This window comes from Streptomyces sp. 4N124 (assembly GCF_052245395.1).
Lineage (GTDB): Bacteria > Actinomycetota > Actinomycetes > Streptomycetales > Streptomycetaceae > Streptomyces.
This window is the reverse complement of the sequence record NZ_JBQQBS010000009.1, coordinates 56,635-252,996: the sequence shown is the minus strand read 5'-3', so window position 1 is coordinate 252,996 and position 196,362 is coordinate 56,635. Positions and strand designations below refer to the sequence as shown.

Annotated in this window: 167 protein-coding genes and 3 pseudogenes (1 of these 170 only partly in view); 89 read left to right on the top strand and 81 right to left on the bottom strand. The window is 70.0% G+C overall.

All coding sequences use genetic code 11. The features are described 5' to 3' along the window. Window positions 1–270: 270 nt before the first annotated feature. Window positions 271–1,008, top strand: a pseudogene (locus ACTWQO_RS12510) (lysylphosphatidylglycerol synthase transmembrane domain-containing protein); the annotation flags it as partial. A 92-nt stretch (window positions 1,009–1,100) separates the two neighbouring features. Here the strand turns inward: ACTWQO_RS12510 and ACTWQO_RS12505 are convergent. Then, window positions 1,101–1,871, bottom strand: coding sequence for a creatininase family protein (locus tag ACTWQO_RS12505; RefSeq protein WP_443237320.1), 771 nt, complete (start codon window positions 1,869–1,871; stop codon window positions 1,101–1,103). Window positions 1,872–1,909: 38 nt separating this feature from the next. Here ACTWQO_RS12505 and ribA point away from each other — a divergent pair, with 38 nt between their 5' ends. The 4 genes from ribA (at window position 1,910) to ACTWQO_RS12485 (ending at window position 6,024) form a co-directional block, all read left to right on the top strand. Beyond that, a complete protein-coding gene (ribA, locus tag ACTWQO_RS12500; protein WP_443237319.1) occupies window positions 1,910–2,569 on the top strand; it encodes a GTP cyclohydrolase II in 660 nt (219 codons plus the stop codon). Between the two features lie 134 nt (window positions 2,570–2,703). Then, a complete protein-coding gene (locus ACTWQO_RS12495) occupies window positions 2,704–3,849 on the top strand; it encodes an NAD(P)/FAD-dependent oxidoreductase (RefSeq protein WP_443237318.1) in 1,146 nt (381 codons plus the stop codon). After that, window positions 3,846–4,901, top strand: a complete 1,056-nt coding sequence (locus tag ACTWQO_RS12490; RefSeq protein WP_443237317.1) for a saccharopine dehydrogenase — start codon at window positions 3,846–3,848, stop codon at window positions 4,899–4,901. Before ACTWQO_RS12495 ends, ACTWQO_RS12490 begins: the two co-directional genes overlap by 4 nt. Then, complete coding sequence (locus tag ACTWQO_RS12485) at window positions 4,894–6,024, top strand: saccharopine dehydrogenase family protein (RefSeq protein ID WP_443237316.1); 1,131 nt, start codon at window positions 4,894–4,896, stop codon at window positions 6,022–6,024. Before ACTWQO_RS12490 ends, ACTWQO_RS12485 begins: the two co-directional genes overlap by 8 nt. Here ACTWQO_RS12485 and ACTWQO_RS12480 read toward each other — a convergent pair whose 3' ends face one another. From ACTWQO_RS12480 to ACTWQO_RS12470, 3 genes are all read right to left on the bottom strand, one after another. Further along, window positions 6,025–7,251 (bottom strand): serine hydrolase domain-containing protein, encoded by a 1,227-nt coding sequence (locus ACTWQO_RS12480; protein ID WP_443237315.1) that lies wholly within the window; start codon window positions 7,249–7,251, stop codon window positions 6,025–6,027. A gap of 64 nt (window positions 7,252–7,315) precedes the next feature. Beyond that, window positions 7,316–8,656: an MFS transporter gene (locus tag ACTWQO_RS12475; protein ID WP_443237314.1), complete on the bottom strand. Its 1,341-nt coding sequence runs from the start codon at window positions 8,654–8,656 to the stop codon at window positions 7,316–7,318. After that, entirely contained in the window at window positions 8,653–9,216 is a 564-nt protein-coding gene (locus tag ACTWQO_RS12470; protein ID WP_443237313.1) for a TetR/AcrR family transcriptional regulator, read from the bottom strand. Before ACTWQO_RS12470 ends, ACTWQO_RS12475 begins: the two co-directional genes overlap by 4 nt. A gap of 87 nt (window positions 9,217–9,303) precedes the next feature. Between ACTWQO_RS12470 and ACTWQO_RS12465 the strand changes: the two genes are divergently transcribed. Further along, a complete protein-coding gene (locus ACTWQO_RS12465; protein ID WP_443237312.1) occupies window positions 9,304–9,747 on the top strand; it encodes a PPOX class F420-dependent oxidoreductase in 444 nt (147 codons plus the stop codon). 21 nt (window positions 9,748–9,768) lie between these two features. Here ACTWQO_RS12465 and ACTWQO_RS12460 read toward each other — a convergent pair whose 3' ends face one another. After that, on the bottom strand, window positions 9,769–10,653 hold the full coding sequence (locus ACTWQO_RS12460) for an NAD(P)-dependent oxidoreductase (protein WP_443237311.1): 885 nt from the start codon (window positions 10,651–10,653) through the stop codon (window positions 9,769–9,771). 104 nt (window positions 10,654–10,757) lie between these two features. Here ACTWQO_RS12460 and ACTWQO_RS12455 point away from each other — a divergent pair, with 104 nt between their 5' ends. Both ACTWQO_RS12455 and ACTWQO_RS12450 read left to right on the top strand, forming a co-directional pair. Next, window positions 10,758–11,345, top strand: coding sequence for a TetR/AcrR family transcriptional regulator (locus tag ACTWQO_RS12455; RefSeq protein ID WP_443237310.1), 588 nt, complete (start codon window positions 10,758–10,760; stop codon window positions 11,343–11,345). Window positions 11,346–11,444: 99 nt separating this feature from the next. Next, window positions 11,445–13,523 carry a tetratricopeptide repeat protein gene (locus ACTWQO_RS12450; RefSeq protein ID WP_443237309.1) on the top strand — a complete coding sequence of 693 codons (2,079 nt, stop codon included), beginning with the start codon at window positions 11,445–11,447 and terminating at the stop codon, window positions 13,521–13,523. Here the strand turns inward: ACTWQO_RS12450 and ACTWQO_RS12445 are convergent. Beyond that, on the bottom strand, window positions 13,510–14,805 hold the full coding sequence (locus ACTWQO_RS12445) for a hypothetical protein (RefSeq protein WP_443237308.1): 1,296 nt from the start codon (window positions 14,803–14,805) through the stop codon (window positions 13,510–13,512). The genes ACTWQO_RS12450 and ACTWQO_RS12445 overlap by 14 nt on opposite strands. A 589-nt stretch (window positions 14,806–15,394) precedes the next feature. Here ACTWQO_RS12445 and ACTWQO_RS12440 point away from each other — a divergent pair. Beyond that, complete coding sequence (locus ACTWQO_RS12440) at window positions 15,395–15,736, top strand: VOC family protein (protein WP_443237307.1); 342 nt, start codon at window positions 15,395–15,397, stop codon at window positions 15,734–15,736. Between the two features lie 68 nt (window positions 15,737–15,804). Here ACTWQO_RS12440 and ACTWQO_RS12435 read toward each other — a convergent pair whose 3' ends face one another. After that, window positions 15,805–17,151, bottom strand: a complete 1,347-nt coding sequence (locus tag ACTWQO_RS12435) for an MFS transporter (RefSeq protein ID WP_443237306.1) — start codon at window positions 17,149–17,151, stop codon at window positions 15,805–15,807. 154 nt (window positions 17,152–17,305) lie between these two features. Beyond that, entirely contained in the window at window positions 17,306–17,971 is a 666-nt protein-coding gene (locus tag ACTWQO_RS12430) for a TetR/AcrR family transcriptional regulator (RefSeq protein ID WP_210575182.1), read from the bottom strand. Window positions 17,972–18,127: 156 nt separating this feature from the next. Between ACTWQO_RS12430 and ACTWQO_RS12425 the strand changes: the two genes are divergently transcribed. Both ACTWQO_RS12425 and ACTWQO_RS12420 read left to right on the top strand, forming a co-directional pair. Further along, the gene (locus ACTWQO_RS12425) at window positions 18,128–19,006 is read left to right on the top strand and encodes a shikimate dehydrogenase (RefSeq protein WP_443237305.1); all 879 of its coding nucleotides are present in this window, start codon (window positions 18,128–18,130) and stop codon (window positions 19,004–19,006) included. Window positions 19,007–19,102: 96 nt separating this feature from the next. Then, on the top strand, window positions 19,103–20,887 hold the full coding sequence (locus tag ACTWQO_RS12420) for a bifunctional sugar phosphate isomerase/epimerase/4-hydroxyphenylpyruvate dioxygenase family protein (protein ID WP_443237304.1): 1,785 nt from the start codon (window positions 19,103–19,105) through the stop codon (window positions 20,885–20,887). Between the two features lies 1 nt (window position 20,888). Here ACTWQO_RS12420 and ACTWQO_RS12415 read toward each other — a convergent pair whose 3' ends face one another. The 8 genes from ACTWQO_RS12415 to tkt are packed head-to-tail and all read right to left on the bottom strand — an operon-like array spanning window position 20,889 to window position 31,240. Continuing rightward, complete coding sequence (locus ACTWQO_RS12415; protein WP_443237303.1) at window positions 20,889–22,349, bottom strand: membrane-associated oxidoreductase; 1,461 nt, start codon at window positions 22,347–22,349, stop codon at window positions 20,889–20,891. A 46-nt stretch (window positions 22,350–22,395) separates the two neighbouring features. Continuing rightward, the gene (locus ACTWQO_RS12410; protein WP_443237302.1) at window positions 22,396–22,983 is read right to left on the bottom strand and encodes a histidine phosphatase family protein; all 588 of its coding nucleotides are present in this window, start codon (window positions 22,981–22,983) and stop codon (window positions 22,396–22,398) included. A gap of 6 nt (window positions 22,984–22,989) precedes the next feature. Then, window positions 22,990–23,868, bottom strand: coding sequence for a phosphogluconate dehydrogenase (NAD(+)-dependent, decarboxylating) (gnd, locus tag ACTWQO_RS12405; protein WP_443237332.1), 879 nt, complete (start codon window positions 23,866–23,868; stop codon window positions 22,990–22,992). 11 nt (window positions 23,869–23,879) lie between these two features. After that, window positions 23,880–25,532, bottom strand: coding sequence for a glucose-6-phosphate isomerase (pgi, locus tag ACTWQO_RS12400; RefSeq protein WP_443237301.1), 1,653 nt, complete (start codon window positions 25,530–25,532; stop codon window positions 23,880–23,882). After that, window positions 25,525–26,460 (bottom strand): glucose-6-phosphate dehydrogenase assembly protein OpcA, encoded by a 936-nt coding sequence (opcA, locus tag ACTWQO_RS12395; protein WP_443237300.1) that lies wholly within the window; start codon window positions 26,458–26,460, stop codon window positions 25,525–25,527. The genes pgi and opcA overlap by 8 nt, the downstream gene beginning before the upstream one ends. Then, the gene (zwf, locus tag ACTWQO_RS12390) at window positions 26,457–28,001 is read right to left on the bottom strand and encodes a glucose-6-phosphate dehydrogenase (protein ID WP_443237299.1); all 1,545 of its coding nucleotides are present in this window, start codon (window positions 27,999–28,001) and stop codon (window positions 26,457–26,459) included. The genes opcA and zwf overlap by 4 nt, the downstream gene beginning before the upstream one ends. Then, window positions 27,998–29,137: a transaldolase gene (gene tal, locus ACTWQO_RS12385; protein WP_443237298.1), complete on the bottom strand. Its 1,140-nt coding sequence runs from the start codon at window positions 29,135–29,137 to the stop codon at window positions 27,998–28,000. Before tal ends, zwf begins: the two co-directional genes overlap by 4 nt. 27 nt (window positions 29,138–29,164) lie before the next feature. Next, a complete protein-coding gene (tkt, locus tag ACTWQO_RS12380) occupies window positions 29,165–31,240 on the bottom strand; it encodes a transketolase (RefSeq protein ID WP_443237297.1) in 2,076 nt (691 codons plus the stop codon). 145 nt (window positions 31,241–31,385) lie between these two features. Between tkt and ACTWQO_RS12375 the strand changes: the two genes are divergently transcribed. Then, window positions 31,386–32,294: an AraC family transcriptional regulator gene (locus ACTWQO_RS12375; protein WP_443237296.1), complete on the top strand. Its 909-nt coding sequence runs from the start codon at window positions 31,386–31,388 to the stop codon at window positions 32,292–32,294. Between the two features lie 49 nt (window positions 32,295–32,343). Here ACTWQO_RS12375 and ACTWQO_RS12370 read toward each other — a convergent pair whose 3' ends face one another. The 4 genes from ACTWQO_RS12370 to ACTWQO_RS12355 all read right to left on the bottom strand — a co-directional run bounded on the left by ACTWQO_RS12370 (window position 32,344) and on the right by ACTWQO_RS12355 (window position 38,052). Next, complete coding sequence (locus ACTWQO_RS12370) at window positions 32,344–33,738, bottom strand: glycoside hydrolase family 16 protein (protein ID WP_443237295.1); 1,395 nt, start codon at window positions 33,736–33,738, stop codon at window positions 32,344–32,346. 220 nt (window positions 33,739–33,958) lie between these two features. Next, window positions 33,959–36,067 carry an MMPL family transporter gene (locus ACTWQO_RS12365; protein ID WP_443237294.1) on the bottom strand — a complete coding sequence of 703 codons (2,109 nt, stop codon included), beginning with the start codon at window positions 36,065–36,067 and terminating at the stop codon, window positions 33,959–33,961. A 129-nt stretch (window positions 36,068–36,196) separates the two neighbouring features. Beyond that, window positions 36,197–36,865, bottom strand: a complete 669-nt coding sequence (locus ACTWQO_RS12360) for a response regulator (protein ID WP_301985716.1) — start codon at window positions 36,863–36,865, stop codon at window positions 36,197–36,199. Beyond that, the gene (locus ACTWQO_RS12355) at window positions 36,862–38,052 is read right to left on the bottom strand and encodes a sensor histidine kinase (RefSeq protein ID WP_443237293.1); all 1,191 of its coding nucleotides are present in this window, start codon (window positions 38,050–38,052) and stop codon (window positions 36,862–36,864) included. The genes ACTWQO_RS12360 and ACTWQO_RS12355 overlap by 4 nt, the downstream gene beginning before the upstream one ends. A 248-nt stretch (window positions 38,053–38,300) precedes the next feature. Here ACTWQO_RS12355 and ACTWQO_RS12350 point away from each other — a divergent pair, with 248 nt between their 5' ends. After that, a complete protein-coding gene (locus tag ACTWQO_RS12350) occupies window positions 38,301–40,076 on the top strand; it encodes a sulfatase-like hydrolase/transferase (RefSeq protein WP_443237292.1) in 1,776 nt (591 codons plus the stop codon). A gap of 93 nt (window positions 40,077–40,169) precedes the next feature. Here ACTWQO_RS12350 and ACTWQO_RS12345 read toward each other — a convergent pair whose 3' ends face one another. From ACTWQO_RS12345 to ACTWQO_RS12330, 4 genes are all read right to left on the bottom strand, one after another. Next, entirely contained in the window at window positions 40,170–40,913 is a 744-nt protein-coding gene (locus tag ACTWQO_RS12345) for an IclR family transcriptional regulator (protein ID WP_443237291.1), read from the bottom strand. Next, window positions 40,910–42,277: an alpha/beta hydrolase family protein gene (locus tag ACTWQO_RS12340; protein WP_443237290.1), complete on the bottom strand. Its 1,368-nt coding sequence runs from the start codon at window positions 42,275–42,277 to the stop codon at window positions 40,910–40,912. The genes ACTWQO_RS12345 and ACTWQO_RS12340 overlap by 4 nt, the downstream gene beginning before the upstream one ends. Beyond that, the gene (locus ACTWQO_RS12335; protein WP_443237289.1) at window positions 42,274–43,629 is read right to left on the bottom strand and encodes an MFS transporter; all 1,356 of its coding nucleotides are present in this window, start codon (window positions 43,627–43,629) and stop codon (window positions 42,274–42,276) included. The genes ACTWQO_RS12340 and ACTWQO_RS12335 overlap by 4 nt, the downstream gene beginning before the upstream one ends. Before the next feature lie 81 nt (window positions 43,630–43,710). After that, the gene (locus tag ACTWQO_RS12330) at window positions 43,711–44,136 is read right to left on the bottom strand and encodes a MarR family winged helix-turn-helix transcriptional regulator (RefSeq protein ID WP_443237288.1); all 426 of its coding nucleotides are present in this window, start codon (window positions 44,134–44,136) and stop codon (window positions 43,711–43,713) included. Between the two features lie 214 nt (window positions 44,137–44,350). On the opposite strand from ACTWQO_RS12330, the gene ACTWQO_RS12325 reads away from it, so the two are divergent. The 4 genes from ACTWQO_RS12325 to ACTWQO_RS12310 are packed head-to-tail and all read left to right on the top strand — an operon-like array spanning window position 44,351 to window position 48,132. Then, entirely contained in the window at window positions 44,351–45,268 is a 918-nt protein-coding gene (locus ACTWQO_RS12325; protein WP_307840898.1) for an SDR family NAD(P)-dependent oxidoreductase, read from the top strand. Window positions 45,269–45,279: 11 nt separating this feature from the next. Then, window positions 45,280–46,155, top strand: coding sequence for an amidohydrolase family protein (locus ACTWQO_RS12320; RefSeq protein WP_443237331.1), 876 nt, complete (start codon window positions 45,280–45,282; stop codon window positions 46,153–46,155). Window positions 46,156–46,165: 10 nt separating this feature from the next. Then, entirely contained in the window at window positions 46,166–47,668 is a 1,503-nt protein-coding gene (menE, locus tag ACTWQO_RS12315; RefSeq protein ID WP_443237287.1) for an o-succinylbenzoate--CoA ligase, read from the top strand. A gap of 8 nt (window positions 47,669–47,676) precedes the next feature. Beyond that, window positions 47,677–48,132, top strand: a complete 456-nt coding sequence (locus ACTWQO_RS12310; protein ID WP_443237286.1) for a MaoC family dehydratase — start codon at window positions 47,677–47,679, stop codon at window positions 48,130–48,132. Here ACTWQO_RS12310 and ACTWQO_RS12305 read toward each other — a convergent pair. The 10 genes from ACTWQO_RS12305 to ACTWQO_RS12260 form a co-directional block, all read right to left on the bottom strand. After that, a complete protein-coding gene (locus ACTWQO_RS12305) occupies window positions 48,123–48,953 on the bottom strand; it encodes a PaaX family transcriptional regulator (protein ID WP_443237285.1) in 831 nt (276 codons plus the stop codon). The genes ACTWQO_RS12310 and ACTWQO_RS12305 overlap by 10 nt on opposite strands. Before the next feature lie 25 nt (window positions 48,954–48,978). Further along, window positions 48,979–49,827, bottom strand: coding sequence for a hypothetical protein (locus tag ACTWQO_RS12300; protein ID WP_443237284.1), 849 nt, complete (start codon window positions 49,825–49,827; stop codon window positions 48,979–48,981). After that, window positions 49,827–51,494, bottom strand: coding sequence for a PHP domain-containing protein (locus ACTWQO_RS12295; protein WP_443237283.1), 1,668 nt, complete (start codon window positions 51,492–51,494; stop codon window positions 49,827–49,829). The genes ACTWQO_RS12300 and ACTWQO_RS12295 overlap by 1 nt, the downstream gene beginning before the upstream one ends. A gap of 25 nt (window positions 51,495–51,519) precedes the next feature. Next, entirely contained in the window at window positions 51,520–53,361 is a 1,842-nt protein-coding gene (locus ACTWQO_RS12290; protein WP_443237282.1) for a LamG-like jellyroll fold domain-containing protein, read from the bottom strand. A gap of 65 nt (window positions 53,362–53,426) precedes the next feature. Beyond that, window positions 53,427–56,360, bottom strand: coding sequence for a glycoside hydrolase family 2 TIM barrel-domain containing protein (locus ACTWQO_RS12285; RefSeq protein ID WP_443237281.1), 2,934 nt, complete (start codon window positions 56,358–56,360; stop codon window positions 53,427–53,429). Further along, window positions 56,357–57,328, bottom strand: a complete 972-nt coding sequence (locus ACTWQO_RS12280) for an alkaline phosphatase family protein (RefSeq protein WP_443237280.1) — start codon at window positions 57,326–57,328, stop codon at window positions 56,357–56,359. The genes ACTWQO_RS12285 and ACTWQO_RS12280 overlap by 4 nt, the downstream gene beginning before the upstream one ends. Before the next feature lie 305 nt (window positions 57,329–57,633). Beyond that, window positions 57,634–58,506 carry a carbohydrate ABC transporter permease gene (locus ACTWQO_RS12275; RefSeq protein WP_443237279.1) on the bottom strand — a complete coding sequence of 291 codons (873 nt, stop codon included), beginning with the start codon at window positions 58,504–58,506 and terminating at the stop codon, window positions 57,634–57,636. Beyond that, window positions 58,503–59,477, bottom strand: coding sequence for a carbohydrate ABC transporter permease (locus tag ACTWQO_RS12270; RefSeq protein ID WP_443237330.1), 975 nt, complete (start codon window positions 59,475–59,477; stop codon window positions 58,503–58,505). The genes ACTWQO_RS12275 and ACTWQO_RS12270 overlap by 4 nt, the downstream gene beginning before the upstream one ends. Before the next feature lie 34 nt (window positions 59,478–59,511). Continuing rightward, window positions 59,512–60,792 carry an ABC transporter substrate-binding protein gene (locus ACTWQO_RS12265; RefSeq protein ID WP_443237278.1) on the bottom strand — a complete coding sequence of 427 codons (1,281 nt, stop codon included), beginning with the start codon at window positions 60,790–60,792 and terminating at the stop codon, window positions 59,512–59,514. A 47-nt stretch (window positions 60,793–60,839) separates the two neighbouring features. Beyond that, complete coding sequence (locus ACTWQO_RS12260; RefSeq protein ID WP_443237277.1) at window positions 60,840–61,859, bottom strand: carbohydrate kinase family protein; 1,020 nt, start codon at window positions 61,857–61,859, stop codon at window positions 60,840–60,842. Between the two features lie 139 nt (window positions 61,860–61,998). Here ACTWQO_RS12260 and ACTWQO_RS12255 point away from each other — a divergent pair, with 139 nt between their 5' ends. From ACTWQO_RS12255 to ACTWQO_RS12235, 5 genes are all read left to right on the top strand, one after another. After that, window positions 61,999–62,763: a DeoR/GlpR family DNA-binding transcription regulator gene (locus ACTWQO_RS12255; protein WP_443237276.1), complete on the top strand. Its 765-nt coding sequence runs from the start codon at window positions 61,999–62,001 to the stop codon at window positions 62,761–62,763. After that, complete coding sequence (locus ACTWQO_RS12250; RefSeq protein ID WP_443237275.1) at window positions 62,760–64,097, top strand: 6-phospho-beta-glucosidase; 1,338 nt, start codon at window positions 62,760–62,762, stop codon at window positions 64,095–64,097. The genes ACTWQO_RS12255 and ACTWQO_RS12250 overlap by 4 nt, the downstream gene beginning before the upstream one ends. A gap of 51 nt (window positions 64,098–64,148) precedes the next feature. Further along, window positions 64,149–67,193, top strand: coding sequence for an alpha-mannosidase (locus ACTWQO_RS12245; RefSeq protein WP_443237274.1), 3,045 nt, complete (start codon window positions 64,149–64,151; stop codon window positions 67,191–67,193). A 141-nt stretch (window positions 67,194–67,334) separates the two neighbouring features. Next, the gene (locus tag ACTWQO_RS12240; RefSeq protein ID WP_443237273.1) at window positions 67,335–68,585 is read left to right on the top strand and encodes an alpha-L-fucosidase; all 1,251 of its coding nucleotides are present in this window, start codon (window positions 67,335–67,337) and stop codon (window positions 68,583–68,585) included. A 171-nt stretch (window positions 68,586–68,756) separates the two neighbouring features. Further along, window positions 68,757–69,641: a sulfotransferase family protein gene (locus tag ACTWQO_RS12235; protein ID WP_443237272.1), complete on the top strand. Its 885-nt coding sequence runs from the start codon at window positions 68,757–68,759 to the stop codon at window positions 69,639–69,641. Between the two features lie 110 nt (window positions 69,642–69,751). On the opposite strand, the gene ACTWQO_RS12230 is transcribed toward ACTWQO_RS12235, so the two are convergent. Next, entirely contained in the window at window positions 69,752–70,873 is a 1,122-nt protein-coding gene (locus ACTWQO_RS12230) for an ATP-grasp domain-containing protein (protein ID WP_443237271.1), read from the bottom strand. 293 nt (window positions 70,874–71,166) lie between these two features. On the opposite strand from ACTWQO_RS12230, the gene ACTWQO_RS12225 reads away from it, so the two are divergent. Next, window positions 71,167–72,075, top strand: coding sequence for a metallophosphoesterase family protein (locus tag ACTWQO_RS12225; protein ID WP_443237270.1), 909 nt, complete (start codon window positions 71,167–71,169; stop codon window positions 72,073–72,075). Further along, window positions 72,023–72,706: a 4'-phosphopantetheinyl transferase family protein gene (locus ACTWQO_RS12220; protein ID WP_443237269.1), complete on the top strand. Its 684-nt coding sequence runs from the start codon at window positions 72,023–72,025 to the stop codon at window positions 72,704–72,706. The genes ACTWQO_RS12225 and ACTWQO_RS12220 overlap by 53 nt, the downstream gene beginning before the upstream one ends. Window position 72,707: 1 nt before the next feature. Here the strand turns inward: ACTWQO_RS12220 and ACTWQO_RS12215 are convergent, their stop codons facing one another. The 3 genes from ACTWQO_RS12215 to ACTWQO_RS12205 all read right to left on the bottom strand — a co-directional run bounded on the left by ACTWQO_RS12215 (window position 72,708) and on the right by ACTWQO_RS12205 (window position 74,485). Beyond that, window positions 72,708–72,944: a hypothetical protein gene (locus tag ACTWQO_RS12215; RefSeq protein WP_443237268.1), complete on the bottom strand. Its 237-nt coding sequence runs from the start codon at window positions 72,942–72,944 to the stop codon at window positions 72,708–72,710. 330 nt (window positions 72,945–73,274) lie between these two features. Next, a complete protein-coding gene (locus ACTWQO_RS12210) occupies window positions 73,275–73,799 on the bottom strand; it encodes a toxin-antitoxin system, toxin component (protein WP_443237329.1) in 525 nt (174 codons plus the stop codon). A gap of 32 nt (window positions 73,800–73,831) precedes the next feature. Beyond that, entirely contained in the window at window positions 73,832–74,485 is a 654-nt protein-coding gene (locus ACTWQO_RS12205) for a helix-turn-helix domain-containing protein (protein WP_443237328.1), read from the bottom strand. A gap of 239 nt (window positions 74,486–74,724) precedes the next feature. Between ACTWQO_RS12205 and ACTWQO_RS12200 the strand changes: the two genes are divergently transcribed. Then, window positions 74,725–75,396: an MmyB family transcriptional regulator gene (locus tag ACTWQO_RS12200; protein ID WP_443237267.1), complete on the top strand. Its 672-nt coding sequence runs from the start codon at window positions 74,725–74,727 to the stop codon at window positions 75,394–75,396. 79 nt (window positions 75,397–75,475) lie between these two features. On the opposite strand, the gene ACTWQO_RS12195 is transcribed toward ACTWQO_RS12200, so the two are convergent. After that, window positions 75,476–76,888 (bottom strand): aminopeptidase P family protein, encoded by a 1,413-nt coding sequence (locus tag ACTWQO_RS12195; protein ID WP_443237266.1) that lies wholly within the window; start codon window positions 76,886–76,888, stop codon window positions 75,476–75,478. 84 nt (window positions 76,889–76,972) lie between these two features. Between ACTWQO_RS12195 and ACTWQO_RS12190 the strand changes: the two genes are divergently transcribed. From ACTWQO_RS12190 to ACTWQO_RS12130, 13 genes and pseudogenes are all read left to right on the top strand, one after another. After that, window positions 76,973–78,124, top strand: a complete 1,152-nt coding sequence (locus ACTWQO_RS12190) for an NAD(P)/FAD-dependent oxidoreductase (protein ID WP_443237265.1) — start codon at window positions 76,973–76,975, stop codon at window positions 78,122–78,124. Beyond that, complete coding sequence (locus ACTWQO_RS12185) at window positions 78,121–78,423, top strand: (2Fe-2S)-binding protein (protein ID WP_443237264.1); 303 nt, start codon at window positions 78,121–78,123, stop codon at window positions 78,421–78,423. Before ACTWQO_RS12190 ends, ACTWQO_RS12185 begins: the two co-directional genes overlap by 4 nt. Further along, on the top strand, window positions 78,416–79,813 hold the full coding sequence (locus ACTWQO_RS12180; protein ID WP_443237263.1) for an FAD-dependent oxidoreductase: 1,398 nt from the start codon (window positions 78,416–78,418) through the stop codon (window positions 79,811–79,813). The genes ACTWQO_RS12185 and ACTWQO_RS12180 overlap by 8 nt, the downstream gene beginning before the upstream one ends. A 55-nt stretch (window positions 79,814–79,868) precedes the next feature. Further along, window positions 79,869–80,765: a dihydrodipicolinate synthase family protein gene (locus ACTWQO_RS12175; RefSeq protein ID WP_443237262.1), complete on the top strand. Its 897-nt coding sequence runs from the start codon at window positions 79,869–79,871 to the stop codon at window positions 80,763–80,765. 13 nt (window positions 80,766–80,778) lie between these two features. Continuing rightward, window positions 80,779–81,780, top strand: coding sequence for a proline racemase family protein (locus ACTWQO_RS12170; RefSeq protein ID WP_443237261.1), 1,002 nt, complete (start codon window positions 80,779–80,781; stop codon window positions 81,778–81,780). Between the two features lie 2 nt (window positions 81,781–81,782). Continuing rightward, a pseudogene (locus ACTWQO_RS12165) lies at window positions 81,783–81,953 on the top strand (proline racemase family protein); the annotation flags it as partial. Between the two features lie 85 nt (window positions 81,954–82,038). Beyond that, window positions 82,039–82,737, top strand: coding sequence for a GntR family transcriptional regulator (locus tag ACTWQO_RS12160; protein WP_443237260.1), 699 nt, complete (start codon window positions 82,039–82,041; stop codon window positions 82,735–82,737). A gap of 54 nt (window positions 82,738–82,791) precedes the next feature. Next, on the top strand, window positions 82,792–83,787 hold the full coding sequence (locus ACTWQO_RS12155; RefSeq protein ID WP_443237259.1) for a LacI family DNA-binding transcriptional regulator: 996 nt from the start codon (window positions 82,792–82,794) through the stop codon (window positions 83,785–83,787). 120 nt (window positions 83,788–83,907) lie between these two features. Beyond that, window positions 83,908–85,254, top strand: a complete 1,347-nt coding sequence (locus ACTWQO_RS12150) for an ABC transporter substrate-binding protein (protein WP_443237258.1) — start codon at window positions 83,908–83,910, stop codon at window positions 85,252–85,254. Between the two features lie 3 nt (window positions 85,255–85,257). Next, window positions 85,258–86,214, top strand: a complete 957-nt coding sequence (locus ACTWQO_RS12145) for a carbohydrate ABC transporter permease (protein WP_443237257.1) — start codon at window positions 85,258–85,260, stop codon at window positions 86,212–86,214. Continuing rightward, a complete protein-coding gene (locus tag ACTWQO_RS12140) occupies window positions 86,211–87,071 on the top strand; it encodes a carbohydrate ABC transporter permease (protein ID WP_443237256.1) in 861 nt (286 codons plus the stop codon). Before ACTWQO_RS12145 ends, ACTWQO_RS12140 begins: the two co-directional genes overlap by 4 nt. A gap of 49 nt (window positions 87,072–87,120) precedes the next feature. Next, window positions 87,121–88,722 (top strand): glycoside hydrolase family 13 protein, encoded by a 1,602-nt coding sequence (locus ACTWQO_RS12135; protein WP_443237255.1) that lies wholly within the window; start codon window positions 87,121–87,123, stop codon window positions 88,720–88,722. A gap of 65 nt (window positions 88,723–88,787) precedes the next feature. After that, window positions 88,788–90,923: a discoidin domain-containing protein gene (locus tag ACTWQO_RS12130; RefSeq protein WP_443237254.1), complete on the top strand. Its 2,136-nt coding sequence runs from the start codon at window positions 88,788–88,790 to the stop codon at window positions 90,921–90,923. Here the strand turns inward: ACTWQO_RS12130 and ACTWQO_RS12125 are convergent. The 4 genes from ACTWQO_RS12125 to ACTWQO_RS12110 are packed head-to-tail and all read right to left on the bottom strand — an operon-like array spanning window position 90,892 to window position 94,254. Then, complete coding sequence (locus ACTWQO_RS12125) at window positions 90,892–91,713, bottom strand: ABC transporter ATP-binding protein (RefSeq protein WP_443237253.1); 822 nt, start codon at window positions 91,711–91,713, stop codon at window positions 90,892–90,894. The genes ACTWQO_RS12130 and ACTWQO_RS12125 overlap by 32 nt on opposite strands. Window positions 91,714–91,733: 20 nt before the next feature. Continuing rightward, window positions 91,734–92,513, bottom strand: coding sequence for an ABC transporter permease (locus ACTWQO_RS12120; protein ID WP_443237252.1), 780 nt, complete (start codon window positions 92,511–92,513; stop codon window positions 91,734–91,736). Continuing rightward, window positions 92,510–93,283, bottom strand: a complete 774-nt coding sequence (locus ACTWQO_RS12115) for an ABC transporter permease (RefSeq protein WP_443237251.1) — start codon at window positions 93,281–93,283, stop codon at window positions 92,510–92,512. The genes ACTWQO_RS12120 and ACTWQO_RS12115 overlap by 4 nt, the downstream gene beginning before the upstream one ends. After that, window positions 93,280–94,254, bottom strand: coding sequence for an ABC transporter substrate-binding protein (locus ACTWQO_RS12110; RefSeq protein WP_443237250.1), 975 nt, complete (start codon window positions 94,252–94,254; stop codon window positions 93,280–93,282). The genes ACTWQO_RS12115 and ACTWQO_RS12110 overlap by 4 nt, the downstream gene beginning before the upstream one ends. 191 nt (window positions 94,255–94,445) lie before the next feature. Here ACTWQO_RS12110 and ACTWQO_RS12105 point away from each other — a divergent pair, with 191 nt between their 5' ends. Further along, a complete protein-coding gene (locus ACTWQO_RS12105; protein ID WP_443237249.1) occupies window positions 94,446–95,261 on the top strand; it encodes an IclR family transcriptional regulator domain-containing protein in 816 nt (271 codons plus the stop codon). On the opposite strand, the gene ACTWQO_RS12100 is transcribed toward ACTWQO_RS12105, so the two are convergent. Genes ACTWQO_RS12100 through ACTWQO_RS12090 form a run of 3 tightly spaced genes read right to left on the bottom strand, consistent with a single transcriptional unit; the run spans window position 95,212 to window position 97,393 of the window. Next, the gene (locus ACTWQO_RS12100) at window positions 95,212–96,150 is read right to left on the bottom strand and encodes a PDR/VanB family oxidoreductase (RefSeq protein WP_443237248.1); all 939 of its coding nucleotides are present in this window, start codon (window positions 96,148–96,150) and stop codon (window positions 95,212–95,214) included. The two genes, ACTWQO_RS12105 and ACTWQO_RS12100, sit on opposite strands and share 50 nt — an antisense overlap. Continuing rightward, a complete protein-coding gene (locus ACTWQO_RS12095; protein WP_443237247.1) occupies window positions 96,147–96,332 on the bottom strand; it encodes a hypothetical protein in 186 nt (61 codons plus the stop codon). Before ACTWQO_RS12095 ends, ACTWQO_RS12100 begins: the two co-directional genes overlap by 4 nt. After that, the gene (locus tag ACTWQO_RS12090; RefSeq protein ID WP_443237246.1) at window positions 96,329–97,393 is read right to left on the bottom strand and encodes an aromatic ring-hydroxylating dioxygenase subunit alpha; all 1,065 of its coding nucleotides are present in this window, start codon (window positions 97,391–97,393) and stop codon (window positions 96,329–96,331) included. Before ACTWQO_RS12090 ends, ACTWQO_RS12095 begins: the two co-directional genes overlap by 4 nt. Window positions 97,394–99,279: 1,886 nt before the next feature. Between ACTWQO_RS12090 and ACTWQO_RS12085 the strand changes: the two genes are divergently transcribed. Then, the gene (locus ACTWQO_RS12085) at window positions 99,280–99,573 is read left to right on the top strand and encodes a DUF2637 domain-containing protein (RefSeq protein WP_443237245.1); all 294 of its coding nucleotides are present in this window, start codon (window positions 99,280–99,282) and stop codon (window positions 99,571–99,573) included. A gap of 245 nt (window positions 99,574–99,818) precedes the next feature. Beyond that, window positions 99,819–99,965 (top strand): hypothetical protein, encoded by a 147-nt coding sequence (locus tag ACTWQO_RS12080; protein WP_443237244.1) that lies wholly within the window; start codon window positions 99,819–99,821, stop codon window positions 99,963–99,965. Window positions 99,966–100,109: 144 nt separating this feature from the next. On the opposite strand, the gene ACTWQO_RS12075 is transcribed toward ACTWQO_RS12080, so the two are convergent. The 6 genes from ACTWQO_RS12075 to ACTWQO_RS12050 form a co-directional block, all read right to left on the bottom strand. Further along, window positions 100,110–101,648, bottom strand: coding sequence for a sensor histidine kinase (locus tag ACTWQO_RS12075; protein ID WP_443237243.1), 1,539 nt, complete (start codon window positions 101,646–101,648; stop codon window positions 100,110–100,112). Then, window positions 101,645–102,391, bottom strand: a complete 747-nt coding sequence (locus tag ACTWQO_RS12070) for a response regulator transcription factor (RefSeq protein WP_443237242.1) — start codon at window positions 102,389–102,391, stop codon at window positions 101,645–101,647. Before ACTWQO_RS12070 ends, ACTWQO_RS12075 begins: the two co-directional genes overlap by 4 nt. A gap of 53 nt (window positions 102,392–102,444) precedes the next feature. Continuing rightward, window positions 102,445–103,890, bottom strand: coding sequence for a streptophobe family protein (locus ACTWQO_RS12065; protein ID WP_443237241.1), 1,446 nt, complete (start codon window positions 103,888–103,890; stop codon window positions 102,445–102,447). A 252-nt stretch (window positions 103,891–104,142) separates the two neighbouring features. Next, entirely contained in the window at window positions 104,143–104,799 is a 657-nt protein-coding gene (locus ACTWQO_RS12060; RefSeq protein WP_443237240.1) for a response regulator, read from the bottom strand. Continuing rightward, window positions 104,796–106,064, bottom strand: coding sequence for a sensor histidine kinase (locus ACTWQO_RS12055; RefSeq protein WP_443237239.1), 1,269 nt, complete (start codon window positions 106,062–106,064; stop codon window positions 104,796–104,798). The genes ACTWQO_RS12060 and ACTWQO_RS12055 overlap by 4 nt, the downstream gene beginning before the upstream one ends. Window positions 106,065–106,210: 146 nt before the next feature. Continuing rightward, entirely contained in the window at window positions 106,211–108,457 is a 2,247-nt protein-coding gene (locus tag ACTWQO_RS12050) for an MMPL family transporter (RefSeq protein WP_443237238.1), read from the bottom strand. 166 nt (window positions 108,458–108,623) lie between these two features. On the opposite strand from ACTWQO_RS12050, the gene ACTWQO_RS12045 reads away from it, so the two are divergent. Beyond that, window positions 108,624–109,907 carry a sensor histidine kinase gene (locus tag ACTWQO_RS12045; RefSeq protein WP_328353579.1) on the top strand — a complete coding sequence of 428 codons (1,284 nt, stop codon included), beginning with the start codon at window positions 108,624–108,626 and terminating at the stop codon, window positions 109,905–109,907. A 20-nt stretch (window positions 109,908–109,927) separates the two neighbouring features. On the opposite strand, the gene ACTWQO_RS12040 is transcribed toward ACTWQO_RS12045, so the two are convergent. Next, entirely contained in the window at window positions 109,928–110,602 is a 675-nt protein-coding gene (locus tag ACTWQO_RS12040) for a response regulator transcription factor (protein ID WP_328353576.1), read from the bottom strand. Window positions 110,603–110,928: 326 nt separating this feature from the next. Continuing rightward, window positions 110,929–114,219 carry a S8 family serine peptidase gene (locus ACTWQO_RS12035; RefSeq protein ID WP_443237237.1) on the bottom strand — a complete coding sequence of 1,097 codons (3,291 nt, stop codon included), beginning with the start codon at window positions 114,217–114,219 and terminating at the stop codon, window positions 110,929–110,931. 441 nt (window positions 114,220–114,660) lie between these two features. On the opposite strand from ACTWQO_RS12035, the gene ACTWQO_RS12030 reads away from it, so the two are divergent. Further along, window positions 114,661–115,380, top strand: coding sequence for a response regulator transcription factor (locus tag ACTWQO_RS12030; RefSeq protein ID WP_443237236.1), 720 nt, complete (start codon window positions 114,661–114,663; stop codon window positions 115,378–115,380). 801 nt (window positions 115,381–116,181) lie between these two features. On the opposite strand, the gene ACTWQO_RS12025 is transcribed toward ACTWQO_RS12030, so the two are convergent. The 3 genes from ACTWQO_RS12025 to ACTWQO_RS12015 all read right to left on the bottom strand — a co-directional run bounded on the left by ACTWQO_RS12025 (window position 116,182) and on the right by ACTWQO_RS12015 (window position 119,537). Next, on the bottom strand, window positions 116,182–117,546 hold the full coding sequence (locus ACTWQO_RS12025; RefSeq protein ID WP_443237235.1) for an aminomethyl transferase family protein: 1,365 nt from the start codon (window positions 117,544–117,546) through the stop codon (window positions 116,182–116,184). Between the two features lie 471 nt (window positions 117,547–118,017). Continuing rightward, window positions 118,018–119,313, bottom strand: a complete 1,296-nt coding sequence (locus ACTWQO_RS12020) for a carboxylesterase/lipase family protein (protein WP_443237234.1) — start codon at window positions 119,311–119,313, stop codon at window positions 118,018–118,020. Continuing rightward, window positions 119,310–119,537, bottom strand: coding sequence for a carboxylesterase family protein (locus ACTWQO_RS12015; RefSeq protein ID WP_443237233.1), 228 nt, complete (start codon window positions 119,535–119,537; stop codon window positions 119,310–119,312). Before ACTWQO_RS12015 ends, ACTWQO_RS12020 begins: the two co-directional genes overlap by 4 nt. On the opposite strand from ACTWQO_RS12015, the gene ACTWQO_RS12010 reads away from it, so the two are divergent. Next, entirely contained in the window at window positions 119,461–119,685 is a 225-nt protein-coding gene (locus tag ACTWQO_RS12010; protein ID WP_443237333.1) for a hypothetical protein, read from the top strand. The genes ACTWQO_RS12015 and ACTWQO_RS12010 overlap by 77 nt on opposite strands. Before the next feature lie 282 nt (window positions 119,686–119,967). Here the strand turns inward: ACTWQO_RS12010 and ACTWQO_RS12005 are convergent, their stop codons facing one another. The 3 genes from ACTWQO_RS12005 to ACTWQO_RS11995 are packed head-to-tail and all read right to left on the bottom strand — an operon-like array spanning window position 119,968 to window position 123,298. Next, on the bottom strand, window positions 119,968–120,570 hold the full coding sequence (locus tag ACTWQO_RS12005) for an LLM class flavin-dependent oxidoreductase (RefSeq protein WP_443237232.1): 603 nt from the start codon (window positions 120,568–120,570) through the stop codon (window positions 119,968–119,970). Between the two features lie 53 nt (window positions 120,571–120,623). After that, window positions 120,624–121,922: a cytochrome P450 gene (locus tag ACTWQO_RS12000; RefSeq protein ID WP_443237231.1), complete on the bottom strand. Its 1,299-nt coding sequence runs from the start codon at window positions 121,920–121,922 to the stop codon at window positions 120,624–120,626. Window positions 121,923–121,942: 20 nt separating this feature from the next. Continuing rightward, complete coding sequence (locus tag ACTWQO_RS11995) at window positions 121,943–123,298, bottom strand: glutamine synthetase family protein (RefSeq protein WP_443237230.1); 1,356 nt, start codon at window positions 123,296–123,298, stop codon at window positions 121,943–121,945. 368 nt (window positions 123,299–123,666) lie between these two features. Here ACTWQO_RS11995 and ACTWQO_RS11990 point away from each other — a divergent pair, with 368 nt between their 5' ends. The 10 genes from ACTWQO_RS11990 to ACTWQO_RS11945 all read left to right on the top strand — a co-directional run bounded on the left by ACTWQO_RS11990 (window position 123,667) and on the right by ACTWQO_RS11945 (window position 134,277). Next, complete coding sequence (locus ACTWQO_RS11990) at window positions 123,667–123,855, top strand: ferredoxin (RefSeq protein ID WP_443237229.1); 189 nt, start codon at window positions 123,667–123,669, stop codon at window positions 123,853–123,855. 5 nt (window positions 123,856–123,860) lie between these two features. Continuing rightward, window positions 123,861–125,075, top strand: a complete 1,215-nt coding sequence (locus ACTWQO_RS11985; RefSeq protein WP_443237228.1) for an NAD(P)/FAD-dependent oxidoreductase — start codon at window positions 123,861–123,863, stop codon at window positions 125,073–125,075. 12 nt (window positions 125,076–125,087) lie between these two features. Beyond that, window positions 125,088–125,894: an acetoacetate decarboxylase family protein gene (locus ACTWQO_RS11980; protein ID WP_443237227.1), complete on the top strand. Its 807-nt coding sequence runs from the start codon at window positions 125,088–125,090 to the stop codon at window positions 125,892–125,894. 34 nt (window positions 125,895–125,928) lie between these two features. Further along, window positions 125,929–127,392, top strand: a complete 1,464-nt coding sequence (locus tag ACTWQO_RS11975; RefSeq protein WP_443237226.1) for an aldehyde dehydrogenase — start codon at window positions 125,929–125,931, stop codon at window positions 127,390–127,392. Next, a complete protein-coding gene (locus tag ACTWQO_RS11970; RefSeq protein WP_443237225.1) occupies window positions 127,385–128,320 on the top strand; it encodes a 3,4-dihydroxyphenylacetate 2,3-dioxygenase in 936 nt (311 codons plus the stop codon). Before ACTWQO_RS11975 ends, ACTWQO_RS11970 begins: the two co-directional genes overlap by 8 nt. Window positions 128,321–128,331: 11 nt before the next feature. After that, the gene (locus ACTWQO_RS11965; protein WP_443237224.1) at window positions 128,332–129,177 is read left to right on the top strand and encodes a fumarylacetoacetate hydrolase family protein; all 846 of its coding nucleotides are present in this window, start codon (window positions 128,332–128,334) and stop codon (window positions 129,175–129,177) included. 67 nt (window positions 129,178–129,244) lie between these two features. After that, window positions 129,245–129,880 carry a TetR/AcrR family transcriptional regulator gene (locus tag ACTWQO_RS11960; RefSeq protein WP_443237223.1) on the top strand — a complete coding sequence of 212 codons (636 nt, stop codon included), beginning with the start codon at window positions 129,245–129,247 and terminating at the stop codon, window positions 129,878–129,880. 212 nt (window positions 129,881–130,092) lie between these two features. After that, window positions 130,093–131,550 carry an APC family permease gene (locus ACTWQO_RS11955; protein ID WP_443237222.1) on the top strand — a complete coding sequence of 486 codons (1,458 nt, stop codon included), beginning with the start codon at window positions 130,093–130,095 and terminating at the stop codon, window positions 131,548–131,550. A gap of 520 nt (window positions 131,551–132,070) precedes the next feature. Next, the gene (locus ACTWQO_RS11950) at window positions 132,071–133,561 is read left to right on the top strand and encodes an aldehyde dehydrogenase (RefSeq protein WP_443237221.1); all 1,491 of its coding nucleotides are present in this window, start codon (window positions 132,071–132,073) and stop codon (window positions 133,559–133,561) included. Next, on the top strand, window positions 133,558–134,277 hold the full coding sequence (locus ACTWQO_RS11945; RefSeq protein ID WP_443237220.1) for a gamma-glutamyl-gamma-aminobutyrate hydrolase family protein: 720 nt from the start codon (window positions 133,558–133,560) through the stop codon (window positions 134,275–134,277). The genes ACTWQO_RS11950 and ACTWQO_RS11945 overlap by 4 nt, the downstream gene beginning before the upstream one ends. Before the next feature lie 450 nt (window positions 134,278–134,727). On the opposite strand, the gene ACTWQO_RS11940 is transcribed toward ACTWQO_RS11945, so the two are convergent. After that, window positions 134,728–135,306 (bottom strand): MarR family winged helix-turn-helix transcriptional regulator, encoded by a 579-nt coding sequence (locus ACTWQO_RS11940; protein WP_443237219.1) that lies wholly within the window; start codon window positions 135,304–135,306, stop codon window positions 134,728–134,730. 495 nt (window positions 135,307–135,801) lie between these two features. Beyond that, entirely contained in the window at window positions 135,802–136,401 is a 600-nt protein-coding gene (locus tag ACTWQO_RS11935; protein ID WP_443237218.1) for a TetR/AcrR family transcriptional regulator, read from the bottom strand. A gap of 169 nt (window positions 136,402–136,570) precedes the next feature. On the opposite strand from ACTWQO_RS11935, the gene ACTWQO_RS11930 reads away from it, so the two are divergent. The 5 genes from ACTWQO_RS11930 (at window position 136,571) to ACTWQO_RS11910 (ending at window position 145,567) form a co-directional block, all read left to right on the top strand. Continuing rightward, on the top strand, window positions 136,571–138,199 hold the full coding sequence (locus tag ACTWQO_RS11930; protein ID WP_443237217.1) for a pyridoxal phosphate-dependent decarboxylase family protein: 1,629 nt from the start codon (window positions 136,571–136,573) through the stop codon (window positions 138,197–138,199). A gap of 985 nt (window positions 138,200–139,184) precedes the next feature. Further along, window positions 139,185–140,981, top strand: coding sequence for an alpha-L-fucosidase (locus ACTWQO_RS11925; RefSeq protein WP_443237216.1), 1,797 nt, complete (start codon window positions 139,185–139,187; stop codon window positions 140,979–140,981). A gap of 464 nt (window positions 140,982–141,445) precedes the next feature. Beyond that, entirely contained in the window at window positions 141,446–142,555 is a 1,110-nt protein-coding gene (locus ACTWQO_RS11920) for an MBL fold metallo-hydrolase (RefSeq protein ID WP_443237215.1), read from the top strand. 266 nt (window positions 142,556–142,821) lie between these two features. After that, the gene (locus tag ACTWQO_RS11915; RefSeq protein ID WP_443237214.1) at window positions 142,822–144,462 is read left to right on the top strand and encodes an MFS transporter; all 1,641 of its coding nucleotides are present in this window, start codon (window positions 142,822–142,824) and stop codon (window positions 144,460–144,462) included. Window positions 144,463–144,646: 184 nt separating this feature from the next. Then, entirely contained in the window at window positions 144,647–145,567 is a 921-nt protein-coding gene (locus ACTWQO_RS11910) for a LysR family transcriptional regulator (protein WP_443237213.1), read from the top strand. Between the two features lie 50 nt (window positions 145,568–145,617). On the opposite strand, the gene ACTWQO_RS11905 is transcribed toward ACTWQO_RS11910, so the two are convergent. After that, window positions 145,618–146,112, bottom strand: a complete 495-nt coding sequence (locus ACTWQO_RS11905; protein ID WP_443237212.1) for a MarR family winged helix-turn-helix transcriptional regulator — start codon at window positions 146,110–146,112, stop codon at window positions 145,618–145,620. Between the two features lie 160 nt (window positions 146,113–146,272). On the opposite strand from ACTWQO_RS11905, the gene ACTWQO_RS11900 reads away from it, so the two are divergent. Then, window positions 146,273–147,613 (top strand): aminomethyl transferase family protein, encoded by a 1,341-nt coding sequence (locus ACTWQO_RS11900; RefSeq protein ID WP_443237211.1) that lies wholly within the window; start codon window positions 146,273–146,275, stop codon window positions 147,611–147,613. Between the two features lie 37 nt (window positions 147,614–147,650). Here ACTWQO_RS11900 and ACTWQO_RS11895 read toward each other — a convergent pair whose 3' ends face one another. Further along, on the bottom strand, window positions 147,651–148,061 hold the full coding sequence (locus tag ACTWQO_RS11895; RefSeq protein WP_443237327.1) for a cupin domain-containing protein: 411 nt from the start codon (window positions 148,059–148,061) through the stop codon (window positions 147,651–147,653). Between the two features lie 235 nt (window positions 148,062–148,296). Between ACTWQO_RS11895 and ACTWQO_RS11890 the strand changes: the two genes are divergently transcribed. The 9 genes from ACTWQO_RS11890 to ACTWQO_RS11850 all read left to right on the top strand — a co-directional run bounded on the left by ACTWQO_RS11890 (window position 148,297) and on the right by ACTWQO_RS11850 (window position 155,754). Further along, entirely contained in the window at window positions 148,297–148,857 is a 561-nt protein-coding gene (locus ACTWQO_RS11890; RefSeq protein ID WP_443237210.1) for a carboxymuconolactone decarboxylase family protein, read from the top strand. A gap of 76 nt (window positions 148,858–148,933) precedes the next feature. Beyond that, on the top strand, window positions 148,934–149,845 hold the full coding sequence (locus tag ACTWQO_RS11885) for a LysR family transcriptional regulator (protein WP_443237209.1): 912 nt from the start codon (window positions 148,934–148,936) through the stop codon (window positions 149,843–149,845). A 111-nt stretch (window positions 149,846–149,956) separates the two neighbouring features. Beyond that, window positions 149,957–150,871, top strand: a complete 915-nt coding sequence (locus tag ACTWQO_RS11880) for a VOC family protein (RefSeq protein ID WP_443237208.1) — start codon at window positions 149,957–149,959, stop codon at window positions 150,869–150,871. Between the two features lie 13 nt (window positions 150,872–150,884). After that, window positions 150,885–152,333: an NAD-dependent succinate-semialdehyde dehydrogenase gene (locus ACTWQO_RS11875; RefSeq protein WP_443237207.1), complete on the top strand. Its 1,449-nt coding sequence runs from the start codon at window positions 150,885–150,887 to the stop codon at window positions 152,331–152,333. After that, window positions 152,330–153,100: a fumarylacetoacetate hydrolase family protein gene (locus tag ACTWQO_RS11870; RefSeq protein WP_443237206.1), complete on the top strand. Its 771-nt coding sequence runs from the start codon at window positions 152,330–152,332 to the stop codon at window positions 153,098–153,100. Before ACTWQO_RS11875 ends, ACTWQO_RS11870 begins: the two co-directional genes overlap by 4 nt. Next, a complete protein-coding gene (locus tag ACTWQO_RS11865) occupies window positions 153,097–153,468 on the top strand; it encodes a VOC family protein (RefSeq protein WP_443237205.1) in 372 nt (123 codons plus the stop codon). Before ACTWQO_RS11870 ends, ACTWQO_RS11865 begins: the two co-directional genes overlap by 4 nt. A 25-nt stretch (window positions 153,469–153,493) precedes the next feature. After that, window positions 153,494–154,276 (top strand): alpha/beta fold hydrolase, encoded by a 783-nt coding sequence (locus ACTWQO_RS11860; protein ID WP_443237204.1) that lies wholly within the window; start codon window positions 153,494–153,496, stop codon window positions 154,274–154,276. After that, a complete protein-coding gene (locus ACTWQO_RS11855; RefSeq protein ID WP_443237203.1) occupies window positions 154,273–154,755 on the top strand; it encodes a GlcG/HbpS family heme-binding protein in 483 nt (160 codons plus the stop codon). The genes ACTWQO_RS11860 and ACTWQO_RS11855 overlap by 4 nt, the downstream gene beginning before the upstream one ends. Window positions 154,756–154,758: 3 nt before the next feature. Then, window positions 154,759–155,754 carry a methionine synthase II (cobalamin-independent)-like protein gene (locus ACTWQO_RS11850; RefSeq protein WP_443237202.1) on the top strand — a complete coding sequence of 332 codons (996 nt, stop codon included), beginning with the start codon at window positions 154,759–154,761 and terminating at the stop codon, window positions 155,752–155,754. A 79-nt stretch (window positions 155,755–155,833) separates the two neighbouring features. On the opposite strand, the gene ACTWQO_RS11845 is transcribed toward ACTWQO_RS11850, so the two are convergent. Next, window positions 155,834–156,121: a putative quinol monooxygenase gene (locus ACTWQO_RS11845; protein ID WP_443237201.1), complete on the bottom strand. Its 288-nt coding sequence runs from the start codon at window positions 156,119–156,121 to the stop codon at window positions 155,834–155,836. A 180-nt stretch (window positions 156,122–156,301) separates the two neighbouring features. Between ACTWQO_RS11845 and ACTWQO_RS11840 the strand changes: the two genes are divergently transcribed. From ACTWQO_RS11840 to ACTWQO_RS11785, 12 genes are all read left to right on the top strand, one after another. After that, window positions 156,302–157,762 carry an aldehyde dehydrogenase family protein gene (locus ACTWQO_RS11840; protein WP_443237200.1) on the top strand — a complete coding sequence of 487 codons (1,461 nt, stop codon included), beginning with the start codon at window positions 156,302–156,304 and terminating at the stop codon, window positions 157,760–157,762. Next, window positions 157,755–158,957 carry an L-2-hydroxyglutarate oxidase gene (lhgO, locus tag ACTWQO_RS11835; protein ID WP_443237199.1) on the top strand — a complete coding sequence of 401 codons (1,203 nt, stop codon included), beginning with the start codon at window positions 157,755–157,757 and terminating at the stop codon, window positions 158,955–158,957. The genes ACTWQO_RS11840 and lhgO overlap by 8 nt, the downstream gene beginning before the upstream one ends. Window positions 158,958–159,085: 128 nt before the next feature. After that, window positions 159,086–159,946, top strand: coding sequence for an amidohydrolase family protein (locus tag ACTWQO_RS11830; RefSeq protein ID WP_443237198.1), 861 nt, complete (start codon window positions 159,086–159,088; stop codon window positions 159,944–159,946). Window position 159,947: 1 nt separating this feature from the next. Beyond that, window positions 159,948–161,648 carry a thiamine pyrophosphate-dependent enzyme gene (locus ACTWQO_RS11825; RefSeq protein ID WP_443237197.1) on the top strand — a complete coding sequence of 567 codons (1,701 nt, stop codon included), beginning with the start codon at window positions 159,948–159,950 and terminating at the stop codon, window positions 161,646–161,648. Between the two features lie 14 nt (window positions 161,649–161,662). Continuing rightward, a complete protein-coding gene (locus ACTWQO_RS11820) occupies window positions 161,663–162,724 on the top strand; it encodes an Ldh family oxidoreductase (protein ID WP_443237196.1) in 1,062 nt (353 codons plus the stop codon). A gap of 387 nt (window positions 162,725–163,111) precedes the next feature. Continuing rightward, window positions 163,112–164,011 carry a dihydropteroate synthase gene (gene folP, locus ACTWQO_RS11815; protein WP_443237195.1) on the top strand — a complete coding sequence of 300 codons (900 nt, stop codon included), beginning with the start codon at window positions 163,112–163,114 and terminating at the stop codon, window positions 164,009–164,011. A gap of 103 nt (window positions 164,012–164,114) precedes the next feature. After that, the gene (locus tag ACTWQO_RS11810; RefSeq protein WP_443237194.1) at window positions 164,115–165,458 is read left to right on the top strand and encodes an aminomethyl transferase family protein; all 1,344 of its coding nucleotides are present in this window, start codon (window positions 164,115–164,117) and stop codon (window positions 165,456–165,458) included. A gap of 77 nt (window positions 165,459–165,535) precedes the next feature. Then, a complete protein-coding gene (locus tag ACTWQO_RS11805) occupies window positions 165,536–166,342 on the top strand; it encodes a methylenetetrahydrofolate reductase (RefSeq protein WP_443237326.1) in 807 nt (268 codons plus the stop codon). Then, window positions 166,339–167,244 (top strand): formyltetrahydrofolate deformylase, encoded by a 906-nt coding sequence (gene purU / locus ACTWQO_RS11800; RefSeq protein ID WP_443237193.1) that lies wholly within the window; start codon window positions 166,339–166,341, stop codon window positions 167,242–167,244. The genes ACTWQO_RS11805 and purU overlap by 4 nt, the downstream gene beginning before the upstream one ends. Before the next feature lie 112 nt (window positions 167,245–167,356). Further along, entirely contained in the window at window positions 167,357–168,220 is an 864-nt protein-coding gene (locus ACTWQO_RS11795; RefSeq protein WP_443237192.1) for a bifunctional 5,10-methylenetetrahydrofolate dehydrogenase/5,10-methenyltetrahydrofolate cyclohydrolase, read from the top strand. A gap of 28 nt (window positions 168,221–168,248) precedes the next feature. After that, the gene (locus ACTWQO_RS11790) at window positions 168,249–169,277 is read left to right on the top strand and encodes a chorismate-binding protein (protein ID WP_443237325.1); all 1,029 of its coding nucleotides are present in this window, start codon (window positions 168,249–168,251) and stop codon (window positions 169,275–169,277) included. A 590-nt stretch (window positions 169,278–169,867) separates the two neighbouring features. Further along, window positions 169,868–170,794 carry a LacI family DNA-binding transcriptional regulator gene (locus tag ACTWQO_RS11785; protein ID WP_443237191.1) on the top strand — a complete coding sequence of 309 codons (927 nt, stop codon included), beginning with the start codon at window positions 169,868–169,870 and terminating at the stop codon, window positions 170,792–170,794. Between the two features lie 859 nt (window positions 170,795–171,653). Here ACTWQO_RS11785 and ACTWQO_RS11780 read toward each other — a convergent pair. From ACTWQO_RS11780 to ACTWQO_RS11735, 10 genes and pseudogenes are all read right to left on the bottom strand, one after another. Further along, window positions 171,654–171,965, bottom strand: coding sequence for a hypothetical protein (locus ACTWQO_RS11780; protein ID WP_443237190.1), 312 nt, complete (start codon window positions 171,963–171,965; stop codon window positions 171,654–171,656). A gap of 130 nt (window positions 171,966–172,095) precedes the next feature. Continuing rightward, entirely contained in the window at window positions 172,096–172,905 is an 810-nt protein-coding gene (locus ACTWQO_RS11775) for a hypothetical protein (protein ID WP_443237189.1), read from the bottom strand. Next, window positions 172,902–173,615, bottom strand: coding sequence for a ParA family protein (locus tag ACTWQO_RS11770; RefSeq protein WP_443237188.1), 714 nt, complete (start codon window positions 173,613–173,615; stop codon window positions 172,902–172,904). The genes ACTWQO_RS11775 and ACTWQO_RS11770 overlap by 4 nt, the downstream gene beginning before the upstream one ends. Window positions 173,616–173,781: 166 nt before the next feature. Then, a complete protein-coding gene (locus ACTWQO_RS11765) occupies window positions 173,782–174,354 on the bottom strand; it encodes a helix-turn-helix domain-containing protein (protein ID WP_443237187.1) in 573 nt (190 codons plus the stop codon). Next, window positions 174,351–175,850: a MarR family transcriptional regulator gene (locus ACTWQO_RS11760; protein ID WP_443237186.1), complete on the bottom strand. Its 1,500-nt coding sequence runs from the start codon at window positions 175,848–175,850 to the stop codon at window positions 174,351–174,353. Before ACTWQO_RS11760 ends, ACTWQO_RS11765 begins: the two co-directional genes overlap by 4 nt. A 576-nt stretch (window positions 175,851–176,426) precedes the next feature. Next, the gene (locus ACTWQO_RS11755; protein ID WP_443237185.1) at window positions 176,427–177,014 is read right to left on the bottom strand and encodes a hypothetical protein; all 588 of its coding nucleotides are present in this window, start codon (window positions 177,012–177,014) and stop codon (window positions 176,427–176,429) included. A gap of 2 nt (window positions 177,015–177,016) precedes the next feature. Then, on the bottom strand, window positions 177,017–177,862 hold the full coding sequence (locus tag ACTWQO_RS11750; RefSeq protein WP_443237184.1) for a hypothetical protein: 846 nt from the start codon (window positions 177,860–177,862) through the stop codon (window positions 177,017–177,019). 261 nt (window positions 177,863–178,123) lie between these two features. Further along, window positions 178,124–178,345: pseudogene (locus ACTWQO_RS11745) on the bottom strand (winged helix-turn-helix transcriptional regulator); the annotation flags it as partial. 4 nt (window positions 178,346–178,349) lie between these two features. After that, window positions 178,350–179,843, bottom strand: a complete 1,494-nt coding sequence (locus tag ACTWQO_RS11740) for a carboxylesterase/lipase family protein (RefSeq protein ID WP_443237183.1) — start codon at window positions 179,841–179,843, stop codon at window positions 178,350–178,352. Between the two features lie 21 nt (window positions 179,844–179,864). Continuing rightward, a complete protein-coding gene (locus tag ACTWQO_RS11735) occupies window positions 179,865–180,779 on the bottom strand; it encodes an MBL fold metallo-hydrolase (protein WP_443237182.1) in 915 nt (304 codons plus the stop codon). 183 nt (window positions 180,780–180,962) lie between these two features. On the opposite strand from ACTWQO_RS11735, the gene ACTWQO_RS11730 reads away from it, so the two are divergent. Together ACTWQO_RS11730 and ACTWQO_RS11725 are read left to right on the top strand one after the other, a co-directional pair. Next, the gene (locus ACTWQO_RS11730) at window positions 180,963–183,749 is read left to right on the top strand and encodes a helix-turn-helix transcriptional regulator (RefSeq protein ID WP_443237181.1); all 2,787 of its coding nucleotides are present in this window, start codon (window positions 180,963–180,965) and stop codon (window positions 183,747–183,749) included. Between the two features lie 118 nt (window positions 183,750–183,867). After that, window positions 183,868–184,188, top strand: a complete 321-nt coding sequence (locus tag ACTWQO_RS11725; protein ID WP_443237180.1) for a hypothetical protein — start codon at window positions 183,868–183,870, stop codon at window positions 184,186–184,188. A 50-nt stretch (window positions 184,189–184,238) separates the two neighbouring features. Here ACTWQO_RS11725 and ACTWQO_RS11720 read toward each other — a convergent pair whose 3' ends face one another. Then, window positions 184,239–185,165, bottom strand: coding sequence for a DUF3152 domain-containing protein (locus ACTWQO_RS11720; protein ID WP_443237179.1), 927 nt, complete (start codon window positions 185,163–185,165; stop codon window positions 184,239–184,241). A 161-nt stretch (window positions 185,166–185,326) separates the two neighbouring features. Between ACTWQO_RS11720 and ACTWQO_RS11715 the strand changes: the two genes are divergently transcribed. The 5 genes from ACTWQO_RS11715 to ACTWQO_RS11695 all read left to right on the top strand — a co-directional run bounded on the left by ACTWQO_RS11715 (window position 185,327) and on the right by ACTWQO_RS11695 (window position 191,227). Continuing rightward, window positions 185,327–186,025 (top strand): response regulator, encoded by a 699-nt coding sequence (locus ACTWQO_RS11715; RefSeq protein ID WP_443237178.1) that lies wholly within the window; start codon window positions 185,327–185,329, stop codon window positions 186,023–186,025. Then, window positions 186,022–187,551, top strand: coding sequence for a sensor histidine kinase (locus ACTWQO_RS11710; protein WP_443237177.1), 1,530 nt, complete (start codon window positions 186,022–186,024; stop codon window positions 187,549–187,551). The genes ACTWQO_RS11715 and ACTWQO_RS11710 overlap by 4 nt, the downstream gene beginning before the upstream one ends. Further along, window positions 187,548–188,036 carry a hypothetical protein gene (locus ACTWQO_RS11705; RefSeq protein ID WP_443237176.1) on the top strand — a complete coding sequence of 163 codons (489 nt, stop codon included), beginning with the start codon at window positions 187,548–187,550 and terminating at the stop codon, window positions 188,034–188,036. The genes ACTWQO_RS11710 and ACTWQO_RS11705 overlap by 4 nt, the downstream gene beginning before the upstream one ends. A gap of 196 nt (window positions 188,037–188,232) precedes the next feature. Then, complete coding sequence (locus tag ACTWQO_RS11700) at window positions 188,233–190,284, top strand: phosphocholine-specific phospholipase C (protein ID WP_443237175.1); 2,052 nt, start codon at window positions 188,233–188,235, stop codon at window positions 190,282–190,284. A gap of 88 nt (window positions 190,285–190,372) precedes the next feature. After that, on the top strand, window positions 190,373–191,227 hold the full coding sequence (locus ACTWQO_RS11695) for a phospholipid scramblase-related protein (protein ID WP_443237174.1): 855 nt from the start codon (window positions 190,373–190,375) through the stop codon (window positions 191,225–191,227). A gap of 5 nt (window positions 191,228–191,232) precedes the next feature. On the opposite strand, the gene ACTWQO_RS11690 is transcribed toward ACTWQO_RS11695, so the two are convergent. After that, a complete protein-coding gene (locus ACTWQO_RS11690; protein ID WP_443237173.1) occupies window positions 191,233–192,192 on the bottom strand; it encodes a hypothetical protein in 960 nt (319 codons plus the stop codon). After that, entirely contained in the window at window positions 192,189–192,986 is a 798-nt protein-coding gene (locus ACTWQO_RS11685) for a phosphatase PAP2 family protein (RefSeq protein ID WP_443237172.1), read from the bottom strand. Before ACTWQO_RS11685 ends, ACTWQO_RS11690 begins: the two co-directional genes overlap by 4 nt. Before the next feature lie 216 nt (window positions 192,987–193,202). Here ACTWQO_RS11685 and ACTWQO_RS11680 point away from each other — a divergent pair, with 216 nt between their 5' ends. Then, a complete protein-coding gene (locus ACTWQO_RS11680) occupies window positions 193,203–193,820 on the top strand; it encodes a TetR/AcrR family transcriptional regulator C-terminal ligand-binding domain-containing protein (RefSeq protein WP_443237171.1) in 618 nt (205 codons plus the stop codon). Between the two features lie 155 nt (window positions 193,821–193,975). Here ACTWQO_RS11680 and ACTWQO_RS11675 read toward each other — a convergent pair whose 3' ends face one another. The 3 genes from ACTWQO_RS11675 to ACTWQO_RS11665 all read right to left on the bottom strand — a co-directional run. Beyond that, on the bottom strand, window positions 193,976–194,983 hold the full coding sequence (locus tag ACTWQO_RS11675; protein WP_443237170.1) for a DUF2510 domain-containing protein: 1,008 nt from the start codon (window positions 194,981–194,983) through the stop codon (window positions 193,976–193,978). Window positions 194,984–195,052: 69 nt separating this feature from the next. After that, the gene (locus ACTWQO_RS11670; protein ID WP_443237169.1) at window positions 195,053–196,207 is read right to left on the bottom strand and encodes an anhydro-N-acetylmuramic acid kinase; all 1,155 of its coding nucleotides are present in this window, start codon (window positions 196,205–196,207) and stop codon (window positions 195,053–195,055) included. A 4-nt stretch (window positions 196,208–196,211) separates the two neighbouring features. Further along, a protein-coding gene (locus ACTWQO_RS11665; protein WP_443237168.1) for an MFS transporter crosses the window boundary here: on the bottom strand, window positions 196,212–196,362 show its end. 1,121 nt of this gene lie beyond the right edge of the window; 151 of the gene's 1,272 nt are visible here — the last part of the coding sequence; its start codon lies beyond the right edge, outside the window; it ends in the stop codon at window positions 196,212–196,214.

The window sequence follows — 196,362 nt, the reverse complement described above, 5'->3', positions numbered from 1 at the left end:
GAGCCTGCTCCGGTCGTCGACGTTCGCTCCGCCACGGAGTCTGCCCTGGTCGCCGATGGGTGCCGGGCCGCTGTCGATGGATCGCCCGCGACGGACCGCGCTCTGGTCGACGAGTCGCAGCCCGCCACCGATCCCATCACGGCCGGTGACGCTCGCCCAGCCGCCGACAAGCCGGCCGCGACCACCCCCCGCCCCACCTTCCTGCGCCGGGTCCGCCCCCACCTCGGCACCATCGCAGGTGTCGCCATCCTCACCGTGCTGCTCTGGCGCATGGGCACCGGCGTCTTCCTGGACGGGCTGCGGCGGATCGACGCGGTGACGTTGGTCGCCGCCGTCGGGATCGGCGTCGTCACCACCGTGTTCAGTGCGTGGCGCTGGGCGCTGGTGGCGCGTGGGCTGCGGATCCGGTTGCCGTTCGGGCCGGCCGTGGCCGACTACTACCGGGCGCTGTTCCTGAACGCGGCCCTGCCGGGCGGCGTGCTCGGGGATGTGCACCGGGCGGTGCGGCACGGGAAGAGCGAGGGCGACCTCGGCCGCGGCGTACGGGCCGTCGTACTCGAACGGGCCGCCGGACAGGCCGTGTTGGTCCTCGTCGGTGCCGCGGTGCTGCTGACCATGCCGTCACCGGTGCTGGCCCAGGCCCGGCAGTTCGCGCCGCTGCTCCTGTTCGCGGCGCTGGGCGCGAGCGCGGTCGTCCTGGCGCTGCGGATGAACCGGGCGCCCTCCCGCCGCAGGCGTGCCCTGCGCTCGACGCTCGGCGAGGCACGCCGGGGCCTGCTGTCCCGCCGCAACTGGCCCGGCATCGTCGTGTCGTCCGTCGTCGTGCTGGCGGGCCACATCGCGATGTTCGTGCTCGCGGCCCGAGTCGCGGGCTCCGCCGCCTCCGCCGTCGTACTGCTGCCGATCGCGGTGCTCGCCCTGCTCGCCATGGGCCTGCCGCTGAACGTCGGCGGCTGGGGACCCCGGGAGGGCGTCACCGCCTGGGCGTTCGGCGCCGCCGGGCTCGGCGCGAGCAGCGGACTGGCCGTCGCCGTGGTGTACGGCGTGCTCAGCTTCGCGGCCAGCCTGCCCGGCGTCCTCGTCCTGGTCGCCCGCCGGCGCTACCCCCGTGCGTCCCCCGCGTCGCCCGTGAACAACGACAAACACGCGCCGAAGGAATCCGCGAGGCTCTCAAGGAGGGCCTTCCCTTTTTCCGCCGAACCCAGCGAAGGACGCCCGATGACACCCGAATCGGTATAGGCGGACATTCCGCGGGTCAGCAGATGGCGCCGGTCGTCAGCGACGAAATCAGCGGTCTCATAACCGGACCTGACCAATTCGGGATGAGCGTGCAGAAGGATGGAGGTCTCAATTTCCCCCGCGTGCATGTCGGTGAGCAACGAGGTCCGCACCCCCGCCCGCTCCCGCGCCGTCTCCCAGTCCTCCGCGGCCGGGAACAGCGCCATCGACTCACCTTGCGCGGAGGATTCCTGAACGACGTTTCCCAGTACATAGTTTCCGCCGTGCCCGTTGACCAGCACCAGGGCGTCGACGCCCGAGCGGCGGAGCGAAGCCGCTATGTCCCGTACCACCGCGTGAAGGGTGACGGAGGAGATGCTGACGGTCCCCGGCCAGGCCGCATGCTCGTGCGAGCAGGAGATCGTCACCGGAGGAAGGAGGTGCACCGGGTGCGCGGCGGCAATCTCCCGCGCGACGGCACAGGCGACGAGCGTGTCGGTGGCCAGCGGAAGGAAGGGACCGTGCTGCTCGAAGCTTCCGACGGGAAGGACGGCGACCTGCCGTGAGACGCCTGCCCCGCGCGTGCGTACATCCTCCGTGGTGTCCGCCGGCAACAGCCCGTATGCCGCCGAACGCGTTCCCGAAACACTCATTTCCTCACGGCCCTTCGTCTCTGCTTAGGAACCAGATCATGACAGAAAACATTGGCGTACTCGGCAAGAAGTCTCCACAGCGGACGGGCGTGGAGCGCGTCGTGAATGCGCCGTTGCCCACGGTGTACGGGGAATTCCGCGCGGTCGGCTATCTCGACCACGATCGCGGGGACGAGCAAGTGGCCCTGGTCCACGGTGACATCGGCACGGACGACGTCCTCACCCGGCTGCATTCCGAATGCCTGACCGGTGACGCCTTCGGCTCCCAGCACTGCGAGTGCGGTGATCAACTCGCCTCCGCACTGCGCGCCGTCGCCGCCGAAGGGCGTGGCGTCGTCGTCTACCTGCGCGGGCACGAAGGCCGCGGCATCGGCCTGCTCGGCAAGCTGCGCGCGATGGCGCTGCAGGCGGAGGGCCTGGACACCGTCGAGGCCAACCTCGCGCTCGGCCTGCCGGTGGACGCCCGGGACTACGGCGTCGCCGCGCGGATACTCGACGACCTGGGCGTGCGCTCCGTACGCCTGATGTCGAACAACCCGCGCAAGCGCGAGGCGTTGCTGGAGCACGGCATCAAGGTCGCCGAGCAGGTCCCGCTGCTCATCCCGCCGTGCGAGAGCAACATCACCTATCTGCGGACGAAGCGGGAGCGCCTCGACCATCACCTGCCTCATCTGGACGCCGTGGCGCACTGGTCCTGATTGCCGTGGCGCCGGTCCGGACAGGAAGAGGGAATGACCGACGACGTCCTCTTCCTCTCCGGAGACCGGGCCGGGGGCCTGCTCGGCGTCGCCGTGGCCCGGGACGTGATCCACGCCGCCAAGGAGGCACATACGTGAAGCTGCAGGCTCGGGTCGTCGTCATCGGCGGCGGAGTCATGGGCACGAGCATCGCCTACCACCTCGCCCGTGCCGGCGTACGGGACGTCGTCCTGGTCGAACGGGACGAACTCGGGGCCGGATCCACCTCCAAGGCGGCGGGCGGCGTCCGGGCCCAGTTCTCCGACGAGCTCAACATCCAGCTCGGCGCCCGCAGCCTGGAGGCCTTCGGCCGTTTCCAGGAAGAGGTCGGCCACGACATCGGACTGCACCGGGTCGGCTATCTGTTCCTGCTGTCGACGCCCGAGCAGGTCGCGGGTTTCGAGGCGGGCGTCCGGCTGCAGAACTCCCTCGGTGTGGCCAGCCGCATGATCACTCCCGCCGAGGCGCACAGGCTCTCCCCGCTGATCAGCACCGACGGACTGCTGGCGGCAGCGTTCTCGCCGGACGACGGCCACTGCACGCCGGAGTCCGTCGTCCACGGCTACGCGACCGCGGCCCGCGAGTACGGCGCCCGGATCCTGCGCCACACCGATGTCACCGGCATCGAACGCGACGGCGACGCCATCACCGCCGTACGCACGACCCTGGGCAGCATCACCACCGACACCGTGATCTGCGCGGCCGGCGCCTGGTCGAAGGCCGTCGGCGCCATGGCCGGCGTGGACCTGCCGGTCGAGCCGTTACGCCGCCAGATCGCCGTCACCGAGCCGGTCCAGGGACTCCCGCCCGACCTGCCCATGACCATCGACTTCAGCACCAGCCTCTACTTCCACACCGAGGGCCCCGGCCTCCTCCTCGGCATGTCCGACCCCGACGAGCGCCCCGGCTTCGCCACCGACCCCCACGACCGCTGGATCCCCCGCCTCGCCGAGGCCATGCAGCACCGCGCCCCCGCCCTCTTCGACCTGCGCCGCACCGGCGGCTGGGCGGGCCTGTACGAGAACACCCCCGACCACAACGCCCTGATCGGCGAGGCGACTTCGCCCTCCCGCTTCCTCTACGCGACCGGCTTCTCCGGCCACGGCTTTCTGCAGGGACCCGCCGTCGGCGAGGTCGTCCGCGACCTGTACCTGGGCCGCGTACCCTTCGTGGACGTCAGCCCGCTCAGCGCCGGCCGGTTCGCGGCCGACGCCCCGCGTCCGGAGGCCAATCTCGTATGACCGAGCTCCACCTGTGGCTGCGCCACGAGGTCCGCTCCACCGAACGCCGCACCCCGATCGTGCCGTCCGACGCACGCCGGCTCATCGAGAGCGGAGCGGTGCTGACCGTCGAGGAGTCACCGCAGCGGATCTTCCCGATCGAGGAGTACGAGGCGGTCGGCTGCCGCGTCGCGGCGCCGGGCTCGTGGGTGTCGGCGCCCAAGGATGCCGTCGTCCTCGGTCTGAAGGAACTCCCTGATGAGCCGGGCACGTTGACGCACCGGCACATCTTCTTCGGGCACGCCTACAAGCGGCAGCCCGGCGCGGCGGATCTCCTGCGCCGGTTCGCCGCCGGGGGAGGCCGGCTCCTCGACCTCGAATATCTGGTGGACGACGACGGCCGCCGCCTCGCCGCCTTCGGTTTCTGGGCGGGCTACCTGGGCGCGGCCCTGGCGGTGCTCCATCACCGGGGCAGCCTCCGGGCACCCCTGCGCCCCACGTCCAAGGAGGAACTGGACGAGGCACTTCAGGCGCCCGGCGAGGAGTTCACCGCGCTGGTGATCGGCGCCCTCGGCCGCAGCGGGCGCGGCGCCCGCGTCGCCCTCCATGTCGCCGGGCTCGACCCCACCGCCTGGGACCTCGCCGAGACCCGCGACCTGGACCGCCGGGCCCTCCTCGACCACGACGTCATGGTCAACGCCGTCCTCGCCACCACCCCCGTCCCGCCCTTCCTCCGGGACGAGGACCTCGACGACCCCGCCCGCCGTCTGCGCACCCTCTGCGACGTCACCTGCGACGTCGGCTCGCCCCTGAACGTGCTGCCGGTCTACGACCGTGTCACCGACTGGACGGACCCGGTGCGCCGGCTGCGCAAGGAACCCCCGCTGGACCTCATCGCCATCGACAACCTGCCGTCCCTGCTGCCGCGGGAGTCCAGCACCGACTTCTCGTCGTCCCTGGTGCTCCAGCTGCTGGAGTTCGAGACCGGCGGGCCGTGGGGCCGCTGTCTGGACCGGTTCCACCAGGCCTGCCGTGAACTCGGCATCGCGGAAGGGGAGTTCCGCCATGGGTGAGCGCGTTCCGGCGAGCGGTACCGTGCACTGGATCGGCGCCGGACTGTCCACGGGCAGCGGACTTGCGGCGCTGTGCGACACCGCCGAGCGGGTACGGCTGTGGCACCGCACCGAGAAGCGCGCCGCCGAGGCCCTCGACGGGCGGGGCCTCACCGGTCGCGCCGAACCGCGCGCGTACACGCTCCCCGCGCTCACCGCCGAACTCGCGCCCGGGGATGTCGTCGTATCGATGCTGCCCGCGCCCGAGCATGCCGGGATCCTGGCGGCCTGCGTGCGGGGGAGAGCGCATTTCGCCTGCTCCAGCTATGTGTCGGAGGCGGTGCTCGAGCAGGTGCCCGCGGCGACGGAGGCCGGGCTGGTCGTCCTCACCGAGGCCGGTCTCGACCCCGGCATCGACCATCTCTTCGCGCACAGCCTCGTCGCCCGCGCCCGGGAGGCGATCGGCGACGACGCGGCCGCCTCGTACCGCCTCACCTCGTACTGCGGCGGCGTCCCCGCGGTCCCGAACGACTTCAGATACCGCTTCAGCTGGGCGCCCGCCGGAGTGCTGGGCGCCCTGCGCTCGCCCGCCCGTTACATCGAAGGCGGCGCGGAGGCCGTCGCCGAACGGCCCTGGGAGGTGACGCGGGAGCACGTCGTGGACGGCGAGACCTTCGAGGTCTACCCCAACCGCGACAGCCTGCCCTTCGTGGAGCAGTACGGACTGCCGCCCGCGTGGAAGGCGCAGACGTTCGTCCGCGGCACGCTGCGTCTGGAGGGCTGGCTGCGGGCGTGGGACGCCGTGTTCGAGGAGCTGAAGGCGGGTGACGACGCTCGGATCGCGGCCCTGGCACAGGAGTTGGCGGCCGCGTACCCGACCACGGAGGCCGACCGGGACCGGGTGGTGCTGGCGGTGTCGCTGGAGGTGAACCAGTGGTCGGGCCGCTACCTCCTGGACCTGACCGGTGACGCGGAGGAGAGTGCGATGGCCCGCTGTGTCTCCCGCACCCTCGCGCTCGGTGTCCGGCACATCCTGGACGGCTCGCTGCCGCCCGGCCTGAACCGCGCCGCCGAGACCGCGGCGCGCTCGCAGGAATGGCTCACCGAACTCGCCCGGGAGGGCGTCGAGTTCACGCTGAGCTGATCAGTCCGTGACGGCCTCGTGCACGATCCTCTTGAGGTCGGGGAACATCGTGTGCGAGGTCCGGGGCCGCACCTGGGTCATGAACTGCACGGTCAGATCGCGGCTCGGGTCGACCCAGAAGGTGGTCGTCGCGACACCGCTCCAGCCGTACGTGCCCAGCCCTGAGGGTGCCTGCGTCCGGGCCGGGTCGATCACGACGGAGACGTTGAAGCCGAAGCCGACGCCCTCGTTGCCCGGTTCCTTGTGCGGGGGAGCGCCGAAGGAGCGCAGGTCGGCGCCGCCGGGAAGGTGGTTGGAGGTCATCAGGTCCACGGTCTCCGGGGCGAGCAGGCGGACGCCGTCGAGTTCGCCGCGGCGCCGCAGCAGCTCCATGAAGCGATGCATGTCGTACGCGCCGGCCACCATGCCGCCGCTGCCGGACAGGAACCGCGGTCTGCCATGCAGCGGCAGCCCGGGGATCGGCTCGATACCGCCGCCCTCGGTCTCGCCGTACAACTCGGACAGCCTGCCCGCCTTTTCGGCGGGGACCTGGAACCCGGCGTCCTGCATCCCGAGCGGACCGAAGATCCTCTTCTTGTAGAACTCGTCGAGCGACTGCCCGGACACGACCTCGATGACCCGGCCCAGGACGTTCGACGCCACCGAGTAGTTCCACTGCGTGCCCGGCTCGAACTGCAGCGGCAGGCTCGCGTACACGTCGATCGTCTCGGCCAGGTTCGCACCGGGAGGCACCGACGACTCCAGGTTGGCCTCGCGGTAGAGGGCGTCGACGGGGTGGGAGTGGTAGAAGGCGAAGGTCAGGCCCGAGGTGTGGGTGAGCAGATGCCGGATCAGCATCGGCCCGGAGGGCCGGCGGGTCCTGACATCCGCCCCGGAGCCACTGTCGTACACCTCGACGTCGGCGAAGACGGGCAGGTGCGCGGCGACCGGGTCGTCGAGCGACAGCTTGCCCTCCTCCATCAGCAGCAGTGCGGCGACCGCGGTGACCGGCTTGGTCATGGAGTAGATCCGCCACAGCGTGTCCGCCTCGACGGGCAGCCCGGCCGCGACGTCGCGCCGGCCGTGCGTGGTCAGATGGGCGACGTGTCCGCCGCGCGTGACAGCCACGAGGAACCCGGGCAGCCGTCCCTCGTCGACGTAGTGGGCGAAGTACTGGTCGAGGCGGTCCAGCGCCTTCGGATCCAGCCCCACCTCGTCGGGTTCGACCTCTTGTCGCAGCAGTGCCATCGGTGTCCTCCGTCGCTTTCGTCGAGGTGCGGTCCGGCATACCCAGCCGCCACGCCCTCAGACCTCATGGTCGCGTAGGAACGCGTATACGGTCGCTCGGATGGGCACGATCGACGCCCGACGTGGCGGAAAGCACAGGCAACGCGAGCCCCGCCACCGCGCCGACCAAGGCCACGCCGAAGAGCGCGACCAGCGCAAACGCGTGTCCGAGCCCCATCAGTGGCGTCACGACAGCCACCCCCACCGTCGGCCCGACATTCATCGCGGTCTGCTGCAATCCGCCCGCCACCCCGGCCGACGCGACCGCGGCCTGCCGCACCACGACATGCGTGGCCGCCACCATCACCGTGCCGAACCCGGCCCCCAGCAGGGCGAAGCCGGTGCAGAGGGCGAGGGTGCCCGACGCCCGGGAAAGGATCAGGATGCCGAGGGCGAGGACGACCATGGCCGCCACCGTCGTACGCCGCGCTCCGGCACGGCGCAGCAGCACCGCGCACAGGGGAGCCGCCGCCACCATCAGCACCGCCAGCGGCAGGCTGCGCAGGGCGCTCTGGAACGGGTCGAGACCGAGCGTGTCCTGGAGGACGTACGTCGCCACGAACAGTGTTCCGGACAGTGCCGCCGACGCGGCGACGAGAATGCCGAGCGCCGAGCCGACCGCCGGTGAGCGGATCAGGTCCGGCGACAGCGACGGGCTCGCCGTGCGCCGCTCATGCCGGACGAAGAGAACGGCCGTGACCAGGCCGAGCGCACTCGCGGCCGTCGGGCCGGAGACCAGCGTGTGGACCAGGCACGCGAGGGCCACCGCGAGCAGAAGGGCACCGGGGAGATCGAGCGCGGCGGAGGTCTTCGGCCGCTGCGGGCGCCGTACGGCGAGCGCGAGCACGCCGAAGACCAGGGCGGGCACGACATTGAGGAAGAACACCGCCCGCCAGCCCACCCAGGCGACCAACGCCCCACCCACGAGCGGCCCGACGGCGGCGGCCACGCCGATCGCACTCGTCCGTACGGCGATCGGCATGCGCAGCCGGTCGGCCGGATACGCGGCCCGCAGCATCCCGAGCGTCGCCGGTTGCAGCAACGCGCCGAACACCCCCTGGACGACCCGCAGTCCGATCACCCAGCCGACCCCGGACGCCAGCCCGATCCCCGCCGACGCGGCCCCGAAGCCGAGCATGCCGAGGGCGAACAGCCGATGGTGCCCGTACCGGTCGCCGAGGCGTCCCGCGAACACCAGCAGGGAGGCGACGGCGATGAGATACCCGGTGCCGGTCCACTGGACCTCCGCGAAGGAGGCGCCCAGATCCCGCTGCAGGGTCGGCTGGGCGACCGTCAGTACGGTGCCGTCCAGGGCGACGATCACCGCGCCTGACACACTCGCGGCGAGCGTGAGTCGGCGGTTCACTCGTCGCCCAGGTGGGCGTCGAGAGTCGCCCGCAGCAAGGGCTCGAAGTCCTCGGCGCCGGTGGCGAGTTGGAGGCTGCCCCAGGTCCAGAGCTGGGCGATGCCGTGCAGGTTGGCCCACAGGGCGCCCGCGAGAAGGCGGGGGTTCGTGTCGGGACGGGCCCGGCTGATGAGATCCACCAGGCGTCCGAACAGGGGCAGGCTGGTGTCGCGCAGGCCCAAGTGGTCGCTCTCCAGCAGATCGTGACGGAACATCAGCTCGTACATGCCGCGGTTGTGCAGGGCGAACTCCAGATGGGCCCGCCCCAGCGCCGCGATCTGTTCCCTGGGGGTGCCCTCTCCGATCGCCGACGCCCGTTCCCCGAGTTGAGCGAAACCGACGCGCGCGATGGCGGACAGCAGCTCCAGGTGGGTGGGGAAGTGGCGGCGCGGCGCCCCGTGCGACACGCCGGCCCGGCGGGCGATCTCCCGCAGGGTCAACGCCTGCGCGCCTTCCGTGGCCACCAGCTCCACACCGACATCGATCAGGCGGAACCGCAGTCCGGTCTCGGATTCATGCATAGACAGTGTCTACCAGTCGGCTGTAGACACTGTCTACCGAAGGGAGTGGAAGGGAATGGGGAGGGCCCTCGCGCCGGTTGTTCCGACATGACTCACGACTCGTCTCAGGACGCACTGCTGGCGCTGCTCTCCGAGACCAAGGCCGGCGTGCTGGTCACCCTCAAGCGCGACGGACGGCCCCAGTTGTCGAACGTCAACCACGCCTACTACCCCGACGAGCGGACCATCCGCGTCTCGATCACGGACGACCGCGCCAAGACCCGCAATCTGCGCCGGGACCCCCGGGGGTCGTACCACGTGACCACCCCCGACACCTGGGCGTACACGGTCGCCGAGGGCACGGCCCACCTCTCGCCCGTCGCGAAGGACCCGTACGACGAGACGGTCGAGGAGCTGATCCGGCTCTACCGGGACGTGCGGGGCGAGCATCCCGACTGGGACGACTACCGGGCCGCGATGGTCCGTGACGGGCGGGTGGTGCTGCGGCTGAAGGTGGAACGGGCGTACGGCATTCCGCGGAGCGCCCGCTAGGGCCTGACCCGCCGACCTGCCCTAGGCCGCGCCGCCGTTCTCCGTGCGTGCCTCGATCGCGCGGAGGACGGCCGCCATGTCCTCGCTCCCGTGCCCGAGCGACACCGTCTCCTCGAACAGGGCGTGGCAGACGTCGAGCAGGGGAGAGGCGAGGCCGGTGGAGCGGGCAGCTTCGGCGATCAGCTGGTTGTTCTTCAGTACGTCCCGGGCCGCCGCCTGCGCCGCGAAGTCACGGGCGAGGAGCTTGGGTGCCTTCATCCGGGAGACCGCGCTGGCCATCGGACCCGCGTCCAGGACGTCCAGGAACAGCCCACGGTCCAGGCCGTGCCGCTCGGCGAAGTGGTACGCCTCGGTGAGGCCGGTCACCAGGGTGATCAGGAACAGGTTCACGGACAGCTTCATCAGCAGGGCGTTCGGGGCGGGGCCGCAGACGAAGGTCGTGTGGCACATGGGTGCGAGCAGCGGTCGCACCCGCTCCACCGCGTCCTCCTCGCCGGCCAGCATCGCCACCAACTGCCCGTTCTCCGCCGGGACCCGGGAACCGGACACGGGCGCCTCGACATAACTCCCGCCCGCCGCACGGACGTCGGCCTCCAGGCGGTGGGAGTACTCGGGCGAGGTCGTACCCATGGGAACGACGATCCGTCCGGCGACGCGCTGCTTGAAATCGGGGGTGCCGCGGCCGAGCACGGCGTCGGTCGCCCGGTCGTCGGCGAGCATCAGTATCACGACGTCCGCCCGCGTGAACACCTCGGCGGGGTCCGCTGCCACAACGGCACCGGCGGCGCGGAGCGGCTCGGCGCGGTCGGGGGTCCGGTTCCCCACGACGAGCGGGGTGCCGGAGCGGGCGAGGCGGAGCGCCATGGGCTGGCCCATGATCCCGAGGCCGATGAAACCGACGTGCACGAGGGACCGCCCTCCGCGGAGACGCAGCTATGACCGCCGTCATAGTAGCGTGCGTTATGACGGCGGTCATAGGGTGGACCCGAGAAGTTGAGGAGGGTCGATCCATGCCGGAGTCCGCGTACGGGCCACGCGAGCGGATGGTCTTCAGCGCCGCCCAGCTCATCCGGCGCGACGGCGTCACCGCCACGGGCATGCGCGATGTCGCCGCCCATGCCGAGGCCCCGCGCGGCTCGCTCCAGCACTACTTCCCCGGCGGCAAGGAACAGCTGGTCAACGAGGCCGTGGACTGGGCGGGCCGGTACGCGGGCAAACGCGTCGCGCGCTTTGTGGCGGGGATGGACGAGCCGACGCCCAGCGGGCTGTTCGCCGCGATGGTGCGCCAGTGGACGGACGAGTACGCGACGAACGGCTTCGCCGGCGGCTGCCCCGTCGCCGCGGCGACCGTCGACTGCTCCGGATCCGCCGCGTCCACGCGGGAGGCCGCGGCCACCGCGTTCACGACGTGGATCCGGCCGGTCGCGGAGGCGCTGGCCGGCATGGGCGTGCCGGCGGAGCGGGCCGAGCCGCTCGCCACCCTCATGATCAGCGCCCTGGAGGGAGCGATCCTCATCGCCCGCACCGAGCGGGACGTACGGGCCCTGACGACCGTAGCCCGGGAACTCGGCCCGCTGCTGGACGCCGCCCGCTCATGACCTTCGGATTCAAGTCGGTGTGCGGAACGCCGCGTTGATGTGCCGTCACATGCCGCTAGGGTTGATCAAACCTGGGACACGGACGGGGGAGAGCGCGGCATGGTGGATCCGATCTCGGTGGGCGCCATCGGCGCGGTGCTCGGAGCCGTCGGGACCGGTATGGCGAACGAAGCGGGCAAGTGGGCCTGGGAGTCCGCCGGTGGCCTGGTCCGCCGTATCGCCGGCCGGGAGGTGCCCGCGCCCACCACGCCCGGCCAACTGGACGACGTGGCCCGCCTGGTGCACGACCGGTTGCACGACGACCCCCGACTCGCCGCCACCTGGGCCCTGTTCGCCCGCGGCGTCCGGCGCCCCGAGGCGTCGGCCCGCCCGAGCCTCCCCGACGCGCCGCGCTTCTTCACGGACCGCCGCCAGGCCCTGAAAACCCTCGACAAGGAGGCCAGGCGCGCCTTCGACGGACGCCCCCGCAGGGTCCTCCTGTACGGCCCCGAAGGCATCGGCACCAGCACCCTCGCCGTCCACTGGGGCTGGCGGCAGACCAACAGCTTCCCCGACGGCCAGTTGTACGCCGATCTGCGCGCCCTCGCGCCGGAAGCGCTGCCCGGCACCCTGCTGCGCGGACTCGGCCTGCCGGACGAGGAGATACCCCCGGCTTCCGAGGACCGCGCCGACCTCTTCCGGCGCTGCCTCGCCGACCGGCGGCTGCTCCTCGTCCTCGACCACGCCCGGTCCGTCGCCCAGGTGCAGCCGCTGCTGACGTCGGCACCCGGCGTGTTCACCATCGTCATCGCCCGGCACCGGCTCCTCGGCCTCGACGCCCTGCCGGTCCAGGTCGGCCCGCTGGCCCGGCGGGACGCCGAACGGCTGCTCACCGATCTGGCCGGGAAGCCCGCGGTCACCGCCGCCCGCGCCGCGCTGCCCGCCGTACTCGACCGCTGCGCCGGCTCCCCGTACGCCCTGCGCGCCGCCGCACCCCGCCTGGCCACGCCACCCGCAGAGGCCCACGCCGTGCCCGAGAACGACCCGGTCGGCGCCGCAGCCGCGGACTCCTACCACCTGCTGACACCGGAGGCGGCCCGCCTCTACCGCCTCGCAGGCCTCCGCGACTGGCCCGCGCTCGACGCCGCGGCAGCTGCCCGTGCCGCGGACGTCACCGATGCCGCCGAGCTGCTGGACGAACTCACCGGCGCACTCCTCCTCGAACGCACCCCCGCCGGCCGCTACCGGTACCGCCCCGCCGTACGCGCTCACGCCGAACGCACGGCCGCCGCCGTCGACGGCATCGCGGCGTGTTCGGCGGCCGTCACCCGCGTCATCGAGGGCTACCGGGACCTGGCGGTGGGCGCGGCCCGGGCGGCGCTGCCGGAGAGCTGGCGGGTCCCCGACGCCGACTCACCGGTGTCCTTCCCGGACCGGGGCTCTGCCGTCGCCGCGCTGGCCGCCGAGGCACCCAACCTCGTCGAGGCGGTGCGCACGGCCGACGACTTCGGCGACCGGGACACCGTCGTCCTGCTCTGCCGTTCGCTGTGGCCGCTCCAGCTCAAGGCCGGACGCCACGAGGTCCTGCTCCCCGCCCTGCTCATCGGCGCCCGCACCGCCGACACCCACTTCCCCGGCACCCGCACGGCCGGTTCGCTGCACGCCCAACTCGCCCACACCCTCACGGAGTTGCGCTCCTGGGACGAGGCCGAACCGGAGGCCCTCGCCGCCGCGCGGGACGAGCAGGCGGCCGGTCATCCACGCGGCCACGCCTCCGCCGTCGAGTTCCTCGGCCTGCTGCGGCTGCGCCAGTGGCGGTTCGACGACGCGTACGCCTGCTTCGAAGAGGCGGACTCCCTCCTCGACGCCATCGGCCCCACCGACGAGGGAGCGGCCGATCTGCCGCGCGCCCGCGCCCTGTTGCAGCGCCACCGAGGACGGGCCCTGCGCGGCCTCGGCCGCCGTGACGAGGCCGTACGACGACTGGAAGGCGCCCTGCGCTTCTTCCGCGACAGCGGCGAGGCCTACAACACCGCCCGCACCCTCACCGACCTCGCCGAAACCCGGCTGGACGGCGACGAGTTCGAGGCCGCGCTGCCGTTGATCGAGGAGGCGCTCACGGCGCTGGAGGGGGAGAACGCCGCGTATCACGTTGCCCATCTGCGCGGGCTGCGCGAGCGGTGCGTCACACCGGAGTGACCGTGACCGGGTGGACGACGTCACCGGTGCGCACCGTCAGCCCCTGCGCGACCAGCTCCTCCGACGACTTGCCCACCGCGAGCCAGGCATGCAGCGCCGAGGCGTACACGGCCGGATCGGCGTCCGCACCGGGCCCGGCGTCCAGGCGCAGCAGCGCACCTGCCCGCGTGCGCACGACGCAGGCCCCGCGGCCGGTGACATAGGCGGCGAGGGCGCAGTGCTGATGCCGGTCCAGGACCTCAGCCGTCCAGTCGGCCGGGGATCCGAAGCGCGGGTCGTCGGCGTCTCCGTACCGGAACACCACATCCGCGTAGGGCAGTTGATCGGCCTCCGGGGTGTCCTCGTGGACGGCGGTGTGCGCCTCGCTCGCTTCGTCGTCCGGCGGATGCGGGCCCGCGTACCGGGTGACGGCGATCTCGCCGGAGCCCAGCAGCCGGGTGAGCACCAGCAACGGCACGGTGTGGGCGGGTGGTTCGTAGGGCGGGAGGGGGAGCGGTTCCAGGCGCGCGGGCTCATCGGCTTCGGGGATGCCGATGGCGTCGTAGAAGAGCCGGCGGAGCCGGGTTGCCGACTCGCCGGGTGCGGAGCTGATGAACTCGGCCGGTTGGGGCGGCGGTTGGTGGTGATCGAGCAGCGCCTCCATCTGCGGGCTCAGGGGGAGTCCGGGGGCCAGGCGGGGTGCGGTGCGGACGAATTCGTACACCGGGGCGTCCGGCGCGAGGCCCGAGAGGGGCGCGGTGCCCAGGAGCACGGGCACGCCGAGTGCGGCGGCGTAGTACGTGACCGAGCCATGGTCGCCGATCACCGCGTCGGCGGCGATCAGTGCCTGTCGCCAGCCGTCCAGTGGGTCGATCAGGGCCAGTCCCGCGCGCCGGGCGCGATGGAGCCAGGCGCGGATCTGGCCGGGGCCGTGACCGTGCCAGACGTTGGGGTGCAGGACGGCCGCGAGACGGTACTGGTCCGCCGGGAACTCCGAGGTCAAGCGGGGGAGAAGGGAGGGCAGTACGTCATCGCCGCCGTCGCCGAAGAGCGACTCGGGGTTCCATGTGGAGCTGAGGACGATCAGGCGTTGCCCCCTGCCGACGCCGAGGGCCCGGCGGAAGCGGTCGCGATACGGGCGGGCCGCCAGCATGCGGTCCCAGCAGGGGTCCCCGGCGAGTACGGCCGCCGGCGCGGCTTCGGGGCAGACGGTGCGCAGTCGCTCGTACTGCTCGGGGTGCGAGAGCACGAGCACGTCCGCCATGGGCTTGCCGTCCTCGTCGAGCAGCCACTCCGGCGACATCCCGAAGACCGGCGCCTCCTCGGCGTCCCCCGCTTCTCCCGCTCGCCCGGCGCCGGGTGTTGGGTGTTGGGTGTTGGGTGTTGGGTGTCGGCAGCCTCTTAGTATATCCGACACCGTGCGACAACACGGTCAATACACCGGAAACCGACCGCAGTTGACCGCCGAAGCTCGCCGAGACGGCAAGTGAGACCGGCACCTTGACCGCCTGCTCCCACGGCAGGACCGGCACTTCGGTGTCCGCCAGCAACTCCGCGAGGCCCGCGCGGAACGCCGACGACCCCGGGCTGGTCGCCAGCAACTGCACCCGCAGGTCGTCGTGGAACAGTGGCAGGACGTCGAGGAGGCGGGTCGCCGCGGTCACGTTGTGGACGACCAGGAGCACCTTGCGGGTGTCGCCGCGCGTGGCCCACCGCGCCGCGTCGTCGCCGACCGGCACCCGTATCCACCCGGCCCCCGCCACGCCCTCGCCCGCCTCTCGTCCCCGCTCATACGATCGGGCAACGATAGTGCCTGCCCTTGCCGCGGTGGACGTCGGACCACGTGCCGGCGGTGCTTGCCGCCCGCCCCGCCCGGGACTAGCCTCCGCCGCGTGATCAATGGAGCCCATGTGGTGATCTACACGCGCGACGCCGAGGCGGACCGCGCCTTCCTCCGGGACGTTCTGAAATGGTCGCACGTCGACGCCGGACACGGCTGGCTCATCTTCAAGGCGCCGCCCGCGGAGGTCGCCTGTCATCCGACGGAGGGTGAGCCGTCGCACGAGCTGATGCTGATGTGCGACGACCTCGACGGGACACAGGCCGAACTCGCCGCGAAGGGCGTGCAGTTCACCCGGCCGCCGGAGGATGCGTCCTGGGGGCGGGTGACGGCGTTCCGGCTGCCGGGCGGGGGCGAGGTCGGCCTGTACGAGCCTCGCCATCCGCGGGCCTAGGCGCAAACGCCCGAGTCCCCGGAGCCGTCAAGGGCGTCCAGGGACTCGGGGGCTTCAGTGGTGCGGGGTCAGGCTGTCACCGTCTCCCGCTGGGACGCCTCGCCGGGTGTCCGCTCGCCGAGGTGTTCCGTCGGTACCTTGTGGGTCTCGCGGGCCGAGAGGACGGCGATGACCGGCGGCACGCACAGGGCCGCGGTGAAGAGCGCCACCGACGACCAGTCGCTGCCGTCGGGGCCCGCGATCTGCGCGGCGAAGGTGACCGCGAAACCGGCCACGGCGAAACCGATCTGCGTGCCGATCGCCATGCCGGACAGACGGACCCGGGTCGAGAACATCTCGCCGTAGAAGGACGGCCATACGCCGTTCGCGGCGCTGTAGACGACACCGAAGGTGATGATGCCCAGCAGCAGGGTCAGCGGGTAGGAGCCCGTCGAGATCGACCACAGGTACAGGAACATCATCACCGCGCTGCCGGCGGCACCGATCAGATAGACCGGGCGGCGGCCGATGCGGTCGGACAGGGCGGCCCACAGCGGGATCGCGGCGAGCGCGACGAGGTTCGCGAGGGCGCCCACCCACAGCATGGAGGAGCGGGACATGCCCACCGCGTCGCTGGTCGCGTACGCCAGCGCCCAGACCGTGAAGATCGTGCTCACCGAGGCGATCAGCGCGCCCGCGATCACCCGAAGGACGTCCGCCCAGTGCTCGCGCAGCAGCACCACCAGCGGCAGCTTCACGACGCCCTCGGTGGCGGCCTGCTGGGCGAAGGCCGGTGTCTCCTCCAGCTTGCGGCGGATGACGTAGCCGACGACGGCGACCGCGATGCTCATCCAGAACGGGACCCGCCAGCCCCAGGACAGCAGCTGGTCCTCGGGGAGCGCGGCGACCGGGATGAAGACGAGCGTGGCCAGCAGCTGCCCGCCCTGGGTGCCGCTGAGGGTGAAGCTGGTGAAGAAGCCGCGCCGGTTCGGTGGCGCGTGTTCCAGCGTCATGGAGTTGGCGCTGGCCTGCTCGCCCGCCGCCGAGATGCCCTGGAGGACGCGGCACAGCACCAGCAGCACCGGAGCGAGGGTGCCGACCTGGGCACGCGTGGGCAGACAGCCGATCAGGAACGTCGAGACGCCCATCAGGATGAGCGTGAAGACCATGATCTTCTTACGTCCGACCCGGTCGCCGAAGTGCCCGAGGAAGAGCGCGCCGACCGGCCGTGCCGCGTACGCCACACCGAACGTGGCCAGCGACAGCAGGGTCGCCGTGGCCGGGTCCGACTCGTCGAAGAAGACCTTGGGGAAGATCAGCGCGGCGGCGGATCCGTAGATGAAGAAGTCGTAGTACTCCAGGGCGCTGCCTATCCAGGCCGCGGTCGCGGCTTTCTTCGGCTGCCCGGGCGGGGCGGAGGGGACGGGGACGGACACGGCGGCTCCTTTGAGGAAACTCCAACGTACGGGGGAGTGAGCGGCGGGGAGAAGGGCCGGATCTTCGGCTAATTAACCCACTGGGTAGTTAGTCCCGGTGGGTAGGGATGTTGCGCGCGCGTTTCCCCGCTGTCAAGGGGTCGGTCGTGCGCGTTCAGTCCGTCGCGCGGTCCGCCGTGAGGTAGGCGATCACCATGTCGCCCAGCATGGTCCGGTAGTGCTCGCGCTGGGCCGGGGCCACCAGGTCGCGGCCGAACAGGGCGCCGAAGGTGTGCCGGTTGGCGACCCGGAAGAAGCAGAACGAGCTGATCATCGCGTGCAGGTCGACGGCGTCGACGTCGGCGGTGAACAGCCCGGACTCCTGCCCCGCTTGAAGGATCCGGCCGATCACGTCCAGGGCCGGTGAACCGATCTTGCCGAGCTTCTCGGAGCCGGCGATGTGCTCGGCCTCGTGGATGTTCTCGATGCTGACCAGGCGGATGAAGTCCGGGTGTGCCTCATGGTGGTCGAAGGTCACCTCGGCCAGGCGCCGGATGGCCGCGACCGGGTCCAGATGCTCGACGTCGAGCTGCTGCTCCGCCTCGCGGATCACGCCGTACGCCCGCTCCAGCACGGCCGTGAACAGCTGCTCCTTGCCGCCGAAGTAGTAGTAGATCATCCGCTTCGTGGTACGGGTGCGGGCGGCGATCTCGTCGACGCGTGCCCCCGCGTACCCGGACCGTGCGAACTCCTGCGTCGCGACGTCGAGGATCTCGGCCCGGGTGCGGGCGGCGTCACGGATGCGCCCGTTGTTGCGTGCCGGTTCGTCGACGCTGGTCATCCGGGTTCCTTAGGGCAGGCGGTCCAGTGCCGGTGATTGTAGAAGCAGGCGCCCGTGCCTGGTTTCGGGTTTCCCGCTGGGGCTTCCCCCGGTCGACGGCTGCTGATATAGCTAACGTACTAGTTCGTACATTAGTGAGCCGCTCAGGAGGTCCGCGTGGCCAAGGACTCGTATCTCGTCGGACTGATCGGTTCGGGCATCGGCCCGTCCCTCAGCCCGGCCCTGCACGAGCGGGAGGCCGATCGCCAGGGTCTGCGCTATCTGTACCGGCTCATCGACATCGACACGCTCGGCGTCGGACCCGAGGCCGTGGGCGACCTGGTGCGCGCGGCGCGAGACCTGGGCTTCGACGGGCTCAACATCACGCACCCGTGCAAGCAACTCGTCATCGAGCACCTGGACGCGCTGGCCCCGCAGGCCGAGGCGCTCGGCGCGGTCAACACGGTCGTCTTCGAGGACGGCCGCGCGGTCGGCCACAACACGGATGTCACCGGTTTCGCCGCGTCGTTCGCGCGCGGGCTGCCGGACGCTCCGCTGGAGCGGGTCGTGCAGCTGGGCGCGGGGGGTGCGGGCGCGGCCGTCGCGCATGCCACGCTGACGCTCGGCGCCGGGCGGGTCACCGTCGTCGATGCGTTGCGGGATCGTGCTGCGGGTCTCGCCGGGGCGCTGAACCGGCACTTCGGCGAGGGGCGGGCAGCTGTCGGCACGCCGGACCGGCTGGCCCAGCTGCTCGCCCAAGCGGACGGGGTCGTGCACGCCACGCCGACCGGCATGGCCGCGCACCCGGGTCTGCCCTTCTCCGCGGAACTGCTTCATCCCGGGTTGTGGGTCGCCGAGGTCGTCTATCGGCCTCTGGAGACGGAGCTGCTGCGTGCGGCCCGTGGGGTTGGCTGCGCCACGTTGGACGGAGGTGGGATGGCTGTGTTCCAGGCGGTGGATGCGTTTCGGTTGTTCACCGGGCGGGAGGCGGACAGCGTGCGGATGCTGGCCGACATTGCGGAGATGGCCGGGATTGTGGAGAGCTCGGCGGGCTAGGTGGTCTGACGGCTGCGGGTTGTCTGTGGCTTGTCGCGCAGTTCCCCGCGCCCCTGACGGGGCGCTGTAGTTAGGCATCTTGGAGGAGTACCGGTCATGCGTACATCCATCGCCACCGTCTCGCTCAGTGGGTCCCTGACCGAGAAGCTGACGGCTGCTTCCCGGGCGGGGTTCGACGGGGTGGAGATCTTTGAGAACGATCTGCTGGCCAGCCCTCGTACCCCGGAGGAGATCCGCAGCCGGTGTGCGGATCTCGGGCTGAGCATTGATCTCTATCAGCCGATGCGGGACATCGAGGCTGTGCCGGACGAGCAGTTCGCACGCAATTTGCGGCGTGCGCGGCACAAGTTCGAGTTGATGCGGAGGCTGGGGGCCGACACCGTCCTGGTCTGCTCCAGTGTTTCCCCGCTGGCCGAGGACGATGACGCGCTGGCCGCCTGGCATCTGCGCCAACTGGCGGAGCTGGCTGAGGAGTTCGGGGTCCGGGTGGCGTACGAGGCGCTGGCGTGGGGGCGGCATGTCAGTACGTACGACCATGCCTGGCGGATTGTCGAGGCCGCCGACCATCCCGCGCTCGGTACCTGCCTGGACAGCTTCCATATCCTCTCCCGTGGCTCGGATCCCAAGGGCATCGAGGAGATCCCGGGTGAGAAGATCTTCTTCCTTCAGCTGGCCGACGCCCCGCTGCTGGCGATGGACGTTCTGCAGTGGAGCCGCCACTACCGCTGCTTCCCCGGCCAGGGCGGCTTCGATGTCGCGGGCCTTCTCCAGCATGTGATGCGCGCCGGATATGACGGTCCGCTCTCCCTGGAGGTCTTCAACGACGTCTTCCGGCAGGCCGAGGCCGGCCCCACCGCCGTGGACGCTCACCGTTCCCTGCTGGTCCTTCAGGAGACGGTCGGTCTGACCACGCCGCCCGCTCCCGTCGTCCCCACGGGTGTCGCGTTCGCCGAACTGGTCACACCCGATGCCGAACCCGTCTCGGCGGTGCTCGGTGCGCTGGGCTTCGCCCGTACCGCACGGCACCGCAGCAAACCGGTCGACCTCTGGCAGCAGGGTGAGGCACGTGTCCTGGTCAACACCGGTCCGGCCGCCCGCCGCGACGGCACCGGACTCGCCGCGATCGGCCTGGAGTCACCGGACCCGGTGGGCGCGTCCCGTCGTGCCGAGGCCCTGCTGGCGCCGGTGCTGCCGCGCCGCCGTGCCGCCGAGGACGCCCCGCTCGACGCCGTGGCGGCGCCCGACGGCACGGAACTCTTCTTCTGCGCCTCCGGTGCGGGGACCGAACTCCCCGACTGGCGGGGCGACTTCGAGGACGTGGCTGTCGGGGAGAGCACGGCGCACGTCACCCGCATCGACCATCTCGCCCTCACCCAGCCCTGGCACCACTTCGACGAGGCGGCCCTGTTCCACCGCAGCGTGCTCGGCCTGCACGCGCAGGAAAGCGTCGACGTGGCCGACCCCTACGGTCTGCTGCGCAGCCGCGCGGTCACCAACGCGGACGGCAGTGTACGGATCGCGCTCACCGTCTCGGCGGCACCCACCGACGACACGGTCCACGCCCAGCACATCGCGCTCGCCACGGACGACGTGGTCGCCGCGGCCCGCCGCTTCCGTGACTCCGGCGGCCGGATGCTGCCGATCCCCGCCAACTACTACGACGACCTGGCGGCCCGGTACGAGTTCGCCGACGGTGAGCTGGCGACGTACCGGGAGCTCGGGATCCTCTACGACCGTGACGCGGAGGGCGAGTTCCGCCACTGCTACACGCAGACGATCGGGCGGGTCTTCTTCGAACTGGTCCAGCGGGACGGCGGCTACCGCGGTTACGGCGCCCAGAACGCGCCGGTGCGGCTGGCCGCGCAGCATGCGGTGACGTGACTCATTGGCGGCTGACGGTCCGGGTCACGCCGGCGAAGACCGTGGTGGCGAGGATCCAGCCGGCGATGACGAGGGCGTACGACAGCGTCTGGTACCAGCCGTCCGGAGCGAACACCCCCTCCTGGCCGAAGGAGATCACCGGCAGGAGCAGGTCGAGGGTGTAGAAGACCGGGTTGAAGTCGGGGGCTTCGGACGCCTTGAGCGGAGGGGGGTTCTCGACGGCGTAGGCGACCGAGCCCACCGCGAGCAGGGACAGCAGCCAGCCGAACGCGCGCAAGGGGTGAAAGCCGTAGCCGACCGTGGCGTCCTGGACGTGGCCCCACAGGCGTCCGTACCAGCCGAGCGTGGAGCGCTGCCGGCGCTGCTTGGCGAGCTGGACGAGCCGGGCCGCGTGGTCGTCGCCGATGCGGCGGTAGGCGGCGGTCAACTGCTCGTAGGCGTGTGGGACATAGCCCTCGTCCCGCTCCAGCATGGGCAGACGGCGCTCGGTCGGCTCGTGCGGAGTGAGGGACGTATAGGCGAGGTTGTCGAGACGGAGTCGGTCCGGGACCACCTCTGGTTCCAGGAAGAGGACGTCGATCTGGGCGCGGCGCAGGTTCAAGGTGCCTTGCGGGGGTGGGCCCTTGCGCAGCCACAGCTCCCCGATGGTGCAGCTGCTCGCCCGTAGCGCGGCATCGCCCGGATTCGACAGGTGTGCGTACGACAGGTCGAGGCGGCCGGCGATACGGGCGCCCTTCAGGCCGATCCAGCCACGTATGTGCGCGCGCTTCAGTGCGAGGTCTCCCTCTACGGTGAGGGCCATGGCGTCGATGGCGGCGTCGCCCGGGTTCTCGCACTGTGCGTCGGTCAGGTTGGCCGTCCCGGTGACGTTCGCGCCGTTGAGACGTATCTGCCCGTGGGTCACCAGCCCGGGTGCCCACAGGTCGGCCCCGAGAGCCGCCTGGTTGAGCTGGAGGACCGGCTCCTCGGCGTCCGCCGCGTTGATCTGCGCGCTCTCCATGTACAGGCTCCCGGCGAGCTGCGCCCCGCCGAGCCGCACCGGTCCCCGGAAGACGGTTCGCGTCGCCCGCAGGGTGCCGTCCACCCGCAGGGCCTGGGCCGTGAGCCCGGGCAGGTCGGACTCGCTGAGGTTGAGCTCGCGGAGCCGGGCGGCGTAGAGCCGTGGGGTCTCGTCGAAGTGGCACCGTCTGAGCCGCACGGGGTGGTCGATCGTCGCGTACTGAAGGTCGAGCACCCCGGTGATGCGAGCCCCCGCAAGCTTCAGCGACGCTATTTCACCGTCCTCCTGGGGGCCGTTGAGAAGCAGCGACCTCAACACGGCCGCGCGGACGGTGCGTTCCGGCCCCCAGTCCGCTCCGTTCCCGACGTCCTCGCCGGCGGCGGAACGGAAGTCCACGGACTCCCCGTGGGAAAAGGCCTGCCACACGCGCAGTTCGGTCGGCGTCAGATCGTTGGGCTCCATCGTCGGCGACTCTGACCTGACCGAACCACGCGTGTCAACAATGTACTTACGGCCGGGTGTTCCACTCCGCGATCACAGGTCGCCCGTGTTCCAGGGACAGCCGGCTCACCGTTCCCGTCGCCAGCTGGAACAGCCGCCCCTCGGCCGGCGACAGCCCCAGCCGCCGTGCGGTCAGGACGCGCAGGAAGTGGGCGTGGGCCACGAGGATCACGTCACCGTCGGCGAGGGCGCTGTCGACCCGGGACAGCACGCGGTCCGCGCGAGCGCCGACCTCGGCCGGTGACTCGCCGGGATGCCCGGCGGGGCCCGGTGGCACGCCGTCCGTCCACAGGTACCAGTCGGGGCGGGTGCGGTGTATGTCGACGGTGGTGACGCCCTCGTAGGCGCCGTAGTCCCACTCGTGCAGATCCTCGTCGGGCACGACGCCGGACAGGCCCGCCAGTTCGGCGGTGTGGAGCGCACGGCGCAGCGGGCTGGACAGCGCCAGGGAGAAGGTCCGGTGGGAGAGGAGCGGGGCGAGAGACTTGGCCTGTTCCTCGCCGTGCCCGGTGAGGGGCAGGTCGGTCCAGCTGGTGTGCCGGCCCGACACGCTCCACTCCGTCTCACCGTGGCGGACCAGCAGGAGATCCCCCACGGCCGGCTACTCCTTCGGCTCGACGGCGTGGCCGCCGAACTGGTTGCGCAGCGCCGCGATCATCTTCATCTGCGGCGAGTCGTCCTGGCGCGAGGCGAATCGCGCGAACAGGGACGCGGTGATGGCGGGCAGCGGGACCGAGTTGTCGATGGCGGCCTCCACCGTCCAGCGGCCCTCGCCGGAGTCCTCCGCGTAGCCGCGCAGCTTGTCCAGGTGCTCGTCCTGGTCAAGGGCGTTGACGGCGAGGTCGAGCAGCCAGGAGCGGATGACCGTGCCCTCCTGCCAGGACCGGAAGACCTCGCGCACGTCGGTCACGGAGTCGACGGCCTCCAGCAGCTCCCAGCCCTCGGCGTAGGCCTGCATCATGGCGTACTCGATGCCGTTGTGGACCATCTTCGAGAAGTGGCCCGCGCCCACCTTGCCGGCGTGGACATAGCCGTACGGGCCTTCCGGCTTGAGTGCCTCGAAGACGGGCTGGAGCCGGTCCACGTGCTCCTTGTCGCCGCCGACCATCAGGGCGTAGCCGTTCTCCAGGCCCCAGACGCCGCCGGAGACACCGGCGTCGACGAAGCCGATGCCCTTGGCGCCGAGTTCCTCGGCGTGCTGCTCGTCGTCGGTCCAGCGGGAGTTGCCGCCGTCGACGACGATGTCGCCGGGCTGGAGGAGGTCGCCGAGTTCGTCGACGACGGACTGGGTGGCGGCGCCGGCCGGGACCATCACCCAGATGGTGCGCGGCGCTTCGAGCTGCTCGACCAGTTCGGTCAGGCTGCTGACGTCGGAGACCTCGGGGTTGCGGTCGTAGCCGACGACGGTGTGGCCGGCGCGGCGGATCCGCTCGCGCATGTTGCCGCCCATCTTGCCGAGGCCGATGAGCCCCAGTTGCATCGGTGCCATGGTCAGTTCTCTTCCTTGAGTTCGCGGTAGGCGGCCACGAGGGCGGCGGTGGAGGGATCGAGACCGGGCACCTCGGTGCCTTCGGTCAGTGCGGGCTCTACCCGCTTGGCGAGGACCTTGCCCAGCTCGACGCCCCACTGGTCGAAGGAGTCGATGTGCCAGATCGCGCCCTGTACGAACACCTTGTGCTCGTACAGCGCGACCAGCTGGCCGAGGACCGACGGGGTCAGCTCGGGGGCGAGGATCGTCGTGGTCGGGTGGTTGCCGAGGAAGGTGCGGTGCGGGATCTGCTCCTCGGGCACGCCCTCCGCGCGCACCTCGTCGGCGGTCTTGCCGAAGGCGAGCGCCTGTCCCTGCGCGAACAGGTTGGCCATCAACAGGTCGTGCTGCGCCTTGAGTTCATCGCTCAGCTCGCCGATCGGCCGGGCGAAGCCGATCAGGTCGGCGGGGATCAGCCGGGTGCCCTGGTGGATCAGCTGGTAGTAGGCGTGCTGCCCGTTGGTGCCGGGTGTGCCCCACACCACCGGGCCGGTGGTCCAGCCCACCGTGTGCCCGTCCCGGTCGACCGACTTGCCGTTGGACTCCATGTCGAGCTGCTGCAAGTAGGCCGTGAACTTGGAGAGGTAGTGGCTGTACGGCAGCACCGCGTGCGACTCGGCCTCGAAGAAGTTGCCGTACCAGACGCCCAGCAGGCCCATGAGCAGCGGGGCGTTGGCCTCGGCGGGAGCGCTCTTGAAGTGCTCGTCGACGATGCGGAAGCCGTCGAGCATCTCCCGGAACCGGTCCGGGCCGATGGCGATCATCAGGGACAGCCCGATCGCCGAGTCGTACGAGTAGCGGCCGCCGACCCAGTCCCAGAACTCGAACATGTTGTCCGGGTCGATACCGAACTCGGTGACCTTCCCGGCGTTCGTCGACAGCGCGACGAAGTGCCGGGCCACCGCCTTGTCGTCGCCGCCGAGCCCGGCGAGCAGCCAGGACCGCGCCGACGTGGCGTTGGTGATCGTCTCGATCGTGGTGAACGTCTTCGACGCGACGATGAACAGCGTCTCCGCCGGGTCCAGGTCGCGCACGGCCTCGTGCAGGTCGGCGCCGTCGACGTTCGACACGAAGCGGAACGTCAACTCCCGTGCGGTGTACGGGCGCAGCGCCTCGTACGCCATCGCCGGGCCCAGGTCGGAGCCGCCGATGCCGATGTTGACGACATTGCGGATCCGGCGGCCGGTGTGGCCGGTCCACTCGCCCGAACGGACGCGGTTCGCGAAGTCGGCCATCTTGTCGAGGACGGCGTGCACGCCCGGGACGACGTTCTCGCCGTCCACCTCGATCACCGCGTCCCGCGGAGCGCGCAGCGCGGTGTGCAGCACCGCGCGGTCCTCGGTGATGTTGATGCGGTCGCCGCGGAACATGGCGTCGCGCAGCCCGAACACCTCGGTGGCGGTGGCGAGTTCCTGGAGCAGGGCCAGCGTCTCGTCGGTGATCAGGTGCTTGGAGTAGTCGATGCGCAGATCGCCGACGCGTACGACGTACCGCTCCGCGCGCCCGGGATCGTCCGCGAACAGCTCACGCAGCCGGGGCCGTTGCAGCGCGTCGGCGCGATGGTCCTCCAGGGCCGTCCACTCGGGCCGCCGGGTCGGCTTGGGGAAGTCAGACATGGGAGACGGTCTCCTTGGTGCCCTCGCCGCGCAGGGCGATGGCGTACATCTCGTCCGCGTCGAGGCGCCGCAGCTCCTCGGCGATGAGTTCGGAGGTGGTGCGGACCTTCAGCGCGAGGGTGCGTGAGGGCTGGCCGGGCAGGGACAGCGTGGCCAGCGGGCCCTCGGGGCGGTCGATGACGATCTCGCCGTTCGCGGTGCCGAGGCGGACCGCCGTGACGAGCGGACCGGCGGTGACCACCCGGTCGACGCCGACGCCGAGGCGGGCCTCCAGCCAGCGGGCCAGCAGCTCGGCCGCCGGGTTCTCCTCCTCGGCCTCCACGGCCGCCGAGGTCACCTCCACCCGGGCCTGGTCCAGGGCCGCGGCCAGCATCGAGCGCCACGGGGTCAGCCGGGTCCAGGCGAGGTCGGTGTCGCCGGGCGCGTAGGAGCGGACCCGGGTCTCGAGGACCCGCAGCGGGTCGTCCACGGCGTACAGGTCGGTGATCCGGCGCTGGGCCAGCGCGCCCAGCGGGTCCTTCGCCGGGTTCTCGGGCGCCTCCGCCGGCCACCACACCACGACCGGCGCGTCCGGCAGCAGCAGCGGCAGGACGACGGAGTCGGCGTGGTCGGACACCTCGCCGTACGTCCGCAGGACCACCGTCTCGCCGGTGCCCGCGTCCGCGCCCACCCGGACCTCGGCGTCGAGGTGGGAGGCGGTGCGGTCGCGCGGGGTGCGGGCGTGCCGCTTGATGACGACCAGGGTGCGCGCGGGGTGCTCGTGCGAGGCCTCCTCGGCCGCCTTGATCGCGTCGTAGGCGTTCTCCTCGTCCGTGACGATGACCATCGTCAGGACCATGCCCACCGCGGGTGTGCCGATGGCGCGGCGGCCCTGCACCAGCGCCTTGTTGATCTTGCTTGCCGTGGTGTCGGTCAGGTCGATCTTCATGGCCTGCGCCAGCTCCGTCCGTCTCGTGCGAGCATCTCGTCGGCTTCCTTGGGTCCCCAGCTGCCCGAGGCGTACTGCGCGGGCCTGCCCTGCTTCGCCCAGTACTTCTCGATCGGATCGAGGATCTTCCAGGACTCTTCCACTTCCTGGTGACGGGGGAACAGGTTGGCGTCGCCCAGAAGGACGTCGAGGATGAGCCGCTCGTACGCCTCCGGGCTGGACTCCGTGAACGACTCGCCGTACGCGAAGTCCATCGAGACGTCCCGGATCTCCATCGAGGTGCCCGGCACCTTCGAACCGAACCGGACCGTCATGCCCTCGTCGGGCTGGACGCGGATGACGATCGCGTTCTGGCCGAGTTCCTCGGTGGCCGTCGAGTCGAACGGCGAGTGGGGTGCCCGCTTGAAGACGACCGCGATCTCGGTGACGCGGCGGCCCAGCCGCTTGCCGGTGCGCAGATAGAAGGGGATGCCCGCCCAGCGCCGGTTGTCGACCTCCAGCTTGATCGCCGCGTAGGTGTCGGTCGTCGACTTGGAGTCGATGCCGTCCTCCTGGAGGTATCCGGGCACCTTCGCGCCGCCCTGCCAGCCCTCCGCGTACTGAGCCCGGACCGTGTGCTCGCCCAGGTTCTCCGGCAGCCGTACGGACTTCAGGACCTTCAGCTTCTCGGTCAGCAGCGACTCCGCGTCGAACGCGATGGGCTCCTCCATCGCGGTGAGCGCCATCAGCTGCAGCAGGTGGTTCTGGATGACGTCACGGGCGGCGCCGATGCCGTCGTAGTACCCGGCCCGCCCTCCGATACCGATGTCCTCGGCCATCGTGATCTGGATGTGGTCGACGTACGACCGGTTCCAGATCGGCTCGTACATCTGGTTGGCGAAACGGAGCGCCAGGATGTTCTGGACGGTCTCCTTGCCGAGGTAGTGGTCGATGCGGAAGACCTGGTCCGGCTCGAACACGTCGTGCACGATCGCGTTCAGTTCGCGGGCGCTGGTGAGGTCGCGGCCGAACGGCTTCTCGATGACCGCGCGCCGCCACGAGCCCTCGGGCGCGTCCGCAAGGCCGTGCTTCTTCAGCTGCTGGACGACCTTCGGGAAGAACTTCGGCGGTACGGAGAGATAGAAGGCGTAGTTGCCGCTGGTGCCCCGCGAGGCATCCAACTCGTCGACGGCGGAACGCAGTTGCTTGAACGCCTGGTCGTCGTCGAAGTCGCCCGGGATGAACCGCATGCCCTCGGCGAGCTGATGCCAGACCTCCTCGCGGAACTCCGTACGCGCATGCTCGCGGACCGAGTCGTGCACGACCTGCGCGAAGTCCTGGTCCTCCCAGTCGCGCCGGGCGAAGCCGACGAGGGAGAAGCCCGGCGGAAGCATGCCGCGGTTGGCGAGGTCGTACACCGCGGGCATCAGCTTCTTGCGGGACAGGTCGCCGGTGACACCGAAGATGACGAGCCCGGACGGACCTGCGATCCGCGGGAGCCGGCGGTCACGGGCGTCGTGCAGCGGATTGGCCCACTCGACCTCGGTCAGTTCCTCGCTCATTCCCCGTCGACCCCCTTGCTGCTCAGCGACTTCGCCACGGCGTCCAGCAGGTCCTGCCAGGCCACCGCGAACTTGGCGACGCCCTCGTCCTCCAGCTGCTGCACGACCTCGTCGTACGAGATCCCGAGCGTTTCCACGGCGGCCAGGTCGGCGCGTGCCTGCGCGTAACCGCCGCTCACCGTGTCGCCGGTGATCACGCCGTGGTCGGCCGTGGCGTTCAGCGTGGCCTCCGGCATCGTGTTGACGGTGCCGGGCGCGACCAGCTCGTCCACGTACAGCGTGTCCTTGTACGCCGGGTCCTTCACGCCGGTCGAGGCCCACAGCGGGCGCTGCTTGTTGACGCGGGCGCCGGCGAGGGCGGTCCAGCGGGTGCCGCCGAAGACGTCCTCGTACGCCTCGTAGGCGAGCCGTGCGTTGGCGAGCGCCGCCCTGCCCTTCAGCGCCAGGGCCTCGTCGGTGCCCAGCACCGTCAGCCGCTTGTCGATCTCGCTGTCGACGCGGGAGACGAAGAAAGAGGCCACGGAGTGGATGGCGGCGAGGTCGAGGCCCTTCGCGGCGGCCTTCTCGAGACCCGCGAGGTAGGCGTCCATGACCTCGCGGTACCGCTCCAGCGAGAAGATCAGCGTGACGTTGACGCTGATACCGAGGCCGATGACCTCGGTGATCGCCGGGAGGCCGGCCTTCGTCGCCGGGATCTTGATCATCACGTTGGGCCGGTCGACCAGCCAGGCAAGCTGCTTGGCCTCGGCGACGGTCGCCTTGGTCCGGTGGGCGAGCCGCGGGTCGACCTCGATGGAGACCCGGCCGTCCCGTCCGCCGGTCGCGTCGTACACCGGCCGCAGGATGTCGGCGGCGGCACGGACGTCCGCGGTGGTCATCATCCGTACGGCCTCGTCGACCGTGGCACCGCGCGCGGCGAGGTCGGCGAGCTGCTCCTCGTACCCCTCACCCGAGCCGATCGCGGCCTGGAAGATCGACGGGTTGGTGGTGACGCCGACGATGTGCTTGCCGGCGATGAGTTCGGCGAGGTTGCCGGAGGTGATCCGGTTGCGGGAGAGGTCGTCCAGCCAGATGGAGACGCCCTCGTCGGACAGGCGCTGGAGGGCTTCCGCGGTGGCGGTAGCTTCGATGGTCACAGTGTCATCTTCTTTCTGGCGATCGGATCAGGCACGCGCGGCAGCGAGGGAGGCCCGGGCAGCGGCGGCGACGTTCTCGGCGGTGAATCCGTACTCGGCGAACAGGGTCTTGGCGTCGGCGGAGGCGCCGAAGTGCTCCAGCGAGACGATGCGTCCCGCGTCTCCCACGAAGCGGTACCACGTCAGACCCACCCCGGCCTCGACGGCGACACGCGCCTTCACGGACGGCGGAAGGACGCTCTCGCGGTACTCACGGGGCTGCTCCTCGAACCACTCCACGGACGGCATCGACACCACCCGGGTGCCCACACCCTCGGCCTCCAGTTCCTCGCGCGCGGCGACGGCGAGCTGGACCTCCGAGCCGGTGGCGATCAGGATCACCTCCGGCGTCGGGGTGGAGGACTCGCGCAGGACGTAACCGCCCTTGGCCGCGGCCTCGTTGCGCGCGTACGTCGGCACGCCCTGACGGGTGAGGGCGAGGCCGTGCGGCGCCGGGTTGGTGGCGTGCCGCTGGAGGATCTCGGCCCAGGCGACGGCGGTCTCGTTGGCATCGGCGGGCCGGACGATGTTCAGGCCGGGGATGGCGCGCAGCGAGGCCAGATGCTCGACCGGCTGGTGCGTGGGGCCGTCCTCGCCGAGCCCGATGGAGTCATGCGTCCACACGTATGTCACCGGCAGCTGCATCAGCGCGGACAGGCGCACGGCGTTGCGCATGTAGTCGGAGAACACCAGGAAGGTGCCGCCGTAGATGCGGGTGTTGCCGTGCAGGGCGATCCCGTTCATCGCCGCCGCCATCGAGTGCTCGCGGATGCCGAAGTGGACCGTACGGCCGTACGGGTCGGCCTCCGGCAGCGGGTTGCCCTTCGGCAGGAACGACGACGTCTTGTCGATGGTGGTGTTGTTCGAGCCGGCCAGGTCGGCGGAGCCGCCCCACAGCTCGGGCAGCACAGGGCCGAGGGCCTGGAGGACCTTGCCGGAGGCGGCGCGGGTGGCGAGGGACCTGCCCTCCTCGAAGACGGGGAGCGCGGACTCCCAGCCCTCGGGCAGCTGACCGGCGACGACGCGGTCGAAGAGCTGTGCGCGCTCGGGGGAGGCGGCGCGCCACTCGGCGATCCGCTTGTCCCAGGCGGCGTGGGCCTCGGCGCCCCGGTCGAGGGCGGTACGGGTGTGGGCGAGGACGTCGCCCGCGACCTCGAAGGTCTGCTCCGGGTCGAAGCCGAGGACGCGCTTGGTGGCGGCCACCTCGTCCTCGCCGAGCGCCGAGCCGTGCGAAGCCTCGGTGTTCTGCGCGTTCGGGGCGGGCCAGGCGATGATCGTGCGCATCGCGATGATCGAGGGGCGCCCGGTCTCGGCCTGCGCGGCCTTCAGCGCCGTGTGGAGGGCGTGGACATCGATGTCGCCGTCGGCGGCGGGCTCGATGCGCTGGGTGTGCCAGCCGTAGGCCTCGTACCGCTTCAGCACGTCCTCGGAGAAGGCCGTCGCGGTGTCGCCCTCGATGGAGATGTGGTTGTCGTCGTACAGGAAGACCAGGTTGCCGAGCTTCTGGTGCCCGGCGAGGGAGGAGGCCTCCGCGGAGATCCCCTCCTCCAGGTCGCCGTCGGAGACGATCGCCCAGATGGTGTGGTCGAAGGGGGACTCGCCCTCGGCCGCCTCGGGGTCGAACAGCCCGCGCTCGTACCGGGCGGCCATCGCCATGCCGACGGCGTTCGCGACGCCCTGGCCGAGCGGCCCGGTCGTCGTCTCCACGCCCGCCGTGTGCCCGTACTCGGGATGACCCGGAGTCTTCGACCCATGGGTCCGGAACGCCTTCAGGTCGTCCAGCTCCAGCTCGTACCCGGCGAGGAAGAGCTGGGTGTAGAGGGTGAGCGAGGTGTGGCCGGGGGAGAGAACGAAACGATCCCGCCCGGTCCATTCCGGATCGGCGGGATCGTGACGCATCACCTTCTGAAAGATCGTGTACGCGGCCGGAGCCAGGCTCATCGCGGTGCCGGGGTGCCCGTTCCCCACTCGCTGTACGGCATCGGCCGCCAGGATGCGGGCGGTGTCGACGGCACGCCGGTCGAGCTCGGTCCACTCGAGACGGTCTGATGTCTGCGCGCTCATCTTCAAGAAGTCCTCACGGGAAGGGTCTGACCAGCGGAACGCCTTCAAAACTAAAAGTCTGACTTTTCGGAGGGAAGGTCATCGTGTGCCAGCCTGTGGTGAAACTGGGACACGGACGGCGCGACAGGGGCGGCACGAGAAGGACATGGCGGACACAACCATCCAAGCCGGAGCCGGTGACGGGAGCGGAGACGGCATCCGAACGTTCCCTTTCCCGGTCGAGCTGAGCGTGTGCGGTGTCGGCATGCAGGTCGGCCCGATGGGCACCGACCGCACCTGGCACGCCGCCGACGCCCCGCTGGACCGCGTGCACCGCATCGACTTCCACGTGGTGATGCTCTTCAGCGAGGGCCCCGTGCACCACATGATCGACTTCGCCGAGTACGAGGCGACGGCCGGCGACATCCTCTGGATCCGCCCCGGCCAGGTGCACCGTTTCTCCCGCACGAGCGAGTACCGCGGCACCGTCCTGACCATGCAGCCCGGTTTCCTGCCCCGCGCCACCGTGGAGGCGACCGGCCTCTACCGCTACGACCTGCCGCCCCTGCTCCACCCCGACGAGGCACAACGCACCGGTCTCCAGGCGGCCCTGAACCACCTGCAACGCGAGTACGAAGACACCGCGACCCTCCCCCTGAGCCTGCACACCGCGGTACTACGCCACTCCCTCACCGCGTTCCTGCTGCGCCTGGCCCACCTCGCGGCCAGCTCCGCGGAGGCGGCACGCCGGCAGGGCGACACCACCTTCACCCTCTTCCGGGACGCGGTCGAGAAGGGCTTCGCCACCAACCACAGCGTCAGCGCCTACGCCGACGCCCTCGGCTACTCCCGCCGCACCCTCGTCCGCGCCGTCCGCGCCGCCACCGGCGAGACCCCCAAGGGCTTCATCGACAAACGCGTCATCCTGGAAGCCAAGCGCCTCCTGGCCCACACGGACATGCCCATCGGCCGCATCGGCGCCGCCATCGGCTTCCCCGACGCCGCCAACTTCTCCAAGTTCTTCCACCAGCACACGGACCTGACACCGGCGGCGTTCCGGGCCGAGCTGCGGTGATGCCCCGCGAGGATGGTCCAGGCCTCGCGGGGCATCGTCAACGCAGCCGTCACTTCCCGAAGTTGAACCAGTTCACATTCACGAAGTCCGCCGACTGGCCGCTGGTGAAGGTGAGATACACGTCGTGTGTTCCGGTGACGGAGCTGATGTTCGCCGGTACGGTCCGCCAGGACTGCCAGCCACCGGTGTTGCCGACGGCGAAGCTCCCGATGGGTGTGTTGGTGCGACTGTCCAGGCGCACCTCGACCAGACCACTGACGCCGGACCCGGCGCCGCTCGCGACTCTCGCGTTGAACTGAGTCGCCGCCGTGGAACCGAAGTTGACGCCCCGGAACAGCGCCCAGTCGCCGTTGCCCACCGCCCCGATGTTCTGCCCGCCGCCCGAGTCCGACGTCGACTCGGTCATGGTGCCGGACTGTCCGTCGTACGACTCGGCCTGGATGGCGCTGTAGGCGTCACGGTTGCCGGTCGGCGGAGGCGTGGTACCGCTCCCACTGGACAGCACCTGGACGTAGTCGACGACCATCGAGTGCCCCGGCACCGTCGCGGCGTCCGGGCCGCCGCCGAACGCATCCACGAAGCCGCCGCCCATCGCCACGTTCAGGATGATGAAGAAGCCGTGGTTGGTGGCGTTGCTCCAGGTCGTCGCGTCGACCTGATCGGCGCGCACGGTGTGGTAGTTGATGTCGTCGACGTAGAACCGGATCTGCTCGGGGCTGGTCGAGCGGTCCCACTCCATCGCGAAGGTGTGGAAGCCCGCCTGGCAGGTGGCGCCGGGACAGGCCCGCGAACCGCCGATGCCCGTCGTCTCGTTGCAGGGCCCGCCGGGGCTCGTACCGCAGTGCATCGTCGACCAGACGGTGTTGAGGCCCTGGACGTTCTCCATGATGTCCAGTTCGCCGACGCTCGGCCAGTTCCAGTAGTTGCCGCGGTACGGCGTGCCCAGCATCCAGAAGGCGGGCCAGTAGCCGCGGGCCGCCGCGCCGGTGACGTTCGGCATCTGGATCCGGGACTGCACCCGCAGTTTGCCGCCCGCCGGCGGCTGGAAGTCGCCGCGGTTGGTCTCGATCCGGCCGGACGTCCAGTTGCCGGAGGCGTCCCGGCGTGGGGTGATGCGCAGGTTGCCGCTGCCGTCCAGGGCCACGTTGTTGGTGCTGGACGTCATGTTCTCGATCTCGCCGGTGCCCCAGTTGGCGGGGCCGCCGGGGTAGCCGTGGCCGGTGGCGTACTGCCAGTTGGCGGTGTTGACGCCCGTGCCCGCGGGGCCGTTGAAGTCGTCCACGAAGACCTGCGTCCAGCCCGACGGCGGCGGAGGGGCGTCGGCGATCGCGGACGGGGTGGCGGCGGTGGCGGCGACCGCCGCGAGACCGAGGGTGCTCAGGACGGCGACGAGCGCGCGGCGCAGGGGGCGCCGTCTGTGGGGTGTGCCGGAGGGTTCACTCATGGGGAGGTGCCTCTCGGGTACGGAGTCGATATGCGCGGGATGCCTCTGAGAGCGCTCTCAGAGTGCCGCCAATGTGCTCCCGGTCACTCCGGTCGTCAAGAGGTAAAACCGTGAACGCCCCTGGGGCTCAGTGGAGTTCACACCATGAATGGACGCGTACCGGCCCAAAGCGCGCTGACCGGCGCGGACGTCGAACCGCGCCGGCCCGCGTCAGCCGCGGTCACACCCGGTTGTCCACGTACGGCGCCGGCGCCGGTGCCGCCCCCTCGCTCAGCCCGAACCGGTCGTGTGCCCGCCGCAGTGGCTTCGGCGCCCACCAGGCGTACCGGCCGAGCAGCGCCATCGTCGCCGGGACGAGCAGCATGCGGACGACCGTGGCGTCGATGAGGACCGCGAGGGTCAGGCCGAGGCCGATCTGCAGGATGGGGGAGAAGCCGCCGGTCATGAAGGCGCCGAAGACGACGGCGAGGAGCAGGGCGGCGCAGGTGACCACGCGGCCGGAGCGGCGCAGGCCGGTCACCACGGCTTCCTGGTCGTCGCCGGTCTGCTGCCGGGCCTCGCGCATCCGGGCCAGGATGAACAGCTCGTAGTCCATGGCGAGTCCGAACGCGATCGCGACGATCAGCGGTGGCGCGGTGAGGCTGAGCGCGCCCAGCTCCTGGGAGCCCAACAGGCCTGCCAGGTGGCCGTCCTGGAACACCCAGACCACCACGCCGAGCGCGGCGCCCAGGCTGAGCAGCGTGGTGAGGATGGTGCGCAGCGGGATCAGCACCGAGCCGGTGAACGCGAACAGCAGGGCGAGGATGCCGGCCAGGACGGTCACGGCCGCCCAGGGCACCCGGTCGGAGAGCATGTCGCGGAAGTCGACCAGCCGGGCCGCCACGCCGGTGACCTCGACCGGCTCCTCACCGCGCAGGTCCCGTACCTGTTTGACGAGGTCGGTGGCCGCGTCGCCGTCGACGCTGCCGGGTGGCTGGAGTTCCATGACCGTGGTGCCGCCCGGCAGTTCGCGGGTTTCCGCGGTCGGGGACAGCGCGCGGATCTCGTCTGCGGTGGCGGGGTCGGTGCCGGGCCTGAGGACGACCGTGATGGGTGAGACGCCGGTGCCCGGCGGGAAGTGCGCGTCGACGGTGTCGTACAACTGACGTGCCTCGGTGCTCGACGGCAGTTGGTCGGCGCCGCCGATGTTGATGCGCATGCCGGTGACGGGAAGGGCCAGGACGAGGAGCACCGGGACGACGACCGCGACCACGGCGATACGGCGGCGGGCGGCGAAGCGGGCCAGACGGGCGAACAGGCGGCCCTCCTCGCCCTCGGGCCGCTCCTTCGCCGGCGCGATCTTCGCGCCGAACTTGGTCAGCAGCGCGGGCAGCAGCGTCAGCGCGGCCAGCATGTCGATGACCACCACGGCGGCCACGGCCAGGCCCATGCTGCGCAGGAAGACGCTCGGGAAGACCAGCAGCCCGGTCAGGCTGACCGCCACCGTGAGTCCCGAGAACAGCACGGTCCGCCCGGCCTGTTCGACCGTGCGGTGCACCGCCTCGACGACGTCCGCGGTATGCCGGCGTTCCTCGCGGAAGCGGACCACCATCAACAGGGCGTAGTCCACGGCGAGTCCGAGGCCCAGCATCGTGGTCACCTGGATCGCGTACACGGAGATGTCGGTGAACTGACTGAACCCGAACAGTGCCAGGAACGCGCCCGCGATCCCGCTGACCGCCACCATCAGCGGCAGCCCGGCCGCACGCAGCCCGCCGAAGATGACCAGCAGCAGCGCCAGCACGACCGGCAGGGAGATCAACTCCGCGTTCCGTACGTCCTCCTGGGCGCGCTCACCGAGCTGGGTGCCCAGCAACGAGCCGCCGCTGACGTGGACTTCGGGCGCGTCGATCTGATGGATGCGGGCGGCCGCCGCGTCCACCGCCGCCTCCTCGTCCTCGTCGTCCAGACCGCCCTGGAGGGTGACGGAGACGAGCAGCGCCTGCCCGTCCTCGGCGATCAGGCCGCGGGTCGCGTACGGGTCCGGTACGGCCGCGACTCCGGCGATGTCCCGGACGTCCGCGACGGCCCGCTCGACCTGGGTGCGCAGGGCGGGGTCGGAGACGGCGGCGCCCTCGACGACGCCGGTGATCGAGTCACCGGTCGGGTCGATGCCGTCGAGGTGCTGCGCGGCCCGCTCCGACTCCGTGCCGGGCACTTCGGGCACGTTGTCGGAGAGCCGGCTGAAGACGCCCGTTCCGAGCCCGAAGCCGAGCAGCAGGAAGAGCACCCACAAGAGGATGACGGTGAGCGGACGGCGGGTTGCCGTCCGGGCGAGCGTGGCGAGCACGGTCCCTCCCGGCGAGTCGTCGGTTGACTTCGCCTTCAGGCTCGTGGGCCCGGGGGTGTCACCGGATCGCCGGGGGGAGCGGTTTCGGGGACTGGGCCGTACGGGGGAGGCGCGCCCCTGTCTCCCTCGCTAGGGGGAGCCGGGGGTCACCAGGCCGGTCTCGTACGCGCAGATCACGGCCTGCACCCGGTCCCTCAGACCGAGCTTGCTGAGCACGTTGCTGACATGGGTCTTGACGGTGTGCTCGCTGACGAAGAGGGTCGTGGCGATCTCGGCGTTGGACAGGCCGCGGGCGAGCATCCGCAGGGTTTCCACCTCGCGCGCGGTCAGGACCTCCAGCCGGTCGGGCGTGACCTCGGCGGTTGCCTCCTCGCGGCGGCGCCGCACGATGTCCGCGACCAGCCGGCGGGTCACGGTCGGGGCGAGCAGCGAGTCGCCGCCCGCGACGACCCGTACGGCGTGCACCAGGTCGTCCCGGCGGACGTCCTTGAGCAGGAAGCCGCTGGCGCCCGCGTACAGCGCCTCGTAGACATACTCGTCGAGGTCGAACGTGGTGAGCATGACGACCTTGCAGCTGGACTGGGCGCACACCTGCCGGGCCGCCTCCAGGCCGTCCGTGCCGGGCATGCGGATGTCGAGCAGCAGGACGTCGGGGGTGTGCTGCCGTACCGCGGCGACCGCCTCCGCGCCGTCGCCCGCCTCGGCGACCACCTCGATGTCCGGCTGCGCCTCCAGGATCATGGTGAAGCCGCTGCGGACCAGCTCCTGGTCGTCGGCGACGACCACGCGGATGCTCACCCCCGCGCCGCCTGCCGGTCCGCGGCCGGGAGGCGTACGACGACCTGGAAGCCGCCGTCCGGGCCGCGCCCGGCGCGTGCGCTGCCCCCGCAGGCGGCGGCGCGTTCGCGGATACCGATCAGACCGTGCCCGCCGCCCGGACCGGACGGGCCCCGTCCGTCGTCCGTCACCACGAGTCTCAATTCGTCCTCCAGCCAGTCGAGCGCGACCGTCGCGGAGGAAGCGTACGCATGCTTCACGGTGTTGGTGAGCGCCTCCTGCACGACACGGTAGGCGGCTACCTCGGTGTCCCGCGGCAGCGGACGGGGCTCGCCCGTGGTGCGCAGCGCGACGTGCAGGCCAGTGGAGTCGGTGACCTGCCGGACCAGGCCGGGCAGGGCGGCCACACCCGGCTGCGGCAGACGGTCCGTGGCGCCGTCACGCCGCTCTTCCTTGAGGACTCCGAGAATCCGACGCAGCTGGGACATCGCGTCCCGGCCGGCCGCCGCGATGGCGTCGAACGCGGCCTCCGCGCGCGCCGGATCGCTGCGCACCACCACCGGTCCCGCCTCGGCCTGCACCACCATCAGGCTCACCGCGTGGGCCAGGATGTCGTGCATGTCCCGGGCGATCCTGGCGCGTTCCTGCGCCGTCGCCCGCGCGGTGTCCGCGGCACGCTCCCGCTCCAGGCGGCGGGCCCGGTCCACCAGCGCCGCGGTGTAGGCGCGCTGGACGCGGGCGAGTATGCCGAACCCGTAGGCACAGACGACGCTCAGGAACTGGAAGGCGTACTCGAAGGGGAGGGTATTCGCCTTGTGCTGCATGGTGAGGGTGACCCCGAGGATCCAGCCCACCAGCATCACGCGTCGCTGCCCGGGGCGGCCCTGCGCGGCCATCGTGTAGAGGACGACCAGTCCGCCGTACGCCACATCCGGCGGCGGCGCGTGATAGACGGCCATCGCGGACGTGGCCGCGGACACGGCCCACGCGGTCGCGAACGGTGCCCGGCGCCGCCACACCAGCGGCACGGCCGTGGCCGCCGCGAGCAGCCAGCCCTGCCAGGTCAGCTTGTCGTCGCTGTCGCCGGGGAAGATCCACTGCAGTGAGGCGGCGAACAGCACCAGCGCGGCCAGCGCGCCGTCGACGGCATACGGATTCGCCGTGCGCAGCCGGGTGACGGCAGGCGTGATCCAGGACGGTGGGGACATGGGCGGCTCCTCGGGGCAAGGGCCCTTCCAGTATTGCGACGGCGAAGCGGACGGGGCCTCACCGGTGAGAGGGATATCGCCTCTTCCGTTTGTGATCATTCTGATGCCGCGGAGGGGGAACCTCCGCAGCGCACCTTGCCTCTCAATGGTCGAAACAGAGCGTTCACAGCGTGTGCATGGTTTTGGACCGATGGTTGCGATCACCATCGGTTCTGCTGTCCGCACCCGCCGTCACACAGGAGATCCGCATGCCGAGCCGCCGCCGATTCCTCACCGGGGCAGCCGCCGCGCCCGTCGCGCTCGCGGCGGCCACGGCGTGCGAGGCCGGTGACGAGGCGCAGCCCGCGCAGCTCAACAAGCCCGCCGCGGCCATGCCCGCCGTGCGGGCCCCGGCATCGGGCCGGGTCAACTTCGTGGTGATCCTCGCCGACGACCTCGGCTACGGCGAACTCGGCTCCTACGGCCAGAAACTGATCCACACGCCGCGCCTGGACGCCCTCGCCGCCGAGGGCCTGCGCTTCACCGAGGCCTACGCCGCCGCCCCGGTGTGCGCGCCCTCACGCTGCTCGCTGCTCACCGGGCTGCACAGCGGCCACTCCACCGTGCGGGAGAACCCCTGGGGGCCGGGCGGCCAAGGCGCCCTGACCGACCGGGACTTCACCTTCGCCGAGGCGCTGCGGGCGCTCGGCTACCGCACCGGCATCATCGGCAAGTGGGGCTTCGGACCCGAGCTCCCGGACCAGCCGAGCCACCCCAACTCCCGTGGCTTCGAGGAGTTCTACGGCTACATCGGCCACGGTCACGCCCACGACTACTTCCCCGAGTACCTGTGGCACAACGGCACCCGGCAGGAGATCCCCGAGAACAAGGGCGGCGCCCGCAAGGTCTACGCCCCCCACCTGATTCAGGACCGCGCGCTCAGCTTCATCAACGCCCACCAGAGCGAGCCGTTCCTGCTCTGTCTCGCCCCGACCGTGCCGCACGCCCCCAGCCAGGACCCGGACGCCGGCGAGTACGCCGACCGGCCCTGGACCGGCCCCAACAAGCGGCACGCCGCCCAGGTCACCTCCTTCGACACCCTGGTCGGCAACGTCACCGACCGGCTCACCGAACTCGGCATCGAGGACCGCACCATCGTCCTCGTCACCAGCGACAACGGCCCGCACGAGGAGGGCGGCACCGACCCCGAACTCTTCAACGGCAACGGCCCGTTGCGCGGCATCAAGCGCAATCTCTACGAGGGCGGCATCCGCGTCCCCCTCATCGCCTGGTCCCCGCAGCACGTACGGTCCGGCACCACCGACCGACCCACCCCGCTCACCGACCTGCTGCCCACCCTCGCCGACCTCGCGGGCGCACCCGCCCCGACCGACGTCGACGGCCTCTCCCTCGCCCCGCTGCTGCGCGGCTCCCAGGACGCCGCCCGCCACGACAGCCTGTACTTCTACCGCAACCACGCCAACATCACCCCGCGCTCCGACGCCTTCGACCTCGGCCGGGGCCGCCGTCTCGCGGAGGCGCTGCGGCGCGGCGACCTCAAGGCCGTGCGGTTCGCGCCGGGACAGAACCGGCGGGCGTCCGACGACCAGTGGGACGTAGAGCTGTACGACCTCGCCAAGGACCCCGGCGAACTGCACGACCTCGCCGCCGCGCGGCCCGCCCAGGCGGACGAGCTGGTGAACCTGATGCGTGAGTCATGGGCACCGGTGTACCGACGCAAGCCCTTCGGCCTCAGGCTCCAAGTAACCGGCACTGGCCCGGAGTTCACGGTCACGGCCACCCTCACCAACGGCTCCGCCCGCCCCTGGACCGACGCCCGCCTCGCACTACAAACGCCGAGCGGCTGGCGGATACACGCACTGGACGCGCTCTCCACCGCCCGCCTGGACACAGGCGAACACCTCACGGCCCGCTGGAAAGTCACCCCGGCCCAGGTCTCGGCGGCCACGACACTCACCTGCCGGGCCACGGCAGAGCACGCGGACGAAGAGGTGACGTACACGGCGAGCACGACACTGAACTGATGCCGGGTTCGGCAGCGCCCCTTCAGGGGCGCGGGGAACTGCGCGACCAGCCCCCACCGGCCCGCAGGAAGAGAACCGCGCAACCAGCGGAGCTCACGGCTGCCAGCCAAGGGCCCGAGAGATGCCCCGCGCAGCGAGCCGCACCGCCGGTATCAACGCCGGCACCTGCGCGTCGACCTGCGGCACGACGACCGACACCGCGGCGACCACCCCCCCGCCCGGACCCCGCACCGGAGCGGCCAGCGACAACGCGTCCTCGGTGACCTGACGGCTGCTCACCGCCACACCGGTGCGCCGCACCTCGGCCAGCACCCGGCGCAGCCGCACCGGATCGGTGACCGTGTACGGCGTGAAGGAGGCGAGCGGCCCCGAGCAGTACTCCTCCTGGGACTCGGGATCACTGTGCGCCAGCAGCACGAGCCCGACCCCCGTGGCATGCAGCGGCCAGCGCGCGCCGACGCGGATGTGCACGCCGACCGCGGAGCGCCCGGAGAGCCACTCGATGTACACCACCTCGGCGCCGTCCCGCACCGCCAACTGCACGTTCTCGTGGGTGGCTTCGTACAGGTCCTCCAGATACGGCAGGGCGACCTGCCGCAGGGCCAGCCCGCGCGGGGCCAGCGCGGCGATCTCCCACAGCCGCAGCCCCACGTGGTAGACCCCCGACTCGTCCCGCTCCAGGGCGCCCCACTCGGTGAGGGCGCCCACGAGCCGGTGCGCGGTGGTCAGGCTCAGCCCGGCCCGGCGGCTGATGTCCGTCAGAGACAGCGCGGAGTGCTCGTGATCGAACGCCGAGAGCACGGACAGCAGCCGGTCGGGGGCGGAGCGGGGGGTCATGGGCGGGTGGCGGCGGGGTGCGCGAGGTCGTAGGGGCGGGGGTAGGCGGTGGGGTGGTATGTCACATACCGCGGCTCGTTCGCCGGGTCCGCCAGCTCGGCCCGGTCATTGAGGTTGCCCGGCGACGCGTCCCAACGGCCGGTGTCCAAGCGGTGCTCCAAGGTGTCCAGGGCCCCGATCATCTCGCCCGGGGTGAAGGTGCAGTGGCCGGGCCCGTCGACATAGGCCTGCCTCAGCAGCGGGCCCGAACCCCCGGCTGCGGCGGCTCGCCGGTAGGCGCTCTCGGCCTGTACCGGAATCAGCGCGTCGCCGGTCGTGTGGATGTTGAGCTGCGGGTCGGTGAGCCGGCCCTTGAAGACACTGGTGTCCCGCATCCACCGCACCGCCGGGGGATCGGCCGAGACCCGGGGCGCGCGGTTGAGCGCCGTGAGGTCGGTGCGCAGGGACAGGCCCGCCTTTCGGTACAACTCCGTCACCTCCTTGAACAGCGGGGAGCGGTGCAGCATCGCGGTGTAGTCGACGCCCGTGTTCCAGGACATGTTGCCCCCGGCGCGGCTCTCCGCCTCCTGACGCCACGAGAATGCGGGCAGTTGGAGGAGCCCCTGGAGGGCGGTGTACTGGTTGGCCTGCTGGGCGTCCCAGTCGGTGGGCGCCGGTTTCGTCTGCGTGGGGTCGTTGTACCCGGGGATGTTGTGCAGGGCGGCGGCGAGGGCGATCCGGGCGCGGCCCTCGGCGGTCTGCTGGGCCGCGGTGACCTTCGTCGTGAGCGTCTGCGCGGCGCTCTGCGCCTGTGCCTGGTCGGCGAATCCGGTCAGCGGGATGCCCGCGTCGGGCGCCAGCAGCGCCTTCAGCGCGAACACCGGGTCCAGCGTGCTGTTCCAGTTGGCGACGCCGCCCTGCACCAGACCGCACATGGAGAGCGATCCGTCGAACCGGTCCGCGTGCCGCTCGGCGAGGGTCGTCGTGACGAGGCCGCCGTACGAGGTGCCCCAGGCGATGGTCCGCCGTGCCGTGCCGAACTTCTCGGTGAACAGGTCGAGAGTGGCGAGCTGGTCCGGCACGGCGTCCGTGACCGCCCAGCCGTTCGTGGCGTACGAGGAGCCGATGAGGGCGTAGCCCTGGTCGAGGAGCTTGTCCAGGGTGGCCGAATCAGGCGCGTTCTGGGCGGGGTTGGGCCAACCGGCAGCCCGGTAGCCGTGGCTGTAGAGCAGCACCGCGCCGTTCCAGTCGGCGGGTACGTCCATCAGGTAGGCGGCGCCCGAGGGTAGTTGGCCCTCTACGTGCGTGTCCGTGGCTGCTGCCTGAGCGGGGGGCGCGGACACGGCGCACAGGGCAATGGTCAGTAGGGCGATAGGGGTTCTCAACGCGGGGTCCCTTCCGGGGCGGGGGTCACGGAGTGAGGCTTGTGGTTCTCCAGGGCGTTCGCGCTTGTCTCGCGCAGGCGCCAGACGGTGAGCGCCGTGACGGCTGCGCCGCCGCACAGCAGCAGGGAGACGGGCGTGCTGCCGCCGCCGTACGAGGCGAGCAGGCTGCTCGCGATCAGCGGCGAGAATCCGGCGCCGACCAGCGTCGCCGCCTGGTAGCCGAGGGAGGCGCCCGTGTAGCGGACCCGGGTGCCGAACATCTCGGTGAGCAGGGCGCCCAGCGGGCCGTACATCGTCGACTGGGCGACACCGTGGCCGAGGGCCAGGGCGAGGATGAGCAGGCCGGGGGAGCCGGAGTCGACCAGGGCGAGCACCGGGAAGGCCAGCGCGGCCGAGGCGACGGCGCCGGCGAGGACGACCGGGCGGCGGCCGACCCGGTCCGACAGCGCGGACGCGGCGGGCAGCACCAGCAGGGCGACGCAGGACGCGATGGTCACGGCGGTGAGGACCTGCGAGCGGCTGTACCCGTTGTCGACGGCGTACGAGATCATGAAGCCGGTCAGCAGGGACTGCGCGGTGAACGCGCCGATGCCGACACCGCAGGCCATCAGCACGGGCTTCGGTCGGCGCAGCACCTCCACCACCGGCGGCTTCGCCCGCGGCTCCCGCTTGACCTGCGCGAACAGCGGGCTCTCCGCGACCTTGAGGCGCACGAACAGGCCGACGGCCAGCAGCACGATGCTCAGCAGGAACGGCACCCGCCAGCCCCAGGCGCGGAACTGGTCGTCGGGGAGGCCGGAGACGAGGGTGACCATCCCGGCCGACAGTACGGAGCCGAGCGGGGCGCCGAGCATGGTGAAGCTGGACCACATGCCGCGCCGGCCGCTCTGGGTGCGCTCGGCGTGCTCGACGACCATGAGGGTCGCGCCGCCCCACTCACCGCCGATGGCGATGCCCTGCACCACGCGCAGCGTGACCAGCAGGATGGGAGCCCACACGCCGATCGCGTCATAGGTCGGCAGGACGCCGATCAGGAAGCTGCCGCAGCCCATCAGCGCCATGGTCAGCAGCATCATCGACTTACGGCCGATCCGGTCGCCGAAGTGGCCGAAGACGATGCCGCCCAGCGGACGGGCGACATAGCCGGCGGCGAAGGTGCCGAAGGCCGCGATGGTGCCGACGGCCGGGTCGGCCCTGGGGAAGAACAGGTCGCCGAAGACCAGCGCGGCGACGGTGCCGTAGACGAGGAAGTCGTAGAACTCGACCGCGGTGCCGAGCAGTCCGGACAGTGCGACACGGCGCAACTGCCGGGTGTCAGGGGGTGGTTGAGCGGTGGAGGGGGATGACTGCACGGTGAGCTCCCTGGGGACGGGTCTCGGGCTGCCTCGTGAAGCTAGGCATCTCTCGTGCGGCCGTCAATCATTTGCACAACATTAATTCGGCCCGTCCTCCACGATCCGCAGCAGCAGCCCCTGCAGCGTCTCCCGCTCGGCCGCGTCCAGGGGGCCCAGCAACTCGTTGGTCACCCGCAGCCCGGCTTCGTCGGTGCCGCGCAGGAAGGAGCGGCCTTCCTCGGTGAGGACCACGATCCGGCTGCGGCGGTCGTCCGGGGCGGGTCGGCGCTCGGCGAAGCCCAGCTTCTCCAGGTCGTCGATCAGGCCGACGATCGCGCTCGGGTCGTAGCCGAGCCGGGCGCTCAGCTCGCGCTGCAGCGCCCCCTCGGTGGTGGCGAGGAAGCGCAGGACCGCGTAGTGGCGCAGGCGCAGCCCCGACTCCTGGAGGAAGGAGTTGAAGAGCTGACCCGAGCGCAGGCCCAGCCGGTACAGCAGGTAGCCCGTGTCCGCATGCAGCCCGCGCATCCATGGCTCGTTCGCGTCGATGGGCTTCGGGGTGGCGTGCTGGCGTGTGATGGCGGGCTCCCTGTGCTCGATCGATGTGTCCTGCGATGTGTCCTGGAGATTTCAGCATGTCGCACACTGAGGTCATCAACAACTATTGACGGCAACAATTATTGCTCTTAGCTTCGATCTCGGAAGCCGCACCCCATGTGCCACCGCTTGAAGGGACTCGCTCGTGCCCAGCATCGATCTCACCGGCAAGGTCGCCGTCGTCACCGGCAGCGGCCGGGGCCTCGGCCTCGCCTATGCGCACGCCCTCGCCGCCCACGGCGCCTCCGTGGTCGTCAACGACATCGACGAGGCCGTGGCCGAGCAGGCCGTGAAGTCCATCACCGCGGCCGGCGGCACCGCCGTCGCCGAGGTCGTCCCGGTCGGCACGACCGAGGCCGCCGAGCGGCTGGTGAACCGCGCCGTCGAGGAGTTCGGGCGGCTCGACATCCTGGTCACCAACGCGGGCATCCTGCGCGACAAGGTCCTGTGGAAGATGACCGACGACGACTTCGACGCGGTGATCACCACCCACCTCAAGGGCACCTTCACCTGCGCACGAGCCGCCGCCGTCCGGATGCGCGAGCAGGGTGAGGGCGGCTCGCTGATCCTGGTCGGTTCCCCGGCCGGGCAGCGCGGCAACTTCGGGCAGACGAACTACGCCGCCGCCAAGGCCGGCATCGCCGCCATGGCCCGCACCTGGTCGATGGAGCTGGGCCGCGCGAACATCACCGTCAACGCGATCGTGCCGGTCGCCGCGACCGCGATGACCGAGACCATCCCCGCCTTCGCGCCGTACGTCGAGGCCATGAAGAACGGCGAGCCGCTGCCGGACTTCCTCCGCAAGGGCGAGGGCTTCGGCACTCCCGAGGACTGCGCGGCCCTCGTCCCCTTTCTCGCCTCCGAGGCGGCGCGCGGCATCACCGGGCAGGCCATCGGCATCGGCGGCGACAAGGTGGCACTCTGGTCGCATCCGCAGGAGATCAAGGCGGCGTACGCCGACGGCGGCTGGACCCCGGACACGCTGGCCGCCGCCTTCCCGACCTCGGTGGGTGCCGAGCCGCAGTCGGTGGGCATCCCCGCGCCCAAGCTGCCGGAGGCGTGATGGCACCCCCCATGAACATCGACGAACTCGTCGCCATCGACGTCCACACCCACGCGGAGGTGTCCTCCAAGGGGCACTCCTCCCTGGACGACGACCTGCACGACGCCTCCTCCGCCTACTTCAAGGTGGAGGGCAAGCGGAAGCCGACCCTGGAGGAGACGGCCGCCTACTACCGCGAGCGGAAGATGGCCGCCGTGATCTTCACGGTCGACGCCGAGTCCGCGACCGGCACCGCGCCCGTCCCGAACGAGGAGGTCGCCGAGGCCGCCGCCGCCAACGCGGACGTCCTCATCCCCTTCGCCTCCATCGACCCCTTCCGCGGCAGGGCGGGTGTGAAGCAGGCCCGCCGCCTGGTCGAGGAGTACGGGGTGAAGGGCTTCAAGTTCCACCCCAGCATCCAGGGCTTCTTCCCCAACGACCGCTCGGTGGCGTACGACCTGTACGAGGTGATCGAGGAGACCGGCACCATCGCGCTCTTCCACACGGGCCAGACGGGCATCGGCGCGGGCGTGCCCGGTGGGGGTGGCATCCGCCTCAAGTACTCGAACCCGCTCCACGTGGACGACGTGGCGGCCGACTTCCCGCACCTCAAGATCATCCTGGCGCACCCGTCCTTCCCCTGGCAGGACGAGGCCCTCGCCGTCGCCACGCACAAGCCGGGCGTGCACATCGACCTGTCCGGCTGGTCGCCGAAGTACTTCCCGCCGCAGCTCGTGCAGTACGCCAACACACTGCTGAAGGACAAGGTCCTCTTCGGCTCCGACTTCCCCGTCCTCACCCCCGACCGCTGGCTCGCCGACTTCGAGAAGCTGACGATCAAGGACGAGGTCAAGCCGAAGATCCTCAAGGAGAACGCCGCCCGCCTGCTCGGGCTGACGAAGCCATAAGGGGTCGTAGATGCGCAACGAGGGACTGGGGTCATGGCCCGCACGCCGGGCCCGGAAGACCCCGCACCGCACCGCCCTGATCCACGGCGAGACGACGTTCACCTACGCCGAGCTGTACGACCGCACCACCCGGCTTGCCCATGCCCTGCGCGCCCGTGGCGTCCGGCGCGGCGACCGGATCGCCTACCTCGGCCCCAACCACCCGTCCTACCTGGAGACCCTGTTCGCGGCGGGCACCCTCGGCGCGGTCTTCGTGCCGCTCAACACCCGCCTCGCCGGACCCGAGATCGCCTACCAGCTCGCCGACTCCGGCGCCAAGGCCCTCGTCTACGGCCCCGCGTTCCAGGGCCTGGTAGCGGGACTGCCGGGCAGTACCGACGTCCGTGCGTACGTCGAAGTCGGCGCCGAGTACGAGGAGGCGCTGGCCTCCGCGTCGCAGGATCCCATGGACGAACCGGTCGGCGCCGACGACACCTGCATCATCATGTACACCTCGGGCACGACCGGCCGCCCCAAGGGCGCGATGCTCACGCACGGCAATCTGACCTGGAACGCGATCAACGTCCTCGTCGACACCGACCTGATCGCCGACGAACGTGCGCTGGTGTCAGCCCCGTTGTTCCACACGGCGGGCCTGAACATGCTCACCCTGCCGGTGCTGCTCAAGGGCGGCGCCTGTGTCCTGGTCGAGGCCTTCGTCCCGGAAGCCACCTTCGACCTGATCGAACGGCACCGGATCACCTTCATGTTCGGGGTGCCGACGATGTTCGACCAGATCGCCCGGCATCCGCGCTGGCCGGACGCCGACCTGTCCAGCCTGCGCATCCTCACCTGCGGTGGCTCTCCGGTGTCGACCCCGCTGATCGCCGCCTACCAGGAGCGCGGGCTGACCTTCCTCCAGGGCTACGGCATGACGGAGGCCTCGCCCGGGACGCTGTTCCTGGACGCCGAGCACGCGGTGAGCAAGGCGGGCTCGGCGGGCGTGCCGCACTTCTTCAGCGACGTACGGGTGGTACGGCCGGACCTCGCGCCGGTCGACGTCGGTGAGACCGGCGAGATCGTGGTCCGCGGTCCGCATGTCATGCCCGGCTACTGGGGGCTGCCCGAGGAGACGGCCGGCTCCTTCGCGGACGGGTGGTTCCGCAGCGGGGACGCGGCCCGGATCGACGAGGACGGCTATGTCTTCATCGTCGACCGCATCAAGGACATGATCATCTCCGGCGGGGAGAACATCTACCCGGCCGAGATCGAGGACCTGCTCCTCGCCCACCCCGACATCGTCGAGTGCGCGGTCATCGGCGTGCCCGACGACAAGTGGGGCGAGGTGCCGCGCGCGGTCGTCGTGCCGCGCGAGGACGTCTCGGTCGATCCGGACGAGATCCTCGCGTCCCTCTCCGGCCGCCTCGCCAAGTACAAGATCCCGAAATCGGTGGTCCTCGTGGAGGAACTCCCGCGCACCGCCTCCGGAAAGCTCCTCAAGTCCCGTGTCCGCAGTCGGTACGGCAACCAGTAAGGAACCTCATGAGCATCACGGTCAACGGCCTCGACGAACTGAAGAAGCTCGCGGGCAGCGACCTCGGCACCAGCGAGTGGATCGAGATCACCCAGGAGCGCATCAACACGTTCGCCGACGCCACGGGCGACCACCAGTGGATCCACGTGGACCCGGAAAAGGCCGCCGAGGGCCCCTTCGGCGCCCCGATCGCGCACGGCTACCTCACGCTGTCCCTCTTCATCCCGCTCTTCACCGAGCTGCTCGACGTCCAGGGCGTCACGACCAAGGTCAACTACGGCCTGAACAAGGTGCGTTTCCCCTCGCCGGTGAAGGTCGGCTCGAAGATCCGGCTGGTCGGGAAGCTCGCGGCCGTCGAGGACGTGCCCGGCGGCGTGCAGATCACCGTGGACGGCGCGATAGAGATCGAGGGCGGCGCGAAGCCTGCCGCCGTGCTGCAGAGCCTGTCCCGCTTCTACGCCTGATCGGGGCGTACCGGTACGAGGTCGAGAAGGCGTTCCGACGCGTCCAGCGCCGGCGGGGTGAACCGCTCGTGCACCCGCCGGAACGTCTTCTCGGCCCGTTCCGCCGGCCAGTCGTCCGGCAGATGCTTGACCGGCAGCCGGGGATCACGGCGGATGATCCGCAGCCACTCGGCCTGCAGCACCAGCCGCAGCCCGAGAGCCTCGTCGGCGTCCGGCAGATCCGTCTCCCACGGCTGCCAGCGGCGGACGAACTCCTCGTAGCGCACCGCCAGTTCGGACAGCTCCCAGGTCTCCTCGATCATCGCGCCGATGTCCATGCCGGCGTCGGCGTGCGCGCGGAAGATCTTCACATGCGCCGACAGACCCAGCTCGGCGACCAGCTCACCCACGTCGACCTGGCCGGGTGCGATCCACAGCCCGTTGAACAGCGGCCCGAAGCCGCCCCAGGTGAGCTTCGAGCGCAGGTCGTGGCGCTGCCGCTGCCAGGACTCGGGCAGGGAGAAGCCGAGCAGGGTCCAGGTGCCGTCCCACTGCCGGTTGACCGCGCCGGTCTCCCAGATGCGCCGCTCGCCGTCGCGCAGGACGGCCGTCGAATGCTCGGTCAGCCCGAAGTACATCCGGCGGCCCTCGCGCTGGCGGCGCAGCAGGCCGCGGTGCACCATCCGCGTCAGCGTGGAGCGCGTCGCCTGCTCGCCGACGCCGACCCGGGCGAAGACGTCGATGACGCTGCCCGAGTACACGCAGACATCACGCCCGAGCACCTGATCGCCCAGGAACGTCAGCATCAGGGACTGGGGCCGCAGCGACTCTTCGGTGGTCACGCGGCCCACGGTAACGCGTGCCGGATCAGTCCGTGACCTGCTGGTACGAGTACACGGTCGTCGACAGTGCGCAGATGCCGGGCTGGATCACCTGGGCGCGCAGGGTGCCGCTGTTCACGTCGTAGTCGACGCCCTCCGTCTCGAAGGTGCCGGTGCACACACTGCGCTGCGGCAGGGCGAACAGGCTCTTGACCGCCCCGGTGGTCGGCTGCCCGTCGAGCTTCCGGGGCAGGTCGACCTGGAGGAGCGGGCGGATCTCCGGGAAGAGGGACCCAGTGGCGTCGTTCGAGGCGCACACCAGCCGGGTGTCGGTGACGAAGTCGCAGCCCTGGATGTCACGCACCGGCTTGTCGAGCGTGATCTGCCCGGCCTCCTTCAGATCACCGCCCGTCTGCGGGGTGGACGGGTTGAGCAGGGGAGCGGGGAAGACCTGGAGCCGGTTCTGGTCGCCCCACTCGCCCGACACCAGCCACTGCCCGTCCGGCGAGACGGTGGCGAAGGAGTTGTTGAGCTTCTCGCCCGCGTTGAGCTGGTGGACGTACTCGTAGCGCTTCCCGGCCGGGGTCGTCACCGCGAACATCTTGGACGTGGCCGTGTCCGGGCCCTGGTAGGCGTCGAACGTGTACCCGCTCGCGATGTCCGGGTCGCCGACGTGGTTCCAGCCCTTGAAGCGCAGGTCCAGCGGGATGTCCGCCAGCCCCCGGTACAGCAGGGACCCGTCGGCCCGGCTGGCGAGGCCCTGGCCGCCGCCGAGGGTGTCGGTGTACGCCGTGCCGGTCTCCTCCCAGCGCGGGTCACCGGCGGCGGAGGCGGTGCCCGCGCCCACTGTGAACGCTCCGAATAACGCGGCCAGGCAGACGAGTTGACGCTTCATCAGGCACCCTTCACGTCGACGAATATCGGGTTGGAATAGAACCATGTATCGGCCCACGGGTCACCGTTGCCGGGCTCGTGGGGGAGCGGCCCGTGCGGGTCGACGGAGGCACCCAGGTACCCGGCGCCGTGCCGGTTGCCGTCGCTGCCGCGCAGCCGGACGTAGAAGGACTCGTCGCCGGCGGTGAGCGGGATACGCAGGGTGTACGTCCCCTTGCGGCCGCTGACGTCCTTGGTGGTGACGACCCTGGTGGCGGGCGCCTGCCAGGTGTCACGGTCGGCGGCCGGGCCGCGCACCGCGCCCCGGATGACGTCCACGTGCGCCAACTCGGGGAGGATTCCCTGGGGGTTGGGGCGGGAGGCGCTGGTGACGGTGACGGTCAGGGTGAGTCGCTCGCCCTTGCGGACACGCAGCCTGCCGCCCAGCGTGACGCCCCGGCCGTCGTCGCAGTCGCGCCTCAGCCGCACCTCCAGCCCGTCCAGCAGATGCCCGTGGTCCAGCCAGACGCGGCCCGCGCGCAGGCCCGCCATCACCGAGCGGTAGCCGTAGCGCGTCACGCCCACGTGGGTGCGGGAGAACTGGCCGGGCCAGAAGTCGCCGCCGGGCTGGGGCTCGGTGGTGTTCACCGGGTCGGGCAGGCGGCCGGTGTTGTCGAAGTTCTGGCCGGGCAGCCAGTCGCCGTTCTTCCAGGTGTCGAACACCACCCGGTGCACATCGGAGTTGGTGGTGATCGTGAACAGCCTGCCCTCGGCGAGCATGGCGTCCCACAGACCGCCCACGGTGGCCGTCATCCAGTCGAAGCCGCCGTACGTGACGTACGCGTCGGCCGGATAGCCGGGCCAGGAGTTCTCCGAGGGCTTGTTCTCGTACTCGCCGCGGATCGAGGTCGGACCGCGCCAGCCGGGGATGGCGCCGCCCTGGGCGCCGGGTGCGCCCTCCACGCCGATCATGATCTCGGGGGCCGCGTCCCGCCAGTTGCGCATCTCGTGCGGGGAGTCGATGCCGAGCCGCAGCGGGTGGTTGGCGAGGACGAGCACATCGTCGACGTAACCCGTGCGGCGCTGCTCGGCCAGCCACTTGATGGCTTTGACGGCGTGCGCCTCGTTGCGGGGAGTGTCGGGGTGGGTGGGGCCGCCCGCCGTGTAACCGAGCAGCTTGCCGTCGTAGGCGAGCTCGAACTTCGTGAGGATGTCGACCTCGTGCGGGCCGGGTGCCGCGAAGACCGTGCAGTGCTCGGCGCCGGGGATGTACCACTCCAGGCCCTGGAAGATCAGCTGACGCGGGTTCGCGGCCCGCGCCTTCAGGATCTCCTGGTGTTCCATCTTCGCCCCGAACTCGGCGTGCCCGAAGTTGGAGTGCTCGTTGAACACCAGCCAGTCGACACCGTACTTGGCGCCCGCTTTGACGACCTGGTCGAACGTGTACTTCGCGTCATGGCTGTAGACGGAGTGGACGTGGTGGTCGCCGACGAGGTAGGCGAGGCGCGGGTCGTCACCGCCCCACCGGTTCGAGGACGCCGCCGCGGGCACGGCGGCCGAGCCGAGGGCGAAGGCGGCGCCGAACAGGCCCGTGCGGCGGATGAGGCCGCGTCTGGACATGCCCTGCGGGTCGAGTGTGTCGGGTGAGACGGACGGGTCGGCCCACGCGGGCAGCTGCTGGTCGTTCACGAGGGATGCCTTTTCGATCCGGAGGTCAGTGGTTCATGAACGACGTGACGGGCAAGGCGCGTTCGACGATCCGTACGTCGCCGAGACGCCCGTACAGGATCTGGTCGATCTTCCCGCCGTACTCATAGCCGCCGAGCAGCCACGGCAGGCCCACCGAGGTGAGGCCGATCGCGGGGGCGTGCGGGTTGCGGGCGACCGGGCAGCCCTGGACGTACAGCGTGGTGTGCCTGCCGTCGTTGACGACGGCGAGGTGCCACCACTGCTCGATGGCCGTCTCGTCGCCCCAGTTGGTGGCGATGCCCTGCTGGTTGAGCGGGCGCACGGCCCACTGCGGGCCGGGTCCGTCGGAGAGGGACAGCGTGGCGAGCGGCTCGTCCGGGTCGCCCTCGGTCTTGCCTGCCGCCCCGCCGGTGCCGGTGCGGCCGACCAGTCCGGCCCACGCGTTGCGGGAGGAGGTCCAGTCGGCGGGCAGCCAGTAGAACGCCTCGATGGTGTAACCGGCCTTGAAGGTCGCCGAGTTGAGCGGCGCGCCGTCGACCGTACGCAGGTAGGCGCCCTTGAGCGGCGGCTTGCCGCCCCGGAAGTACAGGCTGCCGTGCCCCGGCTGGTCCGGGTGGTGGGCCGTCGACCAGGTCAGCGAGCCGTCCCCGACCTTGACCACGGCGAGGTCGTTGCCGCGCCCCGACAGGTCACGCACCGTCCCCTCGACCGCGGCCCCCTCCTCGTGCCCGTCGAACCGCCAGTACGCGACCGTGCCACGCACCAGCATCCGCTCGGCGGGCCGGGACGGCCGCGCGGGTATGGGGGCGAACCCGGCGAACCGCTCCTCGAAGTCGAGGTCGACGGAGAACCGGTCCGTGCCCCCGGACAGCTCCATCTCCTGCCGCTCCAGCTCGTTGAGCCCCTTCGCGGCCCGGCCCAGGATCCACGGCGACAGCGTCTCGACGTCGATCGTGTTCCGGTCGAGATCGAAGTGGTAGAGGCGGATCATCGCGGCGCCGCCGTAGTACCGGTTCTGATAGTTCGTCAGGTGCAGATGTACGTCGTTCCCGGCCGCGTTCTTGCGGACGGCGCGGGCGGCCGGCCAGTAGTGGCCGTTGAGGGTGAGGAAGATCTGGTCGTGGTCCTTGACCAGCTTGTCCCACAGCTGCTGCCCGTACGAGGAGAGGGCTTCGTCGCCGACGACCAGCTCGTGCGTGGTGAGGATGACGGGCGTGCTCGGGTGCTGGGCGATGACGTCCTTCGCCCACGCGTAACCCTTGTCCGACAGCCGCCAGTCCAGGGCCAGGACGAGCCACTCGCGCCCGGCCGCCTTGAAGATGTGGAAGGTGTTGTATCCGTCGGCGGAGGCACCTCCGAAGGTCGGCTTGCCCTTGAAGCGGTCCGGGCCGAACGTGTCCAGGTACGGCGTCGTGCCGCGCTGGTCGGTGGTGGACGAACGGACGTCGTGGTTGCCCGCCAGCACGCTGTAGCCGACCCCGCGCCGGTCGAGCAGCTCGAACGCCTCGCCGATCGCGTCGCATTCGGCCTTCGCGCCGTTCTCGGTCAGGTCGCCCAGGTGGGACAGGAAGACGATGTTGTCCTCGCGCCCGTGCTCCAGCAGATAGCGCAGCGAGGCCTGGATCGGCGCCGGGTTGATGCTCGGACCGTCGAAGAGGTACTGCGTGTCGGGCATCACGGCGAGCGTGAAGCGGCGGTTCTCGGTGTCGGGGCGCCAGCCACGGCCGACCGTCGCCGCTTCAGCGGCGACGGTCGGGAGGGTGACGGCGGTGGCCGCGGCGCCGATCAGCGCGGTGGCTCTGAGGAAGTTGCGTCTGCCGGCGTGGGCGCAGGCAGATTCCTGCCCGGGCTCATGGGTGGTGCACACATTCGTCTCCAGTGAAGGCACAAGGGCGTGAAGGCGTGAAGCGGTGAAGGGAGTTGAAGGCGGGTTCAGAGTGCGCGCAGGGTCCAGTTCCAGCGGTGGACACCCGGCGGGATCAGATAGGAGGCGGAGGTGTCCGGGCCGCACGACGCGGTGCCCAGCCCTCGGTGTGCCGCGTCGATGTGCACCACGCACCCCGGTCGCGGGACCAGCTCGTCATGGTGGGCGGCGGCGGTGAGGTCCTCGGCGCGGTACCGGTTCACCGAGACCTGCCGGGGCTCGTCCAGCCGTACCGCGAGACCGGTGGCGTCCGGTGCCGACAGCGTGAAGTGCCGTACGCCGTGCCGGCCGCCGCTCTCCTGCGGGCGCAGATAGGGGGTGAACAGCTCGTCCACGGGCACCGAGTGATGGCCGACGGGCGCGCCCGCACTCCGGTCGGGGTACGACTCCCAGGGCCCCTGCCCGAACCACTCCAGCAGGTCGAGCCCCGGCACCGTCTCGAACACCGTGCCCACCCGGGCCACGTCCCCGAAGTCCTCCGGCAGCTCGACGGACTCCTCGACCTCGACGCCGCCCTCGACCGGTGTGAGCACCTGCTGGTGACGGACGACGCCGAGCGTCCCGGCGTACTCGGCGGACACGATGATCCCCGCGCCGTCCCGCTGCACGGAGACGACCTTGCGGACCAGCGAGTCGAGCCCCCAGGTCCGCCAGCGCAGCGCGATGCCGCCCAGCTCGTCGTTGTCGGTGGGCGCCCGCCACAGTGACAGCGTGGGGGCGGCGGTGAGGAGGGGATGGACGAGGAGTCCTTCCCCGTCGACCTCTACGGGCGGGCCCTGGACGGTCGCGTGCCGCGGCGCGGGGGCCGCCCGCAGCCGCAGCTGGGGCGCGCACACCTCGGTGCCGCGCGGCCCCCACGGCTCGTCGTCCTTCGTGGTCACGCGCAGCGTCACCCAGGCCTCGCCGCCGTCGTCCGGCAGCTCGAAGGGGAGCGGCACGGCTGCCGTCTCGCCGGGAATCAGGTCGGGCAGCTCGGCGGGAGCGGTCAGCGTGCGGCCGTCGGAGAGGGTCAGCTCCCACTGGGCGGACAGCCAGTCCAGCCCGCGGAAGCACTGGTGGTTCGCGACCACCAGGCCCTCGTGCTTGAAGCACGTCAGCCGCACCGGCGCCGCGATCTCGCGGTGCTCGTACATCACGGGCTTGGGCGTGCGGTCGGGGAAGACGATCCCGTCGGCGATGAACGCGCCGTCGTGGATCAGCTCGCCGAAGTCGCCGCCGTACGCCCAGCGATGTCCGGGCGCGGCGACACCGTTGTCGTACAGCCCGGCGCCGGAGCGCCCGGCGGGTCTGCCGTCTGTCACCCGCTGGAGAATGCCGTGGTCCCAGAACTCCCAGATGAAGCCACCCTGAAGACCGGGCGTTGACTCGATGGCGGCCCAGTGGTCGGCGAGCGTGCCGTTGCTGTTGCCCATGGCGTGCGAGTACTCGCACTGGATCAGCGGCCGCGTCTGCTCCCCGGAGAGCGCGTGCGCGACACAGTCCTCGATCGGCGCGTACATGGGGCAGGCGATGTCGGAGGCGTCGTCCGTCGCCGCCCAGTCGAGCTTGGCCGCCCCCTCGTACTGGATCGGCCGCGTCGGATCGTGCCGCCGCAGCCAGCCCGCCGCCGCGTCATGGTTGGCGCCGTAGTCGGACTCGTTGCCCAGCGACCAGATGATCACCGACGGATGGTTCTTGTCCCGCAACACCATCCGCGAGACCCGGTCCACGAAGGCGTTCAGATAGCGCGGGTCGTCGGCGATCTCATGGGCGTGGTCGTGCGCCTCGATGTCCGCCTCGTCGACGACGTAGAAACCGAGCTCGTCCGCGAGGCCGTACAGCGCCGGGTCGTTCGGGTAGTGCGCGGTGCGGATCGCGTTGAAGCCGAAGCGCTTCAGCAGGACGAGGTCGGCGCGCATGTCGTCGTACGACACCGTCCGGCCCGTCAGCGGATGGAAGTCGTGCCGGTTCACGCCCCGGATGTAGATGCGCTCGCCGTTGACCAGCAGGTCCCGGCCGACGATCTCGACGTCGCGGAAGCCGATGCGCTGGTACGAGGTGTCGGTGACCGTTCCGTCGGCGCGGTGCAGCCGGACGGTCAGGCCGTACAGCTCGGGCGTCTCGGCGGTCCAGGTGCGGACGTCGGGGACGGTGGCGCGCATCCGTGCCTCGCCGAGGAAGTCGGAGACGCGCTCGTCCTCGGTGTTGAGGCGGTCGAACTCGGCGTCCTGCGCGAGGGGTTCGCCGTCCAGCTCGCCGGTGACGTACCAGCCGTCCGGCAGCACACCCCGCACCTGGCAGTCGACGCGCAACTCGCCGTCCGCGCGCGCCCGTACGGTCACGTCCGCGAGATGCAGCGGATCCGTCGCGTAGAGCAGCACCGACCGGGTGATCCCGCCGTGCCACCACTGGTCCTGGTCCTCGATGTGCGAGGCATCGGACCATTTGACGACCGTGAGCCGCACGGTCGCCGACGAGCCCGGGCGTACGACGTCGGTCAGATCGAACTCGGCCGCCAGGTGCGAGTCCTTGGAGATCCCGACCGACCGCCCGTCCACCTGCACCAGCAGCACGCTCTCGGCCGCCCCGACCTGGAGCACGATCCGCCGCCCGGCCCACTCGGCGGGGACGTCCACCTCGCGTTCGTACACGCCCGTCGGGTTGGCGGCGGGCGAGCGGGGCGGGAACTCGGCGAACGGCATGCGGACGTTGGTGTACTGCGGCAGGTCGTCCGTGCCCTGCATCGTCCAGGCGCCGGGGACGTACGTCGAGGACCAGGAACCGCCGACCGGCGCGTCCGGGGCGGACAGCAACTGGAAGCGCCAGTCGCCGTCCAGGGGCAGTGCTCCGGAGCGCCGGTCGACGGCGTTCATGGGGAGGCGCCCCCAGGAGGTCACCTCGGGTGCTTCCCAGGGGCGCAGGGCGATCAGGGGATCGGCTGGGCGCGGAAGTGCGTCGGTCATGGCCATTCCGAAGTCGGTGGTGACGTGGGTGACGTTGGGCTGTGCCGGGGGAGGGCACGGCCTTGCAGGCCCCAGACGGGATCGACGGTGATGCCGAGCCGGTCCAGGACGGTGGGGGCGATGTCGATGAGGCGGGGCGTGTCGAGCCGGGTGCCGCCGTGCGCGCCGGGCTCGGCAAGGATGACGAAGACCTCCTGTTCGGCACGCGTGTCACCGCCGTGGCCGCCGGTGTCGAGGTGACCGTGGTCCGTGGTGACCAGCACGGTCCAGTGCTCGTCGGCGCGTCGCGGGTCCGAGCGCCGGGCGTCGACCGCGTCCAGCAGCCGCCCGAGGTGGGTGTCCTGGGCGAGCAGGGCGTGGCCGTAGGCGGGAGAGAGGGGGCCCGTGGTGTGGCCGGCCTCGTCGGTGGCGCCGAAGTACACGAACAGGACGTCCGGGTCGTCCTCCGTGAGCCAGCGCTCGGCGGTTCGGGCGACGAGGCGGTCCGCGGCTCCGTAGCCGTCGGATTCGCCGTCGTAGTGCACACGTCGGCCGATGGCGGCGCCGAGGACACCGCGGCGGACCAGCTCAGGCCAGGACACCACGGCCGCGGTGCGCAGACCGGGCCGGGCGGTGACGGCGCGGCTCAGGAAGTCGGGGTAGCGGGCGTAGTCGGCACCGGCGAAGTCGTTGCCCGTTACCCCGTGACGGTCGGGCCAGACCCCGGTCAGCGCGCTCGACCAGCCGGGTCCCGAGTCGGTGTAGGCCATGCTGGTCGACGGGCCGTCATCGGCCTGGCCGTCCGCCTCGCCGTAGGGCAGCAGGCTGGTGCCGTGGGCACCCGCGGCCATCAGGGCGTGCAGCACGGGTGCGTTGGCCTGTCGGCCGGTCAGGCGGTCGAAGCGCAGCCCGTCCATGCCCACCACGAGCACCTTGCCCTGCGCGGCGCGGTCCGGACCGGGCACAAGGGCGGGCCGGGGGAGGGGCACGGCACGGCGACGAGTGAACGGCAGGCGGGCGGAAGGTCCCGTCCCCTCCCGCGAACGCTCAGTCCGTGCCCGCCGGTTATCGCCGTCGACGCTCGTCACTGTCCACCCCTCTCGGTGCTCGTGCCTGCTGCAGCGGCCTGGCCCAGTGCCAAGAGCTCGGGACTGACTGCCGGTTCTTGGCTGCGCGCCCGTTGTGGCTGGTCGCGCCCACGCGGCGGAGCCGCACATCGATACAGCCCCGCGCCCCTTTGGGGCGCGGTCCTCCCGGGCGCCTGAAAGGGCGCCCGGATCTCCGACAGGCCGCGTCAGCTCCCCTGCACCGCTCCCTCCGTGGCGCCCGCGATGAAGCCGCGGGCGAAGATCGTGAAGACCACGACCAGCGGGATGGCCGCCATGAGCACGCCGGCCATGACCATGCTGTAGTCGGTGCTGTGGCCGAGGTTGAGCTGGGCGAGCTCCACCTGGAGGGTGACGTGGTCGGGGTTGGTGAGCACGATGAGCGGCCAGACGTAGTCGTTCCAGGCGTTGACGAAGGCGTAGATGGCGAGGAAGGACAGTGCGGGCCTGATCATCGGCAGCGCGATGTTCCAGTACTGACGGAAGAACCCGGCGCCGTCGATGCGGGCGGCGTCGAGCAGTTCGTCGGGCACGCCGTTCTGTATGTACTGGTGCAGCCAGAAGATGCCGAAGGCGTTGGCGAGGGCGGGCAGGGCCAGCGCCTTGAGCATGCCGACCCAGCCGATCTCGGACATGAGGAGGAACTGCGGCAGGACGGCCAGCTGGAGCGGCAGCATCATGAACACCAGCAGCGTGCCGAAGAGCACCTTGCGCCCGGGGAAGTCGAACTTGGCGAAGGCGAAGGCCGCCAGGGAGTCGACGAACAGCACCAGGATCGTGGTGACGCACGCGACGACGACCGTGTTGAGCATCGACCCGAAGAAGTCGATGGTGTCGAGCACGTTCCGGATGTTCTCCAGCAGATGGGAGCCGAAGGTCAGCTTCGGTGGGCTCTTGTAAATGTCCTTGGTGGTGTTGGTCGCCATCACGATCGTCCACAGGAACGGGAAGACCGAGATCAGGACGGCCAGGACGAGGATGATGTGCGCGATCAGGCCCTTGGGGCGCCGCAGCCGCCGCCTCGGGCCCGTGGCCGGCGATGTGGTGGCGGCTGTCGTCATGACTTCCTCCCTCGTTGCACGATGCGCCAGTTGATGACGACGAGCACGATGATCAGTACGAAGAAGGCCCACACGATGGCCGCGCCATAGCCGTAGTCGTTGTCGAGGAAGGCCGACTGGTAGAAGTACAGCAGCGTGGTCAGGCCCGCCTGGCCAGGGCCGCCCTGGTTCTGGTTGGCGGCGTTGCTGGCGAACAGCACCTGGGGTTCGCTGAAGCTCTGCAGACCGTTGATGGTCGAGATGACGACGGTGAACAGGATGATGGGCCGCATGATCGGCATGGTGATCTGGAAGAAGGTACGGACGGGGCCGGCGCCGTCCAGCTTGGCCGCCTCGTAGATCTGCGTCGGGATGGCCTGCAGGCCGGCCAGGTAGATGATCATGTTGTAGCCGGTCCACATCCAGGTCATCAGTAGCGCGATGACCACTTTGATCAGCCACGGATTGCTCAGCCACGGGACGGGCTCGATGCCCACCGTGCCCAGGATCGCGTTGACCAGACCGAAGTTGTTGCTGAACACCGCGCCGAAGAAGATCGCCACGGCGACGATCGAGGTGACGTTCGGGACGTACAGAGCGATGCGGTAGAAGCCTTTGAAGCGGCGCACCGAATGCAGCAGCGTCGCCAGCACCAGGGCGCCGAACAGCGTGGGCACGGTGGACAACACCCAGATCGCCAGGGTGTTGCGGATGGACAGCCAGAAGACCGGGTCGTTCCAGAGGAACTCGTACTGCTGCAGACCCACGAACTGCTTGGTGCCCAGGCCGTCGTAGCGCTGGAAGGACACATACAGCGAATAGAAGACAGGGCCGAAGGAGAAGGCTGCGAAGATCAGGAAAAAGGGCGAGATCGCCAGGTACTGCCGCCAGTACGTCAGAACCCCGCGACGCCTGGGCCGAACGGCGCCCGCAGGTGGGGTGCGCCGCGGGCGGAAACGGGCCGGGCCGGTTCCGCCACGGTGCTCGCGCACCGTGGCGGAACCGGTGACCGGAGGTGACGTCACCTCACTTCACCCCCTGTCGCCGGGCGATCTGCTTCGCCTGGCTGACCGCGTCGTTCCAGGCGTCATCGGGCTTCTTGCCCTTGGCCTCGATGCTGCTCAGCTCGGCCGAGAAGGGTGCCATGACCGCGGAGTCAGCGGGTGCCTCGTAGCTCACCGGGATGGCTTCGGCGGCGGGGCCGAAGACCTCGATGATCTTCTGTCCGCCGAAGAAGGCGTCGGGGCCTGTCATGGCTTCCATCGAGTACGTCGCCGGAGAGGCGGGGAAGATGGTGGCGTCGGTGTAGCTCTTGGCGTTGTTCTCCGGGCTGAGGATCCAGCTGATGATCTTGAATGCCTCTTCGGGGTTCCGGCACTGCGAGGGCAGGGCCAGGTAGGAGCCGCCCTGGTTGGCCGGCCCGTTGGGGTTCGCACAGACCCGCCACTTGCCCTTGGTGCCCGGGGCGGCCGACTCGATGTCCAGCGCGTGCCAGGCGGCGCCGAGTTCAGTGGCCAGGTTCTTCCCGATGGCGGCGTTCCAGGTCTGGTCGTTGATCTTGGCGTCGATGCCGAGCGTGTAGGGGCGGATCGCCGTTTCCCACGCGGCGCGGATGTGGTCCTGGTCGCCGATGAAGTGGTTGTCCTCGTCGATGAACCGCTTGGTGCCCTGGCCGACCGCGATGTTGAACACCGAGCTGATGTTGTTGACCAGGAAGACGCCGGGCTGCGACTTCTTCAGCTCGGTGCCGAGCGCGAAGTAGTCCTCCCAGGTCTTGGCCTCGGCGGCGACCTTGGCCGGGTCGGTCGGCAGCCCGGCCTTGTCGAACAGGTCCGCGCGGTAGAAGAGCGCGGTGGGACCGATGTCGATCGGGAACCCGATCTGCTTGCCGTCCTCGGTCTGGGCGAGCTTGGTCTTCCACTCCAGGTACTGGGACGAGATCTTCTTGAAGCCCAGGTCGTTCAGGTCGAGGAAGCGGTCGGCGTTGGGCAGGAAGGAGGCGATGTCCTCGCCCTTGATGCCGGTGATGTCGGGCACGGAGGAGCCGCCCGCAGCGAGGGTGGTGGTGAGCTTCTGCTTGAATTCGCCGCCGATGGAGGCGGCGGTCAGCTTGACCTCGCTGCTGAAGTGCGTCTTGGTCTCCGCGACCAGCTTGTCGCTGAGCGCGCCACCCCAGTACCACAGGGTGAGGTCCTTGCCCTTCTTGGTGCCGCCCGATTCCGAGCCGTCGCCGCAGGCGACGGTCAGGCCGGACGCGGCCGCGGTGAACGCGGCGGCCTGGAGGAAGCGTCTACGAGAGAGGTCCACGGGTCACTCCTGTTGTTCCTGTTCGACGTGCTGAGGGTGGGTAAGGGTCAGGGCTGCTGTGCGGGCGGGGTGACCGGGGCGTGCTGCACCGGCGGGCCGACGTCGGCCGGGATGCGGTGCGCGAGGAAGCCGTATGCCTTCTTCAGAGCGGGGTCGGTCAGGGAGCGCCACCAGCGGTCGACGCCGTACCAGCCGGGGGCCGCGAGCGCCCCGCCGTGGTGCCGGACGGACAGACCGGACGCCAGCACCGCGAACTTCAGCCGCTCCACCAGCGGCCAGCCGCCGAGTGAGGCGGCGACGAAGCTCGCGCCGAAGACGTCGCCGGCGCCGGTCGCGTCCAGGACATCGATGTCGAGGGCGGGAACCTCCGCGTACTCGCCGGTGGTCTGGTCGGCGGCGATCGCGCCGTCGCCGCCGCGGGTGACCACGGCGACCGGCACCAGTTCGGTGAGCGTGCCGAGCGCCGCGACCGCGCTGTCGGTGCGGGTGTAGGCCATCGCCTCGGTCTCGTTGGGGAGGAAGGCGTGGCACAGGGAGAGCTGGTCGAGGAGGTCGCTGGACCACTGCTGGGTGGGGTCCCAGCCGACGTCCGCGTAGATCTGCGTGCCGTTCGCGGCGGCCTTGCCGAGCCAGGCGCGGGGTTCGGACTCGATGTGCACAAGGGCGGTGCGCGCCTCGGGCGGGTCGCCCATCAGCGTGTCCTGCGAGTACGGCGGTTCCTGGCCGTGGGTGACCAGGGCCCGGTCGTGACCGTGCGCGATGGAGACGGTGACCGGGGTGGGCCAGCCGTCCGCGGTGCGGGAGAGCGAGAGGTCGACGCCTTCCTGGTCGGCGAGGACGTCACGGCAGTGCTCGCCGTAGAAGTCGTCGCCGAAGACCGTGGCCAGGGAGGTCTGCAGGCCGAACCGGGACGCGGCCACCGCGAGGTTCGCGATGCCGCCCGGGCCGCAGCCCATGCCGGACGTCCAGATCTCCTCGCCCGGCGTCGGTGGCTTCCCGAGCCCGGTGAGGACGAGGTCGTAGAAGAGCAGACCGGTCAGCAGGACATCGGGCCTGTCGTCGTCCACGCGCACATCCCTTCGTGGGGAGCTCGTCAAAACTCGTCATTTTCGATGACCGGAATCGTGCGCCGCTCGGCGAGATTGGTCAATACCTCAGCAGAACTGAGCATAGAAATGATTGAAGATGACGAGTAGTGTTCACCGCGTGCTGGCAGAACGACGACACCAACTCATCCTGCGGGCCCTGCGCTCCGGTGGCCCCGCGGCCGTGACCGATCTCTCCGAGGAACTGGGTGTGAGCCCGGCCACCATCAGGCGTGACCTGGTGAAACTCGAGGAGGACGGCCTCCTCACCCGGGTGCACGGCGGCGCCGTCGCGGAGGAGGGCGACCAGCCCTTCGCCGAGGTCGCCGAGGTGCGCGTGTCCGAGAAGGACGCCATAGCGGCCCGGGCCGCGGAGTTGATCAAAGATGGTCAGTCGGTGCTGCTCGACATCGGCACCACCGCCTACCGCCTGGCCCGCCAGCTGCATGGCCGCCGCATCACCGTGATCACCAGCAACCTGGTGGTCTACGAGGAACTGGCGGACGACGAGGGCATCGAGCTGGTCCTGCTCGGCGGCATGGTCCGCCGCGAGTACCGCTCACTGGTCGGCTTCCTCACCGAGGACAATCTGCGCCAGCTGCACGCCGACTGGCTCTTCCTCGGCACCAGTGGGGTGCGCCCGGGCGGGCAGGTGATGGACACGACGGTGGTCGAGGTGCCGGTCAAACGCGCCATGATCAAGGCCAGTGGCAAGGTCGTCCTGCTCGCCGACTCGGCCAAGTTCCCGGGTACGGGTATGGCGAAGGTCTGCGGTCCCGAGGACCTGGACGTGGTGGTGACGAACGCTCCCGTGAACACGTCGACGCGGTCCTCCCTGGAGGAGGCGGGCGTCGAGGTGCTCGTGGCAGGAAAGGTGCGAGAGTGAAGTTGACGATTCTGGGCGGCGGCGGATTCCGTGTGCCGCTGGTGTACGGGGCCCTGCTCGGGGACCGTGGCGAGGGCAGGGTGACGCAGGTCGTGCTGCACGACCTGGACGCCGGCCGGCTCGACGCCGTGACCCGCGTCCTGGCCGAGCAGGCGGCAGACGTCCCCGACGCTCCCGAGGTCACCGCCACCACCGACCTCGACGAGGCCCTGCGCGGCGCCGACTTCGTGTTCTCCGCGATCCGCGTCGGCGGCCTGGAGGGACGCGCGAACGACGAGCGGGTGGCCCTGGCGCAGGGTGTCCTCGGCCAGGAGACGGTCGGCGCGGGCGGCATCGCCTTCGGCCTGCGGACCGTGCCCGTCGCCGTCGACATCGCCCAGCGGGTGGCCCGCCTCGCGCCGGACGCCTGGGTCATCAACTTCACCAACCCCGCGGGCCTGGTCACCGAGGCCATGTCCCGCCACCTCGGCAACCGCGTCATCGGCATCTGCGACTCGCCGGTCGGCCTCGGCCGCCGTATCGCCCGCGTCCTCGGCGCCAACCCGCGCGAGGCGTGGATCGACTACGTCGGCCTCAACCACCTCGGCTGGGTCCGCGGCCTGCGCGTGGCCGGCCGTGACGAGCTGCCGCGGCTGCTCGCCGACCCCGGCCTGCTCGGCTCCTTCGAGGAGGGCAAGCTCTTCGGCCCCGACTGGCTGCAGTCGCTCGGCGCGATCCCGAACGAGTATCTGCACTACTACTACTTCAACCGGGAAGCCGTCCGCGCCTACCAGGAGGCCCACCAGACCCGCGGCGCCTTCCTGCGCGACCAGCAGGCCCGCTTCTACGAGGAGATGAACGACCCGAGCGCGGCGGCCCTGCTCGCCTGGGAGCGCACCCGCGCCGAGCGCGAGGCGACGTACATGGCGGAGAACCGGGAGACGGCGGGCGCCGGCGAGCGCGACGCCGACGACCTCTCCGGCGGCTACGAGAAGGTCGCCCTCGCACTGATGCGGGCCATCGCCCGCGACGAACGCACCACCCTGATCCTCAACGTGCGCAACGAGCACACGCTCTCCGTCCTTGACAACGATGCCGTCATCGAGGTCCCGTGCCTCGTCGACGCCAACGGCGCCCACCCGGTCGCCGTCGACCCGCTGCCCGACCACGCCACCGGACTCGTCTGCTCGGTCAAGGCGGTCGAGCGCGAGGTCCTGGCCGCGGCCGAGTCCGGGTCCCGTGCGACCGCGGTGAAGGCGTTCGCACTGCACCCGCTCGTCGACTCCGTGAACGTGGCCCGCAGACTGGTCGACGGCTACACCGAGGTCCACCCTGGTCTCACGTATCTTGCGTAAGCGCTTTCCCGGCAGGCTCTTCATCTCCCCGTACGCTCTCTGGAGACTCTGATGCACGACGAACGCCAACGGATCGAAGAGCGCGTCCAGCGCCTTCACGACCAGCGGATCAAGGCCGCGATCTACGCGGCCACCGTGCCGTTCGAGGTCGAGGCCTGGCAGGCGCCGGGCGAGCCGGTCTCCTTCGAGGAGGCGGCGGCCGCTCCCTACGCTCCCTTCGCGATGGACACCCCGTGGGGCCCGCCGTGGGGCACGACCTGGTTCCGGATGCGCGGACAGGTGCCCGCCGAGTGGGCCGGCAAGCGCGTCGAGGCGGTCATCGACCTCGGCTTCATCGGCGACTGGCCAGGCAACCAGGCCGAGGCGCTGATCCACCGCACCGACGGCACCCCGCTGAAGGCGGTCAACCCGCTCAACCAGTACGTGCCGATCGCCAACCCGGCGACCGGCGGTGAGCAGATCGACTACCTCGTCGAGGCGGCCTCCAACCCGGACATCCTCGCCGACAACTTCTCGAAGACCACGCCCATGGGCGACGTCCTGACCGCCGGCGACAAGCCCCTCTACACCTTCCAGCGCGCCGACCTCGCCGTCCTCGACGAGGAGGTCTTCCACCTCGACCTGGACGTCCAGGTACTGCGCGAGCTGATGCTGGAGCTGGGCGAGCACGACCCGCGCCGGCACGAGATCGCGCACGCCCTGGACCGGGCGATGGACCTGCTCGACCTCGACGACATCTCCGGCTCGGCGGCCGAGGTGCGGGAGGCGCTCAAGCCGGTGCTGTCGAAGCCCGCGAACGCGAGCGCGCACATCGTCTCCGGCGTCGGCCACGCGCACATCGACTCCGCCTGGCTGTGGCCGATCCGCGAGACCAAGCGCAAGACGTCCCGCACCTTCTCCAACGTAACCGCGCTCGCCGACGAGTACGAGGACTTCATCTTCGCCTGCTCGCAGGCCCAGCAGTACGAGTGGGTGCGCGACAACTACCCGCAGGTGTGGGCACGCATCCAGGAGTCGGTGAAGAAGGGCCAGTGGGCTCCGGTCGGCGGCATGTGGGTGGAGGCCGACGGCAATCTGCCCGGCGGCGAGGCGGTCGCCCGGCAGTTCATCCACGGCAAGCGGTTCTTCATCGAGCACTTCGGCGTCGAGACCAAGGGCGTGTGGCTGCCGGACTCCTTCGGCTACACCGCGGCCTATCCGCAGCTCGCCAAGCTGGCCGGCAACGAATGGTTCCTCACCCAGAAGATCTCCTGGAACCAGACCAACAAGTTCCCCCACCACACCTTCTGGTGGGAGGGCATCGACGGCACCCGCATCTTCACGCACTTCCCGCCCGTCGACACCTACAACGCCCGCTTCAGCGGCGAGGAGATGTCCCGCGCGGTCCGCAACTACCAGGAGAAGGGCGGCGCCACCCGCTCCCTCGCCCCCTTCGGCTGGGGCGACGGCGGTGGCGGCCCCACCCGCGAGATCATGGAACGGGCGCGCAGGCTGGCCGACCTGGAGGGCTCGCCGAAGGTCGTCGTCGAGCACCCGGACGACTTCTTCGCCAAGGCCCGCGAGGAGTACCCCGACGCCCCGGTCTGGGTCGGCGAGCTCTACCTCGAACTGCACCGCGCCACGTACACCTCGCAGGCCCGCACCAAGCAGGGCAACCGCCGCTCCGAACACAAGCTCCGCGAAGCCGAGTTGTGGGCGACGACTGCGGCACTGCACGCGCCGGGCTACAGCTACCCGTACGAGAAGCTGGACCGCCTGTGGAAGACGGTGCTGCTGCACCAGTTCCACGACATCCTGCCGGGGTCGTCGATCGCCTGGGTGCACCGGGAGGCCGAGGCCGAATATGCCCGCGTGGCCGAGGAGTTGGAGGCGCTGACGCAGGAGGCGGTGAGCGCCCTCGGCAGTGACGGACCCCGGGTGTTCAACACCAGTCCGTACGAGCGTTCCGAGGTGCTGCGCGCCGCCGACCGGCCGGTCTTTGTGGAGGTACCGGCGAGCGGCAGCGCACCTCTCGCCGCCGCCGAGCCCCCGCAGCCGGTGACGGTCGAGAACCGCACCCTCGACAACGGCCTCGTGCGCGCGACGGTCGCGGAGGACGGAACACTGTCGTCCGTCCACGACCTGCGGGCGAACCGCGAAGTCCTCGCCGACGCGGGCAACCTGCTCCGCCTCCACACCGACCTTCCCAACTACTGGGACGCCTGGGACGTCGACAAGCACTACAAGAACCGCTACACGGACCTGCTGGACGCCTCGGAGATCACGGTCGTCGAGCAGGACCCGCTGGTCGGCGCGATCCGGGTCGTGCGGCCCTTCGGCAACGGCTCGACCATCACCCAGACCATCACCCTCCGCGCCGGCAGCCCCCGTATCGACTTCGAGACGGACATCGACTGGCACGAGGCCGAGAAGTTCCTCAAGGCGGGCTTCCCGGTGGACATCCGGGCCCCGCACTCCTCCGCCGAGATCGCGTACGGCCACATCCAGCGCCCCACGCACACCAACACCAGCTGGGAGGCGGCCCGCTTCGAGGTGTCCGGCCACCGCTGGGTGCACGTCGGCGAACCCGGCTACGGCGTCGCGGTCATCAACGACTCGACGTACGGCCACGACGTCTCCCGCACGGTCCGCGAGGACGGCGGTACGACGACCACGGTCCGCCTCAGCCTGGTCCGCGCCCCTCGCATCCCGGACCCGGAGGCCGACCAGGGCCGCCACCGCTTCACCTACGCGCTGCTTCCCGGCGCGACCATCGAGGACGCCGTCGCCGAGGGCTACGCCCTCAACCTCCCGCTGCGCGTGGCGGATGCGGTGGGCGCGCCCGAGCCGGTCGTCTCCGTCGTCGGCGAGGGCGTCACCGTCGAGGCGGTCAAGCTCGCCGACGACCGGTCCGGCGATGTCGTCGTCCGGCTCTACGAGTCCCGCGGCGGCCGCGCGCAGGGCATCCTGCGCGCCGGGTTCCCGCTGGCCGGGGCGAAAGTGACCGACCTGTTGGAACGTCCCCTTGCGGACGAGCACGTTCAGGTTGTCGACGGTGGGGTCGTGGTCGAGTTGCGGCCGTTCCAGGTGCTGACGTTGCGGTTGGCGCTCCGCTGAGAGGGCGGTTGTTCACTGCGGGTCCGGTGGGGGCTGGTCGCGCAGTTCCCCGCGCCCCTTAGGTGGGTGCGGGGACCGCCCGTGATCAGCTGCCCGCCCCTTCTCCTTCGAAGTGACCTATTGCCGCTGAGGAGTTCAATCGTGCCCATGCAGCCGTGGTTCGTTGACGCCAAGCTAGGCATCTTCATCCACTGGGGGATCTACGCGGTCGACGGCGTCCAGGAGTCCTGGTCGTTCTACGACGACATCGTTCCGTACGACACCTACATGTCCCAGTTCGACCGCTTCACCGCCTCCCGGTACGAGCCGCGGGACTGGGCGAAGCTGTTCGCGCGCGCCGGCGCCAAGTACGCCGTCCTGACCACCCGTCATCACGACGGCGTCGCCCTCTGGGACACCGCGTACGGCGACCTGAACGTGGGCCGGGACCTGATATCCGGATACGCCGACGCCCTGCGCGAGCAGGGCCTCAAGGTCGGCTTCTACTACTCGCACTCCGACTGGAGCCACCCCGACTACGCCTCCACGCGCAAGCCGGGCCGCCCGCCGGAGCTGGAGGACAACCGCTACTCGGAGGTGGCGGCAGAGTTCGAGGACCTGGAGGCCTGGGAACGCTTCCTCGCCTACCGGGACGGCCAGATCCGCGAACTGACCTCCCGCTACAAGCCGGACCTGATGTGGTTCGACGGGGAGTGGGACCGCAGCGAGGAGCAGTGGCGCATCCCCGAACTGGCCGCGCTGATCCGCTCCGAGGTCCCTGAGGTCGTCTTCAACGCCCGCATGCTCAGCGAGGGCGACTACGCGACCCCCGAGCAGGGCGCCCCGGTCGTCCCGCCCGAGGGCCCCTGGGAGCTGTGCCTGACGATCAACGACTCCTGGGGTCACCAGCACCACGACCACAACCACAAGTCGGTCGACCAGCTGATCCGCTACTTCACCGAGACGATCGGGGGAGGCGGCAATCTGCTCCTCAGCGTCGGGCCGAGGGAGGACGGCACGATCCCGCAGGAGCAGGCCGAGCGCCTCGAAGGGCTCGGCGACTGGATCGCCCAGCACGCCGAGGCGGTGTACGGCACCGAACGAGGGCTGCCCGCCGGTCACCACTACGGCCCGAGCACCCTCTCCAAGGACCGCCGCACGCTGTACCTGATCCTGTTCGACGCCCCGCGCGCCGAGATCAACGTACGCGGTCTGCTCGGCTCGGTGCGCCGGGTCACCGTGCTCGGCAGCGGCACCGAGCTGGCCCATCGGATCACCGGAGGCCTGCACGAGACGCCGGGCGTGCTGTGGATCGAACCGCCGGCCGCGGCGGACCTCGACCCGCATGCCACCGTCCTCGCCGTCGAGCTGGACGGCGAGCTGGAGCTGTACCGGGGGGCCGGACGTTTCTGATCGTGAACACGTTGTCCCAGGAACTCCCATGAAGATTTAAGGAAGCGGTAAAGCGCCTGGTCACGGACGAATTCCCGGAGTCCGTGACCATGGCGCTTTGCTTCTTGGACACTTGGAGTTTGCCTACTGCCCGTGGGATGCGAAGGTAAGGCGCAAGAGAAAGGTGTCGCGGTGGGAGACTCGCGTAAGTCAGCGATCGGCAAGGGGCTGAGGCGCCGGGGGAGGCTGATGATGCAGGCGGTGAGCCCGCCGCGTCGCACTCTGGACGCCATTCCGTCACCCCGGCCCGCGGCGAAGCTGAAGGAGTCGGCGTACGTCGCTCCGATCGCCCCGCGCCTGGTGGAGGCGCCGGTCTTCGTGCTGTCCTCGGTGCGCTCGGGCTCGACCCTGCTCCGCGTGCTGCTGAACAGCCACAGCCGGATCCGCGCCCCGCACGAGATGCATCTGCGCACCGTCCACGTCCAGCTGACCCGCAGCTTCACCGCGGACGCCATGAAGGCGCTGGAACTCGACAAGGCCGAGCTGGAGCACCTCCTCTGGGACCGGGTGCTGCACCTGGAGCTGACCCGCAGCGGCAAGGACGTCATCGTCGACAAGACGCCACCCAACACCCTCATCTGGCCCCGGCTGGACCGATGTTGGCCCAGCGCCCGCTACATCCTGCTGCTGCGCCACCCGGGCGCCATCGTCGCGTCCCTGACCGACCGCCGCCGCGACCCCGACCACGAGGCCATCCGCGCCGAGGTGCTCAACTACTCCGAGAAGCTGGAAGAGGCCCGGCAGAAGCTCGGGAACGCGCACATCGTCACGTACGAGGAACTCACCGCCGAACCGGAGAAGGCCACCCGCGCCCTGTGCGACTACCTGGGCGTCGAGTGGGAGTGCGGCATGCTCGACTACGGCAACAAGGACCACGGCACCTTCCGCCCCCAGCTCGGCGACTGGAGCAGCACCATCAAGTCCGGCCGCATCCAGCCCGCCCGCACGGCCGACCCGACCGCCGAACTGCCGCCGCGCCTGAAGGAGATCGCGAAGGCGTGGGGGTACGAGGTCTAGGCACCCCAAGGAGACGGGCGCCAATTGGTCCACACCGGCGAGGGAGACGCCCTGAAGGGGCGCGGGGAACTGCGCGAGCAACCACAGACAACCCGCACCTGGCAGACGACCTACAGCCGCAGTGCCTCAGCCGCAACCTCGACGGAGTTGACCGGTGCAGGTGTAGCAGGCAACACCTGCGGCTCCTCAACTCGTTGGTGCGGCAGCGACACCGCGCGCAAAGGCCGCGGCCCGGAAACCACCGTGTAGTCCTGCCCCAGGAACGGCGGAACCACCTCACCGGGATCCTCACCGAGCGCCAACTGGACAGCCGCCCAAGGCGCGTTGACCCCGCACAGCGACAGCTGATGCAGCCCGCCCGCCGGACGCGTGTTGACATCCATCAGAACCGGCGTGTCCCCGAACATCCGGAACTGGATGTTGGACAGGTAGTGCAGCCCGAACCCCTCCGCGATCGCCCGCGCCGGTGCCAGCCACTGCTCGTGCAGAGTGAACCCACGTCGCCGGCCGTTCTTCGTGCGGCCCACCGCCAGCCGGATCCGGTTGTCGGGCCCGGTGAGGCAGTCCACCGACACCTCCGGCTGCTCGAGACGCGGCATGACCAGCCAGTCGACCGGCTCATCGGACTGCCGCACCGCCTGCACGACCAGGTCGAGAGGGACGTACGAACTCGGGAAGCCGTTCAGGTGCATCATCGAGAACGGCGTGCGGGTGATGTTGCGGAAGCCCACCCCGCCCGCGCCGGACGCCGGCTTGAAGCACGCCTTGTGGCCGCCCGCCTCCAACTCCTCGACAGCGGCGACGAGTTCGTCCGCCGACCGCACCCGCCACCACGGCGGCACCGGCACGCCGATCGCCTCGACCGCCTCGTACGCGATCACCTTGTCGTGGAAGACGGCGACGGCCTCGGGCGGCGGCGCGAGCACCGCCGTACCGACCGCCTCGAAGTCGGCCCGGTGCGCCACGACCGCCGACTGCTGCAGACGCGGCACGAACACATCGATGGCACGGCGCGCGCACTGGTCCAGGGCGTACTCGACATACGCGGCCGGGGACAGACCCTCCGGCTCGAAGTCGGCGGTGTCGGCGGCGGCCAGCACGGGGGAGTCGGCGTCTCCGTGCGTGGCATGGATCTCGACGGCCCGATCACTGGGATTTCGTCGCAGCTGATCCATGAAGAACACGTTCTCCGCGTACGTGCGGTTGAGCCAGACGCGTACGCGAGAGACCATGCAGGCCGCCTTTCACGGTTCGCGGGCACGGCGGAGCGGGCCGTGCCCGGCCAGATCGAATGAGGGAACACCAAACTGCCCCTGGTGAAGGGAAGTCCGTGGTGGTGGTGTTGGGGCGATCATACGGCGTCGCGGGGGCGTGGCGTGCAACATACGTGTTACGGATTTTCGGATGTTGCCTGTCGGGAGGATGTTCTCCTGATAACCCGCGCGGCCCGCCGCCGAGATCCGCCTTGTCCGGGGGCCGCGGATGTGCTGTCGTGGAGCCATTCGCGCGCGGAAGGGGCGACCAGGTGACGTCGACGGCCGGTGGTGCCGGACAACTGCTGGCCATCAGCGATCTGCACATCGGCTACCCGGAGAACCGCGCCCTCGTCGAGAAGATGCACCCCGAGACGGACGACGACTGGCTCCTGGTGGCCGGCGACGTCTCCGAGACCGTCTCCGACGTGCGCTGGGCCCTGAAGACCCTCGCCGGCCGCTTCCGCAAGGTCGTCTGGGCCCCCGGCAACCACGAACTGTGGACCCACCCGAAGGACCCCGTCACCCTGCGCGGCGTCGCCCGCTACGAGCACCTCGTCGAGGAGTGCCGGGAACTCGGCGTGCTCACACCCGAGGACCCGTACCCCATCTGGGACGGACCCGGCGGCCCGGTCGCCGTGGCGCCGCTGTTCCTGCTCTACGACTACTCGTTCCTCCCGGCCGGCTGCGCGACCAAGGACGAGGGGCTGGCGTACGCGCACGGAACCGGGATCGTCTGCAACGACGAGTATCTGCTGCACCCCGACCCCTACCCGAGCCGCGACGCCTGGTGCCGGGCCCGGGTCGCGGCCACCGAGCGCAGGCTCGCCGAGCTGCCCGGCGACCTGCCGACGGTGCTGGTCAACCACTACCCGCTGGACCGGCACCCGACGGACATCCTGTGGTACCCCGAGTTCGCCATGTGGTGCGGCACCGGGCTGACGGCCGACTGGCACCGCAGATTCCGGGTCCAGACCATGGTCTATGGTCATCTGCACATTCCGCGGACGACCTGGCACGACGGTGTCCGCTTCGAAGAGGTGTCCGTCGGATACCCGCGAGAATGGAGCAAGCGCTCCCAGGAGCCGGGGGCACTGCGCCGGATTCTGCCCAGGGAGGTGGGGCCAGGTGATCGAGGAGCTGCTGCCCGCCTCGGTGGTGGTCGTGGAGACGTACGGTAACGACGAGCCGGCGCCCCTGTACCCCGAGGAAGAGGCGGTCGTGGCTCGGGCGATCGACAAGCGCCGCCGTGAGTTTTCCACCGTACGGGCCTGTGCCCGTCGCGCCATGGAGAAGCTCGGCGTACCGCCGCAGGCCGTGCTGCCCGGCGAGCGTGGCGCACCGAGCTGGCCGGCCGGCCTGGTCGGCAGCATGACCCACTGCGAGGGCTACCATGCCGCCGCCCTGGTCCGCGCCACCGACCTCGCCTCGATCGGCATCGACGCCGAACCCCATGACCCGCTGCCGCAGGGTGTCCTGGCCGCCGCGTTCCTGCCCACGGAGGGACCGCGGCTCAGCAGCCTGGCCGCGCTGCACCCGGACATCCACTGGGACCGGCTGCTGTTCAGCGCCAAGGAGTCCGTGTACAAGGCGTGGTTCCCCCTCACCCGGCAGTGGCTGGACTTCACCGAGGCCGACGTCACGATCTCCGCGGACCCCGGCGATCGGTTCGGCGGCGCCTTCCGTGCCGAACTCCTGGTCCCCGGACCGCTGATCGGCGGCCGGCGGCTCCGTCACTTCGAGGGCCGCTGGACCGTCCGGCGCGGCCTGGTGGCGACGGCCGTCGCCGTACCCCACCAGGCCGCCGCGTAGGTCAGGCCTCCGGGCACCAGGTCTGCAGCAGCCGGAAGAACTCCTCCTCGTTGCCCGCGAGACCCGCCTCCGCCAGCGCCTGCTCCGCCTCGGCCAGCACGGACGGCGGAACGGCAGGTGGCCGGCCACCGCCCGGCGGCCCGGCAGCGGTGTCGAAGGCGGCACGCACGGTGTGCAGCAGCCGCAGATAGGCCTGTACGGCGGTGCGCTCACGGTCGGTCATCAGGACGGTCGGCATCGGTCGGCTCTCCCCACGTCGGCGTCGGTCGGGCGCGCCTCCGTACTCGGGTGGCACGCACCCCCAAGTCTGCCGCCCACCACTGACAATCGGGCTTGGCTACTTGCCGGTTCGCCCACTCAGCCCAGGACGGGTGCCGGGCAAGTGCTAGGCGAGTGCCGAGTGAGTGCCCACCAACGCCCACTGGTCCGACGCGCCGGCCGCGAGGGAGCCGTAGGGGGCGCACCGGTGTCGAGAGACCGAGCGCGCGGAGGCGCGCAGCGCCGAGCACGGTCGGTCTCTCGACACCGGCATTCAGCGCCCCCGAAGGCGACCGAGCAATTCAGCACGTCACAGTCCCAGATACCCCAGCGACGCCTCGATCCGCCCCGCCAGACGATCCCGCTGCACCGGCCCCCGCGACGACGAACCGGCAAGCCACGTACGGCACTTGCTGGCCAGCAGGAGGCCGAAGCTCTCGGCGTCCTGCTCGTCGGTGAGGTCGAAGCGGGTGCGGGCGGCGATCCGGCGGACGGTGTCCTCGAGGTCGGCCTCGTCGCTGAGCAGCCGGGCGGCGACGGCCGCGCCCTCGACATGGTGGCTGCAGTGCCCGGCCTTCATGTGCCACAGCTCGTGGCCGAGGATGACCAACTGGTGGTCGGGGGCGGTGCGTTCCTCGACGACCACGACGTCCTGGTCGGCCATGTCGAGCCACAGCCCGCTGGCGGTGCCGGGCGGGAAGGCGACCGTACGGAAGTGGACGGGGCGGCCGCGGCGTCTGCTCATGGCGTCGCACAGAGCGCCGTACAGGTCCTCGGGCCGTGCCGGTGCGGGGAGCGTGAGCTCCGCGACCAACTCGCCGCACAGGCGGCGCATTTCCTTGTCGATGCCCACTGCTCTCCCCCGGCTCAGGACTCGGGCCGTTTGACGCTCTCCAGGAGCATGTCCAGCCATTCGGCGACCTTGTCGCGGTGCTGGTCGGTGGGCAGCTGCGCGGCCCGCCAGGCGATTCCGCGGACGCCGTGGTCCTGCAGCAGCCGCTCCAGCGGGTCGTCGGCGGCGGCTGCCGCCTCCCGCTCACGGTCGGCGAGCTTCTGCAGCAGCTCCTGCTCGGTGCGCTGCAGGGCGCCCGCGAGCGCTTCGGGGTCCTCGGCCGTCAGGAATCCGGCATGGACCCGGAAGAAGCGCTGAATGGCGTCGCAGTGCTCCATCGTGGGCCGGCGGTCGCCGTTGATGAGAGCGCCCGCCTGCTGCCGCGACATACCCGCGCCGTCGGCGATCTCCTGCTGGGTGTACTTGCGCCCGTTCGGCTTGAGCCGGGTGCGGCGCAGCAGGTCCAGGCGTTGCAGGAACCTCGCCTGCACATCGGGCTCGCCCGCCGGCCGGCCGCTCAGCAGGGCCTTGACCACGGGCTCGGGGACACCGGAGGCGACGGACAGCCGGCCGGTGGCGAAGACGTCCGCGTGCGCCACGCCGAGCCGGTCGGCGAGTGCGGTGACCCGGGCGACGACGGCCTGCAGAGCCGCCGTCGCGGCGCCGGGACCCTCGAAGCCATCCGTCACCGACAGATCTCCCACGTCTCTCACAGGCCTTCTCACCGGCATTCTCACCACACACGGTTGCCGTGAACTTCCCGGAGAGTAGCCGGTGGTTCGAACTCACATCCAGGTCTCGCCACAACTGTGGCCAATTTCAGCCGTCAACCGGCATGAAATGCCACGATAGTTGACACGCCTCGCGTCGGGGCAGGAGGATCAAGGCGCCGCGTGAAGGCCGCATAGGCAAGAGGGGTGACCTCCCGATGGCATATCAGGCAGGTGGGCAGCGGCCGGCGCCGCGGCCCGTCCCCGAGAGTCTTGAGGCCCAGGCGTATCTCCATGACTACGCCACCCTCCTGGAAGCCGTCACCTTCCCGTCCGTCGTGCTCGATCATCGGTGGGACGTGGTTCTGACCAACACCGCTTTCGAGACACTTTTCCGCGGCGTCGGCCCGCACCCCACGGCCATGCCGTACGACAACTTCCTGCGCTTCGTCCTGTTCCACCCGGACGCGAGCACCGTCCTCGGGGAACACGAGTCGAGCTGGTGCCTGCCCATGCTGGCCCTCTTCGCCGCCGCCGTCGAGCGGCACGGCCATGACCACGGGCTGCAGTCGATCCGCCGGGACATCGCCCAGGACCCCATCATGGAGGCCGCCTACCGGCACGGCCTGCCGCACTGGATCCGCGCGGTCGGTGAGCAGGCCCTCGCCCACGACGGCGCGGTCCGCCCGCTGCTGCACCCGGACCCGCGCTGGGGCGCCACGGACTGCCGGGTCGTCGACGAAACCCCCCGGACACTGCACGAGATGGGCTACTCGCGAATGACGCTGGTCCTCCGCCCCGCCCGCCGCGCCACCCCCACCGGCCGCAGGCCGGCACGAGCCCGCCGCACGGCGAGCCACCTCACGGTGGTCTCCGCCCCCGACGCCTGACCGGGCACCGCCGGCGTTCAGGTCGCCGACGGCGCTCTGGTCAGGACGGGGTCGGGCCGCCCCCTTTCCGGTTTCTGGGTCAGCCCGCGAACTCCCGCATCCACGCCTCGACTTCGTCGGCCGAGCGAGGGAGCCCGGCCGACAGGTTCTCGTTCCCGTCCGCCGTCACCAGCACATCGTCCTCGATCCGGACGCCGATGCCGCGCCACTCCTCGGGGACGGTCAGGTCGTCGGGCTGGAAGTAGAGGCCGGGCTCGACGGTCAGGCACATACCGGCTTCCAGCACGCCCTCGATGTAGTCCTCGTTGCGGGCCTGCGCGCAGTCGTGCACGTCGAGACCGAGCATGTGACCGGTGCCCGCCATGGTGAAGCGGCGCTGCAGATCCAGCTCGTACACACGCTCGGCCGGGCCCTTGAGGAAGCCCCACTCCACCAGCCGGGCGGCCAGCGACCGCTGGGCGGCCTCATGGAAGTCGCGGTAGTGCGCACCGGGCTTGACCGCGGCCATGCCCGCCTCCTGAGCCTCGTACACCGCGTCGTAGATCTCACGCTGCAGCGGATTGAAGGTGCCACTGATCGGGAGCGTGCGCGTCACGTCGGCGGTGTAGAGCGTGTGGGTCTCCACGCCCGCGTCCAGCAGGAGGAGTTCGCCGGGGCGGACCGGGCCGTCGTTGTCCTGCCAGTGCATGATCGTGGCGTGCTCGCCGGCCGCGCAGATCGAGCCGTAACCGACGGTGTTGCCCTCGACGCGGGCCCGGCGGAAGAAGGTGCCCTCGATCCACCGCTCCGAGGTGGCGATCGCCTGCGACAACTCCCGTACGACATCGGTGAATCCGCGGACCGTCGCATCCACGGCACGGCGCAGCTCGGCTATCTCCCACTCGTCCTTGATCAGCCGCAGTCCGGAGACGGCCTCCTCGAACTCGTCGTCCCGCTCCTCGTCGGTGGCGAGCACCGCCTCCAGGGACGGGTCGATGCCGCGGACGACACGGGTGGGGGTGTTCGTGGCCTTCGCCAAATCCTCGGCGATCGTACGGATGTCCCGGCACTCCATGCCGAGCACCAGCTCCGACTCGGCGAGCGTACGGCGGCGGCCCATCCACAGCTCGGCGGTGTAGCCGGTCCAGAACTCGTCGCTGTCCCGGCTGTCGCGGGGGAGTTGGTAGCAGTGCGCGTCGTGGCCGCCGTCCGGGCGGGGTTCCAGGACCAGGGCGCCGTCGCGGGCCTGATCGCCGGTCAGGTGCACATAGCCGGTGTACGGGCGATACGGGTAATGGGCGTCGTTCGAGCGGATCTTGAGGCCTCCGGAGGGGACGACCAGCCGTTCGCCCGGGAAAAGCGCGGACAGTGCGGCGCGGCGGCGGGCCGCGTGGGGGGCCTGCTCGGTCGGCGTCAGGTCCCTGCGTTCGGTGTCGGCCCAGCCCGTCCGCATCAGGGCGGACAACTCGTCGGAGATTCCTCGGTAGAGATAGTTCTTACGGCCGTTGGCCATGTCGGGGGCACCTCTTCCGTTCTTCCGTGTGTGACGTCGCATGACGTCGTTCCCAGCTGGAGCGGTATGTGACATAGTACTGCCGTGAGCAAGCGACTGACCTGCGATGTCGTGGTCGTAGGGGCCGGCATGGTGGGCGCCGCGTGCGCCCTGTACGCCGCCCGCGCGGGCCTCGACGTCACAGTGGTCGACCGCGGCCCGGTGGCCGGCGGCACGACCGGCGCCGGCGAGGGCAACATCCTCGTCTCCGACAAGGAGCCCGGCCCGGAACTGCACCTCGCGCTTCTCTCCGGCCGCCTCTGGGCCGAACTCGCGGCGGAGTTCGGCAAGTCCGTGGAGTACGAGGCCAAGGGCGGCGTCGTGGTGGCCACGTCGCCCGGCGGACTCACCGCCCTGGAGCGCTTCGCCGACGGCCAGCGCGTCGCCGGAGTCACCGCCCAACTCGTCGCACCCGACACCCTCTACGATCTCGAACCCCATCTCGCCCCCGGTCTTCCCGGCGCCGTCCACTACCCCCAGGACGCCCAGGTCATGCCCGCCCTGGCCGCCGCCCACCTCCTCAAGGCCTCCGGCGCCCGCCTGTTCACCGGCCGGACGGTGACGGACATCCTGCGCACACCGGACGGGGCGGTCCGCGGCGTCCGTACCGACGGAGGTGACCTGCACGCCCCGGCGGTCGTCAACGCGGCGGGCACCTGGGGCGCCGACCTCGCCGCCCTCGCGGGCGTGGACCTCCCCGTCCTCCCGCGCCGCGGCTTCGTCCTCGTCACCGAACCGCTCCCGCGCATGGTCCACCACAAGGTGTACGCCGCCGACTACGTGGCCGACGTCGCCAGCGACTCGGCGGCCCTGCAGACCTCGCCGGTCGTGGAGGGCACGGCCGCCGGGCCGATCCTGATCGGCGCGAGCCGTGAACGCGTCGGCTTCGACCGGACCTTCTCCCTGCCGGCCGTGCGGGCGCTCGCGGCGGGCGCGACGCGGCTGTTCCCGTTCCTGGATGGGGTTCACGCGATGCGCGCCTACCTCGGCTTCCGGCCGTACATGCCCGACCACCTGCCCGCCATCGGCCCCGATCCACGCGTGCCGGGCCTCCATCACGCCTGCGGTCACGAGGGCGCGGGCATCGGGCTCGCGACCGGCACGGGGCAACTGATCGCACAGGTGCTGACCGAGAAGGCCCCGGACCTGGATCTGGCGCCGTTCCGGCCCGATCGCTTCAGCAGGGAGGCCACATGAGAACCCCTGTCGACCTGGCCGGAGCCCAACCAGGCCCCGCCTTCACGGTCACCCTGGACGGCCGCGAGATCCAGGCCCTCCCCGGCCAGACCGTCGCCGCAGCGCTCTGGTCGGCCGGCGTCACCTCCTGGCGCACCACCCGTGTGGAAGGCCGGCCGCGCGGGATCTTCTGCGGTATCGGCGTCTGCTTCGACTGCCTGGTCACCGTCAACGACCGCCCGAACCAACGGGCTTGCCTCGTGCCGGTGCGGCCGGGCGATGCGATCCGTACGCAGGAGGGGACGGGGCACGATGACTGAACGGCCGCATCTCGCCGTGATCGGCGCGGGCCCGGCGGGCCTCGCCGCCACCGTGGCCGCCGCGGCGTGCGGTGTCCGCGTCACCCTCATCGACTCGGTACCGGAGGCAGGCGGGCAGTTCTACCGTCAGCCCGCCACCGAACTCCGTGCCCGCCGCCCGCAGGCCCTGCACCATCAGTGGCGGACCTGGGAGCGGCTGCGGGACGCCCTGGCCGGAGCCGTGGAGACGGGCCGTGTCACGCACCTGACTGACCATCATGTCTGGTTCGCGGAAGGGCAGTCGGGCCACTTCACGGTGCACACGCTGCTTGGTCCCGAGCAGGAGGAACCCGCCGTCGTGCACGCCGACGCCGTCCTTCTCGCCACCGGCGGCTACGAGAGGGTCCTGCCCTTCCCCGGCTGGACCCTCCCCGGCGTCATCACCGCGGGCGGCGCCCAAGCCATGCTCAAGGGCACCCTCGCCGTCTCCGGGCACACCGCCGTGGTCGCCGGCACCGGGCCGCTGCTGCTTCCGGTGGCGACCGGACTCGCCGCGGCCGGGGTGAAGGTGGCAGCGCTCGTCGAGTCCGCGCACCCCAAGGATTTCGTACGACGGACCCGGGCGCTCGTGGCTCAGCCGGGCAAGGTCGGTGAAGGCGCCCAGTACGCCGCCCAGTTGCTCCGGCACCGGGTGCGCACCCTCGCTCACCACACCGTGGTCGAGGCGCACGGCACCGAACGCCTTGAGGCGGTGACCGTCGCCGCACTCGACGGCGCCGGACGCGTCCGGCCCGGCACCGAGCGGCGGATCCCCTGCGACACCCTCGCCGTCGGGCACGGCATGCTGCCGCACACCGACCTCGCTGAGACCCTCGGCTGCCGCCTCGACGGACCGAACGTCCACGTCGACGACGAGCAGCGCACCGACGTCCCCCGCGTCTGGGCCGCGGGCGAGACCACCGGCATCGGCGGCGCGGCCCTCGCCCTCGCCGAGGGGCACATCGCGGGATGCTCGGCCGCCGCGAGGCTGAACGGTGCCGAGCCCGACCCGCGCGTGTGGGACGCGGCAGCGAAGTCCCGTAGCAGCTTGCGGGAGTTCTTCGCCGCGCTGGACACCGTGTACGCGCCGCCCGTGCACTGGGCCGAGCAGATCACCGATGACACCGTGGTCTGCCGCTGCGAGGAGGTGACCGGCGGCGCGATCCGTGATGCCGTCGGTGAACTCGGTGCCGGTGACCTGCGGACCGTGAAGCTGCTGACGCGGGCCGGGATGGGCTGGTGCCAGGGGCGGGTGTGCGGGCCCGCGGTCGCGGGGCTGGCCGGGTGCGCGGAGATGCCGGGCCGCAGGCCGTTCGCGCGACCGGTGCCGTTGGGGGTGCTGGCGCGGGCGGGGGAGCCCGAAGCCGAGTGATGCCCGAAGTGATGCCAACAGTGATATGTCACATTCCATTCGGAGGGAATCTCACATGACCGCCATCGCGACCCGCCCCTGGCGGGGCATCCTCGTCGCCACCGCCCTCCCGCTCGACGACGACCTGTCCGTGAACCACGCCAAGTACGCCGAACACTGCGCCTGGCTGGTCGAGAACGGCTGCGACGGTGTCGTACCGAACGGCTCGCTCGGCGAATACCAGGTACTCACCCCCGAGGATCGGGCCAAGGTCGTCGAGACCGCCGTGGCCGCCATCGGAGGCGAGCGCGTCATGCCCGGCGTCGCCGCCTATGGCTCGGCGGAGGCCCGCCGCTGGGCCGAGCAGGCGCGCGACGCCGGCTGCGCGTCCGTGATGCTGCTGCCGCCCAACGCGTACCGCGCCGACGAGCGGTCGGTGCTGGCGCACTACGCGGAGGTCGCCAAGGCGGGGGTGCCGATCGTGGCGTACAACAACCCCATCGACACCAAGGTCGACCTGGTGCCGGAACTGCTCGCCAAGCTGCACGGCGAGGGCCACATCCATGCCGTCAAGGAGTTCTCGGGCGATGTCCGCCGCGCCTATCAGCTCGCCGAACTCGCCCCGGAGCTCGACCTGTTGATCGGCGCCGACGACGTTCTGCTGGAGCTCGCGATCGCGGGCGCCAAGGGCTGGGTGGCCGGTTACCCGAACGCGCTGCCCGTCGCGACCGTCGAGCTGTACCGGGCTGCCGTGGGCGGCGACCTCGCCACCGCCAAGAAGCTCTACGAGCAACTGCACCCGCTGCTGCGCTGGGACTCCAAGGTCGAGTTCGTGCAGGCGATCAAGCTGTCCATGGACATCGTCGGGCGGCACGGCGGCCCGGTGCGCCCGCCGCGCGTCCCGCTGCTGCCGGAGCAGGAGGCCGCCGTACGCGCCGCGACCGAGAAAGCCGTAGCCGCAGGGCTCGCGTGAAGGAGTCTGGACCATGCGCAGCAAACTCGTCCTGCACGCCGTCGACTCGCACACCGAGGGCATGCCCACCCGTGTGATCACCGGCGGCATCGGCACGATCCCCGGCGACACGATGAACGAGCGGCGGCTGTACTTCCGTGAACACCGGGACGACATCAAGCAGTTGCTGATGAACGAGCCGCGCGGCCACTCCGCGATGAGCGGCGCGATCCTCCAGCCGCCCACCCGCGCCGACTGTGACTGGGGCGTCGTCTACATCGAGGTCTCCGGCTATCTCCCGATGTGCGGACACGGCACGATCGGCGTGGCGACCGTGCTCGTCGAGACCGGCATGGTCCAGGTCGTCGAACCAATCACCACGATCCGGCTCGACACCCCGGCGGGCCTGGTCGTCGCCGAGGTGGCGGTGGAGGACGGCGCGGCCAAAGCGGTCACCCTCCAGAACGTGCCGTCCTTCTCCGTCGCCCTCGACCGCAAGATCGCCCTTCCCGACGGGCGGACGGTGACATATGACATGGCATACGGCGGCAACTTCTACGCCATCCTGCCGCTGGACGAGTTCGGCCTGCCCTTCGACCGCTCCCGCAAGGACGACATCCTCAAAGCGGCCCTGTCCCTGATGGAGGCGATCAACGCCGAGGACGAGCCGGTCCACCCGGAGGACCCGTCGATCCACGGCTGCCACCACGTCCACCTGTACGCCCCCGGCTCCACCGCCCGCCACTCCCGGCACGCGATGGCCATCCACCCCGGCTGGTTCGACCGCTCGCCCTGCGGCACGGGCACCAGCGCGCGCATGGCCCAGTTGCACGCACGCGGCGAACTCCCCCTGAACACCGAGTTCGTGAACGAGTCCTTCATCGGAACCCGCTTCACCGGCCGCCTGCTCGCCACCACCGAGGTCGCCGGCCGCCCCGCTGTCCTGCCCAGTTTCACCGGCCGGGCCTGGATCACCGGCACGGCGCAATATCTGCTCGACCCGACCGACCCGTTCCCGGCCGGGTTCGTCCTCTGAGCCTCGACGAGTCTTTCATCGGAATCCACTTCACCGGCCGCCTGCTCGCCACCACCGAGGTCGCCGGCCGCCCCGCTGTCCTGCCCAGTTTCACCGGCCGGGCCTGGATCACCGGCACGGCTCAGTATCTGCTTGACCCGGCTGACCCGTTTCCGGCGGGGTTCGTGCTGTGAGCCTCCGGCCCGCGTCCGGGGATAATGTCGTGTGACGCGTGACATTGCACCGTCGCACAGCCAGTTGCATCGCTAGGAGAGTCCCATGCCCGCCCAGCGCACCAGCGCCCCGACCGCCGCTGCTCCCGCCCTGCCCACGGTGGGCGGCAAGAAGAGCAGCTACCGTGAGCGGGTCGCCGACGCCCTGCGGGCCGCGCTGATCGCCGGTGAACTGCGCCCCGGCGAGCTGTACTCCGCCCCCACGCTCGCCGCCCGCTTCGGCGTGTCGGCGACCCCGGTCCGCGAGGCGATGCTGGATCTCGCCAAGGAGGGCCTGGTCGACACCGTCCCCAACAAGGGTTTCCGGGTCACCGAGGTGTCCGAGGAACAACTCGACGAGTACACCCACATCCGCGCCCTCATCGAGATTCCCACCGTCGTGGATCTGGCCAGGACCGCCGACTCGGCCTCGCTGGAGGCGCTGCGCCCGGCCGCAAGAGAGATCGTCGCCGCCGCTGCCGCCGGGGATCTCATCGCCTATGTCGAGGCCGACACCGCCTTCCATCTGGGTCTGCTCACCATCGTCGGCAACGCGCACCTGGTCGAGGTCGTCGGCGACCTGCGCAAGCGCTCCCGTCTGTACGGGCTCACCGCCCTGCTCGAGGCGGGTCGCCTGAAGGCCTCCGCCGAAGAGCACATCGAACTCCTCGACGCCCTGCTCGCCCGCGACGAAAACGCCGTACGCGAGGTCATGACCCGTCACCTCGGCCATGTCCGCGGCCTGTGGGCGGCGGCTCACGAGTAATCGCCCACGCACTCAACGCAAGCCGCTTGCATTTCTTGCGCTATTCTTGCGCGCATGACGCGACGACTTGCCGAGGTGGCGAAGAAGGTCGGGGTCAGTGAGGCCACGGTCAGCCGGGTACTCAACGGCAAGCCCGGAGTCTCCGAGACCACCCGGCAGGCGGTGCTGTCCGCCTTGGACATCCTCGGGTACGAGCGGCCCACGCAGCTGCGCGGCGAGCGCGCGCGGCTCGTGGGCCTCGTGCTGCCCGAGCTGCAGAACCCGATCTTCCCGGCGTTCGCCGAGGTGATCGGGGGAGCGCTCGCCCAGCTCGGCCTGACCCCGGTGCTGTGCACGCAGACCAAGGGCGGTGTCTCCGAGGCCGACTATGTGGCGCTGCTGCTGCAACAACAGGTCTCCGGGGTCGTCTTCGCCGGCGGTCTGTACGCACAGGCCGACGCGCCGCACGAGCACTACCGGCTGCTCGCCGACCGCAACATCCCGGTCGTCCTGGTCAACGCGGCGATCGAGCACCTCGGCTTCCCCGGTGTCTCCTGCGATGACGCGGTCGCGGTGGAACAGGCCTGGCGGCATCTCGCCTCCCTCGGCCATGAGCGCATCGGGCTGGTGCTCGGCCCCGGCGACCATGTGCCGTCGGCCCGCAAGCTGGCCGCCGCCCGGGCGGTGGGGGACCTGCCGGACGAGTTCGTCGCCCGCGCCATCTTCTCGATCGAGGGCGGACACGCGGCCGCCTCCCGACTGATCGACCGGGGCGTCACGGGCATCATCTGCGCCAGTGACCCGCTCGCGCTCGGCGCCGTGCGGGCCGCCCGCCGCAAGGGGCTCGGCGTCCCGTCGCAGATCTCCGTCGTCGGCTACGACGACTCCGCGTTCATGAACTGCACCGAGCCGCCGCTCACGACGGTGCGCCAGCCCATCGAGGCGATGGGGAGGGCAGCCGTCGAGCTGCTGAACGCGCAGGTCGGCGGGGCGGCCGTACCGGCTGAGGAGCTGTTGTTCGAGCCCGAGCTGGTGGTGAGGGGTTCGACCGGGCAAGCGCCTCGCGACTGAGATCCACGGAGATTCACAGACTCGTTCAATAATTTCGGATTCTGCGCGACATCTTGCGGCTCGATGTCGGCGGTGCTTGAGTGTGCGGCGCCCACCGCTCCTGCCCAAAGGGGTCCACCGATGAGTAGCACCGGGTTCCGCCGTACGTTCGTCGCGCTCAGCGTCTGTTCCCTCGCCCTCACCGCCTGTGGGGGCGGCGACGGGGACGACTCGGCGGGCGGCAAGACACGCATCACCGTCAACTGCATGCCGCCCAAGAGCGCCAAGGTCGACCGGCAGTTCTTCGAGCAGGACATCGCCTCCTTCGAGAAGGCCAACCCGGACATCGACGTCGTCGCACACGACGCGTTCCCCTGCCAGGACCCGAAGACGTTCGACGCGAAGCTCGCCGGCGGGCAGATGGAGGACGTCTTCTACACGTACTTCACCGACGCCAAGCACGTCGTCGACATCAACCAGGCGGCCGATCTCACGCCGTACATCAAGGAGTTGAAGAGCTACGAGACCATCCAGCAGCAGCTGCGGGACATCTACACCGTCGACGGCAAGATCTACGGCATCCCGCGCACCGGCTACTCGATGGGCCTGATCTACAACAAGAAACTCTTCGAGCAGGCGGGCCTCGACCCCGACCAGCCCCCGGCGACCTGGGACGAACTGCGCACCGCCGCCAAGAAGATCGCCGATCTCGGCAACGGCACCGTCGGATACGCCGACTACAGCGCCCAGAACCAGGGCGGCTGGCACTTCACCGCCGAGCTGTACGCGCAGGGCGGTGACGTCGTCAGCGCCGACGGCAAGAAGGCGACGATCGACACACCCGAGGGCCGGGCCGTGCTGCAGACCCTGCACGACATGCGCTGGACCGACGACTCGATGGGCAGCAAGCAGCTCCTGGTCATCAACGACGTCCAGCAGATGATGGGTTCCGGGAAGCTCGGCATGTACCTCTCCGCGCCCGACAACATCCCGATCCTGGTCAAGGAGAAGGGCGGCAACTACAAGGACCTCGCCCTCGGGCCCATGCCCGGCGGCGAGGGCACGCTCATCGGCGGCGACGGCTACATGTTCAACAAGAAGGCGAGCCCCGAGCAGATCAGGGCGGGCCTGAAGTGGCTGGACCACATGTTCCTCACCCCCGGAGACGGCTTCCTCGGCGACTACGCCCGCGCCAAGAAGGCCGAGGCCCCGGTGGGGCTGCCCGAGCCGCGGCTGTTCAGCGGCGCAGCCGACGCCAAGGACCAACAGGTCAAGAAGGCCAACGCCAATGTGCCCGTCGAGAACTACCAGGCCTTCCTCGACGGCAACCAGAACCTCGACATGAAGATCGAGCCGCCCAACGCCCAGCAGATCTACTCCGTCCTCGACTCAGTCGTCTCCGCCGTCCTCACCAAGAAGGACGCCGACATCGACCAGCTCCTGGGGGACGCCTCCGGCAAGATCGACAGCATCCTGGCCCGGGGCTGACCGATGACGAAGACCACCGCGCGACCCGTCGAGGCCATCACGGTACGCCCGGTGCAGGCGCCGCCCCCGGCAGGGGACCGGAGGCGGCGCCGCCTCGCCGACCAGGCCCGCGCCTACGCCTTCCTCCTCGGCGGCCTCACCTGCTTCGCCCTGTTCTCCTGGTACCCCGCGATCCGCGCGGTCGTGATCGCCTTCCAGAAGTACACGCCCGGCTCGGACCCCGAGTGGGTCGGCACGGCCAACTTCACCCGCGTCTTCGACGACCCGGAGTTCACGGCGGCCTGGCGCAACACGCTCACCTTCACCCTGCTCGCCCTGCTCATCGGCTTCGCGATCCCCTTCGTCCTGGCGCTCGTCCTCAACGAACTCCGGCATGCGAGAGCCTTCTTCAGAGTCGTGGTCTACCTGCCGGTGATGATCCCTCCGGTCGTCACCGCCCTGCTGTGGAAGTGGTTCTACGACCCCGGCACCGGCCTGGCCAACGAGGCGCTGCGCTTCCTGCACCTGCCCACCTCGAACTGGTCCAACGGCGCCGACACCGCACTGATCTCCCTGGTCATCGTGGCGACCTGGGCCAACATGGGCGGCACCGTCCTGATCTACCTGGCCGCCCTGCAGTCCATCCCCGGCGAGCTGTACGAGGCGGCGGAACTGGACGGCGCGAGCCTCCTCCAGCGCATCCGCCATGTGACGATCCCGCAGACCAGGTTCGTGATCCTCATGCTGATGCTGCTTCAGATCATCGCGACGATGCAGGTCTTCACCGAACCGTTCGTGATCACGGGCGGCGGCCCGGAGAACGCCACCGTCACCGTCCTCTACCTGATCTACAAATACGCCTTCCTCTACAACGACTTCGGCGGCGCCTGCGCGCTCAGCGTGATGCTGCTGGTGTTCCTCGGCCTCTTCTCCGCCGTCTATCTGCGGCTCACCCGCACCGAAGGGGAGGACACCGCATGAGCACCCGGACCCTGGTCTCCCCGGCCGCCCTGGCACGTCCGCGCGGCAGGGCGACGTACTGGACGGTCTTCACCGCGATCGTGCTGCTCTTCGCGCTGGCCTTCCTCTTCCCGGTCTACTGGATGGTGACCGGTGCGATGAAGTCGCCGGACGAGGTGGCTGAGACCCCGCCGACGATCGTCCCGAAGGAGTGGCACCTCAGCGGTTACACCGACGCCTGGGACCTGATGCAGCTGCCCACCCACCTGTGGAACACGGTGGTCCAGGCGGCCGGCGCCTGGCTGTTCCAGCTGGTCCTGTGCACGGCCGCCGCCTACGCCCTCTCCAAACTGAGGCCGGTCTTCGGCAAGGTGATCCTCGGCGGCATCCTCGCCACGCTCATGGTCCCGGCGCAGGCCCTGGTCGTGCCGAAGTACCTGACCGTGGCCGACCTGGGCCTGCTCAACGACCCCCTCGCGATCTGGCTCCCGGCGGTCGCGAACGCCTTCAACCTGTATCTCCTCAAGCGGTTCTTCGACCAGATCCCGCGCGACGTACTGGAGGCCGCCGAGATCGACGGCGCCGGGAAGCTGCGCATCCTGTGGTCGATCGTGCTGCCGATGTCCCGGCCGGTGCTCGGAGTCGTGTCGATCTTCGCGCTGGTCGCGGTCTGGCAGGACTTCCTCTGGCCGCTGATGGTCTTCTCCGACACGGAAAAGCAGCCGATCAGCGTGGCACTCGTCCAGCTGTCGCAGAACATCCAGCTGACCGTGCTCATCGCCGCGATGGTGATCGCCAGTATCCCCATGGTCGCGATGTTCCTTATCTTCCAGCGGCACATCATCGCCGGGATCAGCGCGGGCAGCACGAAGGGCTGACGCCGCCCTCACTGGCACCGCCCCTCTCCGACACAGAAAGGCAGGCACAGTGGGACAGCCCACCCATGCCCCCATCCGAGCCGACTGGTGGCGCTCCGCCGTCATCTACCAGGTGTACGTCCGCAGCTTCGCGGACGGCGACGGGGACGGCACCGGCGATCTCGCGGGCGTCCGCGCCCGGCTGCCGTACCTCGCCGAACTCGGCGTCGACGCCCTCTGGTTCAACCCCTGGTATCTGTCACCGATGAAGGACGGCGGCTACGACGTCGCCGACTACCGTGCGATCGACCCGGCGTTCGGCACGCTCGCCGAGGCGGAGAAGCTGATCGCCGAGGCGCGGGAGCTGGGCATCCGCACCATCGTCGACATCGTGCCGAACCATGTCTCGGACCAGCACCCGTGGTTCCGGGCGGCGCTCGCGGCCGGGCCCGGCAGCCCCGAGCGCGAGCTGTTCCACTTCCGTCCGGGGCGCGGCCCGCACGGCGAACTCCCGCCCAACGACTGGCCGTCCCAGTTCGTCGGCTCCGCCGAGCCCGTCTGGACCCGCCTGGCCGACGGCGACTGGTACCTCCATCTGTTCACGCCCGAGCAGCCCGACCTCAACTGGGCCCACCCCGCCGTCCGCCGGGAGCACGAGGACATCCTGCGCTTCTGGTTCGAGCGCGGTGTCGCGGGCGTCCGTATCGACTCGGCCGCCCTTCTCGCCAAGGACCCACAGCTGCCCGACTTCGTCGCGGGCCGCGACCCGAACCCGTTCCTCGACCGCGACGAACTCCACGACATCTACCGCTCCTGGCGGGCCGTGGCCGACGAATACGACGGCATCTTCGTCGGCGAGGTCTGGCTCCCCGACCCCGAACGCTTCGCCCGCTATCTGCGCCCGGACGAACTGCACACCGCCTTCAACTTCTCGTTTCTGTCCTGTCCTTGGGACGCGCGCATGGTGCGTACGTCGATCGACGACACGCTCGCCGAGCACGCCCCCGTCGGCGCTCCCGCCACCTGGGTCCTCTGCAACCACGACGTCACCCGCACGGTCACCCGCTACGGCCGTGAGGACACCGGCTTCGACTTCGCGACCAAGGCCTTCGGGACCCCGACCGACCTCGCCCTGGGCACCCGGCGCGCACGGGCCGCCGCCCTGCTCTCGCTCGCCCTGCCCGGTGCCGTCTACGTCTATCAGGGCGAGGAACTCGGCCTGCCCGAGGCCGACATCCCCCTCGACCGCATCGAGGACCCGATGCACTTCCGCTCCGGCGGCACCGACCCGGGGCGCGACGGCTGCCGGGTGCCGCTTCCGTGGGCCGAGGACGCGCCGTACGCCGGATTCGGCGGCGAGCCGTGGCTGCCGCAGCCCGCCGACTGGCCCTCGTACGCCGCCGACCGCCAAGCCGCGGACCCGGGCTCGATGCTCCACCTCTATCGCGAGGCGATCCGCCGCAGGCCCGTCTTCGGCGACGGCCCGCTCACCTGGCTGCCCGCCCCCGAGGGCGTCCTCGCCTTCACCCGGGCCGAGGGCGTGCTGTGTGTGGTGAACCTCGCCGACCGGCCGTTCGACCTGCCCGAGTACACCGAACTGCTCGTCAGCAGTGCTCCGTTGGACAGCGAAGGGAGGCTGCCGAAGGACACCGCGGTCTGGCTGCGTGCCTGAGACCGCACCCCCCACCCCGAAGGGACCAGCACATGCGCACCAACAGCCACAGAACTGTCAGGGCCATGCCAGCAACCATGGTCGTCGCCCTCGCTGCGGGCCTGCTCACCGCCACCGCCCCCACAGCCCACGCCGCAGCCGGCGCCACCCTCCCCTTCACCTCCGTCGAGGCCGAGTCCGCCACCACCACCGGCACGAAGATCGGCCCGGACTACACCCAGGGCACGCTCGCCTCAGAGGCCTCCGGACGCCAGGCCGTACGCCTCGCCGCCGGGCAGCGCGTCGAGTTCACCGTGCCGCGCGCGGCCAACGCCGTGAACGTCGCCTACAGCGTCCCCGACGGTCAGTCGGGCTCGCTGAACGTGTACGTCAACGGCACGAAGCTGGCGAAGACCATCGCCGTGACGTCCAAGTACTCGTACGTGGACACGAGTTGGATCCCGGGTGCCAAGACCCACCACTTCTTCGACAACGCCCGGCTGTCGCTCGGGCAGGACGTCCAGCCGGGGGACAAGGTCGCGTTGGAGCCGACGGGTACCCAAGTCACCGTCGACGTCGCCGACTTCGAGCAGGTCGCCGCTGCCGTGACGCAGCCCGCCGGGTCGGTGTCCGTGACGTCCAAGGGGGCCGACCCCACCGGCCAGGGCGACTCCACGCAGGCCTTCCGGGACGCGATCTCCGCGGCTCAGGGCGGCGTGGTGTGGATCCCGCCCGGGGAGTACAAGATGACCTCCTCGCTCAACGGCGTCCAGAACGTGACCCTCCAGGGTGCCGGCAGCTGGCACTCCGTCGTGCGCACCTCCCGCTTCATCGACCAGTCCAGCTCCTCGGGCAACGTCCACATCAAGGACTTCGCGGTCATCGGCGAGGTCACCGAACGCGTCGACTCCAACCCGGACAACTTCGTCAACGGGTCTCTGGGTGCCGGGAGTTCGGTCTCCGGCATGTGGCTGCAGCACCTCAAGGTCGGCCTCTGGCTGATGGGCGACAACGACAACCTGATCGTCGAGAACAACCGCTTCCTCGACATGACCGCCGACGGCCTCAACCTCAACGGCAACGCGCGCGGCGTCAAGGTCCGCAACAACTTCCTGCGCAACCAGGGCGACGACGCGCTCGCCATGTGGTCGCTGTACGCGCCCGACACGAACAGCAGCTTCGAGAACAACACCGTCACCCAGCCGAACCTCGCCAACGGCATCGCGATCTACGGCGGCACCGACATCAGCGTGAAGAACAACCTGATCTCGGACACCAACGCCCTCGGCAGCGGCATCGCGATCTCCAACCAGAAGTTCCTCGATCCGTTCCACCCGCTCGCCGGCACGATCACCGTCGACGGCAACACACTCGTGCGGACCGGCGCGATGAACCCCAACTGGAACCACCCGATGGGAGCGCTGCGCGTCGACTCGTACGACAGCGCCATCGAGGCACAGGTGCGCATCACCAACACGACGATCACCGACAGCCCGTACAGCGCCTTCGAGTTCGTCTCGGGCAGCGGGCGGGGCTACGACGCCAAGAACATCACCGTCGACGGCGCCACAGTGAACAAGGTCGGCACGGTCGTCGTCCAGGCCGAAGCACCCGGCGCCGCCACCATGCGCAACGTGACCGCCACCGGCGTCGGCGCGGCCGGAATCTACAACTGCCCCTACCCGTCAGGCACGTTCACGCTCACCGACGGCGGCGGCAACTCCGGCTGGAGCAGCACCTGGTCCGACTGCACGACCTGGCCCCAGCCCGGCCAGGGCAACCCGGACCCCGACCCGGACCGCAACCTGGCCAAGGGCCGCGCGGCGACAGCGACGGGCTCGCAGGACGTCTACACGCCCGGCAAGGCGGTCGACGGCGACGCGAACAGCTACTGGGAGTCCACCAACAACGCCTTCCCGCAGAGCCTCGACGTCGACCTCGGCGCTACCGAGTCCGTACGCCGGCTGGTGCTGAAGCTGCCGCCGTCCTCGGCGTGGGGCGCACGCACCCAGACCATCACCGTCCTCGGCAGCACCGACGGCGCGAACTACTCGACGGTCGTCGGCTCCACCGGCTACCGCTTCGACCCGGCGACCGGCAACACGGCCACCGTCGCGCTGCCCAGCGGCACGAGCCTGCGCCATCTGCGGCTCACGGTCACCGCCAACACCGGCTGGCCCGCCGCCCAGTTCAGCGAGGTGGAGGCGTATCTGACTTCGTGACCGCGTCCTGCGGGACCCCGCGCTTCGCCGCCTGGATCTGCTCGTACACATGGGTCCGCAGCTCGGCGAAGCGCGGGGCCACGCGGGTGTGCAGCTGGTCGCGGTCGTCGGGCAGATCGACCTTGAGCTGTTCCTGGATGACGGTGGGGGAGGAGGACAGGACGATCACCCGCTCGCCCAGGTACACGGCCTCGTCGATGTCATGGGTGACGAACAGGATCGTGATCCCGCGCTCCCGCCACAGCCCTCGTACGAGGTCCTCCAGATCGGCGCGCGTCTGCGCGTCGACCGCCGCGAACGGCTCGTCCATCAGGAGTACCCGTGGCTCGTACGCGAGCGCGCGGGCGATGGCGACGCGCTGCTGCATACCGCCCGACAGCTGCCACGGATAGGCGCCGGCCGCGTCCGCGAGCCCGACCGACTGCAGCGCGTCCGCCACCAGCTCCCGGCGCCGCGCTTTGCTCAAGTCCTTCTGCTTCAAGGGGAGTTCGACGTTCTCGCCGACCCGCATCCAGGGGAACAGACTCCGCCCGTACTCCTGGAACACGAAAGCCATTCCGGGCGGTGGCCCCGTCACCTCCCGTCCCTCCAGCAGCACTTCACCGGACGTCGGCGCGAGCAGTCCGCCCATGCACTTCAGCAGGGTCGTCTTGCCGCAGCCCGACGGGCCGACGAGACAGACGAGTTCTCCGGCGTCGACGGTGAAGGTGAGGTCGCGGACCGCCTCCACCCGGCGCCCCGACCCCTCGTAGACCTTCTTCAGGCCGGATACGGCAAGAAGCGCGTCCATGGACCGCCCTTTCGCGAGGTTCACGGCGACCGCCTGGTCGAGGCGCGCAGGCCGTGGTACCAGCCGAGCACGCGGCGCTCGACCAGCTGGAAGACGACGGAGAGGAGGAAGCCGAGCAGACCGAGCAGGAGGATGCCGGTCCACATGTCGGGGATGGCGAAGCCGCGCTGGAACTGGACGATGGTGAAGCCGAGGCCGTTGCTGGCCGCGAACATCTCGCTGATGACCATGAGGATGATGCCGATGGACAGCGCCTGGCGCAGCCCCGCGAAGATCTGCGGGCTCGCCGAGCGCAGAACGACGCTCCGCAGCCACGCGGTGCCCGTGATGCCGTACGAACGCGCCGTCTCCGCCATCACCGAGTCGACCCCGCGTACGCCCTCGACGGTGTTGAGCAGGATCGGCCAGACGCAGCCGCTGGCGATCACGGTGACCTTCATCGTGTCGCCGATGCCCGCGAACAGCATGATGACCGGTACGAGGACCGGCGGCGGCACCGCCCGCAGGAACTCCAGGACCGGTTCGCAGACCGCGCGCACGCGCCGGTAGGAGCCGATGACCGTGCCGAGCGCCACGCCCACGACCGCCGCGAGCGCGTAGCCGCCGGTCAGCCGCAGCACGCTGGGCAGGACGTCGTCCTGGAGCCGGTCGGCGGTCCAGACGTCGGGGAAGGTCTTCAGGATCGTCCGCAGCGGCGGCCAGTACACGTCCGTACTGCCGTCGGACGCCACCCACCAGCCCGCCACCAGCAGCGCGGGCAGCGCGAGCACGAAGAACACCCGCAGCAGCAGCCGCCTCACACCGCCACCTCCCCGCGCACCGACTGGTGCCAGGCCAGCGCCCGCCGCTCCACCGACCGCGCGCCCACGTTGATCAGCAGCCCCAGCAGGCCGGTGACCACGACCAGCGCGTACATGTCGGGCACGGCCTGCGAGGTCTGCGCCACGGCGATCCGCGCGCCCAACCCCGGTGCGCCGATGACGAGTTCGGCGGTCACGGCGAGGATCAGAGCGACGGCCGCGGCGAGGCGCACGCCGGTCATGACATACGGCAGCGCGGTCGGCCACAGCACGTGCCGGATCCGCGCCCAGGTGCCCAGGCCGTACGACCGTGCCGTCTCGTCGGCGACCGGGTCCAGGTCCTGGACGCCGTACAGGGTCTGGATCAGTACCTGCCAGAAGGAGGCGTACACGACCAGGAGCAGGACCGAGCGGAGTTCGGTGCCGTAGAGGAGGACCGCCAGCGGGATCAGGGCGACCGAGGGGATCGGGCGCAGGAACTCGATCGTGGAGGCCGTCGCCTCCCGCAGATAGGGGACCACGGAGATGACCACGCCGACCACGATCCCCGCGCAGGCCGCGATCGCCAGGCCCAGCGCCCAGCCGGTGAGGGTGTCGCCGAGCGCCGACCAGAAGGCTCCGTCGGTGAGTTCGCCGCCGAGCGCGTCGGCGATCCGGCTGGTCGGCGGGAAGTAGTCGTCCTTGACCAGACCGACCCGCGGCACCACCTCACCCAGGGCGAGGAAGGCCGCGAGCCCGGCCGCACCCAGTGCGGCGTTCACGCCCCTCACGGCAGCAGCTTGTCCAGGTCCGGCGTCTTCTTGAAGAGGCCGTCCTCCTCGCCCAGTTTCATCAGGGCTTCGATGGAGGCGCGGTTGGCCTCGGCCGGCCACTTGGGCAGGGTCACCTGCTCCAGGACGTTCGCCGGGATCTTGGTGTACGTCGTGATGATCGCGCGGGCCTCGTCGGGGTGGGAGTCGGCGTAGGCCAGGGACTGGGCGGTGGCCTCCCGGAACTTCTTCACCACGTCCGGGTTCTGCTGCTCGTACTGCTGCGAGGTGAAGTACATGGCGACGGTGAGGTCCGGGGCGATGTCGACCAGGGGAGAGGCGATCTCCACGCCGCCCCGGCTCCTGATCGTGGCGGTGGCCGGCTCGACCACGCACGCGGCGTCGATCTGCCCCTTGTCCAGGGCCGCGGGCATCTGGTCGAAGGCGAGCTCGACGAGCTGCACCTTGTCGGGGTCGCCGCCCGCCGCGCGCACCGACTGGCGCACCACGGTCTCGTTGATGTTCTTCAGGGTGTTGATGGCGACCTTCTTGCCCTCCAACTGCTTCGGCGAGGTGATGGAGCTGCCCTTCTTCACCATCAGGCCGTTGAAGTCCTTGCCCTTCACACCGGTCGAGGCGATGCCGTTCACCACGGCCTTGATGGGCACGTCGTTGGACTGGGCGACCATCAGTGAGGTCACATTGGAGAAGCCGAACTGGAACTGGCCACTGACCACACCCGGCACGATCGCGGCGCCGCCCTGCGCCGGCGTCAGCTCCAGTTTCAGGCCGCGTTCACTGAAGAACCCCTTCTTCTGGCCCAGATAGAGGGGCGCGACATCGACAATCGGGATGATCCCCACCTTGACCGTGGTGGTGCCGCCGGACGAGGCGTTCTGGTCCGACGCGCCTCCGTCGTCGGACGAGCCGCACCCCGTCGCGGCGGCCAGAACGGATAGGGCCGTGAGGCCGATGAACAGACGACGACGCATGACTCCCCCTGTGGGACCGGTCCTGGTGCTCCGAGAGGTTGTGCGCAGACTGTACGGGTGTGCTGTGTGGGAACGTAAAGCCCGTCCCGAGGCACGGTCAATGCCCGTGTCATCACAGGTCGTTGACAGGGCGAGATGTGCGCTCTTAGCGTGCGCACAGCGCACGTTCATGCGTCCGCCCGGAGGCTACGATGCCCGCTGCACCCCGCGCACCGCACTTCGTCCGGTCCTTCGAGCGGGGTCTGGCCGTCATCCGTGCCTTCGACGCCGAGCACCCGGCTCGCACACTCAGCGATGTCGCCCGCGCCTGCGGACTGACCCGCGCGGCCGCCCGCCGCTTCCTGCTCACCCTCGCCGATCTCGGTTACGTCCAGACCGACGGCCGGCGCTTCCGCCTCACCCCGCGCGTGCTGGAGCTCGGCTACTCCTACCTCTCCAGCTTCACCCTGCCGCAGATCGCCGAACCGCATCTGGAGCAACTCGTCGCGCAGGTACGGGAGTCGTCCTCGCTGTGCGTCCTCGACGGCGACGACATCGTGTACGTCGCCAGGGTCCCCACCAGCCGCATCATGACCGCGTCCATCACGGTCGGCACCCGCTTCCCGGCGCACGTCACCTCCGTGGGCAGGGTCATCCTCGCCCATCTGCCGGACGAGGAGATCGAGATCCGCCTCGCCCGCGCCGACCTGCGCCCCCTCACCGCCCGCACCGTCGTCACGGCGGACGCCCTGCGCGCCGAACTGCGCCGGGTACGGCGTCAGGGGCACGCCCTCGTCGACCAGGAGCTGGAGGAGGGGCTGCGATCGGTCGCCGCCCCGGTGCGCGACCGGGACGGCGAGGTGGTGGCCGGCGTGAACATCGCCGTGCACGCCGGCCGCAACTCCGTCGAGTCCGTACGCCGCGATCTGCTGCCCCACCTGCTCGCGACGGTCGCCCGGATCGAGGCGGACGTACGGATCACAGGTCCAGCACGAGCCGCTTCCCCCGGCACCGGGACACACAGATGAGCATGGTCTCCCCGGCCTCGCGCTCCTCGTCCGTGAGGACCGAGTCGCGGTGGTCCGGGGTGCCCTCGACGACGTCGGTCTCGCAGGTGCCGCAGGTGCCCTCGGTACAGGAGAAGAGCACCTCGACACCCGCGGCACGCACGGTGTCGAGCACGGAGACGTCCGGAGGGACGGTGAGGGTGCGCCCGCTCTGCTGCAGGACGACCTCGAACTCCTCGTCCTCTCCAGTCCGTTGCTGCTCCTTCGGGCTGAACCGCTCGACGCGCAGCACTCCGCCCGGGCAGCGCTCCTCCACCGCGTCCAGCAGCGGGCCGGGACCGCAGCAGTAGACGAGGGTGCCCTCGGGGAGGTCGTCCAGGACCGAGGCCAAGTCCAGCAGACCGGCCTCGTCCTGGGGAGCGACGGTGACGCGGTCGCCGTACCGCCGCAACTCCTCGGTGAACGCCATCGATCGGCGGCTCCGTCCGCCGTAGAGCAGCGTCCACTCGGCGCCCGCGGCTTCCGCCGCCGCCAGCATCGGCAGGATCGGCGTGATGCCGATGCCGCCCGCGATGAAGCGGTAGCGGGGCGCCGGGGCCAGGGCGAAGTGGTTGCGCGGCCCGCGCACGCGCACCTTGTCGCCCGGCCCCAACTGCCCGTGCACGTACGCCGATCCGCCCCGCCCGTCCGGCTCCCGCAGCACCGCGATCCGCCACGCCGAGCGGTCCGTCGGATCCCCGCACAGCGAGTACTGCCGCTCCAGCTCCGGACCCAGTACGACGTCGATGTGCGCCCCCGGCTCCCAGGCCGGGAGCTCCTCGCCCAGGGGATGGCGCAGGGTGAGGGCGAGCACGCCGTCGGCCGCGGACTCCGTGCGGTCGACGACGAGTTCGGCTTCGTACACGGTCATGAGTCGCTTCCTCGCGGCTGGTGTCCTTCGGGGTGGTGTCCTTCGGGGTGGCCCAGCATCCACTCCCACATCTCGATCGGATCCTGGGCGGTGTGCTCGGCGCCGCAGTGACAGGTGCCGTGCAGGATGTCGGTGCCCGGCAGCCAGTCGATGCGGTAGATCTCGCCGGTCGGGCTTGTCACTGGACCTTCTCCATCGGCTTGTCGCCCTCCTCGACCAGGCGGGCGAGGATACGGCGGGCTGCGAGACCGCCGGTGTCGATGTTGATGCTCAGCTCCTGATACCCCGTCCGCTCGGTCCCGAGCGTCTTCTGGAGCAGGTTGAGGGCGTCGACGTCCTGCATGACCACGGTGTGGTTGTTGCCCCGCAGGAACTCCGTGACCTCGTCGTCGTCCGTCGCCCAGTCCCGGGAGACCATCCAGAAGTCGTACACCTTGCCGTCCGAGGACGGCGTGATGGCGTACGTGATCTCGGTGTGGAAGCCGTTCGGGTCGCTGCCGTCGGCCTCCGGCACCACGCCCACGGGCGCGATCCGGCTGTGCAGCAGGTAGAGGCAGGGGGCGTGGTACTCGATGTCCTGCCAGCGGGTGATGCGGCCCTCGATGCCGGTGGACTTGGCGTAGAACGGCGGGCACTCGGCGTCGTCCATGTGCCGGCTGACCCGGACGATCCCCGCGCCCTCGTCGACCTCCGTGGTGATCGGCGTCTCGGCGACCTCGGGGGTGCCGATGTAGCCGCCGTGCAGATACGTCTCGTGGGAGAGGTCGAGAAGGTTGTCGACGAGCAGTCCGTAGTCGGCGTCGATCGGTTCCATGCCGCGGACGGTGGTCCAGCCGGGGGCGTCGAGGTGCCGGGCGCGCGGAATCGTCTGCGGGTCCGCCAGCGCCGGGTCGCCGATCCACACCCAGATCAGCGAGTCCTGCTCGACCACCGGGTAGGAGGCGACGCGGGCCGTACGCGGGATGCGTTTCTGCCCCGGCACGTACACGCACGCGCCCGTCGTGTCGTACGTGAAGCCGTGGTAGCCGCACACGATCCGGTCACCGTCGAGACCGCTCTCCGACAGCGGGTACCGGCGGTGCACACACCGGTCGTGCAGCGCGACGGGCGTCCCGTCACCCTCAGTGCGGTAGAAGACGAGCGGCTCACCGAGGACGGTCCGACCGAGCAGCTCACGCCCGACCTCGTGGCTGTAGGCGGCAACGTACCACTGGTTCCTGGCGAAGGCGGTCATGTGGGGCATGGCAGTTCCCGTCCCTGTCGGCGGGGCGTCCTCGCCCCGCGTGCCGTGGTTGGAAACAGGGTCGTGAGGCTTACATCGGCTCGGCAAGACGGCTTCTGTCAGGCGGAAGAACTTCTGTAAAGAGGCTGGTCAGAACCTTGCTCTGTCACCCCCTAGTCGCCAGAGCGGAGTGCCGCGTGGTGCGGCAATTCGGTTCGCGCTCGGGGGAGCCGGAGGCGGCGACGGCGAGTGCGACTACTCACTACACGGCGTTAATCACCCAAAAATGTCCGCTTAGTTTCAATTGTGGAACTCCCCTGTCGGTGGATGCTCGGTACAGCGGCAAGAATCAGCATCACTGCAGGTCAATTACTGTTCGCTTTGAGTTCTGGGGCCCTCGGGTCGAATCCGGGTCGAATCCGCACCTTTTTAGGTTGTCGAGCGTGTTGCTGCTGGTCAGGGTGGTGTGAGGTCGCGTGCTGGTTCGCCTTGCGGATGAGGACCAAGCGGCGAGCCGTCGGGCCGATGAGCCACTGAAGAGACACTGAGTGGCGGCGGTCGGCTGTCAGGGGCGAGGGGCCCACCAGCGGATTCTTCGCTGCTGGTGGTGCGATCATGCCCTGCGGAAATGTCTTCAGACGGGACGGCTGATGCGTGATGACCTGGGACTGCTGGTTCCTGGCCGAGACCGACCTGCCGAGCGTTTCAGGGGCCGTCCAGGAGCCGCGCGGTGGTCGGGCCATGTGGCAGAGGCCCGCCGCCTCGCGCGGCAGCCGGCACTCTCGCAACATCCGGTACACCCCGGAACTGCCAGTCCTCGGCGTCGATATCAGCACAGCTTCGGTTGGCTCGCCGTCACCAACGCCGAACCGGAAAATCTTGGTACCTCGACGAGTTCATGGTCCGCGAGGCCCCTTGAGTGGCTCATGTAAGTCCTGCTCATGGTTGGGCAGTTGGGGGTCACATCTTCTGTGTCAGATCGGCACTGCCGGCCGGGTGGCAGACGCCCGTGCGCCCGCGGCGAGCGGGCAGCTTGGAAGCTCGCTTCAGGGGGCGGTACGCCTCGGGACACCTGGGACACCGTGGAGGTGGCCGAGCAGGGCCGGTCACGGAATTCACATCGGGGTACAAGGCGTATGGCATCCTGACCGGCGCCAATGACGACATCGGGCTGGACCTGATACGCGAGGGCGGCAACCACGCCGTCGGCCTGGTGTTTCGTCGTACGCGGAAAGACCGCCTGAGCGTCAACAACGCGACCGGTCGAGCAACTTGGGCACCCGGTATTCCCCCGGTACGGCTCGTGGGCGAGTTGTCGGCGGCTCAGCAGTAGATCGTGTCCATAGCGCGGGACTCTGCCCCGATGCACGGCTCATCGTGGTGGCCGAGCAGTCCGCCGCGCTCGACCCTGACGGGCGATGTCGTCACCCTGATGATCGCCACACAGAGACCAGCCCCCTGGATCCCAGTCTCCATTCCGCTGAGATCGCGGTTTCTCCTGGACCTTCGACTCCGGCGTCGGTCTGAGATCCGGGAAGTGATCTACAGGGCGTGCAACCCGGCAGCGGCGCGTTCTGGTCGAGGGGGAGGGCTACGCCCCAGCAGCGTCCGTTCGTGCCGCCTACCCGAGCGCGATACGCGTGACGCGAAGCGGCCAGGTTGCGTTCCGCCCGATGTGTCACGCCCGGATAGTTGACGGATACCGAACGGTGGTCTTCTCCATCTCGAACAGAACCTGGCGTACAGCCCGACTCGTCTGCCAGCAGGGCTCTGACCTGGTCTTATGGTCTGGTCGGGGCCCTTTGTCGTGTCTGGGCACATCCCGCTTCTACCTGCGAGTTCCCGGGAGTTCCCGCGCAAGTGTGCACGCGTTGTGCACTGGGGGACGGTGTCGGACGGTGGGTTCGATGAGTGAAATCACCGAGTCGCCAGAGGGGGCTGGCGGCAGCCGGGTGTTCGACCTCGACGCGTGGATTCGGTCGCTGTGCGCTCTGGTCGTTGCCGGGGTCGCCGCGTATGCCTCGTATGTACATCAGCGGGAGTTCGCGCTGCAGGGTGGGGTGGATGAGGTCGGTGCGTCGTTGTGGCCGCTGTCTGTGGACGGGCTCGTGCACCACGAGGCGCTGGGTGGTCGAGCGGAGGTGGAAGGACTTCGCCGCCGGGTTGTCGCAGCAGCCCGGTTGAAGCTGGGGGCAGCCTGATCCGGGGGACGCCGGGGAGGGGGGACAGCAGCCCCGACAACGACGGGACGTGCCGGTACTGCCAGACGGTGCGGGTCCGGCTAGCGAGACGAGAGGGTGTATGTGAGGAACCAGTGGTAAAGCCCCGCAAGCGACAGGCCGGCTCCAATCTGGTGGATATGGGCCGGTATCGCAGTGCGTGGCCGCGCGTCGGTGACGGGTGGTCAACTCCGGAGCCGTCTCAGGCCGTCGGTGAGGAGGCCAGGATGAAGGACTGCGGCGTAGACAGCGAGACGACGCCCGGGGTTCGGGCCGTCGCCGGATCGGTCGGCGGGATTGGCGCGCTCGGCACGGAGGTGAGGAGAAGGCCGCTGAAGATCGCGGCCATCCTGCTGCCGTTGAGGCCGCCATGAGAAGCGGTAACGGCACAAATATGAATAACTCCAGATATTTTTCACAGAGTTGGCCGCAGGTTTGAGCAGCCACGCCGACTGCCCTATCGCAGGTTGAGCAGGTCTCCCGCCAGCGTCTCCATTCGAACTGGGGCGGGTTGAGTTTCAGCGGATCGTGTCCGTGACCGGCGGCAGCAGGAGGCGGAAGGTCGCCCCCTGGCCGGGGGACGTGGTGAGTTCGACTCGGCCGTGGTGGGCCGTGACCAGGGAGTGGACGATGGACAGGCCTAGGCCGGCGCCGGCGCCGGCTGAGCGGGTGCGGGAGCTGTCGACGCGGTAGAAGCGTTCGAAGACCTGCTTGGCCTGTTCGTCGGTCATGCCGGGGCCCTGGTCGGCGACTTCGAGGACGGCGTGGCCGTCGACGGTACCGACGCCGATGCGGATGGGGGTGCCGCCGGGGGTGTGGGTGACGGCGTTGCCGACCAGGTTGGAGACGACCTGGCGCAGGGCCGCCTCGTCGGCGAGGGCGGCGGAGGAGGCCGGTGCCCCGTCGTCGGGACCGGTGAGTTCGACCGGGCGGGTGGGGTCGAGGGCGCGTACGTCACGCAGGGCGTCGACGGCGAGGGTGCGCAGGTCGGTCGGGGCGAGCTGGAGGGGGATGCCGGTGTGGTGCGGGGTTTCGTCGAGGCGGGCGAGTTGCAGCATGTCCTCCACCAGGCGAGCCAGGCGTTCGGCCTCGCCGGAGATGCGGTCCATGGTGCGGTCGATGTCCTCAGTCGTGGGGAGGGCGCCCATGCGGTACAGGTCGGTGGAGCCCTTGATGCCCACGAGCGGGGTGCGCAGTTCATGGCTGGCGTCGGCGACGAAGCGGCGCATCCGCGCCTCGGAGTCGGCGCGGGCGGCGAAGGCCGTCTCGATCTGTACGAGCATGTTGTTGATGACGGTGGCCAGCCGACCGATCTCGGTCTGCGGGGCGGCCAGGTCGGGAACGCGGTGGGAGAGATCCCCGGCGGCGATGGCGGTGGCCGTCTCCTCGATGCTGGTCAGCGGGCGGAAGCCGGAGCGTACGGCGAACCAGCCGACCGCGGCGAGTACGGCCAGGAGGGCGGCGGCGACGGTGGTGGAGATGGTCGACAGGCGGTCGACGGTCGCGTCGGCCTCGCCCGTCGACGTGGCCACCGCCACCGAGACGGCCTTTGGGTCCGATGGACTGTCGAGGAGGCGTGCCGTGTCGGTCAGCGGCCGGACGACCACGCGCCAGCGCGGTCCGCCGTCCTGGCCGGACACGGTGAAGGGATCGGTGCCATGCGCGACGACGGTGGTGGGGGCGGGGGCAGGCAGTTGCGGGCTGGTGTCGGGCTGCGTACCCGCGGCGCCGACCGATTGGCCCGCGGCGTCGAGGTAGACGACAGCGGGCGTGTCGAAGAGGTTCAGCGCGGACAGGCGCTCGGCGGCTTCCTTCGTAAGTGGCCTGTCCGTGGTGGTGGGGTTGGGTGAGAGGGAGGGCGGGATGCGGGCGAACAGGTCGGCGGCGGGGACAAGTTGACGGTCCGTCTGTTCCTGCAGGTAGGCGCGCAGCAGGTGGTGGACCACGACGGTCGAGGCGACCAGCCCCGCCGTCAGCAGGACGACGGTCAGAAGGACGAGCCGGGTGCGCAGGGACAGGCGGGCGAGGAGGCCTCGCAGCCACCGGAGCGTGCTCATGGAGTGGGCCTGCGCAGGACGTAGCCCTGGCCGTAGATGGTGTGGATGAGCCGGGGCCGACCGGCGTCCAGCTTGCGGCGCAGGTAGCTGATGTAGGTGTCGACGATGCTGGGGTCGCCGTCGAAGTCGTAGTGCCAGACGTTGTCCAGGATCTGTGCCTTGGACACCACGCGGCCGGCGTTGAGTATCAGGAAGTGCAGCAGCCGGAACTCCGTCGGTGACAGGCGCACGGGCTGCCCGGCCCGGGTCACCTGGTGGGCATCGGGGTCGAGTTGCACGTCCGCGACGGACATGAGGGGGCTCGTGATGGCGGTGGTACGGCGCAGGACGGCCTGGATGCGGGCGATCAGCACCTGGAGGTCGAACGGCTTGGTGACGTAGTCGTCCCCGCCCAGACGCAGGCCGTTGAGCATGTCCTCGGTGGTGTCCAGGGCCGTCAGGAAAAGCACGGGCATGCGGCGGCCCGTCTCTCCGGTGGTGGGGTCCGGCAAGTCGCGCAGCCGGCGGATGACGGTGAAGCCGTCCATGTCGGGCAGCATCACGTCGAGAACGACCAGGTCCGGGGGGTTCTCGTAGGCCGCCGCCACGGCCTGTCGGCCGGTGGCGGCGGTCGTCACGGTGAACCCGGCGTGCCGTAGCGCGGTGGGCAGGAGTTCGAGGACGACGGGTTCGTCGTCGACAACGAGGAGGGAGCCCGCCCCGCGGGACACCTCCCGTGGGGCCGCGGCTTCGGTCGCTTGCATACCGTCCTCCTCGGGGAGTGGAGTGCGCGTGGTCGTGGGGTCAGGGAGTGCTTTCAGGGAGTGCTGTGGTGAGCGGGCGCCGTGGTCGCGTGCGGTCGCTGGGAAGCCTTGGCCGTACGTCGGGAGCGGCGCACCCGGTACGTGTCGTTGACGACGCTGCCGACCCATCCGGACGCGGCCGCGGTGAACAGCCCGAGGAGGACGGCGGCCGTCACGCTGTCGGCACCGCCCCGCGCGTTCAGGTTCATCAGGGGCATGTCCCCGAGCGACATGACCCCCGTCATCGACGGGCCGCCGAACAACTGAGCCATCACCAGCAGGACCGACCAGGCGAGGCCGACCTGCGCGGCGGTCATCGCAGCCCGCGTCGACCGGGTGGACAGCGGCGTGCCGTCGCGCCGGGTCGCCACCGGGGTACGGGCAGCGGTCAGCATCCCGCAGACGACCAGCACGGCCAGGGCGCACAGGAGCACCGCCAGACGCATGGCGAGGCTGCCTCCCGTGACGTCCGCCAGGCTCATCGAGCGGTGCGGCGGGGTGAAGCCCCCGCCGTCGGAGCCTCCGGTCATGCCGCCTAGGAGACCGCCGCCGGACAGTCCGCTGAGCAGGCTCCCGAACGGGCTGCTCGCGTCCATCGCTCCCTCGAAGGAGAACGACCAGGAGGCGCCGAGGCCGGTCGACAGGAGGGCGAACACGCCGTTCGGCGCCACGAGGAGGGCCGCACCGGCCGCCTTGCCGCCGTTGTCGCCCCCCAGGGCGAAGGCGCCGACGGTCACGACCAGCGTGAGGGAGAGCGTCACGGCCAGGACGACGGTGGCAGTCGCGGAGAGCACGGGACCCACCACCGTACGCAGCCTGCCCGTCGCGAACCGTACGGGGAAGCGGGGCCGCCGAGCCGCCAGCGTCCCCAGGGCGAGCACCACGAGCAGCCAGAGCAGGCCGGCGAACACGGTCATCGCCACGTCGGTGTGGAAGTCCACGGCGGAGAGGCTGGAGGACCGATCCGCGCCGCCGAGCTTGCCCAACAGGCCGCCACCGCCCCCGCCGAGCAGGCCGCCCCCGCCCGAGCCGCCGGCTCCCGGCTTCAGCTTGGCGGTGACCGAGTCGGGCAGTTGCAGGCTTCCCCGGGCGAGGGGCGCGGCCACCAGGAGCAGGACGAGCCAGGTCACCGAGGCGACGGCCGCCCTGGCGAACAGCAACTCGGCCGTGACGCGCCGGCCGCGCAACCGCCAGAAGAACGCCAGGCCGAGGACGAGTGCACCGGCCAGGGTCACCGCCAGCGGCGTGCCGCGCACACCGCCCTCCATCCCCATCGACAGGAAGCCACCGCCGGAGCCGCCCGAGAAGCCGGCCGATCCGCCGACGGCCAGGCACACGATCGCCAAGGCCGCCGGCATCACAGGTGTGGCGGACGACGCGTCCGCGAGGGACAGCCCGAACAAGGCCACAGCGAGCATCGCGGCGAACGCCGCGAGGGCGCAGACGACGCCCGCCGACACGTTCTGCCCAGCCGTGACGGACGGGCCCTGGCCTTTCGAGGCGCGGGGACCCTGTGGTGGGTGCCCATGCCGGGAGGGACGAGGGGGAAGAGGGTTTCGCGGGGCGCCTGAGGTCAGCGTGGTGTGATGACTCATGGTCCGGAAGCCTGGTCATCTCGCCCGAGGTTTCCCTGAAAGGTTCTGAGAGGAACCTGGGAATCGGAGACATGACAGAACGGGCGCTGTGCGGGGCTCGTGCGGCGAGGGAGCCGGTCATGCGGGCCGGACCACGCCGGTGACGTAGGCGAAGATGACGGCCTGGACGCGGTCGCGAGCGCCGATCTTCGCGAGGATGCGGCTGACGTGCGTTTTGACGGTGGTCTCGGCCAGGGAGAGGCGTTGGCCGATCTCCGCGTTGCTGGCGCCGGAGGCGAGGGCGACGAGGACCTCGCGTTCGCGCTGGGTCAGCTCGGCGAGCCGCTGATCCTTGGCCGGCGAGCCGCCAGGTAGGCGGTCGGCGAAGGCATGGATGAGCTTGCGGGTCAGGCTCGGGGAGATCACGGCGTCCCCGGCGGCCACCGCCCGGATGCCGGCGATCAGTTCGTCGGGCAGGGCGTCCTTGAGGAGGAAGCCGCTGGCACCGGCGCGCAGCGCCGAGTACGCGTACTCGTCGAGGTCGAAGGTGGTCAGGACGAGGACCCGGGAGCGGCCACCGGACTCCACGATGCGGCGGGTGGCCTCGATGCCGTCCATGCCCGGCATGCGGACGTCCATGAGGACGACATCGGGGCGGAGTTCGGCGGTCATGCGGACCGCCTCGGCGCCGTGGGTGGCCTCGCCGACCACGCTCATGTCCGGGTGCTGCTCCAGGAGCATGCCGAAGCCGAGGCGTTGCAGGGCCTGGTCGTCGACGATGAGGACGGTGGTCATGACGGATGCTCCTCCGTGGTCTTGGCCGAGGCCGTGTTCGGCGGGGTTGCGGTGAGGAGGGCGCGGACAGTCCAGCCGCCGCGGGAGTTGGGTCCGGCGTCGAGCCTGCCCTGGTAGAGCGCGGCCCGTTCACGCATGCCGACCAGGCCGTGGCCTCCACCGCTTCTGCGGCCCGCCCTCCGGCTGTGGGGTGGTCCGGTGTCCTCGACCGCGACACGGACGAGATCTCCGTCGGCAGCGACGGCGACCGTGACCGAGGTGTCGGGGGCGGCGTGCTTGAGGGTGTTGGTGAGGGCTTCCTGAACGATGCGGTAGATGGCGAGTTGCAGGCCCTGGCCGAGTCTGTCCACGTCGCCGTCGGTGTGCAGGGAGACACTCGGTCCAGCCGCGCGTACCCGCTCCAGTAGGGCGTCGAGATCGGACAGGCCCGGCTGCGGAGCGAGCGGGGTGCTGTCGTCGGTGCCGGACGCGTCGCGTTCCACGTCGTCGTCGTCGACGTCGACGTCGACGGCTAGGAGGCGGGTCAGTTCGCCGAGGGCGCCGCGCCCGCTTTCGGCGAGGGTGTGGCCGAGGATGTCGTGCATCTCCCGGGCGATACGGGCGCGTTCGCCGGCGGCGGCCAACCGGGCCCTCTGATCGCGTTCCACCTCCAGGCGCACGGCGCGCTCCTCCAGGGCGGTGATGTAGCCGCGCACCAGCCAGCCGGCCAGGCCCAGCGCGGCGAACGCCACAGTGCAGGCCACCAGCACTATCACGATCGCCGGGAGCCGTATCAGATAAGGGCTCGGTCCGTCCGCCGCCAGGACGAAGCCCGTCGCGACCGTCTCCGGGAGGTTGACCGCGAGAGCGGTGGCGATCTGCACGGGGGTGCCGCGGCGGGCCACGTTGTACAGGGCCACCAGCCGGCCAGCGTTGGATCCCGCTCTCAGGCCCAGGGCGATGTCCGCCACGGACAGGACCGACCCGGCCGCGAAGACCGTCATCGGCCGGCGCTCCCGCCACACCAACGGCACGGAGAAGGAGGACACCAGCGCCAGCGCCACCCAGACGCCCGGCCCCGAGCCGGCGGCGGCCTCCAGCACGGCAGGAAGGCCGACCAGCGCGCAGAGGGCGGGTACCCCCCACCGTCTGACCCTCGGGTGGGCCTCGTCGGCCCGCTCCACCGACGCCAGCCAGGGCAGCAGCCGGGCGATCATGTGGTGCTCGGAGTCGAGCATCAGGGATCCGGGCTCGACGGGACGAGCCGTCGGCGCTGGCGAGGACACTGCGGACCCTCCATCGTGCGGGCGGACCGTCCGCCGGTCCTGGGGGGAGTCGGGACCGACGGGCGGCGTCTGGGGGAATCGGGCGATGTCGGCCGTACGACGGGACAGAGGCGGGGCCGCCTCTGGCCCGTCGTACGGCCTCCCGGTTAGCCTGCGCCGTGCGAGTCCCGGGCCACCGACTCGCGCTCATCAGCAGCAGGCACGTCCTCGTCGGCGGGCGTCGGCTTGTCCAGCATGTGCTGGAGTTCGGGCGACGCGCTAAGTGCCTCACCCTCGACGTCCACGTTGGGCAGGGCCTTGTCGAGCCACCTGGGCAGCCACCAGGCCCGCTTGCCGAGCAGCGCAAGGACGGCCGGGACGATGGTCATCCGGACGACGAAGGCGTCGAAGAGGACGGCGATGGCAAGGCCGAAGCCGATCATCTTGACCATGGAGTCGTCGACGCCGATGAAGCCCGCGAAGACCGCGATCATGATCGTCGCGGCGGCGGTGACGACGCGCGCGCCGTGCTGGAAGCCGGTGACGACGGCTTCGCGCGGTGCCTGTCCGTGGACGTATGCCTCGCGCATGCGGGTCACCAGGAACACCTCGTAGTCCATGGCGAGTCCGAAGACCACGCCGATCATGAAGATCGGCATCATGCTCATGATCGGGCTCGGCTCTTGGAAGCCGAACCAGCCCCACTGGAAGACCGCGACCACCGCTCCGAGGCTCGCGGCCACCGAGAACACGAAGCCGACGGCGGCCTTCAGCGGGACCAGCACGGAGCGGAAGACGGCGATCAGCAGGAGGAAGGCGAGGCCGACGACCAGGGCCAGGTAGGGCAGCAGGACGTCGCTCATCCGCTGCGAGAAGTCGACGTTCATGGCCGCTTGACCGGTGACGTAGACGGTGGCGCCGGTGTCCGCCTTGATGGTGTCGCCGGCGTCCCGGATCGTGTGGACGAGGTCTTCGGTGTCGGTGCCGCCGGGGCCCGACTTGGGGACGACCGGGACGACCGCGGTGGTGCCGGCCTCGTTGAAGGTGGCCTGGCGCACCATCGCGACGTTGTCGAGGGTACGGATCTTCGCCGTGAGGTCGGCGGCGGCGGTCTTGGGGCCGCTGTCGGTGCCCTTGGCGTCGACCACGACGAGCAGCGGGCCGTTGACGCCGGGGCCGAAGTTGTCCGACAGCAGGTCGTATGCCTTGCGCTGGGTCGTGGAGGTCGGCTGCGAGCCTTCGTTGGGCAGCCCCAGTTCCAGGGAGGCGGCGGGTACGGCGACCACGCCGAGCCCGAGCACCGCGAACAGCAGCACCGCCACCGGCCGGCGCAGCACGAACCGGGCCCAGCGCGTGCCCATGTTGGGCCTGCCGTCGTGAGCGACGGCGCTCTCGCGGGTCTTGCGGGGGAGGAGACGGTCGCCGGCGAAGCCGACCAGTGCCGGGATCATGGTGAGCGCGATCACCACGGCGAGGGTGACGGTGGCGGCCGCGGCCAGCCCCATCTTCGTGAGCGGGGGGATGTTGACCACGGTCAGACCGACCAGCGCGATGACCACGGTCAGCCCGGCGAAGACCACCGCGGACCCGGCTGTGCCCACCGCCCGCCCGGCCGCGTGTTCTCGGTCGCTGCTGTGGGCGAGTTCCGCGCGGTAGCGGGAGACGATGAACAGGGCGTAGTCGATGGCGACGGCCAGCCCGAGCATGGTCGCCAGGATGGTGGTGGTGCTGCCCAGGTCGAGTACGTTGGCCAGGGCGTAGATCGAGGTCACGGCGATGCCCACGCCGACCAGCGCCGTCGCGAGCGGCAGCCCGGCGGCGATCAGGGAGCCGAAGGTGATCATCAGGACGACGGCGGCTATCGCCACGCCGATGATCTCGCCGGCTCCCAGGTGCAGCTTCTCCCGGACCGCGTCGCCGCTCGCCTCCACGGTCAGCCCGCCCTGCCGTGCCTCGTCGGCGATCTCGAACACCTGGTCAGGGATCGAGCCGTCCAGTTCGAACGCCGGCAGCTTGTACGACACCTGGATGTAGGCGGTGGAGGCGTCCCGGCTGACCGCCCCGACGGCGAACGGGTCCAGGACCCGGGCGACCTGGTCGGAGCTGTCCTTCAGCTCCGCCACGGCCTGTTCGACCTCGGCCTTGTTGGCCGGGTCGGTGATCTTCTCGCCGTCGGGCGCTTTGAACACCACGCGGGCGGTCGCGCCGTCGGCGTACGTTCCCGGGAAGCGTTCCGAGAGCAGGTCGTAGGCCTTCTGCGCCTCCGTTCCCGGCAACGAGAAGGAGGTGGCTTTGGGCGTCGACGCGCTGGCGGCGGCGACACCGGTCAGTGCCAGTACGACCAGCCAGAAGGCCACGACGACGCGCCGCCTGCGAAAGGCGAACCGGCCCAGTCTGTAAAGGTATTCGGCCACGAGGGCGCACTCCGTTCGACGGATCAGGATGGGGAGTGGCGAGATGCCGTCGCCATCCTGGGCCGCCCGGCACCCGGTGCTCGTCGGCCATCCGTCCCTGATCGGGACCGGGCGTCGGCCATTCGGCCGACGCTGCCCGTCCCGCACCTTTCGTAGGCTGCCCGGTGTGAAATACGACCTGCCGTTCCCCGCCAGGGCTCAGCGCCTGATCACCATAGGCGTGGGCGCCGTCTTCGTCCTGGTCTGGCTGCTGGACCTGACGCATCTGGTGTACGGGCCCACGGTGATCGACTCGCCCACCGTCTGGCTGACCACCCTGGGCTCCGGGCCACTCGCCGCGGCGGCTCTCGTTCGTGCCGACCGGAGTCCCGCGCTGATGTGGCGCGCGGGTGTCGCGGCCGTGCTGTCCACGGCAGTGACCGTATGGGCCCCCGCGATTCCCTACCGACAGGGTCCGGCGGCCTGGGGATTGCTGGAGACCGCCGGCCTGCTCGGGCTGATCACGTTCACCGTGCGGGGGGTGGCTCGGCCGGGCGCCGCCTTCGGCCTGGGTGCGGCCCTCGGTGTCTCCATGATCCTGCAGCCGCTGCGAGTCGACGGGGACCCGCGGACCCTGGCCAGCTGTTTCGTACTGTTCATCTTCGTCGTGGGCGGCACGAGCCTCGGGGCGTATCTGCGGCTGCTGCAGGCCCGCCGGGCCCGAGCGATCGTCGAGGTGCGCCACGGCGAGCGCCTGGAGCTGGCCCGGGATCTGCACGACTTCATCGCCCACCACGTCACCGGGATGATCGTGCAGGCCAACGCGGCTCTGGCGGTGCACCAAACCTCGCCGGACAAGGTCGATCCGATCCTCAAGAACATCGCCCGCTCCGGCTCGGAGACGCTGGCGTCCATGCGGCGGCTGATCCATGTCCTGCGTGAGGAGGAACGCGGCGGCCCTCGGCCTGGCGAGCTCATGACCGAACTCGGCCGAATGGTCTCGGACTTCTCAGCGACGGCGATGGAGGATGCGACGGCATCCGCAACGGGCACCGGACCAACGAGAGCAGGACAGGCCAGGCTCGACGTCTCGGCCGCCGCTCGCGCCGTACGGCTGCCTCCGGAGGTGGAGACTTCCGTCCACCGCATGGTGCAGGAGGCACTCACCAACGTACGCCGTCACGCGCCGGGCGCGGAGGTGACGGTGCGCCTAGACGCCGATCACGCCTGGCTGCGGGTCACGACCCTGAACACCGCTCCTACCCGTCGTGGCTCACCGCCCACTGGCGGCCGGGGCGGCTTCGGCCTGGTCGGGCTGCGCGAACGGATCGAAGCCGTCGACGGGACACTCACCGCCGGTCCCGCGCTGGGCGGTGGCTGGCAGACGACAGCCGTCTTCCCGCTGACCGCCGACGGCCAGAAGGCTGCGACGCCTACGCCGGCCGAGTACCTGCCGGCGAAGGGAACCTGACACGCCGCCTGCCGACTGGCTCAGTCTGCCGACCTGACGACACCCTTCTTCCAGGCCCAGGCCGCGATCTCGACACGATTGCGGGCGTCGATCTTGCCCTGGATCCGGCCCAGGTACGTCTTGACCGACGACAGCGACAGGAACAACTCATTGCCGATCTCCTGGTTGGTGCGCCCCACCGCCACCAGTTGCACGATGTCCAGCTCCCGGCCACTGAGCACATCCCGGAGCGGCGCCGGAGGTGCGGCGGCCCGCTCGTGCTCCTCCAGCCGCCTGAGCAGCCGCACCGTCACCGCGGGCGAGACAAGCGCGTCGCCACGGGCAGCGGCCCGCACTGCCTCGACCAGCAGGGCGGGCGAGGCGTCCTTCAGGAGGAACCCGCAGGCGCCGTTGCGCAGCGCGGAGGTGACGTAGTCGTCCTGGTCGAAGGTGGTAACCACCACCACGTTGAGAGGATCCACCACACCCGGGCCGGCCAGCAGCCTGGTCACCTCGATCCCGTCCAGCCTCGGCATCCGGATGTCGACCAGACACACATCCGGACGCAGCCGCCGGGCGGCATCGACACAGTCGGCGCCGTCGGTGGCCTCCCCGACCACCTCGATCCCGGGCTGCGTTTCGAGGATCAGCCGGAACCCCGTACGCACGAGATCCTGGTCATCAGCGACAAGGACGCGAATGTCGGTGGTGTTCACTCGGCAGACCCTTTCATGTGGTGCTTGAGACAGTCCAACGGAGGGCAACGGGAAAACGGACCCCGAAAAGTCTCGTGATGAAAGGGCGAAGGGACGTCAGGGGTGACGGTACTGCGGTAAGGCTCCTTTCATCCCGGAGTTGTGTCTTCCGCGCACAGGCTCAACTGAGCTTGCCCACAGGTTACTTGGCCTGCTCGCATCAGAGGATCGCGGGCGGCTAAGCTCGAACAGCAGTGCCCAGGGCGGTCGGAGCCGTCCCGGGCACTGCCATGGAGGTGGGCTGGTGCCTCAGCCGGGCGGGCGTGAGGCGGTGGCGTCACCCGCGTCTACGGCGTCACCTTCCCCAACTTGACAGTGCCCTTGCCCGCGAAGGTCCCGTGGTCGTTGAGCAGGTGCACCTCGCCGAAGAGCGCGCGGCCCTCCGGTGCCACGGCCGCGGCCGTGACGTGTGCGGACACGGTCGCCGAGGCACCCGTGCCGAGCCGCACCGGCCCCGCATCGTCCGGGGTGAGCGAGCCAAGGGCGGCGGAGAAGAACACGTCGAGGTAGTCGTAGGCGGTGGAGCCGGACGGGACGTCGAAACCCAGCACCTCGACCGTGTAGGTGCCGGCGGCCGGACGGGGCACGGAGACCGACTCCTCGGCGTCGGCGTCGGCGGCCGTGCCGACGAGGTCGCCGTCGGCGTCGTACACCCTCAGGTCCAGGTCGGTGGCCTTGTCCGAAGGGTTGCCGATGGCGACGTCCAGTGACGTGGCGCCCTCGGGCACCACGACCGTGGTGGTCTGTGTGTCGCCGGTGGCGATGGTGGGACGTGTGGTCCGCGACGAGCCGAGCGGGCCGCCCTTGACGGTGCCGTTCACCGGCGCGTATTCGTTCTCGGCCGTCCAGGAGACGGCGGCCGCTGTGCCCGCCTTGGCCTCCGGCACGGTCGCGGGCTCCGGGTCGAAGGAGGTGCGGTACACAGTGACGTCCAGGTCGTACGGATTGTCGAGCAGCTTCGAGGCGTAGGACGACTGGACCACTATCTCCCACACACCGGCCTGCGGGTCCCGGTACGCGGCCACATCGGACGTGGCGGGGTCAGCGTCCCTGACGGGCAGGCCGTACGGGTGGATCGCGCTCGCCACCGTCCGGCTGCCGTCCTTCAGGCCGCCGAGCCTGACCTCCAGGGTCGTGGCGCCTTCGGGGACGGTCACGAAGTAGGTGTTCGCGCTGTTGCGCTGCACCGATCCCGAGGCGGAGTAGGTGTACTCGGCCGGGGTGGAGACCACCACGGTCGTCAGAACCTGCTTGTCGACGCCCACGGTCGTCGGGTCATCGATCTCCAGGCGGGCGCTCTTGATGCCCTCGGACGTCGGCGCGGCCTGGACCTTCACGGTCACCGGACGGTTCAGCGGCAGTGCCACCGTCGGCGAGCCGAGGAGAGAGAAGGTGCGGGACTCGTTGTTCTTCAGCCGCAGCGTGTGCGGGACCGGGCCGTCGGGGCCGGAGGTACGCGTCAGGGTGACCTCGTACGTCTTCTTCTGGCCGGCCTTGAGCCCGCCCTCGCGGTCGTAGATCCCGGCACCGAAGCCCGGCGTCTTCAGCGCCTGGTCGAGCGCGGTGTCGACCGGGGCCTTCACGGTGTACTCGTGGGCGTTCGCTCCCTCCTGGATCTCCTTCCAGGCAGCCTGGACGTCGATCAGGCCCGCGCCCTCCTCGTACGCCTGAAGTCCCTTGATGTGGCGGGCGGCCGAGGTGAGCGCCGTGCGCAGTTTCACAGGGGTGAGGTCGACGCCCTGCTGCTCGGCAGCGGACAGCAGCAACGCGCTCCCGCCCGCCGTCTGCGGGGACGCCATCGACGTGCCCTGGTACATGGTGTAGCCGGCAGGCAGGTTCCAGCCCGTGTACTGCTCGAAGAGCTGGGCGCCGGGCATCCAGGACGGGCTGGAGGAGACCGCCGAGCCGGGGGCGACGAGGGTCGGTGCGAACCCGCCGTCCTCGCGGGGGCCGCGGGCGGAGAAGGTGAACAGGCCGTACTTCTTCTCCACTTCGGCACCGTAGTTGGCGGCCCAGGTCTCCTTGGAGACGGCAGCGCCGACCGAGATCACCTTGTCGGCCAGGCCCGGGTCGTCGATCGTGTTGGTGCCGGGGCCTGAGTTGCCCGCGGCGATCACGAGTTGGACGCCGTAGGTGTCGATGAGGCGCGTGTACAGCTCGGCGCGCGCGTTGTTGCCGTCGTTGAGTGCGGGCAGGCCGCCGATGGACATGTTGACGATGTCGACGCCGCGGTTGACGACCAGGTCGATCATGCCCTCGGCCAGCGCGACGTTGGTGCAGCCGGCCCCGAAGATGCAGGCGCGGGACGACACGATCTTCGCCCCCGGCGCGGCGCCGTTCATCGTGCCGCCGAACAGGCCGTTGGCCGCGGCGATACCGGCGACGTGGGTGCCGTGATATTTGCTGACGACGCCGATGTTGACGAAGTCGGACTTCTTGCCGACCCAGTCGCCGCCGAGCGGGTCCATGGGTACGTCCTTGCGGATCTCCACGACGAACGGCTGCCGCTCGGCGATGTCGGTCTCGGGGTCGTCGGTGCCGAACCAGCCGATCTGGTGAGCGTCCTTGTACGGCTTCATCGACTCGTCGTCGGTGAAGTCGTGGTCGTTGTTCAGGTCGACGGTGACCGTTTCGGCCGCCGGGTCGTACAGCACACCCCAGCTGTCCGTGGTGTCACCGTCGCGGTTCGCGTCGCCGTCGGTCAGGCCGTCCTCGACCTTGCCGCCCTTGGTGACGGACTCACGGAAGACGTTGACGCGGTAGGAGCCCGAAGGGGCCTTCCAGCTCTGGCCGCCGTAGGTGAAGGCCGGCCCGGACACGTCGGTCGTCATCGCGCGCCAGGTGCCGTCGCCGTCGACGATCGGGTCGGTGGCCGTCACCCAGTCGACGATCTTCCGCTCGCCGGTGGTGGTCTTCTGCAGCGCCGGGCTCGCGAGGTCCACTCCGGTGTCGAGGACACCGATGGTGACACCGCGGCCGTCCGCCGTCGGGTGTTTCTTCACGAAGTCGACGGCACCCGTCTCGAAGGACGGGTTGTACGGGTTTTCGGCCGGGGTGTCCTTGCCGGGCCCGGGATACGTGTCCGAAGTCGCCTTCACGGCAGCGCCATTGACACTGGGGGCAGCAGGCGACGGATCTTCCAGCTGTATCTCGTCGCGCAGGTCGATGCCGTGCACTGAGGACAGCTTGACGGCGGCGTCGATGGCCGCGTCCGCTCTGCCGGTCGGTACGGTGGCCCTGACGTAGCCGAGCTTGTCGTAAGTGCGGCCGACGGAGCCGCCCTTGACCGCGTCCAGCTCCTCGGCGACCTGTTCGGTCTTCCCCGGAGCGGTGGCGATCATCATCGTGACGTTCTTCTCGCCGGTGGCCTCCGCCTTGGCGAGCAGCTCGGCGTCCGCCGAACCGAGCTTGTCATGCGCGGACTTGGGTCTCTCTGCAGTGGAGTGGCCTTCGGCAACGAAAGACAGGGGTGTCAGCCCGGTCGTGGTGAGTACGGCCGTCAGTCCGGCGGCCACGGCTAGGCGGGTCAAGCGTCTCGCACCCGGTATCGGGCAGACGTGGGGGGTCGTGGGGGGCATGTGCTTCCTTTCCCTCGGGGCGGTTCGTCCGCCACGGGGTGACGGCGACCGTCAGGGGGGTCGGCCGACCGTCGCGGTGTTGTCGCCGTACTCCACCAGGCCGTCCGGCTGCCGCGATCAGACGGCCTGACCAAGCATTTTCGCCACGCCGGTCGACGGGATAGGGGCAAACATCCTCAACTGCGCTCGCGCGCCTGTGTCTTGTCTCACGCTTGGGCGCTCCGCCGGTCGACCTGCCCAGGAGCCATGTCGAGTGAGAGTCGCTCCAGCGACCGGACAAGCTCGGTGCGGAATAGGTGACTTCGGCGCAGTCAGTCACCAGGGAGGGATTCGACCTGCGACAAAGTCCCGACGAATGAAACAACTTGCTAGATCGTTCAAGTAGGTTGGGGGAGAGTCACCTGCGCGGCCCAGACCACACCCCCCACCCGTGGAGCCGAAGTGTCCCTTCACTTCCCTGCCCAGTCGCCGTGGCGCAGGGCGACGCTGTCAGTTGCGCTCGTCAGTCGCGACAACCTGCCCCGTCCCTCGCTCTCCGAAGTTTCCGTCCATGTGGTCCGGGATCCTCGCGAGATCCACTCGAGCGACGATGTCGTGCTTTTCCACGGAGTCGGAATGGCGCAGGATCTGGCTCGTTTCTCGGCCGAGATGGCGGACGAGCTGCCACCCGCCGCGGTGCTGACACGGCGGCTCGACTGGGGCGACGTCTGCCTGGCCTTCCAGCACGGTGTCACCAGCTACGTGCTGGAGGGACCGCACTCCTGTCGGCTCGACGAGGTACTGATGTGCACCGCCCGCCGCTTCGGCATCCTCGACCCGGAAATCATCGAAAGGATCCGGACCGAGGCTCGAGCAGAGGGACGAACGGCGACAGCGAAGCCAGGCAGATCACCATCCGCGTCGGAGGCCGTCCCTGGATCGCATCCGCTGTTGTCCCAGCGAGAGAGCCAGGTCATGGACCTTCTCGCCTCCGGCCTCGATGTCCGTGATGTCGCCCGGCAGTTGTTCCTGACCGACAAGACGGTCAGGAACTATCTGAGCCGCATATACAGCAAGATCGGCGTGCGCAACCAGGCCCAGGCGGTTCTGTACTGGCTCGGGCGAGCGGACAGCCCGACGCCCGGCTACGCAACCAGGGGGGCCGAGAGCGTGGACCGCTGAACCTCGGTTGACACTCTGATGTCGATGTAGATGGGCAGAGCCGCCCGTGCTCAACAAGGCTGCCGCGCTGGTGTTCGGTGGCGCGCGAGGGTGATGGTCAGCGACTGCGGCTCGCCTGCGGTCTGGTGACGGTCGGCGCGATGGCCGGTGCGGTAGCCGTGAGGCGCGGAGGCTGCTGCCGCTGGTGCCGTGAGGTGGTGTCGCCGGGTCTCCATACCCTGCAGGGCGGGGGCGGCGGCCTGTTCGCTCCCGTCGGCATGACCATGATGCTGCGCTCGCCCTGTTCTTCGGGCCGTGGGTGCTGCCTGACTTCCCTGCCCCGCATCCCGCTTCGACCTCATCGGCTTAGTCCTGGCAGGCGGCGGTCTCGCGTCGGTCCTGTACGCCTTGACCAGGGTCCCGGACCGAGGGTGGGGGAGCGGGTACATCCTGGTCCCGCTGGTGAGCGGTGTCGTCCGCCGGCGCTGATGGTGCCGTGGGAGCTGCCTGCCAGGCATTCCGTGATCGATCTGCAGATCGTAGAAGATCAGCTCTTCCGTACGACGCAGTCGGTCCTGCTCCCGATCGACGCCGCCTCCGTGGGCGTACGGGGGCCTGGGTTACGACGCCCTGCGCTCGAAGCTGGCCACTTTTCCGGAGGCGCTCGGCATGCTGACGGCCCCGCAGCTCGTCCCCCGTCTCCACGACAAGCTCGGCCCGCACCGTCTCATGGCTGCGGGCGGCCTTGGGGCCGAGCTGGTCATGGCTTATCTGACGACTTCGGTCGGCGACGGACCCACTTCCCGGCACCGACCACTGTCGTCACAATGACGTGACGTCCGTGCGCCGACGGTCGGGCTTGAAGGGCAGCGCGGTGACCGTCGCCCTGATCTCGCGCTGGGACGTACCCGGACCGCCCCACAGCACGGCCACCTCGGTTCCCGGGGTGGCGGACGCCTGCTCGATGACGCAGAGCGAGATGGTCTGCCGCAGGTTCGCGCTGATCGTCCGTCCTGTGGCCACCCCTACGGGAGAGCCGTCCTTGCGGACCTGGTCGAAGTGGGGACCGCGCCCCCGAGGGATCTCCATCTGGTCGGGCACTTCACCCTCCTCCAGGAACGAGGTGAGTACCCCGGCCACGTCCCGCTTGTCCCAGACCAGCCCCATGAGAGTGCGCCCGGGACCGCCGTCGCGGGCGTCCTTCACCAGTGCGTCCCGCCCGAGAAAGTCACGCTCGGGAACACCTTTGCGGAATCCCCATCCCAGTTCGCCCGGCCTGCGGAAGTAGTCGGTAATGCCGTTCGGCGGTACGAAGCTGCCCGTGGGCATGCCCCTGCGGAACTGGCGGGGTGCGCCGGGCGACAAGATGGCGGCGGGCAGATAGTCGAGGCCGTTGGTCGCGATTCCGGCTTCGATGTGCTGCACGGGCTGCGAACGCAGACCCAGTTGCCTGATCCCGAACTGCAGGCCGCTCTGCACGACCGCCGCCCAGATGTCGTTCGCGTGATCCGCCGGTCCGTGGAGTTCGTAGCCGAGTTCACCCGAGATACCTGTACGGAGCACGCGTATCGGCACTCCGGAGACCTGCGCCATCCTGCTGCGGCTGAACCCGATGTCGCTCAGGGGCTCGCCGGTGGCCTTCTCGACGGTGTGCAGGGACGCCGGTCCCTGGATGCCGAAGATGAACCGGTCGGGGCTGATGTCGACCGCCTCAGCGTCCCAGTCGCCCTGGCTGAACTGCCAGAGCAGCCAGTCGCAGCTGCCCGCGGTGTAGACGAACTCCTCCGCACCGAGCCGGCACAGGACACCTTCGGAAGCCACCCAGCCGTTCTCGTCCAGCTGCACGTGGTGCTTGATCTGCCCGATGTCGAAACGCGCGAGGTTCCGCATGCCCAGCCGGTCGAGAAATCCGAGAGCTTGCCGCCCCCGTACGACGACCTTGTGCAGGCAGCTCCAGTCGCCGACGTAACACGACTCGACGTGTGCGGTGGTCTCCTCCACCCAGCCTCCATACTCCGTGGGGATCAGCATCTGAGCGAAGCGGCTGAGCGAGCCATGGGCGTTGGCGACGTCCTGGGCCGCGGCGGCAGGGCTGAACAACGGCGGCCGCTCGGTGACGAAAGGTGCCTCGAATCCCAGCCGGAGGGTCGTCTCGTAAGTGCTGCGCTGATGAGCGGTCAGGTCCATTCTCGGCTCCAAGTTCCGCGCACGATCCGCCCCTCGGTCATGGCGGCACGAAGGACGGGTGCGATGGCCGCGACGCCCGCGTGCGTTCCTTCGTCGCCCCGAGGGGCTGAGGCATGGTCCACCACAGATTCACCGTGATCGTGTGGGGTCCGGCAGGCATCGCTAGATCGTTTTAGTGGACCGTAGCAGGTGACTGTCGACGATTTCGAGACCCGTGCGGGGAGAACTTCGGTGTGGATTCTCACCCGTACCGGGGCGGACGAAGGCGACTCAGTGGGCGCGGCGGCGAGGCAGCGGACATGCATGAGGTCCGGCCCCACGAGCCTTGAGCTGCCGAAATGGGCGCGGGCGAATCCCAGGGGTCCCTTCCGCCATCCGCGCATGCCCGCCGGCGCGGCAGGGGCTTACAGGGCCCGGGGCTCCATACCCGTCAAGAGGAGGAGCCCGGCGCGTCGCACGATCGTCGATGTCTCACCAGGGCGGCTGGGCTTCGAAATACCGCTTGTGGAACGCCCGCCGCGCGGCGTCGGCGTCGAGCAGCGGGCCGAAGTCGTCGCCCAGCTCCATCGAGGTGAACGACCCCGGGCCGGATGGTGCCCAGTGGGCCAGTCCTCGGCCGTTGGGGTCGCCATGAGCGGAGAAGTTGACGACGTACCGGGACATGGTGGCGGCGATCCGCCGGTCGTCGTCGGTCCACGGCAGGTCGGTGGCATACGGGTTGTCGAAGATGTAGTTGATCTCCGAGCCGTGGTAGGCGCCCTGCGTCTGGCCGGGAGGAGCATGCGTCCAGAAGTACTTGAACACCGGACTCTTGGCCCTGCTGGCCCATTCCGTGGCCCACAGAGAGGTGGAGACGCGGGAGTTGTCGCGTGCCGAAGCGTTGGTCTGGGCGTCGGCCTCGGCATTCGTGGCAGCGGGGTACAGCGCGAGGAACTCGTCGGCCAGGTCGCCGTATTTCTTGCTCGCCATGGCCTGGTACGAGGTGGGCGTGGCCCCCGGTGCGGTCGAGGCGCCGCTCTCGTCCTTGTTGTTGCCGGTGATGACGGGGACGTCGCTGTGCAGGCCGCGGCTGAGGGACTCCTCGTATGTGCGGGCCAGGACGTATCCGTCGAGCACGGGACGGAACAGCGGCGGGTGGCCGTTCACCGGGCCCTCGACCGTGGTGTCGTTGTCGTCGAGCCCGTCGAGCAGCTCCTCGACGCTGAGGGCCCGCATCTGTGCCAGGGTCGTGGCCTTGTGCTGGGCGGCCCAGGTGAGGCCCTGTCGCTCGGCGCCGGCCAGTGTCGGGCGGTAGGACTCGGCCAGGGCCGCGATCTCGGGATCGTCGGTACCTCGGGCACCGCTCTCGGAGATGCCCCGGTGGACGAGCCCCTTCGCCAGCGGTGAGTTGATGAGTTCCAGTACGGAGGCGGCTCCCGCTGACTGACCGGCGATGGTGACTCGGTCGGGATCGCCGCCGAACGCCTTGATGTTGCGATGGACCCACTTCAGGGCGGCGATCTGGTCCAGCAGACCGTAGTTGCCCGAGGAGCCGTGCGGGGACTCGGCGGTCAGCACCGGGGTGGCCAGAAAGCCGAAAGGACCGGTGCGGTAGTTGAACGTCACCACCACCAGGCCCTTCTCGGCCAGGCCCGCGCCGTCGAAGGTCGGATCCGAGCCGTAGCCGGAGGTGAAGCGGCCGCCGTAGATCCACACGAAGACCGGGCGCCTGTCGTGCGACGACTCGGCGGCTGTCCAGACGTTGAGATTCAGACAGTCCTCGCTCATCGGCGGCTTGGGGGTGCGCCTGGCATGTTCCCCTGCGGGCAGATGTCCCGGAACGTGTCCGCGACACGCACCCCCGACCAGGAGGGCGCCGGGCGCGGCGGTCGCCAGCGGTTCGGGCCGGCGGTGGAGGCGGCGTAGGGGAGGCCCTTGAACACCGTGACCGACGGGCGGGCCGCCGGTATGCCGGAGACCAGTCCGCTGTCGATGCGAACGGGGCCGGACATTTCCCTGGTCGAACTGGGCCGGGACGATCCTGCCACCGTCGCGTGGGCGTTCGTGCCCGCCGCGGTGACCGTGGCCACAGCTGCCGCCGAGGCCAGCGACGCTTCCAGGAACGTGCGGCGGCCGAATCCTGTCGCGCTATGGGTGTGACTGTGCTCCGAAGTCAATGGATTCCTTCCGAGACGGTATGGAGGCGCCGACCGCGGTCAGACGAGGTGCCCTCACAGTCGTCCACACGACTGGGGCAGCGGGAGCGCGGTGCGCCGTGGGTAGTGTGCCGACGACGCCGAGGCGCGGGCAAGAAAGTGTTCCGAAAGCTAAGCGTGTGAACGGTGCATCAGGCGTGTCGGGCGGGTGAGGTCGCCCGTCCCACCTCGGCCTACCTGATATGCCTTCTGACCAAGGAAGTTGGCCGTTCCTCTCAGAGCGACCTCAGCGTGATCGAGAAATGGTTGACAATAATGGGGTGGCTCCCTGCGTTCGCGAACGCAATAAGACACCTGCAAGCCCGAGAGGGGCGCCAACGGAGATCAGGGCAGTCAAGCGCAAGACGGTCATGGTTGCGTGCTCCCACGAGGCGTTCCAGGTCGTGGCCGAAGAGCGCGACTGGGCGGCCGTCCCCGGCGAAGGCTTCCGCCGGCTCCAGGCCGAGGCCAGGGCCGACACTGACGATAAGGGTGGTTCCTTTGAATCGGGAGACCTCGGACCCGGCCTCAGTCCTGGTGCAGCCGGACCATATCCAGGGGGGAGCACGGACCCGGCGTCGGCCAGGCGGATGCGGGTGGTGGCCTGGGCGATCGCGGCCAGGAGGACGGCGGGGTTGGCGACGGCGAAGTCCCAGCTGTGGTGCTCGCCGAGACCGAAGAGGTCCAGGCCCGCCGGGTCGGCGGCGACGGCGTACGACACGATCTCGCGGGTGCGCCGCCCGGGATCCTGCAGAACGTTGGTGGTGGGGTCGGTTTGCAGGTCGGACAGGGAGAGGATGCCCGGTTCTAGGTCATCTCCGCGATTCGGACGATGCCGCCACCAGCACACAGAGCTGTGGCCACCCAGCGGTCCGGGGTGGCCACCGCTCTGTGTACGGTCGGTCAGGCGAGGGTGACCTCGACCGGCAGCTTCTTGATGCCGTTGACGAAGTTGGAGCGGACGCGGGGGACATCGCCGGCGAGGCGGATGCCGGCGAGGCGCGGGATCAGTTCCTCGAACATGATGCGGATCTCGGTGCGGGCGAGCAGGTTGCCCAGGCACAGGTGGGGGCCGCCCTTGCCGAAGGTGAGGTGGTCGTTGTTCCGGCGGGTGACGTCGAAGTCGTACGGGTTGCCGAAGACCTCTTCGTCGCGGTTGCCGGAGGCGTACCACATGACGACCTTGTCGCCCTCCTTCACCTGCTTCCCGCCGAGTTCGACGTCGCGTGTCGCGGTGCGGCGGAAGTGGTAGACGGGCGTGGCCCAGCGCAGGAACTCCTCGACGGCGACCGGGATGAGGGAGGGGTCTTCCTGGAGCCTGGTCAGCTGCTCGGGGTGCTGGATGAGGGCCAGCATGGAGTGCGAGATGGTGTGCCGGGTGGTCTCGTTGCCGGCCACGACCAGCAGCAGGAAGTAGTTGTCGAAGTCCTGCGCGGAGAGCGGGACGCCGTCGCGCGGGGTTTGGTTGATGAGTCTGGAGATCAGGTCGGTGCCGGTGCCGCCCCGCCGCTGGCGGACTAGCTCCCGTCCGTACTCGAAGACCTCCAGCGAGGCCGGGCTGCGGAAAGGCAGATCCTTGTACTGCTCGCTCTCCTCGCTGTGGAGCAGGACATCGGCGTAGTCGGGGTCAGTGTTGCCGATGATCCGGTTGCCCCAGTCGATGAGCTGCTGGTTGTCCCCCGGGGGGACGTCGAGGAGGCGGGCGAGGACGTTGATGGGGAAGTCGGCGGAGACGTCGGCGACGAAGTCGAACGTGCCCTTGGCGAGGGCCGTGTCCAGCGTCCTGGCGGTCAGGCCGCGCAGGAAGTCGGCGTACTCGTTGATGACGCCCTGGCCGAACTGGCGCTGCAGCAGGCTGCGCATCGCACGGTGGCGTACGCCGTCCAGTTCCAGGATGGAGGCGCGCTTCTTGATCTGGTCGTCGTCGAGTTCTTCGAGGTTGACGAACTTGGTGGAGGTGAAGGTCTGCGCGTCGCGGCCCACGCGGGCGATGTCCTCGTGCCGGGTGACGGCCCAGAAGCCCTGGTTGGGCTCGGGCTCCGGCTGCCAGTGGACCGGGTCCTGATGGCGCAGGGTGTGGAACATGCGCCAGGGGGTGACGCCGTCGAGGAACTTGTCGTTGTCGGCGAGGTCGATCTCGTCGAGCGGCATCGGGTCGTCGGGGGCGTGGTGCGTCTCTGCGGTATTCAGGGTGCTCGTCATGGTGTGCTCCTGCGGGGTGCTCAGAGGTGGTAGGAGTACTCGGCGAACTCCCAGTCGGTGACGTGTCGTTGGAAGCGTTCGGCCTCGTCGCGCTTGTAGGCGAGGAAGGACGCGGTGAAGTCCTTGCCCAGCAGTTCGATGAGCGCTGCGTCGGCTTCCAGGGCGTCGAGCGCGGCGGTCAGGTTCATCGGCAGGACCTGGGACTTCTCCAGGTCGTAGCCGTAGCCCTCCAGCGGCGCGGGCGGCTCCTTGCCCTCCTGGACGCCGAGCAGGGCGGCGGCGGTGAGCGCGGCGATCGCGAGATAGGGGTTGGCGCCGGCGTCTCCGAGCCGTAGCTCGAGGCGGGCTCCGGAGCCGCGTTCGGGCGGGATGCGGACCATGGCGCTTCGGTTGTCCAGGCCCCAGTTGATCAGCCAGGGCGCGAGGGTGTCGGGCCCGAAGCGCTTGTACGAGTTGACGGTCGGGTTGAGCAGCGCGGCGAGCGCCGGGGCGTGGGTGAGGAGGCCGGCGATGGCGTGCCGGGCGTTGCCGGAGAGACCGAAGGCGCCGGCCGGGTCATGGAAGACGTTGCGGCCGTCGGCGTCGACGCAGGAGAAGTGCAGGTGGAAGCCGGAGCCGCCCGAATCGTTGCAGGGCTTGGCCATGAAGGTGGCCAACTTGCCTTCCTTGCGAGCCAGTTCCTTGACAGCGGCCTTGAAGCGGAACGCCCGGTCGGCGGCGTCCAGGGCGTCGGAGTGGGTCAGGTTGATCTCGTACTGGCCGCCGTCGAACTCGTGGTTGCCGGTGATGACGCCGATGCCGAGGTCGCGCAGCTGTCGCAGGGTACGCAGCAGGTGGTTGTCGGGGTCGGCGCGCAGGCCGGCGGTGTAGACGGACCCGGTGACGGTGGGGCTGCGCCGCCAGCCGTTCGGCGCGGTGGCGTCCTCTTCGAGGAGGAAGTACTCCAGCTCCGGGCCGACGACCGGGCTCAGACCCGCGTCCGTACATCGGGCCAGCACCGAGCGCAGCAGCTCGCGCGGCGACTCCGCGGCCGGGCCGCCGGTCGCCGGGTCGGTCGTGTCACCGAGACACCACGCAACGCCGGGCTCCCAGGGCACGCGCGCGAGGGTGCTCAGGTCCGGTCGCACGGAGATGTCGGGCAGGCCGGCATCGATGCCGCCCTGTATCGCGACGACGTCGCCGCGCGGGGTGGTGTGGTAGACGGCGCGGCAGAAGGCCAGGCCGTGCTCGCAGGCCGACGGCAGGTGGTCGAGCAGCACGTCGCGGGCGCGGTCGGTGCCGATGAGGTCGGGGTAGGTCACCCGGACCACGTCGATGCCCTCGGCGGCGAGCCGGTCCTGGTGCCGGCGGACGGATGGGGTGTCGTGAGCGCTCACCGATGTCTCCTCGGCGGATTCGGGGCACCTCTCGGGCGTCGAGCCCGGGGGGAGGGTGGCGGAGCGAAGACTGGTTGGGGCGCCGGGCGATGCCGCGGTCGTGAAGCCCCGGGTCAATCATTTGAAGCCAAACGGTATGGAGGTGGCCACCTTCCCGCAAGGGGGTGTGCCAAAGAATTTATCCATCCGGATAGGTATTGACCAGAGCGCGGCGGCTTCCTATGTTGTTTGAAGCCAAACGAGTCAGGGGTTCGGCTCTCCCGTACCCCTTTGGCCAGGGGCCCGGCCACAGGCCGGGCCCTCCCATCCCGCTGCTTCCCCCCTCTCGCCCGCCCGCCCGGCGCACTCACCTTCCAGGAGGACCGGCCATGAAGGTCGTCGTCGACATGAACAAGTGCCAGGACCACGGACAGTGCGTCTTCGCGGCCCCCGACGTCTTCCAGCTGGACGAGAACGGACGGCTGGCCTACGTCAGCGACCCGGACGACACCCTGCGCGACGAGGTCGAGGAGGCCGCGGACGTCTGTCCGCTGCAGGCCATCCGGATCGAGGACTGAGCGGCATGACGACGCAGCGCATCATCGTCGCCGGGGCCTCCATGGGCGGCCTGCGCGCGGCCGAACAACTCCGCGGCGCCGGGTGGACCGGCGCGATCACCGTGATCGGTGACGAGCCCCACATGCCGTACAACCGGCCGCCTCTGTCCAAGGAAGTGCTGGCCGGGAAGGCGCCCTTCGAGTCCCTGGCCTTCACTCCCAAGGCGAGCACGGCCGACGTGGAGTGGCGGCTCGGTACGAGCGTCACGAGCGCCCGACTCGCCGAGCGGGTCGTCGTGCTCGACAGCGGCGAGGAGCTGCCCTTCGACGGACTGGTCGTCGCCACGGGTATGCGTCCCCGGCGCCTGCGCTGCGAGGGCCCCGCGATCGGCCGTCACACCGTACGGACTCTCGGTGACGCTCAGGCCCTGCGGGCCGAGCTGACCCGGCCGGGCGCCCGGGTCGTCGTCATCGGTGCCGGGTTCATCGGCTGCGAGGTGGCCGCCACCGCGGTCGGCCTCGGCGTCACGGACGTCACCGTGGTCGACCCGCTGCCGCTGCCCATGGTCGGACCGCTCGGCGAGCTGCCGGCCCGCGCGCTGCTGGAGCGGCACGAGGAACGCGGCGTGCGCTTCGCTCTCGGCGCGGGCGTCTGCGGATTCGAGGGCGAGGAGCACGTCACCGGGGTCGTACTGAGCGACGGGACGGTGCTCCCGGCCGACGTGGTCGTGGAGTCGGTCGGCTCCGTCGCCAACACCGAGTGGCTCGACGGCAACGGTCTCGACCTCACCGACGGCGTGCTCACGGACGAGCAGCTCCGGGTCGGCGGACTGCCGTACGTCGTCGCGGTCGGCGACGTCGCCCGCTTCCCCAACGCCCGCCACGACGGCGTACCGCGCCGGGTCGAGCACTGGTCGATCCCCGGCGACACGGCGAAGCATGCGGCCAAGGCGCTGGTGGCTCATCTCACGGGTGTGCAAGCCGAGTTGGCGCCGTTCGCGCCGCTGCCCACCTTCTGGAGCGACCAGCACGACTTCCGGTTGCAGTCCTTCGGTTCCCCCGTGCTCGGCCTCGCCGACATCCGCGTCCTGGACGGCGATCCGGACGGCGACATGCTCGTCGGCTACCACACCGAGGGCGGGCAGCTCGTCGGCGTCGTCGCCCTCGGCGGCCACGCCGCCGCCACCGGCGCCGCCCGCTACCGCGCCCAGCTGCTCAAGCAGCCCGCCCTCACCGCGTAAGGAACGAACGTCATGGCCAGCGTCCGTGGTTACTTCCACCCCAAGACGGCGACCGGTTCGTCGTCCCTGATCCCCTCGCCGCCCTGGCACTACTCCGGCGACCTGCTCACGATCGAGTACCGCACCGATCCCGCACGTGTACGGGAGTTGCTGCCCGCTCCGCTGGAACTCGCCGAGGTGGACCCGGGCGCGGTCGCGCTGATCTGGGCCGACTGGCAGTCCTGCTCCGGTACGAAGGAGGAGCTGCTGGACCCGGTGCGCTCCCAGTACAAGGAGGCCTTCGCGGTCGTCCGCTGCTCGTACAAGGGGCAGACGTACTCGCGCTGCGTCTATATCTGGGTCGACAAGGACTTCGCGATCGCCCGCGGGCTGCACCAGGGCTACCCGAAGAAGCTCGGTTCGATCCACCAGACGCGTCCGCACCCCTACGGTCCGGCCCCGCGCATCGAGGCCGGTGCCCGCTTCGGCGCGACCCTCGCCGCCGCCGACCGACGCCTGGCCCAGACGGTAGTGACCCTGCGCGAGCCGTCCGAGACCAACGGCTTCGTCAACAGCCACCCGATGGCCCACCACCGCTGGCTGCCTTCCATCGAGAACGGCAAGGGCCTCGCGCTCGACGAGTTGATCGAGACCGGCGCCGCGTCCTTCGAGGCCGGACAGCCGTGGGTCGGCGACGCGGAACTGGAGCTGTTCGAGGCGCCGACCGAAGAGCTGGCCCGGCTGGAGATCCGGGAGCCGATCGCCGCGTACTACCGGCAGGTGGGCGTCGTCTGGGACGGCGGCCGACTGCTGGAGTCCGGCACCTCCGAGGCCGAGTAACTCCCTTACGCATCAGAAGACCTGGAGACCGGACATGACCGAACACATCACCACGGTGGCCGGGGTCGCCGTCGACACCCGGCACTGGATCGGCGGCGAACGCGTGGCGTCCGCCGAGACGTTCACCGACGTGTCACCGATCGACGGAAGCACCCTCGGGGAGATCTCCCGGGGCACGGCGACGGAGGCCGCGGCCTCCGTCGACGCCGCTCGCGCCGCCTTTCCCGCCTGGGCCGCCACATCGCGCGCCGAGCGCGCCCGCATCCTGCACGCCATCGCCGACGGAGTCGACAAGCGCATCGAGGACCTCGCCAATGTCGAGACGCTCGACAACGGCGCCCTCCTGCGCTCCCACCGCCGCGGTGTGATGCCGCGCGTGGCGCACAACTTCCGCTTCTTCGCCGACTGGCTGCTGAAGCTGGAGCACGAGGACTTCGCCACCCGCGGCCACACCAACCACGTGAGCTGGGACCCGGCGGGCCCGTGCGTGCTGATCACGCCGTGGAACGCCCCGCTGATGCTGGCCACCTGGAAGGTCGCCCCGGCGCTGGCCGCCGGGAACACGGTGATCCTCAAGCCCGCCGAGTGGTCCCCGCTCACTGCTTCGCTGCTCGCCGACATCGCGGCCGAGGCAGGGCTGCCGGCCGGTGTCCTCAACGTCGTGCAGGGATACGGCACCGAGGTCGGCAACGCTCTTGTCTCGCACCCGGACGTCCGCCGGATCAGCTTCACCGGTTCCGTGCCCACCGCCCAGCACATCGCCCGGGCGGCCGCCGCCAACCTCACCCCTCTCAGCCTCGAACTCGGCGGCAAGTCACCGCTGTTGGTCTTCGCCGACGCGGACCTCGACCTCGCCGTGGACCTGGCGGTGGAGCAGTACGACAACGCCGGACAGGTATGCCTGGCCGCGACCCGCATCCTTGTCGAGGAGACGGTCTCGGACGAGTTCACCCGCCGGTTCGTGGAAAAGGCGAGCCGGCTCAGGCAGGGTGACTCGCGTGACGAGGGCACCGACCTCGGCCCCAACATCCACCCGCGCCAGCTGGAGAAGATCGACGGCTTCGTGCGTCGCGCGCTCGACGACGGGGCTCGCGCGGTCATCGGCGGCAAGCGCAAGGACGGGCTGTACTACGAGCCGACACTCCTCGCCGACGTCGCCCAGGACTCGGAGATCGTGCAGGAGGAGGTCTTCGGTCCGGTCCTGACGCTCCAGACCTTCGGCGACGAGGAAGAGGCCGTGCGCCTCGCCAACGACACCCGTTTCGGTCTGGCCGCCACCCTCGTCACCGGCGACCACGAGCGGGCCGAGCGCGTCACCGCCCAGCTCGTCGCGGGCACGGTCTGGGTCAACTGCTTCTTCGTACGCGACCTCCAGGCGCCCTTCGGCGGCTCCCGCCACTCGGGCGTCGGCCGAGAGGGCGGCACATGGAGTTTCGACTTCTACTGCGACGTCAAGAACACCGTCACCGCGCCGAACGGATGGCACAACCATGGGTGAAATCGGCGGGGCGGGTCTGCTCGCCCACGTCCCCACCATCGTGCTGCCGGAGGAGGACCGGCTGGAGCTGAACGAGGGCAAGGAGATCACCCTCGTCACCGGCTTGCGACAGCTGCGCGAGGACGTCTTCGACAGTGACGACTACGACACCGTCGTGGTCCTCGACTCGCACTGGGCCACCACCGTCGAGTTCGTCGTCACCGCCCAGCAGCGCAGAGCCGGACTCTTCACTTCCGAGGAACTGCCGCGCGGCATGTGCCGGATGCCGTACGACTTCCCTGGCGATCCCGAACTGGCCCACAACATCGCCCGGTTCGCCGACAAGCACGGCACCTGGGTCACCGCGATCGACGACGAGTACCTGCCGATCTACTACGCCACCATCAACCTGTGGAAGTTCCTTGGCGAGGGGCTGCCCGACAAACGATGGGTGACCATCGGCGTCTGCCAGACCGGTGACATGGAAGACCACCTGCGGCTCGGCCGCGCCCTGGCGGACGGCATCGCCGCCACCCCTGGCCGCCGCGTACTTCTGATCGCCTCCGGCGCGCTGTCGCACACCTTCTGGCCACTGCGCGAGCTTCGCGACCACGAGTCGAGCGACCCCGGCCACATCTTCACGCCCGAGGCTCGTGAGGCCGACTACGAGCGCATCGCCTGGTTCAAGGAGGGCCGCCACGACAAGGTCCTCGACACCATGGACGAGTTCTGGAAGTACAAGCCCGAGGCCCGCTTCTACCACTACCTGATGATGGCCGGCGCCCTCGGCGAGCAGGCATGCGTGGCCAAGGCCCGTCAGTACGGCGAGTACGAGAACTCCATCGGCACCGGCCAGGTCCACCTCTGGTTCGACCGCCCGGCCGAGGGCTGGACCGGCACCGGCGCGCCCGCATCCGCCTCCTCGCGCACCCCGCACAGCCGCTTCTAGAAAGGCCCGCCATGCCCGAATACCGCCGTGTCCTCTTCGACGGAGCCGCCGTCGAGACCGTCCGTGACGGTGACGAACTCGTCGCCGGAGACGGTCGCCGGGTCAAGATCGAGGACGCCCAGCACCTGCCGCCGGTCGTGCCGTCCAAGGTCGTCGCCGTTCACCTCAACCACCGCAGCCGGGTCGACGAGTTCCAGATCCAGCTGACCCCCACGCCGACGTACTTCCACAAGCCGACCTCGGCCCTCAACTCCCACAAGGGCGCCATCGTCCGCCCCGAGGGCTGCAAATGGCTCAACTACGAGGGTGAGGTGGCGATCGTCATCGGGCGGACCGCGCGCAACATCTCCCCTGCCGAGGCGGGCGAGTACATCGCGGGCTACACCGTCGCCAACGACTACGGCCTGCACGACTTCCGCGACACCGACGCCGGTTCGATGCTGCGCGTGAAGGGCTCCGACACCCTGTGTCCGCTCGGCCCGGGCCTGGTCACCGACTGGGACTTCCACGGCAAGTACCTGCGCACGTACGTCAACGGCGAGCTCGTACAGGACGGTTCGACGGACGAGATGGAGTGGGACATGCACTACCTCGTCGCCGACATCGCGCGCACCATCACTCTCCACCCCGGCGACGTGCTGCTCTCCGGTACCCCGGCCAACTCCCGCCCCGTCCAGCCCGGCGACGTCGTCGAGGTCGAGGTCGAGGGCCTGGGGCGGCTCACCAACCACATCGTCACCGGCCCCACCTCGATCCGTACGGACGTCGGAGCCCAGCCCACCGAATCGGAAGAGGTCCTGTCCACCGCGCTCGGCGGCGACTGGGAGTTCCGCGGTATCCGGCCACCCAAGCGCTGATGCCCACCGTAGGCGGAGCCGTAGGGACGACGCCGACGTACGCGTACGGGCCGGTAGGGTCGCACCCATGACCGGAGCCGCCAAGACCCCTGAGGGCCGCAGGCCGCGCAAGCGGCTGAACTACGGGGAGGGCCGGGAGGCCCTGCTCAACGCGGCCGTGCGGGTGGTGGCCCGGGGCGGTCTGCGCAAGCTCACCTATCGCGCGGTGGCGGAGGAGGCAGGGGTCACCCACGGTCTTGTCGTCCACCACTTCGGTTCCCGCGACGCGCTGATCGAGGAGGCGCTCGCCCATACCGTACGCACCAGCCTGAGCGTCAGCGCGGTCGAGCCGGGGACCGGCAAGGTGTCGGACTTCTCGGCCGGAGTGTCCGAGATGGTCACGGCCGATCCGGACACCCAGGTCTTCCAGTACGAACTGCTGCTCGAATCCCGGCGCAGGCCGGAGCTGCTGCCGCTGATCCGCGGACTGTACGACGAGTACTTCGACGCCACCGAGCGCGAGCTGTCCCGGATACTCCCCGAGGGCGCGAACCGTGCAATGACGCGGCTGGTCTTCGCCGCCCTGGACGGTCTCGTCCTGCACCAGCTCGTCCTGGGCGGTGGACCCGAGGTCACCGACGCGGCCATCGAGGAGCTCCGCTCCCTGCTGCGGTTGCTCGACGCCGACGCAGATGGCGAGAGTGCGGGCGACAGCGGCGACTGACTCGCCGACCTGCCTGCTGTGAGGCCCCGGACGCTTGGCGCCCGGGGCCTTGTTCGGCTCGGATGTCACCGCGGTTACGGCCTCGTAATAGGCGATGCGGTGGCCTAAAAATCACCACACAACCCCTTGTCATCTGGATAGTTCCAGCCCACTATGAGGCAACTCGTTTGGCTCGAAACGAAACCTCTCTCCCTTCCAGGCAGGTGATCCGCGTGGACAGTCAGACGGTCGAACCAACACAGACCGTGCAGAGCCCCTCCGCTGCAGGCCGGCTCAAACCCAACTCCCTCGGTGTTCCGGGAATCCTCTTCTTCGTTCTCTCCGCGCAGGCGCCGCTGACCGGCATAGCCGGTGCCGTGCCCATCGCCGTCGCCATCGGCAACGGCGCGGGTGCGCCCGCCGCGTATGCCGCGGTCGGCGCCGTCATCCTGCTGTTCTCCGTCGGCTTCGTCGCCATGGGGCGACATGTCGTGGACGCCGGCGCCTTCTACACCTACATCGGCAAGGGGCTCGGCCGCCCCATCGGCTCCGGGAGCGCAGGAGTCGCGCTCTTCGCCTACTGTGCGGTCCAGGCCGCCATGTACGGCTTGTACGGCTTCATCGTCAGCGGCCTGGTCGAGCAGCACACGGGGCTGAGCGCACCGTGGTGGGTCTGGGTCCTGGTCACCATGGTGATCGTCCAGATCCTCGGTGCCGCCGGGATCGAGATGGGCGCCAAGATCCTCGCCGTCTTCGTACTGGCCGAGTTCAGCATCCTGTTCGTCTTCGCCCTGGTGACCTTCTACAAGGGCGGCGGTCCCGAGGGGCTGGGCTTCGCCCACAGCTTCTCGCCCCATGCGGCCCTGCAGGGGGCACCGGGCGTGGCGCTGATGTTCGCTGTGGCGTCGATGTTCGGCTTCGAGGCCACCGCGATCTACGGCGAGGAGGCACGGGAGCCCCGCAGGACCGTCCCCCGGGCCACGTACCTGTCCGTCATGGTCGTCACCGTCTTCTTCGCCTTCACCTCGTGGATGCTGGTCTCCGCCCATGGCGCCTCGAACGCCACCGCGGCCGCCGGGAAGGCACTGGAGAGCGGCGACGCCACGTCCTGGGTCTTCGCGCCGATCACCGCGCAGTTCGGCGGCTGGGCAGGCGACGCGCTGCCCATCCTGCTGGCCACCTCCCTCTTCGCCGGCGTCCTCGCCTTCCACAACTCCGCCAACCGCTACCTGTTCTCGCTCGGCCGCGACGGCCTGCTGCCGCACGGGCTGACCGCGATCAACCGACGCCACTCGCCCTGGGCGGCCGGCGGCGTGCAGACCGTGATCTCGCTCGCGTTGGTCATGCCCTTCGCGCTGCTGGGCAAGGACCCGGTGCTGAGCCTCTTCTCCTGGTTCAGTGGGGTCGCGGTGCTGGCGGTCATGCTCCTGTACTTCCTGACCTCCGTCTCGGTGGTCGTGTTCTTCCGCCGGGAACGGCTGGACACGCGCCCCTGGAACACGCTGATCGCCCCCGTCCTGGGTGCGCTCGGCATCGCCGGTGCCATCTGGCTGATCCTGGCCAACTTCACCACCCTCATCGGCGGGGACCAGGACACGGCGATGTGGCTGGAGCTCACCGTCCCGGCGGTCCTGGTCCTGGGCGTCATCGGCGCACGGCCGACCCGTGGCAGGACGACGGCCGACGGCTGAACCCGCCCCCTGCGGTGTGGCCGGCCCGGTCCTTGTCCTCCCCCTCGGGCCCGGACCGGCCACACCGACCTCTCCGGGCCGGGGGAGGGCTTGCCCTGAGTCCGGGGTGCGTGAAGAAGCCGTCAGCCGGCCGCTACGCCACGTGGCCGACGTGCCGGCCGTACGCACCGCTCCGCGCCGCCGAGGTCGAGGCAGTCGCGCGTCATAGCCCTGGTGATCTCCGGATCCGCATCCCCAGAGAGCGCCCCACCTGGAACGCCGGCCGATCTCCGGGCGCGATGACGCATTGACCGATCCACCGAGCGCGGTGGTCGGCCCCCGGCCGCCGAAGCAGACACCAAGCACCGGTACGCCGAGGTGGTGATCCATGCGCAGGGGCGCGAGTTCGCCCGTACATGTCCATGACCCGTTGACCGCACGACCGAACGACAAGCCGGTCGAGACCCCGGTCTCCCCTGCGGGGACCGCCCGTTGCTTATCGTTTGGATTCAAACGTAACGCCATGACCTGGAGGCTACGTATGCTGGACATCACCCACGACGACTGGCTGCGCCGGGCCAAGGCACTGGACGTGTCAGGTGCGCACCACATCGACGGCGCCGACGAACCCGGCGGCGGGCAGTCCTACCCGGCCGTCTCGCCCCGCGACGGGCAGGTGCTGGCGCACGTGGCCGACGCCCAGCCCGCCGAGGTGGACGCCGCTGTGGCCGCCGCGCGCCGGGCCTTCGACTCGGGGCCGTGGCCACGCCTCGCACCTGCCGACCGGGGCCGGGTCCTGTTGCGGATCGCTGATCTGCTGGAGGAGCAGCGTCACCGGCTGGCGCTGACGGTCAGCCTGGAGATGGGCAAGCCGATCACGGACGCGTACGACATCGAGCTGCGCGCCGCGATCAACACCTTCCGCTGGTACGGGCAGCTGGCCGACAAACTCACCGACGAGTCGCCGCACACCGCACCCGACGCGCTCGCCCTGGTCACCCGTGAACCGGCGGGCGTCGTCGGCGCGGTCGTCCCCTGGAACTTCCCTCTCACACTGGCGAGCTGGAAGGTCGCTCCGGCGCTCGCGGCCGGCTGCACCGTCGTGCTCAAGCCGTCGGAGAACTCGCCGCTGTCCGCGTTGCTGCTCGGACGACTGGCGACCGAGGCCGGGCTGCCGCCGGGCGTACTCAACGTCGTCGCCGGCGACGGGTCCACCGCCGGACGGGCGATCGGCCTCCACCCGGACGTCGACGTGCTGGCCTTCACCGGATCCACCGCCGTCGGGCGGCACTTCCTGCGGTACGCGGCCGACTCCAACCTCAAGCGCGTCTGGCTGGAACTGGGCGGCAAGTCACCCAACATCATCCTCCCGGACGCACCCGACCTGGAGAAGGCCGCAGCCACCGCTGCCTGGGGCATCTTCTTCAACCAGGGCGAGATGTGCACGGCCCCTTCGCGGTTGATCGTCCACGCCTCCATCGCCGAGCGCGTGACGGACACCATCGTGGCGCGCGCCCAGGAGCTGCGGATCGGTGACCCGCTCGACCCGGCGACCGAGATGGGGGCGCTGGTCGGTGAGCGCCACCTGGAGCGCGTACTGGACCACATCGGCACCGGCCTCGACGAGGGAGCGCGGCTGCGAGTGGGGGGCGGCCGCACACTCGTCAGCACCGGTGGCAGTTACCTGCAGCCCACGGTCTTCGACCACGTGGACCCGGGCATGCGGCTGGCCCGTGAGGAGATCTTCGGCCCCGTCCTGTCCGTGCTCACCTTCGACGACCTCGACGAGGCCGTCGCGCTCGCCAACGGCACCGAGTACGGCCTGGCCGCCGGGCTGTGGACCTCAGACCTGTCCACCGCCCACCAGGTCTCACGCGCGCTGAAGGCCGGCACGGTCTGGGTCAACTGCTACGAGGAGGGCGACCTCACAGTGCCCTTCGGCGGCGTGAAGCAGTCCGGCAACGGACGCGACAAGTCCGCCCACGCCATCGAGAAGTACACCGAACTCAAGACCACCTGGATCCAGCTGTGACGACGCCCGCGCGACCGCTGATCGCGATCCCCGCCCGCTTCGCCGCCTCCACCTCCGCCCTGCGCTACGCCGCCGAGGTCAACGCCCGCGCGCTGGTCGAGGCGGTCTGGCGGGCCGGCGGCGAACCGGCCACCATCCACCCCGCCGAGGCCACCGCCGCCGGCGTGGCCGCCCGCCTCGCCCGCTTCGACGGCGTCCTCCTCCCCGGCGGCGGCGACCTCGCCCCGTACCGCTACGGAGCGACCGGCACCCACGACAGCGTGTACGACGTCGACGACCTCCAGGACGGCTTCGACCTGGAAGTCGCCCGCCAGTCCATCGACCTGGGCCTGCCCCTGCTCGCGATCTGCCGCGGCCTCCAGGTCGTCAACACCGCCCTCGGCGGCACCCTCCACCAGGACATGGGCGGCCCGGGCCGCGAGCACCGCCACGTCTTGCACCCGATGGCGATCCGGCGCGGTTCGCTGCTGGAACAGGCCACCGGCACCGAGAAGGTGGAGGCATCCTGCTACCACCACCAACGGGTCGACCGTACGGGCGCCGGCCTCGCGATCACCGCCCGGGCCGCCGACGACACGGTGGAAGGGCTCGAACTGCCCGGAGTTTCCGGCTGGTTCGCCGCCGTCCAATGGCACCCCGAGGACACCGCCCACGAAAACCCCGCCCAGCAGGGACTGTTCGACGCTCTCGTAGGCGCGGCACGCGACCGCCACTGACAGCACGCGACCCACCGCGGTGTCCCTCATCGGACGCCGTAGAAGATCTGCCCCCCGACTCGCCCGTACTTCGACGATCTCACCCACGGCCGAGCTCTGCGGGGCATCACCGCGGCCCGAAGACCGGGACGCAGGACAGTGCCATGGCTCGACGGGAGCAGCTGCCGCGGTCCGCCGGCGAAGTGGGACCGCCACCGCCACCGCGTCACAGGAAACGCGGGGCTCATAGTCGAGGTGCCCGACGCGGTCACACGTGCCCGCACCTGCGCCGGGCCACGAACGAGGGCGGGTGCTCCCCGTGGCACGGGTGACGCGGCGCTGGGTCTCTGCTACACCCCGACAGGGAAGACGACCTGGACCGATGCGTCCCTGACTCAGAGCGCGATGTCGGCCGTCATCGCGGCGGAGACGTTCTCCCTTGAGTCCCGCCCCCGCTGCGCGGGCTCCGCCTCACGCCCTCGGCTTCGGACGGCGGCCACTGCGACGCAGGGCGGGCTCGGCACCGTTCAGGAGGGCACGCCGACGCTCCTCGCCGTGCTCCTCGACCTGGAGCACAACTCGCCGCAGTCCGTCCGCGACGCTGCGGCACTCCTCGTCGTCGAGCTGCCCGGCGACGAATGCCTCCTCCTCGTTGAACTGCGGGAACACCCGCCGCATCAGTTCCTCGCCCTCGTCCGTGAGGCTGAGCAGAACCAGCCTCCCGTCGGTGGGATGACCGCCCCGCCGCACCAGCCCCCGTGCCTCCAGCGTGCGCGCGACCCCGGTGAGTGTGCCCTTGGAGATCCCCGCTTCCTCAGCCACGTGCCGGGTCTCCGACTCGCCCCAGACCCAGACCACCCAGAGCACGACGAACGCCGTCCAGGTCAGATCGGATCCGCGGAGTACGGAGTTCTCCAGATGCTGCCGGACCGCCGAGGCCGCCCGGTAGATGTTGGCCACGACAGCCATCTGCTCATGGCGGATCGGGATACCGCCGAGTTTGGCTTCGGCCAGCTTCTCGGCTTCCGTGATGGATCGATGGCCGGGCACGGGCACACCCCTTCGATGTCTTTGCGACACGCTGGATCGACAGTATCGTTCGGACTCAAATTGTACGAAGCGCCAAGCGAGGGAGCGATCGGCCTTCGGTCGCCGATCTGGCCAAGGGCGGTTTCGCTCTCATGTCCCGCCGGCTCGGGGAGACCGATTGGCGCGAACGTCGGCTGGATGAGCGGGCAAGCCGGCACGGGTATGGATGACACCGGAGGCCGCCGCACTTGATCGGTCGCAAGCGCTGTTCTCAGGTGTCAGTGCCGTGTACTGCCCGGACGAGGGCATCGTCGAAGGGGGTCTCGGCCCGTGCCTACGCCGGCGATACCGAGAGTTGCGGCGTGTCGATCATGGAATCGCAGGGGATGGCAGCGGGTCCTGGCCCCTCCGTGGTCTGCGGAACGGACGACGGCTCGAAGCCGGTCGGGTGGTGGCGCGCGCAACGAACCACGGCGCGAACAAGTTATGAGTACTTCTGCGCACTGCGTGCGCGGATCATGGAGTGCCGGTCTGCAACCTCGCGATGAGTCCGTCGAGTATCCGCAACTGGCGGACGGGTGTGGTCAGGCGAGCCGAGAAGATCGCGTTGATCTGGAGTCCCATCAGCGTGGCCATCACAAGGTCCAAGAACGCTTCGAGATCGCAGGACGGGTTGATCTCTCTCGCTTCGGCCGCAGTGCGTAGATACGAGAGCATCTGATCGCGCCAGCGCGATATCGCCTGGTCGTAGACGTCGATCAGTTCCTCATCGGCTACCGCGTAGTTCCAGAAGCCGATGACAACCCGGGCCTCATCGAGACGCTCGTCGTCCAGGGGCATGATCTCGATGCAGAACTTGCGGAACGCGTTCACGCCACTGGCACCGGCGATGGTGCGGGCGGCCCGCTGCTCGGTGGCTGCGTTGGCGCGCTCCAGCGCGGCCCGCAGAATCGATGCCTTGGTGGGAAAGTATCGTCCGAGCGCACCGTTGGTGAATCCCGCTTCGGTGGCGAGATCCCGCATGTTCAGCGCCGCGAATCCCCGCCGCGCGACGAGGCGCCACACAGCTTCGATGATCTCTTCACGCCGCGCGTCGTGGTCCACGATCTTGGGCATGGCGACACCTTACCAACGGGTAGACATCTGCATGCTGGTGGCTGTGGTCAGCACCATTGCAGCTCAACTGAGAACGTTCAATGGCTGGGCAGGCACGGTGTCGGTCCCCCGTGGAGCAGTGGTCGGCCGCACGGTTCGCCCCTTCCCAGCAGTCCGATGAGGGATTACATTGGAGCTATTAGTCTACAACTGTAGACGTAAGGCTCTGGCGCGGCACCAGTCGGTACGCAGCACCGAGGCCCCTTTGTATCCGGTACCGGCCACCTCGCCCTGGGCGCCGGGCCCCCGGCGTCCGGCGCCCAGACAGGCGTCCAGCCCTCGTCATGACCATCACGACCTCATAGGACGAATCGTGCCTGATCTCGCGCCAGATGAATTCCGCCGCCAAGGCCACCAGTTGGTCGACTGGGTTGCCCAATACCGCGCCTCGCTCCCCTCCCTGCATGTGCAGCCGAAGGTCTCACCGGGCTCCGTGAAGGCTCGGCTTCCTCGCGAACTGCCTGAGCAACCGTCCGAGGCGCTGGGCGATGAACTCATCGCCCTGCTCAACGACGTGATCGTTCCCTCGTCCCTCCATTGGCAGCACCCAGGCTTCTTCGGCTACTTCCCGGCGAACGCGTCACTGCTGTCGCTCCTCGGTGACATCGCGTCGGGCGGGATCGGAGCGCAGGGGATGCTCTGGTCGACATCGCCGGCGGGGACGGAGATCGAGCAGGTCCTACTCGACGGTCTGGCGGACGCGCTGGGCCTTGGTCGCGAGTTCACTTTCGCCGGGGGCGGAGGCGGTTCGCTGCAGGATTCGGCCTCGTCGGCATCTTTGGCGGCGCTGCTGGCGGCGCTGCAACGCAGCAACCCGGACTGGCGCGAACACGGCGTGGACGGCACCGAGACCGTGTACGTCACTGCCGAGACCCACTCGTCACTGGCCAAGGCCGTGCGTGTGGCTGGGCTCGGCGCGCGAGCATTGCGGATCGTCCCTTTTGCGCAGGGCACGCTGTCCATGTCGGCGGATGCCCTGGCAGACATGCTGGCCAAGGACGCAGCCGCCGGAAAGAGGCCGGTCATGGTCTGTCCGACCGTGGGAACAACCGGCACGGGTGCCATCGACCCCGTCATAGACGTCGCCCTGGCGGCGCGTGAGTACGAGGCGTGGGTGCACGTCGACGCCGCGTGGGCGGGAGTCGCGGCGTTGTGTCCCGAGTTCCGCTGGCTCCTGGACGGCGTGGACCTTGCCGACTCGTTCTGCACCGACGCACACAAATGGTTCTACACCGCCTTCGACGCCTCCTTCATGTGGGTGAGGGATGCCCGAGCGCTGCCGACAGCACTGTCCATCACGCCGGAGTATCTGCGTAACGCTGCGACGGAATCGGGCGAAGTCGTCGATTACCGCGACTGGCAGGTCCCGCTGGGCCGTCGTATGCGTGCGTTGAAGATCTGGTCGGTGGTGCACGGCGCCGGACTGGAAGGCCTGCGCGAAAGCATCCGCGGCCACGTCGCCATGGCCGACTCCCTGGCCGGCAGGATCGAGAGCGAGCCGGGCTTCGCCCTGGCTGCCCCGCCGTCACTGGCGCTCGTATGTCTGTACCTCGTCGACCGGGACGGTCGCCCCGACGACGCCGCCACCAAGGCGGCAATGGAGGCGGTCAACGCCGAAGGGCATTCCTTTCTCACGCACACATCGGTCAACGGTCACTTCGCGATTCGCGTCGCCATCGGCACGCCGACGACGCTGCCCGACCACATCGACACCCTGTGGGACTCGCTTCGCCAGGCCGCCCGCCAGAACGGTGCGTGACGTAAGGGCTATGTCAGGGTCAGGCCCGTCTGGCGAGGCGAGCCGGCATCTCGTCGCCTTGCCGCACCTGGCGCGCTTCGGAGCCGGCAATGGCCCGGTCCCTTCGCAGGCACTGGCGAACGGGCTGGGCTCCACAGACGGGGATACCAGCGACCTGCGGCGATAAGGCGGCCCACAGTCTTGCGGCGCTGCTGGCGGGCAACGCCGCGGCGTCGTCGGCCGGCCCGAGACGCGCGGCGTTCAGCACGACCGTTCAGGAGGCGCGTCGGCTTCCGGAACGGCGACGATTGAGTGAGGCCGGCTGGCACTCAGCTGGTGCCAGTTCCCGTTCCGGCCGTACACGCGACGGAAATGCGCGGCCCCGGCAAGCAGGTGTGGCACCGGCCGACCGCGGACCAGGCTGTGCTCGCGGTGGGCAGACTGTGGTCGCCTGCGGCCGCTTGGCAGTGTCGCGCCCGTCGCTTTCGGAGGCATCGGGGTCGCAGGCGGTCGGCGCGGCGGCATCGGTGGAGCGATTGGGAGGGGTCTCCCGTGAGCGTCTGGATCGCCTTGGCCGAGCGTTCGGGTTGTGGCGGGCATCGCTCATGCCGCCCGTGGGATCCTCGACGCCGCTCATTTGGGGTCGAGGATCCCTCAGCCCTACGGACGGTGCTGCGGGCCCATCCGAACGGGGTCCACATCTAGGCGCTCCACAGGTTCCTCCGCTTGACTGCTGGGTCTCTGATCGAGGAGAGCCGACCTCAATAGATCCCATCTATAGAGTTGACCTCAAGGGAAGGTGATCTTCTGCACCTAAACACGTCCCAGAACCTCCTTTACAAGGCCCATGCTTGGGCGAATCTTGTCTCACCTGTAGACGCGGCCACCGTTGTGCTCCTATAAATTCATCCGATGTCTACTGCAGTGCGCCGTGGAGCATGGTTGCCAAGGCGGTGTTCCGCTCCTGACGCCGTGCCCTCTCTCCCCTGACACATGGAGCCGCACCATGTCCCCTGCCTCCCTCAGCAGACGCTCTCTGATGAAGGCCGCCGCCCTTGCCGGAGGAGTGGCGGCCTTCGGAGTGCCGCAGGCCCTGTGGCCCTCCGCCGCCGAGGCCTACACGGTTCCCTCGAAGATGGACTGGTGGTACCAGGCCCGGTTCGGCATGTTCATCCACGTCGGGTCCTACTCCTACCTGGGCCACGGCGAGTGGGCGTTCTACAGCGAGAACTGGGCCAAGGCCGACTACCAGAACCAGGTCAGCGCGCCCTTCAACCCGACCTCGTTCAACGCCGCGACCATCGCGGAGCTCGCCAAGAACGCCGGCATGAAGTATCTCGTGATCACCGCCAAGCACCACGAGGGCTACGCGATGTGGGACTCCGACGTGGCGAGCTTCACCGACACCACGGGCACCAAGCAGTACAACCTGCGCGACTACAGCGGCTACCAGCCCGATCTGCTCGCGCAGTTGAAGACGGAGTGCGAGAGCCGGGGGGTCAAGTTCGGGCTGTACTACTCGATCATGGACTGGAACCACTCCTCCCAGACCGCCAACCACAGCACCGTCTTCTCCACGATGGCCTCGCAGTCCGCCCGCACCGCCTACATCACCGACATGAAGGCCCAGTTGCAGGAGCTGCTGGACCGCTACGACCCGGCCGTGCTGTGGTTCGACGGCGACTGGTGCGGCAACCCCGCCAGCCCCACACTCGACGACTGGTGGATCAAGTCGGACGGCCAGGACCTGTACAACTGGCTGATCAGCCGCAAGCCCGGACTCGTCGTGAACGAGCGGGTCAAGCGCGACCTCGGCCTGGGCGACTTCGCCTGCCCGGAACAGACGGTCCCCGCCACACCGATGGACCGGCCCTGGGAGACCTGCGCCACGATGAACGGCGCCTGGGGTTACGACCAGTCGAAGGAGAGCTCCTACCGGTCCGTCCAGGCCCTGCTTCGGGAATTCATCACGGTCGTCTCCCGGGACGGCAACTACCTGCTCAACATCGGTCCCAAGGGCGACGGCACCATCACCTCCGGCACCGTGAACGTCCTGGGCGGCATCGGCTCCTGGATGGACACCTACGGCGACAGCGTCTACGGCACCAGCGGCAGCCCCTTCGCCGCCGAACCGTCCTGGGGCAAGGTCACCATGAAGGACGGCAAGCTGTTCGCCCACGTCTTCACCTGGCCCACGGACCGCGTGCTCCGGATCCCGGAGGTCTCCAACACCATCAGCCGCGTCTACCTGCTGAACAACCCCTCCACCTCGCTCTCCTACACCGTCAGCGGCGGCACCATCAACGTCACCGTCCCGGCCACCGCGCCCAGCGCCGACGTCTCGGTGGTCTGCGTCGAGGTCAGCGGCATGCCCGCGGTCCTGCCGGAGGGCGTCTACCGCCTGGTGTGCGCCAACAGCGGCAAGGCCCTCGACAACGGCAACGTCACCACGCAGGGCAGCTCGGTGATCCAGTACACCGAGAACGGCGGCACCCCCCAGCAGTGGAGCCTCGCCTACACGGGGCATGGCTACTACAAGCTGGTCTGCGTCCGCAGCGGCAAGGCTCTGGACAACGGCAACGTCACCACCGAGGGCAGCGCGGTCATCCAGTACACCTCCAACACCGGAACCCCCCAGCAGTGGGCCATCTCGTCCCTGGGCGGCGGACGGTACAAGCTCGTCAACCGCCGCAGCGGCAAGGCTCTGGACAACGGCAACGTCACCACCGAGGGCAGCAAGGTGATCCAGTACACCTCCAACAGCGGCACTCCTCAGCAGTGGACCATGACCAAGGTCGGCTGACCGTCGCGCACCGGTCTCTCTGCACAACCACCCCTTCCCCATGCGGAGTTCCCTCCGGACCGGCCGCGCTGGCGGCTCGAGATCACACCTGAGCGGTTCATCCGATGCGGCGGCGCTGAGCAGCGCCGCCGCACTCATTGCTTCGTCGGCTCGACCGCCGAACCGCGCTCGCCTCATGCAGGGTCCCGCGGCACGACACCGGCACCGGCCCGCAGTTCCGCCGCGCACCGTCCGGAAACGCCGAGCCCGGCGGGTGACACCCCCTGCCACCCGCCGGGCGTCGAGCTGTCCGCTGGCGGGCCGCTGCGCTTCCTGTGGTCGGCTCGACGTGGCAAGTGGAGCAGCTTTCACTCTGCGCAACCTCATGCTGCGCGCCGAACCATAGACCGTCTCGCGTGCTGTGACGACTGTGGCAGCGCACGATTCGAGCCGCACGAAGGAGTTGGTCCGCCATGTGTGAGTCGATGAGCGATGCTGCGGACGCGCACCCGTCCCGCAGAAGGCTGCTGGCCGCGGCGGCGGCATCGGCCACTGCCGTCGCCGTACCCCTGTTGGGAAGTGAACGGGCTTCGGCCGCCACGTCGGTGACGGGAGCGAAGGGGTCCGGGAAGGGCCTGTCGTTGACCTTGCTGGGCACCAACGGTGGCCCGCCACCGCTCGCGACCCGGTACGGCATCTCCTCCGCGCTCGTCGTCAACGGCCGTACATACGTGGTGGATTGCGGTCGGGGAGCGGTCACCCAGTTTCTGCGAGCCGGGCTGTCGATGCCCTCTCTGGCCGGCATCTTCCTCACGCATCTCCATGCCGACCACATCGTCGACTACTACGCCTTTCCGATGCTGGCGGCCGGTGCCGCGGGAACGCAGGGCTTCCAGAACGGCATCGACGTGTACGGCCCCGGGGCGGCCGGCATGGCCTCCACCGTCACCGGTGCGCCCGGGCCCCTGCCGGGGACGGTGGAGATGACGCGCCTCGCCGGTCAGGCATACGCGGCATCCGCCACCTTCTTCATGACGGAGCACGCGGGCATCGACCCGGCCACCCTGCTGAACGTCCACGACCTCGCGCCGCCCCCTGCAGTCGGCGCCTCCGCTGCCCGCACCGCACCGACGATGCGGCCTTTCACCGTCATGGAGAACGACGACGTCAGAATTACCGCGGTCCTGGTCCCGCACGGTGCGGTGTTCCCCGCCTACGCCTACCGGTTCGACACCGACCACGGCAGCGTCGTCTTCTCCGGGGACACCGCCCCGACGCCGAACATCGTGACACTCGCCCGTGATGCGGACGTCCTTGTGCACGAGACCGTCTACCCCGCCGGGCTGGCAAGCCTCGGACTGCCGCAGAGTCTGATCGACCACATCCTGGACAGCCACACCGATGTGGCTCAACTCGGCCACATCGCTGCGCAGGCTGGGGCGCGCACGCTCGTCGCCACCCACCTCGGCCCGGGACAGGAGTCCGCGGTCAGCGACTCGACCTGGCGAGGCCTTCTGCACCACAGTGCGCGCGACGCCGACTACGACGGCCGCATGCTGCTGGGCTCCGACCTGATGCGCGTCGCGGTGCGTTAGCGAGGAAGACCCCCTCCGGAGCGCCACCCACGACGACGTACGCCCTGAACTGCCACGAGCCGTCGGTGTCGTTCACCTTGCTTGCAGCTCCAACGGCATCCCCAGCGGGGCCAGGACGCATACGGTCCTGGCACTTTCGCGGATCAGCACTGGAGTCCGCCGCACATGCGGTGCCGCGGCGCAACAGCGGCGTTCGACCGCCGGTCACCGGACGGTCGGCGGCCGCTCTCACCCCTTGTCCTCCCAACTCCGTGTCTTGAGGTGCCATGTCGGCCATCACTCCTGCCCCGTCCCAGTCCAAGCAGCCCCCGCCCGCATCCCGGCACACCACAAGCACCATCGTGCTGGCCTGTCTAGGGGTGTTCGTCTCCTACCTGCCGGTCGTCGGTGTCTCCGTCGCGCTTCCAGTCATGCAGCAGGCGCTCGATGCCTCCACCGCCGGGCTCCAGTGGATCACCGACGCATTCATCCTGCCGACCGCGGCCCTGCTGCTGACTTGTGGAATGATCGGCGACCTGTACGGCCGCAAGAAGGCATACCTCGGCGGGTTGGCGCTCTTCTGCCTCGGCTGCCTCGTATGCCTGACCGCCGACAGCGTGGTGCAGGTCTGTGTGGGCCAGGCACTCACCGGCATAGGCACCGCCGCACTGCTCCCGTCCACCCTCGGCCTGATCAGCCATGTCTGTCCGGACCCCCACAGGCGGGCGAGGGCCATCGCCCTGTGGACCGCCTCGCTGGGACTCGGCCTGACCCTCGGCCCGCTGATCAACGGTGTGATCGTTGAGCACGCGAGCTGGCGGTGGATCTTCCTTCCCTCCCTGGTCATGGGCGTCGTCACGGTAGTGGCCGGTGCCGTGGTCCTCAAGGACTCCCGCGCGGAACGCGAACGCCACCTGGACATCCCCGGACAGCTGCTGGCCGTCGTCGCGATCACGGGACTGGTCTACGGCGTCATCGAGGGCGGCAGCGCCGGCTGGGGATCCGCCCAGGTCGTGATTGCGTTCCTGGCGGCCGCCTTCGGTCTGCTGGCCTTCGTCCTGGTGGAGCTACGCTCGCCCTGCCCGATGCTGGACATGCGCCTCTTCAAGTCCCCGGCGTTCTCGGGGGCCGCGCTCGTGATGGCCCTGACCCTGTTCGCCCAGGTCGGCCTGGTCTTCGCGCTCAGTGAGTTCTTCGGCCTCGTCCACCACGCCTCGACACTGGACATCGCCATACGCCTGATCGCCATCAACGGCTTCACCGTCGTCCTGGGGCCCCTGGTCGGACGTCTGATGAACTGGACCTCACCCGGACTGCTGCTGGTCACCGGCCTCGTGGTGGGAGGCATCGGTGCCCTGCTCGTCAACCTCTTCCACGCCTCTACCGGCACCGGCGAAGCGGCCCTGGTCATCGGGGTCCTGGGCATCGGTATCGCCCTGGCCATGGCCCCGATCACGACGATCGCCATGAACAGCCTGCCGCACCAGTTGGCAGGTACGGCAGGCGCCGCCAACAGCGCGCTGCGCCAGATCGGCAGCGCACTCGGCCCCGCCGTCTTCGGTGTCATCCTCACCAATCGCACGCTGGACAGCCTGCCCGGCCACCTTGCCCAGTCCGGTCTGAACGCCGCCGACCAGGGCCAGGTGAACGGCATCGTGTCGAATGTCGGCATCCAGGCCGGCGCGTTCCTCCACCTGAAGACCCCGCAGACCACCGGCCAGGCCCTGTCGGCCTACGGCGCGAGCTTCTCCGACGCGCTGCACACCTGTGCCCTGGTCGGCGGTATCGGCATGCTGGTCGCCGCTGTGATCGCCTTCGTCCTGATCGGTGTCCGTAGCCGGCCGGAACACAGTGCGGAGCGGACGGCGGAGACGGTGACGCACCCGGCCGGGGCCGCGGGGGCGACCGCAGCCGGCGAGGTGAGCTGACCTTCGGGACGACAGGGTGGTTGTTCTCGGTGTCTCCGAGGACAACCACCCTGTCGGTACGTCGTCGCCACCGTAGATTCCGGCCTCGTCAAGGACGTGCTGCATCTGTTATCGTGCTAGAACGATTAAGTTACCCGTGCCGAACGGAGAGACGCCGGCGCAAAGGTGGGCGGGAGGCACCCCCATGGACCGCATGCTCCTGATGCGCAGCTTCGTGACCGTCGCGCAGGTGGGCAGCTTCAGCCAGGCCGCCAGAGCGCTCAATTCCTCGGGATCGCTCGTGTCCCGTCATGTCGCGGAGCTGGAGCGCCAGGTCGGGGTACGGCTCGTCAACCGGACGGCCCGCTCGGTCAGCCTCACCGAACCCGGACTGCGCTACGCCGAGTTCGCCGCCCGCATCCTCAAGGAGATCGAGACCGAGGATGCCAGCATCGCCGAGCTGAACGACCGCGCGGAAGGGAGCCTGGGGGTCCTCGCCCCGAAGTGGATCGGCAGCCTCGACCTCGGCGACGCGATCGCCGCCTTCTCGACCGCCCACCCCAAGATTCGCGTGCGTTTCGAACTGGGCGGCTTGTCCGACCGCACCTACGACTTCCTGGACGGCGGATTTGACGTCGCCCTGCACACCCGCGACCTGCGGGACTCCAGCGTTCGCCTGAAGAAGATCACTTCCCTGCCCTTCGTGCTGTGCGCGTCGAGGGACTACATCGCCAGGCACGGGGCTCTGACTCATCCCGACAGCCTGGCATCGCACGACTGCCTGGTGCACGTCAACGAGCCCGTATGGCGGCTCGGACACGGGGCGACCTCCACACTGCACAAGATCCGCAACGTCGCCTATTCATCGAACTCCTACATCGCCCTGCGCAAGGCCGCGGTGCTCGGACGCGGCATCGCACTGCTGCCCGAGCGCTCGGCGCACGACGAACTGATGTCGGGAGCACTGCAGGTTCTGCTGCCCGGCCATGTGGTTCCTGAGCGGCCGCTGTACGCCGTCTACGGTCCGGGGCAGCCCACGCCCCGTAAGGTCATGGTCTTTCTTCAGTTCCTCGCCCAGTGGTTCAAGGACAATCCGATTCCGGCCCTCGAAGGTGCCGGCGCCTAGCCGCGAACGCCTGCAATCCATGGCGTGCGGCACGGGCCCCTGATCACGAGTCAAGGCGCGGCCCGCACCACCGGCCACAACGAGGCCGATGACGGGTCCTCGCCCTCGAGCGCGATCGTCAGTCGCCGCAGGGTCGCCATGGTCGCCGCCCTGTCCTCACCCAGGATCTCGCCGAGCGCGGCGTCGGCCTCGGCGATGCGCGCACGGCCGTCCGCGACGCCGGCGAGACCGGTCTCGGTGAGCTCATGAAGGACGACGCGCTTGTGCACGGGATGCGGCAGACGCCGGACCCAGCCGAGGCGTTCGAGTTGACCCAGCGCCGTCGTCACGCTCTGCGGCGTGAGGCGGAAGAGGCGGGCAAGATCGGATGCGGACATGAGGCCGAGTTCGTCGAGGTGAACGGCGAGCCCGAGTTGGGTCAGTGTGACGCCCAGGCCCTCGACGGCGGACTGGGTGTGGCGGTGCACCGCCTGCTGGGCCCGCCAGAGCACATGGGGGAACCCGTCCTGCCATGTGGGATCAGCCCGCCCTGTCGCCGATGTCATCGACACCCTCCGTTCGTGAGGGGACCCATTGTCCACCTGTTCCGTCCATCGCTCGCAGCCGATTGTTTCAGACATCTTCAAACTATTCAGGTGTCTGATATAGCCTGGAGGCCTCGCGCGGCAACGAACTGCCGTGCGGCGACGGCATGGGAGGACTGTCATGGCCAGCCTCGAGGAAGAGATCAACAACGCCGGGGGAGCGCTCGCGCTGCTGAGGCAGGGGCGCTCCGGGGCGTACCCGTTTCCCATCAAGGCCGAGTTCACCAACTGGCGCGACGAGCAAGAGGCTTGGCGCAACAGCGCCGCGCTGATGGACCTGTCGCACCACATGACCGATCTCCTGGTCCAGGGGCCGGACACCTACACGCTGCTCCAGCACCTCGGGGCGAACAGCTTCGAGGGCTTCGGGCCGGACAGTGCCAAGCAGCTCATCGCGGTCAGGCCGGACGGCTACATGATCGGCGACTGCATTCTGTTCTGTGCCGGTGACCACGATGTCCGCATCGTCGGCCGCCCGCCGGCCCTCAACTGGGTCGAGTTCAACGCGTCCACCGGCGACTGGGACGTCACCGTGCGCCGGGACGAACGTACTGTCAACAACCCCAAGGGCAGGGACCTGTTCCGGCTCCAGTTGCAGGGCCCGCACGCCGCCGCCATCTTCGAGAAGGTCAACGGCGGCCCGATGCCCGACATCCCGTTCTTCCACATGGGCCGCTTCAAGGTCGGCCCCTACGAGGTCACCGCGCTCAACCACCGGATGTCCGGCTTCCCGGGCTACGAATTCACCGGGCCCTACGCGGACTTCGAGGCGGTACGCGACCAGATCGTGGAGGCCGGCGCCGAGTACGGCGTGCGCCAGGTGGGCGCACGTGCGTACGCCTCGGTCGCCACCGAGTCCGGCTGGATCGCGAACACCCTGCCGGCAACCTACAGCGGCGAGGACATGAAGGCGTTCCGGGAGTGGATGCCCGCCCGGTCCTTCGAAGGCAATCTCGCCCTCGGCGGCAGCTATGTGGCGGATCGCATCGAGGACTACTACCTCACCCCGTGGGATCTGGGCTACGGCCACATTGTCAAGTTCGATCACGACTTCGTCGGACGCGAAGGACTCGAACGGATCAAGGACCAGCCGCATCGCCGCAAGGCGTGGGTGCTGTGGGACCGCCACGACGTGGCAAAGATCTTCGCGAGCATGTACGAACAGGGCGACGAGCGCTTCAAGTACCTTGAGATGCCTGCCGCCTTCTACACGGCCTGCCAGTTCGACCGCGTGGAGAAGGACGCTGAACTCGTCGGCGCGGCCATGCTGACCGTGTACTCGGCGAACGTGCGCGGCTGGATCTCCCTCGGCACGATCGACCCGACCGCGGCCGTGGGTGACGAGGTGGAGATCGTGTGGGGCGAGCCCAACGGCGGATCACCGAATCCGGCCGTCGAGCGGCACACCCAGACCCGCGTAAGGGGCACGGTCATGTCACGTCCCTTCTCCAACAAGCACTGACGCGACGGCCGAACTCAATCGTTCCCATTGAGCTGCGTCAATCCTTGCCCATCTGGTCCTCCGCCGACAGGTGTTCCACCGTCTTACCGGTCTCGGTGAAAGTGCGTGTCACATGGCCCGAGGAATAGACCCACAGGATGCGCAAGGGAACGCCGCCGATATTGCGGAACAGGTGGGGGATGGGCGACGGGATATACGTGGTGTCGAACTGCTCCAGCTTCGTCACTTCGCCGTCGACCCAGACCTCCGCCTCGCCCTCAAGGATCGTGACGTGCTCGTCGCAGTTGTGTGAGTGAAGGGGCGCGCCGGAGCCGACCGGATACACACTCATGCCGCTGGTGATCTTGTTCTCCCCGCCGGCCGACGGCGTGGTGATCAGGGGTGTCGTGACGACGGCGCCCCCTCGGTCCAGCAGCGGCACCTGCGCGGTCTTGATGATCGTTGTCATGCGGAGTTCCTCTCCCTTCACGGTGATCCATCGACCGACGTTAGGTCACGCGCGCGTGAATGGGTGCCCTCCAACGTGCAGGTTTACCTTGCAATCCGAGAGGTGCCGAGGTGCCTGAACACGGCTGTACTGTCGCCTGGCAGCGCACGGCCTTTCGTTCCGTGCCCGAATCGCGCACCACAACGAACAGGCAGGTATCGGCCAGATGAGGCTCCCCGTTCTCAGCGAGAATGAAATGGACGAGCGCCAGCAGGAGCTGGCCGCTCGTATCGCCGGCCGGCGCGGCGCCGTCCGCGGCCCGTTCCGGGTCTGGCTGCACAGCCCTGAGATGTGCGAACGCGCCGAGTCCCTCGGGGCCTTCGCCCGTTTCGACTGCAGCCTCCCCAGGCACCTGCGCGAGCTCGCGCTGCTGATGGCCGCCCGGAACTGGGACGCCCAGTACTCCTGGAATGCCCATGTGCACCAGGCGATCGAGGCCGGCATCCCAGAAGCCGCGGTCAAGGCCATCGCCGAGAAGCGTGACGCCGTCTTCGAGAGCGAAGCCGACCAGGCCTTCTACCAGTTCTGCCGTGAGGTTCTGGAGGAGCACTTCGTCCGTGACGAGACCTTCGCCCGGGCGATTGAGCAATTCGGCTCCAGAGGGCTGGTCGACACCATCGGCGCGCTCGGCAACTTCACCATGCTCGGCATGTGCCTCAACACTTTCCAGGTGGACCTGCAGGCCGACAAGGAGCCCCCGTTTCCGGACATCCGCGGGCACGGACGCGTCGCGCCGACTCAGGGACAAGAAGGTTGACAAGATTGCCGACAATCCTCTTGTCTGAATACGCCCGGCTCCCGGCGTCGCGGGCGGGCGGCTCCTGGAGGAGAACATGGATCGCTTGCTCCTGATGCACAGCTTCATCACGGTTGCACAGTCCGGCAGCTTCAGCGGAGCGGCCAAGAGACTGGGCTCGTCGGGCTCGCTGGTGTCCCGGCACGTGGCGGAGCTGGAGCGGCGGGTGGGCGTTCGGCTGGTCAACCGCACGGCCCGCTCGGTGAGTCTCACCGAGCCGGGCCTGCGGTACGCGGAGTTCGCCGCCCGCATCCTGAACGAGATCGAGGCCGAGGACGCCGGCATCGCCCAGTCGCACGACCGCGCCGAGGGAACGCTCAGCATCATCTGCCCGAAATGGATCGGCAGCCTCGACCTCGGAGACGCCATTGCCGCGTTTTCCGCCGCCCATCCGAAAATCCACGTGCGCTTCGAACTCGGCGGAATGTCCGATCGTACCTACGACTTCCTGGACAGCGGATTCGACGTCGCTTTTCACACCCGGGATCTGCGTGATTCGAGTGTCCGTCTGAAGAAGGTCTCCTCACTGCCCTTCGTCCTGTGTGCCTCCAAGGCGTATGTCGACGAGCACGGCCCGCTCACCCACCCGAACGACCTCGCCGCCCACCACTGCCTCGTGCACGTCAACGACCCGGTCTGGCGCATCGGCCACGGACACGCCTCCACGTTGCACAAGATCCGCAATATCGCCTTCTCCTCGAACTCCTACATCGCCCTGCAGAAGGCGGCCGTGCATGGGCGCGGCATCGCCCTGCTGCCGCAGCGCCCGGTCTACGACGATCTGGTCTCTGGCGCGCTGCAGGTGCTGCTGCCGGAGCTGACGGTGCCCGACCGCCCGCTGTACGCGATCTACGGCCCCGGCCAGGCGACCCCGCGCAAGGTCAGCGTGTTCCTGAACTTCCTCACCGACTGGTTCTCGCTCAACCCCATCCCCGCGATCGGGCGGTAGGCGTCGCGCGGCAGTCGCAAGAAACGATTGCGAATTCCGTAGAGCCCACTCCGTTGAGACCGTGGCCTGCGGAAATCTAGGCTCACTGGCGAGCCGCGAAAAGAGGAATCCATGGGAATCCAGAGGATCGAATCGGTCACCTATGGCATCGACGACCTCGACGCATGCGTCCGTTTCTTCGACGACTTCGGACTGTTCCTCCTGGAACGGACCGAGGAGCACGCCGTCTTCGAGACGCTGACCGGGCAGCCCCTGCACCTGGAAACGCGTCCCGGCCCGTGGCTGCCGCCTCCGGTGGAGACGGGGCCCACCCTGCGCGAGGTGGTGTGGGGCGTGGACACGGCCGAGGAGTTGCAGCGGCTGGTGACGGCCGTCGCCAAGGACCACGAGGTCCGCGAGAGCGCCGACGGCGTCCACCACACCGTCGACGAGACCGGCTTCGGCGTCGGACTGACCCTCGCCCGCCCCAAGGCGGCCCCTGTCACCCCCCGCCCCGCCAACGCGCTCGGCCACGTCAACCGCTGGAACATCCCCTTGGAGCCCATCACCCGGGTACGCCCCCTGCGCATGTGCCATGTGGCCCTGAACATCCCCAAGCCCGGCAAGGAGGAGGCCGTCGCCTTCTACACCGACCTCCTGGGCTTCCGCCCGACCGACGTCGTCGAGCCGATGGGCGTGTTCCTGCAGGCCCCGGGCGACCAGGACCAGCACACCATGCTGCTGTGCCACCGCCCCGACAAGGCCGGCGTCAACCACATCGCCTACGAGGTCCCCGGCTTCGACGATGTGATCGAGGGCGGCAACTACATGATCGACCACGGCTGGCGGGAGGCCCGCAGGCTAGGCCGCCACACCGTCGGCTCCAACGTCTTCCGCTTCCTGCACGCCCCGTGTGGCGGCCGCGTCGAGTACGCCGCCGACATGGACCGGGTCGACGACCGCTACGAGACCCGCGTCCACGAGACCACCCCGCCGCACCACATCTGGGCCCTGCGCACCAACCGCGACCAGGACACCCCCGCCTGAGAGGCACCCCTTCATGACCACCGACCACGGCTATCCGACCGTCCGCATGTACATAGCGGGCGAGTGGTGCCAGGGCGGCACCGAACGCACCGCCCCGATCGTCGACCCGGCCACTGAGCAGACGATCGGCGAGGTCCCGCTCGCCACGACCGCCGATCTCGACCGCGCCCTGGAAGCTGCCGAACAGGGCTTCCGTATTTGGCGCAACACCTCCGTCGCCCAGCGCACCAAGATCCTGCACACCGCCGCCGACCTGCTCACCGAGCGCGCGGCCGACGTGGGCCGGGTCATGACGTTGGAGCAGGGTAAGCCGCTGGCGGAGGCCACCGGCGAGGCCCGCCGGGTCGCCGACACCCTGCGCTGGCACATCGAGGACGCCCGGCGCGCGTACGGCCGTATCATTCCTTCCGCTCCCGGCACCGTACTGTCCGTGCGCCGTGAACCGGTCGGCCCCGTCGCCGCGTTCGTGCCGTGGAACTTCCCGGCCGGCGGTCCCATGCGGAAGATCTCCTCCGCCCTTTCGGCGGGCTGCTCGATGGTCATCAAGGCCTCCGAAGAGACCCCGGCGACGGCCGCCGCCCTGGTCGCCTGCTTCGTGGACGCGGGTCTGCCGGCCGGTGTCCTCAACCTCGTCTTCGGTGAGCCGGCGGAGGTTTCCGCCCATCTCATCGCCTCCCCGGTCGTCCGCCTGGTCGCCTTCACGGGCTCGGTCCCCGTCGGCAAGCTCCTGGCGGCAGAGGCGGGCAAGGTCATGAAGCCGACCCTGATGGAACTGGGCGGCCACGCCCCGGTGATCGTGTGCGCGGACGCCGACTCCGCGATGGCCGCCCGCCGCGCCGCGCAGGCGAAGTTCGTCAACGCCGGTCAGGTGTGCACCTCGCCCAGCCGCTTCCTGGTCCACGAGAGCCTGGTCGAGAACTTCACCGCCGAGTTCGTGAAGGCCGCCGAGGCCGTGACCGTCGGCGACGGACTTTCCGAGGGCACGAAGATGGGGCCGCTGGCCAACGAGCGCCGGCTGCAGGCCATGGTCCGCCTGACCGAGGACGCCGTCGGTAAGGGCGCCAAGGTCCTCACCGGCGGCGAACGCCTGGACCGGCCCGGGTACTTCTTCGCGCCGACCGTCCTGACCGACGTACCGGCGAACGCGGACCTGCTGCACGAGGAGCCCTTCGGGCCGATCGCGCCGATCGTGCCGTTCAGCGACCTCGACGAGGCACTGCGGATCGCGAACGAGCTGCCGTACGGCCTCGCCGCCTACGGCTTCACCCGGTCCGCCGCCACCGCCGAACGGCTCTCGGACGAACTGGAGGCCGGGATCCTCTCCCTCAACCACTGCGGCGGCTCGGTCCACGAGGCACCCTCCGGCGGGGTGAAGGAGAGCGGTTACGGGCGCGAAGGCGGGCCCGAGGCCCTGGACTCCTACCTGATCACCAAGCGCGTCTCCCACCTGCTGGTGCCATGAGGTACGCGCGCATCTCCGTCGAGGGCCGGGCGGTGTGGGGCCGGGTCGGGGAGTCGGACATCGAGCTGCTGTCCGACTCCCCGATCGGGGACGAGCCCGACGTCATCGGCGCGGTTCCGCGCGCGAGTGCCGTATGGCTACCGCCCGTCGTCCCGCCCGTCTTCTACGCCGTCGGCATGAACTACCCACGCCACATCGCGCACGCCGGCGTGGAGACCCCCACCCGCCCCGAGGTCGGCTACCGCGCCAACAACGCGCTCACCGGCCACCGTTCGCCGATCATCAAGCCGGTCGAGGTCGAGGGCCGCTTCGAGGCCGAGCCGGAACTCGTCGCCGTCATCGGCCGTACGCTGCGCCACGCCACGTACGAGGAGGCGCGCGAGGCGGTCTTCGGCTGGACCATCGGCAACGACGTCAGCGCCCGCACCTGGCAGCACAGCGACCGCACCTTCTGGCGCAGCAAGAACAGCGACACGTTCAAGCCGATGGGGCCCTGGATCGAGACCGACGTCGAGGCCCTTGCCCAGAAGACCACGTTGCGGGTCAACGGGGAGACACGGGCGCGGTTCGCCACCGGCGACATGGTGTTCGACCCCTTCGACTACCTGGCCGAGATGACCAGGCACCTCACCGTGCGCCCCGGCGACGTGCTGTGGATGGGCGCCGAGGCCACCTGTCAGATCGAGCCTGGAGACACCGTGGACGTCGAGATCAGCGGCATCGGCGTGCTCTCCAACCCCGTACACCTCGAAGGGACTCAGCCATGAGCAAGGCACCCCGCTACATCCACCATGTCAACTTCCCCACCACCGACCCCGACCGCACCGCCGAGTGGTACACCAGGGTCTTCGGGATGAAGCGGATCATGCCCAAGTCCAACACCCGTGTGGTGCTGATGACCCGGGGCAACTTCGACCTGCACTTCACCCCGGTGGAGGAGATGGAGCGCATGGCGCCCTATCACTTCGCCGTCGAGGTCGACGACTGGGACGAGTTCCTGGAGCACCTGGGGGAGCTGGGCATCCGGCACACCCGGCCGATCGAACGCCCCGAGAACCAGTCGAAGTTCTGCTACATCCACGACCCCGACCACACCATGATCGAGCTCGTCTACCACGGCCGCCGCCCCAACTAAGCCTGCACCTACGGGAGTTCACCCCATGCCTATCGCCGACTCCGACGGCACCTCCATCTACTACGAGCGCCACGGCAGCGGCCCGGCGATCCTGTTCGTGCACGGCAGCGGCGGCCACCACGCCGCCTGGTGGCAGCAAGTCGCGGCGCTGCGCGACGAGTTCACGGTCCTCACGATCGACCTGCGCGGCTTCGGCAAGTCCGATTCATCCATGCCTGAGTTCGACGGCCAGGACTTCCCCGGCGACGTCGCCGCGGTCCTCGACGCCGAGGACCTCACCGACGCCATGCTGGTGGGCCAGTCCATCGGCTCCGTCGCCGCCCTGCGCGCCGGCCTGATGCGCCCCGAACGCGTCTCCTGCGTCGTCCTCGGCCACTCCCTCGGCGGCATCAGCCACCCCGAGCTGAAGGAACTGGCCGCCGCCGACCGTGCCGAAGCCGTCAAGCTGCCTGTCATCGACCGCCTGCTCACCAAGCAGTTCCAGCAGGAGCGTGCCGATCTCACCTTCCTGTTCCAGCAGATGGGCACATTCAACGTCGCCAAGATGCAGGACCTGCGCAACCTCGACACCAACGGCCCCTTGCTGGAGGAGATCCAGGCCTCAGGCATCACGGTCGCCTTCCTCGTCGGCGAGCAGGACGCGGTGCTCAGCGTGAAGACCGTGACCCGCGCCCACGAACTGCTGCCCGGCTCCCACCTGGAGATCGTCCCGGGCGCCCCGCACTCCATGTACTGGGAGACACCGCAGCCCTACAACGCGGCGATCGCCCGCCTGCGCCGCACCCTGACCGCAAAGGAAGCAGTATGAGCAGCCTCACCTTGGACGCCGCCGAGGAGATCATCGACGCCGCCCACAAGCGCGCCCAGGTGATCGGCAAGGCGGTGAGCGTCGCGGTGGTGGACGCCGGCGGCTTCCCGATCGCCATCCGCCGCCCCGACGGCGCCCGCCCCCTCACCCCGGACATCGCCCGCGCCAAGGCCTACACCGCGGCGATCATGCAGCGGCCGGGCACGATGCTGAAGAAGTGGCAGGAGAGCCAGCCCGTCTTCTTCTCCCAGCTCTCCCAGCTCCCCGGCGCCGCCCTGCCCATCATGGCCACCGAGGGCAGCCTCACCATCAAGAAGGACGGCGAGATCATCGGCGGCCTCGGCATCGCCGGCGGCACCGCCGACGAGGATCAGCAGATCGCCGAGGAGGTCCTCCAATCCCTCGGATACGAGCTGGAGTTCGCCGCCTGGGGAGTCACGGGCAAGCCGGCTTCGTCCTCGTCCGGAAAGGATGCGTGAGTCATGGCGGATACCTTCAACTACCGCATCGACCACCACGGCAGCCTGGTCCGCCCCACCGACCTCGCCACGACCGGAGTGGCGCAGGCGGTCAAGGACACCGTGGCCTACCAGCGCAAGCTCCGCTCCACCGTCGTCACCGACGGCGACTTCCCCCGCGAGGACTTCCGTAGCGCGGTACTTGACGGTGTGTCAGGTCTCCGTCGCACCGACGCGACGGATTCCGAGGGTCTGGCGCGCTGGGTCGCCGAGTCGCTGCCCAAGGCCACCGGACCACTGCTGGCGGACTGGACGGCACAGCTCGCCGAGCTGACGGTCATCGCGCCGAAGGCCTCGCTGCCCTCCCCGGCCTACCTCGCCGCCACCACGTACCAGCCCGGCCTCGGCGTCTCCTCAGCCCGCGAACTGGGTGAGACCCTGGCGGAGATCATCCAGGCGGAGATCGACCTGCTGATATCCAGGGGCGTACGCCTGATCCAGCTCAACAACCCGCTCCTGCTTGGCCAGTTGGTCACGGACCCGGCCGACCCGGGCACCCTGTCCTTCGAGGACGCGCTGGCGGTCGACGCACTGGCCCTAGGACGGGACGACCGCCCCGAAGGCGTCCGCATCGGCATGGCCCCCGGCTGGACCGCTCCGGTCGCGGTGGACCGGGCCCGCGCCGAGAAGCTGTACGGCGGGATTCCGGCCGACCGCTGGATCCTCCCTTTCGACCAGGGCACCGCGGCCGAACTCGACCTTGTCCGGGCGCTGCCGGACGACCGCGACTTCTGCCTGGGCGTCGTGGACGCGACCACACCGGACCTGGAGGACATCGACACGGTGCTGGAACGCGTCGACGTGGTCGGCGAGTTCAAGGACCTCGAGGACGGCGCCGTGTCACCCTCGCGCGGATTCGCGGACGTGGCGAGCCGGCCGCTGGTGAGCGCCGAGGACCAGGGCAAGAAGCTCGTGCTGATCGAGACGATCGCCCGGTACATCTGGGGCAACGAGTTCTGAGACACCGCGAGGGGCGCGGGCAACTGTGCGACCAGCCACAGAAACCCCGCGCCCCAGGCGGACACAAACCCAGCGGACGTTACAGGGCCTCGGCGAAGGTCACCGACCGCTCCACGAGCAGCGGCCACACCGTCTCCACGATCAGCTCCTTGAAGTGCCCGGCACCCTTGTGGGCCTCGAAGCCGGCCCGGTCCGCATACCGCTCGTACAGCAGGAATCCACCGGGCTCGCCCTCGACGACGTGCACCTCGTAGACCTCGTTGGCGGGCTCGGCACGGGTGGCCTCCCGTACCTTCAGCAACGTCGCCCGCACCGTCTCCTCGTCGGCGGGTGCGCAGCGGTAGTGGGCGACGACCGTGTATGCCATCTCTCTCCTCCTCAGGACTGGTCCGGCCCGCCGATTCCAGCACGGATCATGCCGCCGTCCACCCGCGCACAGCGCAAGCATTGCCTGCCCCCACGGGGCTGGTGCCACTGCCCCCACGTGGTGTTTTGTCGCATCCGGCCCGCACGATCCGCTCCGCGGACGACAAAGGAAGTGATCTCGATGCGCACCCTCGAAACCCTCTTGGGCGGCGAGTGGGTGGCGACCGGCGACTGGATCGACGTCCAGGACCCCAGCGACGTCCGCACCCCGATAGCCCGTGTCCCCGCCCTCGCGGCCAAGGACGTCACCCGGGCCTACGACCACGCCGAGCGCGGTTTCGCCGTCTGGAAGCGCACCAGCCCCTTCGAGCGGGCCCGGATCTTCACCGACGCGGCCCGGCTGATCCGCGAGCGGGTCGACGCGATCGCCGCAGACGTCACCGCCGAGAACGGCAAGACCCTGGCCGAGGCGACCGGCGAGACCCTCAAGGCCGCCGACTTCCTCGACTACTACGCGGGCCTGGCCCGCCAGGGCTACGGCACCCTCCTGCACGACGTACGCCCGAACCACCGTACGCACACCCAGCGCGAGCCCATCGGCGTGATCCTGGTGATCAGCCCGTGGAACGACCCGCTGATCACCCCGGCCCGCAAGCTCGCCCCACTGCTCGCCGCCGGCAACGCGGCGGTGTTCAAGCCGGCCGGCGAGACACCGCTCGCGGGTCTGCACTTCGCCCGCGCCCTGCACGACGCGGGACTGCCGGCGGGCGTGCTGAACATGGTCACCGGCCGTACCGCCGAGATCGAGGAGGCCCTGCTCGACGACCCGCGGATCGTCGCCATCACCTTCACCGGCTCCAATGCCGTGGGTGCCCGCATCCGCCGCCGCCTCGCCGACCGCAACGTCCGCTTCCAGGGCGAACTCGGCGGCAAGAACGCCTCCGTGGTGCTGCGCGACGCCGAGCTGCCGGCCGCCGCGAAGGCCGTGGTGGCGGCCGCCTTCGGACAGGCGGGCCAGCGCTGCACCGCGACCAGCCGGGTGATCGTCGAGCGGCCGGTGTACGAGGAGTTCACCGGGCTGCTGGTCGCCGAGGTGGAGGCGCTGAAGGTCGGCCCGGGCAGTGACCCGGCGACCACCCTGTGCCCGCTGTCCAGTCCGAAGCAGCGGGACTCGGTGCTCGCCGACCTGAAGAAGGCCGTCGAACAGGGCGCCACGGTCCTGACCGGCGGCCGGGCGGACACCGAGGGCGAGCGCGAGCACGGCTGCTACGTCCAGCCGACGGTCCTCGCCGACGTCACCCCCGAGACGGACATCTGGCGCGAGGAGGTCTTCGGCCCGGTTCTCGCCGTCCGCGCGGTCGACGACTTCGCCGCCGCCGTCGAGGCCGTCAATGACTCCGACTTCGGCCTGGCGGCAGCGGTCTTCACCCGCGACCTGGGCAGCGCCTACCGCTTCGCCGACGAGGCCGAGTGCGGGCAGGTCGCCGTCAACACGACCACCACCGGCTGGGACGTCCACCTGCCCTTCGGCGGATTCCACGACTCCGGGACCGCCTACAAGGAGCAGGGGGACGAGGTCCTGCGCTTCTCCACCCGCGTCAAGACCGTCGCCGTCCACTTCGGGGAGCCGACCCGTGGCTGACGAGACGATCGGCATCGTCGGCGCCGGCATCGTGGGCCTGGCCACCGGCCGGGAGATCGCCCTGCGCCGCCCCGGTACCCGGGTCGTTGTGCTGGAGAAGGAGCACGAGGTAGCCGTCCACCAGACTGGCCACAACTCGGGTGTCGTGCACGCCGGGATCTACTACGCGCCGGGCAGTCTGAAGGCCGACCTGTGCGTGCGGGGCGTGGCGGTGCTGCGCGAGTACTGCCAGGAGCGAGGGGTGCCGTACGAGGAGATCGGCAAGCTCGTCATGGCCGTACGCCCCGACGAGCTGGGCAGGATGGAGAACCTCTACGAGCGGGCCCGCAACAACCACGTGCCCGACCTCAGGAAGGTCTCCAAGGAGGAGATCCGCGAGCTGGAGCCGCACGCCGGCGGCATCGCGGCCCTGCATTCCCCTCGCACCGCGATCACCGACTACCCCGCGATCGCCCGGGAGTTCGCCAAGGACATCGAGGACTCCGGCGGCGAGGTCAGGCTCGGTTTCCCGGTCACCTCCGTCACCGACGTCCCGAACGGCATCGAGGTCGCCTCAGGGCAGCAGCGCGTGCGCGTGGACCGACTGATCCTGTGTGCGGGCCTCCAGTCGGATTCGGTGGCCCGGCTCGCCCAGGACAAGGCCGAACCGCGGATCATCCCGTTCCGCGGCGAGTACATGCTCCTCAAGCCGGACCGCGCCCATCTCGTACGAGGCCTGCTGTACCCGGTGCCCGATCCGCGCTACCCCTTCCTCGGCGTGCACTTCACCCCACGCGTCGACGGCTCCGTCGAGGTCGGCCCCAACGCCGTCCTGGCGCTGGCCCGGGAGGGCTACCGGCTCACCAAGGTCTCACCGCGCGACCTGCTGGGCCTCGCCGCCTACCCGGGCGCCTGGAAGATGGCTGCCCAGCACTGGCGTACAGGCATCAAGGAGTACCGCGGCTCGCTGTCCAAGGCGGCCTTCATGAAGGACGCCAAGCTGTACGTCCCCGAAGTGGGCGTCGACGACGTCATACGCGGCGGCGCGGGCGTCCGCGCCCAGGCACTGGATCGCGACGGCACGCTCGTGGACGACTTCCGCATCCACCGGGCCGGCCGGGTCACCGCCGTCCGCAACGCCCCCTCTCCGGCCGCTACGGCCTCCATGGCGATCGCCCAGCACATCGTCGACGCCGCCTTCGGCGACGCCCGATGAAAACGCCCTGCGTACGGGCGCCTGCGCGCAACAACTGCTTGCGCGCCAGGGGACTCCGCAAGGGCTCAGGGCCCACCTAGCGTTCCCTTCACAGCATCCCCATCCCTTTCCGTGAAAAGAGCTGAGACATGTTCGTCGTCGACACCCAGATCCACATCTGGAAGGAAGAGACCCCGGACCGCCCCTGGGTCCCCGGCGCCCGCGAGCGCATCCGCCTCAACGGCCACCGCGAGGACCCCTTCTCGTACGAGGAGGCCCTGGAGCTGATGGACGAGGCCGGCGTCAACCGGGCGCTGATCCTGCCGCCGTCCTGGGAGGGCGACCGTATCGACTACGCCCTGGAGGCGTGCGAGGCGCACCCGGACCGCTTCGGCATCATGGCCCGCATCCCGCAGAACAAGCCCGAAGAGGGCACGGCCATGCTGAAGGACTTCGCGCAGAACCCGCACGTCAAGGGCACGCGCCTGACCTTCCACCGGCCGATCGACCGCAACTGGATGATCGACGGCACCAACGACTGGTACTGGCCCCTCGCCGAGGAGCTCGGCATCCCGACGATGGTCCACGCGCCCATCTGGAAGCGGGAGCTGGGTGAGATCGCCGCCAAGCACCCCGAGCTGAAGATCATCATCGACCACATGGGCATCATGGCCCGCTGCGTCGACGACGCCATCGGGTACTGGGTGCAGGAGACCGCCGACCTGCACGTCCACCCGAACATCTACGTCAAGGTGTCGGCCCTCCCCGGCTACTCGACGCAGCCCTTCCCGAACAACAACATCCAGAAGTACGTGCGCGAGATGGTCGACAGGATGGGCCCGCACCGCTGCTTCTACGGCACCGACATCACTCGTCTCCTGGGCCACGGCATCACCTACACCGACACCATCGAGCAGTTCACCAAGCACTGGGACTTCACCCCCGAAGAGCTCGAATGGATCATGGGCCGGGGTATCTCGGAGGTCCTGAACTGGCCGATCGAGGGCTGAGATGACCCACACCGAGCACCTGGACGGCGGGGACGCCCTCGTCTCCGCCTTCAACGCCGTTGGCGCCGACTACCTCTTCTGCTCCTCGGGGTCCGAGTGGGCCCCGGTGTGGGAGTCGCTGGCTCGCCGTCACCGCGACGGCGAACCCGCCCCGCGGTACCTGGACCTGACCCACGAGACCGTCGCGGTCGGCATGGCCACCGGCTACGGCCTCGTCCGGCGCCGCCCGCAGGGCGTGCTGCTGCACGCGGCCCCCGGCCTGTTGCAGGGCTCGATGGCCGTGCACGGCGCGCTGCTCGCCGGCGTGCCGATGGTGGTCTCCTCCTCGGAGTCCACCACGTACGGCGACGGCCCGGGCCAGGACCCGGGCGGCCAGTGGTACCGCAACCTGTCCATCGTGGGCGGCCCGCACGGGGTGGCGGAGCCCTTCACCAAGTGGTCCACCGAGGCGGCGAGTGTCCACACGCTGCCGACGATGATCACGCGTGCCGCCGAGCTGTCCTGGCGGGCCCCGGCCGGCCCCGCGTACCTGAACATCCCCCTGGAGATCTTCCTGGAGGAGTGGGACGGCCGCGAGGCCAAGCCGATCGTGGCACCGGGGTCCACGCACAGCTCGCCCGAAGAGGTCGACGCCGTCGCGCAGATGATCCGCGAGGCGGCCAACCCGGTCATCGTCACCGAGACGGCGGGCCGTGAGGCGGGCGGATTCGAGGCGCTGGCCGCCTTCGCCGAGGCCTGGCACATCCCGGTCGTCGAGCCCGACTCGGCGGTGTGCGGCAACTTCCCGCGCACGCACCCGCTGCACGCGGGCGGCGACATCGGCCCGTGGATGGACGAGGCGGACCTGATCCTGCTCGTCAACTGCCGCGCCCCCTTCTACCCGCCGTCGCGCCGCCCCTCCAAGGCGAAGATCGTGGTGATCGACGAGGTGCCGCAACGCCCGCACGTGGTGTACCAAGTGTTGTTCGCCGATCGGTACCTGGAGGGCAACGTCGCCAACACGCTGCGCCAGCTGGCCAAGCGGGCGAAGGATGTGGACGAGGCGGTGGTGACCGCCCGCCGTGCGGCGCAGGAGGAGCGGCACGCCGCCGAGCAGGCCGCCATCGCCGCCGCCGAGAGCAAGGCGGCGAAGGCGCAGGGCGTCGATCCGGTCCTGGTCGCAGCGACCCTGCGCAGGCTGCTGGAGGGCGGCGACGCCATCGTGGTCGACGAGACGATCACCCACAGCCGCGTCGTCAAACGGCACCTGCGGACAGCGGCGCCCGACTCGTACTTCTACGTGCAGGGCGGTCTCGGGCAGGGCATCGCGGTCGCCCTGGGCGTCAAACTCGCTGCGCCACAACGCCCGGTGGTGCTGACGATCGGTGACGGCGCGTTCACGTACAACCCGATCGTCCCGTCGTACGACGCGTCGAAGGCGTACGAACTCCCGCTGCTGGTCGTGGTGTTCAACAATCGCGTCTACAAGTCGATGAACCTCAACCACCGCCGCTTCTATCCCGACGGCGCGGCCGCCGAGACGGGGGAGTGGCTCGGCACCGACCTGCACCGCTTGCCCCGACTCGCCCAGTTTGCCGAGCCGTTCGGCATGCACACCGAGACCGTCGACACCCCGGACGCGCTGGCGCCCGCGCTGGAGCGCGCCCTCAAGGCCGTGACCGAGGGCACCACCGCCGTCGTCGACGTCCTCGTCACCCGTTGACCCAGGAGACATCCATGTCCACCACCCCCTCGAAGGTCCTCGTCCCCGCGGACGACTTGCGCACCTTCTCCGCCGCCCTCCTGGAGAAGGCCGGTCTGAGCGCCGAGCACGCGCACACCACCGCCGACGTCTTCATCTGGGCCGCACAGCGCGGCGTCGACTCCCACGGCATCGCCCGCATCCCCGCCTACCTGGAGCTGCTGGCCAAGGGTGTGGCCAACGCACAGGCCCAGCTCAAGGTCGAGTCGACGACCCCGGCCGTCGCCGTCCTCGACGCCGACCGCGCCCCCGGCCCGGTCGCCCTGAGCGCGGCGGCCGAGGAAGCCATACGGCGAGCCCGGGAGACCGGCATCTCCTCCGTGGGCGTGCGGCGCACCGTGCACACCGGAGCCATCGGCTACTACGTATCGAAGATCGCCGAGCACGGAATGGTCGGCATCGGCTTCGTGGCCGGCATGCCCAACATGGCCTACACCGGCGTCAAGGGCGCCGCCGTGGCCACCAGCCCGCTGGCCATCGCCGTACCGGCCCGCGAGCACGCGCCACTGCTCCTCGACATGGCCACCGCCACCGTCGCCCTCGGCAGGATCCGCCAGGCCAGGGCGAGCGGCACCCCGCTGCCGGAGGGCGCGGCCGCGACCGAGGACGGCACCCCGACCACGGACCCGGAGAAGGCCGTCATGCCGCTCCCGCTGGGCGGCGCCAAGGGGTCGGGCATGTCGCTGGCCTTCGAGCTGCTGACCAGCGTGCTGGTCGGCGCACCGATCTTCGCCGCGTTCCACTCGGACGACCCGGCCGGCCGCAAACACCGCCAGAACGCTCTGCTCATCGCGTTGGACCCGGCGGCCTTCGGCAGCGCGGACGCCTTCACCGCGGATGTGGACACCACCCTGAGCGCGCTCAAGGACCTGCCGGTGGCCGACGGCGCCGGCGGGGTGTACTACCCCGGCGAGCGCAGTGCTGCTGTGGCCGCGGGCCGAGGCAAGAACGGCATCCCCGTAGCGCCGAAGGTATGGCGAGAGCTGACCGAACAGGGCCAGAAGCTGGGCGTAGCGCTGCCAGAAGTAGTCGTGTAGCGCGCCGAAATGGACGGGCGGCTGTGTCGATGTGCGGTTCCGCCGCCCGGGCGCTGCAGCCACGTACACCCGCACTGGCCGACGGTGGGCCGTCCCGAGTCTTGAGGCGTTCCCGAACCGCTCGTGCTGTGGGCGGGCGCCGTCAGCGCCCGCCATCGCCCTCACCCGCAGTGAGACGCGCGTGACGCATGCCATTGGCCGCAGCCCCCGATCTGAGGCCGCTTTCCGTTCTGTCCGCCGAATCGTCGGGTGTCCCGTCGCCGACCTACGGTCTGGTCACCCTCAATGGCTAGAACGATTAAGTAGATTCCTGTAACATGGCGTCTACCTAATCGATTTAGTAATCGTTTCTCGCGACGGGACGCGGGATCGAGGAGGTGGCCGCCGATGTCGACCCTGCAAAGTGTCGCCGCGCTTGACGAGCCGGCGTCGCCGGCGGAACTGGAGGGGCTCCCCGCTCCCGGCCGCTGCCTGATCATGGGGATCCTCAATGTCACGCCCGACTCCTTCTCCGACGGCGGCCTTTATGCCGACACGCGCCGCGCGGTCGACCGTGGGCTGGAACTCGCCGCGCAAGGAGCCGACATCGTGGACGTGGGCGGCGAGTCCACCCGGCCGGGGGCGGACCCGGTGGCGTTGGAGGAGGAGTTGGCCCGTACCGTCCCCGTGGTGCGTGAGCTCGCCCGAGCCGGTGTGTGCACGAGCGTCGACACCGTGCACGCGCCCGTTGCCCGGGCCGCCGTCGAGGCGGGGGTGCGCATGGTGAACGACGTCAGTGGCGGGCTGGCCGATCCGGCCATGGCCCAGACGATCGCCGTTTCCGGCGTGCTCTACGTGGCCACGCACTGGCGTGCGCCGAGCCGAGAGATGGACCGTCACGCACACTATGACGATGTCGTCACCGAGGTCACGGCCGAACTCACCTGCAGAATCCGGCAGTTGACGGAACAGGGTGTCGACCCGGCTCGCATCGTCCTCGATCCGGGGCTCGGTTTCGCCAAGCGGTCGGAGCACGACTGGACGCTCCTGACCGGCCTCGGGGCTCTGCGGCAGCTGGGACACCCCCTGCTCGTGGGTGCCTCCAGGAAGCGTTTCATCGGTACGGCTCTCGCGGACGGTGGTGCCGGTGAGGTGCCGCCCGGAGGGAGGGACGCGGCGACGGCCGCCGTTTCCGCGCTCGCCGCCCTGGACGGCGCGTTCTGTGTGCGCGTCCACGACGTCCGGGCCAGCCTCGACGCTGTGCGCATGGCGTCCGCGTACCGAGCCCACCGCAGTCAGCAGCTGTAGAAGGTCTGCAAATCGCCACCCCCCGCGGGCGAGAGCTCTGCCGACAGCGACATTGCTAGATCGATTTAGTAGCGCAGTAAGCCAACCATCAGAAGGAGCCGCAATGGCAACCCCCTCCCTCCAGAACGGCATCGACAAGGCCGGATCGCCGATCAATCTGCTGTGGCAGCCGAGCGCCGAGCCGTGGACGCCTGAGATCGTCGAGCGCGAGTACGCCGGTTGGCGTCGGGAACAGGCCGCCTGGCACGAGGGCGTGGCCCTCCTCAACCTCTCGCACCACATGTACGACATGTGGATCGAAGGGCCGGATGCCACAAGGGTGTTGGCCGACCACGGCGTGAACAACTTCGAGAAGTTCGCGATAGGGCAGGCCAAGCAGTACGTGCCGGTCACCCGCCACGGCCACATCGTCACCGACGGGATCCTCGCCCGCCAGGGCGAGAACACGTACCTGCTCAGCGGCATCCCGGCCGCGCAGCACTGGGTGCAGTACCACGCGGAGAAGGGCGGCTACGACGTCGCGTTCGAGACCGACGCCTCCTCCGCGTTCCGACCCGGCGGCGGTGACCCGAAGCTCTTCCGCTACCAGATCCAGGGCCCGCTCGCGGTAGAGCTGATCGAGCGGGTCTTCGGCGGGCCGCTGCCGGAGACGAAGTTCTTCCACTCCACCGCGGTCACCCTCGACGGCCGCTCCTTCCGCGCCCTGCGCCACGGCATGGCGGGACAGGCCGGCTACGAGTTCATCGGCCACTGGGAGCATGCCGCCTACGTGCACGAGGCGTTCCTCAAGGCGGGCGAGCCGCTCGGCCTCGTCCAGGTCGGAGCCCTCGCCTACGCCACGCCGAGCGTGGAGAGCGGCTGGATCCCCTCGCCGGTACCCGCCATCTACACCGACGTCGACCTGCTGGAATACCGCAAGTACCTGCCTCTGTTCGGCATCGAGGGCAAGCGTCCCCTCAACGGCAGCTATTTCTCGGAGGACATCGAGGACTACTACGTCTCCCCGTACGAGCTCGGCTACGGCAAGGTGATCCACTTCGGCCACGACTTCGTGGGCCGCGACGCCCTGTTGAAGGCCAAGGAAGGGCCGCTGCGTACCAAGGTGACCCTCGTCCTCGACCCGGACGACGTGCGCACCGTGGTCGGAAAGGGCGAGGACCCCGGCTTCGTTCTCAGCTACGCCCGGCACCGGGTGGAAAGCGGCTCCGGCCTGGTCGGCGTCACCATGCAGAGCGCGTCGGTCGACCCCGTGGGCACCGTGCTCGCGCAGACCCTGATCGACCCCGCGTATGCCGCACGGGGCACCGAGGTCACGGTCGTCTGGGGCGAGCACCCCGGTTCCGGTACCGACGCCGAGGCCGACCTCGGCTTCCCGCGCATCCGGGCCACCGTGCAGCCTTCGCCGTTCAACGAGCATGCGCGCACCCTCTATCGGCGCGATCGCTGAGACGAAAGGGAAAGCGTCTCGTGAGCACAGCACAGACAGCGGTCGCCACCTCGCTGCTGGAGGACTTCTCCCTGGAGATGACCGGGAAGGACGTTCCCAAGCTGGAGGGGGCCCGCGACAGCATCCCGCAGGGCACGCGCATCAACGTCACCTTCCTCGGCAACGAGGACCTGCGGATGCGCCTGGACGCGGCCCGGAACGTCAAACGGCTCGGCTTCGTCCCCGTACCGCACATATCCGCCCGCCGACTCGGCTCCCGGGCCGACTTCGAGCAGTTCCTCGCGGGCCTGCAGGCCGACGGCACGTCCGACAACGTGTTCCTCGTCGGTGGCGACCCGGCCCACCCCGAGGGCCCGTACGCCGACTCCCTCTCTCTGATCGACACCGGGCTGCTGCAGGAGTACGGCGTACGGCACGTCGGCATCGCCGGATACCCGGAAGGCCATCCCGCGATCGACGGCCCGACGCTGTGGTCCGCGCTGGACAGCAAGCACACGGCGCTCGCCGCTCAGCCCCTGGTGGGCAGTGTCATCACCCAGTTCGGCTTCGACGTCGCCGCGGTCCTTGCCTGGGTGGAAGAGGTACGGCGCCGCGGCATCGCCCTCCCGATCCGCATCGGCGTGCCCGGACCTGCCGGGGTGCGCCGGCTCATGTCGTACGCGGCCCGTTTCGGGGTCGGCACCAGCGCCTCCGTCGTCAAGAAGTACGGCTTCTCGCTGACCAATCTCATGGGAACGGCGGGTCCGGACCGCTTCCTGCGCGATCTCGCCGTGGCCTACGACCCCGCCCGGCACGGCGACTTGAAGATCCACTTCTATACGTTCGGCGGGCTCAAGGCCACCTCCGAGTGGGCCGCCCGCTTCCGGAAGGAAAGCCTGGCATGACCCTCACGCAAGATGCCCCGGTCCGCACCGCGAAGGACAAGTCCCCTGCCCAGCAGGCCTCGTTGATCGTGCAGGGCGCCGACGCCACGGGCATCGTGGCGGCCGTCGCCTCGGTGCTCAGCGACCACGGAGCCAACATCGTCTCCCTCGACCAGTACTCCGACAACCCGCAGGGCGGCGCCTTCTTCCAGCGCACCGTCTTCGGACTCGACGGTCTCCAGGCCGCGTTGCCGACCCTGCGGGCCGACCTCGACAGGCGCCTGGTGGAGGGGCTGGGGCTGAGCTACACGCTGCGGGACATGTCGGTGCCCAAGCGGGTCGCGGTCTTCGCCTCCAAGTCCGACCACTGCCTGCTGGACCTGCTGTGGCGCCACCGGCAGGGCCAACTGCCCGTCATGGTCGCCATGGTGATCTCCAATCACCCCGACGTGGCCGAGGAGGTCCGGAGCTTCGGCATCCCCTTCTTCCATGTCCCCTGCCAGGGCACGGACAAGTCGGCGGCGGAGGCGGAACACCTGCGGCTGCTGAAAGCCAATGTCGACTTCGTCGTCCTGGCCCGCTACATGCAGATCCTCTCCGGCGACTTCATCCGGGAGGTCGGCGTCCCGATCATCAACATCCACCACTCCTTCCTGCCCGCCTTCATCGGCGCCGGCCCTTACGCCAAGGCCAAGAGCCGCGGGGTGAAGCTGGTGGGCGCCACCGCGCACTACGTCACCGAGGACCTCGACGAGGGCCCGATCATCGAGCAGGACGTCGTCCGCGTCACCCACGCCCACACCGCCGCCGACCTCGCCCGCCGGGGCGCCGACGTGGAGCGCGCGGTGCTCTCCCGCGCGGTGCTCTGGCACGCCGAAGACCGGGTCATCCGCGACGGCAACCACACCATCGTCTTCGCCTGACGGCAACCGCCCGGTGCGGGGAGAGGGGTCCTGTCGTGCGCCACACCGCACGCAGGCCCCCCGCCCCCGCCCGGTCCGATCGTCGCTCACCACAAGAAAGCGGTTCGCCACCATGACAACCACCATCGACGGCACCAGGATCGCCCAGCGGATCCGGTCGCAGGTCGCCGAGGAGGTCGCCGCAGCTGCGAGGTCGGGACCGGTCCCTGGACTGGCCACCGTCCTTGTCGGCGACGACCCGGCCAGCGCCGTGTACGTCACCGCCAAACGACGCGCGATCAGGGAAGCCGGAATGCGCGACGTCCACCGCCATCTGCCCGGGCACGCGACCCACGACGACGTGGCCGCCGTACTCGACGAACTGGCCGCCACCCCCGAGGTCTCCGGGATCCTCCTCCAACTCCCGCTGCCCCGGCACCTGGACGCGGCCCCCCTGATCGACCGCATCCCCGTCACCAAGGACGTAGACGGCCTCACCACCGCCAGCCTCGGCCGCCTCGCCCGCGGCGAACGGGGACTACGCCCCTGCACCCCCAGCGGCGTCATCGAACTCCTCGACGCCGAGGGCATTTCCCTCAAGGGCGCGAAGGTCGCCGTGGTCGGCTGGGGCGAGCTCGTCGGCAAGCCCCTGACCAACCTGTTGCTGCGACGCGGGGCGACGGTGTCGGTGGCCCACGAACACACCACCGACCTCACCGCGGTCACCCGGCCCGCCGACATCGTCGTGGTCGCCACCGGCGTACGCGGTCTCGTCGGCCCCGAACACATCAGGCCGGGGGCCGTCGTCATTGACGTCGGCATCCACCGCACCCCCTCCGGCCTGACAGGCGACGTTCGCTCGCGCGAGCTCGACGGCATCGCCGGACGCATCACCCCCGTCCCCGGCGGGGTGGGCCCGATGACCATCGCGATGCTGCTGGTCAACACCCTGCGGGCGGCCGAATGGGGTGCCGAGCTTGAGGCCGTCGCGGCCTGACCAGCCGTCCGCGGCAAGGAAGTTCGGACTGGACCAGGCGCCTTCCCTGGCGCTGCTCGGCGGACGTCTCGCCACCGGCCTCGCGGATGTCACCAGCGACCCGTCGGCCCTGGACTCCGAGGGCTTCTGGGCGGTGGTGGCCGACTTCGAGGGCCGACTGACGTGTGCCCGCTTCCGCGACGTACGACGGATCGAACACCGTCACATCCCCACGGCACCTTGGCGCGGACCGCGTGCCGATGCCTGGTCCACCTCGCTCGACCGCCGCGCCTACATGGACGGAGTGACCCGCATCCGTGAGCACATCGCAGCCGGTGAGATCTACCAGGCCAATCTGTGCCGGGTGCTGACCGCCCCGGTCGCGCCGGACGCCGATGTCATGGCGCTGGCCGGGCCGCTGGCCCGGCACAACCCGGCTCCGTACGCGGGAGTCGTCCGTCTACCTCGGCACGGGGTGGAGGTGGTGACCGCCTCGCCCGAGCTCTTCCTGCGGCGGGACGGGCGGGTCGTCGCGTCCGGACCGATCAAGGGAACCGGGCGCACGGAGGCCGACCTGCTGGAGAAGGACCACGCCGAGAACGTGATGATCGTCGATCTGGTCCGCAATGACCTCGGCCGCGTCTGTGTTCCCGGTTCCGTGACGGTCCCCGACCTGTGTGCGGTGGAGAAGCATCCGGGGCTCGTCCACCTCGTGTCGACGGTGCGGGGTAGCCTCGCCGACGGCGCCGGCTGGCCCGAGCTGCTGGCGGCGACGTTCCCGCCCGGGTCGGTCACCGGGGCGCCCAAGGAGAGCGCCCTGCGGATCATCGAGGCACTGGAGGCATCGCCCCGCGGGCCGTACTGCGGCGGCATCGGCTGGGTCGACGCCGACCGCGGCCAAGGCGAACTGGCCGTCGGCATCCGCACGTTCATTGTCGACCGAGCCGGAGGACTCCTGAAGTTCGGTACCGGAGCAGGCATCACCTGGGGCTCGGACCCCGAACAAGAATGGCGGGAAACCGAACTGAAGGCGCGTCGGCTGCTCGCCGTCGCGAGCGGAGGTCCGGCATGGCAGTAGAAGAAACTGCGCTCGGCCGACACGGCGCAGCACGCGAGAGAAAGACGGCTCAGTGAGTGCCGCGAAGCCCAGCCCTGGCACTGGACCGACCCGGTCCGCTCGGTGCCCGAGGCGTGGCGGGTAGCCGTCAGACTGCAACTGAGCACACTCGCGTGGGTATCCGAGTGGCGCTCGTCAGTGAGATGGGCCTGCTGCTGAGCCCGTTGGTCGCACGACTGACCCACGGGTCCCGGCCTACGTGATGATCGCCTGCCGACTGATGGTCGCAGCCACGGCAATGCAATTCCCGACTAGCTCGACGCACCCGCTCCACTCGCCTCCTTGCCGTGGCGGCTGGTGCTGCTCGGGACCGGACCGGCGTTTCCGTCCCGCCCCAGCTCGCCGGCATGACTTCGAACGGGCAGCAACGCCTTCCGCCAGCTCCGCGCGCAGGGACCAGCTCTGCTGGGCGCGAGCCCTGCCCTGCGCAGTGGATCGATCTAGTCGCGTAGAGTAGCCCTCAGCGCTTAATCGTTCTAGAGCTTGACGCCGCTTGGTGCCACTGCTCGTGGGCGGGTGGGCGTAGTCCGACGAAGAGGGAGTGTGCCGGCATGGGCCGTTCAGGCCGGGTGACGTTGAACGACGTGGCCAAGGCGTCTGGCGTGTCGCGGGCGACGGTGAGCTTCGTCTTGAACGATGACCCACGGCAGACGATCTCCGAGGCGACCCGGCGGCGGGTCCTGGAAGCTGCCCGCGACCTGGGGTACGTCGTGCACGGGATCGCCCGCGCGCTGCGCGAGGGAGCTTCGCGCATCGTCGTGCTCCACGTCGACCACGGCATGGAGGGCAACTTCTCCCGCAGCTACGTCCGGGGCCTGGACGAGGAACTGGCCGAACACGACCACGTCCTCCTCGTCCGCCACGGGCACGAGGCGCCCGAGGCCACGCAGAAGATCCTCGACGCCATCGCTCCGCGGGCCGTGCTCCGGCTCGGCGAGGTCTACATGCAAGGGCACGAGCCCATCGAGGAGGACTGGGAAAACGGGTTCGCCGCCAACGCCGCCCTGCAGATCGGCTACCTCGCAGAACGGGGCCACACTCTGATCGCGATGGCGATGCCCGACCACGACTTCCCGCTGACCGAGGCCCGCCTCGGCTTCTCCCAGGAGGCCGCCCGGCGCCTCGGGCTCCCGCCCCTCGAGCGTTTCGTCGTACCGCGGCCCCGGGAGTCCGGCGCCGCCGCCGTCGAGGCGTTCCTGGCGGAGCACCCGGATGTGAGCGCCGTCGCCGCCTTCGACGACGACATTGCGCTGCGCACCCTGACTGCCCTGCGCGACCTCGGGCGGCGCGTCCCTGAGGACGTCGCCGTGATCGGCTTTGACGAGACCGAGTACGGCTCCCTGTCGACGCCCGCGCTCACCACCGTCCACATCGACGCCGAGATCCTAGGACGGATCGCTGCCCGGACCGCCCTCGGCCTTGACCCGCAAGGACTGGCACCGGTGCACGGCCGCATCGTGGTCCGCGCCTCCGTGTGACCGGGTTATGTAGTAGCCACCGAGCGGCATGCCGTCGTTTCGGCGTACTCAAGGTGCCGACCCCTGCCGGAAGTCTCCTACCCGGAGCTGATGGGGCTGTCTTGTCAGTCGAGCGTCAGTGGAAGTCATCGCCGCCGTGTCATCGCCGCCGTGCGGATCGTCTGTTCGGCGCTACTTAATTGATCTAGTTATTCCTTTGTGACGGACGAGCGAAGCGATCATGGGCAGACACTGCGATCTGTTCTCCGCCTGAGTCCCCGGGGCTGCGGGAGGGGTACTGCCTCCAGCCATTGCTGTAGCTGCAGATGCCGAAACTGGTACCCGTCACCCCGGGGTCTCTTGCGTGATCGAGATCTGTCCGGATTCATCCGGTGAGGCCGAGGACGGTGCAAGGGCCTCAGCAGCCGCGGGCCGTGCGGCGTAGGGCGGCGGCCATGTTGACGTGGCCGTCCTGGCGCTGCACGCCGATGGCGAGGTTGCGCAGGCCGGCCATGACGCGGGAGAGGCGGCCGACGTGGATCTTGGAGTCGTCCTCGCGGAAGGTGTGGTCGCGGACGTGGTGCAGGAGGTTTTTCGATCTTCCAGTGTCCCCTGATCCAGGCGGCGAGCTGGGTGCCGGTCGCTGCGCCGGGCGGCGGACTGGTGATCAGGTAGACGCGCTCGATGGTGAGCTTGCCGCTGGTGAAGTCCTTCCTCCAGCGCACGACTTGGAGGGCCTGGCGAGCGTCGGGGTACTTGAGGTGGGCAAAGGCGGCCGTCTTCGGCCGCCGGAAGTCGTGGGTTCGACCCGCTTGCGGAGCAGTGCGAAGCCGGCGCGTCCGAACATCTGGCGCTGAGCATCTTGATCCTGTTGACGTGCTCACGACGTCTCCGCCTTGGGTAGTCTCTGGGTGGGCGGGTATCCCTTTGCCCGCAAGAAGATGTCCAGAGCGAGTGCGACGATGTCGCCGTGCGCGATGTCGGAGTCGGCGTTGTAGCGGCGGATGCGCCGTTGGAGCTGGAGCACGTCGGGGACCGCATAGTTGAGTTGCCCGCGGCTGGTATGGCGACCGCTGACGATCTCCCACGTGTCTGGATGTGGGGTGAACGGGTCTTCGTGGCAGCTGGATTGCGTTTCGAGCGCGTCAGCCAGGTCTCGCAACTGACGGGCGTGGTGGGAGAGATCGGGCATGGTTCCTCCGGCCGTGGGTCCACTATTCGACTAGTGAGCCGCCTATTGGCCTAGTGGGCTATTGGAATAGTCGAGCGACGGGTGGCCGTGAACGAGCTGAGCGTTCGCGACCACCCTGGGGACGTGCGTGTTAGAAGCCGCGGGTGGTGAGCCATTCGTCCAGTGCGACCGCGACGATGTCGCCGATGGGCAGGTGGTCGAGTTCGTTGTCCAGAGCGAAGCGCTTGATTCGCTTCTTCAGCTTCAGCGCCGCGGGGACCGACGAGTCGAGGCTCTCGCGCGTGATGATGCGTTGGTTAAGTACGACAGCGGTCTCGGGGATGTCCTTGGGGCGGCCGGGTCCCTGGCCCCACGGGGTTCCCTCACGGGGTGTTGCCCCCGGCCGGGTGCTCTGCTCCTGGTGAGATCCCGGAACATCGGTCCTCACAGGGAAGGCCGTACCGCCCGGGACCGGAGTCACGGCCGGCCGCACGGCAACATCAGCGGTCGGGGAGACTGCCTGGGCTGGACCGGCCTGCGGAACCTGCTCGATCGGTTGCGTGGACTGAGCCGCAGGTGCCGGGGGCTCAGCAGTGTGGGCCACGACCTGCTCCGGTCCCTGCGGCGAATGCCCAGAGGGAACCGGCTGCACCGCGGCATGTACCTCGGCGGGGTGAGCCTGCTGGGCGACCGGGGCCTGGGTCTGCGGCACCTCGGAGAGCATTCCGGTCGGGTTGCCCTGCGCTGCAGTGTCCACGGGGGCCGTGGAAGGGTGCTGGGCCTTGGACTCGTCGATCGCGGGGCGGCCTTCGTCCCGTGCGGCGGTCTGTTCGGCGGCGAACTGCTCGGGCGTGAGTTCGGCGGCAGGGGGAGGGGGTGGGGTCGTCTTCTTGGCCCCGCCCAGGGCGCGACCGCTGGTGCGGCGGGCCGGAGGCTTCGGCCTTTCGTTTTTCTCGCTCATGCGGTGAGTTCCTTCATCAGGTTGGTGTACTCGCTCAGTTCGGTGGGGATCTCGCCGAAGGCCTCCATGTAGTGCACCCAGGAGTGGATGGTGGTCTCGGCGAGCGGGAACGGCTCGTCGCGGTCCGGGCCGATGCCCTCGCCCTTCTCGGGCTCCAGCAGCTGCTCCTTGGCCCGGCTGGGCAGGCTGGTGCGGTCGTCGGCCTTGACCATCACGACGTGGGCGGTGACGCCGTGCTCGTTGCGTGCTGCGGCGCGTTCGGCCTCGTCGAACGTGGCCACGAGCTTGCGGCGCTCGATCTTGGTGGGGGCGACCGGCACGAGCAGGAGGTTCGCCTCGGTGACAGCCTCGTGGAAGATGCGTGCACTGCCGCCGCCGGCGTCGACCACGATCGCGCCGAACTCGGCGCGCTTGGTGTGGATGTATTCGGCGATGTCGTCGAACGGGTATCGCTCGATGACCAGGTTTGCGGGGATGTCGAAGCCGGCTGCTTGGGCGACCTTGAACCAGTCGTAGGCGGACTGGCTGGTGGCGTCGGCGTCCAGCAGCAGCGTCGGCAGGTCGAGGACGACGGCGTAGTAGAGGGCGATGAACCAGGCGGAGGTGGTCTTGCCGGTGCCGCCCTTGAGCATGCCGACGACGATCACGAACGCGTCCCAGACGTGTTCGGTGGCGGTGGCCAGGGTCTTGAGTCGGGTGTTCTCGTTCACGTGTGCTTGATCTCCTGAAAAGGGGAAGGGGTGTTGTTTGGTGCGCGTGTTGGCGAGCGGGCCGGTGACGGGGGTGCCCGTGCTGCCCTACCGGGGCCGGAATGGCGCACAGCCGCGTTCTTGATCTGCCAGGCAGGGTGGGGAACACCCACGAGGACGTGGGAGTTCATGGTCGTTTCTTCGTGTCGTGGGCCGGTCCGTGGGTGTGCTGGGGCCGCATGCGGGTGCCTGCTTGGTGCAGGAGCCGGTAGACGCTGGCGACGGAGTAGCTGTACTCCGTGGCGAGGTCCGGCACGGTGGTGCCGGCCTCGTACCGGGCCCGCAGGGACAGTGCGAGCTTGCGCCGCTGATCGGCCCGCGCTGCGGCGCGCATGCGCAGCGTCTGCTGTGTCGTGCGCACCGTGCCGCCGGCCTCGATCAGCAGGCGCCGGGCACCGCGCCGCGTCTCTCCCGCGGCTGCCGCGAGTTCGGTGAGGGTTGCGCCGTGCTGCTCGTACAGGGTGCGAAGCCGGGCGGCGAGGCGCTGGCGTGCCTCTGGGTCTTGGCGCATCCGACGGGTCTGCCACGAAGTGCGCATGACGGTGCCGGCGTCGTGCAGCCGGTTGAGAACGGTGCCGTAGGACAGGCCGCTGGCGGTGACGAGTTCATCGACCGTGGCACCGGACTCGTACTGCTGGCGCAGGTACTGGGGCGTCACCGCCTGGCTCGCGTCGGAGGTGGGTGGGGGATGTGGGTTCATGCGACGGACTCCCATTCGCTGAGGGCTTCGGCATGGGCAGCGGCCAGCTCGTCGTAACTGCGCTGGTCTGCGGGCGTGATGAGGATCAGGCGGCCGTCGGTGGCGACCCGCCAGTCGGCGGCCGGATGTCCTGTGACCGGGTCGAGGACGCGCCCGTCGGGGGCGTGCCACGTGGGCGGGATCTCGTCGGGGCGCAGCGTTGGGACAAGGACGGCGTGGCCGTCGCGGACGATGACGAGAGCCCTGCTGCGGTGTTCCGCAAGCCGGTCCAGTGCCCGCTGGTAGGCCGCACGCTCGGCCGCGTGCAGGGCCTTGCGCTGGGCAGCAACGCCCCTGGTGCCGTGTTGCTCGGCGATGTGGTCCCAGCCCTGTGCCGGTGCGTGGCCGTTGTCCACGTCTGGGAGGCGGATACCGAAGCCCTCCAGCGCACGTGGTGCGAGGGCCCAGGTCTCCCCGGTGTGCTGGATGAGACCGTGGTCGGCGAGGCGTTTCAGGGTCCTATAGGTGGTGGCGCGGGAGACCGAGGAGGTGCCGACGAGTTCGCTGACGGTCTGGTGGGGGCGTTGGTGCAGGGCGCTGATGATCATGAGGGCGGAGCTGCCGAGGGCGTGGTGGGCGAAGGCGTCGTGGCCCATGAGCCGGGCGAGGACGGTGGAGTCGATGTCGGCGGTCGTGGCCGTCTCAGGGGTGGGCCACTCCTCAAGTGCCGGGTCGGGGGGGAACTGAGTGGTCCACGAACGAGACGGCAGAGCAGGAGCATCGTCACCAGGGGCACTGCCGTCGTCGAGGTACCAGGTCGAGCCGTCGCGGCCGTGGCCGACCCGCAGGCGGCGCAGCCAGCCCTGCGGCTTGAGGACGGTGTCGTAGACCGCCCGCAGCGTCGTGCGGGAGATGCCCGCTTCCTCCGCGGTCTGCCGTTCACTGGCGTGGTGCAGGGGGCCGCCCGCGATCTCCGCGAAGGTCAGATGCGCCCGCAGCACCCGCAGCGCGGTCCGTCCCCGTTCCCCGCGCCAGGGCGTCGTCTCGACGCGGTCGCGCAGCGCGGCGAGAAACTCGTACGCCTCGTGCCGGGAGCCCAGCGCCCTGGTGGTGCTGACCGCTTCAGAGGCGCCGGCCCACACCCGGCGGAGGTAGTCCAGGGCGCGCGACTGCCCGGAGCGCAGCGCGATGTGCCGGGCGTGGCGTCCGCCTTCGTGCTCGGGGTGCAGCAGGAGCTGCGCCAGCTGGTCGAGAGTTCCGCCGGCGCGGGCCACGTGGCAGGCGATGGCCGCGGTGATCCGGTGCCCTTGCTCAGCTGCGCCCTGGCGATTCGCGCGCAGGATCACGGTCCGGCCGTCGGAGGCGAGCCTGCTGTAACTGCCGGTCGCGTAGCGGCCGGTGAGGTCGCCGAGCAGGATCAGATCGGCCGCAGCCGAGGACAGTCGGGAAAGGCCCAGGGGGCCGCGACGGCGGGTGTGCTGTCGTTGGGGGAGTAGCTGGTGGATGCTGTCTGTCACGGTGGGGTCGTCTCGCAAAGACGTGGACGCCACCCAGGCCCGCTAAAACCACGGGTGGTGTCCGGACCGACCTCCATCGGTGCCAGCGAGGTCCCCAGGATGTGCCGTCCTGGAGGCCTTCGTGTGCCAGGCCCCGAGCGGAGGCAGGCGTCCCCATCGCAGCTCGACCGAGGTCGAAACAGAGCACCGCCAAAGTCACCCACTCGTGATCCACACCGGCCAACTCAGGTCCCCCAGAGGGCAGTTGCAGGGGCTGTTGCCTCTGACTGCCTCTGAGCGACCCGGGTCGAACGGGGGTCGAATCAGAGCGATTTCCTCTGACTGCCTCTACTCGCCTCTGCAACCCGTCCTAGCAGGTCACAGCCTCATCGCCCCCACACAAGCGCAGGTCAGAAAGATGCGCTAGCTGTACCACTGGTTCCTGGCGAAGGCGGTCATGTGCGGCATCTTTGCGGCTCCCGTCTGTCTGCTGTGGTGTCATCCTCGGGAAGGGCGTCACGGTGCCGCAATACGCCTTCCGTCTCGCGGAAGGGATTCGGTAAACCGCCTGGTGAGAGCAGGTGCTTGTCCCTCTGGTCAGCCCTCCCGCGCACCCGTCAGTTCCGGGCGGCCTGACAGGGAGCGGCACAATGACTCCGCCGCGCAGTCGGGGTAGAAGCCGCTCCACTGCGCGGAGATCTCGTGCGTGCCGCGGGCGAAGACCGCAGCGCGGTTCGCCTGGAGGTAGGCAACGCCTCCCTGGGACCAGTGCGGAGGCGTCTCCAGCAGCCGTGCCAGGGCGGTCAGGGCGACGCCGTACTCGTGCTTCCACATCGCGACCAGGTCCTTCCCAGTGCACCCCTCGCAGGGGTGGGTCGAGAAGTGCTCCGCCGAGCCGTGGCCGGTATCGATCAGGCGGGCCAGGCGCCGTTCGTCACCGGCGCAGGCGGCTTCGTAGACCGGTCCGATGACCTTGCGCCAGGACGCGGCGAGGTCCGGGGCGACCGATGGGCCGTCACTGACATTGGGCCCGGGGCACGGTGGTGCCGTCCGCGAGAGGGCCGGGGTCGGCGAAGGCCTCGACTCCGACGGTTGCCGAGGCTCTGTGCACCCCACCAGAAGGGCGGCGAGGAGGCATGCGGCGGACAGTCGGTGGACGAGGGAGAGGGGCGACACCGGGCGCACTCTCACTCCTCTTCGCAGGGGAGGGACGGGTTTTTGTCCGGGCCGGAGGCCTGGCAGAACGAGAGGCCGTACTTCCCGTACTTGAAGACCCGTCGGTAGCTGTCGGATCCTTGCTTGAGCCCGGTGACTTGGAAAGGGCGTCCTTGGTCGTCCATGACGGTGTGCTTCTTTCGGTCGCCGACCATGTAGGTCACCCGTAGCCGGAACGTCACGTGGTACCGCAGCGATGTGGCCCGGAGCACCACGACGTGCTGCTCATGGTGGGCCAGGACGATCGTCTGCCGGGCGAAGAACGGCGGCCCTGGCTTCAACGAGTCGTCCTCGGCGTCGAACACCGCCTGGCGGACGATGGGAAAGGGTCTGTCCAGGTCGAGCAATGTCGTGGACGTGGCTGAGCCGCTCTGCGGCGGTGCGTCGAACAGGGTCCCGGCGAGCGGATCGGAGCGCCGTACGGAGACCGGCTGGATGTCGAGGATGTTGACCTTCTCGGCGCGACGGCCCGTCAGTGTCAGGCGCAGCGTCAGGTCCTCCAAGTTGACCGCGCCGGCGGAGCGCAAGAGCGCGGTGAAGCCGGGAGAACCTGCGGCCCCTGGGTCTGCCAGCAGGCGGGTCTGCTCGGCGCTGGGCCGGAAGTCGCCGGGTGTCACCGCACTCCTCCCTTCGTCGTTCAGGCGGATCAGATCGACGGAGACCGAGAAGTCAGGCCCGTTGCCGGCCCGGTCCTGGGTCCGGTCATGCGAGGAGAGCCAGCCGCCGATCCGGTCAGGCAGTGCCGTGATCTGCTCCTCGATCGACGTGGCGACTCCCAGGAGCACGATCGGTATGAGCCACGCGTGAAACCTGCGCACGCGAGCGGCAATCCTCGCCAACATCGTGGAACCGATGCCCTGTGCCCGGCTGATGGTCCCGGCCGGTCGACGGTCCCGGCCCCCAGTCGCGTGTACAGAGGGCCTGCGTTGCCGCGGTGGCCTGAGCCGCGGGCGCCTGGCAGGAGGCACGCCGCTCCTTTCGCCTTCGGTGTTTTCGGCACGTCAGCATGCCACCGGGCGCACGAGGCAGGTGGGAAAACCCATGGGTAAGCACTTCAACGGGGTGCGATTGACGAGGCGTCAGGCGTCGAAACGGTCGCGTGCGCTCTCGATGCGCCCGAGGTGCTGGTGGGCCCAGCCGCACATGGCGTCGACCGCGGTGCGCAGGGCCCGGCCCGGCTCGGTGAGGGTGTACTCGACCCGCGGCGGCACGGTGGGGTGCACCTTCCGGTCGACCAGGCCATTGCGTTCCAGCATGCGCAGGTTCCGGGTGAGCACCTTGTGGCTGACGCCCTCGACCTGTGGGTCAGCTCCATGCCTGTCGTTCCTGGCCGCGGGGGTCGTCGACCTGGGTCCACTCGGCGTCGATGCGCATCGTTGACCTGCGCTCGGTGTCGTACGGGTCCCAGCCGGGGTTGCCCGTCCTGGCGAACCGGACCCAGGTCTCGTGCATGCGGGCGGCGAGACGGGCGGGTGGCTTGTCGGGGCCGAGCAGGGCGGCGGGACCGTGCAGTTGGGGGAGGCGCACGAGATCGAAGACGAAGGGCAGCTCGACCGCGTGGGTGGCGCCGAGCTCTCCGTCCAGGGCGTGGGAGCGCCAGGCGAACTCGTAGGCGTGGGTGGCGGATTGGGCATGGGTGGCATGTGCGCCGGCCAGGGCCCAGCTGCCGGCGCCGAACAGCGCGTCGCCCATGATGGCGGAGCGCAGCTCGCCGAGGGACGCCTCGGGGCGTGTCTTCCGGTACGTCTTCACGAGTTGCGCAGGATTGGGGTGCGAGCGCGTCGCCGCGTCGTCGACGTCTGCGGCGGTCGAGGTGGCGTACTTGTCCACGGGGACCAGGTAGAGGTTGCCCTCCTCCGTGTTGGTCCCGATGAGCAGGTCGATGCCGGCGCCGAGGCCGGCGGCGACGGAATCGGCGGGCTGCCTGTCGAGGACCAGACTGAAGGGGCTGAGTCCGATCAGCGGGTCGTGGTGTGTGGCGGTTTGCAGGTCGATGCCCGCGAGCCGTGAGGCGGCGTCGATCAGGCGGTCGTCGGAGATGTCCGCGAAGGCGTCGACGTCGGGCTCGACGCCCAGGTATGCGGCGGCTGCCTTGGTGACGCGGGCTGCCTGCTCGGTGGTGAACGCGCCCAGGCCGCTGCCGCTTTGGACGATCGCCCGGCCGAAGAGGCCTGTGGCTTCGGGGGTGGCGAGGACGCCGCCGACGATGGTCGCCCCGGCCGACTGGCCGAAGAGGGTGACGTTGCGCGGGTCACCGCCGAAGGCGGCGATGTTCTCCCGCACCCAGCGCAGCGCGGCGACCACGTCGAGCAGGCCGCGGTTGGCGGGCGCACCGGGGATGTCGAGGAACCCGGCGATGCCGAGCCGGTAGTTGAGGGTGACGAGGACGACCCCATCACGGGCGAAGGCGGAGCCGTCGTACAGTGCGGACCGCGTCGAACCGGCGACGAATCCGCCGCCATGGACGAACACCATGACCGGCAGGTCGTCACCGCCGGCGGCGGGCGTCCAGACATTGACGGTGAGGTAGTCCTCCCCGCGGCGCCAACCGGTGCCGAAGTAGGGGGACATGTCCACGCTGCCGAGCTTGCGCTCGGACTGCGGCGCGTTGGGTCCCGGCACGGTGGCGTCCCGTACGCCGTTCCACGGCGCGTGCGGCTGCGGCGGCGCGAACCGGCCGGCGCCGCGGGGCGGGGCGGCGTAGGGGATGTTCAGGAAAGTGGCGGTGCCGTCTTTCTGGCGCAGGCCGCGGACGGCCCCCTGCGCGGTGGTCACGATGGGGTCGGGGTGGTGGTTCACAGTGGTGCCTCTCCGCGGACCTCAGCCCTGCTCGGCGTACGGGGCGAAGGGAGCCCAGCCCTTGATGGCGAACTTGCTTCCCTCACGCACCACTTCGGCGGCGCCGTGGCCGGCCAGGTGGGCGGGGATCACGAGTGCGTTGTTGTCGGCCGCCCAGCCCAGCACCTTGCGGCGGGTGGCGCGGGCGCCCGCGGGGTCCTCGCAGAAGCAGCTGTTGGCGTCCGGCTCAAGGATCTGCACCGGGCTGTGCAGCATGTCGCCGACGAACACCGCGCGGTCCGTCCCGGAGGCGAGGGTCAGCACGGAGGAGCCGGGGGTGTGTCCCGGGGCCGCGTCCAGGCGCAGGTCGGCATCGATCTGGTGGCTGTTCTCCCACAGCAGCGTCCGGCCGGACTGGTGCACCGGGGCGACGCTGTCCTCGAAGACGTTCTGGTTGCCGCGGCCGAACAGCGTCTTGTGGTCGTTCGCCGGGTTCCAGAAGTCGAAGTCGTCCTTCGGCATCAGATAGGTGGCGTTGGGGAAGGTGGGCACCCACTGCCGCCCGTCCAGGTAGGTGTTCCAGCCGACGTGATCGACATGGAGATGCGTGTTGATCACGATGTCCACGTCCTCGGGCTCGACGCCGGCTCGCGCGAGATGGGTCAGGAAGTCCGTTTTGAGGTGGCTCCAGACTGGCGCGTACGGGCGCTCCTTGTGGTTGCCCACACCGGTGTCGACGAGGATGGTCCTGCCCGCGCTGCGCAGCAGCCAGGTCTGGATCGCGGAATTCACGATATTGGTCTTGGAATCCAGAAAATGTGGGGTCAGCCAGGGGGTGCTGTCTTCCCAGATTTCCTTCGGGCTTTCTGGGAAGAAGGCGTCGGGCGTCATTTCGACGGAACCGTAATATTCCCAGACCCGGGTGATCGTGACATTGCCGAGCTTGATCTGTTCCATCGTGATTCCTCAAGAATTCGGACGCTTTCCCGGAACCGTACGAGCGGCCCCAGGACCCGCGGTATCCGTCATGTGACTGCACCCATCCGGATGCCCCGGTCACCGGGCCGGGCCGCTTGTAGCCTGGGCGGCGACAAGGCAACCCACGGCTCCGCTCGAAGAGCCACCATTCCTGGAGACTCCGTGGACGATCACACAGGCGGCCCCCGTGCGGTCGCTGGACCGGAGTCGGACGTAAGAAAGCCGATCGTCGGCCGGGACGCGGAACTGGCACGCCTCTTTCGTGCGGTGGACTCGGCGTCGGCCGACCCGGTTCTGATGCTGCTCGGCGACGTGGGCATGGGAAAGAGCGCACTGTTGGACCGTGCGGTGCGTCGGGCCGAAGCGAGCGGCGCTCGTGTTCTGCGCGCCGAGGGCAGCGAGTCGGAGTCAAGCCTCGCCTTCTCCGCCCTGCATCAGCTGCTGCGGCCGGTATCGGCCGCGGTGGACGAGTTGCCGGAGAGGCAGCGGGCGGCGCTGCACGGCGCATTCGGTGCGAAGTCGGCCACGGCGGAAACCGACCTGATGCTGATCGGAGTTGCCGTCCTGGGTCTGCTTTCGGCCCTGGGGGACCGAGGGCCTGTGCTCGTGGTCCTGGACGACGCGCAGTGGTTCGACCGTGCGTCCCTGGACGTACTGTCCTTCGCGGCCCGACGGCTGGCAGGGGAACCGGTCACCATGCTGATCGCAGCCCGCGTCGGCGATCACCTCCCGGGGGTCGACCGGCACGTGGCGACGCTTACCCTGGGGCCGCTCGACAACGCCGCGGCCGGCCGACTGCTGGACCTGCAGCCGCAGCGCCCCACCGGCCGGATGAGGACGCAGATCCTCGCCCAGGCCGACGGCAACCCGCTGGCACTGACCGAACTGGCGAAGACGGCCACCGCATACGAGACGGCCGCGGGGCCGCCGTACGCCGGTCCGCTCCCCGTCACCGATCACCTGGAGCGGATCTTCGCCGCTCGCCTGAACGCCCTGCCGGCTCCCACCACGCGTGCGCTGCTGCTCCTGGCCGCCATGGACACCGTCGACTCCGCCGTCGCCGTCCCGGCCGCGCTGCCGAACGCGGAGGACGACGCTTGGCCGCCCGCCGAGCAGGCCGGGCTGGTCCGGCGTACCGGCCGCGGCCTCCGGTTCAGCCACCCCCTGGTCCGGTCGGCCGTGTACCACGCCGCGTCCGTCGATGCCCGGCGCACGGCCCACCTCGCGCTCGCCGAACTGCTGCGGGGCGAGCCGGACCGGCGAGCCTGGCACCTCGCCGCCGCGACCACACCCCCGGACGCGGCCGTATCGGCGGAGCTGGAACAAACCGCCGACCGGGCCCGGCGTCGCGGCGGCCACGAGGCAGCGGCCAAGGCCCTGCAACGCGCCGCCGAACTCGCACCGCGCGGGGACAGTGCCCGGCTCCTTGTCGAGGCTGCCGCGGAGGCCGTGCTCACCGGTGACCTCGCCTGGGTCGAGGAACTTGCCTCCGCGGTACGGGCACGTACCGACGACGCGTCGCTCCTCGCAGGCGCCACCGCGCAGGTCGGACGACTGGCGGCACTGACCGTGCGCCACACCGTGGTCTTCTCCCGACTGGCCGACGCCGCCGAGGAGTTGGCGCTCGCACAGCCTGCCATCGCGCTGGACCTCCTGGCCGGCGCCGCCGTGGTCCGCTTCTACTGCGGAGAGGACGTCCAACAGCACCGTATCCAGGCCGTCCTGCAGAGCCTTCCCGAGGACGCGTCACATGCATGGCTACGCACCTGGGTACGGGCCGTGACCGACCCTTTCGGCAACAGGGCCGAACTGCTCCTGCTGCTCCCGCAGGTCGCAGCCGAAGCGCGACGCCACCCCGACCGGCTCACCGCTTTCGCGATCATGGCGTGGCTGCTGGACGAGACCCCGCAGGCCGTCCGCGCCTTCGACGAAGCCTTCGACCACTGGGGTATGCGCGGACCGCTGCCTGAGGGACTGGGCGGCGCGGCTGCCTGGAGCTATGTGGAGCAAGGATCGTGGGGGCGGGCCCGGGAGGCATGCGCCCGCAGCAGCGCGCTCGGTTCGACGGCCGGCCTCGACCACGCCGTGGCATGTGCGGCCGCTGTGGACGCCACCGTGCTGGCCTACCAGGGCGACGCGACGGCGGCCCGCGCCCGGGCCGAGGACGCGCTCGCCCTGATCGACCCGCTGGAGAGCCGATCGGTCCGCGTCTATGCCCGTCGTGCGCTCGGCGCCGCGGCTGCCGCGGAAGGCGCGCACGAGGCGGCGTACGACCAACTCCGCATGGTCTTCACGGCAGATGGCGCACCCGTGCACTACCACGCCTCCTATCCGGCCCTCGCGGATCTGGCCGCCGCCGCCGTGCGCAGCGGTCGGCGCGAAGAGGCCGCCGCGATCGTCGAACGTGCCGCACGCGCGCTCGCGGCGGGCGCCTCACCCCGCCTCCGCGCGCTGATCAGCCGCGCGCGTGGCCTGCTGGCAGACCCCGAGGACGCCGAGCCGCACTTCCGGGCGGCCCTGGCCGACCCGGTGCTGGAACACTGGCCCTTCGAACGCGCCCAGACCCTGCTGGACCTCGCCGAGTGGCTGCGGCGCCGTCGACGCATCGCCGAGGCGCGAGCTCCGCTCACCGAGTCGCTGGAAACCTTCCGGCGGCTGGGCGCGCGCCCGTGGATCGAGCGCGCCCGGGCCGAATCGCGCGCCGCCGGCCTCGACGTCACGGACTCCACCCCCGACGCGCTTGCCGAACTCTCCCCGCAACAGCAGCAGATCATCAGGCTCGCCGCCCGCGGACTGACCAACCGTGAGATCGGCGAGAAGCTCTTCCTCTCCCCGCGCACGGTCAGCTCGCATCTCTACCGCAGCTTCCCCAAACTGGGCATCACCGCTCGCTCCCAACTGCGCGACCTCATCGAGGACACCCTGGCCATGGCCAACCACCAGGAATGAGACCACGAGGAGAAGGCGGCAGCGCATCTCTTCTCCTGTGAGGTCACTTCCGCAACCCACGTCGATGCCTCGGCGTCCAACTCCATGACGGACGGCCGCCGATCACCCGGGAGAGCACGTGGCGAAGAAGGACCAGACGACGGACGCGGCAAGGGAGAAGGACCGCGAGAGGTGGATGGCGCGTTTCCAAGTACGGCTGGCCATGCAGCCGGGCGTGGACCGGGCAGTCGTGCTCCAGGCGGTCAAGGACGTCACCGCGCATTGCGCGGACACGGGAGAGCACCCGCAGACCGCTTTCGGTGATCCGGACGCCTACGCCGTGCAGGCCGCCGCGCGGCTGGTGCCGGAGGACCGGGCGGCGCACGCGAGGCGGCACAACGCCGTGGTGGACACGTTCAGCTCGGTGCTCAAGAGGGCCAGGGACGTCCCCGGTCTGTGAGCCGGATCTGGCCCACCTGTCAGACCGAACGCCCTCGCCCTGCCGGTCGGTCAGGGCACGGCAGGGCCGGTGATGAGGCGGCCCTTCGAGTCGTACGGCCAGACGTTGGGTGTGCAGCCGAGCATGCCCTTGATCTGCTGCATCATCGCCGGGGCCGGCTTGCCGGCGCCCGGGCAGGTGACATGGCCGTGGCCGAGGAAGTGGCCGACCTCGTGGTTGATGATCAGCGCCCGGTAGGCGTCCACGTCGTCGGCGTACACCGGGGTCGCCAGCAGCCACCGTTTGAGGTTGACCATGACGTCCTTGCCGACGCTGCAGTTGACCTCGCCGCCGGTGTCCAGCCCGTATTGGCCGCAGATCTTGTCGACCGTGCTCGCCGTGGCGAGCCGTACGACGAAGTCGGGCGTGCCACTGGAGATGCGGCGGAACGCGGACTCGCCGTCGGCGGTCCAGCCGCGCGGGTCGGCGAGTATGCCCTCCACCTGCCGGGCGACTTCGGCGGGCGACTGGGTGAGGCCGTCCTCCACGACGACCTCGTAGCGCAGCACCCGGCTGCCCTGGCCCACGGTGTCGCTCTCGCCGGCGGCGGTGGTGAACGTGCCGGGGCCCGAAGGCGGGATGGCGGCGGAGGAGGAGGCGTCCGGGGACGGGTCGCCCATTCCGCTGGGCTTGCTGTCGGTGTGCTCGTCGCCGTCCGCACTGCTGCTCGGCTTCGTGGACCGGTCCGGTGTCGGCAGGGGAGAAGGTGACCGGGTGGGGGCAACGGGCGCGTCGTGGGAGTCGGTTGCGGAGGTCTCCGGCGGTGTCCGGTGCACGGCCAGAGCGGTGGCCGAGGCCAGCACGGCGATCGCGGCGAGGCCGCCCAGCAGGGGTCCTTTCCCTTTCCGGCCGCCCCCGTCGGCGTGTGCGGGGCCTCTGCGGCGACGACGGCGGGACCGCGGGGGCGGCGGCGTCGCCCCATGCGTGGAGGTGGTCATGGCCGTCAAGGCTGTGCACGCGATGTGATGAGATGTGGCCCGAACGGTAACGAAAACGTAACGGTCGATCTTCGGCCGGGCTATGTGATCGTCCCGTAACAGTTCCCGGCCGGACCTCGTACCCGCCCTCAACCCCCTTGATCCGTACGGATACTGGGCGCATGCCACGTGTCCTGCTCATCGAAGACGACCGCGCCGTACGGGAGGGCGTCGTGCTCGCGCTGCGCCGTCAGCGACACGACGTCAGCGGCGCCGCCACCGGAGAGGACGGGCTGGCCCAGCTGCGGTCCTTCCGGCCGGACGTCGTCGTGCTCGATCTGATGCTGCCCGGACTGAGCGGTCTGGAGGTGTGCCGCCGGATCCGCGCCGAGGACCAGGTGCCGATCATCATGGCGACCGCCCGCGGCGACGACACGGACATCGTGGTCGGGCTCGAAGCCGGAGCGGACGACTACGTAGTGAAACCGGTGCAGGCACGCGTCCTGGACGCCCGTATCCGCGCCGTCCTGCGCCGGGTCGGCGGCACACCCGTCGACGGCGGCATACCGAAGATAGAGACCCACGGCGCCCATGGTGAACTGGCCATCGACCGGGCCGGGTTGACCGTCACACGGCAGGGAGAACCGGTCGTCCTCGCTCCCTCCGAGCTACGGCTCCTGCTGACGCTCTCGGCCTCGCCCGGTCAGGTGTTCTCCCGGCAGCAGCTGCTGGAGGCGGTCTGGGAGCACAGTTACCACGGCGACTCACGGCTGGTGGACGCCTGCGTCAAGCGGCTGCGCACCAAGATGGGCGAGCCGGCGGGGCAGCCGCGCTACATCGAGACCGTGCGCGGCTTCGGCTACCGGTTCCGGTCCCGGTGAAATCACCGCTGCGCGGACTGCGCGGCCGGCTGCTCGTGGCCTTCGTGCTGGTCGCCGCCGTGGCCACCTTGACCACAGGCGCCCTGACCTTCCGTGAGGCCCGTGTCGGAGTGCTCCAGCAGGGCCAGGACACCGTGATCAAGCGCCTGCGCCAGCACGTCAACGGTGTTGCGCCGGCCATCAGTTACCCACCCGTCCAGGGCGACCTGGAGTGGGTCGCCGCCGAGGTGGCCCGCGCCGAACCGGCACAGAACTGGCGTGTTCTGGTCACGTATCGAGAACTGCGCGCCACCTCCACGCCCCAGGACGGCTTCACCGAACTGACCCCCGCCATGCGCGCTGCCGTGGCCGCCCGTAGGGCCGCCGTCTTCCAGCGGGTGTCGACGGACGGACGTTCCTCGCTCGTCGTCGGCGTGCCCATCACCCTCGAGGCGTCCGGCGAGTCCCCCGCGTCCGGGATCGTCGTCTTCGTCACGGTGCCGCAGACCGCCGAACAGGGCTACGTCGACGCCCTGGTCACCGCCATCGGGCGGGCCGTCGTGCCGGCGCTCGGCCTGGCCGTCCTCCTCGCCCTGCTGGCCGCCCGGGGCGTGCTGCGCCCGGTACGGGAGCTGCGCCGCGCCACCCGCAGCATCGCCGAGGGCCGTCTGGACACCCGGCTCGCCGTCAACGGCTCCGACGAACTCGCCGATCTCTCGCACACCTTCAACGAGACCGCCGCGGCCCTGGAGGAGTCCGTGTCGGAGCTGCGCCGTATGGAGGCCCGCGCCCGCCGCTTCGTCGCGGACGTGTCGCACGAACTGCGCACGCCCCTGGCCGCGATGTCGGCCGTCACCGACATCCTGGACGAGGACGCGGCCGGGCTCGACCCGGACACCGCCACCGCGGTACGGCTCATCAGCGAGGAAACCGTGAAGCTCGCCCGCCTGGTCGACGACCTCATGGAGATCTCCCGCTTCGACGCGGGCGCGGCGGGGCTGCAGTTGGACGACATCGACCTCGCCGAGTCCCTACGGCGCACCCTCGCCGCCCGCGCCTGGCTGGACCTGGTGGACGCCCGGCTCCCCGGGTCCGGCGAACTGCGCGGCCGGGTCGACCCGCGCCGCCTCGACGTGGTGGTCGCCAACCTGGTGGGCAACGCGCTCCGACACGGGGCCCGGCCCGTACAACTGCGCCTGCACGCAAGGGAGATGACGGACCCCGGCGCATCGGGGTGGGCCGTCATCGAGGTGCTGGACAGTGGGCCTGGCATTCCCGCCGACGTTCTGCCCCACGTCTTCGACCGCTTCTACAAGTCGGACACGGCCCGGACCCGAACGGAGGGCAGCGGCCTGGGCCTCTCGATCACGGCCGAGAACGTCCACCTGCACGGCGGCACCATCCGGGCGGCGAACCGGGCGGAGGGCGGCGCGGTGTTCACGGTCGAGATCCCCCTGCGGCAACCCCAGCATCAGCCGCCGCCTCAGCCCCCGCAGCAGCCCCTGAAGCAGTCCATGCAACCGTCCTTGAAGGAGGGGGAGTCATGAGCCCCGCCCCCCGGTCGCTCCGGCCCGCGCTGCTGTGCACGACCGCCCTTCTGCTCGCCGCCTGCGGCATCCCCGAGACCGGCGTGGTGGAGACCGGAGAGCCCGCCACCGGCATCCGGCCGGCCCAGGTCTCCTACTTCGTCAGCGAAGGCACCCTGGTTGCCGTCCGGCGCCTGGGCTTCACCTCGGTCGACATCGAGACAGCCGTGGCGACGGTGTTCCAAGGGCCGGACGTCAGGGAACGCCGTAGAGGCATGACCACCCAGCTTCCGCTGCTGACGGGCGCTCTTTCGGTCCGCACGGACGGCGGCGGCGAGGTGACGGTCGAACTGCCCCTGGGTACGGAGCCGTTGACCGAGACGGCCGTTGCCCAGCTGACCTGCACCGTCGCCTACGCCCGGTTCGACAGCGCGCCGACGTCGGTGACCGTGACGGTCCCCGGCGCCTGGCAGACCGAAGGCTCCAGCGATTCCTGTCCCTCCTGATCAGCAGGGCCGCCGCCACACCCTGAGTCCCAGCATCCGTCGGTCGGCCGTCCCGCACCTCTCGTACCGACGACTTTCACATGGGGGCCATCAGACCCTTCCCTGACGTTTGGTGCTCTTGGAACACTCCTTCCGCGCGCGTTCCGTCATATAGATCCGACGGGTCGAACACCCCCAAGGGAGAGGTCCCTCACCCATGCCCGAAGTCAACCGGCGCCGATTCCTCCAAGTGGCGGGCGCCACCACGGCCTTCGCAGCACTGTCGAGCAGCATCGAGCGCGCCGCCGCGCTCCCCGCGAACCACCGCACGGGGTCGATCGAGGATGTCGAGCACATCGTCGTCCTGATGCAGGAGAACCGTTCTTTCGACCACTACTTCGGGGCGCTCAGAGGCGTCCGTGGCTTCGGTGACCCGCGGCCCGTCACCCACCAGAACGGCAAGTCGATCTGGTACCAGTCGGACGGCACCAAGGACCTGCTGCCCTTCCACCCGGACGCCGACGACCTCGGCATGCAGTTCCTGGAGGGTCTGCCGCACGGCTGGTCCGACGGGCAGGCCGCCTACAACGGGGGCAAGTACGACAAGTGGATCCCCGCGAAGGGCTCCACCACCATGGCGTACCTGACCCGCGAGGACATGCCGTTCCACTACGCGCTCGCCGACAAGTTCACCATCTGCGACGCCTACCACTGCTCGTTCATCGGCTCGACCGACCCGAACCGCTACTACATGTGGACGGGCTACACCGGCAACGACGGTACCGGTGGCGGCCCGGTCCTCGGCAACGACGAGCTGGGCTACGGCTGGACCACGTACCCCGAGCGGCTGGAACAGGCCGGGATCTCCTGGAAGATCTACCAGGACATCGGCGACGGTCTGGACGCGGCCGGCTCCTGGGGCTGGATCCAGGACGCCTACCGCGGCAACTACGGCGACAACTCCCTGCTGTACTTCAACAAGTACCGGGAGGCCAAGCCCGGCGACCCCTGGTACGACAAGGCCCGCACCGGCACCGACGTGAAGAACGGCGACGGCTACTTCGACCGGCTGAAGGCCGACGTCAAGGCCGGCAAGCTGCCGCAGATCTCCTGGATAGCCGCCCCCGAGGCCTTCTCCGAGCACTCCAACTGGCCCACGAACTACGGCGCCTGGTACATCGCGCAGGTCCTGGACGCGCTCACCTCCAACCCCGCGGTCTGGGCGAAGACGGCGCTGTTCATCACGTACGACGAGAACGACGGCTTCTTCGACCACGTAGTGCCGCCGCTCCCGCCCAAGTCCGCCGCGCAGGGCAAGTCGACGGTGGACGTGGAGCCCGACCTCTACAAGGGCGACGCCAACCGGGTGGCCGGTCCCTACGGCCTGGGCCCGCGCGTGCCGATGCTGGTCGTCTCGCCCTGGAGCAAGGGCGGCTACGTCTGCTCCGAGACCCTCGACCACACCTCGATCCTGCAGTTCATGGAGCGCCGGTTCGGGGTGCGCGAGCCCAACATCTCGCCGTGGCGGCGGGCCGTCTGCGGTGACCTGACCTCCGCGTTCGACTTCTCCCGCAAGGACCCGCGCCCCGTCGACCTGCCGGACACCGACGGCTACGAGCCGCCGGACCGCGAGCGCCACCCCGACTACAAGCCCACCCCGCCCGCCGACTCGCGCCTGCCCAAGCAGGAGCGCGGTCTGCGCCGGTCCCGGCCGCTCAAGTACGCCCCGTACGTGGACGGTTCGGCCGACACCGCGGCCGGGAAGTTCACGCTCACCTTCGCCACCGGCGCCAAGGCCGGCGGTGCCTTCCACGTCACCTCCGGCAACCGGACCGACGGCCCGTGGATGTACACCACCGAGGCGGGCAAGTCGATCGCGGACACCTGGAACTCGGCGTACTCCAGCGGCTCGTACGACCTGACGGTGCACGGCCCGAACGGCTTCGTGCGCGCCTTCAAGGGCGCGAACAAGACCGCCGGACCCGAGGTCACCGCCCGGCACAGGGGCGACGACCTCGAGCTGACCTTCACCAACAAGGGCTCCGCGACGGTGGAGCTGAAGGTCGCGAACGGCTACAGCGGCCGGACGCAGCGGTTCGTGGTGCGGCGCGGTGCCACCGTGCGGCACAGCTTCGACCTCGGGGCGAGCGGGCAGTGGTACGACCTGACGGTCACGTCCGCCTCCGACTCCGCGTTCCTGCGGCGTTTCGCCGGACGGGTCGAGACCGGGCGTCCCGGGGTGAGCGACCCGGCCGTCATCACTGAGTGACCGTCACTGCAATGGGGCGGTAAAGCCTGATGCGTACGGGATGGCCGGGGCTGGTCAGGTGCTGGTGTGCTCGGGGTAGTGTGCCCCGGTGACCACGCATTCGAACACACCTGCAGGCTGGTACGCCGATCCGCACGGCGCGCCCCGGACCCTCCGCTACTGGGACGGGGCGCAGTGGACCGAGCACACCGCGCCGGACCAACAGGCGCAGCACGCCGGGCCGGTGCCGCAGCAGCAGCCGGCCGTTCCAGTGCAGCAGCAGCAGCAGCCGGCCGGTCATGATCCGCGGGTGCAGCGTCAGGTGCAGCAGCAGGCCGGAGTCGCCGGGGGCGGCTCCGGCGGCGGCACCCTGTTCACCGAGCCGGTCCTGGTGGTGAACCAGAAGGCCAAGCTGATCGAGCTGACCAACGAGTACAAGGTCATGGACCAGCACGGCAACCAGCTCGGCTCGGTCGTCCAGGTCGGGCAGAGCGCGCTGAAGAAGGCGCTGCGCTTCGTCGCCAGCCTGGATCAGTACATGACGCACAAGCTGGAGATCCGGGACGCCTACGGTCAGCCCGTGCTGCTGCTGACCCGGCCGCGCAAGTTCATCAAGTCCCGGGTGATCGTGGCCCGTCCGGACGGACAGCCGGTCGGTGAGATCGTCCAGCAGAACGTCTTCGGGAAGATCAACTTCGCGATGATGGTGAACGGCCAGCAGGCCGGCGCGATCAAGGCGGAGAACTGGCGGGCCTGGAACTTCGCGATCGTGGACCACGCGGACAACGAGGTCGCCCGGATCACCAAGACCTGGGAAGGCCTCGCCAAGACGATGTTCACGACCGCGGACAACTACGTCCTCCAGGTCCACTACCAGCTGCCCGAGCCCCTGCTGAGCCTCGTGGTCGCGACGGCGCTGACCGTCGACACGGCACTCAAGCAGGACAAGCGCGGCCTGGGCTGACGTACTCAGAGCGGTGTGAGGTGCCCCGGTTCTGTCCGCCGGGTCACCAAGGCACGGTCCGGCAGCGGAGTCGCGGGCACCAACGCCGGTTCCGGTGACGCCGATTCGGGCTCCAGGGCGAGTACGGCGGCCACCGGGTGGTTCTCGGGCGTGACCCGGGTCAGCAGCACCACACCCCATGACGCCAGCGCCGCTCCCGCCAGCGCGAGGAGCACACCGAGCGCGCCGCCCCGCAGCCCCTCGCCCAGCAGCGACAGCCCGATCACCGCGGCGGCCACCGGGTTGGCCAGCGTCAACACGGCGAGTGGGGCACCCAGGCCGCCCCGGTACGCGAACTGCGACAGCAGCAACCCGCCGACGGCGAAGACCGCGACGAGCAGCGCCACCCCGATCACCTGCCGGCTGAGCAGCGGGCCGGAGCCGTCCGTGGCGGCGACCGTCACGGTCTGCGTGAGCGCGGATCCGACCCCGGAGGCGAGGCCGGACGCGGCGGCGTGCCGCAGCCCCGACCGGTCGCCCGGCCGCCCCAGCAGGCCGATCAGCGTCGCGCTCACCCCCGCGACCGCCAGCGCCTCCGGCACGCTCAGCACCTGGCCGGGCTCGGACCCGGACGCCGCCACGACGAGGATCGCGGCGAGCCCGACGAGCGTGAACACCGTGCCCCGCCACTCCACCGCGCTGACCCGTCGCCCGGCCATCCGCGCCCCCATCGGCACGGCGGCGACCAACGTGAGCGCACCCAGCGGCTGTACGACGGTCAGCGGACCGTACCGGAGCGCCACGACGTGCAGGACCGCGCCGGACGCGTTGAGCGCGACCGAGGACCACCAGGCACCGGTGCCGAGCAGGCGCAGCAGGCTCGCCCCCTTCGTGCGGGAGGCCAGCCGTTCCTGGGCGACGGCCGCTGCCGCGTAGGCGACGGCGGAGAACAGGGACAGGATGACGGCGACCGTCGTGCCGCTCATCGTCCGGCCCCCACCAGGACATGCTCGTCGGCGGGCGCGAGCGTCTGCTGCCCGCGTCCGGCGGTCGTCCGGGTCCGATGCGGCAGATGGATCATGGCGAGGGCGAGTCCGAGCATGGCGGCCGCCACGATCGCGTCGAGCCAGAAGTGATTCGCCGTGCCCACGATCACCAGCAGCGTCAGCGTCGGATGCAGCAGCCACAGCCAGCGCCAGCGCGACCGCGTCGCCACGATCAGGCCGATCGCCACCATCAGCGCCCAGCCGAAGTGCAGCGACGGCATCGCCGCGAACTGGTTCGACAGGGTGTCCGTCCGCGGTGAGCCGTACACGGACGGCCCGTACACGTGCGCGGTGTCCATCAGGCCGGTCGCGGCCAGCATGCGCGGCGGGGCCAGCGGGAAGGCCAGGTGCACCACCAGCGCGGCGGCGGTGACCGCGGCGAGGATCCGGCGGGCCCAGACGTAGTGCGCCGGGCGCCGCAGGTACAGCCAGATCAGGAAGGCCGCGGTGGCCGGGAAGTGGACGGTGGCGTAGTAGGTGTTCGCGAGGTGCACCAGCGTGTCGTCGTGCAGCAGCAGGGACTGCACCGCACCTTCGCCGGGGAGACGCACCGCTCGTTCCAGGTCCCACACGTGGTGTGCGTTGCTGAAGGCTTCGCCGGTGTGGCCCGTCGCCAGCATGCGGCCGAGCTTGTAGACGAGGAAGAGCCCTGCGACGAGCAGGAGCTCACGGACGAGCGGCGGCCGCGCTATCGCGTCGGTCTCCGCTTCGGCAGGCTCGGTGCGGGCATTCATCCCCCGGCCCTTTCTCGCTGACGTGGTGCTGTGGGTTGAGCGGGTGGCTCACCGGTACGGCGTTGTACCGATACGGCTCGGTGCCGATACTAGGCCGTTTCGATACGCCACTGTACCGATACGGCGGAGTACCGGTACAGTGGCGTATCGATAGACGTACGCCACACTGGAACGCAGGCCCGGCAGGGCGCCGCCCACGAGCGAGGAGAAGAGTCCATGACGTCGCAGGCCGCGGACGGACCGGAGACGGTCGTCGCCTCGCGCCGCTCCAAACTGACGCCCGAGCGTGAGCAGGAGTTCTTCGACGCCGTGCTCGAACAGATCCGCAGCTGCGGATACGACGCCGTGACCATGGACGGCGTCGCCGCCAGCACCCGGTGCAGCAAGTCCACGCTCTACCGGCAGTGGAAGACCAAGCCCCAGTTCGTGGCGGCGGCGCTGCGCTCGAACCGCGAGGTCCGCTTCGCGGGCATCGACACCGGATCACTCGCCGAGGACCTGCGCGAGGTCGCGCGCGCCGCGGCCGAGTGGTCGACGAAGGACACCACCACGCTCCTCCAGGCGCTCGGGCACGCCGTCATGCAGGACAAGGAGCTTCAGCAGGCGCTGCGTGAGGCGCTCGTCGAGCCGGAGGTCGCCGCGCTGGAGGAGATCCTCCGGCGTGGGGTCGAGCGGGGCGAGATCGCGGCCGACCATCCCGCGCTGCCGTATGTCGCGGCCCAGATGTTCGGCGTCCAGCGGGTGCGACCGGTTCTCGAAGGGGAATACGCCGACCCGGACTACCTCTTGAGATTCGTGGAGGCCGCCGTGCTGCCGGCACTCGGCCTGACCTGAGACCCAGGCCGCCGTCCACGGGATGACTGGACGGTGACCTGTCCGCGCCGCACCGTGGGGACGGGGGCGGCGCGCACCCCCCGGCCGGGTGGGGTGCCCTTTGAGCGGAGGGCGCCCCACCCGGCCGACTCATGTCCGGGGCACGGAAAAGCGGCTCACACGTCCTGGCCGCTGCCGCCGCCGGACGCCACCTTGATGCCCTTGGTGATCTCGTCGAGGACGGTCTGCTTCTCGCTGACGTCCACACCCAGCCGGACGACGACGATCTGCTGCGGGTTCGCGGGCGAGGGGAAGGCGAGCGACTCGACGTACCCGTCGGCGCCCTTGCTGGTGACCGCCTTCCAGCGGACCTGGTAGCCCTTCTGCCCGGCCACGGTGACGGCCTTGGAGGCCAGCACCTCGTGCGAGGTGATCTTGCCGTAGGACTTACCGCCGTACGACTGCTCGGCGTTCTCCGCGATGTCCGCCTTGGCGACCTGCTCGGCCGAGCTGCCCTCGGTGCCGAGCACGAGGGCGGGCGCCGAGTACGCGCCGCCCTTGGTGCAGGACGCGGAGGTGTCGCCGGGGCACTTGTAGGAGGCGTCCGAGGTGACCGAGGCACCGACCGACAGCTGCTGGCCGTACCAGTCGTCGGGTATGGGCATGCTGATCCCGTTGATCGGGTCGGTCACCGACCCGCTGTCGATCTTCGGCGCCTCGGACCCCTCGGGCGAGGGTGAGGGCGAGGCACCGCCGGAGCCACCCGACCCGCCGTCACCGAACGGACCGCCCTGGCCACCGGATCCGCCCTGTCCACCCGGCCCGCCCTGTCCGTCCGGCCCCTGCTGCGAGCCCGCCGCGCTGCCGCCCCCGCCGTCGTCCTTGGACAGCGCGTACACGCCCACACCGATGCTCGCGAGGACCGCGGCCGCCACCGCGACGGCTATGCCCGTCCGCAGCCCGCGCCGCGCACCGGCGGGAGGCTGGGCGGGATACATGGGGTAAGCCGGAAACGCACCGCCCGCGCCGGGCTGCGGCTGCGGCGGGGGACCCCATGCGGCGCCCGACCCCGCCGGGCGGGTCTGGTCCGTCCATGCCTTGCCGTCCCACCAGCGCTCGGTGGGAGGACCGTCACTTGTCTGCCCGGGGTCGGGGTGCCAGCCGGGAGGAGTCTCCTGCGTCATGGCCCCACCGTATGAGGCGTCGGTGAAAGGCGGATGAGAAGGCCGGGACCGGATTCGGTGCGAGCGTGCTCATTTCAGTACGAGTCGTACGGGGGACTCGGCCGCCGACGCCGGAAGGCGCAGTCCGTCCCGGCCGGGTGTCACCGAACCGAGCACGCGGGCGTGCCGTGCACCCGTGCCCGCCGGATCCGTGCCCGGCAGACCGTGCACGGTGAGGAACCCGAGGACCGCGAACGCGTACGCCTCCTTCGCGTCCGACGGCAGCCCCAGCTCGTCGGAGATGCCCACCGTCACCCCCGGCAGCAGTTCGGCCAGCCTCCTCATCAGCACCGGATTACGGGTCCCGCCGCCCGAGGCGATCACCTCCGTGGCGCCCACCCCGCGCACGGCGTCGGCGACCGTCTGGGCCGTGAGCATGGTCAGCGTGGCGAGCACGTCCTCGGCGGGCAGTGTCCCCAGCCCGGCGAGCGCCTCGTGCAGATGGCGGAGATGGAACAGCTCCTTGCCGGTCGTCTTCGGCGCGGGCAGCGCGTAGTACGGCTCGGCCAGCAGCCGCTCCAGCAGCAGGTGGTGCACCCGGCCCCGGGCCGCCAGCGCCCCGTCCTTGTCGTACTCCAGACGCCCGCCGCTGAACCCCCGCGCCGCCGCGTCGATCAGCGCGCACCCCGGGCCGGTGTCGAAGGCGGTCCCGTCAGGGGCGGTCAGGTTGGCGATGCCTCCGATGTTCAGCGCGACCGGCGTCCCCGGCCGGCCGCGCAGCCACAGCCGGTCGACCAGTGCGACCAGCGGTGCGCCCTGGCCCCCGGCGGCGATGTCACGCGGCCGGAAGTCGGCGACCACCGGCAGCCCGGTCGCCTCGGCGATCCAGGCGGGCTGCCCGAGCTGAAGCGTGCCGTGCACCCGTCCGTCCGCCACCCAGTGGTAGACGGTCTGCCCGTGCGAGGCGACCAACTCGGCCCGCCCCTCGCACAGTTCACGGTCGGCCCGCACGGCCGCCGCCGCGAACGCCTGCCCGATCCGCGTGTCCAGCCGGCACACCTCCGCCATCGTGACGGCACCCGGCGGCAGCGCCGCCGCGAGCGCGTCCCGCACCTCCCCGTCGTACGGCTCGCTCACCATCCCGAGCCGCTTCAGCACCAGCGTGTCCCCGACGAGGTCCAGCTCGGCCGCCGCCGCGTCGATGGCGTCGTACGACGTGCCCGACATCAGGCCGATCACCCGCATCGTCTCAACTCGCCTTCCTCGCAGGCAGCGTGAGCAGGGCCAGGACACTCACCGCGCACGTCGCCGCCGCGTAGTACGCCGGGACGTCCACGTTCCCGGTCCGTTCGACGGTCTCGGTGATGATGAGCCCCGCACACCCCGAGAACACCGCATTC

Coding starts and splice junctions, on each gene's coding strand:
- ACTWQO_RS12505 (WP_443237320.1), bottom strand. CDS start 1,871: ATGAGTGTTTCGGGAACGCGTTCGGCGGCATACGGGCTGTTGCCGGCG.
- ribA (WP_443237319.1), top strand. CDS start 1,910: ATGACAGAAAACATTGGCGTACTCGGCAAGAAGTCTCCACAGCGGACG.
- ACTWQO_RS12490 (WP_443237317.1), top strand. CDS start 3,846: ATGACCGAGCTCCACCTGTGGCTGCGCCACGAGGTCCGCTCCACCGAA.
- ACTWQO_RS12485 (WP_443237316.1), top strand. CDS start 4,894: ATGGGTGAGCGCGTTCCGGCGAGCGGTACCGTGCACTGGATCGGCGCC.
- ACTWQO_RS12480 (WP_443237315.1), bottom strand. CDS start 7,251: ATGGCACTGCTGCGACAAGAGGTCGAACCCGACGAGGTGGGGCTGGAT.
- ACTWQO_RS12470 (WP_443237313.1), bottom strand. CDS start 9,216: ATGCATGAATCCGAGACCGGACTGCGGTTCCGCCTGATCGATGTCGGT.
- ACTWQO_RS12465 (WP_443237312.1), top strand. CDS start 9,304: ATGACTCACGACTCGTCTCAGGACGCACTGCTGGCGCTGCTCTCCGAG.
- ACTWQO_RS12455 (WP_443237310.1), top strand. CDS start 10,758: ATGCCGGAGTCCGCGTACGGGCCACGCGAGCGGATGGTCTTCAGCGCC.
- ACTWQO_RS12450 (WP_443237309.1), top strand. CDS start 11,445: ATGGTGGATCCGATCTCGGTGGGCGCCATCGGCGCGGTGCTCGGAGCC.
- ACTWQO_RS12445 (WP_443237308.1), bottom strand. CDS start 14,805: ATGTCGCCGGAGTGGCTGCTCGACGAGGACGGCAAGCCCATGGCGGAC.
- ACTWQO_RS12430 (WP_210575182.1), bottom strand. CDS start 17,971: ATGACCAGCGTCGACGAACCGGCACGCAACAACGGGCGCATCCGTGAC.
- ACTWQO_RS12420 (WP_443237304.1), top strand. CDS start 19,103: ATGCGTACATCCATCGCCACCGTCTCGCTCAGTGGGTCCCTGACCGAG.
- ACTWQO_RS12415 (WP_443237303.1), bottom strand. CDS start 22,349: ATGGAGCCCAACGATCTGACGCCGACCGAACTGCGCGTGTGGCAGGCC.
- gnd (WP_443237332.1), bottom strand. CDS start 23,868: ATGCAACTGGGGCTCATCGGCCTCGGCAAGATGGGCGGCAACATGCGC.
- pgi (WP_443237301.1), bottom strand. CDS start 25,532: ATGTCTGACTTCCCCAAGCCGACCCGGCGGCCCGAGTGGACGGCCCTG.
- opcA (WP_443237300.1), bottom strand. CDS start 26,460: ATGAAGATCGACCTGACCGACACCACGGCAAGCAAGATCAACAAGGCG.
- zwf (WP_443237299.1), bottom strand. CDS start 28,001: ATGAGCGAGGAACTGACCGAGGTCGAGTGGGCCAATCCGCTGCACGAC.
- tkt (WP_443237297.1), bottom strand. CDS start 31,240: ATGAGCGCGCAGACATCAGACCGTCTCGAGTGGACCGAGCTCGACCGG.
- ACTWQO_RS12375 (WP_443237296.1), top strand. CDS start 31,386: ATGGCGGACACAACCATCCAAGCCGGAGCCGGTGACGGGAGCGGAGAC.
- ACTWQO_RS12370 (WP_443237295.1), bottom strand. CDS start 33,738: ATGAGTGAACCCTCCGGCACACCCCACAGACGGCGCCCCCTGCGCCGC.
- ACTWQO_RS12355 (WP_443237293.1), bottom strand. CDS start 38,052: ATGTCCCCACCGTCCTGGATCACGCCTGCCGTCACCCGGCTGCGCACG.
- ACTWQO_RS12350 (WP_443237292.1), top strand. CDS start 38,301: ATGCCGAGCCGCCGCCGATTCCTCACCGGGGCAGCCGCCGCGCCCGTC.
- ACTWQO_RS12345 (WP_443237291.1), bottom strand. CDS start 40,913: ATGACCCCCCGCTCCGCCCCCGACCGGCTGCTGTCCGTGCTCTCGGCG.
- ACTWQO_RS12330 (WP_443237288.1), bottom strand. CDS start 44,136: ATGCGCGGGCTGCATGCGGACACGGGCTACCTGCTGTACCGGCTGGGC.
- ACTWQO_RS12320 (WP_443237331.1), top strand. CDS start 45,280: ATGAACATCGACGAACTCGTCGCCATCGACGTCCACACCCACGCGGAG.
- menE (WP_443237287.1), top strand. CDS start 46,166: ATGCGCAACGAGGGACTGGGGTCATGGCCCGCACGCCGGGCCCGGAAG.
- ACTWQO_RS12310 (WP_443237286.1), top strand. CDS start 47,677: ATGAGCATCACGGTCAACGGCCTCGACGAACTGAAGAAGCTCGCGGGC.
- ACTWQO_RS12300 (WP_443237284.1), bottom strand. CDS start 49,827: ATGAAGCGTCAACTCGTCTGCCTGGCCGCGTTATTCGGAGCGTTCACA.
- ACTWQO_RS12285 (WP_443237281.1), bottom strand. CDS start 56,360: ATGACCGACGCACTTCCGCGCCCAGCCGATCCCCTGATCGCCCTGCGC.
- ACTWQO_RS12275 (WP_443237279.1), bottom strand. CDS start 58,506: ATGACGACAGCCGCCACCACATCGCCGGCCACGGGCCCGAGGCGGCGG.
- ACTWQO_RS12245 (WP_443237274.1), top strand. CDS start 64,149: ATGCACGACGAACGCCAACGGATCGAAGAGCGCGTCCAGCGCCTTCAC.
- ACTWQO_RS12230 (WP_443237271.1), bottom strand. CDS start 70,873: ATGGTCTCTCGCGTACGCGTCTGGCTCAACCGCACGTACGCGGAGAAC.
- ACTWQO_RS12215 (WP_443237268.1), bottom strand. CDS start 72,944: ATGCCGACCGTCCTGATGACCGACCGTGAGCGCACCGCCGTACAGGCC.
- ACTWQO_RS12210 (WP_443237329.1), bottom strand. CDS start 73,799: ATGCGCCGCCTGTGCGGCGAGTTGGTCGCGGAGCTCACGCTCCCCGCA.
- ACTWQO_RS12200 (WP_443237267.1), top strand. CDS start 74,725: ATGGCATATCAGGCAGGTGGGCAGCGGCCGGCGCCGCGGCCCGTCCCC.
- ACTWQO_RS12195 (WP_443237266.1), bottom strand. CDS start 76,888: ATGGCCAACGGCCGTAAGAACTATCTCTACCGAGGAATCTCCGACGAG.
- ACTWQO_RS12185 (WP_443237264.1), top strand. CDS start 78,121: ATGAGAACCCCTGTCGACCTGGCCGGAGCCCAACCAGGCCCCGCCTTC.
- ACTWQO_RS12180 (WP_443237263.1), top strand. CDS start 78,416: ATGACTGAACGGCCGCATCTCGCCGTGATCGGCGCGGGCCCGGCGGGC.
- ACTWQO_RS12175 (WP_443237262.1), top strand. CDS start 79,869: ATGACCGCCATCGCGACCCGCCCCTGGCGGGGCATCCTCGTCGCCACC.
- ACTWQO_RS12170 (WP_443237261.1), top strand. CDS start 80,779: ATGCGCAGCAAACTCGTCCTGCACGCCGTCGACTCGCACACCGAGGGC.
- ACTWQO_RS12160 (WP_443237260.1), top strand. CDS start 82,039: ATGCCCGCCCAGCGCACCAGCGCCCCGACCGCCGCTGCTCCCGCCCTG.
- ACTWQO_RS12155 (WP_443237259.1), top strand. CDS start 82,792: ATGACGCGACGACTTGCCGAGGTGGCGAAGAAGGTCGGGGTCAGTGAG.
- ACTWQO_RS12150 (WP_443237258.1), top strand. CDS start 83,908: ATGAGTAGCACCGGGTTCCGCCGTACGTTCGTCGCGCTCAGCGTCTGT.
- ACTWQO_RS12145 (WP_443237257.1), top strand. CDS start 85,258: ATGACGAAGACCACCGCGCGACCCGTCGAGGCCATCACGGTACGCCCG.
- ACTWQO_RS12140 (WP_443237256.1), top strand. CDS start 86,211: ATGAGCACCCGGACCCTGGTCTCCCCGGCCGCCCTGGCACGTCCGCGC.
- ACTWQO_RS12130 (WP_443237254.1), top strand. CDS start 88,788: ATGCCAGCAACCATGGTCGTCGCCCTCGCTGCGGGCCTGCTCACCGCC.
- ACTWQO_RS12125 (WP_443237253.1), bottom strand. CDS start 91,713: ATGGACGCGCTTCTTGCCGTATCCGGCCTGAAGAAGGTCTACGAGGGG.
- ACTWQO_RS12110 (WP_443237250.1), bottom strand. CDS start 94,254: ATGCGTCGTCGTCTGTTCATCGGCCTCACGGCCCTATCCGTTCTGGCC.
- ACTWQO_RS12105 (WP_443237249.1), top strand. CDS start 94,446: ATGCCCGCTGCACCCCGCGCACCGCACTTCGTCCGGTCCTTCGAGCGG.
- ACTWQO_RS12100 (WP_443237248.1), bottom strand. CDS start 96,150: ATGACCGTGTACGAAGCCGAACTCGTCGTCGACCGCACGGAGTCCGCG.
- ACTWQO_RS12090 (WP_443237246.1), bottom strand. CDS start 97,393: ATGCCCCACATGACCGCCTTCGCCAGGAACCAGTGGTACGTTGCCGCC.
- ACTWQO_RS12085 (WP_443237245.1), top strand. CDS start 99,280: ATGAGTGAAATCACCGAGTCGCCAGAGGGGGCTGGCGGCAGCCGGGTG.
- ACTWQO_RS12080 (WP_443237244.1), top strand. CDS start 99,819: ATGAAGGACTGCGGCGTAGACAGCGAGACGACGCCCGGGGTTCGGGCC.
- ACTWQO_RS12075 (WP_443237243.1), bottom strand. CDS start 101,648: ATGAGCACGCTCCGGTGGCTGCGAGGCCTCCTCGCCCGCCTGTCCCTG.
- ACTWQO_RS12070 (WP_443237242.1), bottom strand. CDS start 102,391: ATGCAAGCGACCGAAGCCGCGGCCCCACGGGAGGTGTCCCGCGGGGCG.
- ACTWQO_RS12060 (WP_443237240.1), bottom strand. CDS start 104,799: ATGACCACCGTCCTCATCGTCGACGACCAGGCCCTGCAACGCCTCGGC.
- ACTWQO_RS12035 (WP_443237237.1), bottom strand. CDS start 114,219: ATGCCCCCCACGACCCCCCACGTCTGCCCGATACCGGGTGCGAGACGC.
- ACTWQO_RS12025 (WP_443237235.1), bottom strand. CDS start 117,546: ATGGACCTGACCGCTCATCAGCGCAGCACTTACGAGACGACCCTCCGG.
- ACTWQO_RS12020 (WP_443237234.1), bottom strand. CDS start 119,313: ATGAGCGAGGACTGTCTGAATCTCAACGTCTGGACAGCCGCCGAGTCG.
- ACTWQO_RS12015 (WP_443237233.1), bottom strand. CDS start 119,537: ATGTCCGGCCCCGTTCGCATCGACAGCGGACTGGTCTCCGGCATACCG.
- ACTWQO_RS12000 (WP_443237231.1), bottom strand. CDS start 121,922: ATGACGAGCACCCTGAATACCGCAGAGACGCACCACGCCCCCGACGAC.
- ACTWQO_RS11990 (WP_443237229.1), top strand. CDS start 123,667: ATGAAGGTCGTCGTCGACATGAACAAGTGCCAGGACCACGGACAGTGC.
- ACTWQO_RS11985 (WP_443237228.1), top strand. CDS start 123,861: ATGACGACGCAGCGCATCATCGTCGCCGGGGCCTCCATGGGCGGCCTG.
- ACTWQO_RS11980 (WP_443237227.1), top strand. CDS start 125,088: ATGGCCAGCGTCCGTGGTTACTTCCACCCCAAGACGGCGACCGGTTCG.
- ACTWQO_RS11975 (WP_443237226.1), top strand. CDS start 125,929: ATGACCGAACACATCACCACGGTGGCCGGGGTCGCCGTCGACACCCGG.
- ACTWQO_RS11970 (WP_443237225.1), top strand. CDS start 127,385: ATGGGTGAAATCGGCGGGGCGGGTCTGCTCGCCCACGTCCCCACCATC.
- ACTWQO_RS11965 (WP_443237224.1), top strand. CDS start 128,332: ATGCCCGAATACCGCCGTGTCCTCTTCGACGGAGCCGCCGTCGAGACC.
- ACTWQO_RS11960 (WP_443237223.1), top strand. CDS start 129,245: ATGACCGGAGCCGCCAAGACCCCTGAGGGCCGCAGGCCGCGCAAGCGG.
- ACTWQO_RS11950 (WP_443237221.1), top strand. CDS start 132,071: ATGCTGGACATCACCCACGACGACTGGCTGCGCCGGGCCAAGGCACTG.
- ACTWQO_RS11935 (WP_443237218.1), bottom strand. CDS start 136,401: ATGCCCAAGATCGTGGACCACGACGCGCGGCGTGAAGAGATCATCGAA.
- ACTWQO_RS11925 (WP_443237216.1), top strand. CDS start 139,185: ATGTCCCCTGCCTCCCTCAGCAGACGCTCTCTGATGAAGGCCGCCGCC.
- ACTWQO_RS11920 (WP_443237215.1), top strand. CDS start 141,446: ATGAGCGATGCTGCGGACGCGCACCCGTCCCGCAGAAGGCTGCTGGCC.
- ACTWQO_RS11915 (WP_443237214.1), top strand. CDS start 142,822: ATGTCGGCCATCACTCCTGCCCCGTCCCAGTCCAAGCAGCCCCCGCCC.
- ACTWQO_RS11910 (WP_443237213.1), top strand. CDS start 144,647: ATGGACCGCATGCTCCTGATGCGCAGCTTCGTGACCGTCGCGCAGGTG.
- ACTWQO_RS11905 (WP_443237212.1), bottom strand. CDS start 146,112: ATGACATCGGCGACAGGGCGGGCTGATCCCACATGGCAGGACGGGTTC.
- ACTWQO_RS11900 (WP_443237211.1), top strand. CDS start 146,273: ATGGCCAGCCTCGAGGAAGAGATCAACAACGCCGGGGGAGCGCTCGCG.
- ACTWQO_RS11895 (WP_443237327.1), bottom strand. CDS start 148,061: ATGACAACGATCATCAAGACCGCGCAGGTGCCGCTGCTGGACCGAGGG.
- ACTWQO_RS11890 (WP_443237210.1), top strand. CDS start 148,297: ATGGACGAGCGCCAGCAGGAGCTGGCCGCTCGTATCGCCGGCCGGCGC.
- ACTWQO_RS11885 (WP_443237209.1), top strand. CDS start 148,934: ATGGATCGCTTGCTCCTGATGCACAGCTTCATCACGGTTGCACAGTCC.
- ACTWQO_RS11880 (WP_443237208.1), top strand. CDS start 149,957: ATGGGAATCCAGAGGATCGAATCGGTCACCTATGGCATCGACGACCTC.
- ACTWQO_RS11875 (WP_443237207.1), top strand. CDS start 150,885: ATGACCACCGACCACGGCTATCCGACCGTCCGCATGTACATAGCGGGC.
- ACTWQO_RS11870 (WP_443237206.1), top strand. CDS start 152,330: ATGAGGTACGCGCGCATCTCCGTCGAGGGCCGGGCGGTGTGGGGCCGG.
- ACTWQO_RS11865 (WP_443237205.1), top strand. CDS start 153,097: ATGAGCAAGGCACCCCGCTACATCCACCATGTCAACTTCCCCACCACC.
- ACTWQO_RS11860 (WP_443237204.1), top strand. CDS start 153,494: ATGCCTATCGCCGACTCCGACGGCACCTCCATCTACTACGAGCGCCAC.
- ACTWQO_RS11855 (WP_443237203.1), top strand. CDS start 154,273: ATGAGCAGCCTCACCTTGGACGCCGCCGAGGAGATCATCGACGCCGCC.
- ACTWQO_RS11850 (WP_443237202.1), top strand. CDS start 154,759: ATGGCGGATACCTTCAACTACCGCATCGACCACCACGGCAGCCTGGTC.
- ACTWQO_RS11845 (WP_443237201.1), bottom strand. CDS start 156,121: ATGGCATACACGGTCGTCGCCCACTACCGCTGCGCACCCGCCGACGAG.
- ACTWQO_RS11840 (WP_443237200.1), top strand. CDS start 156,302: ATGCGCACCCTCGAAACCCTCTTGGGCGGCGAGTGGGTGGCGACCGGC.
- ACTWQO_RS11830 (WP_443237198.1), top strand. CDS start 159,086: ATGTTCGTCGTCGACACCCAGATCCACATCTGGAAGGAAGAGACCCCG.
- ACTWQO_RS11825 (WP_443237197.1), top strand. CDS start 159,948: ATGACCCACACCGAGCACCTGGACGGCGGGGACGCCCTCGTCTCCGCC.
- ACTWQO_RS11820 (WP_443237196.1), top strand. CDS start 161,663: ATGTCCACCACCCCCTCGAAGGTCCTCGTCCCCGCGGACGACTTGCGC.
- folP (WP_443237195.1), top strand. CDS start 163,112: ATGTCGACCCTGCAAAGTGTCGCCGCGCTTGACGAGCCGGCGTCGCCG.
- ACTWQO_RS11810 (WP_443237194.1), top strand. CDS start 164,115: ATGGCAACCCCCTCCCTCCAGAACGGCATCGACAAGGCCGGATCGCCG.
- ACTWQO_RS11805 (WP_443237326.1), top strand. CDS start 165,536: ATGACCGGGAAGGACGTTCCCAAGCTGGAGGGGGCCCGCGACAGCATC.
- purU (WP_443237193.1), top strand. CDS start 166,339: ATGACCCTCACGCAAGATGCCCCGGTCCGCACCGCGAAGGACAAGTCC.
- ACTWQO_RS11795 (WP_443237192.1), top strand. CDS start 167,357: ATGACAACCACCATCGACGGCACCAGGATCGCCCAGCGGATCCGGTCG.
- ACTWQO_RS11785 (WP_443237191.1), top strand. CDS start 169,868: ATGGGCCGTTCAGGCCGGGTGACGTTGAACGACGTGGCCAAGGCGTCT.
- ACTWQO_RS11780 (WP_443237190.1), bottom strand. CDS start 171,965: ATGCCCGATCTCTCCCACCACGCCCGTCAGTTGCGAGACCTGGCTGAC.
- ACTWQO_RS11775 (WP_443237189.1), bottom strand. CDS start 172,905: ATGAGCGAGAAAAACGAAAGGCCGAAGCCTCCGGCCCGCCGCACCAGC.
- ACTWQO_RS11765 (WP_443237187.1), bottom strand. CDS start 174,354: ATGAACCCACATCCCCCACCCACCTCCGACGCGAGCCAGGCGGTGACG.
- ACTWQO_RS11735 (WP_443237182.1), bottom strand. CDS start 180,779: ATGGAACAGATCAAGCTCGGCAATGTCACGATCACCCGGGTCTGGGAA.
- ACTWQO_RS11720 (WP_443237179.1), bottom strand. CDS start 185,165: ATGACCACCTCCACGCATGGGGCGACGCCGCCGCCCCCGCGGTCCCGC.
- ACTWQO_RS11715 (WP_443237178.1), top strand. CDS start 185,327: ATGCCACGTGTCCTGCTCATCGAAGACGACCGCGCCGTACGGGAGGGC.
- ACTWQO_RS11705 (WP_443237176.1), top strand. CDS start 187,548: ATGAGCCCCGCCCCCCGGTCGCTCCGGCCCGCGCTGCTGTGCACGACC.
- ACTWQO_RS11700 (WP_443237175.1), top strand. CDS start 188,233: ATGCCCGAAGTCAACCGGCGCCGATTCCTCCAAGTGGCGGGCGCCACC.
- ACTWQO_RS11690 (WP_443237173.1), bottom strand. CDS start 192,192: ATGAGCGGCACGACGGTCGCCGTCATCCTGTCCCTGTTCTCCGCCGTC.
- ACTWQO_RS11685 (WP_443237172.1), bottom strand. CDS start 192,986: ATGAATGCCCGCACCGAGCCTGCCGAAGCGGAGACCGACGCGATAGCG.
- ACTWQO_RS11680 (WP_443237171.1), top strand. CDS start 193,203: ATGACGTCGCAGGCCGCGGACGGACCGGAGACGGTCGTCGCCTCGCGC.
- ACTWQO_RS11675 (WP_443237170.1), bottom strand. CDS start 194,983: ATGACGCAGGAGACTCCTCCCGGCTGGCACCCCGACCCCGGGCAGACA.
- ACTWQO_RS11670 (WP_443237169.1), bottom strand. CDS start 196,207: ATGCGGGTGATCGGCCTGATGTCGGGCACGTCGTACGACGCCATCGAC.